The following is a 191859-nucleotide window of genomic DNA, read 5'->3' on the forward strand; positions in this document are numbered from 1 at the left end:
GTCGAGCAGGCCAAGCGCCGCGAGGTGGCCCGGGCGCTGCGCTGAGTCCGGGCAGCTCGCTCGGGGGGAGAAGTCCGACTCGGTCGGCTGCACGGGTCAACCGGACCTGCTCACTCCTCCGGCGCGAGGGGCAGGAGGAGCTCGTAGACTCCTCGCAGGTCGTCGCTGTCGACCGAGGGCACGATCGAGTTGGCCCCAACGAACACCAGGTAGGGGAGCAGGGCGCTGAGGCGCACGTTCTCCTCGTCGGCTGAGGCGCGGCGCCACACTCCTTCCAGCGCATCGAGCCGAGCGCGATCGACGCACGCGAGGGTGGCTCGGGCGTCCGCGTCCGATGCCGCCCACGCGCGGACCGCTCGGTCCGTCTCAGGACGGTAGAGGCCGGGTTCCCTGGGGCTCAGGAGCTCCGTGAGGTGGACGAGTACCTCGCGAGCGGAGGCGCCGACCCCGACACTGTCGATCGCCTTCTCCAGCGACTCGGTGGCCAGGTGTTCGAAGTGGGCGAGCAGCTCCTTCTTGTACCCCTCCGCGCCGTCGAAGTGATGATGGAACGAGCCTTTGGACAGGCCCACCCTCGGGGCGATCCGGTCGATGCGCAGAGCCGACGGTCCGCTCTCAGTGAGCATTCGAATACCCTCGTCGAGCCAGCGCGTCTTGGAAGTACTCATTCCCCGTCTATCCTTCCAGCTGCGGCCCCATCATCTTCTATGCGGGCTCGTGAAACCCTAGCTACCATACCACACTGTATGGTATGTTTTTTCGCATGACGCTCCTACCGGATCCTGTATGGCCGGTCATCGTGCTGGCGATCATCTCGTTCATCGACGGGCTCTTGTGCATCAAACCCGTGGAGTTCATCGCGCAATGCTTCGAGGACGTTTACTTCCCGCGTCGCTGGTGGTGGATCACCCCGCCGATCAAGTTCGCAGCAACGGCGGGTCTGATCCTCGGGATCTGGATTCCCGGCCTGGCGGCGCTGACGGCTGCCTGTCTGATCGTGTATTTCGTCCTCGCCATTGCGATGCACATCCGTGCTCACGACTTCGGCCGCAATCTCTTCGTCAACGCCACCGGAATGCTGGTGATCTGCCTTGCCACCGCCACCTTCTGCTTCCTCGTCTGAACCTCGACCTCAAAACTCGGAGTGTTTGCCCTCTGGATTGCGGGCGGAGTTTGACGCCGAGGTGACCTTCCTCAACGGCGGCAGCCTCAGCGCGCGAGGATTCCGGGTCGATGTCGCGGGTCCTGACGTCGGGGAGGAGGAAGTCGCACGGCTCTTCATTGCGTCGTTGTCGCTCCTCATGGTCGCCACGGTCCGGGTGAGCCGGCTACGGCTGATCGTGGAGCCGCACAAAGGCACCCGCGGGGGACCGAGCGACGTGGGGCACAGGGGTTCCGGTGGGGCAGGAACCACCACCTCGGACTGTCGCTCGACCGGCTAGATCTCGCCGCCGCGACAGTCGAACCCTCAGTCAGTCCACTTCTGGAACTCTTCCGGGTCCACGTGCTCGACGAAGTCGCGGAACTGGGCGATCTCCTCTTCCTCGTCCTCGGATTGGACCTCGGTCTCGACGCTGACCTGGTCGTAGACGTCCTCGGCGACCCACAGCGGCGCATCCACGCGTGACGCCAGAGCGATCGCATCGGAGGGGCGGGCATCCAGCGTCTCGGTGCCCTTGGGGGTGACCAGCGCGATCTCGGCGTAGAAGGTGCCTTCTGTGATGCGGGGGATCACCACGTAGTCGATGCGGCTGTCGGTCGAGCGCAGGAGCGTCGCCATGAGGTCGTGGGACAGCGGGCGGCCGATCGATGCGCCCTGCACGGCCACCAGGATGGACGTCGCCTCCTGCGGACCGATCCAGACCGGCATCACCCTGCCGGCTCGCTCCGGGTCGCCGATCGCCTGCAACAGGATCACCGGCTGTTGACTGACGTCGACAGCGACGCCGTAGACCTTCACGCGTATCACGGGAGACCTCCAACGGATCGTCGGGCGGACATTCATCGTACCGCTTGTGCCTTCGATCGTCGTCGGAGCTGCGGTGGCCCGAACGCAGATGCTATGGCTCCACTTTCGAACTGCGGTCAGCCGTCAGCCGTCAGATCTCGGAAGGACGCCCCAGCTCAGGCCGGGGCCTGCTGATGAACGAGAGCGCGAGCCTGCACTCGAACACCTGACCGCTGCCGGCCTTGACCAGCCCGATGATGAGCAGCACGACGTGCGTGATGTTGAGGGCGAAGATCCACAGTCCCGCGAGCGTGCCGGCTGTCGCGATAGCCCAGGTCGGCAGCGGCTCACCCTGCTGCTGGCCCGCCAGCACGGCGATGAGCGCGCCGCCCAGCAGCACGATCGTGACGAAGATGTACGTGATTCCCCAGTTCGCCGCGTTCCTGCCGTTGCCCTGCGCCACCTCACCCTTGCGACGCAGCGAGGGGTACGGGGCGATCATGGCGATCGCCCCGATCAGCTGCCCGATGATCGGGATCGGGATGTAGGCCAGGAAGCCCAGTCCCCAGGCGATCCGGCCGGTCGCCTGCGGCCGGACAGGAGCAGCATAGTGCTCGCCTGCAGACGTGGGTGCAAGGCCGTGCGCGGCGGCACCGTACCCGCCCGGCGCCGAGGCGTACGCCGGTGAACCGTAGGCCTGCCCGGGTGCTGCCGCGTGATTGGGCATCGGCCCCGGAACCGGCCCGGCGGAATCGAAGTCGTTGTGGTGAGTCATGGTGCCGAGAGTATCCGGAATCAATCGCACAGGATTCCGAGGCCACCCCGAAGCCGCAGCGAACAGCGCAATGCCCGCGAACAGCACAGTGCCCGCGGACTGCGTTGTCCACGGGCACTGCGCCGGACTATGGCCTGGTGTCACCCGGGCCGCCGATTCCGATCAGCGTGCTCAGACGCTGGTCGGGTCGGTCTTGGCGCCCCGACGACGGGTGATGAGCACCGTCGCCGCACCGAACGCGAGGAGTCCGGCACCGGCGGCCAGGCCGGTCAGCTCGCTGCCGGTCCGCGGCAGGTACGAGTCGTCATCAGCTGCGGTGACGTCATCGTCGGCCGCAACGACCTCGTGGTCGTCGTCCTCGGCTGCCGCTACGACTTCGTACTCGAATCCGACGACGGAGGTGCTGTCGACATCGTCCTCGAAGAAGTAGTACCGATCGCCGGCGGCGTCGTAGCACCACTCATCGCCCTCGTAGTAGTACCACTCACCCTCGAAGAAGTAGTAGTACCGGTCGCCCTCGATGTAGTAGTTGTCGCCCTGATGGCCGTCGCGTCCATCGCGGCCGTCGCGCCCGTCACGTCCATCGCGGCCGTCACGTCCGTCCCTACCGTCATCGTCGTGGTCGTGGCCCCGATCCCGGTCCCGATCGCGGTCCCAGTCGTGGTCGTGGTCACGATCCCGGTCACGATCCCGATCCCGATCCCGATCCCGATCGCGGTCACGATCCCGGTCCCGGTCGCGGTCATCGCCGCCGTCGCCACCGTCACCACCATCGCCGGCGTCGCCGCCGTCACCGATGACAGTTTCGCCGCCGTCGCCACCGGCACCGCCGTCGCCGCCGTTGCCGGCGTCACCGTTCCGGCTGTCGCCGCCTTCGCCGCCGTCACCACCGGCACCGCCGTCACCGGCGTCACCGATGACGCTGTCTCCGCCGTCGCCACCGGCACCGCCGTCGCCGCCGTCGCCTCCGTCACCGTCGCGGCTGTTACCGCCGTCGCCACCGGATCCGCCGTCGCCGCCGTCACCGGCATCGCCGACTACAGTGCCGCCGCCTTCGCCGCCACCGCCACCGGTGCCGCCGCCACCGCCGTCACCTTCGCGGCTGCTGCCGCCGTCACCACCGGATCCGCCGGATCCGCCGGCACCGGCATCGCCGACGACAGGGCTGCCGCCGCCACCGCCGCCGGCGCCGGCACCGCCGCCCCCGCCGCCGCCGTCGCGGCTGCTGCCGCCGTCACCACCGGATCCGCCGGATCCGCCGTCACCGGCATCGCCGACGACAGTGCTGCCGCCGCCACCGCCGCCGGCGCCGGCACCGCCGCCACCGCCGCCGCCTTCGCGGCTGCTGCCGCCGTCACCACCGGATCCGCCGGATCCGCCGGCACCGGCATCGCCGACGACAGTGCTGCCGCCGCCTCCGCCGCCGGCGCCGGCTCCGCCGCCACCGCCGCCGCCTTCGCGGCTGCTGCCGCCGTCACCACCGGATCCGCCGGATCCGCCGGATCCGGCATCGCCGGCGACAGTTCCACCGCCGCCGCCGCCGGAGCCGCCCGTGCCGCCGCCGCCACCAGCGCTCTCGCCGCTGCTGTCGCCGCCGTCGCCGCCAGAGCCGCCGTCACCGCCATTGCCAGCGTCGCCGATGACGCTGTCTCCGCCGGTCCCGCCGCTTCCGCCGGCACCACCGCTGCCGGCCTCCGATGTCTCAGCCGCCAGGGCCACAGCCGGAGTGAGAGCTACAGAGCCGAATCCGAAGGCTCCGATTGCCGCGGCAACCACGGCTGGAGCAAGCAAAGCATTCCGTTTCATTTCAATCACCTTTGGTTGAGTAATGGAGTGCATATTGCTCTTTCAAGCTAACCTCCGCCTGTGACAAAGACCACATTTTGGTCATTTAGTTCATATCTAAATTACTTACATTCTCGAAGGACGTGATATATGCCACGACGACTCTCGCTATCAGCCCTGGTCAGGTGGTGAAAGCGCCAACCTGCCTTGCCGTGAGACGGCGCGAGCCGCGTGAACAGAACCACCCCACAGGCGGCGACCGAAACTCTGCGGCCCCGCCGGACCGGGCCGCGCGACCCGAGGATCCTGATCGAACGCTCAAGAATCCGAGAATCACCGAGGCGTAGACTGCCCGGGTGCTTCACTCACCTATCGTCGTCCTCGGTGCCGGGATGGCGGGCAGCTCGTGTGCGCGCGAACTGCTCGCCGCCGGAGCCGAGGTGACGCTCATCGACGCCGTCCCGGAGGCCACCTGCGAGCTGCCTCCGCTGTCGAAGTCCCTGTTCAAGGAGACGCTGGACACCGTGCCGCTGGCAGGCGCCGCGCACGGACTCGAGTACCGGCAGGGCACCGTCACCGCCGCCGACCCGTCCGCCCGCACCGTGACCGTCGATGACACCACCGACATCGAGTACTCCCAGCTGGTCATCGCCACCGGCATGACCGGCCTGCCCTACCCCGGTCAGCTGCCCGGCGGCCCGGCCTTCACCCTCCACTCGCTGGCCGACGCCGAGGCGATCCGCAGCTCCCTTGCCGCCTCCGCCTACGAGTCCTTCACCCGGCAGCCGCTGACCGGCGTGGACATCGGCATCGTCGGCTCCGGTTACCTGGCCCTCGAGCTCGCCCGCGGAGCCGTCGAGGCCGGTCACCACGCCACCGTCTACCTGCGCCGCGACCGCCCGCTGTCGTACCTGAGCACCGAGACGGCCACCACCCTGATGGACCTGCACGCGCGGGCCGGGGTGAAGTTCGTTCCCGACTCCACTCCGGACGACTATGCCCTCCACGAGCTGTGGCTGGTGGCGATCGGCGCGCAGGCGAACACGGAGTTCCTGCCCGCCGCACTGCCGCGCGAGATCACCGGCGCCCTCCACGTCGACGAATGCCTGCGGGTGGCGCCGGACGTCTACGCGCTCGGCGACGCCTCGCGCATCACCGCGGGGCCCATGGCCGCCTACGGGCGGCTGGAGTCCGAGCCGATGGCCGGGTCCCAGGGCCGCTGGCTGGGCAAGCGTCTGACCGGCACCGCCGCCGAGGCGTGGGCCGACATCCCCTGGCACTGGAGCTTCCAGGGCCCGGTCCGGGTATTCACCGCAGGAATGTCCGCCGGCAGGACCACCGGCACTCCCGTGGTCCTGGGTGAGCCGGATGCGAAGTCGTTCCAGGTCGCCCTGTTCGCCGGCGACGCCTCGGACTCCCCGCTGGTCGGCGTCGAGACTCTCGGCACGCCGCAGCTGCACAACGCGGCGAAGAAGGTACTCGCCCAGCCGCAGGTCCCGACCCGCGACGAGGTCGAGGCCGACGACTTCGACATGCGCGCCCGCGCACGGGGCCGATAGCCGGGCATGCTCGTGGCATACAATCACGCATGACCCAAATCCCGAAGGAGAGTGTCCAGCACTCCATGAACATGCCTCAATTGGCAGCCGAGCACTCGTTGCACCGGATGGGCGCTCGGCCGTCTCTGTGGTCATACCTCCAGCAGGTGTGGCGGCGGCGGGACTTCACCTTCACGCTCGCCCGCTACCGGATGCAGAGCGAGAACGAGCGCAACCGGCTGGGCATGCTGTGGGTGCTCCTGCGGCCCATCCTGTCCGCACTCGTCTACGGACTGGTGTTCGGCATCATCCTGGCCGGCGCCAGGCCGGAGAACTTCGTGCCGTTCCTGATCATCGGCGTGTTCTTCCTCGAGTTCTTCAACACCTCGATGAACGGGGGAGCGAAATCGATCATCAGCAACAGCTCGCTCGTCCAGTCTTTGCCGTTCCCGCGGATGGTGCTGCCGATCGCCACCGTGCTGCAGAACCTGCTGAACTTCCTGCCCACCCTGCTGCTGATGTTCGTCCTCACCATGATGTGGGGGGCGCGCCCCAACTGGGGCTGGCTGCTGTTCATCCCGCTGATCTTCCTGTTCTACCTGTTCAACCAGGGTGTGGCGCTGATCTTCGCCCGGCTGACGGTGCACGTGCGGGATCTCAGTCAGTTCATCCCGTTCATCTCCCGGATGATCTTCTACACCTCCGGCGTGTTCTTCGACCCGCGGACAGTGCTGGAGCCGTACCCGACCCTCATGCAAATCTACGACTGGCACCCGCTGCACGAAGTGCTGTCGATCGCCCGCGGGATCCTGCTGGATGAGTACACCATCCCGTGGGACTACTGGTGGAAGCTGGCGCTCTGGGCGGTCGTGATCCTGGTCGTGGGCATCGTGTTCTTCTGGAAGGCTGAGGAGCGGTATGGGCGAGAGAACTGAGCAGGCGCAGACCGGGCAGCCCGTGGTGATCTGCGACAACGTCCACGTGCACTTCAAGACGCTGGCGACCGGCAAGCGGGTCAAGCCCAGCGTGGCCAGCGGACTGCTGCAGCGCGGGCGGGAGATGCGCACCATCCATGCCCTCAAGGGCGTGTCCTTCGTCGCACGGGCCAATGAGTCGATCGGCATCATCGGCACCAACGGCTCCGGCAAGTCGACGCTCATGCGCACCCTCACCGGCCTGACTCCACCCTCCCAGGGAGCGGTCTACGCCAAGTCGCGGCCCAACCTGCTGGGCGTGGGGGCCGCGCTGATCCCGGACTTGTCGGGCGGCAACAACATCATCCTGGGCGGTCTGGCGATGGGTATGGACCGTGAGGAGATCGAGGAGCAGTACGACGAGATCGTCGAGTTCACCGGTCTCAAGGACTTCATCGACATGCCCATGCGCACCTACTCCTCCGGTATGTCCGCGCGCCTCAAGTTCGCGATCGCGACGGCCAAGCAGCACGAGATCCTCATCGTCGACGAGGCGCTGAGCGTGGGCGATCGCGACTTCCAGAAGAAGAGCGAGAGGCGGATCCGGGAGATCCGCGAGCGAGCCGGAACCGTGTTCCTGGTGTCCCACTCCATGCGGTCGATCCGCGACACCTGCAACCGCACCATCTGGATCGAGAAGGGCGACCTCCGCGCCGACGGCGAGACCGACGACGTCGTCAAGGAGTACGAGAACTACCGGTGACTTGGAGCGTCCGCTTGGCCAGCAATGCCTTACAGCTGATCTATTGCTGTTGCGCTACGATACGGGGTGCACTTTCCTTGACGGAGAACACAACCAGCCCAGTAACGATCGCTGCAATGCCGATGTAAACACCCGGTGAAGCGGTAAAGCCGGTCTGGGCGATCATAAGAGTCACCACGAACGGAGCGGTCCCACCGAAGAGCGACACCGACAGGTTGTACCCTAAGGAGAATCCTCCGTAGCGCACGTCTGTGGTGAAGAGTTCGTTCGCGGCGGCGAGCACCGGCCCCAAGAAGAAGCTCAGCGACAGGCCCAATACGACATGGGCGAGTACCGCTATTGTCGGATTCCCGATTTCCATCGCAAGGAACATCGGTACGGCAAGGATCAGCGATGACACGCAAGCTGATAGCAGCACAGGGCGGCGACCCACGCGGTCGGAGAGCCAACCGGTCACCGGAATCATCGCGCATAGCACCGCCATCGTGATGACGGCGGAAAGGGACCCCGTGAGTGAGCTGAATCCAGCGCTCACGGTGAGATGCGTGGGAACGTAGGTGAGAACGATGTAGATCGCGACATTCTGGAAAAGCGCGAACGCACCGACAATGAGGACCGCACGCCAGTGATGGACAACGGTTTCCTTCAGAGGGTTTTTCTTTACTTGCCCTGCATTCTGTAGGGCTACGAATTCGGGGGTTTCTTCGAGTCGGGACCGGATGTATAGACCGACGATTCCCAGCGGCGCAGCCACTAGGAATGGAATGCGCCATCCCCACGCGTGCATTTGCCCCTCGGTGAACACGAGATTCATCGCGAGTACGGTGGCCGCGCCCAGGAGGAAGCCCATTATGCATCCCATTTCGACGAAGCTGACGTAGTAGCCGCGCCGCTCCTTCGGTGCATACTCAGCGACAAATGCAGAGGCACCGCCCATTTCACCGCCCGCCGAGAATCCTTGCACCAAACGGAGCACCACAAGCAAGACAGGTGCGGCGACTCCGATGGTGTCGAAGCCAGGCAGCAGGCCTATCCCGAACGTCGCTAGAGACGCTGTGAGGATCACGGCGGCGAGAGTATTCTTCCGACCGATGCGATCGCCTAGAGCGCCGAAGAACAATCCTCCCAGTGGACGCACGATGAATGCGGAGGCGAAGACGGCAAACGAACTCAACAGTGCAGAGGTCGGATCCTCCGAGTGGAAGAACACCTCACCAATGATGACCGCCAGATAGCCGTACAGAGCCACGTCGAACCATTCGACCACACTGCCGATCGACGCCCCGATGGTGGCGCGACGAACCAATGCGGGTGACGGTGCCGCAGGAACTGCGGTCTGGGGTTGGGTCTGCATCGGGCAACCTCGCAATCAACAGGCCTTTATGTGATCTGGTTCACAGCACTGTAGACCGATTGTCTGACGAAAACAATAAACGGGCGTGGCCCACAACGCTTCTACTCGGGAACTCGTACGAGGAGGTCGATGCGCGAGCTAGTTAGGTAACTCCGGAGGTACTCCGCCGCCGCATGTGCGGCATTCTCCTTGAGCAGTTTCAGAATAGTTTCGTGCTTCCGCAAGTACGTCACGTGGAAGGCGAGGGGATCTTCCATATAGCCGTAGGCCAGTCGGAATTCGGCGAGTATTTGGGCGATGAGGTAGTCGAGCCGGGCCGAGCCGGCGAGGGCCACCAGTCCGCGATGGAACTCGATGCTTGCGGCAGCGACGGCCTGCCAGTGCTCCGACTCCCTCGCCGTTTGCCCAGCCACTACGGCAGTTTCAACTCGATCCAAACTCGATGCCTCAACCTCATTTACTGTCCAGAGGGCGCCACACTCAACCACCTCACGGGTCGCCATGAGATCCGCGATGTCCTCTCGCGCAAGTCGGCGTACGAAGAAGCCGGAACTGAGAACGTGGACGACGAGGCGTTCCCGTACGAGCAGCTGGAAGCCTTCCCGTAAGGTGCTGCGGGAGACCGCGAGCTGGGCGCGCATCCGTTCTTCCGCGAGCTTTGCCCCGGGCTGCAATTCACCCTTGACTATCCAGCCCCGAATTTCGTTGGCTACTCGCGAGGCCGCGCCCGATTCTGACTGGAGGGAAGTCACGGTCCTCCTAGTGTTTGTAGTTCTCACGCGGAAACACGTGACCCAGATAACGAAAAGCTTGCAGATCGTCCGACGATCTAGCAGGATGCCAGCAACAGTCTATCGGGGGCGCACCCAACCTGGGATCGGGGAATCATGACCGCAGACGAGCCGTCGCTACGCGTAGGAATCGACATCGGTGGGACTTTCACTGACCTGTCTGTGCTCGATCCGACCGGAATTGTCGCTGTTGGAAAGTCGCTGACAACACATGGTTCCCCTGCGCAGGGCGTCATCGACGCACTTGGTGAACTCCTGCGGACGCACGAGATCCACGCGTCCCGAATCGGACGGCTAGTCCACGGGACGACGTTAGTGACGAACGCACTGATCGAAAGGCGAGGGGCGCGAACTGCGATGCTCACGACGGAGGGTTTCCGCGACGTCATCGAAATGGGTCGTGAACATCGCTACGATCTCTATGACCTGGAAATCGAGATGCCGGTGCCGCTCGTGCCGCGGAACCTGCGGATTGGAGTGCCGGAACGGATTCTCGCGACGGGTCAAGTCCACGTCCCCCTCGATGAGGACCGTGTTGCAACCGTCGCGAAGGAATTTGTAGCGGCGGGCGTAGAGGCAGTGGCCGTGTGTTTTCTCCACAGCCACATGAACCCGGAGCATGAACAGCAGGCTCGCGAAGTGATTAATGACGTGGCTCCGAGACTCCGGGTGGCACTGTCAAGTGACATTAATCCAGAGGTGCGTGAGTACGAGCGATTCAGCACCACGATCGCAAACGTCTATGTACAAGGAGTGGTCGAGGATTACCTTGCTGAGCTCCGCGAGGGTCTGCACACGTTGGGCGTGCGGGACGCTCCAATGATCATGCTGTCCAATGGAGGAGTCACCGCGATCGAGGTGGCTCAGCGGTTTCCCATTCGCATGCTCGAATCAGGACCCGCCGGTGGAGCTCTGGGCGCTGTCGCATTTGGGCGTAGAACGGGAGATTCCGATCTGCTCGCCTTCGACATGGGCGGCACAACCGCCAAACTCTGCATGATTGAGGATGCTGAACCGCTGCTCACTCACGCTTTCGAAGTCAACCGGGTCTACAAGCTCAAACCCGGGTCGGGCCTCCCTGTTCGGGCCCCCGTTATCGACATGATCGAGATTGGAGCGGGTGGCGGCTCAATTGCTCGAGTCAATTCTCTGGGCCTGATCTCGGTAGGGCCGGATTCGGCAGGATCGGAACCTGGGCCCGTCTGCTATGGGCAGGGTGGTGACTCCGTGACTGTGACAGATGCGGACCTGGTGCTTGGACTGCTCGACTCAGCGAGCTTCTTGGGTGGGCGGATGATCCTCGATGTGGAATCGTCCCGCGAGGCGCTCCGGACGCAAATTGCGCAGCCCCTGGGCATTACGGTGGAGGATGCCGCTTGGGGAATTCACGCGACTGTGAATGCGAACATGGCCGACGCCGCCCGAGTGCATGCAATCGAGCGCGGTCGCGATGTCGACCGACTGCCGCTCTTCGTCTCCGGTGGCAATGGACCGCTCCACGGGCCTGGTGTCGCGCAGGCACTGGGGAGTCCGTCCTACATCGTTCCGCCTGCAGCCGGGGTGCTCAGTACACTCGGGTTCCTCGCCGCGCCGCCCTCAATTGACGTCGTCCGCTCACGGTATTCTCGACTGGACGACTCGCTACCGCGTGTCGCGGAAGCGCTCTTCGGCTCGCTCGAGGAAGAGTCGGCGGAATTGCTTGAATCATCGGGAGTGGCAACCGGAGATATTTCGTTCGCCCGGAGCGTGGAGATGCGGTTTGAGGGGCAGGGCGCGGAAATTGAGGTATTCGCTCCTCCCGTCACCGAGACGGCAGATTGGCACGTGGAGCTCGAACGCGAGTTTTACGACGCGTACCGCCGGCGCTTCGGACCCGTTGCTCCGGAGGGCGTGGGCGTTGAGGTCCTTACATGGCGAGTTCGAGCTACCGGGCCTGACCCGCATCAAGCTCTCGCATTCTCGTCGACCAGGATTGCAGACACCGCGGTGAAGGGCCGACGCAGTGCCAAATTCGGTCCTGACACTGGGTACCAAGAAGTGAATGTGTACGACCGGCATCTCCTGTGCCCCGGTGCTGAAATCACGGGTCCAGCGCTCGTCGAAGAGCCTGAATCCACGCTGGTGATTCCACCCGGTGGCCACTGCCTCGTTCTGGACGACCAGGCAATCCGGGTTGAGCTCGGAGCAGACAAAGGACCGACCTCATGAAACGAATGGTACGAACCCATCTGCGCTGGGGGAATCGGCGATGAATGAAATCCAGGCAGCTCCGACTCAGACGGACAAGGCGGACCCCGTAGTCGTTGGACTCGTGGCCAACAGACTCCATTCGATCCTTGACGAGCAACAATCCGCGCTAATCAATACGGCTTTCAGCCCGGTAGTCCGGGAGTCTTACGACCTGGCATGTGCGGTTTTCGACTCCCGTGGCAGAATGATCGGCCAATCCTCCTCAGGAACTCCCGGGCACATCAACGCGATGGCTACGGGAATGGAGCACATCGTTGCGCGGTTCCCGCCTAATCAATTGTCGGACGGCGATGTCCTCATCACTAACGATCCATGGATGACTGCTGGCCAGATCAATGACATCACGATTGCTACACCCTTCTTCCGCAACGGCTCTCTCATCGCGTGGTTCGCGAGTTGCTGCCACTCCCCGGATATAGGCGGAAAGATCCTTTCCGCCGAAGCACGGGAGGTTTACGAGGAGGGCCTCCGACTTCCGATCATGAAACTGCGGACGGCGGCGGGGCCGAACCGAACACTTGAGGAGATCATTCGCTCGAACGTGAGAACACCGGACGAGACCATGGGTGACATCTACGCTCAAGTCGCTTCGAACCAGGTGGGAGCACGTAGCCTATTCGCGCTTATGGACGAACATGGGCTTGATGAGATCGACGGAGTCGCTTCCGCCATCATGGACCGCTCTGAGAACGCTCTCCGCAGTCGAATCGCGGAGCTCGTCGATGGGCATTACCCCGCGACGATGCAGATTGACGGATTTGGTGACGCATCGCTTGTGCTCGCCGTGGCGGTCACCGTTGAAGGAGACTCGATCAGAGTCGACTACACCGGTTCATCTCCTCAATCGAAGCACGGCGTCAACGTGGTCCTGAACTACACCCGCGCTTACACCTCTTTTGCGGTTAAGGCGGCACTATCGCCGGACATTCCGCACAATGAAGGTTCGTTTCGTCCTGTTGCGACCCACGCACCCGAAGGATCAGTCCTCAACTGTCTTGAGCCCGCTCCGGTCGCGTCCCGTCATCTCGTCGGTCACTTCCTGCCCAGTCTTGTCTTCGAGGCGCTTCGCCCCGCCGTCCCGCAGGGGCTCCCCGCAGCGAGCGCAGATGCGCTGTGGATGACAGTCTGGCGCGGTGTCACAGACGAAGAAGACGGCCAGTCCTACTTCACGCTCACCTCTTTCGGAGCGGGCGGCAGCGGCGGTCGACCTCGGAAGGACGGACTCACGACGACCGGCTTTCCTACAGGCGTTCGAGCCGCACCCACCGAAATTCTGGAATCTCACACCCCAATCGTTCAGACCACTCGTGAACTATTGCCAGATTCCGCAGGGCCGGGAGAACACCGCGGAGGAGTGAGCCAAAGACTGCGCGTGCGTAGGCGAGGGAAGGGTGCGTGGTCCGTCAATGCCAACATCGACCGAGTCGACTATCCAGCGTCGGGTGCTGCGGGTGGTGGTCCAGGACGGCCTGGATCGTTCACCCGTGTATCCACGGGTGAGGCCCTCCCGAGAAAGAGACAAGTATTCCTGGGGGATGACGCTGAGGTGAACCTCAATTTTCCAGGGGGCGGAGGGTATGGCGATCCCCGGAAGCGACCGGTTGATCGTGTCCTGGCTGATGTGATTAACGGATATGTAAGCATCGAGAGCGCGCGGGACGACTACGGAGTCGTCATAGAGTACAACGGTCCGCTCGATGCGTTCGTGCGGACGGAGCAAATGTTCTGCATCAACGAAGAGAAGACGGCACGCCTTCGCGCATGACTCGGTAGCTGAGTGCCATTCAAAACACCAGTGCCCCTGAAAGCGACTGAAATCGGTTCAGGGGCACCGATGGTTTAAGGGATCACCTCAGTGAGCGCCATGCTCCGCGGGTGTCGTAGACGATCTTGCTGTTGAGCCCGCGCGGGTTGTAGTTCTTGAACTCCGTGTGGTCCACCAGCAGCAGAATGATGTCGGCTCGATCGAGAGCGTCCTCGAACTCCGCAAGCTCGACGTTGCCCTTCTCTGTGAGGCTGGCTGGCAGCTCTTCGATGTTCGGCTCGACGGCCAGGATGCAGCCGCTGGGCAGGCGGTCGGAGAGGCTCTTGACGATGTTGAGGGCCGGGCTCTCGCGGAGATCATCGATGTCCGGCTTGAATGCCAGGCCGAGCGCCGCGATGACAGGGTCCTTGAACCGCTCCGCCTTCGGAAGCACGTGATTGAGCACGAACTCCGGCTTGCTGTCATTGACCTCGCGGGCGTTGCGGATCAGACGCGCGTCTTCCGGGGCCGCGGACACGATGAACCACGGGTCCACGGCGATGCAATGCCCACCCACGCCGGGGCCAGGCTGCAAGATGTTGACGCGCGGGTGGTGGTTGGACAGCTCGATGAGCTCCCAAACATCGATGTTGAGCTTGGAAGCGATGACCGAGAGCTCGTTGGCGAAAGCAATGTTCACATCGCGATAGGCGTTCTCCGTGAGCTTCGCCATCTCAGCCGTGCGCGCGTCAGTCATCAAGAACTCGCCGTCGCAGAACAGCTGGTAGAGATCCCGAGCGCGTTCTCCGGCATTTCCGTTGAGCGTGCCGACGATTCGGTCATTGGTGCGCAGCTCGATCATGATCCGGCCGGGAAGCACGCGTTCCGGACAGTGCGCAAAGTACACAGTGTTCGGTCGGTCCGCCTCGAGAGTGAGGTCGCTTCGCTTGTCGAGAATCGCCTGAGCCATGAATTCTGTGGCTCCCGGAGGGGAAGTGCTCTCCAAGATGACGAGTTCGCCGCCATTGAGCGTGGGTGCGATGGATTCCGCCGCTGCCTGGATGTAGGACAGATCCGGCTCGTGGTCGCCCTTGAACGGGGTGGGGACCGCGACGATGTAGGCATCGGCCGAGGGAACTTCAAGGCTGGCGCGGAGGCGCCCCTGGCTCACCGCGCCGGCGAGGACCGTGCCCAGCTCCGGTTCGACGAACGGGACCTCCCCATTGTTGACGAAGTCGACGGTGCGCTGGTTGATGTCGACGCCGGTCACATCTGCCCCCGCGCTTGCGAGAACAGCTGCAGTCGGCAAGCCGATGTAGCCCAGGCCGACGACGGCGACGTTGTGTGCGGCTGGAACCGATTCGGCTCTGATCATGGTGCTCCTTCTAGTCTGGACATTTTCAGAAAAAGTAGTGGTCCGGGGCGAATCCGAAGGTGTGGACGTCGCTGTTCGCGATCAGCACAGCATCGTCAACCTGCCACGTATGCTCGTGGTCGCCGCGGACCTGTACAAAGTTGAACCGGTCGGCGGAGTAGATCGCTCCTCCGGATCTCACCAGCCTTCGCTGGAGATCAGTATCCTCGCCCCGTTGTACATCGGCGAATCCGAGATCGTAAAAAACGTCCCGAGGCGCCATCATCGTCGGCCCCATCACCAGGTCGGTGAACTTGTGCTCTCTTTCGGGGAAACGGAGCATGACCATTTCGCGGCCACGGAGGTGAAGATAGTGCGCCTGCTTGCCGACCATCTCCGCTCCCGAGTACCTGAGGGCCGCGGCTTGGTCGGTGAGATAGTGCGCGCCGTACATGTCATCATCGTCCATCTTGGTAAGGATGTCGCCGCCGGCAGCGCGAACTGCTCGATTGAGGCACTCGCCCAGCAGGACTGAGCTGTCAGCACTGAGAAGGACCAGAGAGCGGATGCCCCAGCCCTCCGCCTGAGCCCGGAGCTCTGCTGGGGAGAGCTCGAAGCCATGGGTGAGGAGCACGAGTTCCGTGTTCTCGTGACTCTGCTTCGCGACGGACTCGAGCACATCTTGCACCTGATGCGGGCGGTTGGTGGACACGAGCACTGAAATGGACTTCGAGAATGGCGTGGGGTGGTCGATGCCGGCGGCATCCATCACCGTCATCGCTCGATGGGTGTAGGTGTGTTCGCGCCAGATCCGCCGCTGCGCCTTGTGCACGGTTCTGTCGCGCAGCTCAGGACTGCGCACGATCCCGCGAAGCAGGTCCCGCGCTTCCTCTCGGGTGTGCGGCTGGAACACTTCATCCGGCGGAAAGAACCCCGCAGTTCCCGCGCTCGGAGCAGTCACGACCGGAGTGCCCGAGGCGGTGATCTCGAAGACTCGCCGTGCGCACATGCTCGGCGAGTCGATGACGGAGTTGACGTTGAGGAACGTCTTGTACGCCTTGTACGCCGTCAGCATGTGCGAGTAGCGGAGCGATCCGACGACGTGGTCGGAGAGCTCGCCCGGGAACTGGTATCGCTCGTCACCGCCGAGCTGGCGGGAGAAGATCTCGAGGCCGTGCTCCATCCGGGGAGTGACGTCAGCCGCTGCTCCCAGGAGCCATTCCATCTGTTCTCGCCGCTCGGGGAACTTGTGAGCGAAATACATGCCGGCGAAGGCCACATCTCGGCTCTGATGGCCGTGCTGCAGGCGTTCGGGATTGTGAATCGCCGGCTGGGCCGCGAAACTCAGGACGCCGATGTTGTCGTGGCCCAGCTCTTCGCGATAACGCTCGAGCAGCCGCGAATCGGATGTGAAGACGAAGTCGAACAGGCGAGCGGCGCCGAGGAAGTCGTTGAAATGCGGGGGGTCCTCCTTGTTCCAGAACACTGTGGGAATGCCGCGCTTCCGGCACTCCTCCATAAGAGCTGTGAAGTCCGGCTTCACGCCCGAGGCGCCTGTGAGCTGGTACTGCCACTGACCGGCGTTTCCGTTCCAAGCAGACTCGATGAAGACGAACCCGACCTCGTCCAGCTGAGAGTGCCATCCTTCCCGAGTCAACGGGACGATATCCCATTCGTACGCGAAGGCGCGGTGGGAGAACTCATCGAGGATGGTGCCGACTCGAATCGTCGAGAAGACCGGGCGGCGTTCTCGCGGCTGGTACTCGGGGTACCTCTGCTCGAGTGGAAGTTCGACGTCGTTGTTCGCGCTCACCGCTCGCCTAGTGTTCCTTCTCGACCACCAGGTCCGTACCTGCCCCGGGCCGCCTGTTCGGAGGTGCCAGAATGCCTTCCGAACTGACGAGAGCGCGGCTTCCGGGCTGCGTGGGGCTGGAATCACTGTTCTCCGGGCGGCATCGATTGTTTGGGGCAAGGGGAGCGGGTCACTCGGCATTCTGGAAAAACTCACGACTTAGCGTAGGCTATGCCGAGTATACAGAGCCTTTCCAGACTCGATACATGCAGTCTGCATCTTCATGTGTGGACCGCCGGTCCCAGTTGTCTAGAGGAGAAGCTGATTTCTGCTGTGAGCGCCTGTTCGGATGAGGTCTGCCAGACAATCCCGGGCGAGCAGTGACAGAAGTTCAGCTCCTCGATCCGCGGGATGTCCCCGCTCGGAAGAAGCCCCAGCGGGCTGCAGTCCGTGCTGTGACTGATGGTCTGATCTTTGCGACGTTCATCTGGATCATCTCGCTTGCGCGATACGACTTTGCCCTCGCTGCACCGAATTACCCAGGCATTGCGATCTGCTCGGCGATTGCCTTTCTGACCGTTGTGGTCGCTGGTTCGTGGCAGACATACCGCGGCCGCTACCCGAAGGAATCTGCCGATGAGCTCGTGGCCATCGGAGGTATGGTCGCTGTGGCCTGCGGCATCATGTATTTGCTCAACGCCTTTCAACCTGGTCGACCCCTGGTGCCGATGAGCACACCCGTCTCAGCTGCGGCAATGACAGTGGTGACCATCGGAGTCATCAACTGGACCCGCTCAACCATGCGCTACCGGCAACGCGGCAAATCCGGCCACGCTAAATCCGCACTCATTGTGGGCGCAGGCGCTCATGGGATGCTGGCGTTGCGAGTCATCCGGGACGATCCTCGCGAAGAGTACGTGGCAGCTGGCATGCTTGATGACGACCCGGGCAAGCGGCATCTGCGGGCAGACGGTGTTCGCGTCTTGGGCTCCCTTGGCGACGTCAGTCGTGCGATCGAACGAACCGGCGCCCAGACTTTGATCATCGCGATTCCCACCATCGACCCGGGCAAGCTCGATCGCCTGATGAAAGCGTCGGCGGAGGCAAACGTTGATGTCAAGGTCCTACCGGAGTTCGACGCTACTGACATTCGCCATAGGGAAGTGTCGAGTACTTCGGCGATCGCGCTGAGACCGGGCAGCTTCCGATCTGTAGAACTCGATGACCTGATAGGCAGACAGCCTATTCACACCGACATCGAGTCCATCTCTTCCTATCTGGATGGCAGAACTGTGCTGGTGACGGGTGCTGGCGGTTCGATTGGCTCATTCCTGTGCTCGCAGATCTCTCGGTTCGCTCCGGGACGTCTGGTCATGACAGATCGCGATGAGTCCGGGCTTCACGCTACGCAATTGGTGCTTGATGGTGCTGCCCCGTTGACCAGTGACAACCTGATCCTCGGAGACTTGCGCGACCGCTCCTTCGTTCAGGCCCTTTTCGACGAGGTTCGGCCGGACATCGTCTTCCACGCCGCCGCGCTCAAGCACCTGACCTTCTTGGAACGATTTCCCGACGAAGCGATCAAGACGAACGTCGGGGCCAGTTTGGCGCTGCTGGAAGCCGCTCGGGACGTCGGCGTCGAGCGCTTCGTGCACATCTCGACCGACAAGGCCGCCGATCCCACATCGGTCCTCGGAGCGACGAAGCTCATCACCGAGCGGGTGGTCGCTTCGATGGCCGCAGAAACCGGTCGGAATTTCATCTCCGTCAGGTTCGGTAACGTGTTGGGTTCGCGAGGGTCTGTTCTCGGCACCTTCGTGACGCAGGTTTCTGCCGGTGGACCGGTGACTGTGACAGCGCCGGGAGCAAAACGTTACTTCATGACCGCGGCTGAAGCATGCGAGCTGGTACTGCAAGCCGGGGCAATCGGACGACCTGGCGAAAGCTTGGTCCTGGACATGGGTGATCTCGTCAGCATCGAGGACCTGGCGAAGCGCGTGATCGCGCTCAGCGGCCGCACCGGAGTCGAAATCGTCTACACCGGGCTGAGACCGGGCGAAAAGCTCCTGGAGCAGCGGTTGGGGAGCGATGAGGTTGACGTTCGTCCTTCGCACCCTCTGATCACGCAGGTTCCTATTGAACCTATTGACGTGGGGACAATCAGAGAATTGCTGTCGATGACCGAGGCGCGCGCCTCGGAGGACCAGAGGAGACATCTTCGAGCGGAGCTGCGAGAGATGTTGTGTTCGACAGTTCGAGAGCGGCCGGCGCGGGACCTGGCGTGAGTTTGGCCCTCCTGGTCAGCGCCGCTGTCGCATGCCTTGCAAGTTTCGCAGCTTGTCGCGTTCTCATCCCGCTGCTCCGGCGCTTCGGGGTGATCGACGTGCCTTCTGCCCGGTCCAGCCATCTGCGTCCGGTGGTGCGCGGGGGAGGACTGGCTGTCGGGGCGGGTGTCACGGTGGGAAGTGCTGTAGGTGGAACGATCGGCCTGCTCACCGGCGACATCACGATGTTCAGCGCGGTCGTGGTCATCGGTCTGTTCGTCCTGATCACGTGGTGCTTCAGTGTGCTTGGGTTCATGGACGATCTCGGCTCCATGTCCGCCGGGCCTCGGCTGGTTTTCCAGGTCCTGATTGCGGTGCTCTTCGCCGGCGCGCTCGGCTGGCTGCACGGTCACGGGCTTTTCGCCATCGCAGCAGTAACCCTGATGGTCGTCTCCACTGTGAACGCAGTGAACTTCATGGACGGGTTGAACGGATTGACCGCATCCTGGACAGTCGTCACCGGCTATTGGTACGCAGTGGTTGCCCTTGCCGTCGACGAGCCGGCCGCCGCCGTGATCTCGACAGCTCTGGCCGCTGCCGCTGCCGGCTTCCTGCCAGACAATATAGGTCGAGCGCGCGCGTTCCTCGGCGACGTGGGAAGCTACGGAATCGGCGGCTCCGTTGCTGTGCTCGCCACCTACCTGATGGCCCAGGGAACAGACTTCCTGCTGGTGGGTGCGCCTCTGCTGCTCCTGTTCTTCGACGTAGGTCTAACCCTCGCTCGACGGCTCTATGCTCGTGAGAATCTGTTCCAGGCACATCGCTGGCATCTCTACCAGAAGGCGCAGCAGGCCGGCCTGGGGCATGAACAGGTGGCAGGTGTCTACTCGGGTCTCACGCTGTTGTCATGCCTGATCACCGCGCCTCTGCTGGCCTATCCTCATCCCGTGATGACGTCCGTGGTGCTCCCGTTGCTGCTTGTTGTCGTACTGATCTACGCCAACCTGCCGGCGATGGTTCGGGCCCGCGCACGGGAAGCGAGCGTGGCCTCGTGAGGATCCTCCTGCTCACACACTTCTATCCGCCCGAGCTCGGTGCGCCACAGCGTCGCTGGCGCGAGCTGGTCAGTGGTTTCATCGCGGCGGGGCACCAGGTCGCAGTGTGCACGCCGGTGCCGCACTACCCGCATGGGACGGCAGCGGCGCTGGGCGCCCAGGGCACGCGAATTCTGGAATGGGAGGACGGAACGCTGGGGGAGCGGATCCTGCGTCTGCCGTACGTGCCGTGTTCGTCGTCGATGATCCGGCAGCTGTTCGACCAGAGCGTGTCGTCAACCGCCGCCTGTCTGGTCGGCACCACGCTGAGAGGCAATCCGCCCGACGTTGTCATCTCCACCTCGCCCGGCCTGCCGATGCTGTTCACCGGAGACGCCATTGCGAGGATGCTGGAAGTCCCGCATGTCGCAGAGATGCGGGATGCTTGGCCGGACCTGATCGGCGATCTGCATCTGGTGCGCAAGATGAGCAGGGGACTCGTTCCCGGGGCTCTTGCCGAGGCGATCGAACAGCGCGGGCTTCCTGCACTGTTCGACTGGGCAGAAAGGCGGGCGGACGCCGTGGTGGTCACGACCGAGGGCTTTGCGGGAAGACTCCGCGCCCGGGGGCTGCGGCAGGTTGTCTGCATCCGCAACACTGCAGTTCCGTACAGGCCGAGCGCCCAATACCGCGATCGCGCCGCCGGTGATCCGCTGCGCCTGCTCTACGTCGGAACCGTAGGCCGCTCCCAGGGCCTGGACATGGTCGTCAGGGCCGTGCGAGCCGTGCCGAACGTCGAATTGCGGATCGTCGGGGCAGGAGCCGCGAAACCGGCGCTGGAAGTGCTCGCTGCTCCCACGTCCGACCGGATCCGCTTCTCCCCTCAGACTACGGGCGAGGAACTCGAAGACCTCTGGCGATGGGCGGATTCAGGGCTCGTGAGCCTTGCCGATGTCCCGGCCCACGAATACACGGTGCCCTCGAAGCTCTACACGCTCATGGCGCGCGGCGTACACATCACTGGGATCCTCGCGGGCGAATCTGCCCAGATTGTGGAGCAGTCAGGAGCGGGACACGTTGTTCCTCCTGGGAACGAGCAAAGATTGAAGGAGCTGCTGAAATCGCTGAGCTCAACCGCGGGCAGCTTGCGCCCCTCTCCCGAGGCTCAGGCCTGGTTGCATCGGAACGCGTCTCCCGACTCCCAGCTCGGGGCGTACTTGTCGCTGCTGGAGGAGTGCGTGGCATGAGCGCGTCTTTCGTCTTCAGGCAGGCGGTGACCCTCAGCAGGGTGATCGCCGAACATGTGACATCCGATCCGGTCTTCTTCGGCATGCAGGCATCGCGCAGGCTGCCTCGGATGTACTCCAAGGGAGTGGGCAGGCTCCTTTCCAAGCGGAAGCACCCGGCCGTGCAGGCGACCGGATTGTGGCTCGGCGGTGACCTGTCGGAGGCGCGGAAGGTCGTGCGGGCTGCGACAGGCAAGACGCGAGGGATCTCAGCGCGCGTCCTCGGTGAGATCGCACTCCACGTAGGAATGCGTGACGAGGCGGAGCAGTTCGCGGCAGTGGCAGGGACCGGTAGCGGTGCGCGGGCCCTGCGGGCTCGAATTGCCGGGTACCTCGGAGACATGACCGGTTCCATCGCTGCGGCGCCTCGCGGGAGACCGCGGTCCCGGCTGGAGTCGGAGCGAGCCGCTTTCGCTCGTGGGTGGTACCCGGCTGTCACTCGGAGTCGCGACGTCACGCAGGTGCCGAAGGCGGATGTCGTCTTCTCTCTGACGAACTCGCTGCCGCATACGCAGTCGGGCTACACCCTCCGGACTCACGCAATCCTGCAGGCGGTGCAGGGGACGGGTGTTGGCGTGTTGGGGACGACGAGAACGAGCTATCCAGTGTCCGTCGGCCGTTTCTCCTGGCGCGACCACGACATCGTCGACGGGGTGACGTATGTACGTGACGTCCCCTGGAACCACGGCAGGACCGTCGAGGAGCGGATTGAGAAGCAGGCGGAGTTCTTGGCCGGCGTGGCGAGGGGGTCGGATGCCAAAGCACTCCATACGACGACCCATTTCGTCAATGGAGTCGCAACGAGGGCAGCCGCTGAGCACCTCGGGCTTCCCTGGATCTATGAGGTGCGCGGAGTGCTCGAGGAGACCTGGGCGGCAGGTCGCGGCACGGCAGAGGAAAACCAAGCAGTTCGAGGCAGCGAGCGATTCTCGCTCTTCCGTGACCGCGAGACAGAGGTCGCGCTCGCAGCCGATCGGGTTATCACTCTCGGACAGACGATGGCGGCGGAGCTCGTGCGGCGTGGCGTCAACGAGGACAAGATTCTGGTAGCTCCGAACGCGGTGAGCGCCTCGGTCCTGCAGGCCGATGTTTCGATCCCTGCCGGCCAGGTGCGGGCGGAGCAGGGCCTTCCGCGTGACGGCGTGTGGGTGGGCACTGCGGCGTCAATCGTGGGATACGAAGGACTCGACGTTCTGGTCGATGCGGTCGAAAAAGTGCGCAGCGCAGGCGTCGACCTCAGACTCCTCGTGGTCGGCGACGGCGTGGAGCTGCCTGCTCTGCGCGAGCAGGCGAGGCCGCTCGGAGCAGCGGCGGTTTTCACGGGTCGAGTGCCGCAGTCCCACGCTCACAGCCTCGTTCGGTGCCTGGACGTGTTCGTGGTGCCGCGCAGGGACGACCCGGTCTGCAGCCTGGTGACTCCGCTGAAGCCGGTCGAAGCCGCAGGCTTCGGGCGTCCTGTCGTCCTCAGCGACCTGCCAGCTCTGACCGAGTCTTTGCCTCCCGGGGCATTTATTTCTGTGCCACCGGGAGACGCTTGTGCACTAGCCGATACACTCACGTGGTTGGGTAGGGACGAGGACACCCGAGCAGCGCTTGCCGCTGCGGGGCGGGATTTCGTCAGGCGCGAAAGGCGCTGGGACGGAGTCGGACGTGCCTACGCTGAACTGTACGAGGGCCTTGGGCTGGAAGTGGGAGGGAGCTTGTGACTCAGATCGATCCCGCGCAACTCAAGACGTCGATCACAGTTCCGTCGTGGACGTTGGGAGACGTCGGCCGGCGTACCCCACCGGATATCTATTTCGAACAGCTGTGGAAGCGGCGCCACTTCATCCTGGCCGAGTCGAGGGCGAAGGTCGCCGGAACAACGCGGCGGAATCTGTTGGGCTACGCCTGGCTGGTGCTGAATCCGCTGCTGAATGGCCTCGGTTATTACTTCATCTTCGGATACCTGCTCAATACCTCGCGTGGCATAGAGAACTTCGTCGGATACCTGCTCATCGGCGTGTTCTTCTTCCAGTTCACCATGCGCAGCGTGACCGGGGGCGCCCAATCCATTCGCAGCGGTCAGTCGATGATCAAAGCGTTCTCGTTTCCCCGGGCGGCTCTGCCGATTTCGGTGGTGGTACGCGAGGTCATGAACTTCCTCCCCACATTCGTGGTGATGGTGGTCGTCATCCTCCTCTTTCCACCAATGGAGAACATCACATGGCGAGTCCTCCTGATAGTTCCGTGTTTTGCGCTTCAGGTGCTGTTCGCGCAGGGGTGTGCGTTCATCGTGGCTCGGCTGTGCCATATGGTTCCGGACTTCGTGAACATCATCCAGGTGGGCGCTCGCTTCTGGCTGTACGCCTCGGGCGTCTTCTTCTCGATCGACCGGTTTGTCGAGCAGCCGGTCCTCACGGCGATCATGAAGATCAATCCGATGTACTCCTATCTCCAGATCGTGCGCAACTCCCTTCTGTACGGCGTCGACTCGCCCATCTGGATGTGGCTGCTCGGGACGGGGTGGGCGATCAGCTTCCTGATCTTCGGATTCCTCTTCTTCTACCGGGGGGAGGAGACCTATGGCCGAGCTTGACCCCCGTGCGCGCGACGCTTCGGTCGTCGTCGAGAACGTCCACATGAGCTATACGGTGCGAACCAGCGGCTCGGGCAGCAGGCGACCGCTGGACCGAGCCACCCGCAAGCTGCTCGGCCTGGGCTCCAAGGAGAGGGTGCATGCTCTGAAGGGCGTCAGCCTCGTCGCGCGGCGAGGCGAGTTCGTCGGAGTGATCGGCGCCAACGGCTCCGGGAAATCGACTCTCCTTCGGCTCATCGCCGGGGTGGAGCGCCCCGACGAGGGCAGAATCCTTGCGCGACGGCAGCCGACGCTTCTGGGTGTGAATGCCGCGCTGCAGTCGTCGCTCTCCGGCGCGGCGAACATCCGGCTCGGATGTCTGGCGATGGGCATGAGTCCGGAGCAGGCGGACGCGGCATTCGACGAAGTCGTCGAGCTCTCCGCGCTGGGAGACGCGGTTTACCGTCCGATGGGGTCGTATTCCTCCGGCATGGGATCGCGGCTCCGGTTTGCCATCGCGGTCGCCGCGAGGCCGTCCATCCTGCTCATCGACGAGGCGTTGTCGACGGGGGACGCGACCTTCGCCGAGCGAAGCGAACAGGCGATGAGCCAGATGCTGGAAGATGCCGGCACTGTATTCCTCGTCAACCATGCGGCAAAGGTCATCCAGGACCTATGCACCCGCGCGGTGTGGCTCCACAAGGGCGAGGTCGTCATGGACGGTGAGGCCGAACACGTCGCCGAGAAATACCGCTGGTGGGCCTGGAATCTGGCCAAAGGGAACCACGAGACCGCTGAGAAGCTGCTGACACAGGCGGTCGAAGAGGGGGAAGCGGAATCTGTGCACGTCCTGTCAACGTCCCCGATGCATATGGAGGAGCCCCGCCACTCCTCGCGGGTTCGCATCTCCCCACGCCACCGGTCGAGGAGCGTGGTCCCCGAACGGGAGCCGATTCCCGTGCGCCGGCCGACCATAGAGACCGATATGCTTCCCGTGATCTCCGAGAACCAGATCGTCCTGAGACCACCTGCGGAGGAAACTCCCGTGGCACGTCACGCGAAGAGACGATGAGCGCTGACGTGACTCAGAAAGCCGAATGCACGAATACTCAACGGATCGCGATCTTCGGATCGTGCGTCAGCCGTGATACGTGCGAGTACATCTCCGGTCCGATCGTCGAGGCTTATGTGGCACGGCAGTCCGCGATCGTCTCGCTTCAGCCGGTTGGGGAAGCAACATTCTCCTCGGACTCGCTCGACTCGCCCTTCCAGGCGAAGATGTATGAAGGTGATCAGCGCGGGGACGCCGTCCAACGTCTGATCGGAGCAGAACCGGACGTCATTCTCATCGACCTCGTCGATGAGAGGCGAGGCGTCTGGCAGTTCCCCGACGGATCGTTCCTGACCAACTCGGTGGAGGCGTCGCGTACCGGAATGGAGAGTCGGGCACCGGAACTCGGGGCGCGCCTGATCGAGTTCGGCACAGACGAGCACTTCTCCCTGTGGTCGAGGGCCTTCGACAGCCAGGTGCAGGAACTGGCGGACGCGGGTCTGCTGGCAACTTCCGTCTTGCTGGACATCGAGTGGGCGGCAGCGTTGAGCGGCCACCCCTATCCGAGCACAAGCCTCCGCAGCACTTTGGGCCGCCGCGTCCGTAGAGGGCAGCGGCGGGCCAGGAACAGCGTCCGTCGGCTCCAGCAGGGCGCGGGTCTCGCCCAATCACTGAAAGCCGCACAGGAGATCAGCGAAACCCAGGCCGAATCTTTCGCGCGGCGAGCCTTTGAAGCCAATGAGCGATTGCAGCGTTACACCGGCCACGCTCATCGCCGCCTCGGTACCCGCGTCCGCAGAGAGTCCAGCGCCCTGCGGATCGATCCCGAACACAAGTGGGGCCCCGAACCTTACCATTACCGAGGCCAGGATTACGTTTCCATAGCCGCCGAGATCTGTGCGATTGCGAGCCGGAGACATGAAGACAGCTGACCGTCCAGCACGTGTGATTGGAGAACCGCACACATGAGCAGATCATTCTCTGCCGCGCGCCGGAGTATCTGGCGGATACGGTATTCGCTGGGGCAGGCCATCGCCCCCAAGCTTCCCTCCGCTCCCGCGAAATCGGATTCTGGGCGGCGATCAGGGGAGGACGACAGCGGGGGATCCGCGACAGTGCGAAGCGAGGCATCCGCTCTCTGGGCGGAAGGCAGGAAGACGGACGCCTTGGACCTGCTGCGCCGCAGCTTGCGCGACATGCCGAACGACAGCCTCCTGTGGATGTCGTACGGCAATCGCCTCCAGTCCGACGGGCGTTTCGATCCCGCCTACATCGCCTTCAACAACGCGGTCGAGGTGGACGCCGGCAATTTCGCTGCTCTCGAGTCCTTCATCGCAATGGCCGCCAGCCGGCAGGAATTCTCGCGAGTTCGGGAAGTCCTCACTCGGCTCCCCGAAGCGATCAAGGGTCGCCCTCATCGACTCCTGCCGTCGCTCGACTTCTCGATTCCCAATCGCATCGATGAGGCCGTCGACGTCGTTGCCCGTGAGGGTGACATGATTGCGCAGGCAGTGGTGGAGCTCCACCGGTCCGACGGTCAGGCAACGCTTGAAGACTTGGATGAAGTCGAGACTGCTCAGGCAAGAGCGATCTTCTGCTTGGCACGGGGGCGGAGGGCGGCAGCGATTGAAACAATCCGTCAGCTGCCAGAGGACAAGGTGCCGGTTACGAGCCTGCGCCTAGCGATCCGCCGAGAACTTGCACGTGATCAGCACGACGCGGCCCCTGGACTCTTGAGCGAATACCTCCGCGCTCGACCGGATGACGCGTGGGCGAAGAATAAGCTTCGCGTTGGTAAGGTGCGAAGCGATCACCAACTTGCTCAGTCTGGTTTTCCTTTTCCTCCCGCAGCGGAGATAAGGTCCTATTCTCCGCAGCAGAACAAGGTCGCATACCTTCTGCACAATTCGCTTCCCTACCATTCCGCGGGCTACTCGACGCGCACGCACGGTCTGTTGTCCGCTGTTCGGCAGCAGGGTTGGGACATGGTCGGCGTAACTCGGCTTGGGTATCCCTACGACATGCCCCAGTACAAGGAGCTCGGTCCCATTCAGGCAATCGACATAGTCAACGGCGTGCCGTACCACCGGTTGAGCACGGAACCGGGCCTTGAGATGAAGAAGCCCATCCAGCAGTATGTCGACCGCTATGTCGAAAGGCTGAAGGTCTTCGCCGAGGACGAAAAGCCGTTCCTGCTGCACGCCGCGTCGAACCATTGGAATGGCCTCGCAGCAGTTTCCGCAGCTCTTCAGTTGGGTTTGCCCTCGGTCTACGAAGTTCGGGGGCTGTGGGAAGTGACACGCGGCTCCCGCGACCCGGAATGGGCAAGCGGAGGAATGTACCGGTTCATGGCCCGCATGGAAGCTGACGCTGCCTCCAATGCCACACACGTTCTAGCTATCACCCACGCTCTGAAAAGCGAGCTGATCGCACGAGGCGTGGACGGAGAGAAGATCACTGTGGTGCCGAACGGCGTGGACTCATCGCGCTTCCGGCGCCGGGAGCGTGACCGTGAGCTCGCCCAGTCACTCGGCATCAACAACAAGACCGTGATCGGCTACGTTGGTTCGATCCTCGACTACGAGGGGCTGGGACTCCTCATCGAATCTGCCGGCAAGATTGCCAGCGAGCGTGACGATTTCGTGGTGCTGCTCGTCGGTGACGGTGCCGAGCTGGAGAAGTTCAGGACTGAGGTGGAGATCGCAGGGCTGCAGCACCTGTTCCGGTTCACGGGACGAGTCCCCCACGAGGAAGTCGAGCGGTATTACTCCCTGATCGACATCACCCCGTTCCCGAGGCTGCCGCTTCCTGTCTGTGAGATGGTTTCGCCATTGAAGCCATTCGAAGCGATGTCGATGGAGAAGGCGGTCGTTGCGTCGGACGTCGCTGCGCTGGCAGAGATTGTCAGACACGGAGAAACTGGGCTACTCCATGAAAAGGGCAACGCCGATTCCCTTGCGACTGCGCTGCGGCAGCTGTTGGACAACCACGAACTGCGCTCCCGCCTCGCGGTGAACGGGCGCCGTTGGGTGACTGAAGAGCGGCAATGGAGCCAGCTCGGGCGAACCATCAGCGACATCTATGAATCCTTGGGAGGACGCAGCAGTGCGCCGGCGGTCTTGACTGGTGCCGCTGCACTACGAGTCCCGTGAGCGAGATCGGCTAGTCCGCCGACTACTATTCCCCGTCATCCCCACACGTCCCCGGAGAGTGCGTGAACGAGAAGTTGTTGTACAGCAGAGGCTTCCTTCTGACTGGTGAAGGGCACAAGATCAGCGATCTGCCGTCTCATTGGGCATCCTTGACGTTCTCGGACTGTACCCTCTATTACGATCCGAGAGTGGAAGCGATCGTCACCGAAGGAACATCCGCCACTGTCGCCATTGTGGGATATGCAAGCGCAGAGATAGATGGGCAGAGGACCGCTGATCTGCGGAGCATTGCAGGACGGATCGCAGGTCGCCTGCCTGGGAATGCCAACTCGTTATTGGATGACTTGAACGGCCGATACGTTCTTTTTATGGTGTCCGATGGCCGTATAAAAGTGCAGACCGACGCCACCGGCTTGCGGCCGGTGTACTTCAGTCGTATCCAGCACCCGCCCGTGGTCGCTTCCCATGCCGATTTGGCCGCGCGGGCCAGCGGCGCGGTCAGTTCGTACGCTGCCGATCGAGGTTTCCTGAACGCCCAGAATCTTCGCTGTCCTCCGGGCCGGGAGACCGGCTACAACGGAATCGTCGCTCTGACGCCGAACGTGGAGCTCGACTTGGAGACACGAGCGACCACCAGAATCTTTCCTCGGCGCCCCGACCTCTCGGACTTCGAACCGCTTTCCGTGGCCGAGGTGGTGGCGAGCGCGCGGGAGCACGTCGCTTCTCTCGCGGAACAGCGAGGACAACTGCTGCTCTCTTTGTCGGCCGGAAAGGACAGCCGGGCCAGTTTAGCAATCCTTCGTCCTTGGGCGGAAGAGCTCCTGGCGTTCACCTACGACGTGACCTACAAGGAGAAGTCCCGCGCCAATCGGTTTGACGTTGTTGCTGCGGCGCAGGTCGCGTCCAAGGCCGGAGTCCGGCACAAGGTCTTACCGATACCGAAGATGGAGTCCGAATCGACCTTCTTGGATGTTCTCAAGCGAAACCGCAAGTGGGGCCACAGTGCATCCGTAGCGAGAGCCTACAGTGAGCAGCTTCCTGACGGCCTGCACTTCAGGTCGAATGGATATGCCGTCCTCGGCGACCACTATCGGTCCACGGGACAGAGCGCCGCTGAGACTCTGGATGCAAGCGAGATGGCCGCCATCGCTTCGCGGAGAAAGGCGCAGGCGCCGTTCGTCGTGGACATCTTTCGGGAGTTCGTTGACGGAACACAGTTCCCGGTGGTAGGCGCGGGAGTTCTTGACCCGCTTCGACTGTTCTATTGGGAGTACCGGTTGGGGGTGTGGGCGACCTCTATCGTTGCCGAGAGCGATATCGCCCACGAGACGTGCTTCCTCTTGAACTCCCGGAGGCTGATAGCGGGATCGATGCTGGATGCCGCAAATCGTGGCAGCACGAGCCCGCAGATCGACATAGTGCGGGAAGCGTGGCCGGACCTCCTGGAAGTTGACGTCAACGGAACGCACGTGGATAGCGAGGGGTCTTGATCCGTTGGTCTCTTCGCGAAAGGCAGATGCAGTTGATCTCATCCTGCGACGCGCCACGATTTGTTGTTGACCCGCTTGCTGATCCCGATTTCTGCAAACACTGACGTTGATGAGAAAGTGACGAAGCGTGGACTGTGTAGTCGTTGCGAGGCGATGGCCTTGTGAACCTCAGCTCCGGCGCCGGTAGCTGTCGGTACGAACGAGTTGAAATGAATGACAATTGTGGAAACAAATACAATACCCGGAATTGAGGCGAGGAATCGGTGCGAGTGATGGTTCGGAGGTTGGCCGGAACAGCGGGCGTTGTAGCGGTGCTCGCGGCGGTGCTCCTGGTGTTTGCAGCTGTGACTGGATCCCGGCTGGCAGCAGTATCTGCGAGCCTTATAGTCTGCACTTTGATCTTGTTGGCGAGCATCCTGGCTTTTCGCGTGATCGGCCGTTTTGCTACGTCGACGGACCAGTTTTCAACGCGAGCCGGAAATCTGGAGCGGCGAACTGGGCAGGTTGCTGAAGCGGCAGTATCGCTTCGGGACCGTATTGAGTCCGCGGAGCGTGACCTGGCCCAAATGAAGACCGAACTTTCTGAGCGCTCTGAAAAAGATGATGCTGAGGGTCAAGCGTTTGAAGCGCTTGCTCAGGAGGTGGCAAGGGTCCATAGGGACCTGAAAGTGCTGCGCCGGCGTGTTCCAGCAAACTTCCTCGCTCCCGTGAAATCAGACCTTGCGGAGCTCAAGAATGGAACCGCTGATAACACGCGTGTCGCCTTCGAATCCGCCCTTCAATTGGGTCGGAGACCAGAAAATATTATTTCCAAACACCAGGCGACCAAGCTCTTTCGCGATTATCTCAATCGCGACGAACTGCTCCAGCTGCGTCCGCTTATAGAGGGATTCGATCTCCTTCGAAAGCAGCAGCTGACCACTCTTCGCCGCCTGTATCGTTTCTACCGAGGCGCTGGCTATTGGGATTTGGCATCCACGATTCTGACCGAAGTGCACCGGAAATCCGGTCGCGACTCAGATGCTCATGCTGTCAAGAAGATTCAACACGAGATCGAGCTTTTCTCTTACCCGACGCTCGTGCATGCTGATCTTGCTCCCGGGAATGCGTATGATCCCACGGGCCCGATTCTGCATATGGTCGGACGAGTTCTCCCGCAGACTCAAACCGGATATACCCTGCGAACCCAATATACAGCTGTGGCTCAGGCCAAGAAGGGCTTGCCTGTTGCGGTTGTGGGACAGTCAGGCATCACTGACTTCCGGGGCGAAGAAGCTGCGCACTACACGCATATGGGCATCGACTACTACCTGTTGCCGGGAGATCCTCGTAACGAAATGCTCATCGACGACTGGCTGCGCGAGAACATCGTTCACCTGGGTCGGCTCGTTATGAAATTGCGGCCGAGCATTTTGCATGCCCAGTCCGACTTCTTCAACGCCTTGATCACTGATGCTGTTGGGAAAAAGTATGGCATTCCGACCGCTTATGAATCCCGGGGCTTTTGGGAAGAGTCGTGGCTTTCTAGAGTCATTGATTCGAACGACTGGGCGGATGAAGCCGCGCGCTTGTTCGCAATGTATGGGAAGCCAGCAGCCTACGAACTGCGCAAGCACGCCGAAGAAGTCTCCCGGTTGCTGCCAAACCATGTATTCACGCTGGCCGAGGTGATGAAGAGCCATATCTTGCAGGCAGCGGATGGTTCGCTCTCTGAAACCGATGTGACGATCGTTCCGAATGCAGTCGATTCCGGCAATTTCCCCGTGCAAGGACGAGATCAAGCACTTGCCGCGGAAATTGGTATTCCAGAGGGAGCTGTCACGATCGGTTACATTTCATCACTTGTTGAGTACGAAGGAATCGACACGCTAATCGATGCGTATCACCTTGCTAGAGCTTCTGTTTCCCAAACCACGTGTCTGCTACTGGTGGGCGATGGAGACTACCGGTCAACTCTCCAAGAGCACGTCGAGCGCCGAGGCGTCGAAAACGTAGTTTTCACTGGACGCGTGCCGCATGAGGACGTACTTCGGTACTACGGATTGATCGATATTTTCGTAGTTCCAAGAAAGCCTTCAGCTGTGGCCCACTTGGTGACGCCGCTCAAGCCGTTTGAAGCGTTCTCTACTGGGCGTGCTGTCGTGCTTTCAGATGTTGGCGCGCTGCAAGAAATTGCTGACCAATCGGGCGCAGTCGAAACTTTCCGCGCCGGTTCAGCGGACAGCCTGGCAGCGAAGCTGATTGCACTGATCAATGACCCGGAACGACGCCACGATCTCAGCAGACGTGCCGCTCGCTGGGTGCGAAATTATCGGTCCTGGGACAGAAACGTCAATGAGTATTACAAGGCCTACAGAAAGCTGGGATACTCAGGGCCGGACAACACTCTCATCGAATCGGAGATCGCATTAACTGAGCGAGGTATCAACCCCGGCGAGTTGCTGGAGGAACTTACGGCAGCAAAGCTGCCTCCGTCCAAGGGCTGGTTCACCATTCAGGACATTCGCCAGTCTGCGCGATCAGTTCTCGAAGATGGATGGCGGTTTGCAAGCTTCGAGCCAGTGCCGGTTACCAGCATCAGGGAGTGGTCACGATACGGCGAGGAGCATCGTTCATGGGGGTTCCACCTTCACGCCTGGGAGTTCATGGATCCGCTTATTCGGGAGTTCGATGAGGAGGGGGATCCACGGTGGATCGAGGCGGCAGTTCACATAGCGGTTCGCTGGATCGAGAGCCATCTGGGCGTCGATGAAGATCAAGATCCTATGGCTTGGTACGACATGTCGCTGTCCCTGCGAACGCCTCGGCTGCTCGCACTCGCCCTGCGCGCTGCCCGCATCGATGGGATGAGGGAGCAGACTGTGGTGCTTGCCGAGGCCATAGCGTGGCACCTTGATGAACTGCACAAGGACCGCGCTTTCAACCCGAACAACAACCATGGGTTCTATACCGCTGTGTCTCAGGTTCATGCCGCAAAGTACTGTCCGATGTTTCCGGCAGCTCAGCCCACCGCAGAAGAGGGTAAGGAGCGGCTGGCCCGAATGGCTCAGTCCCAGTTTGCGGTCGACGGAGTCCACCTCGAGCACTCGCCGGATTACCATCGGATGCTGCTCAACTCTTTCGAGCTCGCTGTCACTGACGGTCTTATCGAAGATGAGGAAGTCAAGGGGCGGATCGAACGCGCAGCTCATGTCCTTGGCTGGATGATTCAGCCCGATGGGACCCTTGTTCAATTCGGGGACTCGCCGGAGACGCGAATGGTGGGTCGTGAAGCCAAGTCAATTGACCCGGAGACGCAGTACATTCTCTCGGACGGTGAACAGGGAAGACGACCATCACTAGAGTTGGCAGTGTACTCAGATGGGGGTTACGCATTCGTCCGATCTCCACAGCCCAATGGACCGGGCGCCTTGCGCCAAAGTGGCTATCTAGCATTCAGCGCTGCCTTCCATTCTCGTGCCCATAAACATGCGGACGATCTGAACCTCGTCTGGTTCGACAGGGGCCAGCAGATCTTGACGGATAGCGGACGATTTGGCTATGGCGATCTCCTGCCAGCCGATTCGCCGATGCGTCGCGACGGCTTCTACTATGCAGCACCGGAACGCCAATACGTCGAAGGCACGATGGCCCACAACACCCTCATGATGGACGGCCGCAATCAGGAGCGTCGAACCCGTACCCCTTACGGGAGTGGAATTGGAGAGTGCTCGGAAAACGACGGTGTGTTCGATCTGTCGGGAAGGGTGCATCACGCTGACTACATTCATCGGCGACGGCTCATCTATCGCCCAGGAAGCGAACTGCTTATCAAGGATTCTGTCTTCTCCCAGTCGCCCGAGACCCGGGAAGGCACGCTGTGGTTCAACATCTCCGGCATTTTCGAGGTCGAATCTGCTGAAGAATCCGTGGTCTTCGTCGCGAGTACCGAGGCTGGCTCATTGCGTCTGGTGGTCAGCGGTCCTGGAACAATGATCGAGCCTGTTCGAGGTCAGATGAATCCAATGCGCGGATGGCGGTCGAGACAGGATCGTTCACTTGAACCCACGTGGTCCCTTGGATTCAGGTTTCCTATCGATACAAGAGCTTCGGTGGAAACGAGACTCGCTCTCGAATAGGCGTACCGTCACCCAATAGTTCTTTCTTACTCCCTTGCTGAAAGGCCTTGTTATGAACGTCAACTTCATCTGCGTTGCAAGAAACGCGGCAGCAGGTTCCAGGCTTCCTGTGCTCTTTCAAGCGGCAGTGGACGACGCAAGAACGATTTTCGGCGAAGGCCAGGATCACCAGTGGAGTGACGGTAGAGTGGCCATCTTCAATGCGGATCGAATGCAGGGAGCATGGAAAACACCGACCTGGTTCGCTGAAAATTCCGAAGTCATTGCCGTATCCCAACCCCCAATTCCTGTTGACGCGGACTACACTCCCGAGCAGTACTGGAGTGGAGTCTCGACAATGGTTCGTAACGGCTCTTTTGACCGTCTGCTACCCAACCATTTCGGGATTCATCGCCGGCCGGACGGGTCGGTCCGCGTCTGGGCCGACTACCTGGGCATTGGTCGGTGTTATTACGTCATAAACGACGATTTTGTCGCTGCTTCAAATCACATAGGGATTTTGACTCATTTCCTCGAAGGGCCAGTGGAGGTGAACGGCGATGCAGTTGGCAGGTACGTGCATGCTGGCTGGTTCACCCTTGAGGATTCCCCAATTCGCGGTATTCGCCGACTGCGCGAAGCTTCCTGCATAGACGTGGCGGCGGACGGGACGGTTGATTTCCGGGAGCACACCGATCTCACTGACCTCGTAGGAGCGCGACCTGGTAAGCCTGATTATGAACACGTACTCGAACAGACTCGCACTATTGCGAGGAACCTTGATGCTCTGAGTGTCCGGACGCCGGCTGTGTATTTGAGTGGTGGTAGAGATTCTCGAATGACTGCGGCCGTATGGCTCAGCGGAGGAAGCGATGCTCGCGTAGTCACCCTCGGCACATTGGAAGCTGAAGCTGAGATCGCTCAAGAACTCATGGATATCTACAAAGGGAGCGAGCGCCCCGGCCAAGAGATCCGACACGACATCACGTTTCCCAGCCACTCTACGATTACGATGACTCTGGCCGAGAGGTTGGAGAACGCGTTCGCGATGTGGGACGGCGACGCCGCTCCCACAAACATCAAATCGAACGTCCGCATTCCCAAGGGTTCCGCTGGTTTGAGTATTGGCGGTGTCGGCGGCGAAATCATGCACGGTTATTATTACCACCGGCCGGGAGACTATGAGCGCATTGAGAAACTGCCTCATCCGGTTGCTTATGCTGCAAGAAGCTTCCGTGGTGCTGTAACATCCGACCGCGCGAGTAAGGCGATGGAGGGTTTCTTCGACCACATTTATGAAAGAGCCAAACGTCACGGTCGCCCCGACATAGCCTCATTGGATTACCTCTATCTTACTGAGAAGTTTCGTCGATGGGGTAACCAGGCTCTTGGCTCGATGTCAGCGATCATGCTCTCCGGTCCAGCGTATGTGCGTGCATGCTTTGACCTAGAGCCAGCCGAAAGAGTAGAAAAGCGGTTTCCCCATGAAGTAGTAAGTCGTGCAATCCCGGCATGGGCTGGTGTTCGATACTACAAAGCGCATGTTGCTGACTCGCGAAAAAGTATGGCGAAGAAGTTGGCAACATTCGACACCGATCCAGAATACTTCTTCAATGTTTTCGAGAACCCCCGAGCCTGGCCTGAGTATTTCAATGTAGAAAAGATTGATGGCTTTCTTGACATAGTTCGCCGAGGCGAAGCTCTTCCATTTCATGAATCCTGGTTGAACCGTGCGGTTTGGGTTGATTATCTTGACTCGCACGTGGCCAAGCTCAACCGACGCGTGCGTGAGGTGCAGGGAAGATGAGTGAATTTTTCGACATCTCCCGGCTGGCTGTCGGCTTCTTTGCCGAGCGGCCGTCTGATTTGGCAAGGGCAAGAAGGTTGGTCGAGGGTGAACTCAAGCTGGGCGATTTTGTTCTTAGAGTTGACGACCCTGCCACCTACGACCAGCTTGACCATCTGCCGCGGAATCTCTGCTTGGAGCTGAACTCCTTACGGTGGCTGGATGTGTTGCGTCGCGCCGGTCCGAAGGTACGTGGTGCCGAAGAAGCCTGGAGCGAGATCTTCGGCGCGTGGTCACGATCGGATGCCGCCGCTGACGTGCAGTCGTTGGCGTGGCAACCTCTCCCCTTGGAGCAGCGGTGCATGGCGATTGCACTTGGTGCCCCGGCCAATAGTGACGCCCTATTGACTGTGAACCGGCACCTTGAGCAATTGGCGGGTGCGGAAGACCAGGCGGTGGCTGCAGATCAGCGGCTGCGTCTCTTGCATGTCCGCCTGGCGCTTCAGTTCCGGCAACAGGGATCAATGGAGTCATTGAGAAGTTCCGCGATTACAGCGTTGAATTCTGCATTCCGCGAAAGCGGCTATTCAATTGCAGAAGATCTGAAAGAGCTCGTGCAGGTAGCGGCTGAGTGGAAGGACACTCTGCAATTGCTTGGAGTTGCCGAGGAACACGAGTCGATGCGCCGACTACGCGGCATCGAATTCTGGCTGCAGGTGACGGATCCGGCGGGCAACCTCGTTCCAATGGGAGGGGCATTCCCCGAGGTACGGCCCGGCAGCGAGGATCCCAGGATGAGGTACGCGCTGACTGGAGGCGCTGAAGGCTTTCCACCGACTGCAATCCGCTACGTTGAGCCGGGCGGTTTAGTTTCTCTTCGGAGCGGATGGGGCGAAACCGAACGCGCTGTCGATGAAGAGACACAGGTAACGATGATTCTGGGGCCGGTCCGCGGGAGACGCGCCCATCAGGATCCGTCGCGCATCACTTACTTTTCGCGGGGGCGCTCCTGGCTCATCGACCCTCCGACAGAATCAGCTGCTGGGCATGAAGCGCATTCCGTCGTTTCTGTCGAAGATGTGCGCTATAGAACTAACGGGGAAGCGGAACTGGTACGGCAGTACTCGGATGAGCGCGTCGAGGGCTTCGTAGTCAAGAACAGCCTGTTTCTCCAAATCCAATGGCAGCGCCACGTTGTGTTTGCACGAACTGGAAATTACCTGGTGGTCGAGGACTCGGTCCGCTCGTCCGAACAGTTCGAAGCACATCTGCAATGGATAGTGGCGCCGGATCTCAATATCGAGCCCGTCGCGCGGGGCTTCTTGCTCCATGACGGCAACGATACAGTCGCGATCACTATCTCCACGGCGGCGCTGAGAGACTTCAAGATTGACGAGCTGAGAAACGACGGTGAACGCGTTGCCTGGCGTATACGGGTGCCCATGAGCGGAACCAGCAGCCGAGCCGTGACAATAGTCTCCGACGTTGGTGACCGTGAACATTTTGCGGCCCGAAGGATTCCTCGCTCAGGCAAGGAGTTCACAGTCGACATAGTCGACAAACACCTGCGAGAGACCCTTGTAGTGACTCCTGAGCTTTCTGCGGTGGTGCCGGCGGGGCTTGATCCTGAGGACGCTGTTACGCGCACCATCGAGCTCGCGGCCGCGGGAGCGCTTACTAACGAAGAGGCCCTTGAGCAGCGCCTTCTCGTCCGACGGGCTATTGAAGAGGTGAAGTCGCGAATACGCGACGCCGGGGCGGGGGTCGAAGCCCGATTACGTGGATTAGACGATCTGTCGAACATCGGAAGGGAGCTTCGTGTAACTGGTTTGCGCGACTATGGCTTCGCCGCAGCCTTGATCGACATTGCGGGCACTGATTTGGCTGACCGGCTTGCTAACCATCCCAGCGTCGGCAATGTGCGTCGCAGCCCTCTTACCCAGTGGGCAGATGAAGAGCTCGTCCAATCCAGTTATGCAGTTCCAGTCAGGTCCTCGTACGACTCCTGCACGGTGCCGGCTTCGGGGCGTGAGCCTTACATCTGGAGCGTTGATCTGGGGCAACTGGTCCTTTCCAGCTATCTCGTTGATCAACCGGGGGAAGTGCTCACGGTCTACTTCCATGGGGCCACAGATCGAACACGGTTTTCTGTACCGCGGTACGAGCGGCTACGATCCATGCCTCAGCTGGGCATCGGTCCGGTCATGTTCTTCTCTGACCCCTGCCTGGACTTGGACTCCCGGATGATTCTTTCGTGGTACGTGGGTACCGAAGATCTTGATCTCCACAACGAGATCGGCAAAATGATCGACGCGTACGCACGGCACAAGGGGATCGATAAGGTGCTTCTCGTGGGGAACTCCGGAGGTGGGTTTGCCGCGCTTCAACTCGGGAGTGTGCTTGAGGGCACTCGGGTAGTGTCGTTCAACCCACAGATTCAGATTGATCGCTATGTCCCGCGAATTTCCGAAACTGCTCATTGGAGTCTATTCGGGCGAGACACCGTGAACGACGACCCGATTTTGGCGCCGCGAATGGATTTAATCAAACGTTACCGATCATTTGGTTTCGACCAGGACGTTGTACTCATTCAGAATCCCGGTGATGACCTCCACTACAAGGACCATTTTCTGCCTTTCCAAGCTGAGTACGGCAATTCCGGTAATGCCGAAAGGCTCCACACTTTCACGCCTTACCTTGGTCCGGGGCATCGTGTTCCCCCCGTGCAGGAGTATCTTGACTATGTACGAAAGGCTGTAGTCGATGCCGATGGAGAGTGGTCCCTGAAAGGACTCCGGATAGCTGATCATGCCCGAATGGACTAAATACCACAAGATCTAGTTTCTCTCGGGACTCTCGACAGTTCTGGGCAGGTCTCGGTCGGTTCAACTGCCGAGATGCTCAATGGCCAGTGCGGGCAAAAGCGCAAAGGTGAACAATATGAAGGTTCTTCTGGCTCCGAGCAACGTAGCAAATCAGTCTACTTCAATGGCTGCGGGCTTGACTGATCTCGGCTATGACGTGGAGGTATGGAATTTTGGTGAAAGTCCGAACGATTTTCCGGTGGACCGAGTTTTCTCTCCGAAGTCAGTCGAAGACTATTTTTCGATTCTCGTCGAGAGCATCGAAGCCTCCTTTGATGTTTTCCACTTTCAAACCGCTCGTTCTCTGATTCCATCGAGAAGTGGACTGCCTCAGATGTGGGATCTTCCCCTTCTACGCTCGCTTGGAAAGCGGGTGATCGTCTCTTTCCACGGGTCTGATATACGTCGTGCAAGCCATCACTCGAGGGACCGCTGGAGCTTTTATAGATATGCAGATATCCCATGTGACGAAGAGAAGATCGACGTTCGGTTGGCGCTCATACACACGTTTGCTCATCAGACCACGGTGTCGTCAGTCTTAGACAGCGTCTATGCGCCCGGCGCTAAGTACCTGCCCAAAACTCTTAGAATGAGTGACTATGACATGGTTGGGCAAGTGCACAGGCGGAGACCAGTGGTGCTTCATGCCTCTCGAAGAAGGGAGACTAAGGGCACTTCGATGATTGAAGAGGCTCTGGGAGCCCTGTCCGGGACCTTGGACTTTGAATTCCGCGTGATTGAGGGCGTGAGCCATCAAGAATTGCTCAAAGCCATCGCAGAGGCAGATATCGTCGTCGAAAAGCTTCTCGGCGGAGACGCAGGAGTGCTGTCCCTTGAAGCGATGGCCCTAGGGAAAGTCGCCGTTGCAAGAATAAGCGATGAAGTGATCGCTGCTCACCCATCAATCCCTGTGGTTAACGCAAACCCAGACACGTTTCAAGAAGTTATCAGTGACTTGATTGAAGATGCACAAAAAAGGAAAGAGCTTGGCGAAGCCGGACGGGCATACGTAGAGTCTGAGCATTCTTCAAGTGTCGCTGGTCGAATTCTGGATGAGATTTATCGGTCGGCTAATCCAGGTCCAGCTCGACCCCATCCTGACTGGGCGAGTGACCCGTCGCCCCGCAAACTCGAGGCGGCGTACGCTCGAATCGGGCGTTTGGAACACAAGCTGGATGCTCTGAGAAGACGGGCCCACTGATGACCGATGAACTTCTGGTTCTCTTTTCCGGCTAGTCGTTCGTGTTTCTGCGAAATATGCTCAAAGGGTATTCAGATCTTGACGGGGAGTTATCACCGGATGCGGCAACTATCGAACGCGCTCGGCGTTGTGGTCATTCTGATTATGCTCGCCTCGTGTTCACTCGGCGTGGATGGGGAGCGAGGAACTGCCGAGGCGCCAAATCACTCGACGGGCAGCCCTGCAGTTCATTTCTCACAGGACTTTTACGGTCAATCACTTGATCGAGCTGCTATGAGCATCGAAGTCTCGAGCGAAAGGAATCAGCCAGGGATCGGTAAGAACAACCTTGGCATTTCCTTTGAGGCGACAGAGCTGGCGGATCCCCGCTGGGATCCGAGTGAGGGCAATGTCGACGAACTTCTCTCCGAGCTTGGTTCACCTGGTATACGCTTCGGCGGGAATAAACTGGACCGGAGCATGTTCTGGACCTCAGGAGGCGAGACCGCCCCCCCGGGGTACACCACGGTGACCCCCCGCGATCTCCGGCGTGTGAACCAGACTGTGATGAGGGTGGGGTCCCAGGTCACCCTCGGAATTCCCCTCGGTGATTTCGATCCCGAGCGAGGTGCCGACATGGCCAAACACGCCGTCGAGATCTTCGGCGACTCCCTACTGGCGATCTCGATCGGAAATGAGCCCAACGGGTTCACTGCGGATGGGCGAGAAGGTCTGCAGATTCGCAATCCAGGCGAGTGGGATGAGGACGCCTATGTCGCCCAAGCCAGGGAGTATGTCGATGCGATCCGAGGGGCAGTTGGGGACACTGTCCTGCTCGTTGGGCCTGGAGCATTCGAAGGCGCCTGGATGACAGCGTTCCTCGAGGCTGACTTTCCGGGCACTGCAGCGCTGAGCCAGCATTGGTACGCGACCTACGACTGCACATCGGAGGAGGTGCCGGGGCGCGGCCCGGAGTGGGAGAACCTGGTCGACCCGCTCGCGCACGAGAGCGCCGACCGACTTCTGTCCATTGGACTGGAGAAGGCGGACGCTGCCGGAGTTCCGCTCTGGGTCGAGGAGACTGGCCCGACTAGCTGTCCCGGCACTAATGACACGTCCCGGACCCACGCCTCGGCGCTGTGGACGGTCGACTACATCTTCCACGCCGCTGGGCTCGGCGTGGAGCGAATGAACATGCACTCTATGCTCGGTGCGTGCGCCGGCGGTGCGCCGATGTCCGTAGTGTGCTCGGTCCAAGGGACCGGTGAGAACGGGGAGGGTGAACTCGTCGGGCAGCCCAACTACCACGCGATGCGGCTCGCAAGCCTCAGTGTGGGCGGCCAGTTTTTGGAGACAGAGCTCGACGGCGGAGGCAATATGTATGCCTACGCGGTGGACATGGACACGCCGGCTGCGGGTGACGAGAAGATTCTTGTCACCGTGGTCAACAACAACGACATGGCCGAGTCCGGCGGCAATGAGGTGACCATAGACTTGCCCGAGGGCTATACCGCGACGCGAGCCGCTCAGATCCACGCTCCGTCCAACGCCGCAAAGAGCAAAACCGGATTCCGCGAACTCGCTCCGTTCGCAGAGACCGGCAGTGGTGTAGTGAGCTCCAAGGATGGGCAGCTCATCATTGACCTGGCGGCGAGTAGCGCGACGACGATCCAGTTCGCGAGATGATCCTGACTGAGGAACCCGCGGCTAGGCCTTTTGAGCCCACCCGGACGGGCGGCGACGGTCAGATCCCGGGAGCGGTGGACATCACGCGTCAGCGGCGAATGCAGCCGCGAGAACGTAGGAGACGTCCTGGTGAGTCGGATGGTTCGCTCGGGGGCGTTTGGATTCGGCCTTAACACTATTCACCGAAGCTCGGCACCGCGCGAGCACATCCTTCTCACCGATCAAGTCCTGAACCCTACTGTTGCCAAGCGCCCGATCAGCCTCAGAATAGAGAGCTGTGAAGGCGGCTTTAGCGTAACTGGTCGGTTCGCCGCGTGACTGGAAGTCCGCATAGACACTTCCTGGCTCGGCGGGCGGTAAACCGATAGAATGCGCCGCGGCGCTCGGCGCAAGAGAATCCGGCTCCTTGGCGGGGTCATCATAGGGGTAGTTTTTGATGCCTGGAACTAGGCAATCCATGGTGTCGAAGTAGATCCGATTGGATTGGACCTCGGGTTGGTCGATGATGTCGTCGAGCAATATCGAATTCAGAGGTGTGAAGGCGGCTCTCTTGTGCGGGGAATGACCAAAGTGAAACCGGTTTCGGAATTCGCGATAGTGCAGCTTCTGCTGATCAACAGCTGGGCGCATCGTCGAGATTCGATGAAGGTCGTCGAGGACAATCGATAGGTAGTCGTCGAAAGTCTGGAGCTCGAAGTACTTCTTAGTGGAGCGCAGGCGCTCCTCCAGGCTCCTAGTGAAGAGATCGCGGAAGGTTCCGCCGCCTGCACCGTGTCCTCGTATGGTCAAGGGGTCGAAGTCGTACGGCGTGAGATAGATCGGCAGGTACACTCCCAAGCTGTGCTCGCGCCAGCCCTCAAGAGCAATCTCCACGCTGCTGCTTGTCCGCATGTGGAACGGCGGTCCATTGAGGGTGACATCGTACGCCCGGGCGACAGTCGATGCGGCGGCGAAGTCCTTCGGCATGCGGGTCTGGGATGCAACGTGAAATCTGTGGGCTTCAGTCCTCATCGCGCCAGAAGCGAGAGCGAAGGCGAAGACAACACGGGAATCGAGCCCACCACTGAGATCTACTGTGAAGTTCACACGCGGATCGCTCGCGAGCGTCGCGAACCGAGACCGCCACAGAAAGATGAAGCGGTGCAGGTCTCCGATGTAGTCCTTGTCGAGGCGAGATTTGGGCAGTGGGATGATCTTCGGGCCACCGCGATCGATCTGGACAACGCAGAAGGAGGGGACCAGTGTGATGTCGGCGAATATAGTCTGGGAGCTGTTAAGTTGTGCCGTGAGCGCTTGTCGCACGCCGAGCGCGCGTAGGACAGGCAGACACGGCTGAGGATTGATGCCACGCTCTCTGAGATGCGAAACCAATCGATACAGCGAAGATGATACTGCCCATCGTCCGTCGCGGGAATAGAGGAACAGTCGTCTAAGGCCACGGGCATCAGTGCCGATCTCGATGCCGGAGGGTATGCGTCGAACGACTGTGTAGCAGCCGTCTAGACCCGGTTCAATTTGCTCGCCGGACGCTCGGTACGCCTGGTAGCCTTCTGCACCCGCGACATAGTCAGAGCCCGCGAAACAATAGCCTTCGAAAGTCTCATCAAGACGTCCTTCGAGGTTCGATAGCGTAACCACTCTTGGGTCTCCTTGGGTTGGCGTTGCAAGTTATGAATTCTATGCGGCGTCCGGGGTTCGTTATGTTTCTATATATCGGTCAAACCGGTTGCAACACGAGGCGAAGCACCTGCTCTCCGGTGCGGGAGTCCGCAGATCTGGCTGGTCCTGAGCGGTAAATCAGAGTGGGCCCATCTCCGCTGTGCGAGGATTGACGAGTGCTGAAACGAGTTCCATCGTTGACCCCGGAAGGTCTGCCGTCGCTGCCGGAACGCCCCGGCGTGTCCTACATCGTGCCGGTGCTCAACGAAGCAGAGCATGTTGCGTCGGCCATCACCACCGTCCTCGATCAGGACTATGACGGGGAGAAAGAAATCGTCGTCGCAGTGGGGCCTTCGACGGACGAGACCACCTCGATCGTCACGACCCTGGCAGCAGGAGACCCGCGCATCACGGTGGTGGAGAACCCCCCCGGGGACACCCCCTCAGGTCTGAACGCTGCCGTCGCTGCGACTCAGCACGCGGTGATTGTCCGCGTCGACGCTCACTCCGAGCTCACCCCCGACTACACCGCCGCCGCAATCGATACCCTCCAGACGACTGGTGCCGCCAACTGCGGCGGCCTCATGGTCGCCCGAGGCAAGACTCCGTTCCAGAAGGCCGTTGCCCGGGCCTACATGTCTAAAGTCGGCCTCGGTGGTCCCGCCTATCACTCCGGTGACGAGCCTCAGGAGGCCGAGTCGGCATACCTCGGCGTCTACCGGCGAGAAGTCTTCGAGGCGCTCTCCGGATTCGATTCCACGCTGCGGCGCGGTCAGGACTGGGAACTCAACCTGCGGATCAGGGAAGCCGGCGGACTCGTCTGGTTCGATCCTCGACTCGAGGTCACCTACTGGCCGCGCTCGTCGTTCAAGAAGATCATGCAGCAGTTCCATGCCACCGGGATCTGGCGGGCGGAGATCGTGCGCCGGCACGGATCCAAGAACTCGCTGCGCTACTTGGCCCCGCCGCTGCTGGTGGTCGGTGTGACTGCATCTGCCATCGAAGCCTCGCTGCAACTGACCGGCAAGACCCGCACCTGGCCCCGATTCGTTCGTCGCGTCAGTTCGCTCATTCACGTGCCGAGCCTCGCCTACGTCTCCGCGATCGCCGGGGCCGCCGCCACGGCGAAGGACTGCGGACCGCGTGAACGCGCCCTGTTCGGCATCGTCCTTCCCACCATGCACCTGAGCTGGGGGACCGGTTTCCTCAGAGGTCTCGTCACCGGAGCCGGGTCGACGACCGATAAGAGTCGATGAACCTCAACCACTATCCTCGGAGAGGAAGAACAATCATCCCTGTGCAGAAGGACCTGGAACACACATGAGCGTATTGGTCACCGGCGGCGCCGGCTACATCGGTTCCCACGTCGTCCGGCTGCTGCAGGAGCGCGGCGACGAAGTCGTAGTGGTCGATGACCTGTCCAACGGCACCGCCGAGCGCGTGGGCTCCTCCCCGTTAGCGCAGATCGACTTGTCCGAGGAGCAGGCGGAGGCGGAGCTGACCGACCTCATGCACGATGAGCATGTCACCGCGGTCATCCACTTCGCCGCGAAGAAGCAAGTGGGCGAGTCCATGGAACGGCCGTTGTGGTACTACCGCAACAACGTCGTCGGCATGACCCACCTGCTGGGTGCGATGGAGGCTTCGCGGGTGCAGACCATGGTGTTCTCGTCATCTGCTGGTACCTACGGGATACCCGACACCGACCTGATCAGCGAGAAGACACCGTGCGACCCGATCAATCCTTACGGCCAGAGCAAACTGATCGGTGAGTGGATGATCGACAACGCCGCTGAATTCGGACTCAGGGCGGTAAAACTGCGGTACTTCAACGTCGCCGGCGCCGGCTGGCCCGACCTCCGCGACACGGCGATGATGAACCTCGTGCCGATCGTCTACAACCGGCTTCTCGCAGGACAGACACCGGTGATCTTCGGCAATGACTACCCGACCGCGGATGGCACCTGCGTCCGCGACTACGTCCACGTCAAGGATCTCGCCGACGCGCACGTCACTGCGCTCGACTACGCAGACGCCGGTGACATCGCCGAGAACGTATTCAACGTCGGCACCGGAGAGGGCACTTCGGTCAAGCAAATCATCGACGCAATCGCGCAGGTGATCGGTCGCGACCTTGAGCCGGAGGTGGCGCCCCGTCGCCCGGGCGACCCGCCGCGACTGGTGGCCGACGCCTCGGCGATTGCCCGGGTGCTCGACTGGCACACACAGTACGATCTGCGCGACATGGTGGTCTCCGCCTGCCCTCCGGAGCTGTATCCGTGAGCACTGACCGGATTCCGGTTCCCGCGCAGCCCGAGCGCAAGCCTTTCAACGCCCCACTTTTTGCAGGCGCGCTCGCCCTCGTGGCGGTGCTCGCGGTGGTCGCCTTCAACGTTCTCCGGCCGCAGCCCGCGCTCACGGTAGCGGATCTGCAGTCCCCGGTTGTCGGAGCGCTCGGCGCCGGTGAAGCGCTGTACCCGGAGAACTCCAGGGAGGGCATTCGCGAAGTAGTGAAGTTCGGGTACCTGCCGGCAGTGGAACTCAGCGGTTTGCAGGACGGGACCGTTGTGCTTGCCGACCCGGAATCGGGTCAGCAGGACCTCGGACTGGACCAGCCACTGGATCAGACTGGCACCGAGGAATTCCTCCAGTCCCGGATCACACCGGCCGGCAGCGATGAGGGACGAGCCTTCGGCGAAGGCACTCCGATGACCTGGGAACAGGCGCTGGAAGAGTTCGGCGACTCCACGGTATTCATGCCGGAAGTCGCCTCGGCCGACCTCGTAAGCGAAGTGCTGAGCGACATTGAAGAGTCCGGGCGCAGCGATGGCATCATCGTCCGGTCCTCAGATCCGGAAGTGCTGGACGCAGCTGTGGCACAGGATGCGAGCGCGCTGTATACCGGAGACCCAGCAGCGGTCACGCCTGCCGAGCTCACCGAACGTGGAGTGACCATGGTCGCTCTGCCGGTCGACGCGAACTCCCTCGACTCCTGGCTGGACTCGGATATTCAGATTTGGGTCACCGACTTGGAATCCGAAGGGGCACTGAACGCTATCGCAGCGCGAGGTGCATTCGGTGCGCTCGCTGAGAACCCGTTCACCCTGCAACCGTCCGTCGTAAAGACAGACTGAACCGAGAGGAATCATGACTCAACCCATCGGAAATCCATCCCATATCGGCAACCTCGATGCCAGCAGACTCGGCCCGCAGCCGACCTACCTGCCCGACGACCATCCGGACGTCGAGGCGAAGCGGCGGCTGGACGCGGGCGAAGAGGCGCTCGACGTGGCGCACGACCTGCCCGCAAGTTCGCTGGCGTGGGCAATCCTGGCCAACGAAGCGTTCGATGAAGGGCGCCTGGTGGACTCCTACGCCTACTCGCGTGTCGGCTACCACCGGGGGCTCGACGCGCTGCGCGGGGCCGGCTGGCGCGGCGCCGGCCCCATCCCTTACTCCCACGAGGTCAATCGCGGGTTCCTGCGGGCACTCTACGCGCTCGGTCGCGCCTCAGCTGGCATCGGGGAGAGTGAGGAAGCCGCGCGGATCGAAAAGTTCCTGCGCGAGTCTGACCCTGACGCAATCGACGCCATCGCAGCCGAGCCGAACTGAAAACTCGCCCACCGGCTGCCTGACTCAGTCAGCAGCCGGTGGGCGAGCGATCGCCGATGGGTCCAAGCGCCTCCGGCGGCGGCGATTTTCAGACGCGAGCGAACTCCGTACCGAATTCCTCAATCCGGCTGCCGAGGTTGAACATCTCCTCGATCGCGGAAACTGTCCGGGCTGCTGCCTGTCCATCACCGTAGGGATTGACGGCACGAGCCATATCCTCGTATGCCATGCGGTCGTCAAGCAGGTTGGAGACGTTCTCGACAATGGCTGCACGGTCGGTGCCGACGAGCTTGACCGAACCGGCGTCTACCGCTTCCGGTCGCTCTGTGTTCTCCCGCATCACCAGCACTGGCTTGCCCAGGCTGGGTGCCTCCTCCTGGATGCCGCCGGAGTCGGTCAGCACGATGTCCGAAGCGGCCATCACGGTTGTGAACTCTCCGTACGATAGCGGCTCGGAGACGATGACGTTGTTGAAGTGCTGGACGCGCGGCAGGACCGCCTCGCGGACCAGAGGATTCCGGTGAGCCGGCAGCAGAATCAACAGCTCAGGACGCGCTGCCGCTAGCTCAGCCAGGGCCACACCGATGTTCTCCATTGACGAACCGAGGTTCTCCCGACGGTGAGTGGTGACGAGCATGGTGGGACCGTCGTGCTGGACGTATGCGGCCACTTCAGACGATTCAGGCGCGACCTGCATCGCGACAGCCATGTGAAGCGCATCGATGACGGTGTTGCCCGTGACCATAATGCCAGCGGAATCGATGCCCTCGGCGATGAGGTTGGTGCGGGACTGCGGGGTCGGAGCCAGATGAAGCGCGGCGAGCTGGCTGGTGAGCTTACGGTTCGCTTCCTCTGGGAACGGGCTCAGCAGATTACCGGAGCGCAACCCGGCCTCAAGGTGGATCACCGGGATGCCTCGGTTGAAAGCTGCCACCGACGAAGCCATGACAGTGGTCGTATCACCCTGCACCAGAACCGCGTCCGGCTTCGTGTCCTCCAGGATGCCGTCGAGACCTTGCGCAACCTTAGCGGTGATTCCGTTGAGGGTCTGGCCCTTGGACATGATGTTCATGTCTACGTCGGGCTCGATGCCGAACAGCGAGTTGACCTGGTCGAGCATTTCTCGGTGCTGAGCGGTGACGACCACCTTGGATGTGAGGTTAGAGCTGCTTTCGATTGCCTTGATGACCGGCGCCATCTTGATGGCCTCCGGACGAGTGCCGTAAACCGACAGGATCGTTGGCTGAGCCATGACTACTCCAGGTCTCGAGGGGTCGGGGATACTTTTTCCCGCAGGGTGCGGGAAAGCGCGTCGGTTGCGGAGAACCACAAGCTCAATCACATGAAGGGCGTTTCCGCTTCCATAGGTCACTCTAACCTGATATAGAGCTGTTTTTCCTAATTTGGAATGGCGAATGACATATCACACATTACTGGCGGGTATCAAATCGATTCGGAAGGCCGTGTCGCGGGCTCCGTGGATAGGCGTCGCGGTGGACTGCGCATCGGTCTCCAGCTCGCGCAAATGCTGGGTGAGGGCCTTCTCCAAGAGTCCAGGCGGTTCGCGGACTGGACATGATTTGGGGCGGAGGGCCTACTTGAAAGTAGCGTCAATGGTGTTTGGGAAAACACAAGGTGCGTTGACGGATTGGTGGATTACGTGATCGCATAGCAACCGTGGTCCTGGTTTCGAAGTGTCGAACAACTATTTGTCCGAAGGCACGCAGGGCCGCAGTCACCAGCATCGACAAGAGAAGGTGAAAGATTATGAAGTTCACACATCGTGTTATCGCCGCTACTGCCATCAGCGCATTGAGCCTGGGGACGGGCGCCGCAGCCGCCATCGCCGGTCCTCCCGAACATGCGGAGAGCAAGGGCAACGCTGTATCCGCTGCCGCCAGGGACAAGGCTCCCGGGGAAAGCAACCGCGAGGCCGCCCACGCCCACGCCCCGGGCCAGCAGAAGAAGGATGACGTCCCCGACGAGGACGAGTTCCCTGACGAGGATGACGCTCCCGAGGATGAGACCCCGGACGAGGATGAGACCCCCGACGAGGATGACGCTCCGGACGAAGACGCCCCAGTAGACGAGGATGACGCTCCCGCTGAGGACGATGCCCCGGCTGAGGATGAGGCCCCGGTCGAGGATGACGCTCCCGCTGAGGACGACGCTCCCGTAGAGGACGACGCCCCGGCTGAGGATGAGGCCCCGGCTGAGGATGAGGCCCCGGCTGAGGATGAGGCCCCGGCTGAGGATGAGGCCCCGGCTGAGGATGAGGCCCCGGCTGAGGATGAGGCCCCGGCTGAGGATGAGGCCCCGGTCGAGGATGACGCTCCCGCTGAGGACGACGCCCCGGCTGAGGATGACGCCCCGGCTGAGGATGACGCCCCGGCTGAGGACGATGCGCCGGTCGAGGACGAGGCCCCGGTTGAGGATGACGCTCCTGCCGAGGACGAAGCCCCGGTTGAGGATGACGCCCCGGCTGAGGACGATGCGCCGGTTGAGGATGAGGCCCCGATCGAGGATGAGGCCCCGGCTGAGGATGAGGCCCCGGCTGAGGATGAGGCCCCGGTTGAGGATGAGGCCCCGGTTGAGGACGATGCTCCTGCCGAGGACGATGCTCCGGCTGAGGATGAGGCCCCGGTCGAGGATGAGGCCCCGGCTGAGGATGAGGCCCCGGTTGAGGATGAGGCCCCGGTTGAGGACGATGCTCCTGCCGAGGACGATGCTCCGGCTGAGGATGAGGCCCCGGTCGAGGATGAGGCCCCGGCTGAGGATGAGGCCCCGGTTGAGGATGAGGCCCCGGTTGAGGACGATGCTCCTGCCGAGGACGATGCTCCGGCTGAGGATGAGGCCCCGGTCGAGGATGAGGCCCCGGCTGAGGATGAGGCCCCGGTTGAGGATGAGGCCCCGGTTGAGGACGATGCTCCTGCCGAGGACGATGCTCCGGCTGAGGATGAGGCCCCGGTCGAGGATGAGGCCCCGGCTGAGGATGAGGCCCCGGTTGAGGATGAGGCCCCGGTTGAGGACGATGCTCCTGCCGAGGACGATGCTCCGGCTGAGGATGAGGCCCCGGTCGAGGATGAGGCCCCGGCTGAGGATGAGGCCCCGGTTGAGGATGAGGCCCCGGTCGTGGATGAGGCACCTGCAGAGCCGGGCGTCGACCCGGCCGAGCTGCCGTAACCTCTCCATTGAAATCATGATGCCCGGCACCTCAGGTGCCGGGCATCATGCTTCCCTGAGCGAGAGTCGTGCCGCTCAGCTGAGCTCGGACTCCTTGTAGGAGTTCCAGGTCTCGTGGTTGACCTCGTCAGCCTGCTCCAGGTAGGTGTCCCACAATTCGTCGAGCTGGGTTTCCCGTTCGAGGAGTTCGTCGTTCGCCTGCTGGGCTTCCTCGGACCATTCGCCCTGACTCTCCAGATACGAGATCAGACCGTCGTGGTACGGGACCACGGTCGGCACCTTCGGGATCTCCTCGAGCGCCCAGTCCGGAGTGGTGGGGGTGGAGTCCTTGTAGCTCTCGAAGTTCTCCGCGAACCCGGTCACCAGCTCCTCGACGGCCTCCGGCGACGTGCTCTCGAGCGCGACGACGGGAAGCGGGTACATCAGGGTGCGGATGGTCTCGCCCTCTTCCATTCCCGGCCCGTTCTGGAAGTCGCCGATGTTGAGCACCTTCGACACCGAGCGCAGCCGATCGAGGGCCTCCGGCGACTCGTCGTCCATCGACAGCACGCGCACGCCGCGGCTCTGCTCCAGCTCGAAGAGGGGTGAGCCGTACAGGCCGAAGAAGATGACGTCGACCTGGCCGTTCTCCAGCGCCCCGGGCTGATCGCCGTAAGAGACGTCCACGAACTCGACATCGTCCCGCTCGAGGCCCGCGTAGGCCAAGAGCGCCTCGATCTTCTGATTGATGGACGGGTTCGCGGTGACATTGGGGAACCGCTTGCCGCGCAGGTCGTCGTAGCTCTCGATGCCGGAGTTCTCCAGGACGGTGAACCCCTGGCGCGCCTCCACGGGATAGACGACGCGGGTGGGATGCGGTCCCTGGCTCTCCTGCGCGAAGTCGTGGTCCGCCTCGAAGGAGAAGATGTACTCGTCTCCGGTCCTCGAGAAGTGCGCCTGTCCCTCGAGCAGGGGAGTCATGCGCCCGATGGCGGTATCGGATGGGGTGATGCGGACCTGCTTGCCCATGTCCGACGTGACCATCTCCGCGACAGCCGCAAGGTCGTTGTAGGTCGTGGTGCCCACCGGATAGGTGGTCCAGACCATCGTTTCCGGCAGACCGCCTTCGGTCACCGGCGCTCCGTTCTCAGTGCCGCCGGGGCCGCAGGCTGCCATGCCGAGCACCAGTCCGGTGCCGAGGACGGTGGACAGAAGAGCTCGTATCCGTCGTGTCGTCAAGGTTTCTCCGATTCGTGTCTCAGGGTCGTCAGTCTGCCTGGGGGCGTTGTCGGCTCGCGGTCACCGGCGCTGGTCCGGGTCCTCCGCTCGGGGTTCGCCAGCCGGCCCGTCGCCGGAGGCGGCGGGCACTGCGGAGCCGCGGTCCGCCTCGGCGTCGAACCGGTCGGCCTGCTCGGCCTCGTGGAGGTCGTCGCCGGGGTGGGCGAGCGCCTCGGCGACCTCCGCGTCATCGGCCGGAGGCGCGGCGGGCCGCTCCAGCGCGTCGCCGGCGTTGAAGAACCGGGTGATAATCATGATCGCCGCACCTGCGGCCACGCCGATGATGCTCGAGATGAGCTCGGGTGCGAATGCGGCGAGTCCCGCGATGAACAGCGGAATGCGCATGAGGATGTGCAGGCGCTTGCCGGCGCCGATCATCCAGCCCTCGAACGCACAGCCGAGCAGGAACACGCCGATGGCCGAGAACACCGTGGTGTACAAGATCTCGAACAGGCTGCTCTCCTGCGCCAGCAGCGCCGGGTTGAAGACGAAGGCGAACGGGATGATGTACTTCACCGAGCCCAGGCGCATCGCGACCAGCGAGGTCGCCATCGCCGGGGTCCTGGCGATGTTCGCCGCCGCGAACGAGGCCAGCGCCACCGGCGGGGTGATGTAGGAGACGGTGGCCCAGTAGATGACGAACAGGTGGGCGGCGATCGGGTTGATGCCCAGCTGCGTCAGGGCCGGTGCCATGACGATCGCGAGGAACACGTAGACGGCGGAGACAGTCATGCCCATGCCGAGGACGAACGAGGTGATCGCGCCGGTGAGGAGGATGAGGATGAGGTTGCCGTCCACCAGGGCCACGAGCTCGCGGGCCAGCGACAGGGACACACCGGTCATTGACAGGCCGCCGACGATGAGGCCGACGCCGGCGAGGATGCCGATGATCTCCGCGATGGTCTTGCCCGAGGCGTAGATGAACTCGTAGAGCAGGCCGGGAACCTTCTTGAGGTCGCTGCTGAGCGCGTACTTGGCGATCTCGATGATGAGGAGGAAGGCGATGATGTAGTACGGCGCCTGCGTCTCGTTCTTGTAGACGATGAGCACCACGATGAGGCCGATGAGCGCGCCCAGGTACGGCCACCCGGTCAGGAGCACCGGGCCGAGCTTGGGCAACAGGTGCCGGGACACCCCCTTGAGGCCGGTCTTGGCGGAGTAGGCGTCGACCTGGACGAAGATGCCCAGGTAGTACAGCAGCGCGGGGATGGCCGCGGCGAGAGCGATCTGGGCGTAGGGGACGCCCACGAAGGACACCATGAGGAAGGCCGCGGTGCCCATGATCGGCGGGGTGATGGTGCCGCCGGTCGAGGCGGTGGCCTCCACGCCGGCGGCGTACTTGCCGGAAAAGCCCGAGCGCTTCATCGCCGGGATCGTCATCGGCCCGGTGGTGAGCACGTTCGACACGGCGGAACCGCTCATCATGCCCATGAACCCCGACGAGATCACCGACACCTTGGCCGAGCCGCCGCGGTAGCGGCCGAACACCGACTGGGCCAGATCGTAGAAGAACCCGGCACCGCCGGTGTGCTGCAGCGCCACTCCGAACATCAGGAAGCCGATGAGGATCGAACCGCCGACCTGCATCGGCAGGCCGAGGATCGAGTCGCTGCCGAGCGCGTGCATCTGCGCCGTGGTCTGCAGATCGAACGACAGACCGCTGAGGAATGCAATCGGCATCACCCCGGCGATCAGCGGGTACAGCGAGAAGAGCAGGGCGATGATCGTCACGACCAGGCCGGCGCTGCGCCGCAGGGCGTCCAGCGCGATGGCCCACAGCAGGAAGGACGCGGCGGTGGCCAGCGGCGGCGCCGCGTAGTCCCAGCCGAAGGTCACGATGGTCTCGCCGTTGAGACCCAGGTACACGCAGATCGCGAATGTCACTGCGGCGATCGCCGCGTCGTAGAGGGGCACCCTCTTGCCCCGCTGCGACTTGGCGATCGGGAAGGTGATGAAGATGATCGGCAGGAAGCAGGCCAGGACGAAGTACAGGTAGGAGTTGTTGAGCAGCGAGAAGCCGCCGGGGTTCCAGAAGAAGGCCTGATTCATCGCCAGGAGCACACCGAGCACGGTGAGCACGACCACGACGACCTTCCACGGGCCGGTGACCCGCGAGCTCTTCTCGATGTCGATGTGCTTCTCGGTGGGAACGTACTTCTCGGTCGGAGGGTGCTTCTTTGCGGGTGGGTGCTTGTCGGTCTGAGCGTGCATGAGCGGTCCAATCAGAGGTGAGCCGGGCGGACGCTGGTGTCGTCCGCCCGGCGCTGGCAGTTCGGCGAGACGAAGCTGTCGAAGATGGCGGGTGCGGTGAGGCGCCGGCTGCCGGAGCCGAACGCGGTGGGGCGCGAGCTCACGGAGCCGAGCGCGTCACCGGCACCCTGCGGAGGCGATCACTCCGGGATGTTCTCGTCCTTCCATGCGGTCCAGTCCTCGGCGTTGATGTTGTCGCCGGCCTGCTCGACGTACTTGGGCCACTCCTCCCGGAGCGCCTGCCCGCGTTCGATGAGCTCGGTGTTCTTCGCCTCGGCCTCCTCGGACCACTTGCCCTGCTCATCGAGGAACCGCACCAGACCCGGGTGGAACGGCACCTCGGTGGGTTCGACCTGCGCCTTGTCCAGTCCCCAGCCCGGGGTTGTCTGCGTCACGTCCTTGTAGCCGTCGAAGTTCTCGTGCAGCGCCGTGGCGAGAGCATGGACTTCCTCTTCAGGGGTGTCCGCCATGGTGATCATGGGGACCGCGTAGTAGAGGCCGTACGTCTCCTCGCCCTCCTCCTGACCGGGGCCGTTCGAGAAGGTGTCGATGTACGTCGACGGTGCGATCTCCTCCACGCGGTCGGCCGCCTCGCCCTCCGGTTCGCTGAGCTCGAGCCAGCGCACGTCGACGGCGGACTCCAACTCGAACAGGGAGGAGCCGTAGACCTGCTGGTACAGGGCGTCGATCTGCCCGTTCTGCAGGCCCTGGGCCTGGTCGCCGTAGCTGATGTTGACGGGCTCGACATCGTCCCAGGTGAGTCCGCCGTAGGCGAGGATCGCCTCGGTCTTGTTCTGCACCGAGGGATTCGCAGTCGCCCGGGCGACCTTCTTGCCCTTGAGGTCCTCGACGCTCTCGATGCCGGAGTCGGCCCGGACCATGAGGCCGTGGGGCGCGGTGGGTGCCCAGGTGACCTGCACGTCCTGCGGTCCCCAGTCCGGGACGGCGAAGTCGTAATCCGCCTCGAACGCGTAGATGTAGGCGTCGCCGGTGCGGGTGTAGCCGGCCTGCCCCTCGCGCAGCGGGGTCAGCTGTCCGATCGCGGTGTCGGAGGGGACGATGCGGATGTTGGCGCCCTCGGCACTCGTCAGCGCCTCGGCGACGGCCGCGGTGTCCGCGTAGGTCGAGGTGCCGGTGCCGTAGGTCGACCAGACCATCTGGGACGGCAGTCCGCTTTCGGTGGTCTGTGTCTCGCCGTCGCCGCACGCCGTGAGGGTCAGCGCCGCGGCAAGCGCCATGGCTGAGAAAGTGAGGATCTTCTTCATTGAATGGTCCCTAGTGAGTGCTGAAAGGTCTTCACCAGCGTAGGAGGCTGAGCGCCGGTGTGAAGTACCTTACATCATTCGTTACCTGACTGAAACAGTTCCGCGATTTTTAGTGTCCTGAAGGTATCAATCCTGGCGCGGGTGAGTCATTATCGTGTGAGTCCTTGTCGAAAGTGCAGGTCACTGGAGCAGTGCCGTGAGCTTCTCGAACACCCGGCCGACCGCCGAGCCTTCGTCCTCCTGCCGCATCGTCATCCACGACTCGGACCTCACCGCCGAGGCGCCCAGCCGGGTGGCGGTGAATCCCTCGCCGGTGTCCGCGATGATCGCCGGGACCAGCGAGACCCCCAGCCCCTGCCGGATGAGCGAGATCACCGCGTTCCACGTGGTCGTCTGATGGGTGACGCGCGGAGTGAAGTCGGCCGCGCGGCAGACCGACATCACCTTTTCCCAGTAGTGCGGCGACACCTCCCGCCGGAAGATGATGAACGGCTCCTCGGCGACGTCGGCGAGCGTTCGAGCCGGCCGATCCGGGTGCGTGCACAGGCGGAACTCCTCGCTGGCCACCCGGACCGAGGTGAGGTTCGCGGACTGCGCGGCGCTGTGGCCGCAGGCGATGTCGACCCCGCCCGAGTCCAGCTGCTCGAGCTGCTCGGCCGTGGTCATCTCCACGATCTGCACCCTGATGCCCGGTCGCTCGCTCTCGATCGCCGTGACCGCCTGCGGCAGCCCGCGGAGGAAGAACGTCTGCACGCACCCGATCGTCACGCTGCCCGTGATCCCGGCCGCCAGGTCCTCCGCTCCCGAGCTGAACCGCTCCGCCGCCGCCAGCAGGTGCTGGGCCCGCCGGCGCAGGATGACGCCCTCGCGCGTGAGTGCCGTGCGGGGCTTGCGCACGAACAGCGTCAGCCCGAGCTCGGACTCCAGCTTCCTGATCTCGCTGCTGAGCGCCGGCTGGGAAATGTGGAGCGCCTCGGCGGCCTTCCCGAAGTGCAGCAGGTCCGCCAGCACCGTGAAGTAGGAGAGCCGGCGCATGCTGAGCTGGTTCTGGTTCATAGGCGAAGATTATCTTCTGATCGAGAACTTGTATTGGAGGTTATGGGCGTCACCTGCCTACGCTCGAGGCGAAGCATGACGAGACGAAGGAGTCATCCGATGAGTGTGCAGACCGAGGCGCCCGCTGTTCCGGCATCGACCTCGCCGGTGCCCGACAGCTGGGGGATCAACCGGTTCACCGACGACCGCTCGATGGAGCAGCTGCTGCCGCTGTACCTCTCCGAGGAGCTTCGCGCCCATCTGGTGCCGCAGTTCGAGGAGCTGGGCGCTCGGCTGGGCGGTGAGCTCGACGAGCTCGCCCACACCGCCGACCAGAACCCGCCTGTGCTGGAGCACCGCACTCGCCGCGGCGAGGACCTGCAGCGGATCGACAAGCATCCGGCGTACCAGCGGCTGGAGGAGGTGGCGTTCGGCGAGCTCGGGATGGCTGCGATGAGCCACCGCGGGGGAGTGCTCGGGTGGCCGGAGCCGCTGCCGCCCGTGGTCAAGTACCTGACCTTCTACCTGTTCGCGCAGGCCGAGTTCGGGCTCGAGTGCCCGGTGAGCATGACCGACGCGCTGACCCGCACACTGCGGAAGTTCGGCGACGCGGAGCTCGTCGAGAAGTTCATCGGCGGGCTGACGAGTCAGGACCTGGGCGAGCTGACGCAGGGTGCGATGTTCATGACCGAGCAGGACGCCGGCTCCGACGTCGGCCGCACGGTGACGACCGCGACCGACAACGGCGACGGCACCTGGTCGCTGACCGGCGAGAAGTGGTTCTGCTCCAACGCCGACGCCGGCCTGGCCCTCGTGCTCGCCCGGCCGGAAAATGCGGCGCCGGGGATCAAGGGGATCGGTTTGTTCCTGATGCCGCGGGTCCTCGACGACGGCATCCCGAACCGCTACCGGATCGTCCGCCTCAAGGACAAGCTGGGCACCCGCTCGATGGCCAGCGGGGAGATCAGCCTGCAGGGCGCGACCGCCTACCTGGTGGGCGATGTGGGCCAGGGCTTCAAGCAGATGGCCGACATGATCAACTCCTCGCGGCTGTCCAACGCGGTGCGCTCGGCCGGCATGATGCGCCGCGCCTTCGGGGAAGCCCGCCACGTCGCCCTCAACCGCGAGGCGTTCGGCCGCCGGCTCATCGATCTGCCGCTGCAGCGCCGCCAGCTCATCAAGATGCTCGTGCCCTCCGAGCAGGCGACGTCGATCTTCCTCCACACCGCGGACGTCTTCGCGAAGGCCGACGCGGGAGACACCGAGGCGGCGTCGGTGCTGCGCATCCTCACCCCGCTGGTGAAGCTGCGCGCCTGCCGCGAGGCCCGCAAGGTGGCCGGTGATGCCATGGAGGCCCGCGGCGGAGTCGGCTACATCGAGGAGTTCGGCGACGCGCGGATCCTGCGCGACACCCACCTCGGCTCCATCTGGGAGGGCACGACCAACATCATCGCGCTCGATGTCGTCCGGGCCGCACACCGAGCCGAGGCGCTCAAGCCGCTCATCGGCCACCTCCAGCTGCTGCTCAGCGAGACCCGCGGGCTGGATTCCGTGCGGGTGACGCTGGAGGAGCAGCTGTCCCGCGTCATGCACGCCGTCGAGCGGTTGGCCGGTGGGGCGCACGAGGCGCAGGTCCGGCAGATCGCAACCGCGCTGTACAACATCACCTCGGCGGTCGTGATGTTCTCGGAGGGCGCGCGGATCGCCGAGCGGACCGGCGACCACACCCGGCAGGTGCTCGCCGCGATGGTGCTGCGCCACCGGATCCTGCCGCAGGACCCGCTGGCACCCATCGAGGAATCGGCCGAGCTGCTCGACGCCCTGATCCGACAGGAGCCGGTGTCGGCGGAGGCGGCTGAGCGGTACGCGGCTGAGCTGCAGGGGAGCCTGTGATGGCGGGGGAGACGTCGGGTACCGGTGGGGCTGTGGCCCCTGGGGGAGCTGTGACGGGCGGAGGCGCCATGTCTGGCGAGGCGCGCGGAACCGACGGAGGTCGCGGAGCCGGCGGGTGGGGCTCGCTGGCCGGGCTCAAGGTCGTCGATCTGTCGCGCGTGCTCGGCGGGCCCTACGCCACCCAGATCCTCGCCGACCACGGCGCCGAGGTGATCAAGGTCGAACCGCCGCAGGGCGACGAGACCCGGCACTGGGGGCCGCCGTTCGTCACCGAGGGCGTCGCCTGGTACTTCGCCGGCGTCAACCGCAACAAGAAGAGCGTCGTCCTCGACCTGCGCGGCGACGAGGGGCGGGCCCGGCTACTCGAACTGCTGTCGGACGCGGACGTGCTCGTCGAGAACTTCAAGCCCGGCAGCCTGGAGAAGTGGGGGCTCGGCTACGCGGAGGTGCTCTCGCAGCGGTTCCCCCGCCTCGTGCACTGCTCGATCACCGGTTTCGGTGAGGACGGCCCGCTGGGCGGACTGCCCGGTTACGACGCGGTCGTCCAGGCCGAGGCCGGACTCATGAGCGTCAACGGGACCGCGGAGAGCGGGCCGACGCGGATCGGCATGCCGGCCGTCGACATGATCACGGGGCTGAATGCGGTCAACGGCATCCTCATGGCGATCCATGAGCGGGGGCGCAGCGGGCAGGGCCAACGGGTCGAGACCACCCTGTTCGACTGCGGCATCTCGGTCATGCACCCGCATATGCCGAATTACTTCGCCTCGGGCAAGGTTCCGGAGCTCACCGGCAACGACCACCCGAACATCGCACCCTACTCGACCTTCCGGACGGGAAGCGGAGATGTCGCGATCACCGTGGGCAACAACGGCCAGTTCGCCAAACTGTGCGAGTACTTGGGCATTCCCGAGGCGGCCGCTGATCCGCGATTCGCCGAGAACTCCGACCGGTGCGCCCATCGCCCGGAGCTGCGGAAGCTGCTCGAGGACGCGATGGCGGATTCCGACGCCGCGACGGTTGCTCAGGGTCTGATGGCCATCGGCGTGCCGTGCGGGGCGATCAACACTGTCGATAAGGTCGTCGAGCACCCGCATGCGGTGCACCGGAAGATGTTCGTGGAGTTCGATGACGGGTACCGGGGTGTCGCCTCGCCAGTGAAGATGTCCCGGACTCCGGCTGAGTATCGGCTGCCACCTCCGCGGCATGGGGAGCACACGGACGAGGTGTTTTGGGTGGATATGCGGGGGTGAGGGCTGTCGGCGGGGGAAGATCGACTGAGCCGAGAAACCCGCCCGCGTCGTGGGTAGCAAGGATGCTTACGCATCTCGGTTTATGATGTTTATGCGATCAGGCTTCCGAACATGTCTCCGCCGCTTTCGACGAGCAGGCCCACGGCTAGTCTTGATGGGATTGGAGCTCACCAGAGACTCCTTTAACGCCTTGCAGTTATTGGCTTCGTCAGAGGCCGGGCGTGCGCGAGAGCACAGATGGGCAAGGTAACGCTACGCATCCCATTACTAACCGCCTCGTCGAAATTGTATGGGAATCGCGGACTGTCACAGAGCTACCTTACGCCAGCCTCATAGCACTTCCGGGCTAGCAAAAATGTTCCACGGAACGAGAGCCCGCGCCTTCTGTAATCGAGGAACGACTACGCTCTTGTGAACTGCTCGCTTAGCCAGGGGGAAAGTTGAAGATTGAGGACCTAGCTGACACCATCCAACCATCCCGAACAGCATTGTTGTTTGGGGCGGGAACGTCGATTTCATCTGGTGCTCCAACTGGTCGGGCACTGAGTGCTACCTTAGCGTCGAAGCTTGGGCGGGACCCGGGGGAAGAGCTGTCAGAAGTGGCCCAAATTTTTGAGAATCGGTTTGGTCGGTCGCAATTGACCAAGCTGGTTCGTGAAAGCTTAGAGAAGCTGCAGCCCGCAGGTGGTCTTCTTGCTCTCCCCAACTTCAACTGGTTAGCAATCTACACAACCAATTACGACACCCTTATCGAGCAAGCGTACAAAGAGCGCGGTCGGGATCTTAGCGTTTATCGATCAAATTTCGATGTAACAAGGCCCCGCGGTTCTATAACCCCGCTTTATAAAATCCACGGATGTGTCACTCAAGACGCTGGGTCGGGACACAAGAGCAGCATGCTGATTACGGAAAGCGACTACGACGACTACGACAAGTATCGCCAGACCCTCTTCAACGCTTTACAGACTGATATGTTCACCGCAGATACTTTGATAATCGGGCAGTCGTTGAACGACCGCCATTTGAAGGATTTGGTGAAGCGGGTATGTAGTCTGAGGCAGGAAGGCGTGCAAGCGCGCGTGTTCTTGATGGTTCACGACTATGACGAGGACAGAGCTTCTTTGTACACTCGTCTCGGCGTGGAGGTTGTGCAGGGCGATCTTGAGGACGTTCTGCGGAGCCTTCTCAGCACTAGTCGTGCTGAGAAGAGCCCGGTTCACTCAAGTTCTTCGGACGCTGACGAGTACTTAAGCACGGAATTGCTTCTGACCTGTCTAGACGTGCGTCATGCTTCGCAGCTTCCAGCTAACCCGGTCCAGCTGTTCAACGGCACACCAGCGACATACGCAGACATCGCTCAAGGCCACACCATTAATCGAGCTGCACTTAGTCGTTTGGAGAATGCGAAGAGTGGATCCCGCGGTTATTTTATGGTGGTCAGCGGCGCGCGAGGTGTTGGAAAGACGACCATGGCACGTGCGTTTATGCTCCAGCGGATGAAAAGAGGTATGCCTGCGTGGGAGCACCTGTCAGACCATCCCTTAGACGTGGGAGCATGGGTTGCTGTCGAGGCTAAGCTTCGGCAGCAAAACAAGGACGGGATCCTCTTCGTCGACGACTGTACGAGGCACCTGAAATCCGTCAATCGCCTCGTCGAGCACCTGAACTCATTAACTCGGCCTCATCTGCGGATACTGGTTACGGCGGAGAGTTCCAAATGGCGGGTGTCCACAAAATCTCGTGGGTTTTTCTCCAAAGGAAGCCTTATAAAGCTCTCAGTTCTGGAGAGAAGCGACATTGACGAATTGGTGAATCTCGTTGATCGACGACCAGAAATCCGGAGTATGGTTGAAAGTCGCTTCCTGGAACTGAGTCGAAATGAGAAGATCCGTCGTCTTCGGGACAAGTGCAGCGCCGACATGTTCGTATGTTTGAAGAACATATTTGCCAACGAAAACCTTGATAACATTCTTCTGCAGGAGTATTTCGAGCTGTCGAGCGAAGCGCAGGAAGTCTATAGGCATGTCGCTGCAATCCAAGCCATGAGTGGCCATGTGCATAGACAATTGATCATGCGGATTTTAGGTATTGGAGCCACTGGGCTGGACGCACTTCTCAACCAGCTAGAGGGAATCGTTTCCGAACATACAATCAATGGAAAGCAGGGTATATACGGGTGGAAGACACGGCATGACGTGATTGCTGCCACCATCGCTAGGTGGAAGTTCGCGGACCAGGATGATCTGCGCGCGTTACTGTTTTCGCTAATCGAAGGACTCAATCCCTCCGTATACATCGAGCTGGAAAATGCTATTGCGATCGCTACCGATGATTGGGGAATTAATCGTCTGACCAATTTGAGTGATCAGATCGGCCTCTATCGGGCATTGATCGAGACTATCCCAGGGCATCGGACTCCTCGGCGCCGCCTGATCCGCCTGTTTTTGAAGAATGACTTACTGGCCGATGCAGAAAATGAGATAGTAAAAGCGGAGCGAGTTTTGGGCAAGGATGCTGTAGTCTTGCGCCATAAGGCTGTGCTGACGTTGCGTAAAGCAGAGCTGACGCCCGCGATAGCTGACGGTGATCGAAAGGCCATGCTTCAGGATGCCGAAGGGATCATTCGCCGGTGCATAAGAGATTTTGACCACGACTTGTATAGCTACAGAACTTTAGGCGATATTGGTCTTGTTTTGGCTCAGAACCACGGCGAATTCTATGCGTTCGACGATGCCATTGCCTATTTGCGGGAGTATGAGGCGTTCAACGGCGACCCGGAAATCGCGCAAGTTCGTAGAAATCTGGAGGGCAGGATGCGGGCGATCGGGCTTGAGCCATATGCTGTGGGTGCGGACTCAGAGGAGACCGCGACTAAACTTGCCGAGGGCGATTAAGGCGAATTGGGTAAGACCTCAGTTGGGCCGTGGTTTCTCGCGTGGCCTAAGCTTGAGTCGCCGTTCGCTCGTGGCTCGACGGCGTGCAAGGTGGGGCGCCCGCGCAGGGGTGCTTAGCAAGCGAGCGTTCGGCCTTAGTCCAGGCGCATCTCAGGCTGAGTCGCGGAAATCTACGGTTCCGGACAGAGCACGATCGTACTCAGGCATTTCCTTCGATTGTGCCTTCGCGTTTCGTTCCTCACCCCGCCTGAGTCTGGAGCACCTCCCGCTCGAGGCGGGCGTAGCTCGCCTCCATACCGTCTGCCATGCCGGTGCCGAGGATCATCTCGCGCAGTTCGGCGTTGAGGTAGGTGGAGAGCAGGGTCAGGAGCGTGCCGCCGTCGACCTCGGTGAGTGTGAGCTCGTTGGTGACTGGGGTGCCTTCCTGGCCGATCATCGCCTCGGTGGTCACCGCGCGGTGCGGAGGGGAGATCTCCAGCACCTCCCCGGTGAAGCCGAAGCGCTCGCCGCCGCCGTCCTGCTCCCATTCGTACCGGTAGGAGTCGCCCACTGTGGTGCCGACCTCGCAGACCGGCATGGTCCAGCCGTCCGGCCCCAGCTGCCACCTGCTTAGCAGCTCCGGCTCGTGGTGGGCGTGCCACACCTGCTCCTTGGAGCCACGAATGACGCGGCTGATGCGGGCCTGGTTCTCGCCGATGAGCTGGGTCTGCACGCCCTGGCCGGCGGCGAAGGACTGCAGGTCCGCCAGCACATCGTCCATCTGGCTCATCGCCGACAGGGTGCCCTCGTCCATTCCCATCTTCAGCAGCTCCTCGAGCTCCTCGGCGCTGTTGAAGTAGGAGGTGGAGGTCAGCCGCGACCCGGAGTCGGTCTGCTCGAAGGTGAAGACCGCGCGCATGGTGGGCAGTTCGGTGTTGCGCGAGCCGTCCTCCTTCCGGAAGCCGTCGAGCACCTCGATGGTGCGACCGGGGTCGACGTCGAGGAACTCCCAGTAGCCGGGGTACTGCTCGCCGTTGGGGCCGGTCATGTAGTAGTGCGACTGGCCTCCGGGGAACATGTCGTGGCGGGTGAAGGTCGCCGGGTAGCCGACCGGGCCCCAGAACTTCTCCAGTTGGCGCGGGTCGGCGTAGGCGTCCCAGAGCCGGCGGACCGGGACGGGGAACTCGGCGACGATCGTCATCGTCAGGGCGTTGGGATCTTTGGTGACAGTGGTGACGGGCATGGCTCTGCCTTTCGGAAGAGTGCTCAGTCCGAGTCCTCGGCCAGCAGGGAGTCCAGGCGGTCGATGCGGCCGCGCCAGATCTCCTCGTACTGGTTGAGCAGGGACTGGGCCGTGCGGATGGTGTTCGGATCACCGCGGACCAGGCGTTCCCGGCCGTGCGGCTGCTTGGTCACGAGCCCCGCCGCTTCCAGGACGGAGACGTGCTTCTGAACGGCCGCGAACGACATGTCGTAGTCGGCGGCCAGCGCGGAGACCGTGATGGCCTCGGTCAGGGTGCGGCGGACGATGTCCCGACGCGTGGCATCAGCGAGGGCCCGGAAGATCCGGTCGACCTCTGCGTCGCTGAGTGCCTGTGCGCTGGGACGGTCCACTGCTGCTCCTGACGGTTCCTGGCCGCATCATCATTGCACAACCAGATGGTTGTACATTACGCCTGTGGCGTGGAGCACGTCAAGAGGGTGCTGCGACGGTGACACGGTCGCGACCTGGCCGAGGCGCTTCGGGCGCGGTGACACGGTCGCAACCTGGCCGTGGCGCCTCGGCCGCTGTCGGACAGGAGGAGGTGGGGCAAGGGTTCACTTCGGCGCAACTTCGGCGTCATGCGGGCCGGAAAGAGTGGCCGTCGGTCCCCACCCGCTGCCTCCCCAGGAGAATCATGCCTCGCCTCGGCCCTGCCGCGCTCGCCGCCGTCCTCGCCCTCAGCCCCGTCATCGCCGCATCCCCGGCGGCAACGCAGACCGCGATCGAGGTCGGCTCGGATGCGGAGATCGACATCAGCCGGCTCGTCCTCAATCCGACCACGACACCCGGCACCTCCGTCGCGGTGAACTTCTCGGCGCCGCCGGCGCTGAGCTACACCATCGAGCTCGAGAACCCGGACGGAGCGATCAGGGCCGTCACCACTCAGCGCGACGGGTTCTACCTCGTCAAGCACACGTGGTCGGCGGTCATCGAGGGGTTGGAGCCGAGCACCGAGTACCGCTACCGGATCGTGCAGGACGAGACGACCGCGGGCGACTGGCACTCCTTCACCACCGCCGCTTCCGACGCCGAGCCCTTCGAGTTCCTGTACTTCGGCGACGCGCAGGAAGGGCTCGACGACGAGTGGCCGCCGGTCATCCGCGCCGGCTTCGAGTACGCGCCGGATGCCGCCCTGTCGCTGCATTCCGGTGACCTCGTCAATTACGCCAACATCCAGTCCGAGTGGGACGACTGGTTCGCCGCCCTCGGCGAGGATGCGGCCGGCCGACTGGTGATGCCGGTGCCGGGCAACCACGAGACCTACGTCGACCTGGACATGAGCCACTTCCGGCAGAACTTCACCCTGCCGCGCAACGGGGTGACGGAGGAGACCTCCTACTACTACGACTACCAGGGGGTGCGGTTCGTCGGACTCGACGGCAACCGGGACCTCCAGGCCCAGGCCGACTGGCTCGACGAGGTGCTGGCGGACAACCCGCATCCGTGGTCGGTCGTCACCGCGCACCAGCCCGTCTACTCGACAGCGGTCGGACGCAACGAGCCCGAGGTGCGCGCCGCCTTCGGCCCCGTCATCGAGGAGCACAACGTCGACCTCGTGCTCCAGGGCCACGACCACACCTACGCGCGCGGCCACCACAACGACAGCGTCACCGACGAGGAGGGCGTGACCGACGGGCCGGTGTACGTCGTGTCCAACGCGGGGCCGAAGTACTACCAGCAGCAGCCGGTCGACGACAACACGTGGACCCAGAACGACGCCACGCAGGTGGTCCGCCACGGGCAGACCTCCACCTTCCAGCGGATCACCGTCGACGGGTGCCGCCTGGAGTACACCTCCGTGATCGGGGCCAAGGGCGCGAGCTCGACGACGGACCTGGGAATCGGCGAGGTGCTCGACCAGTTCTCCATCGATCAGTGCGACGGCGGCAAGCGGGTGTACGACGGACCGGTCGCCGACGACGGGCTGGACGAGGAGGTGCCCGAGGAGCCGCTGCCGGGCGAGGTGTCGCCGACTCCGGACCCGACCGGAACCCCGACCGACGAGCCGCCGGTGGTCGAGGAGACTCCGACGCCGGAGGAGACCTCCCCGGGACCCGAGGAGACGCCGGGATCCGAGGAGGCGCCGGGATCCGAGGAGACGCCGGGAGCCGAGGCGCCCGACCCGACGGATTCCGGGTCGCCGTCCGAGACCCCGGGTGGTGAGTCGACCGACGACCCGGGTGACGCCTCGGCGGATGACGAGCCGACGGACGACCCGGGTGACGGTTCGGCGCATGGCGAGAGACCCACTACCGAGTCCCCGTCACAGGACGAGCCGGCGCAGGCAGGCGGTGGCGATTCCAATGCCGGTGACTCCGGCGACGAGGCCGGCGGCGGCGACTCGGACGACGAGGCCGGTGGCGGCGATTCCGGGACCGGAGATTCCGTGTCGCTCGACCCCGATGACACGGATCCGCCCGGGGCCGAAGGCACACTGCCGCGCACCGGCAGCAGCGTCGGTTCGGCGCTGGCAATCGGACTGGGACTGGTGGCCTTCGGCGGGGTCCTTCTCATGCTCCGCCGCTTCCGTCCGTGAAGTCGCCGGGAGCTGATCGAGGCCTAAGCGGAAGTCACCGAAATCAGATCGAGGCGTCAATGAGAGAGATCGCAGTACTCACCAGCGCTCCTGCTGCCGAACAGGCTCGTCCCGGTAACAGGAGCGCTGTGCGAATGTCTGCGGTCACGCGAGGGGATTCGGCTGGAGCGGCCCGACCCACGCTGTCGGACGATCGCTTGACTGTCAGATGGCGAGCTGGCCACCGTCGGCGACGATCTCGGTGCCGGTGACGTAGGAGGACTCATCGGATGCCAGGAACACGACTACTGAGCTGACCTCGTCGGGATTGCCGAAGCGCGCCAGAGGAATACTGGACTGCGCGATCTGGTCGCGCAGCGCCTCTGGAACGGTGTCGATGAGCATCTTGGTGAGGATTCCGCCGGGGTGGACGGAATTCACTCGGATGTTGTTCTTTCCGTACTCTGCCGCGACGGCCTTCGTCATGCCGCGCACTGCGAACTTAGCGCTGGTGTAGGCCAAATTCGGGGTCCCGGGCTTGTGCTGGAATCCTGCGGTGGAGGAGATGTTGATGATGGAGCCACCTCCCAGCTGGAGCATCCCGGGGATCACCGCACGCATGCCGTAGAAGACACCGTGCTGGTCAATGGCAATTGTTCGCTCGTAGTCCTCATCAGTGAATTCGGCAGCCTTGACTTCCGGTCCTGCGTAGCCGGCATTGTTGACGAGGACGTTCGGGGTACCGAACGATTCCGTCGCGGCGGCGATGACCTCGTCCCAGGACGCGGGATCGGTGACGTCGTGCTTGACGAAGATCGTGTTGTTGATCTTGTCGGCAACTGATTGGCCGAGTTCGGCGTTCAGATCAGTGGCGACTACTTGTGCACCCTCGGCGGCCAGTCGCTGAGCATGAGCTTCACCCATTCCCTGTGCTGCTCCAGTGACGATGACTATTTTTCCATCCAGTCGTGACATGTATGCCTCCATCCGAGTTGATCGATTCGGGGATGGAATTCCACCCCGAGTTCCACTCTAGGAGTGAAAGGCGGTTCTTGCCCTGAACAGCTTGAGTACTTGGAAGTTGCGTTCGTCGCCGTGGGTAACGATCTCAGTGCCGGTGACGCAGGATGTTGAGCCGGCGGCGACAATGGCGGGCTCAGTCCTCGGCTGCTGCGTCGTCCTGGGACTCCGCGCTCTCCTGACGCCCGGTCCCCTCCTGGAACCCAGCGTCCTCCCGGGAAGCGCTCGCGACTGACGCCGCAGTGCCCGCCGGCAGGCTGCCGGGGTCCGGGCTTCCGGCGTCCTCGGTGCTGCGGCCGCGGCGGGAGCGCGCGGCGAGGGACAGACCCAGCCCGCCGACCACTGCAGCCAGGCCCGCGCCCAGCAGGCTGACGTCCGCACCGGTCCGCGGCAGGTCGCCGGACCCCGCCGGAGGGCCCGCAGCAGGGCGGGAGGGGGTGGTGCTCGGCGTCGACCAGCCGCCCGGCTGCGCGGTGTCGGTGGGGCGCGGACGGCCCGGCCGCGAGCTCTCGGTGGGACGCGCTGTCGGCCACGCCTCGGTGCCCGAGGGAGAGGGCGAGGGCGCGGCTCCCGGGGGAGGCGGGGTCGACTCGCCGCCCGACGGGGACGGTGCCGGCCCCGTGGTGGCCGGCGCCGTGGGGGTGCCGGGAGGGGCGGGCGCCTCGGGAGCGGGGCTGCCCGAAGGAGCGGGGCTGCCCGAAGGAGCGGGACTGGCCGGCGAAGTCGGGCTGTCGGACGGAGCGGGACCAGGCGACGGGACGGCGCACGCAGCCTGCCGCGGCTCATCGCTGCGCTCACCCAGCGGCCCGTCCGCCCGGCTGGCCCGACGGCTGCCGGCCAGCGTCTGCCAGGAGGTCCGGTGGCGTGGCCGGTGCTCGGGATCCAGCAGCGGGTTCGGGGTGAACTCCGTCGGCGTCTCCGTCAGGTAGTAGTCGGCCTGCACCCGCTCGGGAGTGACGTCGATGATGACGAAGCCGTGTCCGATCCCGTCCATCCACCGCAGGTGCGGGTTCAGCGCCCGCAGCACGAGGGAGGCTGTCGTCGTCGCGGTCACGGAGGCCGTCGCCGACTGGAGCGCGCTGCGGATGATCTCGTAGAAGCCGTCGCTCGTCACCGACGGGCACACGAACTCGACCCCGGCACGGGTGGGCGAGGCGAGCGGGTGGAGCACTTCCGGGACCGGAACCGGTTCGGCGATGAGCGGCGGGATCGGTGAGCCTTCGCGAGCGGCCGGGGCCGGGGAGTCCTCGGGCGAGCGGGTGGGCGGGTTCGCCTCGGCGGCCTCTTCCGCGGCCGCCGGGTACATCTCGACGACCCCGTCGAGCATCTCCTCGGCGTCGGCGATGAGGTCCTCGACCCACGAGGAGTGGATGTCGCCGGTGAGGACGACCGTGTCGCCGGCCGACGCCGGCTGCCGGGCCATGTGGGTGAGCAGGCGCACCTGATCGGCCCGGTAGCCGTCCCACGCGTCGGCGTTGATCATCACCGAACCCTGGACCGCGCCCATGTACTGGCCGGGCCAGGCCAGCGGGGAGACCATCACCTGGTTCCCGATCAGGTGCCACCGCCGAGGCGCCTGCAGCCCGTCCTGCAGCCACGCCATCTGCTCAGGATCCATGATCTGTCGGTTCGGGTCGTTGATCGCCCTGTCGGTCTCCGGGTCGCCGAGCACCACGAACGAGCCGACCTGCTCCGAGCGGTGCTGCCGCGTGTCGATGACCGAGAGGTCGGCCAGGTTGCCGTAGGTGAAGCGCCGGTGGAACGCGGTGCCGCGCCGCGCGGTGTCCGGCTCGACCCGGATCGGCAGCCACTCGGCGTAGGCGCGGAACGCCGCCGACATCCGGCTGGAGTAGTCGCCCTCACCGGGGTCGTGGTTCTCCGCGCCGCCCGACCAGGCGTTGTTGGTGATCTCGTGGTCGTCGAACACCGTGATGAACGGGTGCCGGCGGTGGGCCTCCCGGAGGTCCGGGTCGGCGCGGTACTGGGCCAGGCGCAGCCGGTAGTCCTCCAGCGTGACGGTCTCGTGCGCGGGGGAGTGGTCGCGCTCGCCGACGAGCTCCGCCGGGCCGTAGCGGTCCTCGCCGTTGCCGTACTCGTAGAAGTAGTCGCCCAGATGCAGCACGAAGTCGAGGTCGTCGCGCTCGGCCAGCGCCCGATACGACCCGAAGTAGCCGGCGGTGAAGTTCGAGCACGACACCTGCGCCAGCCGCAGCGCGTGGGTCTGCCCGGGCTCGTCGGGGGCGGTGCGCGTCCGGCCGACCTCGCTGACCTCGTCGCCGGCGCTGAAGACGTAGAAGTACTCCGTGTAGGGATCCAGGCCGGTGACATCCACCTTGACGATGTGATCGGAATCCGGGGACGTCGTCACCTCCCCGGTGGCGATGGCGGTCGTGCAGTCGGCGGTCGGCGAGACGGTCCACCGCACCACCGTGGGCGCTCCCTGTCCGGAGCCCGGGACGGCCGGCTTCCCGTTCACCCGCGGGGAGTAGCGGGTCCAGATGATCACCGAGGTGGCCGTCGGGTCGCCCGAGGCGACCCCGTAGCCGAACGCACCCTCGCCCGCCGGGACCGAGGCGGCCGCCCGGTCGACATTGAACCCCACATCGCAGCCGCGCCCAACGTGCCGAACGCGCCGGTCTTGAGCAGCGCGCGCCGGTTGAGGGGGAACGCGGTGATGGCTGATCCGGGTTCTGCGGCCGTCGTGGAGGGGGAGCCGTCGCGGGGTGGAGTGGCCGGGGAGCCGACGCGGGGCGGAGTGGGCTCTGCTGAGGGGCTGAAGGAGGGGGTGCTCACTCGTGCCATTCCACTGTGCGGTCCTCATGCAGTCAAAGGACTCCCGGTGCCGGTGCCGAGGCTTCATTTAGGTGTCACCTGCGAGGTTCGGTCGTTACCTGCCGGTCACTTGTGCTGAGGGGAGGGGGCGGGGCCGAGGATGTGGACATCGCGTGCGGGTTCCTAGTGCTCGAATTGCCGGAGGGGCGGAGCCAAGGAATTGGGCATCAAGTGCCAGTTCCTCATGCTGGGTTGCTGGAGGGGCGGATTCGCTGCCGGGGTGGCTACGATGGTGTCGACTCGTCCGCGCTGCTGCGGATGCCCCCGCGCTCCCACTGAAGGATCTCCCGTTGACTTCGAACACCCATAACTCCGAGTCTCCGTCGCCCGATGCTCCGAATGGCGCTGCAGAGGCGGCCGCTGGAGCGCAGGGGGTAGGCGCGGTGTCCGGTGCTGTGCCGGGTCCGGCAGGCATCGGCGCGATGCCGGGGGCGCCGGGAGCCGGCGCGGTGCCCGGCCCGATTGGAGTCGGTGCCACCTCGGCAGTTGGGGCGGGTGATGACAAGGCGGCGGGCGCCTCGGGCGCGGAGGGCCAGCCGAAGACCATGGCCGACCTCAAGCCGTGGAAGGGCAAGGCCACCCGGGTGGACAAGGTCCTGCTCACCATGATCTTCGTGGTCCCGGCGTTCTACCTGGCCATGATGCCGCTGCGGCCGTTCATGATCGCCAACCAGCCGATCCTCCTCGAGTTCCTCACCGGCGCGAAGACCGCGATCGTGGGTGCCGCGGCGTACGCGCGGGTGGGCGAGCTGCCGCTGTGGCTGGTGGTCTTCGCCGGGTTCGTCGGGATGGCCAAGTTCGACTGGCTGTTCTGGCTGGCCGGGTACCGCTGGGGCGACGGCATCCTCAACATCTTCACCTCCACCGAGCGGCAGCGCCGGCAGGTCGAGCGGTTCCGGAAGCTGCCGAGCTGGCTGCTGTTCCTGCTCGTCGCGGTCAGCCGGATGCCCGGCGTGCCCGGCACGCTCATCTGGCTGGTGGCCGGGTGGAACCGGATGAAGCTGTGGCAGTTCCTGCTGGCCGACTTCATCACCTGCATGCTCCTTACGGTGGGCGTTGCCGCGCTGGGGTTCTCGCTGGGTCAGGCCGCCGTCGACGTCATCCAGACCGTCGACCGCTACGCGCTGTGGATCAGCCTGGTGCTGATCGTCGGGGTCGCGGTGTGGTCGGGGATCCGGGGCGGCAAGGCTGCTGCGCAGGCGCAGGCGCAGGCGGCAGAGAAGGCGCAGGGCTGAGGGCGCGGGCTGGGGACGAGGGCTACCCGGTGAGGCCGGGAGTCGCGGTGTGAGCGTTTGGGCGTGAATTGTAACGTTCGAACATTGTTCGATTGCTCAGATCGTTCTCGACAGCAGTGGGTTGTCCACGTCTTCCTTTAGTTCAGCGACCGCTTGCTGGAGTGCCGTAGCCGCAGCTTCCCGCTGAACGACGATTCTGGCGAGTTCGCCACTGTATACGTCCGTGGCTGCACTGTGAACGGTCATCTCGGAGAGCGCAGTGTTCGCTCGCTCGGCTCGCTCGATCTCCTTTAACCGGCGCTCCTGATCGAGAATGTCGGCGATTGCTCTTCTGTACCTGATCAAGCCGAGAGTCAAGTTCTCGTGCGCTTCTAAGATCTGCTCGAGAAGGTGTCGTGAACGCTCGAGGACGAACTCACCCTGGGGCGCAAGTTCACTCGAGTTCTCCGCGATCCCGAGGAGCTGGTTGAGAACCATGATGAGCTGGTCATTCAATTCGATCTGGTGATCCAGATGGGGGTGATGCCGAAGGATGGAACGGACGTCCTCGAACTGCTCGATCAACTGAATGTAGTTGCTCAGCATTCGATCGTAGAGGGACCACATCGACCAGTCTCGGCCCTTTGTGCCGTATTCCGGAAGGTATACAACATGGTGAATGAGGGGGTCACTTGCTTCCAGCTCGTGCAACTTGCGTCGCCAATGGCGGTAGTAGGCGATCGAGGCGGCAACGATTGCTGCTGCGAGGAGCAGCATGACGAGGCCTCCGATGATGACGCCCTCGACGAGTGAAATGCTGAAGGAGATGGCAAGAACACCGAAAGCAATTGCGGGAATAAGAGCCAGAGTCTTCAGTCGGTCGCGATGCTGCTTTAGACGCCGGTAGTATTCCGCCGAATGCTTCGGACCGTGATGGAAGTGGGTCGGGCCGGTGCGCTGATCGTACCGAGCGGAGACTTGTTCAATTCGCCCCAAAGCCAATCGGTGCTCCAAGATCCGGACGCGCACCGAGCGCGGCGAGGTTAGAGTCAGGCCACGATGGCGGCTTAGGTTGCGCATAGGCTGTAATGAACTGTCCCGCCCTGATGCTTCCTGCATTACTCATCCAATCGACCGACCCTGGCAACTCTGCCTCATCGACCAACCTACTCTTGTGCCGCTGAAAGTAGCACTGTCTGAACGCTGAGCGCGAGAAACCTCCCCGGCCGACTCCGCATCGATCCCGTCAAACCTCGGCTGATCATCGTCTGACCGGAGTCAGTTGGAGTTGCGGGCGACTGGTAGCGCCTATCACGCTAGTCTCCCGGTATGGAAGCAGCTGGCACCACCCTCGTCTGGCTGCGCGATGACCTGCGCATCGCGGATCACGCAGCACTCACCGCGGCCGTCGACCATGCTGCCAGGAGCGGGACCGCAGTCGGGAGCGTCGTCGCCGTCTACGTCTTGGATGACGCGTCCGAAGGGATACGTCCCCTGGGCGGCGCAACGCGCTGGTGGTTGCACCATGCACTGACCGCGCTCGCGGACGACCTGGCCGCCCTCGGCATCCCGCTGCTGCTGCGCCTCGGCGACCCTGCCGTCATCGTTCCTGAGCTCGCCGAGGTGCTGGAAGTCGACCGGGTGCATTGGACGCGGCGCTACGGCGGGCCCGAGCGCGCCGTCGACGCGCGGATCAAGGAGATGCTCACGAGCGCCGGTTTCGCCGCGCACAGCTACCCCGGCCACCTGCTGCACGAACCGTGGACCGTGCAGACTCGCTCCGGTGGCCCCTACAAGGTCTTCACCCCGTTCTGGCGCGAGCTGCGCAGCCGCGATCAGGACCCACCCCTGCCGGTGCCGGAGCCGCTGAGCTCGATCCGTTCGGCGCGGGCGTGGCTGGCCGACTTGGGGATCGCGACCGGCGACCTCGCCGAATGGGGCCTGCTGCCCACGGCACTGGACTGGGCCGGCGGTCTGCGCGATGCCTGGAATCCGACGGAAACTGCCGCGCACTCGCTGCTCGCCGACTTCCTCGCGGACCGAGTCGACGACTACCCGCGAGGGCAGGACCTGCCCGCGGAGAACGGCACTTCGCGCCTGTCGCCCTACCTGCGCTTCGGCCAGATCAGCCCGCGGCAGGTGTGGGATGCCGTTCATCGCACCGCCCTGGGGGAGGGAGCGGAGACCTACCTCTCCGAGATCGGCTGGCGGGAGTTCTGCTGGCACCTGCTGTTCCACTTCCCGGACATGCCCCACTCCAACCTGCGCCCGCAGTTCGACGCCTATCCGTGGCGGACCGCCGCCGAGGCGCCCGAGGAGTTCCGCGCCTGGACGCAGGGCCGGACCGGGTTCGGGCTCGTCGACGCGGGGCAGCGGGAGCTGTGGGCGACCGGGCACATGCACAATCGGGTGCGGATGGCCTCGGCGAGCCTGCTGGTGAAGAACCTCGGCATCCACTGGCGCGAGGGCGAGGCATGGTTCTGGGACACCCTCGTCGACGCCGACGCCGCCTCGAACCCGGCGAACTGGCAGTGGGTCGCCGGCTGTGGGGCGGATGCCGCGCCTTACTTCCGGATCTTCAACCCGGAGCGCCAGCGCGAGCGATTCGATCCGGGGGATGTCTACACTCGGCGGTGGGTTCCGGAGTATGGGACCGACGACTACCCAGCGCCGATCGTGGATCTCAAGGCCTCCCGCGCGGACGCGCTGGCGGCGTACGCGGCGCTGAAGTAGGGGTCCAAGAGACTCTGCTGAAGAGGGGGACGACGAGACCGCAAAGGTCGGATCAGGGCGTTACCCGAGGGGCCTTCCCGTCCAGCGTGGCCAATCGCGCCTCAAGCGATTCCCGGAGGGTGTCCATCTCCGCGCGGGCGCTGCGGGCGTGGCGCACCATCATCCAATCCCCCGACTCCGGCCGCAACAGCGCCGCGAGGATGTCTGCGCTCACCCGCACCGGCAGCAACGACAGCAGCTCGAACTTCGCGGGGGTCGCCCGGATGCCCCCGCGGCGCATCCGGCGCACCCTGTCACGGAACGTCCGGGCAGCATCTTCCATGAGCCCGCGGTTGTCGGCCACCTGGCGGTGGTCGGCATCACCGGCAGCGTTGATTGCATCGGCGAGCGCCGAGACGAACGCGGCGTGCGTGAGCTGCCACGCGGACATCCGGTTGCTCATCGCCGTGGGGAATCCGGCCGCCCGGAGCTGCGCCGCGAGGATCCGGACTCGGCCTGTCCGGGCGCCGTGCGGCTCGCCCAGTGTGGTGCGCTGCATCCCCGCCGGTGTCGCCCGCGCGTTGAGTACACCGCCCTCGCCGAGCCACCCGGCAGCGCCAGGGAACGCCGGGAGTAGCCGCCCCTTTCCAAGGAGTTCGATCCAGCCCGCATAGTCGCCTGCACAGTTGATCATCGTGACGATCGAGGGGCTGCGCGCCCCCGCGGCCAGGCGCAACGCGGCCCCGGCCTGCTCCAGGCGGACGGCCACCAGCACGTAGTCGAAGTCCTCATCACGCGGGACATCGGTGAGCACCCGCACCGGAACCGTGTCAATCTCCCCGGCTTCGCGGATACGCAACCCGCCTGCGAGTTCCGCGACCCGCCTGCCGCGCGCAACCAGACTCACCTCGCACCCGGCCGCAGCGGCCAGCTTCGCAGCGTAGAGGCTCCCGATGACTCCGGCACCGACCACCAGCACTCTCATGCTCAAAGCATGGCACATCGGCCCTCACGCCGGCCCGCCCGTGGCACAGGGGTTACGCGGCTCTTCACAGACAAGAGTGGATGAGTGGGCGGAAGCCGCGGAGGTGTTCGAGAGTGTCTAGCTGGACACGTTGCCGGCATTGGTCGAGCTTCTCCCCGGCCAGCGCCAGAAGGGATGGGCAGCCCATCTCACGGTCAGTCAGCTGCGCCCGCGGCCAGCGCCTGCCGGCGGCGGACCGCCTTTCCGGAGAGCGCACCGCCGATCGCGGTCATGCCGACGATGATGGCGAACATCAGGCCGATCACCCACACGGTGTCGCCCAGGCGGGTCTGCAGCAGCAACGCCAGCGAGGGCACGAAGCCGCCGATCAGACCGGCGATGTTGTAGGACACCGCAACACCGGAGTAGCGGTGGCTGTGGTCGAACAGCTGCGAGAGCAGGGTGCCCAGCGGCCCGTACGGCAGGCCGAGCACGCCGATCCCGAGCACGATCGCCAGCGCTGCGAGCACCGCGCTGCCGGAGCCGAGCAGGAAGACGATCGGAATCGTCATCAGCAGGGCCACGATTCCGCCGCCGGTGACCACCTGGGCCGGGGTGAAGCGGTCGGCCAGTCGGCCGCTGATGATGATCGCGATGCCCTCGGCGACAGCGCCGACGAGGGTGGCGGTGAGCACCAGCCACGGGGCCATCTCCAGCACGGCGGTGCCGTAGTTCACGGCATAAGTGGTCATGAGGAAGAACCCGCCGGAGGCGAACAGGCTGGTGATGATGACCAGCACGATCTGCGGCAGCGAGGTGCGCAGCAGCTCCGCGATCGGCACCTTGGCGCGCTTGTCCTCGCCGGCCTTCTGCTCGCTCTGGAGCTGCTGGAACACCGGCGACTCCTCGACCTTCAGGCGCAGGTACATCGCGATGGCGAGCATTACGAAGGACAGCAGGAAGGGGACTCGCCAGCCCCACGACATCAGCGCCTCCTCGGGGAGCAGGGTGACGAGCGCGACGATGCCCGAAGACATCACGGTGCCGATCGGGGAGCCCAGCTGCGGCATCGCGCCGTAGATCGCCCGCTTCTCCGGCGGGGCATGCTCGACGACCATGAGGATCGCCCCGCCCCACTCGCCGCCCAGCGACAGGCCCTGGATGAACCGCAGGGTGGCCAGCAGGATCGGCGCGGCCACGCCGATCTGGTCATAGGTGGGCAGCAGGCCGATCAGCCCGGTGGCCATGCCGATGATCGTCAGCGTCGCGATCAGCGTGGCCTTGCGGCCGAACCTGTCGCCGAGGTGTCCGAAGATCAGTCCGCCCAAGGGCCGGGCGACGAAGCCGATGGCGAAGGTCAGCAGCGCGAGCACGGTGCCGGCCGCTCCCGGCAGCGATGGGAAGAACAGCTCGTTGAAGATCAGCGCCGCGAACAGACCGTAGAGGAAGTAGTCGTACCACTCCATCGAGGTGCCCAGCAGGGAGGACACCGCTACGCGCCGGAGCTCCTTCGGGTCGGTCGTCGGGGCGGGGGAGGCCGCGCTGCGTGATGGCTGGGACGCCATTGATAGTCACCATTTCCGGATCATCGTCGTTCAGGGCACAGTGATCGACCATAACAGGGTGGCTGTTCTCCGCAATTTGAAAAGGGGTGCTCGTTTCCCGCAACGCGAGTTGCGGGATCCGCGTGCTTGAGGCGCGGGTGGGGCTGCCCCGGATTTCTTCCTCCATGCACGAACCCCTAATATGTGAGTCGCTTGTGAATGGGGTCACCACCGGTGCGCCAAGTCACGGTGCAGTGGTAACGGACAACCCGAAAGGCTTACAACGTATGGACCAGGTCCAGGCTGTCCTCGACAGCATGAGCAGTTTCGTCTGGGGACCCTTCTTTCTGATCCCGCTCCTGCTGGGCACCGGGCTCTATCTGACGATCCGCCTCGGCGGCCTGCAGTTCATCAAGCTGGGGGCCGCGCTGCGGCTGGGAATCCTCAAGCGCAAGGATGCCGGCTCGGAGGGCGACATCTCCCAGTTCCAGGCACTGACGACCGCGCTCGCCGCGACGGTGGGCACCGGCAACATCGTCGGCGTGGCCACCGCGATCGGCATCGGCGGGCCGGGCGCCCTGTTCTGGATGTGGGTGACCGGCCTGGTCGGCATGGCCTCGAAGTACACCGAGGCGTTCCTCGCGGTGCGCTTTCGCGGCACCGATGCCGCCGGGGAGAAGTCGGGCGGACCCCAGTACTACCTCGAGCGCGGCATCAGGGGACCGATCGGCAAGATCCTGGCGCTCTCCTTCGCGGTCTTCGCCGCCATCGCCTGCTTCGGCATCGGCAACATGACGCAGGGCAACTCGATCTCCGCCAACGTGGAGAGCAGCTGGTCGATCCCGACCTGGGTCACCGGCATCATCCTGACCGCGTTCACGCTGATCGTGCTCGTGGGCGGCATCAAGTCGATCGGGCGTGTGACGGCCGGCTTCGTGCCGATCATGATCGTGTTCTACGTGCTCGGCGGCCTGTACATCCTGCTCGTCAACATCGTCGACGTGCCAGCGGCCTTCGCCCTGATCTTCACGGACGCCTTCACCGGCACCTCGGCGGTGGGCGGATTCGCCGGCTCCGCGCTCATCATCGTGATCCAGTTCGGCGTGGCCCGCGGCATGTTCTCCAACGAGTCCGGCATGGGATCGGCCGCGATCGCAGCCGCTGCGGCGCAGACCTCGCACCCCGTCCGGCAGGGCCTGGTGTCCATGACGCAGACCTTCATCGACACCATCATCGTCGTGTCCTTCACCGGCCTGGTCATCATCACCACCGGCACCTGGGACGACATCGACCCGGAGACCGGCGAGCAGATCGACGCCGCGCTCATGACCGGCGAGGCGTTCACCCATGGTCTGCCCGGCGAGTGGGGCCACTGGATCGTGACGATCGGGCTGGTGATGTTCGCGTACTCGACGATCCCCGGCTGGGCCTACTACGGTGAGCGCAACATCGAGCGGCTGTTCGGGCGCCGCGGAGTGATGCCGTTCCGGATCGTGTTCTCGCTGGTCGTGTACATCGGCTGCACCGTGGAGCTGGCGCTGGTGTGGGCGTTCTCCGATGTGATGAACGGCCTGATGGCGCTGCCGAACCTCATCGGCCTGCTCGTGCTGTCCGGTCTGGTTGCCCGCGAGACGCGCCACTACCTCAAGAACGACCCCAAGCTGGAGGCGGGCAAGGAGCAGATTGAGGCGTTCATGGCCGATCAGCCCGGTTGGTCGCAGTGGAAGGCCGGCGACGTCATCGGCTCCTCGCACAACTACCCGGGCGATGAGGCGCGCACGGTGCGCCGGGAGGTGTAGGTTCTGCCTGCTCTGAGCCCACGATCCAGTGGTCAGAGAAGTCCGATATCCACGATCTGGTGGTCAGAGACGTTCGAAATCCAGGATCTGGTGGTCAGAAAAGTCCGCTATTCATGCCAGATAGCGGACTTTTCTGACCTTCAGATCTTCTTCTGATCTTCGGATTCGCACTGTTGTGACCACGAGGATCTCCTAGCTCCTGGCTCCTGCCGTCCTGAGGTCACTCGTCGGCGTTGTGCTCGTCGGAGTGGCGGCCCCTCCTGCGGTCGTCCTCGACCTCGTCGAGTGCATCAGTGCCTTCTTCCGTCCTGCTCTTGCGCTCCTGATAAGCCGCCTCGCCGGGCCCGGCGAATTCCCGATTGCGCTCGATGGCTGCGAAGGTGCCTGTGAACATCGAGGCGTCCTGACCGGCCTTGGCGAGAGGAGTCTGGCCGGTGCTCGACTGCTCCCCGGCTCCGGCCCCGGCCCCGGCTTCAGCCCCGGCCACGGCGCCGGCCTCTGCTCCGGCCCCGGCTTCGTCCCCTTCCCCGGCGGCCTGGCGCTCCGACCGCGGCCGGTACACCTCTCCGGGGTGGATCACCGGCAGCCCGGTCCGAACCGGAGCGGGCTCGTTGTACTCACCGCTGCGCGGGCGGCGCCACTGCTGCTCCTCCGACTCCGCCGCGGACACTGAGCGATGCGGTGCGGCGCCGTTGGGCTCGGTCTCGTAGACGTACGCGTTGTCTGCTGAACGCGCGGGAGCCGACGCGCGGCGGCCGGCCTCGTACCGGGCCGCTTCGTCCCGGCGCGAATCCTCCCGGTGCGTTCCGTCGCGGCCCGCTCCGCCGCCGCCCGCTCCGGCCGCCGTCGATCCTGCCCCGGACGTGTCCTGGCGTCCTGATCTGTCGAGCGCCAGCACCGTCCCCGGAACCGCCTCGGTGACGCGCTGGGTGACGAGCGCCTCCGGGTGCTCGCTGCGCAGATAGTTGACGAAGTCCTCGCGCACCAGGCAGCGCAGATCCCAGAGCTCGCCCGAGTTGCGCGCCGACACCACCGCGCGGATCTTGACCAGGCCGCCGATCGCCTCGGTCATCTGCATCGAGCACTCCCTGCCGTCCCACAGCTCGGTGGAGGCCAGCAGCTCCCTGAGCCGGCTGCGCATCGCGTCGAGGGGCACGCGCCAGTCGACCTCCATCTCCACCGTGCCGATGATCTCCGATCCGGTGCGGGTCCAATTCTCGAAAGGGGTGGTGGTGAAGTAGCTGGAGGGGTAGATGACGCGGCGGCCGTCCCAGATCTTGACGACCACGTACGCCAGCGTGATGTCCTCGATGGTTCCGAAGGTGCCCTCGACATCCACGACGTCGCCCACCCGGATCGCGTCGGTGAAGGCCAGCTGGACACCGGCGAACGCGTTCGTCAGCGTCGACTGCACAGCAAGACCGGCGATCACCGACAGGATGCCCGCCGAGGCGAGCAGGCCGGCGCCGACCGCGCGCACCGCGGGGATCGTCAGCAGGATGACCGCGATCGCCACCACGATGATGACCGCCTGGAGGACGCGCCGGATCAGCACGGTCTGGGTCTTGATCTTCCGGCCCCTGCGGTCCTCCATGTCCGCGGCCTGATACTTGTCCAGCAGATTGCCTTCGACCAGCCGCACGATCCGCAGTGCCAGCCACGCGAATGCCGACACGATTCCCGCCAGCAGCAGGAAGTTGACCATGGTGAACCACCCGTAGTCCGCGGCGGTCAGCCCCAGGGCGATTCTGATGGCGATCAGCACCAGGGCCATCATCACCGGTAACCGGCAGCGGGCGATCTGCTTGCGCAGCGTCGGCTGCCGGCGCAGGACGACGCTGATAAGCAGGGCCGCCACGATCGTCAGCGCGACGGCTGCGACCACCGCGATCGCCACGGACAGGAGGATTCCCCAGAACGCGCCGATCGCCTCGACGGTGCCTTCGGCGCCCTCCTGAACGGAGTCGGGGACGTTCTCCGAGATGTCCTCGGGCACTCCGGTCTCATCAGTGGCGGCCGGCTCGGCTTGAGCCAGAAAGGCGAAGGGGTTGCTGGACGACGGCGCGGTGGAGGGGCCTGCGCTCAGCAGAGCGGGCGCGGTGAGGGCGAGTGCGGTCAGGCTGGGCATGGGGCCACTGTGGCACGTGCGACTCCGGCCAACCTGGAAAACCAGTTAAGGGACGGTGAGACCGGCGGGTGATTTCGGTCTCCGGCGCATAGTTGTGGTTCGCGGGGCCGAGGCTCACCGAGGCGGGTGCGGCTCGTTGACCGGGTTGAGCGGCCTGCCGGTCTCCAGCAGCGCGATCGCGTTGCACGCCTGGACGAGCGGGTATTCGAGGGCGGTGCGTTCGGACAGGAAGCCGATGTGCGGCGTGACGATGACGTTCTCGTGGTGGACGAGTGAGGAGTCCTGGGACGGTGGTTCGACCGTCAGCACGTCCAGTGCGGCTCCGCCGAGCTGACCGGAGTCGAGCGCCCGGAGCAGAGCCGGCTCGTCGAGCAGCTCACCGCGGCTGACGTTGATGAGCTGCGCGCCGTGCGGCAGCAGTGCCAGCTGGTCGGCGGCCAGCAGTTTGTCGGTCTCCGGGGTGAGCGGCATGTGCAGCGACACGATCTCGCCGCCGCGCAACGCTTCCTCGAAGCCGACGAGGCGGATGCCGCGCGCCTCATCGTCGGGGGACAGCGCGTCGACGAACGGGTCGAACACCAGCACTTCGCGGAACACCGGTGCGGCGAGCCGCGCGAACTCGCGCCCGATCCTTCCGAACCCGATGACGCTGCACGTGGTCCCCGCCAGGTTCATGGGCGTAGGCGCGGCATTCAACCGCCACTCTCCCCTGCGCACACCGGCATGGAAGCGGTGCACGCGCCGGCCCAGGTTCAGTGCCAACGCCAGCGTGTGCTCGGCCACCTCGCGGGTCGCGGCGCCGGGCACGTTCGTCACCCACACGCCCCTCCGCGCGGCGTGCTCGAGATCGACATTGTCGAACCCCATCGACAGCAGGGACAGGATCTGCACCTGGGGCAGCGCGTCGATCATCGCCGCGTCGACGGTCGCATATCCGACCATCAGGGCCGTGGCGTCCTGCGCCGCCTCAATGATGACCTGATGATCGCGCGTTCCGAGCACCCGGACGTCCCACCCGTGCTCCTCGAGCATGGCGATTCCGGGCGCGATGTCGAGCTCGTCGTAGTCGGTGTAGACGGCTATCGGCGTGTGAGCCACTGATCTCTCCTCTGAGTTCGAGCTGCAGCTGGTGCCGACGCTCATCTGTATCCGGGTGTCGGCCGATGCCGACGCTCGTCCGGGTCCTGGTGCCGGCGCCGGGCACGGCCGGCGCTCATCCGGGTGCCGGCTGGTGCCCGTCAGAGCCGGCGCGTGTAGTCCTCTTTGATCGAACGCAGGTGGGTCCAGCTCTCGATCCTGGCGATCTCCGGTCGTGCACGCAGCGATTCCAGGGTGTCGTAGAGCGCGGGAGGACTGGTCGCCTGGACCGTCATGATCGCGTCGAACCGGCCGATCGTGGACACTGCGAACTCGACGAAGCTCTCCTCGGACAGCGACGGCAGGACGGCGCCGGCGTCTTCGTCGAGGGTCAGGCCGACACCGCAGGTGAGGACGTTGCCGAACCGGCCACGGCGCTGCACGACCACGATCTGCACGATTCGCGCCTCCAGCATCCGGTGCACTCGCGCGCGTGCAGCCGATGGTGACAGGCCGACCGCTGCGGCCAGCTCCTGCCACCCGGCCCTGCCGTCCGCCTGCAGTCGGCCCAGCAGCTGCCGATCGACATCGTCGATCGGGATCCGCTCCAGCTTCTCGTGCTCGAGGTACCCCTTGTACACCCGCGAATAGATCACGGTGTCGATCCGCGCCACGTCGGGCTGCGAACGCACTTCGGCCAGCATCGTGTGGAGCTCCCGGTGCGTCCGGACCCGGACCTCCATGATGAAGTCGTAGCTGCCGGCGACGACCGACACCAGCACGCACTCGTCACGGGCGCTGACCAGATCGACGATCGGCTGGGTGGGTCCCTTCGCGGCAACGGAGACGTGCGCGATCACCTCGTGGCCGGAGAACTGCGGATGCACCGCCGCGACGATGCGCAGGTCCTGCGCCTCGAGCAGGGTCTTCATCCGCTCGGCGACGACCGCGCGGGGGAAGCCGGTCGTCCGCGACAAGGACAGCACGCTGGCCCGCGGCTCCGCGCGCAGCGCGGCGATGAGAGCCTCGTCCATGGTCATGAGCGGATCAGACATGGCTCCTCCTCTTGAGATGCTCATTCTCTTTCACCGCCTTTCGGTGACGAGATCAGTCCACCCCGCGGAATGCAGATCAGCAGTTCGATCGAGCTTCTGAAGAAAACTATTGCGCAGTTGCCCATCAGTCGATCAATTCTGCGGCGTACTCCATTCTCAACGAATGAACTGTTTGTTTTCGTCCTTGTGCTCTCGTATGCTCTCACACATCGCTGCGGCGCACATCACATCACGTCACGCCGGCAGCACCGAAACCAAAGGCGGTATCACCCATGAGCACCCTCCAGGCCACGCCGGAGTTCAGCCACAGGCGCGCCATTCGCGCGGGCTTCGCATCCTTCGTCGGAACGTCGGTCGAGTTCTTCGACTTCTACATCTTCGCCACCGCGGCAGCCCTCGTGTTCGGGCCGCTGTTCTTCCCTGACGCCGATCCCGTCACCGGCGTGCTGGCGTCGTTCGCCACCTACGCGGTCGGGTTCCTGTTCCGGCCGCTCGGCGGAATCATCTTCGGCCATATCGGAGACCGGATCGGCCGTCAGCGCTCACTCGTGCTGACCCTGCTCCTGATGGGAGTCGGCACCACCCTGGTCGGCGTGCTCCCCACCTTCGAGACGGCCGGCATCTGGGCGCCGATCCTGCTCATCTTCCTCCGCGCGCTGCAGGGCCTGGCCGTCGGCGGCGAGTGGGGCGGAGCCGTGCTGATGTCGGTCGAGAACGCGCCCGATCGCTTCAAGGGCCTCTACGGCTCCTTCCCGCAGCTCGGGAACCCCATGGGCGCGCTGATGGCTTCGGGAATCTTCGCCCTGCTGACGATCAACGGGCAGGATTTCCTGCTGGACGGCGGATGGCGCATTCCGTTCCTGCTGTCGGCCGTGCTGATCGCCGTCGGCTTCTGGGTCCGCTACACCGTCGAGGAGACTCCCGTCTTCCAGGCCGAGGTGGCAGAGGGCAACATCCAGAAGTTCCCGCTCAAGGTCGCCGTGCAGAAGAACTGGCGGGCGATCCTGCTGGGCATGGGCCTGATCCCCATCTCCACCGGCGGCTACTACATCGTCACCACCTTCGCCACCACCTACGGCACGGAGCCCTCGTTCGGCGTGGGCATCACCGCCAACGACATGCTCAACGTGCTGTCGGTCGCCGCGCTGGCGGAGCTGATCTCCACGATCTTCATCGGGGTGCTCGCCGACAAGATCGGACGCAAGACCGCGATGCTCGGAGGCCTGCTCCTCACCGGCGGGCTCGTGATCCCGATGTTCCTGACCATGTCCCCGGACAACCTGCTGCTGATGTTCATCCTGTTCTCGTTCGCCCGGGTGGCGATGAACGGCGCATGGGCCCCACTGGGCGCGATCATGGCGCAGATGTTCGAACCGGAGTCGCGCCAGACGAGCCTGTCGGTGTCCTACAGCTTCGGCAACGCGATCTGGGCCGGCTTCTCCCCGCTGGTGGCGACGTGGCTGTACCAGCAGACCGGATCGGTCTGGTCCGTCATCGCCATGTTCCTCATCATGACCGCGATCAGCGTGGTCTGCCTGATCGCGGCGCCTCAGAAGAAGGACCCCGTGCTGGAGGAAGCGGACCCGCGGCTTCCCCGGGTCGAAGTGAAAGGAGCCTGAACGTGCGGAAGATCCGGACATTCGACGAATCCCGCGGTGATTGGTCGCCTCTGCTCATCGAGGCGGGAACCGTGCTCACCGGTGACCGGGACCGGCCCGAGGCGAGCGCCCTGCTCGTGGCCGGCGAGCGGATCGCCGCCGTCGGGAACGCGGAGGAGTGCCAGGCGGCAGCCGGAGCGCTGGGCCTTGGCCGGCCGCGCCGCCTCGAGCTCGGCGACGTCACGGTGGTGCCGGGGTTCATCGACCCGCACGCGCACCCCCTCATGCACGGCCAGATGCAGACCTGGGTGGACTGCGGACCCGCACGGGCGAAGTCGATACCGGAGATCGTCGCGCTGCTGCGGGAGCGCGCGCGGACGACGCCCGGCGACGGGCCGATCCGCGGCTACGGGTACGAGCATCGCAACCTCGCGGAGGGGCGCCACCCCACGCGGCACGAGCTGGATGCGGTGTCGACCACCCGCGAGGTGTACCTGATGAACGCCTCCGGGCACGGCGGCGTGGTCAACAGCTGCACGCTCGCCAAGCACGGCGTCACGTGCGACACCCCGAATCCGCCCGGCGGCGAATTCTTCCGCGACAGCGCCGGAGACCTCACCGGCGAGCTGTCGGATGCCGCCTGCAACATCCTCACCGGGGTCGACGGAGTGAAGGTGGGCAATCACGGCCCCAACCTGCACCTCGGCGACAGCATCGAGGAGCACATCGAGCAGCTGCACACGGCGCAGGAGTCGTTCCTGCGCGGTGGAGTCACTGCGGTCGGGGACGCGCAGGTGTCCCGGCGCGAATTCGACATGTACCTCCGCCTCGCCGAATCCGGCGACCTCAAGATCCGGTACTCCATGTACTTCCTGTCCCATCTGCTCGACGAGGGCCTGGAGATCGGGATGCGGGGGGCCTTCGGCAACGGCTACCTGAGCTTCGCCGGCTTCAAGTTCTACGCCGACGGCACCCTCGGGGGCTGGACCGCGTACTTCCCCGACGGCTACGCGGGCGACCCCTGCCGCACCGGGATGCTGTACCACGAGCCCGCCGAGTACACCGAGCTGGTGACGCGGGCCCACGCCGCAGGTCTGCAGACCGCGACCCACGCGCAGTCGCCCGATGCGATCGAGATGGTGGTCAGCGCCATCGAGCAGGCGCAGGCCGCGCACCCGCGCGAGGACGCCCGGCACCGGATCGAGCACTGCGGGCTGCCCACGCCCCAGCAGATCACCCGCTTCAAGGAGCTGGGCATCTATCCCGTCAACCAGACCCAGCACTACTACAACTGGGGCGAGGGCGTGGTGGATGCGATCGGCACGCCCGGGGAGCGCTTCAACCCGCTCGGTGAGTTCCTGCGCGCCGGGGTGCCCATCACCCTGAGCTCCGACGCGCCCGTCGCGGAACCGCGCCCGCTCGAGGCGATCCAGACCGCCGTCACCCGCACCACCCGCAATGGGCACCGGCTGGGCGCCGACGACCTGCGGGTCTCGGTGGCGGAGGCCTTCCGCGGGCACACCCTCGCCGGGGCGCACGTGCTCGGCCGCGAAGACGATCTGGGTTCGCTGAGCGCGGGCAAGCGGGCCGATTTCGCGGTTCTGGGAGACAATCCGTTCGAGGTGGATCCCGAGGCGATCCACGCGATTCCCGTGTCGGAGACATGGGTGGGCGGACAGCGACAGTTCGCCGCGCAGTGAGGAGCAGGAATGACTGAGACGCAGAAGACCGGGACCGCCGTGGACACCGACAGCATCGTCACCGCGAACGTCGGACGCGATGTGCTGCGGGTGCTGCGCGGGTACGGCATCGACACCGTGTTCGGCATCGCCGGCACGCACAACCTCGAGTTCTACCGGCACCTGCCGGAGCTCGGGTTTCGCGAGGTGACCACCCGCCACGAGCAGGGAGCCGGCTTCGCGGCCGGCGGCTGGTCCCTCCAGACTGGGCTGCCCGGTGTCGTCATCACCACGTCGGGTCCGGGCCTGCTCAATGTGCTCTCCAGTGTGGCGACCGCGTACGCGGAGTCGCGCCCGCTCGTCGTCCTCACCCCGGGCCCGCCGCGGGGCGAGGAGTTCGCCGACATCGGCTCGCTCCACGAGACGAAGGACAGCGAGGCGGCCGCGGCTGCCGTCGCGGCGTGGGCGCGCCGGGTGAGCTCCGGGCAGGAGGCGGTGGACGCGGTCCACGAGGCGTTCGGCCTGTTCCGCACCGGCCGCCCCCGTCCCGTCGTGATCGAGATCCCGCTGGACGTGCTCGAGGGGCCCAGCGACTGTGCGCCCGAACAGCTCGAACCCGTCGCCGCCCCCGCGCCTGCCGAAGGCGACGCGGAGCTCATCGCGGCTGCCGCCCGGCTGTTGGAGTCGGCCGAGTCCCCGGTGATCCTCGCCGGCGGCGGATCGCTGAGCGCCGCAGCCGACGTCCGCGCGCTGGCCGAGCGCCTCGGGGCGCCTGTGCTCACCACGCTCAACGGGCGCGGAGTCATCCCCGAGTCCCACCCGCTCGCGCTGGGGGCCACGCTGCGGATGCAGGCCGCCGCCGAGCTTGCCGACTCCGCGGACGTGCTGCTGGTGATCGGATCCAAGGTCGGGGTAGCCGAGCTCTGGACGGGGCCGCTGCGCCCGCGCGGCTCGGTGATCCGCGTCGACCGCATCGAATCCCAGCTGACGAAGAACCTGCCCGCCGCGATCGGGATCCGGGGCGATTCCCGCGCGGTCCTTCCCGCCCTCCTCGAACTCATCGGCACGCCCGAGGCGGACCTCGACGCCCGGGCGGCGCGCGCCGCGGAAGCTCGGGAGCGGATCGAGCGGGAATCGCGCGCGGCGCACCCGGAGATCGTGGAGCTGTGCGACGACATCGCGGCCGCGGTCCCCGATGACGTCATCCTCGGGGGCGACTCCTCCCAGGTGTGCTACTACGGCACCGCGAACCACGTGCCGGTCCAGCACCCGAACTCGTATCTGTACATGGCCGCTCACGCGACCCTCGGGTTCGGCCTGCCGGCCTCGATCGGTGCCAAGCTCGCGGCGCCTCGGCGGCCCGTGGTCGCGGTGATCGGCGACGGGGCGCTGATGTTCTCGATCCAGGAACTCGTCACGGCGCGCCAGGAGAACCTCGACCTCGTCGTGGTGTGCGTCGACAACGGCGGGTACCAGGAGATCGAGGAGAACGAGGGCAGCCGGGGCATCCCGCCCATCGGGGTGAGGCTGACGCAGCCGGACTGGGCGCAGCTCGCGGCGGCGTGCGGTTGGAACGGCACCGACATCGCGGACCGGCGCGAGCTCACCCCGGCGCTGCGCTCCGCGCTGGACCGGGGCGGGCTGCACTTCATCCACGTTCCGTTCGCGCTCTACCACTCGAAGGACGGCTGAACATGCAGAAGACCGACGCTGCGGTGAAGGCCACCGCGCAGGCGTGGATCGACGAGAATCTCTCCGAGCTGTCCGCCTGGCACCAGCACATCTGGCACCTCGGCGAGCCGGCATGGCGCGAGCACGAATCCGCGGCGTGGTACGTCGAGCTGCTCCGCAGCCGGGGATTCACGGTCGAAGCGGCCTCCGGCGGCATGCCCACCGCGTTCTGCGCCGAGTGGAGCAACGGGGACGGCCCGACCCTGCTGACCTACGCGGAATACGACGCGGTGCCGGGCAACTGCCAGGCCGCCGGGACCCGGGCGGCGCCTCGGGAGGGACTGCCGGCGGACGCGCCGGGGCACACCGACCCCCACTCGGCGCTGGGCATCTCGACCCTGGCCGGGCTGCTGGCCGCCCAGCACGCGATGCGCGAGCACGGGATCCCCGGCACGCTGCGCTACACCGGCGAGCCCGCGGAGAAGATGCACGGGTCGAAGGTCGTGCACGGACTGCAGGGGTACTACGACTCCGCGGATGCCATCGTCAGCTTCCACCCGTTCTACATGCTGCCGCTGTGCAACACCGCCCGGTGGGACACGCAGTGCGGCGCCTACTACTCCAAGGTCTACGAGTTCATCTGCGACGAGCCGGAGACCTGGCAGCTGTCGGCGAACCCGAACTCGCCGATCCCGGCATCCCATTCCGCCGCCCGGGCGCCGGGCGCCAACATCGCGCTGCTCCAGATGCATTCGGCGTCGCGGACCATGCAGGATGCGATGCTGCCCAGCGTGGGCGGGTGGAGCCTGTCGGATGCCATTCTCGCCTCGGGGCAGGCCACCGCCGACAACCTGCCGGCGCGCGTCTCCCGCATCCAGTACTCCTGGCGCACGCCGGACATCGAGATGGCCGAGCACGTGCTGGCGGTGCTGGACCGGAACGCTCAGCACGCCGCGCAGATGGCGCACTGCCGCGTCGAGGAGACCTGGGTCGCCCGCTCGCGGCCCGGCCTGACCAACCACGCCCTCGCCGAGGTGCTCTTCCGCAATCTCGAGCAGGTGGGCGCGCCCGCCTATGGCGACGAGGCCGTCGAGGCGGCACAGGACATCCAGCGGCAGCTGGGGATCGCGCCGATGGCGAAGCCGTACCTCGACGAGTGCGAGCAGCTGATCTCGCCGCAGGACGCGGAGGCCGCCCTGCGGAGCGAGATGCCCGCGTGGCAGCGGAACTGGACCAGCGACGACTACGTCGAGATGACCCATTACGCGCCGACGGTGCGGTTCTACGTCTCCCGTCCCGCGCTCAAGCCCGCGCCGGGGCGCGGTGCCTACCCGGCGTGGGTGATGAACGCGCTCGGCGGGATCCCGGCCGCCATCGATCCCACCATCGAGGTGGCGGGGAAGACGATCGCCGGCACCTTCCTGGAGCTGCTGCTCGACGGGGAGTCGCTCGGCCGCGCGCAGGAGGAGTTCGAGCAGCGGAAGGCCGAAGCCGGCCTGGAACCGCTGCTGCCCGCCGACTTCACCCCGCCCACCGACCTCCCCTGGCCGGAGTACGTCTACGACAGCGCCGGTTCCCGCCGCTGGCTGAGCGCGGGCTCACGGGGGTAGTCGGGGCATGGGGCACGAGGTCGCCGGCGCCTTGGGAGCTGCGGGCGCCTCGGGTCCGGCGCCTCGGCCAATGTCCGGTGCCTCGCCGGTCCCGCCTTCACACTCCCGCCGAGTCGAACGCGACCTGGTCAGCCTCCCGGAGGATGCGGGCGCTCTCGTCGAGCAGCGCCTGCTCCTCCTCGGTGAGCTCCGGTTCGAGGATGCGCACGACTCCTGTCCGGCCGAGCACGGTCGGCAGACCGATGAACGTCCCGTAGCGCTCGTGGTGGGAGGCGACGTGCATGATCGCGTGGCTGTCGTCGACGATCGCCTCGGCGATCTGCGCGACCACCGCGCCGATCCCGTGCTGGCTGGCGCCGATGCCCTCGATGATCGAGATGTTCGAGTACTTCACCGCCTCCCGGATGCGGTCCTGCACGTCTGCGACGTCCTCGCCGGTCTCCGCGATGAGGTCGAGGACGCGCCGACCGCCCACCCGGGCGAGCGACCATGCGTAGACCGCCGAGGTGCCGTGCTCTCCCAGCACCATCGCATCGACCTCGCCGGCCGGGACGCTGAGCTCCTGCCCGATCCGGTAGCGGAACCGCACCGTGTCGATCGTCGTGCCCGACGACAGGACCGTCATCTGCGGGGCCAGGCGGCGGGCCAGGGACGCCAGCGGGTCCGGCGGGTCGGTGACGACGAGGACGGTGGCGGTGGGGTCGACCTCGCGCAGTTGGCCGATCATGTCCACGTAGGCCCGGGCGTTGGCGGGGATGAGGATGCGACGTCCGGCATCGTCGGACCGGTCGGTGGCGCCGCCGTCCCTCTCGTTGACCCCGGCGGTGATGATGACGAGGTCGCAGCCCTTGAGGTCCTCGTACCTGCCGGCGCGGATCCGGGCCCGGGAGGTTGCGGCGGCGGCATAGGTGAAGTCCTCGGCGAGCCCGACGGCCTTCGCGTGGGTGCGGTTGACGACGATGATCTCCGGGTCGAGGCCGGTCGGGGCGATGAGGTGGGCGATCGTGGCCGCCGTGACCGCGCCTGCGCCGATGATGCCGATGCGCTTCATGAAGTTGCTCCTCGTCGTCGAGTGGAGGGGATGGCCCTGTGGCCCTGTGGCTCTGTGGCCAGATGCTGTGGCCCTGTGGCCCTGTGGCCAGATGCTGTGGCCAGCATATGAGGAGTTGGGATTTCCCTACCCCGGGTGGCGGGACAGCTCCAGCGACTTCTGCCTGAGAGATCGCTGGAATGGAGGTATGGCCCTCACTCTGTCCTCTGCTCGGCAGGCGACTGCTCATCGTGACCCGTCCGCCGCAACCCCTCCGATTTCAACTGCACCGGCGTCGACGGCCTCCGCCTCCCCTCCAGCCGTTCGCGGTCCGAATCACTTCGCCGACCTGCTGGTCGTCACCGCGGTGCTCGCTGCGATGCCCTACCTGGTCCTCAAGACCATGTGGCTGGCCGGGTCCCGGGTGGGTCACGTATCCGCAGACGCGGCAGCCGAGGCCGGCGAACTGCGGCATGTGATCGGCAACGCGGTCACGATCGCTCTGGTGCTGCTGTCGTTCGCCCTCGCCCTGGCGTGGAGATCGTCCGCGGTCCGGAAGCTGCCTGCGGCGGTGGTGCTCGTCCCGGCGTTCATCGGCACCGGGCTGCTGGCGCCGATCGTGACCGGGGTCCCGCTCGGGTTCGTCGTCGAAGCGGTCGTGACCGGCGCTTCGCCGCTGGCCTCAGCCGAAGGCCTGCATCCAGTCGTGTACGCCGTCGTCTACGGCGGGTTCGTCATGGTCGGCGCGGCCCATGCCCTGCTGTTCGCCGGCAGCGCGCGCAGGCGCTGGGCGCCGGTGCTCGAACGGGTGCGGGCGCCGCGCGGGTTCTTCGTCGCCGAGGCGTCGGTCGCCCTCGTCCTCGCCGGCCTGGTGATGGGAGCGTGGGCGATCGCCGGGCCGGGAGTGTTCGGGCAGGGCGCGTCGGGTCCGCCCGGCTTCGAATCGATCACCCAGCGCTTCCTCCTCGGGGCGACTGCGGTGCTGCTGGCCGGGGGAGGGCTGACTCCGCTCCTCGGTGTGCTCGGGCGGCGGGCGCCTCGGGCGCGGTTCGCGCTCGTCGCGGTGCAGTGGGTCGGCATCGCCACCGGCGCGGTGGCCGGGCTGACGCACCTGGCGCTGAGCGCCTCGGGTACGGCCTCGCCGGTGCTGATCGCGGTGGCGCTCGCCGGCACCACGGCGGCGGTCACGTTGGCTGCGGCGTGGGCGCGGCAGTTGAGTGAGGCAGTTGAGTGAGGCAGTTGGCTAGGACCACTTATCCACAATCGGCTTGAGGCGCTGACTTACCGGACCTCAGGCAAATACGATGGAAGGAGTTGAAGGGAAAGGATGGCCGCGACGAAGTGGGCCGTTATTGGAGGAAGCACCCGAACAAGGAGCTCGAAGCACTTCTCGAGGAGTTCCACGAAGCGGGATGGCAGATCATCAATCCCAAGAAAAAGTACTACAAAGTGCGCTGTCCTTGCGGCAGCCACTACAGATCCATTCACATATCGCCTAGCAACCCTAGGTACAGCCAAGATGCGCTATCGTGGCTCTACCGTCAGCCTTGCTACAGCGAGAGGGGGCACGGACAGTGACGACGATGGTGGCTCTGGAAATGCGGTTCCTTGTCGAGGGAGCGGACAAGGATGATTTCGAAGCGATTCTCGACGACCTCACGGATGAGCTCAGCGATCTCGAGGATGCCCACAGCGATCTGCTCGACGCCGCAGTGTTCGTCAGCGTGGAAGAACGGACCCTGACGATTGCAGCGACCGCGTCAGGTGAGTCCTTCGACGATGCTGAATCGGTTGCTCAATCGTGCATTCGAGCAGCAATTCACGCGACAGGCGGCGCGACTGAGGACTGGAACGACGCGATGGACATTCAGCACAAGGAATCCACGTTGCTCGCGCGGTAGAGACAAGCACTTGCCACGAATCAGGCCATCCCCACACCAATGAGTTTGGGGATGGCCTTCATCTTGGGCGATTCCTCATCGTGGTGAGTCACGACGACGCCTTCCTCGCGCGCCTCGGGATCGACATCTGGGTCGAGCTGAGCGAAGAGGGACTCGACTACTCAACCCGGCGCGCTGCTCCTACAATTCGGGCAAGGCCGCTCAACGGCGAGCGTCCGGGAATCGGGAGGTTCAGATCATGACCGACGTCAGAACGTCCACCGTCGAGATTCCGGGAGGCACCCTGCTCTACGACGTGCGCGGCGATCTCACCGACACCAGGCATCGTCCGCTGCTGATGGTCGGCTTCCCCATGGACGCGACCGGTTTCACGACCCTGTCCGGGTTCTTCCGGGACCGGACCGTGGTCACCTGCGACCCGCGCGGCATCGGTCGCAGCACCGCGACGCAGGGGGACGCGCCGCCGACGGTCAGGGACCACGCCGAGGACCTGAGCCTGCTGATCGACGCGCTGGACGCCGGCGCGATCGACATCTTCGCCAGCAGCGGGGGAGCGGTGAACTCCCTGGCCCTGGTGGAGACCCACGCCGACCAGGTCCGCACCCTGGTCGCCCACGAACCGCCGGTGTTCACCGTGACCTCGGACAGCGAGAACATCCTCCGGGTGACCGCCGACATCACCGACTCCTACCGCGCCAGAGGCTTCGGGGCGGCGATGGCGAAGTTCCTCCGCTTCCTCATGCTCGAAGGGGAGGTGCCGGACGACTACCTGGACCAGCCGGACCCGGACCCGGCGGCCTTCGGGCTGCCGACAGCGGACGACGGCGCCCGCAACGATCCGATGTTCGCCGGCAGCATGCTGACGATGCCGGACTACGAACCGGATCTCCAGGCGCTGAGCGCGGCATCGACCCGGATCGTACTGGGAGTCGGCGAGGAGTCCCAGAACATCATGCCCGGACGCGCCGCCATGGGAATCGCGGAGTCCCTGGGGTGCGATCCGGAGATCTTCCCCAGCGGACACGGCGGTTTCCTGGGCGGGGAGATGGGTCATCACGGCGAGCCCGAGGAGTTCGCCGAGGTGCTGCGGCTGGTGCTCGACGAGGGGTGACTCCGCGCCGGGGTCGGAGGACAATGGTGACCATCCGCCCGAACCGCTAGGAGACCCGCGATGGCGTACAGAATCGGATACATGGTCGGATCCCTCGCCACCGGCTCGATCAACCGCATCCTGTCGAAGGCGCTGCTCAAGGTCGCACCGGACGACCTCGAGTTCACCGAGATCGAGATCGGCAACCTGCCGCTCTACAACTACGACTACGACTCGGACTACCCCGCGGAGGGCAGGGCGCTCAAGGAGGCGATCGAATCCTCCGACGGGATCCTCCTCGTCAGCCCCGAGTACAACCGCTCGATCCCGGGCGCCCTGAAGAACGCGATCGACTGGGGCTCACGGCCGTGGGGTGCCAACTCCTTCGCCCGCAAGCCCACCGGAGTCGTCGGCGCCTCGATCGGTGCGATCGGCACTGCAGTCGCCCAATCGCAGCTGCGCAGCGTCCTGAGCTTCCTCGACGCCCCGCAGCTGAACTCACCCGAGGTCTACATCAACTTCGACCCCGAGGTGTTCGGCGAGGACGGCGAGATCCACAACGACAGCACGAAGGAGTTCCTCACCCACTACATGAACGAGTACTGCGCGTTCGTCCAACGGGTGCTCGACGTCAACGCCGCCGGACACATCGGTGACCCCGAGGCGACCTGACCGCGCCCGCTCGTCGCAAGCCGAACGGATCCGCCGAGGCGGCAGGCGCCTCGGCGGGTCCGGTCACGTGGGCCAGTCCAAGGGGAAGTCGGACTCGCCCGAGTCGAGCTGAGCGCACCCGCTCGCCGGTGCGCTCAGCTCACGCTGCCTCAGCCGAGGCGGCGGCGGGTGAGCATGACGGTCGCCCCACCGATCGCCAACAGTGCCGCGCCGAGTCCTGCACCGGCGAGCTCCGGCCCGGTGCGGGGCAGGGTGCCGGGGTTGCCTGCGGCCTCGTCGTCCGCCTCGGCGGCGTCGTCTCCACCTGCCTGGGCGTCATTCCCGCCGGCCTGGCCATCATCGTCGGAGGCGTCGTCCGTGCCGGCGGCGGCATCATCGGAAGCCTTGTCGCCGTCAGCCTTGTCAGCGGACGCGTCGTCAGCGGATCCAGCGTCACCGGCGGCCTGGGCAACCGAGGCGGCGCCCGACCCGGCCTTCGCGCCGTCCTTCTTCTCGGACTTGGCGTCGTCCTCGTCACCCTTGGCGCCGTCCTTGTCGGACTTCGCGTCGTCCTTGTCGCCCTTGTCGGCGTCGCCGGCGGCGTCTGCGCCGACGGTGAATCCGGCCTTGAGCGAATCGCTGCCCTTGGACTTCACCGTCACGCTGTAGCTGCCCTCGTAGCCGGAGATGTCATCGGTCGGCTCGCCGTGCACGCTGAAGGTGACGGTGCCCTTGGCGTCGACCTTGCGAGTCTCGGAGTGCTCCAGCGACCCGTCGTCCTTCTTCACGAACATGGTCGCCTTGCTGCCGGCCTTGAGCCCCGAGGCCTTGATCACGACGGCATCGTCCTTCGCGACGAACTCCTCGGCCGTGAGCTGCTCGGGGTCGAGCACCAGGCCGCGCTCGCCGGCATCCGCGTCATCCTCGGTGGAGTCGCTGTCGCTCGACCCGTGCGGGGCCTTCGACTTCTCGGACCTGTCGGAGGAGTGGCCGTCGGACTTCGAGCCGTCCTCGTCGGACTTGTGCTTGCCGGATTCGTGCTTTCCGGACTTGTCCTTGCCGTCCTTGCCCGACTTCTCCCCGTCCCCGCGGTCGTCGTCCGACTCGCCATCCGAGCCGGCGGGTGCTTCCGAAGCCGGCTGGGGGATCGTGCCCTCGTAGTGTGCGAAGTTCTGGACGGCGTAAGTCTGACCGTTCGCGGCAACCGCGAAGCCGAGGCCGACCGCGTTGTAGGCGCCCTCGATGTTCTTCCGGTGGCCGGGGGACTCGAGCAGGGAATCGACAAGCGCGCGAGCGGTGGCGGCCGCATCCTCGCCGGGGTTGTTCTGGGCGACGTTCTCGGCGGTGCCGGTAGCACCGGTGGCGAAGGTCTTCGTGGAGGAGTCGGGGTTGTGCGACAGCTTCTGATCGGCGGCCATCGACTTGGCCCACGGCTGCGCGATGCCATCGAGGGCGAGGCTGCTCGTGAGCGGCTTCAGGCCCTTGGACTCGCGGTGCTCATTGACCTGCACCAGCATCTGCTGGGCGACCTCGTCGTCGAAGTTCTTGGCGTCCTCGGTGGCGGCCTGCGCCGGCGGGTTGAGAGCGGGGACCGCGGCCGGGATTGCGGCGAATCCGCCGGCGGCGACAACGGCGGCGACGGGCAGTGCGAGAGAGCGCTTCATGAAATTCATCCTTGGTAGTCGGCAACGTTCGTCCCACACCGTAACGATTCTGTTACTTGACGGCATATCGTTACCGTTTCGAAACCGAAACTAGCGGTTGCGTCCCGAACGGATTCCGCGGTTTCGTGCCCGGGGGAGCTCCGAGTGCTGATGCTGATCAAACCGCGCCTCGGGCCTCCGCGCAGCAGGGAATGAGCCCTGCGGCGCGCCGAGCGCGCGGCGGGATAAAGTAGGGACCAGCAGTGTGATAAGCATCACAATGAAGTGGAGCGCACCCCCTGGGAATCGTCGCTGCTGGACCCGGCGGGACCTGCGCCAGCCATCGACGATCCTTGTGCGAGGAACGACATGGACACGCACCCTTCCGAGCCCCTCCCCGAGCCCCGCGCGTCCGGCCGCGAGCACAGCAAAGCCCCTGCCGGGCAGCGCCCGAACCCGCGCGATAGCCGATCGCCCCTTCGAGATCGCGGTCTGGTCGGATTCGACGGGCGCCGGCGAGTGCTGCTCGGGATCGCCGCGTTCGTGTTCCTCGGCATCCTGCTGGCTCTGACCACCGCGGTCCCCGCGGTCCGCCGGGCAGAGCCGAACCCTCCATCCGGGACACCCGAGCTGGCCGCCTCTCCGGCGGACTTCAGCACCGAGCGCGCGATGACACACCTGGAGCGGATCGCCCGTGCACCCACGCCGATCGGCAGCCCGGAATCAGCCGTGCTGCGGGAGCTCCTGGCCGACGAACTCGGCGACCTGGGGCTCGAGGTGGAGATCCAGGACGCCATCGCCGCGCGCAGCTTCGGCTCCGACACCGCTGCCGGCCGAGTTCACAACATCGTCGCCACCCTGCCCGGCGAGCAGACCACCGGGCGGGTGATCCTCAGTGCCCACTACGACACGACGTTCGGCAGCCCTGGCGCCGCCGACGACAAGGCCGCAGTGGCCGCCATTGTGGAGACCGCGCGAGTGCTCAGCGCGGGCGAGCCGCTGCGGAACGACGTCGTCTTCCTGCTGACGGACGGTGAGGAGCCGGGGCTGCTCGGGGCCGAGGCGTTCGTCCGGCAGTACACGAACGTGCTGCCGGGCGGCGCCTCGGGCGGTTCGGCGACGGGGCCCGGCGGCGGCTCGCGCTCCGTGGGCGGAGTCGTGCTCAACTGGGAGGCGACGGGCAACTCCGGTCCCGTGGTGCTGTTCGAGACCTCCGACGGCAACGCGCACCTCATCGAGCAGTTCGCGCGTTCGGTCCCTCACCCCGTCGGCGAGGCGGCAATGGCCGAGCTGTACCGGACCACCGACCAGAACACGGATCTCACGGCGTTCCGGGAGGCCGGCCTGCAGGGGCTCAACTTCGCGTTCATCGACGGCGGCGCCTACTATCACAGCCAGCAGGACACCCCCGAGAACTTCGACGCCGCGAGCATGGATCACCTCGGGAGGACGATGTTCTCCCTGACGCAGGCGCTCGGGCAGCGCGACCTCGCCGAGCTGACCGCCGCCGGCGATGTCGTGTACTTCTCCGCCTTCGGCACCATGTTCAGCTATCCGTCCTGGCTCATCAGGCCGCTGGCGATCTTCGCGGTGCTGGCGGTGGCTGCGCTCGCGGTCGTGGCGCAGCGGCGGGGAACCATCACCTTCCCGCGGGCGGGACTGGGCCTGGCGGCGGCGCTGATCCCGATCGTGCTGGCCCCGGTGGCGGCCTTCTTCCTGTGGGAGCTGGTGCAGCTGGCGCGGCCCGGGTACGAGGGGATGCGGGACCCCTATCGGCCGGAGTTCTACCGGTGGGCGCTGATTGTCCTCACCGCCGGGATCGTGGTCGGCTGGTACGCCCTGCTGCGGCGGCGCATCGGCCCGGCTGCAATGGCGGTCGGTGTGCTCGGCTGGCCGGCTCTCCTCGGGCTCGCCGAGGCGTGGTTCGCCCCCGCGTTGTCGTACTCCGATTCGCTGCCGGCCGCGTGCGCCGCCCTCGGCGGTCTCGCAGCCCTGGTGATCCCGGACCGGCTGGCAGCCTGGCGGGTGGTGCCGCTGACGCTCGGGATCGCGCCCGGGGCGCTGCTCATCGTGCCCGCGGGCCTGATGACCCTGGCCGCGTTGGGACTGCCGCTGGGCGCTGTGGCGGCGTACCAATTCGCGGTCGCCGGGCTTCTGGTGCTTCCGCTCCTCGAGCTGCTGGTGCCGAGGGAGCATGAGGTGGACCCGGCTGCGGCTGGTGCCGCGGGTTCGGCGGCCGAACTGGCCGCGGCGGGACCCGGCGCGGCTGAGCGGGCGGGGCGGCGCCTCGGCGGCCCTGCGAATCCGGCGCGAGTCGGCCGTGTTCACTGGCGCCTCGGCGGGGTGGCGCTCGTGCTCGGGCTGGTGGCCGGGCTGGTGGGCGCCGGGCTGGCGTTCGACTCCTTCGACGCCGATCATCCGCGTCCCGCCCACCTGATGTACGTGTCGCTGCCGCAGGCGGGCGCGGCGCACTGGGTGAGCAGCGAGATCGGGCCCGGCTCCTGGGTCGCCGGCCACGCACGGCACCGAACCCCCGAGCACGGGATCGGGATCCCGCTGCCGTACCGGACGGAGCCGAGGTGGAGCGGAGCAGCGCCGGAGATCGGGGCGGCGGCTCCCGTGCTGGATGTCCGCGGCATCCGGCCGGCCGGTGAGGACACCATCGTCGAACTCCACATCACCTCGCTGCGGAACGCCGACGTGCTGACGCTGCACGCCGACGCCCCGGTCGAGTACGCGGCGGTGAGCATCGATGGCAGGGACGCGATCGCGACCGAGCCGACCCCCTCCGACGACAGATCGCGGTGGCCCTACGAGCTGCGGTTCTACGATCCGCCGACCACCGGGGTCCGGCTGACGCTGCGATTCTCCGATTCCGAACCCGCGCAGTTCGCCCTGAGCGACTACACCCTGCGGCTGAAGGACGTGCCCGGCTTCCGGGCGCGGATGCCGCACATCGGTCGTTCGACCCTGCACAGTTCGGACCTCGTCGTGGTCGGCGGCGTGCACGAGGCGTCGGCGGAAGGGTGAGGAGGTGCCGCTCGCGTGGGCTGCTGAGTCAGGGTTGCGGTTACTGATCGTCGAGAACCGAAACCGACGTCAACGATCAGTAACCGCAGTTCGCAGGGTCTGGCGGGGTGACGGCGCAGGATCGGAGTCGATGCGGGACTGGCGAGCTTCGTAGGCTGAGGACACTCCCTCCGATTCGCGGACCCGGCCCACGCCCCATTCCTTTTCCACCCCATTCATGCTCGAGTGAAGGAGCACACCATGCTTCTGGAGGACAGGACCGCGGTCATCTACGGCGGGGGCGGCACGATCGGCGGTGCCGTCGCCCGCGAATTCGCCCGCCAGGGAGCCACCGTGTTCCTGGCCGGCCGCACCCGCGCACCGCTCGAACGCCTCGCTGGTGAGATCGCCGATGCCGGCGGCCGAGCCGAGTGCGCCCAGGTCGACGCCCTCGACGAGGAGTCCGTGAACACGCACGCGCAGTCCGTCGCGAAGCAGGCCGGCGGAATCGACATCACCCTCAACGCGGTGGGCCGCATCCACGATCAGGGCACACCGCTTGCCGGCCTGAGCCTGGAGGACTTCCAGCAGCCCATCACCGAGTACACCCGCACGAACTTCCTCACCGCCAAGGCCGCCGCCCGCCACATGGCCGAGCGCCGCCGCGGAGTCATCCTGACGCTGTCCACGCCCGGATCGCGGCTGTCCGGACCGGGCTTCCTGGGCTACGGGGTCACGTGCGCCGCGATCGAGGCGTTCTCCCGGATCCTCGCCGGCGAGCTCGGCGGCCACAACATCCGCGTCGTGTGCCTGCGGCCGGACATGATCCCCGAGGCGCTCGCCACCTCCTACACGGGGGAGCTGTTCCGGCGGGTTGCCTCGCAGTCGGACACCACCGCCGAGGCGCTGCTCGAGGCGCGCGCCCAATCCGCCACCCTGCTCGGGCGGCTGCCGACGCTCGACGAGGTTGCCGCCTATGCCGCGTTCGTCGCCTCCGACAGGGCAGGCGCGATGACCGGGGCGATCGCGAACCTCAGCTGCGGTTCCCTGATGGACTGAACCGGCGCCTCGGGCGGGGCTGCGCGGGCGGGTCAGGGCTGCGCGGGCGGGGCTGCGCGGGCGGGTCAGGGCTGCGCGGGCGCCGCGAGGCAAACTGCGGTCACTGATCGTCGAAAACCTGGCTGGCGTCGACGATCAGTAACCGCAGTTTCGGGCCGGCTGGTAGAGGTGGGAGGCAGATGTGCCGCCGGGTAGGCCCGGCCTGGCTAGGCCTGCTCGACCGGGCGGCCCTCCTCGGACCAGGTGTTGAAGCCGCCGTCCAGGTGCGCCACGTTCGTGTACCCCATCTCCTGCAGCGCCACCACGGCCAGGGCCGACCGGCCGCCGCTGGCGCAGGTGAGGATCACCCGGCTGTCGGGATCCAGCGACTCGTCGTGATACGGGCTCGTGGTGTCCGCGCGGAACTCGAGCATCCCGCGCGGCACGTGAACCGATCCCGGGATCCGGCCGCTCTGCGTGATCTCCGGCTGATCCCGGATGTCGACGAGGATCGCGCCGTTCTCCATCTCCTCGGCAACCTGCTCAGGAGCGAGGTTCTCGATCTTGGATTTGGCTTCCGAGACCATGTCCTTGGCTGTCTTCTTCATGAGTCGCTCCTTCGCGCCTCGCCGGCCGCCGGGTGTCGACCAGCTGCCGGATCAATTTTACCGCTGGGGATGGGGAAGGGGGAGTGTTCAGGGCACGAATCCGCCTGCAGACTAGGCTTGTTCATCCGGTCGTGCGGCTCGCGCTGCCGCCTCCCACCGCCCGTCCGCCTTGGCGCGCTCGACCTCGGCCAGCCCACGCGGGCGCATCCGGCCCTCCTCGGTCAGCCGGGCTACGCGAGCGATATTGCTGGCGGCCCACGTGCTGCGTTTCCGGCGCGGGGTGAAGCGCTGCTTGTAAGTCGCGTGGTCGATCTTCTTGGTATGACCGTCGATCCACCCGCTGCACAGCGCCTCCTCGACAGCCTGGACATAGGCCAGAGACGTCGCTTCGGTGCAACCCTTCTTCGCGATGGTCAGCCAGACGCCGTCGGAGGTCTGCTCGTGCTCGTCGAGCCAGGCTCGCCAAGCCTCGGCATCGGTGAGCAGCAGCGGATTGCTCTCGGTGCCTGGGGTCCCGGACGCGGTGGTCTCCGGGTCGTGTTCGCGGTGGTTGTCGGGTGTCATTCGGCTGCTCCGGAGTGATCCGGGAGGGGCACGAACCCGCCTGCGCGGAGGTGATCGAGGAGGTGATCGACGAGGGGGAGGTGTGCGATCTGGTCGCGCGGCACCCATGTCACCTCGGTGGCGTCGTCGCCGGCTTGCAGGCGCCCGCCAGCGACAGTCGCGGCGAAATCATGCACTTCGTACACGAGCTCGTCGCTGACGGGGATGTCCAGCTGCCACAGGTGCTCACCGACGTCCACGTGAAGACCGGTCTCCTCGAAGGTCTCCCGGGCGGCGGTCTCACGCAGAGTCTCGTTCCCCTCGGACTTGCCGCCGGGCACCGACCACAGCCCGGGCTGCGGGGGACGACCCCGGCGCACGAGCAACAGCGCGCCATCGCCTCGACGCACGATACTGCTCGCCGCTCGCACCCTGCGCATTCAGCCGCCGCACTGCGCGGCGGCGTCGCCCGCGGCGGCTTCACCCGAGGCGGTTTCGGGCTTCTCTCGGGCATCGAGCATCTCCAGGAAGTGCGGGTTGTGCATCACGCCCAGGATATTGCCGAAGGGATCGACGAACGAGGCGGTTGTGAACCCGGACTCGCGCTCGGTCACCGGCTCGTACTCAGCGGCTCCCATCGCCAGCAGCTTCTCCACGATCGCGGGAAGATCATCGACATGCCAGAACACCACGGCGCCGCCAGGACTGGGTCTGCCTTCGGGGCCGCCGGCTGCGCCCTGGGGTGCGTACTTTCGGTCGATGATGCCGAGCTCGTCCTCGTCGTCCCCGACCCTGAACTCGAGATAGGCGGGTGGGGCAGGCGGGTGCGGGAACGCGTAGTAGGGAGCCAGGCCGAACAGCTCGGCGTACCACTCACGTGCGGCGGACAGGTCGTCGGCGTAGAAGCTGACGGTGGCGAATCCTCGAAACATCGGTGCTCCCGGAGTCGGTGGCTTCGATCGTAAATGCCTGGGGGTGGTCGTTCAATGCTCGGTTTCGAGCAGCAGCGGTTACGCGGCAAGCGGTGCGAACGGGAGGATCTCGGCGTCTGGCCCGTGCACCACGAGACACGAGGACTCCGGAATCTCCTCCCATGCCCCCTCGAGGTCCCCGAGCGGCTCCGAGACGATCAGGTGGGCGTCCGCTGAGAGGTCCTCCAGGAAGCTGTCGTCGGCGTGCATGGAGCGCACTGCTGAGATATCCACGCTGCGGAAGAGGGACCGTGAAGCACCTTCACTGGAGTAGCGGAACGCCCAGGTCGTCTCGCCATCGGTGGTGGCGACCGTCATCTGCACGGGGTACTCGATGCCGTGCTGCCGACCCGTGTCCTCAATGAATCTCACGGCTGCGGCGACCCCAGCGGGAGGGTCGTCCTTCATCCCGAAGGTCAGCGCGAGGTGGAAGAACAGTTCGGAATCGGTCGATCCCTCGATGAGCGAGAACAGGTCCGGGGCAACACTGCACGCCAGATCGCGTTTGACCGTGGGGAAATCACGAATCAGACCATTGTGCATCCACAGCCAATGATCCTGTCGAAAGGGGTGGCAGTTGGTCTGCTGAACCGCGGCGCCGGTGGACGCACGGACGTGTGCGAACACGAGCCGCGACCACGTCAGAGCGGAGAGTTCCCGCAGGTTTCTGTCGTTCCACGCCGGATGGGTGCTGTGGAACAGACCGGGGCGAGGGCGCCTCCTCGAATACCAGCCGACGCCGAAGCCGTCGCCGTTCATCTCCTCGGACCCCAGTCGTGCATGCCTGCTCTGCTTCACCAGGGAGTGTGCGGGTTTGAAGAGCAGATCCTCCAGGTTGACCGGTGAACCGGAGTACGCGAGCCATCGGCACATGATCGTCCCTTTCCGAGACCATCACCGTACAACCGCTCGGCCGGGGAGACTACCCGTCGGAAAACCTTGCGGGTCCCTCGTCCTTCGAAGAGACAAGGTCTATTGTTGGAAAGGCGTGGAACTTCGCGGGAAGATCCAGGCACGACGATTGCCCCCGGCGGCGTCCCTCCGGGGAAATCGACAGCAGCGAAATCAACAGCAGCGAAAGGTGAATGCCATGGCCGAGAAGCCCAACCCGATCCAGGCGCAGAAGTTCCTCAGCGGAATCGACTACCCCGCCAGCCGCGACGACCTGGTCAAAAAGGCTGAGCAGTCGGGCGCGGATGACAAGGTCATGAGCGCGCTGAAGGGGCTCGAGGACCGCAAGTACGACAGCCCCGCCGACGTCAGCAAGGGAATCGGCGCCGAAGGCTGAGGCTTTTCGCCTCCCCTCCGCCTTCTCAGCCGGGGCCGTCTTTACACGGCTCCGGCTGAGTCATTCACAGTCGGTGCTTTCGCGCTTCAGTTTCATCACTCGCAGCCGACGCCGTCGCCGTCCCTGTCCAGGTGCCTGCCGTATCCGGATTCACCCGCATGCACCGGCGCGCCACCGCGCTCGCGCGCCTCGGTGCAATTCTTGAACGCGCCATCCGGACGGGAGCCGGGGCCCGCTCCCGCATCGGAATCACTGCCGGAGCCGCTGCCGCCTCCACTGCCGGAACCGCTGCTTCCTGAGCCCACGTCGCCGGAGTCGCTTCCGCCGGAGTCGCTGCCGCTGCCGGAGCCGCCGCTGGAGCTGGAACCCGTGTCGCCGCCTCGCGGCTCTGGCCACGGGTCGTCGCCGAACGCCTCCTGATCGCAGTCGGTCAGCAGCTTCTCCATGGCGTCGAACTCCGGTGGCACGACCCACAGGTCGTACTTGTGCTTCACGGCGATCTGGCGCGCCACGTACTCACAGCGATAGGACCGGTCGGGCGGCAGCCAGGTGGCGGCATCGCCGTCGCCCTTCTGCTGATTGAGGTGGGATTCGACCGCAAGGAGGTTGATCGGATCGTTGCCGAACTCCACGCGCTCCTGTGCCGACAGCTTTTGCGCGCCGGTCTGCCAGGCATTCGACAGCGCCACCACGTGGTCGATGTCGATGTTGTTGCCGTCGCCGCGGATGAAGTCGAAGGTCTCTCCCGAGAAGTCCGAGGTCAGGCTGCCGTCGAGCACCACGCAGCCGTTGTCGGCCAGCGTGATGTCGTGGAGATCGCGGCGGAGGACGTCGTTGCGGGTGTCGCAGCCGTTGCGGTCGACGTCGTCTCGCCATCCGAAGAGATCGCGGTCGTAGCCCGTCTTGGGTGCTCGGCCCTTGACCTCGAGGTCGTAGAGCATCGCCAACGCCGAGCCGGACTCCGCGTCCTCGGGGTTCGGATCTTCGGGGTTCGGATCCCGGGGTTCATCCGAGGTGGGGGACTGCGGGGAGTCGTGTGGCGCCTCGGCGGCGCTCGATTCGATGCCGAAGGAGGCCGGAGACCCCGGATTGCTGGGGCCGCCCTCCGGTGCGCAGCCCGAGAGCGCGAGGGCGGCGGCCAAGAGACCGGCGACGATCGGGCCGCCCTTTCGCGGGCGCCTCGTGCCGGGTGAAGGCTGAGTCGCGGAGGGAAGGCGGCGGTTCGAGCCGGAAACCGTGGGTAGCACCGAGGCCATGCGTCTCCCGATGAGAACAGTGGTCGGAAAGGTGGGAACGATCAATTGTATTCCGTGCTTCGGAGGAGTGCTGCGCCGGCAGCGCTTCACGTGTGCTGGTCACAGACGTTCGATTGCCGCTGTCTGCTGGTCAGAGAAGTTCGAGAAGCGGGCCGTTTCTCGAACCTCTCTGACCGCAAGATCTTGCGGTTCGCACCTTTCCGACCAGAAGAACCGGGCATTCAGCGCTGCTTGCCGTCCGAGACCTCGTCCCCCTCGAGAGGCGGCGGGACAGGTGAGCCCTGGGGCGCCTCGGCGGCGCTGTCGTCTTCGTCACCGGCGGTCGAGGGTCCACCACCGGCGGCCGAGGGCGTGTCGCCATTCTCCGGGACCCAGCCGTCGGCCCACTCACCCGTCTGGAAGTCGAACTCGACCGGCTCGCCGTTCTCGTCGGTGCGCTGGTACCACTCGGTGTAGTCCGCGTGGGTCGAATCGATCTCCGCCCCGGCGCCCTCGCCCGGCTCCGCCCTGACCACGTGCAGGCTGAAGTCGTCGTCGTATCGGTCGACGCCGGCGACGACGGCCTTGCGCACAGCCGCCTCGGCGTACTGCTGCCGCAGGGTGTGGGGATCGGTGCGCAGCTCGCGGATCCACGCGATGATGATGAGGATCATGATGACGGCGAACGGCACTGCGGTGATGATCACGAGCGATTGCAGCCCCTGGAGCGCCGACTCGTCGCCGAGCAGCAGCATCACGAGGGCGATCCCGCCCATCACCACTCCCCAGAAGACGACGATCACCTTGGGCGGGTTCTGACCGCCTCGGGTGGTGAGGATGCCCATGACTACAGAGGCGGAGTCGGCGGCGGTGATGAAGAAGATCGCGAGGATGGCCATGATCACCACGGGCAGCCAGTCGCCGAAGGGGATGTTCTCGACCATGGCGAAGAGCACTTCGGGCGGGTTGACCCCCTCCTCGCCGACTTCGAGCAGCCCGTCGCGGTACATGAAGATGGCGGTGCCGCCCATGATCCCGTACGCGACGAACAGCAGCGATGAGGGGATGAGGATGACGCCCAGGATGAACTGCCGGATGGTGCGGCCGCGGGAGATGCGGGCGATGAAGACGCCGACGAACGGCGACCACGAGATCCACCAGGCCCAGTAGTACACCGTCCACGTCGACTGGAAGTCGACCGTCTCCTGGCCCCACGAGGCGGAGCGGGCCATCATCTCGAACATCGATCCGAAGTACTCCATGACGGCCGACGGCAGCAGGTTGAGGAGGAACAGGGTCGGGCCCAGGATGAAGAGCATCCCGGCGAAGCCGATCGTGAGCACGATGTTGATGTTCGACAGATACCGGATCCCGCGCGAGACCCCGGACACCGCTGAGATCACGAAGCCGATCGACAGCACCGCGATGATGAGGACCATGGCCGTGTTCGTCAGCTCGGAGGCACCGGAGAGGATGACGGTGCCCTCGCCGATCTGCAGGACCGCGATCCCGAGCGCGGCCGCGGTGCCGAACAGCGTGGCGATGATCGCGAAGATGTCCACCAGCTGGCCGGCCCAGCCCTCGGAGCGCGTTTTGCCGAAGAGCCGTTCGAAGATCGAGGACATCAGCAGCGACCGTCCGCGCCGGTAGGCCGCATAGGCGACGGCTCCGCCGACCAGGGCGTACATCGCCCAGGCATGGAATCCCCAGTGGTAGTAGGTCTGGGCGAGCGCCTGGTGGAGCGCCTCGGTGGATTCGGGTTCGTTCGTCAGCGGCGGCGGGCTGATGAAATACGTCAGCGGCTCGGACGGACCCCAGAACATCACGCCGATGCCCAGACCTGCGGCGAAGAGCATCGCGACCCAGGAGAAGGTCGAGAACTCCGGCTTCTCACCGTCCTTGCCCAGCGGGATCTTGCCGTAGCGGGACACGCTCAGGGCCAGCAGAGCGACCAGCACCACGGTGGCGACCGCGTTGAACAGCCAGCCGAGGTGCGTCATGGTCCAGCCGTACATCGCGTTGGCGACGGTGCCCACGCCGGCAGGATCGGTGATGCCCCAGATCACGAAGGCGACCGTCAGGGTGCCCGCGATACCGAAGACGATCCTGTCGACGCCGTAGCGGCGCCGCTGCTCGTCGATCGCGATGCCGGGCACCAGCGCCGGGTGGGTGTCGTGCGGGTAGGTGGGGCGCTGGTAGTCGAGGCTGCGGATGACCTCGCCGGGCCGGTGGCGGAACCGCTCGGTTCCGGCGCGGCCGTGCTGCCGGGTTGCGGTGGTGCTGCCCGCGGCGGTGCTGTCCGAGGCGGTGCTGCTCGCGGCGGTGCTGCTCGCGGCGGTGCTGCCCGCGGAGGCAATCGCTTCGGCGCCGGCAGGGGCGCTGCTGTCGTTCGGCCCGATTCGCGGGTTGTCGGGAATCGGCGGGGTCTCGTCGCTCATGCAGGCGCACCTCGGTTCGGATAGGCGGGATCTGGTCGAGTGATTGCGCGAACTCCGGCGATTGCTGCACGGATTGCAGGAGTTCGAGGCTCGCCCCACGCGACTCGTCAAGAATCAGACCGGTCCCACCTTAGTCAGGCGGGCGGATGAAACCAGTCAGGCGGGCGGATGAAACCAGTCAGGGAACGATTGGCACCACAGCCTTTCGCGCTGCGAACGCGAGGGTGCTCAGCTGAGGGTGTCCGGTTCCCTGTGCAGGAGGAAGAAGAAGGGGGAGTCGAGCCCGCGCAGATCCATCGCGCCGAGCAGTGTCCGGTTATCGAGGCGCCGGAAATGGTCATTGATCGGCTGCGCGTCGTAGATCATCGTCGCGGTCGAGACGCCGCGGTATTCGACCATGCGGAGTCGCGCCTTCGGCCGCCGAGTTCGGATCAGCGGCAGAGCGAGGCGCCCGAGGGCGGCGGTCGCGGGGTGGTGCACGAGCGAGGGCAGCCTCAAGGCCAGCTGCAGGGGAATGACAGCCGGCTCCACGGCGAACAGCGAACCACGCCTCCTCGGACCGCTCCTTCGAAGCACTCGCTTCCCTGGAGCAGGCTTCCTGGAGCCAGGCTTCCCGAGACCAGGTGTCTCAGCGCCAGCCTTCTTGGAGCCACTCTTCTTGGAGCCAGGCTTCTCGGCGCCAGCCTTCTTGGACCCGGGTTTCTCGAAGATCAGCGGATCGACCTCCTCGGCGGACGCGAAGCGCTTGCCGTGCCACCCGTAGGCGCCGAGCAGCCCATCGAGCGGACTGCCGGTGGGCACCTCGGACCCGGTCCATCGACCGAACATCTCCTCGACCCGCACGGCGGGCAGGGAGTCGAAGACTGCGAGAGCCTGAGCTGTCGACATGCCGCGCCGGAGTTCCGCGGTGACGGTGCCCGAGTGCTCTGCCCCGCTCGTGGTGATGGTCTCAGTGATCATGGTGCGCGTCTCCTCATCGCCGCCGACCGGCCGGCCCATCCTCATCGCCCGGCCGAACCAAAACCGCTCCTCAGGCCCGGCCGTACCAGCGCGCGATGTCCGGGGAATCCGGCCAGCCGGCGTAGGCGTCTCCCTGCGGCCAGCCCTCGGGCACGTCCTGCCATTCCTCCTGTCGACCGTAGGGCAGCAAGTCGATGAGGGGGAAGGTGTGCGACACCTGCTCGGTTCCCCGCCCGTCCGTATGCCAGGTCCGGTAGACGTCCTTGCCGTCGCGCAGGAAGACGTTGAGCGCGAAGCCCCCGTGCGGCGGCGCGCCGACGTCGGCGCCGAAGCTGCTGTGTGCGGTCGAGTACCAGGTCATCCGGTTGCCCACCCGGTCCCGGTAGGCCACAGCCTCGTCGATCGGCCCCTGGGTGACGATGACGAATCGCGCGTCATAGTTGCCGAGGAACTCCAGCCGAGTGAACTGCGAGGTGAAGTACGTGCAGCCGCCGCACTGGTACTCCTCCCCGGGGTGCCACATGTGGCTGTAGACGATGAGCTGATGCCTGCCCTCGAAGACATCGACCAGGCGGACCGGGCCCGAGGCGCCCTCGAGCGTGTAATCCGGCATCCTCACCATGGGCAGACGGCGTCGCTGGGCCGCGATGGCGTCGAGTTCGCGGGTGGCGGCCTTCTCCCGCTTGCGCAGGGCGTCCAGCTCGGCCTGCCAGGTCGCCTGGTCGGTGATGCGGGGGAGCGCCGGGGCGCGGTCGTCGGGCTGCATCGATTCGCTGGTGGTCATGGTGTCCCTCCTCAGCCGAGCTTCTCCCTCAATCGAGGCAGAACTCGTTGCCCTCCGGATCACGCATCGTGATGAAGCCGAACTCCATCGCCGCCGGGTTGGGTTCCACCCGGTAGGCGCGGGTCGCTCCGAGCGCTTCCAGCCGGCCGGCCTCCGCCTCCAGAGTGGCCATTCGCTCGTCACCCTCCAGCCCGGGTGCGGTACGGAGGTCGAGGTGGAGCCGGTTCTTCACGGTCTTGCCCTCGGGCACCCGCTGGAAGAAGAGCCGCGGACCGGTCCCCTCGGCCGGGATGATCGCCGAGCGGGAGTTCCACTCCTCGCGCGGGACGCCGAACGCCGCCAGGGCCGCATCCCAGGATTCGAAGGCCCCGGGTGGCGGTTGCAGCTGATAGTCGAGCGCCTCGGCCCAGAAGGAGGCGAGCGCACCGGGATCGGCACAGTCGAAGGTGATCTGGACTTCTTTGGCCATGCGCCGATTTTCTCAGATCCGAGCGAGCCGCGGAAGGGGGATGCTCAAGGAGCCAGCGGCGGCGGCACCCGCAGCGAGCCGGAGCCGGCAGCCTCGAACGCCGCCGCATACCCGAGCAACGCGAGGTCCGAGTAGCCGGCTCCCGCGAAGGTCAGCCCGACCGGCATCCCCGGGTCCTCCATGCTCCCCATCGGCACGGTCACGGTGGGCAGCCCCACGTGGCGGAGGGCGTAGTTGCCGTTGGAGAACACCACTCCGTTGGCCCAGGCGAGGTCGGCGGCCGCCTCGTCGACGTCGGCGTTCGCCGGGCCCACGTCCGCGTTCGCGGGGAAGACGATAGCGTCGAATCCGTGGGACGCCATCCACGACTCGACGAGCTCCTCCCGCAGCGCGACGATGGCGCGCAGCCCGCGCGCGAACTGCGGATGCTCACGCGGATCCGGGATTCCGGAGCGGGCGGCGTCGACGAGCTCCTTGAACCGGTCGTCGTGATCGTCCACCCGCTCGTACCGGTCGGGCAGCGCGCCCGGCGGGGTGGGGTAGATGTCCTTCGACTCGACGACGTCCAGGCTGGGGATCAGCGGATCGCCGTTGGCTCGCAGGAAGTCGTCCCACCCGAAGGCGAGGAAGCCGCCGAACTCGATGTCGGACCAGTCGCTGGGGAGGTCGCCCAGGTCGCCCAGGAACTTCTGGCCCGGGCGGTCGCCCTCGTACTTCGAGATCAGTGGGAAGTCGGTGACCACGACTTCCGCCCCGAGGCCCTCGAGCCGGGCCTGCGCCCGTTCCCACAGGTCGAGGATGGCGGGCCGGACTCGCATGGGATATGCCGGATCCTGGCCCAGGTACATGGCAGGCACCGCGAGGCGCCTGCCGCGCAGCGCCTCGGGATCCTGCAGGTCCAGGTAGGACTCGGGCCGATGCTCGCTGGGCTTAGGGATCCTGACGACGTCCTGGTTCCGCCAGAAGTCGCCGCGCGTGATCGGATCGTCCTGGACGAGGACGTCGAGGAGCCGCAGCATGTCCGGCATCGAGCGGGTGTGCGGCACGACCACGTCGCGCGCCGGGAACAGCGGCCAGTTGCCGCGGATCGACAGGATGCCCCACGAGGGGGTGTAGGCGCACAGGGCGTTGTTGGAGGCGGGGCTGCGGCCGGAGGACACGGTCTCCTCGCCCATCCCGAACATCGCCAGGTTCGCAGCCGTCGCGACGGCGGAACCGTGCGACGACCCCGAGCCGTACGCGGCGGGCAGGTACTCCCGGTTGTACGGGCTCTCGGTCCGGCCGTAGAGGCCGCGCTGCATTCCGCCATCGGCCATCGGCGGCATGTTGGTCTTGCCGATGAGCACGGCGCCGGCCTCCCGCAGCTTCTCGACGGAGAAGGCGTCCCAGTGCGCCACGAGGTTCCTGAACGCCGGCGAACCGGCCGCCACCGTCAGGCCCTCGACCAGGTAGGAGTCCTTGACGGTGAACGGAATGCCCTCCAGCGGCCGAGGCGCCCCGGCCTCCCAGCGGCGGTCGGACTCCGCTGCATCGTCGAGCAATCGCGGATTGGGCACCACGATCGAGTTCAGGCCATCGGGTCCCTGGTCGTAGAGGTGGATGCGGCTGAGGTAGATCTGCGTGAGTTCGGTGCTGGTGATCCGTCCCTGCCGGAGCGCGTCGAGGGTGCCGGCGATGTCGGCCTCGACCACCTCGAAGGGCGCCTCCGGCTGTGCTGATCCATCGACAGCGACGTCACTCATGCGTGTTCACTCACTTCCTCGCGGGGCGGCCGCTGATTCTCCTGCTGCGGCCACCATGGCACCGTCGATGGTGAGTGTGCCATATCGCCGAGGCGCTCCGGCGGGCGGGCTGACCGAGGTCGGGCGGGCTGACGAGAGTCGGGCGGGCTGACCGAGGTGGGGGACGCCTCGGCGACTGGTCACTTCCGCCAGAAGATGTGGTGCGTGACGCCGCTGGGGCTCGGCACGACGTCCAAGTGGTACCTGTCGGTCAGCTCCTCGGTCGATTCCCACAAGCGCACTCCGCCCCCGAGCTCGATGTCCACCACGGCGACGTGCAGGGTGTCGACGAGGTCCGCGTCCAGGAACTCCCGGATCGTGGTTGCTCCGCCGCCGAGCCGGACATCCTTGCCCTGCGCCGCCTCGCGGGCCAGTGCCAGGGCGTCTGCCGGCTCTCGGTTGACGAAGTGGAAGGTCGTGTCGCCCAGCGAGAACGTCGGCCGCTCGTAGTGGGTCAGCACGAAGACCGGGGTGTGGAACGGCGGCTCGTCGCCCCACCAGCCGAGCCATTCATGGTCCTGCCAAGGGCCGCGCAGCGGGGAGAACTTGTTGCGGCCCATGATCTCGGCGCCGATGTTGTGGCTGAAGTCCCGGGTGAAGTAGTCGTCGAGCCCGCGACTGCCGCCGGGATCGGTGCGGTTGGGCCAGCTGGCAGTCGCGCCGGCCCACGACATGAAGCCCGCGGGGTCGGCGTGCCCGAACGGCCGTTCAAGGCTTTGCCCCTCGCCGGCTCCGTAGCCGTCGCGTGAGACGCAGAAGTTCTGGACCTTCAGCAGCTGTGCCATGGCGTTCTCCTGAGCTGGTTGCATTCTCTGCGGGGGTGTCCTACGACAGCGGCGCCCTACGACATGGGTGCCCGATGAGATGGATGCTCCATGAGCTGGGGTTCCTCGCTGGTGGCAGTCACGCTACTCGCGAATCCGGGTCGCCTGTACCCGTTCAGGGGAAGTCGGCAGGATCGGAGCAGTTGCTGTGCCACCCGGTCGTCATCGGTTGCGTGACCCGCTCGGTGCTGCGGTGCACGCCGAGGAGCGACAAGCACTGCCTTAGCATCGACCCATGATCGACCTTCATCGGCTCGCAGTGTGGCGGGCGGTCGTCGCCAGCGGTTCCGTCAATCGGGCCGCGGCGAACCTGCAGTACAGCCCGGCGACGATCAGTCAGCACATCATCGCGCTGCAGAAATCCGTCGGCCTCACGCTCTACCAGCGCAGGGGACGGGGCATCGAACCGACTCCGGTGGGGTTGCGCCTCGCGGAGGAGTCCGCGGACGTGTTCGGCAGCGTGCGGCGGCTGGAAGCCATCCTCGAGGATCTGCGGACGGGACCGAGCCCGCAGCTGACGATCGGCTGCTTCTCCTCCGCCGCCAAGGAGTGGCTGCCTGCCGTCGTCGCCGAGGTGGTGGCCCAGTTCCCGGATCTGCGTTTCGAGATCATGATCGTGCAGCCCGCCGAGGTGCCAGGGCGGCGTGCCAATGACATCGAGATCCTGCCGGAGATCCCCGCCGAGAAGCCCACGGTGATCCCCGGCTGCACTCGCGGCGAGCTGCTCATGGAGGAGTGTGTGCTGGTCGTCGCGGCCGACCACCGCTTCGCCTCGGCTGCCGAGGTGGCGATGGCGGACCTCGAACCCGAGGCGTGGGTCGACCCCGACATGCACGGCACGCCGGCCAACCGGGTCGCGGTCCTGGCCTGTCACGCCGCCGGGTTCGAGCCCCGGTTCACCGCAGGGTCCGATGACCACTACGCGGCGCTGGCAATGGTGGCCGCCGGCATCGGCATCACGGTGCTCCCGCGGCTGGCGGCGCGTGACCTTCCGGCGGGGCTGCGGAGCGTGCCACTCGTGGATCCGACTCCGAAGCGGCGCATCGCGCTGCAGGTGCGCGACTCGGTCGCGCACCTGGACTACGTGCAGGCGGCGGTCCAGCAGATCGAACTGCAGGCCGCGGCGTCCAGGGGCTGACTCTCGTCGGTCGGGCTGGCAGCCTCGCAGCGGGAGGGTGCGCGGCAGCGGCAGGGCGAGCCGGTCAGCCGAGGAGCCCGAGGCTCTGCACGGCCTGCTTGACCAGGAGGACAGCAGCGGCGAGGATCATCAGGGCGCCGGACACGCGGCTGACGACCTGTCCGACGCCGGGCCGGGTGACGAAGAGGCGGTCAGAGGCGTAGCCGAGCAGCAGGTAGAACATCGTCCCGATGAGCATGTAGACGAGTCCGAGGGTGGCCAGCTGTGCAGGAAGCGGCCACGGTGATGCAGGCTGGGCGAACTGCGGCAGGATCGCCAGAAGGAACAGCAGCGCTTTCGGGTTGAGGGCGGTGACGCCGGCGCCACGGCGCATGTAGGTCCGAGCGCTGAGAGGCCGCGGCTGGGCGGGTGCCTCAGGGCGCGGCGAGGGCAGCGGTTGTCCTGCAGTCGGCAGTGATGCTGAGCCTGTAGGCCCGTTCGAGGGGACTTGCGCGGCAGCGGCAAGTGCCGGTTCGCGGCTCGGCTTCGCGGAAGGGCCCGGTGCCCGAGCGGCGCCGTCGCGGTCGCGCCCACTGGGGGTGCCGGCCGTGGCATCCCCGCCGTTAAGGGCGTCCCCATGGTTCGCAGCGTCCCCAATGTTCATGGCGTCCCCACCGCTCGAGTTGTCCCCGTCCTTCCTGGTGCCGCGGAGGATGGCGATGCCCAGGTAGATGAGGTAGATCGCCCCCGCCAGCGTGAGAACTGTCAGTCCGAGCGGAGCCGCCTCCAGGAGCGGACCGACACCGAGCGCGACGGCGGTGACGACGAACGCGTAGCCGATCATCAGACCACCCACCGCAGGAGCGATGACTCGACTCCGTGCGCTCGCAGCGAGGACGAAGACCCAATCCGGCCCCGGGACGAGGATCACCGTCAGCGCGACTCCCGCGAAGACCAGCAGCACTGTCGGGTCCATGGATCACTCCCTGCTGATGAGTGGCGGCGGCAACGAAGGCCCGGCCGCCGTTGAATAGCCGCCGGAGACCCCGGCGGCTGAGAACGGACCTCTCGATTCTCTGTGGTCCCGACGTGTCAGGACAAGCAAGCAGAAGCATCCGACCATCAGCCACAGACTGATGGTCGGGGTGCGATGAAGAGTCCAGCTGCGCCGGCGAAAGACCCGTGGCAATGCCGTCGTCGCGCAGCGTTCACCTGAGGGCGGCTGCAACGTCATGGAGCTGACCTCGACCCGTAACCAGTCAGTCCGGTCCTGTTCACACTGCCTGTCTAGATATGTATACGTACCGATCAACCGGTGATAGGGGAGCAGAAAAATGGCAAGCACACGATCATCGAGGCGGATCACCACCGCCGTGTTCAGCCTGCTGGCTGCGGGCTCATTGGCGGCATGCGGCGGAGGAGAAGCTGAGGCGAACAGCGCCGACAACTCATTGCGCTTCGCCGTCACCGACCTCCAGGGGATGGAGGAGCTGCAGCGGGAATACGGTGCATTCCAGGACGTCTTCGAGGAGAAGTCCGGGATGGAGATGGAGTTCTTCGCTGTCACGGACCGCACTGCCGCGGCGGCCGCTCTGCAGAACGACGAGGTGGACATCGTGTTCACCGGACCTGCAGAGTACGTCGTCCTGCACGAACGCACGGACGCGGAGCCGGTCGTCGCCATCGAACGGCCCGGGTATCGCTCGTGCATCTACACCTCGGCCGAGAGCGAGGTCGACAGCCTTGACGACCTCAAGGGCGAGAAGGTGGCCATGAGCGATGTCGGCTCGACCAGCGGGCACCTCGGCCCCTCGCAGATCTTCGTCGACGCCGGAATCGACCCGATGAACGACCTCGAGGTCCTCACCGTAGGCGACACAGTCCACGAAGCGCTCAAGCGCGGCGACGTGGCCGCAGTCGGAATCGGCTGCCACGACTACGAGGAGTTCATGCAGACCGACGACCCCGCAGACTTTCCGATCCTCACCGAGGGCGATCAGCTGCCGCCGGACCTGCTGATGGCGAGCAGCAGCCTGGACGAGGAGAAGGTCGAGACCGTCAGGCAGACATTCACCGAAAACTTCGACGAGCTGCTGACCGCCATGCTCGAGGGCAAGGACAACGCCAAGTACGAAGGCGCCGCACTCGTGGAGGTCACCGACGAGGACTACGACGTGGTGCGCTCGATGTACCGTGCGATCGGCGCGGACGACTTCACCGAATTCGTAGGCGACTGACATGAGCGCAGCGGTTCAGCTCGAAGACCTGAAGATGCGGTTCCGGAACGGGCATCAGGCATTGGACGGGGTCGACCTGACGGTCGAACCGGGACAGCTGCTGGCCTTGACCGGCTCGAACGGCGCCGGCAAGTCGACCTTGCTCAGATGCATGGTGCGCCTGCAGGAGCCGACCTCCGGAATGGTCCGGATCCACGAAGCGGAAGTCACCGGCGCATCCAGCCGGGCGCTGCGGAGGATCCGCCAGGACGTGGGATTCATCTTCCAGAACTTCAATCTGGTGGACCGCGTGAGCGCTTTCAGAAACGTGACCAACGGTGCGATCGCGCGGCACGGCAGTCAATGCGCCGTGCCCGCGCTCGTGCCCAGCAGAGTGCGCCGCGAGGCCATGGACTGCCTGGAGCGAGTCGGCCTGGCCCATCTGGCGGACCGCCGGGTGGACACACTCAGCGGCGGGCAGCGACAGCGAGTCGCCATCGCCCGCTCGCTGATGCAGCGCCCACGGCTCATCCTGGCCGACGAACCGGTCGCCAGTCTCGACCCCGCGGCGGGCACCGCGGTGATGGAGCTGCTGCGCGACATCTCCGCCGAACGCGGGATCACGGTGATCGCCGCACTGCACCAGGTCGACTTCGCGCTTGACTACTCCGAGCGGATCATCGGCCTGCGGGCCGGGCGGGTCGAGCTCGACGAGAGCAACGATCGCCTCAGCGCAGAGCGGCTGCACGAACTGTACGGCCCGGCGCCTCTGACCGACTCCGGCACACGAGGACAGAGGCGATGAAGACCAAGCACACGAAGTCCGACAACACGAAGCCCCAGGACATGAAGACAGAGGGAATGAAGACGGAGGAGACCGTCGACACCTCCGCGCCGGCGCTGCGGAATGCCGACCCCCAGACGCCTGCTCGTTTCACACGACCCAGTGCTTTCGCCTTCGTCGTGCTGGTCGGAGCCGCCGCTCTGCTCATCCACGGCTGGACCCAGGGCGCCGTCGTCAACCCGGCTGAACTGGTCACCGGAGCCGGCAGGCTGGGCGACTTCCTCGCCGACGCCTTCCCGCCGGACCTCGACCGCGTGCTGCCGATCCTGCAGTCGCTCCTGGTCACCTTCGAGATGGCTCTCCTGGGAACCATTGTCGGAGTGATCCTCAGCGTGCCGCTGGCGATCGCTGGAGCACGGAACACCTCACCGCACCGGAGTCTCTACTACCTGAGCCGCGGCTTCATCACCGTGTGCCGCACGATTCCCGACCTCGTCTGGGCGCTGATCTTCGTCATCGCCGTCGGGCTCGGACCGCAGGCAGGCGTTCTGGCGATCGCCGTGGACGTCATGGGATTCTGCGGTCGGTTCTTCGCCGACTCGATCGAGGAGATGGACAACGGCGTACTCGAGGGGGTGCGCGCCACCGGGGCACCGGAGCACTCGGTGATCTTCGGGGCGGTGCTGCCGACCTGCATGCCTTCCTTCGTCGCCACCTCGATGTTCGCCCTGGAGCAGGCAACCCGCTCATCCGTGGTGCTGGGCCTGGTCGGCGCCGGGGGAATCGGCGTCGAGCTCTCCGTCTCCATGGCACTGCTGCGGTATGACGAAGCCATGACCATCATTCTCGCAATCTTCATCGTGGTGCTGGGCGTCGAACGACTCTCGGCCGCCATGCGTCAGCGCATCCTCGGAGGTGGATCATGAGCAGCCCGGCTCCGCTGGTCAATCGGTACTCGTCCATACCGCTGTACAAGCAGATCGAAGCCCATCTGGAGCGGGATATCGAGGAGAACCACAGCCCCGGTGACCAGCTCCTCTCCGAAGCCGAGCTCGCCGACAGATACGACGTCAATCGGCTGACGGTGCGGCAGGCGCTGGCGGAGCTGGTCCGGCGCGGTCTGGTCGAGACGATCCGCGGCAAGGGCACCTTCGTGGCGTGGCCGGTCGTCCGCTACGACATGTCGACCGGCCAGGACGCCAGCTTCACCCGCACGATGCGGGAGCGCGGTCACACGGTGGAGACACGGCTGCTGAAGTCCCGAACCGATGACGACCCGGAGCTGCGGCAGCAGCTCGACACCGAGTCACCCCTGGTCCGGACCGATATCCAGCGCCTCGTGGACGGAAGGCCGTGGTCGCTGACGTCCACGTGGACCGTGCCGGGACGATACCCCGGCCTGGAGGAGAAGTGGCAGGGCGAATCGTCCCTGTACCGCGTGCTGCACGAGGAGTTCGGGGTGCGCATGAAGCGCGCCACCCGATCGTTCGCGGCGCTGGCGGCCAGCGCCGAGGACGCGGAGTGGCTGATGATCCCCATCGCCACTCCGATCCTGCAGGTGCGCGGGCTCAACGTCGACCAGCACGGCGCGCCGGTGGCCGTCGTCGAACACCACTATCCCGGCGACCGGGTGCAATTCACGATGGAGGCACAATGATTCCCGAGGTTCCCCCCACCGTGGGGGAGGCAGCCGCGGTCTCTGCCGAGCACCGCTACGAGTGCCTGGCGGCGGCTCCGCAGGACGAGCTGGAAGCGCTCGCCGACCGGGTGCTCGCCCGTGATCCGCGAGTCCGGGTGGTCTCCGGGCCGCAGACCGTGAGCGCGCCGGTGCGAATGCCGGTACCGGGCACCGAGCACACCACCAGCGTGGTGGGACATGCTGCGCTGAGCACGTGCACGGTGGAGCTTGCCGGAACCCGAGGAGACGGGATCCGCATGGGCCGCGACCTGGCCGGCGCGATCGCCGCAGCCGTGTGCGACGCCGAGGCCGACCGGCGGGGCGCGCTGGCGGCCGAGGTCGAGCGGCTGTGCTCCAGTGCGAGGACGGCGCGTGCCGAGAGGGCCCGGCAGCGTGCCGAGCTGGTGTCCTCCACCCGCGTGGACGGCGACCTGTGATGCCCGCGCCGGCAGCGCATGCTCACCAGTGGGACGCGGTGCACGACAGTCGCGAGGTCTTCCTCGCCTGCCTCCGCGCGCAGTGCGCGCCAGGGTCTGCGATCGGGCCCGTGCCCGGACCGGGACGGTGCGCGGACCCCGCGCTCGACACGGCGTCCGCAGTCCTCCTGTCGCTGCTCGATCCCGGACTGACGCTCGCGGTACCGGACATGCCCGAGGCGCCCCTCGCCTGGCTCTTCGAGCAGACGGGCGCGACACCCGCCTCGGTCGACGACGCCGACTTCGTCCTGGTCACGGGCGATCTGCCCGGGGTCCTGGAGTCGGCGCAGCGCGGAGACCGCCGCCACCCGGAACGGGGCGCCACCATCGTGTTCGCCGGCGATCATGCCGCCGCGACAAACTCCTCGGTGACCCTCACCGGGCCCGGGATCGAAACGCGGCTGCGGACATCCCTACCGCTCAGCGACGAGGCGATTCGGTCGTGGACGACGGTCAATTCCGAGCTGCCGCAGGGAGTCGATCTGGTGCTCGCCGGTCCCGCGCAGGTGATCGCGCTGCCCCGCACCTGCCGAATCGACAGGGAGGCGGACTGATCATGTACGCGACCATGAAGGAGACGGACAGCGTTGCCGCTGCGCGCGCGTTCGCGGAATACGGTGCACAGGGTGCGGAGCATGCACGGCTGCCCATTCTGGAGGAGCAGATCTGTGCTGAAGCCGGGATCTGGGCCCCGGAGGTCGCCGGCCGCGCCGCGCGCCAAGCGGGCGGTGACATCCCGCGGGCCGTGGCGCTGCTCAAGGTCTGGGCCGCTGCGCTGCCGCATGTGGCGGCGCTTCCGGTCGAGCCCGCCGACGTCTGCATCCTGCGCCGACTGTCGTCCGCCTACTCCGAGATCCCCGGCGGGCAGTGGCTGGGCGTCGCCCCGGAGCTGGCGTCCCGGCTGCTGGACTGGAGCGACGAGTCCGCGCATCCCGTGGCCGAGGCGCCCCGCCGGCACCAGCACGAGCCCGAGCACAGCGCCTCGGACGGGGAGACCGGCGGCCTGATCTCGGCCGGCGCCTCGGACGGGGAGACCGCGAACACCGCCGAGCGGGCCGGCGGAGCCGATGCTCCGACTCGCGCGGAGACCCCACGGGTGCGTTCGCTCCTGCGGGACGTCCCCGTCGCCGCTGTCCCGGAGGATTCCGACGGACACGATCCGGCGCTCGGCTCACCCGGCGTGAGCCACGACCGGGCGACCCGCACGGGCATCATGGCCCGCGGTGAGACCGCGAGCCTGGTGGCATTCGCTGCGCTGGTGCTGGGTCGGCGCCGGGAAGCCGTGCTCGCGGAGATGACGACCGCGGACGTGACCGTCCGGGTCCGGCACCCGCGCACAGGACGGCCCTGTGCAGTTGCCGAGGTGCCGATCGTCGAAGCCGAGGCCGTCATCGACGCCGAGGTCGAGGGAAGAGCCGGCTTTGCCATCGGCTGGGGCGCCTCGCTCGGTTCGATCGAACGGCGGGCCATCTCGCTGGCGCTGCTGGACGGTGCCATGCAGGCGGACGGAGACCTCGAGGAGCCGCTGATGCTGGACGAGCCCACGCTGCTGGGTGCGACTGACGGCTCCGCCAACAACGGATTCGTCGAGCACCTCCGCCTTCCGCACCACGCGAGCTTCGGGTCCTACCTCTCGCAGGCGAGAACCGACAGGAATGGAGAATCGCAGGCGAAAGCCGACGGCCACGGAGAGTCGCAGGCGAAGGTCGACGGGAATGGAGAGATGACATGAGCGATGCTCCGACTGTCGCGAGCCTGGCCGCCGAGCACGGACAGAGCGAGGCGTACGCGTACCTGGACGAGCGGACGAAGCGCAACGTGCGCCGGGCGCTGCTCAAGGCGCTGGCGATCCCGGGCTGGCAGATCCCGTTCGACTCCCGCGAGATGCCGGTGGCGCGCGGCTGGGGCAGCGGGGGACTGCAGGTGACGCTGTCCCTCGTGGGACCGACCGACACGGTCAAGGTCATCGATCAGGGCGACGACTCGTCCGCCAATGCCTCGTCCATGCGCTCGCTCATCTCCCGCACCTCCGGCTGCGCGGAGACGACGGTCACGGAGGAGGCGACGATCATCCAGAGCAGGCACCGGATCCCGGAGATACCGCTGCGGGGCGACCAGGTGCTGGTCCTGCAGGTGCCGCATCCGGAGCCCCTGCGACGGGTGGTCACCAATGACGCCGTGGCGCTGGAGCACCACGCGGAGCGGGACTACACCCCTGCGTGGCTGGACCTCTACGACGACGAGGCCCGCCACGGCGCTCCCCGCACCGGCGCCGACTATCCCGTGCTGGTCGAGGGCACCACGCTGATGAGCCCCAGCCCGATTCCCCGGTACGACGTGCTGCGTCTTGGCAACCGCCCGCACGCGACTCTCCTCGGAGCCGGACGGCGAGCTCGCGTGGCCGCGCTGCCGCCCTTCACCTCGGTCGAGCCGCTGGTCTTCGACGACCGCCCGCTGCTGGCCGAATCAGCCGCCGAGCCGTGCATCCGGTGCGGCTCGATCGACTCCTACCGCGTGCAGAGCGGCGGTCGCTATCAGCTGGCGGCCGAAGCCGGGAACGGCCCGTGGTGCTGCAGCGACGTCGACGCCTGCCGAACCCGAAGGAATGATCCGTGAACCCGACCTCGACCGCCCAGGCGGCTGCCGCCCAGTCCGCAGCCGCCCATGCACCCGCTGCCGGGCCGACCGCGGCCGCCCAGGTGCTGCCGCCCCCGCCGCTGCTGTCCGCCCGTGGGCTCTCCCGCCGCTTCGGACCGGGGTGTGATCTCTGCATCGAGCTCACCGGGGACGCGGGCGCGACCAGCCGCTGCCCCGCCTGCGGCACCGTCGTCGCCGTGCACGACGTGTCCTTCGACGTCGGCGCGGGAGAAGTGCTGGGCATCGTCGGCGAATCGGGTTCCGGGAAGACCACGCTCCTGAGCCTGCTGCATCTGGATACCCCTGCCGATGCCGGCTCCATGGTGGTCGACGGCTACGGCGACCTCCTCCGGTCCCGGACCTCGGATGCAGAGCTGCGGCGCTCGGCGGTGGTCATGGTTCACCAGAACTCGCTTGCCGCCGGGCTGGCTCCCCGCCTGGCGGCCGAATCGAATGTCGCCGAACGCCTGCTCCGCACCGGCTGTCGGAGCTTCGCCGAGGCGCGTGCGCGTTCGCAGGACCTGCTGGCAGAACTCGGCATCCACCCGTCCCGGCACACCGATCCGCTCGAGACGTTCTCCGGAGGGATGGCCCAGCGAGTGCAGCTGGCCCGGGCGCTGGTGAATCCGCCCCGGGTTCTGCTGCTCGACGAGCCCACGACCGGGTTGGACCCGTCCGTCCAGGCGGACCTGCTGGAATCCGTTCAGCGGGTGACGGACCGGCTGGGGTCGGCGACAGTGGTCGTCTCCCACGATCTGGAGGTGATCCGCATCCTCGCCGACCGGGTGCTGGTCATCCACTTCGGGCGGGTGGTCGAGGACGGCATCCCCGAGCAGGTCTTCGACGATCCCCAGCACCCGTACACCCAGCTCCTCGTCGCGAGCAGGCTCCGATGACGGCCGTCCTGACTGCGACCGGAGTGGAGAAGAGCTTCGGGCCTGAGCGGACCGTGCTGGACGGCATCGACATCGCGCTGCTGCCCGGACAGCTGACGGTAGTCCACGGGGCTCGCGATGCCGGCCGCAGCACATTGCTGCGCTGCCTGACCGGCGGGTACCGGCCGGACGCGGGCCACGTGGTGCTGGAGCGCGCTGCCGGCAGCGTCGACCTGGCTGCCGCCGACCCTCGGACTCTCGCCTGGGTCCGCAAGCATCACATCCGGGACTTCGCCGGCCCCCTGGCGGCGCCGCCCAGCCAGGACGCCGCCTCGGCCGCGGCCCGGTCGGCGGCGCTCGAAAGGGAGACCGCAGTCGCAGGCCTCCGGCGGCTGGGCGTGGCCGAACTGGCGGAGGTGCCCCTGGGGCGGCTGCGTCGGACCGCGCGGCGAGCCGTGGCACTGACGGCAGCACTGCTGTCCCAGGCCGCAGTCGTGGTGCTCGACGAGCCGGACACCGCCGCTGATCCGGAGCGGGTGCTCGACTGGATCAGCGAACTCAGGGCAGGCGGGACGGCCGTGCTGGCTGCACCCTCCGACGCCCACCCATTCATCGCACGCGCATCCGCGTCCGCAATCCTCACCGAAGGGAAGATCCAATGGACCACACAATGATCGAGAACGTGACGGTGGTGCCCGGACACGGAGCCGCACCGATCGTCGGGGCGACCGTGACCCTCGACAGCGAAGGCGTCGTGACCGCCATTTCGGCTGCTGGGCTGTCCGGTGGGGACGAGCGCTTCCTCGTTCCGGCTGCCGTCGATCTGCACCTCGACAATCTCGCCGAGCGCCGCCGGCCGCGCGCCACCGTCCGGCTGAGTCTGGAGGCGGTGCTGTCGGTCCTCGACGCCGAGTGCGCCGCCTCGGGCATCGGAACGGTCTGCGTGGCGGCACGCTGCGAGGACGCTCCGGGCAAGGGCGTGTTCGTCGAGGACGCGGTCGAGCTCGCCGGGGTCGTGGAGCGGTTGGCGCCTCGGCTGGCGTGTGACTGGCGCATCCACGCGCGGGTCGAGGTGACCGACGACTCCGCTGTCGAGGCGCTGCGGTCCGTGCTGCAGGTGTCGTCCCGGGTCTCCCTGATCTCGGTCATGGAGCACTCCACCGAGCGCAGCCGGTTCGCCTCGCCGGCCGAGCATCGCGCCTTCTACGCCGCGGACTGGGGCGTCAGCGAGGACGAGGTCGACCGCATCATGCAGGAGAAGGCCGCCGGCGGCGCAGATCGGAACGCCCGACGTCAGGAGGTCGCGGCACTGGCCGCTGCCGCCGGCGTCGTGCTGGCCAGCCACGACGACCGGTCCCCGGAAGACGTCGAGGACGCCCACCGGCTGGGCGCACGCGTCGCGGAGTTCCCCCTCACGCTGCCGGCGGCCCACCGCGCACGAGAGCTGGGGATGGCCACCGTGCTCGGCTCGCCCAATGCGGTCCGCGGCAGGTCGACGTCGCCGGGGAACATCCTGGTCGCCGACGCGGTCAGCGCCGGAGCGTGCGAGGTGCTGTGCTCGGACTACCTGCCCTCGGCGCTGCAGTCCGCGGTGTTCGCCCTGGTCCGGGCCGGGGCCGCGCCGCTGGAAGCGGCGGTGGACCTCGTCTCGACCGCACCTGCCGCGGCGATCGGGCTGCCCAGCCCGTCGATCGAGATCGGGAAGCCGCTGACGGCCGCCTTGGGCCGTGTGCCCGACGGCGTCTTCATGGGCGAGGCCCTGTGGCGGGACGGCCGCCGGACGTTCGCGCGCTCGCCGGAGCCGATCTCCGCAGGCGCCGCCGGTTCTCCCGTCGAAGCCGGAGCTCAAGCATGAGTGCGGGCGATCGGGGGAATCCGCCGCATCCCGTGCTTGCCGCGGCAGCGGATGCCGCACTCGGTGCGTACCGTGATGCGATCCGTCGGCACACTCCTGCCCAGCTCGCCGAACATGTGCTCGACGGCGCGGACGGCACGCCGTCGATGCACATCGACGTGCTCGTGGAGGACGCCGTCATCGACGCCGTGACGGCTCTGGGAGCCAACGTGCTGTCGGAGGAACGCGGCTGGGTGGACCGTTCGTCCGCGCTGACTGTCGTCATCGACCCGGTGGACGGGACGGCCAACGCGGCCTCCGGAGTGCCCGTGTCCTGCTTCAGCGGCGCAGTGGCCGTCGACGGTGTCTTCACCCACGCGCTGACCTCGTGGCTGCACACCGACGATCGCTGGTGGGCGCAGGCCGGGGTGCCGTCCTACCGCACGAGCGGTCGTCGTGCCGCAGAAGGTGCCGCGGTCTCCCTGCTGCGCCCCCATGACCGGAACTGGGAAGCATGGAGTCGCGTCGCCCGCGCGGCCGGCCGCATCCGCGTGCTCGGGTGCAGCACGATGGATGCCGCGCTCGTCGCCACCGGCGCGATCGATGCGTTTGCCGATGCCGGCAGCGACACCCATCGGCTGATGGATCTCGCGGCAGCTGCCGTGCTGGTGCCCGCCGCCGGGGGAGTCCTCGTCGATGCTCACGGCCGGCCATTCGAGCTCGACCTCGACCTGACCCGGCGCTGGTCCGGGGTGGTGGCGGCGACGCCGGAGCTGGCCGACGAGATGTGCGCGCTGATCAACCTCGCATAGTCCCGGCCGCAGTGCACAGAAGGTCCCGCAGCCGTGTGCTGCGGGACCGCTGTGTCGGGGCAGCCTGTCGAATCCGCGGCCTGCGCCGCCTCTGCCGATGACCGCGACGCCGCGCGCCGATACGATGGTGGTGTCGTCAAGTGAATGGGGACCGAAAATGTCACAGCAGCCATACCGCGGCGGCACGCCGGTGCTGCCGCTCAAGGATCCGGGGCTCGCGCTGGTGCTCACGATCCTCGGCTTCTTCTTCATCGCCGGACTGCAGTACTTCTACATCGGGAAGATCTTCAAGGGGATCCTGTTCCTCGTCACGCTGGGATTCCTGTACATCGGCACGATCGTCTCGCTGTTCACCATCTCCGGGGAGACCAGGCAGGTCAACGCACGCCGCGCTGCTGGCCTGGTCTGACAGCGGGCCCGGACTGACAGTCTGCCTCCGTGTGGGGCCCCGGCCTTCTCCTGACGGTCTGCTCAGGGGAGCCTGACGGCCTGCCCCGACGATGCTCGGGCCGCTCGCTCGGCGGCCTGCCCCGGCCATGTCCGAACCGCTCGGTAGACTGGCCCGGTAAGGCCTCGGTTCGAGGCAACCCACATCGTTGAGGTGAAGAGAACTCATGCCAGCACTCGTGGTCGTCGGAGCCCAATGGGGGGACGAAGGCAAAGGTAAGACCACCGATATCCTCGGCACTTCAGTCGACTATGTCGTCAAGCCCAACGGCGGCAACAACGCCGGCCACACCGTGGTCGTCGGCGGTGAGAAGTACGAGCTCAAGCTGCTGCCGGCGGGCATCCTCACTCCCACCGTCACGCCCGTGATCGGCAACGGCGTGGTGGTCAACCTCGAAGCGCTGTTCGACGAGATCGAGATGCTCGAGTCCCGCGGCGCCGACACCTCGAAGCTGCGGATCTCCGCCAACGCGCACCTCGTGGCGCCGTACCACCAGGTGATCGACAAGGTCACCGAGCGGTTCCTGGGCAAGCGTGCCATCGGCACCACCGGCCGGGGGATCGGGCCGACCTACTCGGACAAGGCGGGGCGCATCGGGATCCGGGTGCAGGACATCTTCGACGAGTCGATCCTGCGGCAGAAGGTCGAAGGCGCTCTGCGGCAGAAGAACGAGCTGCTGGTCAAGGTGTACAACCGGCGCTCGGTCGAGGTCGAGGAGATCGTCGAGTACTTCCTGGAGTACGCCGACCGGCTGGCCCCGATGGTGGCCGACACCTCGCTGCTGCTCAACAACGCGCTCGACGAGGGCAAGGTCGTCGTGATGGAGGGCGGCCAGGCGACCATGCTCGACGTCGACCACGGCACCTACCCCTTCGTCACCTCGTCGAACCCGACCGCCGGCGGCGCTGTCGTCGGCTCCGGGATCGGGCCCACCCGGATCAACCGGGTGATCGGCATCGTCAAGGCCTACACCACGCGCGTGGGCTCCGGTCCGTTCCCCACAGAGCTGTTCGACGACATGGGCGTCTACCTGCAGACGCAGGGCGGCGAATTCGGTGTCAACACCGGACGGCCGCGCCGATGCGGGTGGTACGACGCAGTCATCGCCCGCTACGCCAGCCGGGTCAACGGCTTCACCGACTACGTGCTCACCAAGCTCGACGTGCTGTCGGGGCTGGACCGGATCCCGGTCTGCGTGGCCTACGACGTCGACGGCGTCCGCCACGACGAGATGCCGGTGAGCCAATCCGACTTCCACCACGCCAAGCCGATCTTCGAGCACTTCGACGGGTGGAAAGAGGACATCACCGGCGCCAGGACGTTCGAGGACCTGCCGGAGAACGCGCAGAAGTACGTGCTTGCCCTGGAGCAGATGTCCGGCTGCCGGATCTCGGTGATCGGCGTCGGCCCCGACCGCGAGCAGTCGATCGTCCGCCACGAGCTGCTCGACTGAGGCAGCGCCTCGCGCTCGGCTGCCGAGCACGCGGATCGCTGGGCGATCGCGTCGATCGAGCGGGAGGAAGCCGCGAGCAGCGGCTTCCTCCCGTTTCGTCGTCAGGTGCTGATTGACGCCGGCTGAGCGGAACCGCGCAGCGCGGACCGCAAGGTCTGCTGCTCCGCCGGGTAGTCCTCCCGGAAGACGCCGAGCTTCTGGAGCTCGGGAACGATATGGTCCACGAACTGTTCCAGGCCGTGCGGCAGGATCGGGGCCTGGACTGCGAATCCGTCGACGGCGCCTCGGCGGAACCAGTCCGCCATGGAAGCGGCGATCTGCTCGGGTGTCCCGACGAGGTACTGGTGACCGCGGGTGGATCCGAACGCCTTCTGCAGCTTCCGGAGGGTGTCGTGTCCCTGCGCAACCAGCTTCTGAATCTTCGTGTAGCGGCCGATCTGCCCTTGGAAAGCTCCGTCCGGCAGTGGCGGCAGCGGCTCGTCGAAGCCGTGGTCGGTCAGATCCAGGCCTGTGAAGTAGGCGATGAAATCCGCCACCTGAGCGGGCAGCACCAGCTCCTCGAGCTCTTCGAACAGCTGCTGTGCCTCCCGCTCGGTGGAGCCGATGAACGGCCAGACTCCTGGCAGGAGATTGATGTCGTCCGGGCTGCGACCATGGGCGCGCGCCTTCTCCCGGAGCTGATGGCGGAACTCCGCCGACGAATCGAAGGTCTTCTGCACCGAGAACACTGCGTCGGCGAACCGACCGGCGAAGTCCACTCCGGCGGAGGACCGCCCGGCCTGGAACAGCGCCGGACGCCGCTGCGGGGAGGGCGCGAGGTTCAGCGGCCCGGCGACGTGGAACTTCCCGTGGCCCTTGGGTCCGAAGTCGATCTTCGTGACGTCGGCATACAGTCCGCTGCGCTGGTCCCGAACGAGCGCGTCATCCTCCCAGGCCTCCAGCAGATCGAGCACAGTGCGGGTGTAATCTGCCGCGGTCTCGTAGCGCAGGTCGTGGTCGGGCAGCGTTTCAATCCCGAAGTTCTGAGCCTCGGCGTCCTGTGACGAGGTGACGATGTTCCACCCGAACCGCCCGCCCGACACGCTGTCCAGGCCGCTGATGATGCGTGCCAGGTGGTAAGGCGGGAAGAACGCCGTCGAGATCGTCGCGACCAGGCCGATTCGCGAGGTGTGCTGCGAGATCGCCGCCAGGGTGGTGATCGGCTCGATGTACTGCAGGGAGTTCACCGAAACGTACTCATTGAGATAGAGCAGGTCGGCCAGGAAGAACGAGTGGAACTTCCCGCGCTCTGCGATCTTCGCCAATCCGATGAAGTGCTCGGGATCAGCCTCGGCTGCGTAGGCCGGTGCGAGGCGATGCCGCCACGCCGATTCGTGGTGTCCTGCACCCAGGGGGAACGCGTTGAGAATCATTCCGTCAGCTGCCATTGCGATATTCACCGTTTCGTTCGTCGCTGTGCTCCGGCACGAGAGTGCGGAAGGGCCGGACGTCACGCTATCCACGCTGGTGAGGGCGGGTGCTGAATCAGTCATATTGAGCGGGAACATGACGGTGCGTGACTCCGGATGTCGGCGCCGGTCGGTCTGTGACGCGCGTCTCCTGATCGCCGATGTGCCGTTGCTAGCTTTCTGCTGACCCGAGGCGGTGCCCGCATGAGCGAATGTGCGGGCTCGCAGCACACATCGATTCAGGAGATCGCCTATGTCGCGCCCTGCACCCCAACGTCCAGCACCCCAGTACTCCCCTCCGTCGTCGCAGCCCACGGACAGCCGATTGCGGAAGTCCCGGCGCAAGCTCCTCCTGGGCTCCTCAGTCGGTCAGTTCGTCGAGTGGTACGACTTCCTCGTGTTCGCGACGCTGGCCACCCTGCTCGCCGCCAAGTTCTTTCCCCAGGACGATCCCTCGGCCGCGCTGCTCGGCGTCTTCGCGGTCTATGGGGCGGGCTTCCTTGCCCGTCCTCTCGGTGGAGTCTTCTTCGGTCGCTTCGGGGACAGGATCGGCCGTCGCAACGTCATGGCCATCACGATTCTGCTGATGGGTGCCGCCACCCTGCTGATCGGGCTGCTGCCCACCTACGAAGCCGCCGGACTCCTGGCCCCGCTGCTGCTGATGACGCTCCGGCTGATCCAGGGATTCTCCGCCGGGGGTGAAGCCTCGTCGATGGGGCCGCTCGTCGTCGAATCATCGCCGCTGTCCACCCGCGGGTTCTGGATCGCGATCGTCTTCGCCGCTTCGTACCTGCCGTCTGCGGTTTCGGGCTTCTTCGTCCTCGGACTGACCGAGGTGTTCGGCGAGGAGGCCTTCAACGCGTATGTGTGGCGTGTCCCGTTCATCGTCGGCGGAATCCTCGCTGTCGTCGGGCTCTTCATCCGACTGCGCGTTGAGGAGTCGGAGGACTTCCGCGAGGTCGCCGCTGCGGGAGGAATGTCGGAATCACCGCTGAGGGACACCACGACCGATCATGGCCGTGCGGTGGTGTTCGTCTGCCTCATCATCTCGGTGCTCGCCGTCGCAGGCTACACCGTTCACAGCTACATGTTCTCGTTCCTGTCCACCACAGTCGGCATGGAACGGGTGAGCGCGATGCTGAGCACCTCGATCTCCGTCGTCGCCGTTGTCGTGGCACTGCCGATCTGCGGTCGACTCAGCGACCGTGTCGGGAGGCGGCCGATGATGTATGCGGGCGCAGTGTTCCTGGCCGTGACCGCCGTCCCCGCTTACCTGCTCTGCACCACGGGCACCTTCTGGGGGGCTCTCGGCGGGCAGGTCCTCGTGTCGCTGGGCGTGTCGATCTTCGGTGGGGGCGCGTACGTCACCCTGTACGAGCTGTTCCCAACGTCCGTCAGATCGACCGGCATCGGCCTGTCCTACAACCTCGGCTATGCCATCTTCGGTGGAACGATGCCGTTCATCAGCCAGCTGCTGGTCAACACGACCGGTTCAGCAGTGTCACCGGCCTTCTACCTGGTCCTGGTCTGCGTGGTCGCGCTCTTCGTGGTCAGGCAAGTGCCTGAGACGCACGGCCAGGCGCTCAGCCAGTCGGCGTTCAACCAGTCGGCGTTCACTCGCGTGCCGGCCTGACCTTCCGACCGACCGCGAAAGTCCCAGGGTTCTGCTCTCCGAAACCTGGGACTTTCGCGTCTCGCAGGCGCGCGCGATCAGCCGGCCGGACACACCGCAATGAAGCGACTCGCAACCCGCCCGTGGGAGTGAGGGCAGCAGAATCACCACTACTGACATTCCGGGCGGCGGGCACAGGTAAGATCGATGCAGACTTCCCGCTCGGCACTCAGCGTTCCGCCGTTCGCGGGTCCCAAGACATTGCACCACCCCACTGAAGCCCCACCGATGATGAAAGCGTGATTCTTTGGCTCGTTCCCCCCGCAGACAGACGTCCCCGCCCGCCCTCGCCTCAGGAGGCCTGAGGATCACCCCGCTGGGTGGCCTGGGCGAGATCGGGCGCAACATGACCGTCTTCGAGCATGAGGGCAAGCTCCTCATCGTCGACTGCGGCGTGCTGTTCCCCGAAGAGCACCAGCCCGGCATCGATGTGATCCTGCCCGACTTCACCTCCATCCGGGATCGCCTCAAGGACGTGGTGGGCATTGTGCTCACGCACGGACACGAGGACCACATCGGCGGTGTTCCGTACCTGCTCAAGGAGCGGCCGGACATTCCGCTGATCGGCTCGCAGCTGACCCTGGCGTTCATCACGGCCAAGCTCACCGAGCACCGGATCACCCCCTCCACGGTGCACGTCGAGGCCGAGGACACCCACAAGGCCGGACCCTTCGAGCTGGAGTTCGTCGCGGTCAACCACTCGATCCCCGACAGCCTCGCCGTGGCGATCCGCACCCGCGCGGGCCTCGTGCTGCACACCGGCGACTTCAAGATGGACCAGTTCCCGCTGGACAACCGGATCACCGACCTGCGGCACTTCGCCCGGCTGGGCGAGGAGGGCGTCGACCTCTTCCTCACCGACTCCACCAACGCCGAGGTGCCCGGCTTCACCACCTCGGAACGTGAGCTCAACCCCGCGATCGAGAAGGTGTTCGCCACCGCTCCCAAGCGGATCATCGTCTCCAGCTTCGCCAGCCACGTCCACCGGATCCAGCAGGTGCTCGACGCCGCCCATGCCAGCGGTCGGAAGGTCGCGTTCGTGGGCCGCTCGATGGTGCGGAACATGGGCATCGCCCGGGAGCTGGGATATCTGAAGATCCCGCGCGGGCTGATCGTGAACTTCAAGAAGCTCCAGTCGATGCCCGACAACAAGATCGCGTTGGTGTGCACCGGCTCGCAGGGCGAACCGATGGCGGCACTGTCGCGGATGGCATCCGGGACCCACCAGATCAAGCTCGATCAGGGCGACACCGTGCTGATGGCCAGTTCGATGGTCCCCGGCAACGAGAACGCCATCTACGGGATCATCAACAAGTTCACCGACCTCGGGGTGCAGGTCGTGCACAAGGGCAACGCCAATGTCCACGTGTCCGGTCACGCCTCGGCAGGGGAGCTGGTGTACTGCTACAACATCGTGCGTCCCAAGCACGTGATGCCGGTGCACGGGGAGTCGAAGCATCTCCACGCCAACGCCGACCTCGCCGTGCAGACCGGCATCCCCCGCGAGCGCGTGCTCGTGGCCGCCGATGGGACCACCATCGACCTCGTCAACGGTCAGGCGAAGGTCTCCGGCAAGGTCGAGGCCGGGCTGGTCTACGTGGACGGCCACATGATCGGCAAGGTCACCGAGGAGACGCTCGTCGAGCGCAGGCTGCTCCAGGAGGGCGGCGCGGTGACGATCGTGGCGATCGTGGACCCCGACTCGAACACCCTGACCGAGCCGCTCGAGTTCATGACCAAGGGCTTCATCCAGGACCCGCAGATCTTCAAGGGCGCGGCGGAGAAGGTCAAGAGCGCGCTCGCCGCACCGAACGCGCAGAAGATCGACGACATCGACGAACTCGAGAAGCTCATCGTCGACACCGTGAGCCGCCACCTGGAGCGCGCCTACCGCAGGGCCCCGCTGATCACGGCCGTAGTCATCGACGCCTGATTCGCACGCACCGGACAGGGCGCCTGCAACCTGCCCCGAGCGGCCTGCCCTGGGCAGCCTGTCCTGAGCAGACTGTCCTGAGCAGACTGCGGTCACTCTTCGCTGGAACCAGCGCTCGAATCGACGAAGAGTGACCGCAATCCGGGAGCGAACCGGACAGGTCGCCAGCGGCTTGCGGAACGCGTGTGGGCGCGCGCCCGGGCCTACCTGAGCACCACGGTCCGGTTGCCGTTGAGGAAGACTCGCCCCTCGCAGTGCCACTTGACCGCGTTCGCCAGCGCCTTGCGCTCGGTGTCGCGGCCGGCAGCGGCGAGGTCGGCGGCGTCGAAAGTGTGGTCGACCTCCACCACCTGCTGCGCGATGATCGGGCCTTCGTCGAGCTCGGCGTTGACATAGTGGGCGGTCGCGCCGACCGTCTTCACGCCCTTCTCGTACGCCTGGTGGTAGGGGCGGGCGCCCTTGAAGCTCGGCAGGAACGAGTGGTGGATGTTGATGACCTGGCCCGCCATGTCCTCGACGAGCTGACTGCTGAGCACCTGCATGTACCGCGCGAGCACCACGAGCTCCACCTCGTAGCGCCCCAGCAGCGCCAGCAGCTCCGCCTCGGCCTGCGGCTTGCTGTCGGGGGTGACGGGAATGTGGTGGTACGGGATCCGGTGCCATTCGACGACGTCGCGGTGATCGTCGTGGTTGGACACCACGGCCACAACCTCGATCGGCAGCTCGTCCACGCGGGCGCGGAACATCAGGTCGTTGAGGCAGTGCTCGGACTTCGACACCATGAGCAGCACCCGCCGCTTCCGGTCCTTCGGGTCCACCGTGAGCTCCGCGTCGTACTGCTCGACCAGCGGCGCGAAAGCCTCGCGCAGCGCACGCGTCGACGCCGCCGCGCCGTCCTCACCCGCGAAGTGCACGCGCAGGAAGAAGCGCCGCGAGTTCCGGTCGCCGAACTGCTTGAGGTCGATGATCTCCTGGCGCTGCTGGACGAGCACCTCGGTGATCGCGTGCACGATGCCCAGTTTCTCGGGACAGGTGAAGGTCAGAATGTGCTCGGTGTGAAGAGCGTGCTCAGCGTGATCGGCCATGGGTCAGGCTCCTTCCGGCCTCGAGTTGAATTCTCGCACGGCGTCGAGGAGCCAGCGCGCCAGGAAATCCGCAAACGACGACCGCGGCAGCAGCCAGTACCTGTCCTCGTCCGTCCGCCACACGATGAGCTGGACCGGCCCCAGCAGCGTCGACACCGCCGTACCCACGGGGAAGGCGCGCGGGTGCAGGTCCACGTGACAGCCCTTCGCCAGCACCTGCCTGGACTTCGGCCCCGCCAGCTCGACGGTCGTGCGGTTCGCCGACAGCTCGACCACCGAACCCGGCGCCTCGCCCAACGCGGTGCCCAGCACCTCGGCCAGCGGCCGGTCCGGGTCGGTGACCGCGAGGAATTCGTCGGGTGCCAGCCAGATCAGCGCCGCTCCCGAGGCGCCCGCCGGCACGGGAGCCGTGCCCGTCACCTGCCCGACCGCCCGGGGGAGGGGGAGACCGGCTGCCGCCTCGATCGCGCGCGCCCCTGCAGATCCCGGCTGCACCCGGATCCCGACCATCGTCAGGAACGGGACCTCGCGGATCTGCACTCCTGCAGCAGTTCCGGCAGCAGTTCCTGCAGCTGTCCCGACCGCGCCGTCGGTGATTCCGGCCGCGCGTTCGGTTCGCGCGAGCGCCTCGGCCAGGTGGGCGAGCGGGCTGCGGCGCAGGTCGCGGGGATTCCGGCGCTGCGCAGGGACGTTGGCGCGCCGTTCGTCCTGGGCACTCCCCGAGGACTCCTCCCCATCGCGCCGTGCTCCCTCCGGGTCGTAGAGCACGGGTTCGGCGACGACCACCTCGGCGAGCCGCCCGTCGTGGTACGCCTGCAGCGTCTCGCCGATCCGTGCCCGGCCGTTCTTCACCAGCGCCAGGCCGAAGGCCCTTCCGAGCGCGGCGCTGCGATAGGCGGAGGTGACATGGCCTTCCATCGGAACCGGTGCGGGCCGCGTCATCCCTGAACCGGCGCCCGGGGTGATCGATCCGGCCCCCGGAGCCGCATCAGCCGCACCCGCGGTGATCGGACCGGCAGCCTGCGTCCCTGATCTCGCTCCCGGGGTCACCGGCGTCCCGGCCGCGATCAGCTGTGCCCCCTCGGCGAGCTCGAAGGACCGGTCGACCGGGAGCACGGCCACCAGCTGCTTGCGGTCCCCGCGCAGGTTGTCCGCACGGGAGTAGGAGCGCTTGCCGATGAAGTCCTTCTTCGTGGACACGATCCACTCCATCCCGGCGTCCTGCGGGGTGACGGTGCCATCCGTGTCCTGCCCGACGATGATGAAGCCCTTCTCCGCGCGGAGCACGTGCATGGTCTCCGTGCCGTAGGGGGTGATGTCGAACTGGGCGCCCGCCTGGGCGATCGCCTCCCACAGCGCTAGGCCATTCCACGCCTCGACGTTGATCTCGAAGGCCAGCTCGCCGGAGAACGAGATCCGGCACACCCGAGCCGGGATGCCGCCTGCGAGCACCGTGTCCGCGATCGCCATGAAGGGGAACGCCTCCCGGGACACGTCGAGCTCCGGCGCCAGCGCGGCGACCACGTCACGGGACCTGGGCCCGGCGACGGCGACGGTGGCGTACTGCTCCGTGACCGAGGTGCACACGACATCGAGGTCGGGCCATTCGGTCTGCAGCCATTCCTCCATCCAGTCGAGCACCGTGGCGGCATTGCCGGTCGTCGTGGTGGCGAGGAAGTGGTCCTCGGCCAGCCGAATCACGGTGCCGTCGTCGAAGATCATGCCGTCGGGCGTGCACATGACCCCGTAGCGGGCCATGCCGACTCGCAGCTTCGAGTAGCCGTTGGTGTAGATCCTGCCCAGGAATTCGGCGGCGTCCCTGCCGCGGATGTCGATCTTGCCCAGCGTGGTCGCGTCCATGAACCCCACCGAGGTGCGCACCGCGGCGCACTCGCGCAGCACGGCAGCCGCCATGTCCTCGCCCGGGCGCGGGAAGTACCAGGGGCGCTTCCACTGGCCGACGTCCTCGAACACCGCGCCGTGCTCCACGTGCCAGGAGTGGATCGGGGTCAGGCGGGCCGGGTCGAACAGCTCCCCGCGCCTGCGCCCGGCCAGCGCCGCGAAGGACACGGGCGCGGTTGGGGCGCGGAACGTGGTGGTGCCGATGGCGCCCAGGTCCAGGCTGTCGAGCCCCTGCTCGTCCGCGCCGGTGAGGGCCGCGGCGACGACCCCGACGGCGGTGAGCCCACTGGTCCTGCCCTGGTCGTGGGCGGTGCCGATCGAGGTGTAGCGCTTGACGTGCTCCACGCTGCGCATCCCCGCCCCGGTCGCCCGCAGCACGTCGGCGACCGACTGATCCCGCTGCAGATCGACGAAGTGGTTGCGCCACGCGTCGTGATCGCGCCGATCACCCTGATCGCGCCAGGCATCGGGGTTGCGCCACCCGTCGTGATCGCGCCGATCACCCTGATCGCGCCGGCCTTCCTGATTGCTCCCGGCGTCGCGACGGTGCCGGTCAACGCGACTCGGCCTGGCGTCCGGCTGGTCCGACTCGCCGCGCACCAGCCACAGGGGCCGGATCCGGGCGCGAGCGTCGGGGTCGGCGGAGTAGGGAGGCGGGGCCAGGGGAGTGTGGGCGGGCGCCTCGGCGGCGATGATCGCATCGAGATCGCCGACCTCGACGCCGAGGCGGAACCCGGCCGCCGCTGCCGCCTCGGCTCCCGCGCGGGTGCCGGCGGACAGCGCCTCGCCCAGGTCGTGGCTGCCCGTGACCGCGCCGGCGAGGTGCTGGTCGCGCACCGGCTCCGCGGGGACGAACGCGGCCTGCTGCCCGTCCCAGGCGAGCCCACCACGCTGGCTGTGCAGGTGAGCGGCCGGACTCCAACCGCCGGAGACCGCGAGCAGGTCGACGTCGAGTTCCTCCAGGCCGGTCGCCGCGCCCGAGGCGTCCGCCGGCATCGCCTGCTCGTCCAGCGGGCGGACGGTGACCCCGCTGATCCGGCCCGAGGCGTCCGCGCGGGTGTCGGTGACGGCGCTGCCGGTGATCACCCGGACTCCGGTCCGCAGCGCGACGGCGGCGGCAGCGGGCGAGAGCTCCGGTCGCGAGTCGACGACGGCGACCACCTCGATCCCGGCGGCATCAAGGTCTGCGACCAGGTCGTACGCGGAGTCGTTCGTCGTGGTCACCGCGATCTGGCGGCCCGCGGCGACCCCGTAGCGGTTGAGGTACGTGCGCACCGCGCCGGCGAGCATGACGCCCGGCCGGTCGTTGTTCTCGAACACGATCGGGCGCTCCTGCGCGCCGGTCGCCAGCACCACCTGCTGGGCCCGCACGTGCCACACCCGCTCCCGCGACACTCCCGCGGGCGCCGGTGCGCCGAGGTGGTCGGCGCGCCGCTCGACGACCACCAGGTAGTTCGCGTCGTAGCTGCCGAGCACCGTGGTCCGCGGCAGGTACGTCGACTCCTCGGCGGCGAGGAACTCGGCATGCGCCTGGGCGATCCAGTCGGGCGCCGGCTTGCCGTCGATGCGCTCCTCGCGGGTGCTCAGGAGACTGCCGCCGGGCTCGGGCTGGTCGTCCATGAGGATGACGCGCGCGCCGGTGCGGGCTGCCGTATGTGCGGCGGCCAGGCCCGCCGGCCCGGCGCCGACCACGAGGACGTCGGTGTGGACATGAACGTGGTCGTAGTCCGCCCCGTCATCCCGTGGGTCGAGGCGGCCCAGCCCGGACAGCCACTGCGCCTGCAGCCCGTCGGTGAGTTCGACGGCGGTCGCGGGCAGCATCGACTCGTCGACGTGGCCGGGGCGGCGGGCGGTGATGTGCACGAGCGCGTTCGGCTCGTCGGCCCCGGCGGCGAAGATGCCCCGCGGGCGGGACCGGTAGATCGAGTCCCCGCAGCGGATCCGCCCGTGGGCCAGCAGCGCCGAGGCGAGCGTGTCGCCGGGGTGACCGGTGAGGGTCTCGCTGTCCTCCGTGCCGTCGCCCAGCCGGAATTCGAGGACGGTGCCGCGGTCGATCCGGGCGGTGGGCGCAAGATCCGGTGGCAGCCGGTGCGACTGCTCGGACGGCTGCTGGTCGTGCTGCGGCTGCTGGGGGTGGTCACGCCGCGGCTGCCGGTCACGCCCCGGCTGCCGGGGCCGGGACAGAACGCTGTCCGGCTCACTGTCGAACTCGGAGCTCATCGATTCCCTCCTTCCCCGGTGGGCGTGCTCGACGATGTGGGTGCCGGCGCCTCGGCGGAGTGGGGGCGAGCGCCCGTGTGGGAGCCGGACGGCGCCTCGGCGGAGTGGTGCAGAGCGCCCGGCCGGGAGTCCGCCGGCGCCTCGGGCCTCGGAGCGTCGATCGGGTAGACGGCGGCGAACTCGTAGATGGCGGTGTCGCGGACGGCATTGAACCACTTGCGGCAGCCGGCCGTGTGGAGCCAGCGCTCGGCGAAGCGGCCGCGGGGGTTGTCCCGGTAGAAGAGGTACTCGGCCCAGTCGCGGTCGCTGAGCGCCGACGGGTCGGCGGGGTAGGGGACGTGGGCCTGGCCGCCGTTGCGGAACTCGATCTCGTCGCGCGGCCCGCAGTACGGGCACTCGATCAGCAGCAAGGTGAGTCCTTCCTTGGGCACAGGCCCTTCCGTGGGTGCCGGCCCGTACCCGGGCGCTTGATGACGGTCAGCAGCATGGGGAGTCCTTCAGTGGGCGACGGCGGCGGCGCCGTGCTCGTCGATGAGGTGGCCGGTCTCGAACCGGTCGAGCGTGAACGGGGCGTTGAGCGGGTGGGCCTGGCCGGTGGCGATGGTGTGGGCGAAGGTGCAGCCGGCCGCCGGCGTCCCCTTGAAGCCGCCGGTGCCCCAGCCGCAGTTGACGTAGAGCCCCTCGACGGGCGTGGGGCTGATGATCGGGGAGGCGTCGAGGGTGACGTCGACGACCCCGCCCCACGTGCGCAGCACATGGGCGCGCGCGAAGATCGGGAACAGCTCGACCGCGGCGGCCATCTGCTCCTCGATGACGTGGAAGCTGCCGCGCTGGCCGAAGCCGTTGTAGCCGTCGACCCCGGCCCCCATCACGAGCTCGCCCTTGTGCGCCTGCGACACGTAGACGTGCACGTGATTGGACATCACGACGATCGGATGGACGGGCTCGAACAGCTCGGAGACCAGCGCCTGCAGGGGGCGGGACTGGATCGGCAGCCGCACGCCGGCCCGCTGCGCCAGGTCCCAGCTGCTGCCTGCGACGGCCATGCCCACGGTCCCGGTGCTGATGCGGCCGAGCGCGGTCTCCACGCCGACGACCCGGCCGCCGCTGCCGTCGCCGACGGGCCTGCTGCCGTCACCGCGCGGGTGCTCGCTGTCGCCGCCGACGGTGAGGATGTCGTAGACCTCGCAGTTCTGGATGAGGTCCACGCCCATCTCGTCGCACCGGCGGGCCAGCGCCCAGGCGACGTGATCATGCTTGGCGATGCCGCCTCGGGCCTGGTAAGTCGCCCCGAGCACGGGGTAGCGCAGGTCCGTGCTCGTGTTGATGATCGGGCAGGCCTCCTTGACCTGGTCGGGGGTGAGCCATTCGGCGTCGACGCCGTTGAGGACGTTCGCGTTGACCCGGCGCCTGCCGTCGCGGACCTCCTGCAGCGTGTGGGCGAGGTTGAGCACTCCGCGCTGGGAGAAGAGGAAGTCGTAGTCGAGTTCGGCGGGCAGCTCCTCCCACAGCCTGAGCGCGAACTCGTAGATCCCGGCCGATTCGTCCCACAGGTAGTTGGAGCGGATGATCGCGGTGTTGCGGGCCATGTTGCCGCCCGCCAGCCACCCGCGCTCGAGGACCGCGATGTTCGTGAGGCCATGATCCTTGGCGAGGTAGTAGGCGGTCGCCAGCCCGTGCCCGCCCGCACCGATGATGACGGCGTCGTAGGAGGACTTGGGCTCGGGATTGCGCCACAGGAAGTCGGGGTGTTCGGGAAGCGGCTGGGCCATGTGCGTTCTCCTTCGAAGCACGAGGTCCCGCGATTCTTTCATGCGGCGCGGACTCGAGCAATCGGTCCGGACTCGAGCAATCGGCTCAGCCGAGCCTGGTCGCCGCCAGGGCGCCGATCGACGACAAGGTGCCCTGTTGGTATAGGTTCGTAAACTATCTTGACATCAAGATAGTTTGGGGTTAGAGTAGGAGGAGTTAGGGCAACCTCAGTTGCATCCTCGCAGGGAACGTGCAGGCGATCATGTGACACAGGTTGAACAACCGGCCATAGCCGCCCGAGGCGCTGCGCCAACGCGCGAGCTCCACCGAAGGTTTCCCGAACCAGCTGACCACTCAAGAACTCTCGAAAGGAGATTCTGATTTGACTGCCACCATGAGAATGGCTGACACCACCGATCGTGCCCACGACGTTTCATTCAACTTCATTCCCCGTGCCTATCGTCCGGCCAAGCCGCGCTCGATCGGCCTGACCGAGATCCGCGCACCCCACTACTTCGCCTACGGCCCGCGGCACATGCAGGACGTGTTCGACGTGGCCGGCCAGTGGGTCGACGGGATCAAATGGGCGGGCGGCTCGTTCTCGCTCATGCCCCAGGAGCAGATCAAGAAGATCAACGACATCGCCCACGACAACGGCGCGTACGTGTCCTCGGGCGGCTGGATCGAGACGGTCCTGCGCTTCGGTGAGGACGCCGTCGACAAATACCTCGAGGAGGCCAAGGAGGTCGGCTTCGACACCATCGAGATCTCGACCGGCTTCATCGCCATTCCGACCTCGGGACTGCTGCGCCTGGTCGAGCGGGTGAAGGAGGCCGGCCTCAAGGCCAAGCCGGAGCTCGGCATCCAGATCGGCTCCGGGGGCGACTCCGCCGAATCCGAGCTCGCCGCCGAGGACAAGAAGGACGTCGGAGACCTCATCGAGCGCGCCAAGGCCACCCTGGACGCAGGTGCCGACATCGTGATGATCGAGTCGGAGGGAATCACCGAGAACGTCTCCGAATGGAACACCTCGGCCGCCGCCGAGATCATCAACGGGGTTGGACTGGAGAACGTGATGTTCGAAGCCTCCGACCCGCTGGTGTTCGAGTGGTATCTCAAGAACTACGGCAACGAGGTGAACCTCTTCGTCGACCACTCCCAGATCCTGCAGCTGGAGGGCATGCGCCAGAACATCTGGGGCAACAAGGGATCCTGGGGCCGGATCATCAACCCTCACTTCGGCTGAGTCTCCGACTGACCTTCTTTCCCGAGCCCGCCCGGCATCGTGCGACTTTTTCACGACAGTCCGACCGAGCAAGCTTGCACAGTGCAGAAGAACTCGCACCGTGCGACTGCGGCAGGCTCGAGCAGCGCGTCCGGAAGGCGAGGAAGCCGGATTTCGGTCATCCGAGGCGGGTGCGGCACAGCGCCGCACCCGCCTCAGTGGGCTCTGCGTCCCGTGGATGCTTCGGGTAGGAGAGCCGGGGCGTTAGAATCGTTGAAAATGACAGCACCGCAGGCCGGAACAAGATGCCCCGTGCGGCGGACAATGGCTGTGAATGGCTGGAGAGATGACGGCTGAACGTTGAGAGGAAGCAGACGGTGCCCAAAGTTCGAAACGTCCTCGCAACGCTCGGGTCGTTGAAGGAGGCCAACCGCGCTCGCGCGCTGTTTGACGATTCCTCGCGCAAATTCGCTGACGAGCAGGCCTTCCCTCCAGCCGACGTCCGCCCCGAGCCCACGGACGCGACCAGCCTGCTGATCCGGGTGCTCGTGGGATCGGAAGGCGCCGGCGCCTCGGCGGCCATGAGCGAGGGTGACATCTTCGCCCTCCTGCACGTCCCCGCGAACCGCAGCGGCGCCTTCGTCCTCGTCTTCAATCCCAGAACCGAGGTGGAGCGGAGCGCCACGCTCGGCGGGCTGGCCGAGGAAGCCGGATGGCCGGTCTACGTCGCCGTCGTCGAGGAGTTCCTCGGCCACCGCGTCGACCACGTGATGGCGCTGGACTTCGCTGCGCTGGAAGCCGTGATCGACCAGGTAGGGCCGGTGCCGGTCTACAGCCGGTCCGCTTTCGCGGCGGCAGGGCGACAGTACGTGGAGGGGACCAACCAGCTCGACGGCGGTTCCGCTCGCCTCTTCACCGCGGCGGACCCCATCGACGACGCCGGACAGACGCGCACCCGGAATCAGCGGGCGCTGCTGCGAGCTCTCGTCTCCGGGCTGAACTTCGGCAAGCTGGCCAAGACCCCTGCCGAGCTGTTCTCGATCCTCAGCCATGTCGCCGCCGGCGCGTGGACCGACGCCCAGCTGACCACCGGCAGCCTGCTGAGCATCGCCGCCGGGATGCGCGGGATCTCGCAGAACGACATCATCACCGTCACCGTGCCCGCGAAGTCACAGCGAGAAGAGGACGGGCGGGTGTCCGTGAAGTTCGACGAGGAAGCCGTCCCCGCGCTGCGGTCGGCGCTCCGCGGGCCGGATGCGGCGACGTACGTCCGCGAGATCGCGAAGCTCGGGTACTGACAGCACCTGGCTGTGCCGGTCAACGCGGCGGGCGGCGCGCCGGTCAAACTCGATGTGCGGCGGACCGGTCAACACGGCTGGCCGATCAACTCAGCTTGCGGTGCGCCGGTTAACTCAGCTGGCGGCGCTGTTGGTGGTTGCCGGCACAACAAATCCCCGCCTCCGCTGTCGGCGGAGACGGGGAGTGCAGATGATCAGCGCTTGCGCAGTCTGGCCAGCATCTCGCGGGCCTTCTGCTGATTCCGCGGCTTGGACGCCTCGCGCTGGATGGTGCGCAGCGCTCTGTTCGCTGCCTTGCCCTTCATGAAGTTGCTCAGGAATCCCATATTCACCTCTGTTTTCGCCGGAGGGTCTCACTATCCCACGGCGCCTTGAAAAGACCCTGGATCCCAGCCGATGGAACGCCCTGCTGCCGGCCAGCAGGAGTCCGGCGCCTCGGCGGAAGACGCCGGAGCCCCGGCGGAGTACGCTGGATGCCCCGGAACGAGGACGAGCGAGGATGCGATGTCCCACCCCATCATGTTCGAGGATGACAATCCCCACTTGGCCGAGGTGCGCAGACTGTGCCTGGCCCTGCCCCAGGCGGTCGAGAAGATCTCGCACGGGCGGCCCGCGTTCTTCACCCGGAAGATGTTCGCGGTCTTCGGCGGATCCGTGAAGGGCGACCACAGTTCTGACCGCTACGCGGACTCGCTCCTGTTCGTTCCCGAGCCCGAGGAGCGACCGGCGCTGGAGCAGGACTCGCGATTCTTCCTGCCCGCCTATCTGGGAGCGTGGGGGTGGCTGGGACTGGACTTCCGCGACTCGGAGGTCGACTGGCAGGAGGTCGCCGAGCTCGTCGAGAGCTCGTTCCGGCAGACCGCCCCACGCGAGCTGGTCGCTGAACTCGACGCGCAGCTCGGTGGGTAGTCGCGACTCGGGGGCTCCTCGTGGTGCGCCTGGACATGCGTGCCGGCTGTTTCCCCGACGGCGCCTCGGCATGCCTGCCGGCGGTGTCCCCGACGGCGACTTGGAGCACACCGAACGCGGATAGTCGTTTCAGGTCTCCTCGCTAAGGTGAGGCCATGAGTCGAACCCAGAATCTCCCTGCGTCGCCGACCGCGCCCACGCCCCCGGAGGCCAAGCGGATCGCGCACGAGCGCACCCACCACGGTCACACCTTCGTCGACCACTACGAGTGGATGCGCGACAAGGAATCCCCGGCCGTGATCGCGCACCTGGAGGCGGAGAACGCCTACACCGAGCACCGGACCAATCACCTGGCGGGCCTGCGCGAGGACATCTTCAACGAGATCCGCACGCGCGTGAAGGAGACCGACCTGTCCGTGCCGGTGCGGCGCGGGAAGTGGTGGTACTTCTCCCGGACCACCGAGGGCAAGGACTACGCCACCCGCTGCCGAGTGCCCGTGGCCGGTCCCGACGACTGGACGCCGCCGGCCATCGACGGCGAAGGCCGGCTGCCGGACGAGCAGGTGGTGCTCGATTCCAACGTCGAGGCGGAGGGCCACGAGTTCTTCGCCCTCGGCTCCTTCTCCCTGTCCCCGGACGGGACGCGCCTGGCCTGGGCGGCGGACACCTCGGGCGAAGAGCGCTACACCCTGCGCGTGCGCGACCTGCAGACGGGGGAGGACCTCGCCGACGAGATCCCCAACACCTTCGCCGGCGCGTGCTTCGACGTCAGCGGCGACTATGTCTTCTACACCACCGTCGACGAGGCGTGGCGGCCCGACAAGGTGTGGCGCCACCGGATCGGCACCGAGGTCACCGAGGACGAGTGCGTGTTCTCCGAGGAGGACGACCGCTACTTCGTCGGCGTGGGCGTCAGCCGTTCGGAGCGCTACATCTTCTTCGTCACGGCCTCGAAGATCACCACCGCCTACTGGTTCATCGACGCACTCGACCCCACCGGCACGCCGCAGGTCGTCTGGCGCCGTGTCGAAGGCGTGGAGTACTCGGTCGACCACGCGATCGTGTCCGGCGAGGACCGGTTCGTCATCGTGCACAACCGGAACCGCCCCGACTTCGAGATCTCTGATGTGCCGGTCAGCGACCCCGAATCCGAGGGTCGCGAGGTGCTTCCCGACGTCGCGGGCAGGCGGATCGAGGACGTCGACGCCTTCCGCGGCCGGCTGGTCGTGAGCTACCGGGAGGGCGGCTTCGCGCGGGTGGGCGTCATCGGGGTCTCCGACGAGGTTCCCGAGGAGCTGTCCCTGAATTCGATCCATGCTGACGGCATGACCGGTGGAATGCATCACGGCACCGGCGATCTGGTGGCGGAGGGCCGATACGGCGCTCCCGTGCCGACCGGTGTCGTTCCCGAGGCGCCCGCCGGCGGGGGTGCGGGGGCCCGCGGCAGGGGTGCCGAGGCGCGCGGCGGCGGGGGAGCGGATGCGCCGGCTGGAATCGTTCCCGAGGAGGACCTGGCGGGGGTGGACCCGGTCGGGGGAGCCGCCGAGGCGGACCTCACAGCCGAGGCCGAGAGATCCAAGATCGAGGGTCGAGTGCGCACGGGCTTCCCCCGCAACCCCTTCTCCGCGCTCACGGAGGTCACGGCGGACGAGCCGATCGGCACCATGGGCCTGGCGGGCAACCCGGAGTGGGAGCAGCCCCGCATCCGCATGGTCTACACGTCGATGGTCACCCCCACGGAGGTGTTCGACTACGACCTGGACACCGGTGAGCGCACTCTCCTCAAACGGCAGCCGGTGCTGGGCGGAGTGGATGTCAGCGCGTACGAACAGGACCTCGTGTGGGCGACCGCGGAGGACGGGACCCGGATCCCGGTGTCGCTCGTATGGCGGACCGACGCTGTGCCTGCTGGGACCCCCGCGCCCACGCTGCTCTACGGCTACGGCTCCTATGAGGCGAGCATGGACCCGTACTTCTCGGTCGCCCGGCTGTCGCTGCTCGACCGCGGCGTGGTCTGGGCGGTCGCGCACGTCCGCGGCGGCGGAGAGATGGGCCGGCACTGGTACGAAGAGGGCAAGACCCTGCACAAGGTGAACACCTTCACGGACTTCGTCGCCGTTGCCGACCATCTCATCGCCGAAGGCCGCACCGCGCGGGAGAAGCTCGTGGCGATGGGCGGTTCGGCGGGTGGCCTGCTCATGGGTGCAGTCGCGAATCTCGCGCCCGACAGGTTCGCCGGGATCAGCGCCAACGTCCCCTTCGTGGATGCGCTCACCTCGATCCTCATGCCGGAGCTTCCGCTGACCGTCATCGAATGGGACGAGTGGGGCGACCCCCTGCACGATCCCGAGGTGTACCGGTACATGCGCCAGTACTCGCCGTACGAGAACGTCCGCGAGCAGGACTATCCGCGGATCCTCGCGATCACCTCGCTGAATGACACCCGCGTGCTGTACGTCGAGCCGGCCAAGTGGGTTGCCCGACTGCGCGAGGTGGGAGCTGACGCACTGCTGAAGACGGAGATGTCGGCGGGACACGGCGGCGCCTCGGGCCGGTACGACTCGTGGCGGGAGACCGCCTTCGAGTTCGCCTGGATCCTGGACGTGCTGGGGCTCGCCGAGGTGATGACTGAGGTCTGAGCCGAGGCGATGGCGGGTCTACGGCTTCGCGGGCGAGCGGGTTGGTGCGCTGCGGCTCCGCGGGCCAGTCGTCGCCCCTGACCGGCAACCTTCCTTGCTTTGAGGTGCTGAAGCGGTAACGTGAAGCAAGCGGCCCGGCAGGAGGGTCCGGCTGTGCCGAGCGGGGCGTGCGCCCATCGGCCGGTCTGCCGAGATGACTCAAGGAGCCAACCATGCTCACGCGACTGCACGATCTGCTGAGGCTGCGAACCTCGCCTGCGGTGTTCTTCGGATCGGCGGGGGTGATAATCCTCTTCGTCATCGCCACCATCGCCTTCACGGAACCGCTCGATCGTGCTGTCGGTGCCGCCTCGGACTGGCTGATCACCAACCTCGGCTGGTTCTACATCCTCGGCGTCACGCTGTTCCTGGGCTTCCTGATCTTCATCGCGATCGGCCGCTTCGGCCGGGTGAGGCTCGGTCCGGACGACCAGGCGCCGGAGCACTCCGGTCCCGCATGGTTCGCGATGCTCTTCGCCGCCGGCATCGGCAGCATCCTGATGTTCTGGGGTGTCGCCGAACCGATCAGCCACTTCGGCGACCCGCCCCGCGGACCTTCGCTGGGCATCGAGGCCGGCACTCCAGCAGCCGCGGCGGACGCCATGAACTTCACCTACTACCACTTCACCTTCCACACCTGGACGATCTTCACCCTGCCGGCCCTGTGCTTCGCCTACTTCATCCACAAGCGCAACCTGCCGCCGCGCGTCAGCTCGATCTTCCAGCCCATCCTCGGCCAGCGAATCCATGGCCCGATCGGCAAGTTCATCGACATCGTCTCGATCGTCGGCACCGTGTTCGGTGTGGCCGTCTCGGTCGGGCTGGGAACCCTGCAGATCAACGGTGGGCTGGCGCAGCTGTTCGGCATCCCGGAGACCGCCCTCTGGCAGCTCATCATCATCACGGTGGTGTGCGGGATCGCGATGATCTCGGTGGCGCTCGGGCTCGACAAGGGCATCAAGGTGCTGTCGAACATCAACATCTGGATGGCGGTCGCGCTGCTGGCCTTCGTGCTCGTGACCGGCTCCACGCTGTTCGTGCTCAAGGGCACCATCGAGTCCTTCGGCCGCTACCTGATGAACCTGCCGCAGCTCGCATTCTGGAACGACACCTTCGCCAACACCGGCTGGCAGGACGGCTGGACGGTGTTCTACTGGGCCTGGACGATCACCTGGTCGCCGTTCGTCGGCATCTTCATCGCCCGCATTTCGAAGGGCCGCACCATCCGCCAGTTCGTGTCCGGCGTCCTCGCAGTGCCGGCCGGATTCTCCGTCATCTGGTTCGGCATCTTCGGCATGTCCTCCTTCGACATCGAACTCAACGGCGAGGGCGGCCTGGTCGAGCGCGTGGTGGACGACGGCGACATCCCCGGCGCGCTGTTCGCCTTCCTCGAGTACTACCCGGCGTCGTTCTTCGTCTCGATCGTCGCGATCGTGCTCGTCATCATCTTCTTCGTCACCTCGGTCGACTCCGCGGCATTGGTCACCGACACCATGGCCAATGGCCACGAGGACTTCAACCCGCTGGGACAGCGCGTGTTCTGGGCGATCGCGATCGGCCTCATCACCGCGACCCTGCTGGTGTTCTCCGGCACCGGCGGGCTCGAAGCGCTGGAGTCGACGATCATCCTCGTCGGGCTGCCGTTCTTCGTCATGGGCTACTTCCAGATGTATGCGATGTACCGCGCCCTGCGCGAGGACGCCGGCGAGATGCCGGCCATCCGGACACGGACCTGGAAGAGGGTGCTTCCGCCGGAGGAGTACGAACGGCGGGAGCATGAGGACGAGCACGACACCACCGACTTCGTCGTCGAGCCCGAGGCGGTCGACGAGGCTCCCGTGATGCGCGATCCCTACGAGGAGCCGAAGGCGGTCAAGCGGCAGAAGGTCGGCCGGGAGGGCACGCTGCCGGCCCGCACCCAGTCCGCGAGGAAGACCTATGGCCGGGGGTCGGACATCGACTCCCGTTCCGAGGAGTGAGCCGCCGAGGCGCCCCGCACCGAGAGAGGGATGCTGTCAGAACGGGAAGACGGCGTTCGCGGGACCGACCTGGATGATGTGCCACAGGTAGTTCGGCAGGAAGAAGCTGACGAAGAACAGCGTTGCCGCCGCGACCATGCCGATGTCCCTGCTGTTGGTCTGCAGCGCGACCCACCCGCTGCGCCCCGAGCTCGCGCCGTTCTTCCGGATGTCGGACGAGTCCCACAGGCGGGAGAGGGAGAGGGGGACGGTGATGCAGGCAGCGAACACGAGCAGCGCGATCCCGCTGAAGAAGGTCATGCCTGCCGGCACCTGCCACCGGGCAGCGCCGCCGACGAGGTAGCCGGCCACGATTCCGAGCACGGACAGCCCGGCCCCGATCCCCGCCGACCACCTGCCGTACTTGACGGCGACGCGGCGAATCGACGGCCAGAAGGGGAAGTCCCGCGGGTCGTCGAACTTGCCGCGACGGGCCGCATAGCTCCCGTTGAGGGCGGGCCGAGGCGGGGGCACGTGCGCCGTGTCGACCTCGGTCCCCTGCCGCGCTTGCGAGCGGGCGAGGATCTCGTCGACGAACGGGTCGCCCTGATTCCGCGTGAGGCTGCGGGAGAGCACGCGGCCGGTCGGGCGGACGACATTCCGTGCCAGCACCCGACCGGTGTCGTGGCGCGGCTCGGAGCCTGATTCGAGCGCTTCGACATAGGCCCGGGTTGGCGCATATCTGGACATCGAGGCTCCTCTCAGACCTGCTCGGCACTGCAGTTCACGATCACTCCACGTCGAAATATAACGGAATTTCCGACAATGGAGGCCCCGGATTGCCAGGCCCGGCAAGGGGGCTTGCTGGAAGTCCCGCGTGCTGTCGCGCGACTCGCCGTACGGCCGAATTCACACCGCGGACGGCGAGTCGCCGGCGGCGGTCGGGCATCCGATCAGGGGTTGCCCGTGAGTCGCCTGCCGCATGGGCGCACCCCGGTCAGGGGCATGCCTGCAGACGGTCGGTGGAGCACTCCAACGAAAACGGCTCACCCGAAGCAGCCGAGCCGCGAAGGCTCAGCCCAGAACGCCGAACCAGCTCAGCCGAACCAGCTCAGCCGAAGAACTTCGGCAGCGTCGCCTCGTGCGTCTCCCGCAGTTCCGACACCGGGATCGTGAAGTGGTCGACCAGCTCGAGCTCGGGCTGCTCCTCGCCGACGTCGGTCATGCCGATCCGGGCGAAGGGGAAGCGGCGCGCCGTGCACATGTCCTTGAACCGGACCTCCTCCGACCGCGGCACCGCCACGATCGCGCGGGCGGTCGACTCGGAGAACAGGGCAGTGAACAGGTCGATGCCGTCGCGCTCGCGGACCTCGTCCAGCCACACGCGGGCGCCCACGCCGTAGCGCAGGCACGCCTCGGCCAGCGCTTGGGCCAGCCCGCCCTCGGAGAGGTCGTGGGCGGCGTCGATCATGCCGTCGCGCGAGCAGTTGATGAGGATGTCGGCCAGCTCCTTCTCGACGGCCGGCTTGAACTCCGGCGGCACCCCGCCGAGGTGCTTGTGGGCGACGTCGGCCCACGCGGAGCCGTCGAACTCCTCGGCGGTGGTGCCGAGCAGGTAGATCGTCTGGCCCGGATCCTTCCAGCCGGACGGGGTGCGCCGGGCGACATCGTCGAACACGCCGAGCACCCCGACCACCGGGGTGGGATGGATGGCCACGCCGCCGGTCTGGTTGTACAGCGACACATTGCCGCCGGTGACCGGGATGCCCAGCTCCTTGCAGCCGGCCGCCAGACCTTCGACGGCTTGGGCGAACTGCCACATGATCTCCGGGTCCTCGGGGGAGCCGAAGTTCAGGCAGTCGGTGACCGCCATCGGACGGGCGCCGGTGGTCGCGACGTTGCGGTGCGCCTCGGCGAGTGCCAGCTGCGCGCCGACGGCCGGATCGAGGTAGCAGTAGCGGCCGTTGGCGTCGGTCGCCAGCGCGATCCCCAGGCCGGTCTCCTCGTCGACCCGGACCACGCCGGCGTCATCCGGGTAGGCCAGCGCGGTGTTGCCCTGGACGTAGCGGTCGTACTGGTCGGTGACCCACTTCTTCGAGGCGAGGTTGGGCGAGCCCAGCAGGTCGAGCAGGGTGGAGCGCAGCTCCTCGTCGGTCTCCGGCTTCGCCAGTCCGGCGGCGTCGACGGTGTTCGCCCGCGTCTGCGCGGTCCAGGACGGCTCGTGGTAGGGACGCTCGTAGACGGGGCCGTCGTGGGCGACCGAGCGCGGCGGCACGTCGACGATGACGTCGCCATGCCATTCGATGATGAGCCGACCGGTGTCGGTGACCTCGCCGAGCACGGAGGTCTCGACCTCCCACCTGTCGGTGATCTCGAGGAACTTCTCGAGCTTCTCCGGGGTCACGATCGCCATCATCCGCTCCTGCGACTCCGACATCAGGATCTCCTCCGGAGTCAGCGAAGGATCGCGCAGCAGCACGTCGTCGAGCGCGATGTGCATGCCGCCGTCGCCGTTGGAGGCGAGTTCGGAGGTGGCGCACGAGATGCCGGCCGCGCCCAGGTCCTGGATGCCCTCGATGAGGTCAGCGGCGAACAGCTCCAGGCAGCACTCGATGAGGACCTTCTCCGCGAAGGGGTCGCCCACCTGCACGGCCGGGCGCTTGGAGGGCTTGGTGTCGTCGAAGGACTCCGAGGCGAGGATCGAGGCGCCGCCGATCCCGTCGCCGCCGGTGCGCGCCCCGAACAGCACGACCTTGTTGCCAATTCCCGAGGCGTTGGCCAGTCGGATGTCCTCGTGCCGCATCACGCCGACGGCCAGCGCATTGACCAGGGGGTTGGCCTGATAGGACGCGTCGAAGACGACTTCGCCGCCGATGTTGGGCAGGCCGAGCGAGTTGCCGTAGCCGCCGATCCCGGCGACCACGCCGTGCACCACGCGCTCGGTGTCGGGATGCTCGATGGCGCCGAAGCGCAGCTGGTCCATCACCGCGACAGGGCGGGCGCCCATGGAGATGATGTCGCGGACGATGCCGCCCACACCGGTGGCCGCGCCCTGGTAGGGCTCGACATAGGAGGGGTGGTTGTGGCTCTCGACCTTGAAGGTCACGGCCCAGTTGTCGCCGATGTCGACCACGCCGGCGTTCTCGCCCATGCCGACCAGCAGGTTCTTCTTCATGTCCTCGGTGACCTGCTCGCCGAACTTGCGCAGGTGGACCTTCGAGGACTTGTAGGAGCAGTGCTCGGACCACATGACGGAGTACATCGCCAACTCTGCCGAGGTGGGGCGCCGGTCCAGGATCTCCTTGATGCTCTCGTACTCGTTCTCCCTCAGGCCGAGCTCGGCGTAGGGCTGTTCCACATCAGGGTTGGCGGCCGCGAATTCGACGGTCTCCTTGACCTTCTTCTCGGCCGCCTGTGCCGGCTGCGTGTTCGTCATGATCCTGCGAGGGTCCTTTCGTGATGACAGCGCAACCCACATTCTACGCCCGAGGCGGTTTCCCGGCTCCCAGCCTGCGGGCGCCTTCCCGGCGCGGCCGTGGACGCCCGTCCGGTTCGGCTGCGGACGCCTTCCCGGCGCGGTCGGGGACGCCTGCTCGGTTCGGCTGGGAGCGGGCAGAGCGGCCGGGGCGCGGGCAGAGCTGGGCCGAGTGGCGCCTCGGGAGCGCTCCCGGACCGGGGGCTGGTCGGGAGCCTGCGGAGCAGAGATCATAGCGTCATGGACTGGCAGGCGATCGCGGCGATCATCACGGGGCTCGGTGTCATCGCTTCCTTCATCACGACCTGGTGGGCGCTCCGGCACGACCGGATGATCGCCGAGAGTCAGGCCGAGCGCGCCGAGGCGGCCGCCCGCCTCAACGAGAAGTACACGCAGCGGATCGTCGACGCGCTGGAGGCCATCGCCCAGACCCCGAAGCCGATGGGAGCCCTCGGCGGCGGGGGGAGGGTGCGCTGGTCGCTCGACGGTGAATCGGGCGACGCCTTCCGGCTGGCGAACACCGGCACCACAACCGCCTTCGACGTCTCCGTCGCCGGTCATGAGTCGCTGATCGGGCCGGACGACATCCGCGGTGGACCGCATCTGCGGCCCGGCGACGCGCTCACCTTCAGTGCCGCCCGGACACCGACCACCGCCGACAGCACGATCACGGTGAGCTGGGCAGACTTCGCCGGCGCTCCGGACCGGAGCATGTGGCAGTACCCGCTGCCGCCCGCACAGCGGTAACGTCGGAAGCCACGGGCCGCTGTGTGAGCGCCGATCGCCGCCGCTGTGAGCAGTCGCCGGCGGTCACCCGGCGGCATCCATCGCCGGCGTCAGCCGCCGGCCCCCACTGTCGTCAGCCGCCGCCGTCTGAAGGGAAGTCCGTGGAACTGTTCTCGCACCAGGAATTCGATCATCACGAGCAGGTGATGTTCTGCCATGACCGGGAGACCGGGCTGCGCGGCATCATCGCCATCCACAGCACCGCGCTCGGTCCGGCCGCGGGCGGATGCCGTATGTACCCGTACGCCTCCGAGCAGGATGCGCTCACCGACGTGCTGCGCCTGTCCCGCGGCATGAGCTACAAGAACGCGATCGCCGGACTGCCCCTGGGCGGGGGCAAGTGCGTGATCATCGCCGACCCGGCCCGCGCGGACAAGCCGGAGCTGCTGCGCGCGTTCTCGAAGCACGTCCAGGCCCTGGGCGGACGCTACTGGACCGCCATCGACGTGGGCGTCGGACCCGAGGACGCCGACATCCTCGCCGAGAACTGCGACTACGTCTTCGCCCGGGCCAGCCAGTTCCCCGAAGGCGTGACCGCCTCGCAGTTCACGGCGCTGGGCGCGTTCACCTCGCTGCGGGCCGGCGTCGAACACGTGTGGAACCGCAGCGACCTCACCGGGCTGCGGGTGGCCGTGCAGGGGGTGGGCGGCACGGGCCGCGAGCTGTGCCGCCTGCTGCACGAGGCCGGTGCCGAGCTCGTCGTCGCCGATGTCCAGCAGGACGCGGTGCGCTTCGCCGTCGAGTCCTACGGCGCCGAGGCGGTGGACCCGGACCGGATCCACGCGCAGGACGTCGACGTGTTCGCACCGTGCGCGCTGGGCGCCGTCATCAACGACGACACGATCGACGAGATCAGGGTCAGGCTCGTCAGCGGGATCGCCAACAACCAGCTCGCCGCGCCCGAGCACGGGAAGATCCTCAAGGACCGAGGCATCACGTACGTCCCCGACTTCGTCGCCAATGCCGGCGGCGTCATGGGATCGGCGACGATGATCTACTCCGAACCCTCGCTGGAGGCCTCGCGGGAGAGCGTGCTCACCCTGCACGACACGGTCGCGACGATCCTCGCGCAGGCCGCGCGGGAGGACCGCGCGACGTTCGAGGTGGCCGAGCAGATCGCAGGGGAACGGATCGCCGCGGCGGGGCGGTGAGGCTCCTGCGCCGCCGCCCGAGGTCGTGCACCAGGGCGGGAGAGTGGCGAGGGCTACCTGCCAAGCCCTCGACTCGACACAGCCCTGCAATGCGCTATGGTTGAAATATCAACTTAATTGCCCGTTGAACCACTTCGAGAAGGAGTCATATGACCTCGATCGCCATCGTCACCTCCAGCGTCCGCCCCAACCGCGTCGGTCTCGACGTCGCCAACTGGGTGAAGTCGGTCGCCAACCAGCGCGGCGACGCCGCCTATGAGGTCGTCGACATCGCCGACTTCAACCTCCCCCTCTGGGACGGAGCACCCGGCGCCGAGGCGCCCAACGAGGAAGGCAGAGCGTTCACCGCCAAGATGGCTGAGTTCGACGGCTACGTGTTCGTGGTCGCCGAGTACAACCACTCGATCACCGGCGCCTTCAAGAACGCGCTCGACTACCTGCAGCCCGAGCTGCACAACAAGGCCGCCGGCTTCGTCTCCTACGGGTCCGCCATGGGCGCCCGCGCTGTGGAGCACCTGCGCAACATCCTGTCCGAGGCCCAGGTGGCCCACGTGCGCAACGCGGCCCTGCTCTCCCTGTTCACCGACTTCGAGAACTTCTCGGTCGTCAAGCCCAGCGAGCCGGCAGCCGCCTCGGTGCCTCCGATGCTCGATCAGCTCATCGTCTGGACCAAGGCCATGGAGGCCGTGCGCGCCGGTCAGTTCGCCCCGGTGGGCGCAGCCGTCTGAGGAGTTCTCCTCACCTGAGGCGTCTCTTGAGCGAAGCAGAACCCGTCGCATCTTCGGATGCGGCGGGTTCTGTGCTGTTCCCTCGGTCAGGATTGCGGGCTGTTCCCTCGGTCAGGATTGCGGGCTGTTCCCTCGGTCAGGACTGTGGGCGCTCGAGATTGTGCGCGCGCAGCTGACCGCGCGCCATCACCTTGCCCGTAGCCTCGTCCGAGATCACGATGAGCCACAGCTGCTGAGTCCGCCCCTGCTGGATCGCCTCGGCGGTGACCCGCGCCCTGCCGGAGTCGAACGGGCGGAAGAAGTCGGTCGAGTTGTTCAGGCCCACTGCGTACTGCCCGCGGTCGGCGACCGCGTATCCGGCGCCCATGCTGCCGACCGATTCGACGATGGAGCAGTAGACACCGCCGTGAACGGTGCCGAAGGGGGTGTGCTGCTCCGGCCCGAGGTCGACGTAGCCGTTCAGGTGGGTCGCGGAGATCTCCTCGATGATGATCTCTGGCGTGGTGATCGATTTCATCGTCCTCGTTGCGAACTCTGACGGGGAAGTGGTGGCGTCGGCCATCGGTGTCCTCTCTGTACCGGCTTCATCGGCGGATCCGCGAGCACGCGGAATTTCAGCACGCGGAATTTCACAGCGTGCTCGACCGCGATCTCAGTCAAGCACATCATGACGGGGCATCGCCGTCCGCCGCTGCAGAAGAATCTCTGTCGGCCACGGATCAAACCGCGCGCCGCAGGAGCACACTGGATCTCATGGAACAGCGGTGGCGGCGCGACGCGCAGGATTCGCCGACGAGTTCCCGATCGTGGATCGCGGTGCTCGGTGCCCTCGGCGTGGTCTTCGGCGACATCGGCACGAGCCCGCTGTACGCCCTGCACACCGCGTTCAGTATGGAGCACAACGCGGTCAGTGTCTCGCAGGAGAACGTGTACGGCATCATCTCCATGGTCGCGTGGACGATCACGCTCATCGTCACCGGCAAGTACGTGCTGCTGGTGACGAGAGCCGACAACGACGGTCAGGGCGGGATTCTCGCGCTGCTGGCGCTGCTCCGCCGTCACGTGCGTGGCCGGAGGGGCCTGGCTGTCGTGACAGTCCTCGGGATGCTCGGGGCGTCTTTGTTCTTCGGGGATGCAATCATCACTCCCGCGATCTCGGTGGTGAGCGCTGTGGAGGGCCTGGTGGTGGTCTCACCGCAGCTGGGGCATCTTGTGGTCCCGGTGTCGGCTGCTGTCCTCGTCGTCCTGTTCGCCGTTCAGCCCTTCGGGACGGGTCGGGTGGGCCGCGCCTTCGGACCGGTCATGCTCGGCTGGTTCGCGACGCTGGCCGTGCTCGGAATTCCGCAGATCGTGGCGCACCCTCAGATCCTCGCCGGCCTGTCGCCGCATTGGGCGATCGAGCTCGTGATTCGCCAGCCGTTCCAGTCGTTCGTGCTCCTCGGGGCAGTGGTGCTCACCGTGACCGGCGCAGAGGCGCTGTACGCCGACCTCGGGCATTTCGGTGCTCGCGCGGTGCGTCTGGGGTGGCTGACGGTGGTGATGCCGGCCCTCCTGCTCGTCTACCTGGGGCAGGGAGCACTCGTGATCTCCCAACCCGGTGCCGTGAGCAACCCGTTGTTCCATCTCGCCCCGCCGGTCCTGCAGCTCCCGTTGGTCATCTACGCCACGGTCGCGACCATCATCGCTTCGCAGGCGGTGATCTCCGGGGCGTTCTCGGTGACCCGTCAGGCCATGCGCCTCGGCCTGCTGCCTCGTCTGGCAGTGAAGCACACCTCCCGCCAAGAGGAGGGCCAGGTCTACCTCCCGGCGGTCAACTGGGTGCTGTTCATCAGCGTCCTGGCTCTCGTCCTGATCTTCTCCTCGTCCGCGGAACTGGCCAGCGCCTACGGGCTCGCCGTCACCGGTACCCTGATCCTCGAATCCTGCATATTCCTGGTGTTCGCTCATGCGGTCTGGGGCTGGGGGAGGTGGAACATGGTCGCATATGTGGCGGCGATCGGCGTTCTGGAGATCCTTCTCTTCGCCGCGAACACCGCCAAGCTCTTCGCCGGCGGGTGGCTGCCCGTGGCAGTGGCGGCGGTCATGATGCTGATCATGACGACCTGGCAGCGCGGATATCAGCAGGTGTCCGAGGCGCGCCGGGCGATGGAGGGGCCGCTCACCCCGTTCATCGCGTCCCTCCAGGGGTCCGGCATCCGCCGAGAGCCCGGTGTGGCGGTGTTTCCTCACCCGGGCAGGTACACCACTCCGCTGGCGATGAAGCAGTGCGTGAAACGATTCCATCTGCTCCACGAGCACGTGATCATCGTGCGACTGGTCAACGCCGATGTGCCGCACATCCGACGGTCGGACCGCATCTCGGTCGACAATGCCGGGTTCGCTTCGGACGGAGTCGTGCACGTGACCGTCCGTGTCGGGTTCAACGACCGGCAGGACATACCGCAGAACCTCGACCTCGCCATCGGCCGCACCCGCGAACTCGACATCGACCTCGACGGCGCCGTCTACTTCCTCTCGGTGCTCACCCTGCGTCCACCCCGCGCGCATCGCCTTCGGGACTGGCGGGAGAAGCTCTTCCTCGCGCTGGAGAAGAACCAGGCCAACCGCACCGAGGTCTTCCACCTGCCCCCGACCCGTACGATCGTGCTGGGTTCCGAGCTGCACGTCTGAGGGTCGAGGCGGCGGACGGCGGAAGTGTCGGCGGACGGCGGAAGTGTCGGCGGCCGGGCAATGGAAGTGGAGGAGGTGATCATGCCGCAGTGGGTGATGGCCGGCGGGGCAGGCCTGATGGCCGGAGGCGCCCTGCTGCTGGGCAGTGTGATCGCATGGCTCGTGTCCGTGCCCACGCGCGTCGTGGCCGCTGTCATGGCGTTCGGCTCCGGCGTGCTGATCTCGGCCCTTGCCTTCGAACTGGTTCAGGAGGCGGCAGAGCAGGGCGGGCTGATCGCCACCGCCGCCGGGTTCCTCGTCGGGTCGGTGGTCTACGTGGGCCTGAATGTGCTCCTGGCGCGCTACGGCGCGAGGCACCGCAAACGCTCCGGCAACCAGCAGCCTTCCCAGGAGGATCAGGCCGGTAGCGGCGGGGCCATCGCAATCGGAGCACTGCTCGATGGGATTCCCGAGTCCATGGTGCTGGGCTTGAGTCTCCTCACCGGGTCCGGGGTGAGTGTGGCGATGTTCGCCGCTGTGTTCATCTCCAACGTCCCCGAAGGCCTGTCGAGCACCGCTGGATGGAAGAAGGCGGGACGCAGCCGCGGGTATGTCTTCGGCATCTGGACCGGGATCGCAGTCATCTCCGGCATCGCCGCGCTGGCCGGCTACCTGCTGCTGGACGGCGCACCACCGGCCACGCTGGCCTTCGTCAATGCCCTGGCCGCCGGAGCGATTCTCGCCATGATCACCGACACCATGATCCCCGAGGCGTTCGAGTCGGCAGCCATGTACTCCGGACTCATCGCCACCCTGGGTTTTCTCGCGGCGTTCAGCCTCCACCGCCTTGGGTGACAGCGGACTGGGGGCACGGTCGACCTGAGCCGGCTTCTCCGAATGCCCTGAGATGCCCAACACCGCAGTCGAGCGTTCAGCAGTTCTTGCCATATATCGGGGCTCGTCCGGCGGGCAGAATGTGAGCACAGCGTCGGTGTGCCGTGCAGATCTGCCAGCGGAATCCGAAGTCACTCCTCCACTGGAGCAATCAGTCGACGAAGCAGTCGACGAGGACCTCGGACCGCACGAACCGCCGACGGCGAAGATTCCCAACGCGAGGACAGCGATGACGACAACCGCGCACGGACGACGGCCCGGCGACGCGCACCAGTTCGATGACGGAGGCCGGCCCGATGACGGACGACGGACCGCGAGCGCAAGCCGGACCGGCAGCAGCGGGAGCGGCCGACGGATCAGGATCGGCATCGACACCGGCGGGACCTTCACCGATGTCGTCGCGTTCGACGAGGAGTCGGGCACGCTGACGACGACGAAGTCGCCCTCGACCCCGGCGAACCCCGCCGACGGCTTCATCACCGGGATCGAGAAGGTGCTGCAGATCCTCGGCGTCTCCGGCACGCGGATCAGCGCGGTCAGTCACGGCACCACGGTCGCGACCAACCAGCTGCTCGAGGGCAAGATCGAGAAGCTCGGCTTCATCACCACCGAAGGCTACGAGTTCGTCCTCGAGATCGCCCGCCAGGCGGTCCCCGACGGCTACGGGAACTCCTACTTCTGGGTCAAGCCTGAGCGCATCGTGCCGGCGGACCTCGTCAAGACGGTGGGCGGGCGCCTCGCGTTCGACGGCTCCGAGATCCGGCCCTTCGACGAGGACGGAGCGCGTGCCACCGCCCGCTGGTTCCGCGAGCAGGGCATCATGACCCTCGGCGTGAACCTGCTCCACGCCTATGCCAATCCGTCGCATGAGCAGCGGATGCGCCGGATCCTCGCCGAGGAGCACCCCGAGGCGATCGTCTCCCTGTCCTCGGAGGTGCTCCGGGAATACCGCGAGTACGAGCGGTCCATGACCACGCTCGTCGACGCCGCGGTGAAGCCGACTGTCGGCCGCTACGTGCAGAACATCCACGAGCGCCTCGACCGGTTCACCGGCTCCGCAGCCGATCCGGCCGGAGACCACATCCCCTTCTACATCATGAAGTCGAACGGGGGAGTCCTCTCCGCCGCCGAGGTCGTCAACCAGCCGATCACCACCGTCCTCTCCGGACCGGCGGCAGGAGCCCTGGGTGCCGGCCTCATCACCCGGACCGCGGGCTTCACCAAGGTGCTGACCTGCGACGGCGGCGGCACCTCGACCGATGTCGCCGTCATCCGCGACGGCGAACCCGAACTCACCACCGAGGGCACGGTGGGCACCTATCCGTCCAAGATCCCGATGATCGACGTCGTCACCGTCGGCGCCGGCGGCGGTTCGATCGCCTGGACCACGCCGGAGGGACAGCTCAAGGTCGGCCCGCATTCGGCCGGTGCTGATCCCGGGCCGATCTGCTACCGGCAGGGTGGCACCGAGCCCACCATCACCGACGCCCACCTGGCACTCGGCCGGATTCCACCCCACCTCCTCGGCGGCGAGATCCCCCTCGACGTCGACGCGGCCCGCGCCGGCGTCGCGGAGATCGGCGGGCGCCTCGGGATCGGCCTGGAGAAGGCCGCGGCCGGGATCCTGGAGATCTCCGCGTGGAATCAGGCCAACGCGCTGCGCCAGATCTCGGTCAAGCGCGGCCTGGACGTCCGCGAGTTCATGCTCGCCACCTTCGGCGGCTCCGGCTCGCTGCTGGCCTGCAGACTCGTCGACATCCTCGGCCTGGCCGGTGTCGTCGTGCCGCAGAACCCCGGCAACGTGTCCGCGTTCGGACTGCTGACCGTCGACGTCAAGAACGACTACGTGCAGACGGCCGTGGCGAAGGACGACGCCCTCGACCTGGCCGGCGTGCAGCGGCTGTTCGAGGAGCTGCAGGGCAAGGCCGCCCGGGCGCTCACCCAGGAGGGCTTCCCCACCTCGCATCATCGCTTCGCCCGCTCGGTCGACCTGCGCTACTTCGGTCAGGCCTTCGAGGTCCGCGTGCCGGCCCCCGACGGCGCCATCACCCGCGACTGGGCCGACCAGGTCGCTCACTCGTTCCATGCCGAGCACCGCCAGCTCTACGGCTATGACTTCCGCGGCGACCCCACGCAGCAGGTCGAATGGGTCAACTTCCGGGTCTCCGGGATCGGGCCCATCACCCGGCCCCAGCTGCTGCCGATCGGGAAGGCCTCCGAGGCGCCCGCCCTGTCCCAGCGCGCCCGGACCGGCACCCGTCAGGTCTGCTTCGACGCCGACGCCGGCTACGTGCCCGCCGCCGTGTACTGGCGGCCCGAGCTCCTCGACGGCGACGTCGTCGCAGGTCCGGCGATCGTCGAGGAGTACGGGGCGACCGTGCCCATCCACCCCGGCTTCAGCGCCCGCGTCGATTCCATCGGCAACCTCGTCATCACCAGGGACTCCGCCACCGCACAGGCTCCCACCGCACCCGCCACCGCATCCGCACCCGAGGAGAAGCAGTGACCGCGACCGACACCCCCGCCGGGTTCACCCTCTCGACCACCCCGCTGGCCGGTGATGAGCTGGCGGCTTACCTCGCCTCGGAGCCGGTCAACCCGGCCGGGCTGCCGACCGGCTACGAGCACGGCAACCGGCTCACGCCGGAGGGCACCACCGTCGACCCGGTGCTCGTCGAGATCGTCGAGGGGACGCTGGCCAGCGTCGAGATGGAGGTCGAGACCGCGATCGCGCGCACCTCCCGCTCGCCCATGATCCGCGACGCCCACGACTTCCGCGCCGGCATCCACGACCGCCAGCTGCGCAAGCTCACCGGCCGGTCCTACTCCGCGCTCGTCCACCCGATCGTGCGCGACTTCCCGCTGGAGACGATGCGCGACGGGGACGTGTTCTTCCACAACGACGTCTACGAATCCGAGGGCGGGATCGGCCACCTGCCGGACTTGTGCGTGACCGTTCCGGTGTTCCATCGGGGCGAGGTGGTGTGCTTCGTCCAGGCGTTCGGCCACCACGACGACATCGGCGGCGCCGCGCCCGGGTCGATGCCCTCAGGCGCCACCTCGGTCCACGAGGAGGGCCTGGCCGTCCCGCCGATCAGGCTGTGGGATGCGGGCGTTCCCAACCGGGCCGCGCTGCGGATCATGACGCGCAATTCGCGGATGCCCGAATCGCTGGCCGCCGACCTCGACGCCGAATGCTCGGCCTGCCTGATGGGTGCCCGCCGGCTGGCCGAGCTGTTCGGCCGCTACGGCCGCGCCGACGTCGAAGCGGCCTTCGACACCATCCTTGACAACACCACCGAGGTGTACCGCCGCGAGATCCTGTCGAAGATCCCCGACGGCCAGTACGTGTGGGAGGACTACGCCGAGCACGACGGCGTGGCCGAACCGCAGCTGCACACCCAGCGCATCACCCTGACGAAGACCTCGACCGGCGGGCCCGGTGACGGGCCGCGGCTGATCATCGACTTCACCGGCACGGCCGCGCAGGCCGCCGGCCCGATCAACCATTGCGGCGACTACGTGGGCGGCAACTTCCTCAAGAAGTGGCTCGCACCGATCCTGCGCAACCTCGCCGCCACCCCGGAGCGGATGGGCGAGCTCGACGTCAACGAGGGCGTCGTGCCGCTCATCGAGATGCGGTTCCCGGAGAAGGGCACCCTGCTCACGCCCGTCTACCCCGCCCCCACGAACGCCCGGACCTTCGTGATCCTGCGACTGCTGGGCGTGCTCGCCGGGGTCGTCGCCAAGGCGGTCGAGGGCCGGATGCCCGCCGATCAGGAGACGATCCGCTACACCGGCGTGTACGGCACCGACTTCGACGGCAAGCCCTACCTCATGCGCGAGGTGCTGGGCGGTGGGTCCGGTGGCCGGTACTACGCCGACGGGGAGGACACCATCCACGTTGTGCCCGACTCCCGCAACCTGCCCACCGAGTTCACCGAATCTCGGTTCCCATTCCTCGTCGAGCGCCTCGGCCTGGCCGTGGATTCGGGCGGCCCCGGTCGCCACCGAGGCGGACTGGGCTACGAGAAGCACATCCGGATGCTGCGTGACGGCCACTTCATGTCGATCGCGGACCGCTCGATCCTCGCCTGCTGGGGCGTCAAGGGCGGCAAGGCCGGCAAGCCGTTCCAGGTCACGATCGATCCTGGCGGTCCCAGCGAGCGGGAGGTCGACGCGCTCGCCGACGCCGAGCCGATCAGGGCCGGCGAGGTCGTGCGCATCCGGACCACGGGCGGTGGCGGCTGGGGCGACCCGCTCGAGCGCCCCCTCGACGAGGTCGAGCGCGATCTGCGCTGGGGCAAGGTCAGCTTCGCAGGCGCCCGGAACGACTACGGAGTGGTCGCCACCGGCACCAAGGAGGACCCGCGGATCGACGCTGCGGCGAGCGCCGAGCTGCGCGAGCAGCGCCGCCGGGAAGCGGGCGACGTCCCCTTCTTCGACCGCGGACCCGGCTACGCGCGGCTGAACCCGGACGGCGCCTCGGCGGCCGACGTCGACTGGCTGTGAGCCGGATGGACAGGGATGTGGGTGGCGACGTGTTCGGTGTCGTGGTCGGGGTCGCGGTCAGGGCGGCGAAACGATGAGAGTGCTCGTGGCCCTGGGCGGCAACGCGATGACCGCGGCCGACGGCTCCGTCAGCGCCGAGGACCAGCGGCAGGCGATCAGCCGGGCGTGCGTGCCGCTGGCCGAGCTCGTCGAGGCCGGGCACGAGGTCGTGATCACGCACGGCAACGGGCCGCAGGTGGGCAACATCCTGCGCAAGAACGAGCTCGCCGCCGGCGAGTTGCCGCCGGTGTCGCTCGACTGGTGCGGGGCGCAGACGCAGGGCACGCTCGGCTTCACCATCGTCAACCAGCTGGAGAAGGAGCTGCACCGGCGCGGGCTTGAGCGGCGGGGGCTCGGGCGGCGGGTCGTCGCGCTGGTCACCCGCACTCGGGTCGACCCCGCCGACCCCGCCTTCGCGAATCCGGTCAAGCCGATCGGCCAGTACCGCGACGCGGAGTACGCGCAGTCGATGAGCACCCACGGTCAGCACTGGCGGGACGTCGGAGCGAAGGGCTGGCGGCGCGTGGTTCCCTCGCCGGCCCCGGTCGAGGTGCTGGAGACTGAGACGATCACCCACCTCGTCGACCAGGGCTGGCTGGTCGTGGCCGCCGGCGGGGGCGGCATTCCGGTGATCGCCGACGACGGCGGAGTCCGCGGGGTGGAGGCTGTCATCGACAAGGACCTGACGGCGGCGCGGCTCGCCCGCTCAGTCGGCGCCGAGGTGCTCGTCATCGCCACCGACGTCGACCACGCGGTCGTCGGCTACGGGACGGCCGACGAGCGTCCGATCGAGCGGATCGACCCCGAGGCGCTGCAGACTCTCGTCGAGGAGGGCCACTTCGCCTCCGGATCGATGGGGCCGAAGGTGCAGGCGATCCTCCAGTTCGTCGTCGAGGGCGGCACACGGGGCGTGATCACCTCGCTGCACCGCCTCGCCGAGGGAGTCGCCGGAGACGTGGGGACGGTGGTCAGCGCCGCCGCGGCCGGGACTTCGAGTGGTCAGGAAGGTGGAGTCCGATGAATCGGATGGTCAGAACGGTGTGGGTGGTCAGAAGGGCTCGGACCGTTGCAACAAGTGGTCAGAAAGGTGCGTTCCGTTGAATCGAGTGGTCAGAAAAGTGCGTCCATCGGGCCAATTCTCGAACTTCTGTGACCACTAGATTCTGGAGATCAAACGTTTCTGACCACTCGATGAGGTAGGTGCGGCGGGTGCACCGCATAGGGCCGGCGGCAACTGCTGAGGACTGCGATCACTGCATAGACTGGTCGTCCTGGTCAACGACGTCCTGGGAGGTATGGCGATGAGGAAGCTGCCGGTGCCGGTCGCGGGTCTCCTGCTGGCTGCGGGTGGGGGACGGCGGTTGGGAATGCCCAAAGGCCTGCTCGTGGACGCCGACGGGATGCCGCGCATCGCCCGGGTCTGCGAACAGATGAGAGCGGCCGGCTGCAGTCCGATCGTCGTGGTGCTGGGTGCCTCCGCCGAAGAGGTGGCCTCCCTTTTGCCCGATCATGCCCAGGCCGTCGTGGCCGAGGACTGGGAGCACGGGATGAGTTCTTCGCTGACGGTCGGACTCAGCGCACTCACCGCCGGTTCGGGCTCAAGCAACGTACGCGGCACGGGCACCGATCCCGCCGCCGAGGCGCCTGCCGAGCTTCCCGCCGCAGAGGCGCCTGCCGAGCTTCCCGCCGCCGCCCTCGTCATGCTCGTCGACCTGCCGGATGTCGACGAGAACGCCATGACCCGGGTCATCGAATGCGGCTTCGAAGCGTTCCCCGAAGTCGAGAACGCGCTCGTGCGCGCCACCTGGGACAGCGAGCCCGGACACCCGGTGCTGCTCGGCCGCGTCCACTGGTCCGCTGCCATCCGCAGCGCCGTCGGGGATCAGGGGGCGCGGGCGCTGCTGGACGGCGCGGGGGTCTTCACGGTGGAGTGCGGCGATCTGGGCACCGGGCTCGACGTCGACCGGCCCGAGGACCTCGAGGGGACGCCGCGATGACGGCACTTCCCAGCAGCCCCGCCGCCCTCCAGCAGGCCCTCGGCGCCCACGGCTACCTCGCCGACGACGGTCTGGCCACCTCCGCCTGGCTGGCCTGCTCACTCGACCGGCCCCTGCTGTGCGAGGGCCCACCCGGGGTGGGAAAGACCGCGCTCGCGGGCGCGCTCGCCGAGGTGCTGGGCGGCGACCACATCCGCCTCCAGTGCTACGAGGGGATCGACGCCGGGCAGGCGCTGCACGAGTGGGACTTCCCGCGCCAGCTGCTCCACCTGCGCGCCGTCGAAGCCGACGGGCGCGGCGACGCGGAGTCCGACGTCTACCAGCGCCGGTTCCTGCTGGCCCGCCCCATCCTGCAGGCGCTCGAACGGTCCACTCCGGACCGTCGCGCGGTCCTGCTCATCGACGAGATCGACCGCGCCGACGACGAGTTCGAGGCGCTCCTGCTCGAGGTGCTGTCCGAGTGGGCGGTCACCGTGCCCGAATTCGGCCGGATCGCCGCGGAGATCCCGCCGGTCGTGATCCTGACCTCCAACCGCACACGCGACCTCCACGATGCGCTCACGCGCCGCTGCCTCTACCACTGGTTCTCCCTGCCCGACGCGGACCGCGAGCGCTCCATCCTCCTGCGCCACGTGCCGGAGGCCGCCGAGGCGCTCACCGAGTCCGTGCTCGCCGCGGTCGCCCGCCTGCGCGGGCTGGACCTGGTCAAGACGCCGGGCATCGCCGAATCGATCGACTGGCTGCGGGCACTCGTCCGCCTCGGCGTCGATGAGCTCGATGAGGCCACCGCGCAGCTGACCCTCGGCACGGTGATCAAGGAGCACGACGACTTGGCCGTCGTCGCCGAGTCCGGACCCGTCGCCGGTGGGGCACCTCCCACACCGCCTCGGAAACCTGACTCTCTTCGGAGCCCGGCCTCGCCTCGCACCCCGGCTTCACCTCGGAATTCGGCGACACCTGGGAGCCGCCTGTGAGGTACTCCGACCTGCTCGTCGAGTTCGGCCGCCGACTGCGCGCTGCCGGGGTCGATGCCGGTCCGGTGCAGGTGCGGACGATGGTGCAGGCGGTGGCCCTCCTCGATCCGCTCGACCCAGCCGACGTCCGGATGGCGAGTCGCGCCGCGTGCTGCACCGCGCCTGAGCAGATCGCCGTCCATGACCGGGTGTTCGACTCCTTCTTCGGACAGGCGGGCCTCCCGCCGCGCCCGCCCGAGACGCTCGGCATCGAATCCCCGGCTCCGGGGACCCCCGGAGCCGATGACGCGGCGGAGGACCAGCAGCTGCCCGTCACCTCGGCCAGTCGCACCGAGCGTCTCCGCCGGCGCGATCTCGCCGAGGCGACGGCCACCGAACGCGACGACGCTCTGTTGCTCATCGACTCCCTGGTCGTCCGCCCACCCACCCGGGTGTCGGCTCGCAGGCAGCGGGCCCCGCACGGCAGCGTGGACCGGCGACGCACCATCCGGCAGCTGCAGCGCACCGGTGGTGAGGTGTCGCACCTCCGCTACCGTGCTCGCACCCGCCGCGCCCGCCCGGTCGTGGTGATCGTCGACGTCTCCGGATCGATGCGCAGCTGGGTCGACGTGGGATTGCGGTTCGCCCGACGGGTGGTGCGGGTGCTGCCGCACGCGGAGGCCTTCACCGCCGGCACCCGCTTGGCCCGTGTGACCGGAGCCCTGCGCGCGCCCACGACCGAGCGACTGTGGCGGGAGTTCATCGCCGAGGTCCCCGACTTCGCCGGCGGCACCCGGCTGGGCGATGCGCTGGCCGCGCTGCTCGACGACTGGGGCAGGCGCGGACCGCTGCGCGGCGCGGTGGTGGTCGTGTTCTCCGATGGATGGGAGCACGGCGGGGCCGAGAGACTGGGACGGCAGATGGAGCGCCTGCGGCGCCTAACCCACCGCATCATCTGGATCAACCCGCGCTCGGGCCAGGAAGGCTGGCAACCCCAGACCGCCGGGATGTCGGCGGTCATGCCCTCGCTCGACGCCCTCGTCGCCGGGCACACGGTCGAGGACCTGCAGGGTGCCGCCGACCTCTTCAGCACCGCGAATCAGGGGAGTGACAATGCGTGACATCGTCGATGGCCTGCGGTTGTGGCTCACCGGCGAGGACCCCTTCATCGTGGCTGTCATCGCCAAGACCTGGTCGTCCGCGCCCAGACCGGCCGGCACGATGATGGCTGTCAGCGCCGGCGGGGAGGTGCTCGGCAGTCTGTCCGGCGGATGCGTCGAGGGCGCCGTCTACGAACTCGCGCAGGAGGTGCTCGCCGACGGGCAGCCGCGGGGGGCGCACTACGGGGTCAGCGATGACGACGCCTTCGCGGTCGGCCTGACCTGCGGTGGGCACCTGGATGTGGTCCTGCGCAGGATCGAGCCGGGAAGCGATGAAGCGAAGCTGCTCGCCGAGGCGGTCGCTCGGATCGATGCCGATGAGCCGTTCGCGCTCGCGATGCTGGTGCACACCGGGCAGCCGGTGCCGGACCCCGGTGAACCCCTCGGGCGGCTCCTGCTGGTGGCCGACTCCGAGGCGCGCGGTCGGCTGGGCTCCCAGCGGCTCGACGAAGCCGTCGCGGATGACGCGCGCGGCTGGCTGGCCGCCGGGCGCACCGGTATCCTCACGATCGGCGCGGATGGGGAGCGGCTGTACGACGATCGGGAAGTGCTCGTCATGGCACTGACGCCACGGCCGCGGATGATCGTGTTCGGCGCCATCGACTATGCGAAGGCGCTCGCGGAGCTGGCCTCGTTCGTGGGCTATCACGTGACCGTCTGCGACGCGCGGCCGATCTTCGCGACCCCCAAGCGCTTCCCGAGCGCCGACGAGGTCGTCACGCAGTGGCCGCACCGGTACCTGGAGGCCGAGATCGCGGCCGGCCGGATCGGGCCGACAACCGTGATCGCGATGCTCACCCATGACCTCAAGTTCGACGTTCCGCTGCTCGAGGTGGCGCTGCGCTGCGAGGCCGGGTACATCGGCGCGATGGGCAGCCGCCGCACCAACGCCCAGCGGGAGGAGCGGTTGCGGGAGGCCGGGGTGACCGACGAGGAGCTGGCCCGACTGCATACGCCGATCGGCCTCGACATCGGCGCCCGCACCCCGGAGGCGACCGCGGTGTCCATCCTCGCGGAGGTGATCCAGGGACAGTGGGGCGGCTCCGGCCGGCAGCTGCGGCAGACGGAGGGCCCGATTCACGGGGAGTAGAGCAGCGCCGCCCTTCCACCGTCGCCGGCTCGGAGCGAGCAGAATCCGCTCACCACCGGTACCTGCGCTCCCAGTTGCTGCACGGCTGAGTGGAGCCCGGGCTCACTCCCGCGCAGGGCGGCATCTGCTCAGGCGCCAGCTTCTCCACCGACTCGCTGCTCCACTCGAGCTCGTCCTCGCCGTCGTGGACCCGCCACAGGCGGATGCTGGGCCAGTACGCGTTCATGAAGATCTCGCAGTCGCAGCGGCGCACGCCCAGCTCGGACAGCTCGCCGAGGAACTCGGCGACGTCGGGAGCTGCGTGGTCACGGAAGGAGAGGGCGAATCGGTGGGTGCCGTCGCAGCCGGACTGGGCGAGCTGACGGTCGACGAAGCACACCAGACACTCGCCGTCGGCCGGGCTCGTGCCGGCTGCCGAGGCGTCGCGGACATTCGGTTCGGCTTCTTGTGCCATCAGGATCGCGTTCATGGCAACACCATGACACGAGGCGCGGACACGGTCGGTTCACCGCGCCGCCGGTGGCTCGTTCTCACCGAGGACACGCAGCGTCTGCGCTGTCCGGGCATCAGCAGGATAGAAGGCCTCGATCGCGAGTTCGGAGACGGTGACTTCCAGCGGGGTGCCGAACACCGTCGTCATGCTGATGAGGGAGAGCTCATGACCTCGGACCGTGCACCGCAGGGGAATCACGAGCTCGTGCGGGCCATCCGGGACTTCGACGTCACCGGGCAACGCAGCGAATTCCTCCAGCAGCGCCGCCAGTCCGGGATCACCGGTGGCCTGCGCCTGCCGCCCGAGCTGAGCGAGAAGGTGTCCGCGCCACTCGGCGAGATTCAGGATCCGGCCGGCCATCCCCTCGGGATGCAGACTGGCCCTGATCACGTTGATCGGAGGCTCCAGGAGATGGTCGGCGACACCTTCCAGCAGCAGCCCGGCCGCGGTGTTCGAAGCGACGAGGTCCCAGCGCCGGTCCACCACGACGGCCGGAAACGGGTCATGCGCGTCGAGGACGCGGTTGATGGCACCGCTGATGACCGCCATCGGAGTCTCCGTCAGTGCGTGCTCGGGATAGGCAGGTGCGTAACCGCCGGCGAGCAGCACCCCATTGCGCTCCCGCAGAGGGATGTCGAGATGCTCGGCGAGGTGCAGCAGCATCTGCTTGGTCGGCTGCGCGCGTCCGTTCTCGATGAAGCTCAGGTGGCGGGTCGACACCTGCGAGGAGTTCGCCAGCTCGAGCTGAGTCAGCCGGCGGCGCTGCCGCCACGTCCGCAGGAGACCACCGACGTCAGACGTTCGTGCAGGCTGAGTCGTCATCGCAGTGTCCTCTTCCTCGAGAGCGCTGGAAGGACCGTGTCGCGACCCCACATGACCTCCGAGGTCATCGACGGTCCGTGGGGTTGATGGCCACGATTGTCGCATGTCCCGGCGCAGAGGGCGTCGGACATCACGGAAGGACAGCGACATGACGGACACGCCAGTCAAGAGCTACGCGGTCGGACTGCTCAGCGAGGTGCGGATGGGAGCCGACATCGCGGAATACCTCAGACGGATCGATGACACCCTGGCGCCGTTCTCCGGCCGCTTCCTGGTCCACGGAAATGTGCCGACCGAGCTGGAGGGCACGTGGCCCGGCGACCTCATCGTCATCGAGTTTCCCCAGGCGGAGGGCGCCTCGGCCTGGTACGCCTCGGAGGGCTACCAGGCGATCCTCCCGCTGCGCACGGACAATGCCGACGGTGTCGTGGCGGTGTTCGAGGGGGTGGAGCATCCGCACCGGGCCACGGACATCCTCCGGAATGGCGCAGCCACCGGCGCGTGATCGGTGGAATCCGTGGAATCGGAGGAGGAATCGGAGGAATCGACGAGCTCGGTCACACCTGCCGCTGCGCGAACGGCTCGCAACCCGGGCTCGCCGGCACCTCCGCCGTCTGCTCGGCACCGGAGGTCTTGGCGAGGATCGACATCGCCGCCGCGATCACGCAGACTGCTGCCCCGCCCCACCAGGCGTAGGTGTAGGCGCCGAAGGCGTCACGGACGAGCCCAGCGGCGAAAGCAGCCCCTGCCGCTCCGAGCTGGTGGGCGGCGAAGACCCACCCGAAGATGATCGTGCCGCGCTCGCCGAAGATGTCCCGACACAGCGCGCTCGTCGGCGGGACGGTCGCCACCCAGTCCAGTCCGTAGATGACGACGAACAGGATCATGCTGATGTGCACCTGATCCGACAGCAGCCAGGGAAGGAGGAGGAGGCTGACGCCGCGGAAGGTGTAGTAGACGACGAGGAGGATGCGCGGGTCGAACTTGTCGGTCAGCCAGCCCGAGGCGATGGTGCCGGCGACGTCGAAGATCCCCACCGCAGCCAACAGCCCGGCCGCCGTGGTCGTTGCCATCCCGTGGTCGTGGGCCGACGGGATGAAGTGGATCCCGACCAGACCGTTGGTGGTGGCGCCGCAGATCGCGAAGGCGATGGCGAGCGCCCAGAACGCCCGGTGGCGCACGGCGAAAGCGAGGCTCTCGAGCGCTCGCTGCACTGCACCCCCCGCGGCCCGCGCGGGTGGGACGTACCCGGGCTCCGCGCCGTACGGTGCGACTCCCCGCTCCTCGGGGTAGTCGCGGATGACCAGCCACACCAGGGGCACGACAGCCAGCGCGGCACCGGCGATCACCAGGGAGGCCGGCCGCCATCCGATGTTCTCCGCGAGTGCGGCGACCGGGGGCAGGATGATGAGCTGGCCGGTCGCCGATCCAGCGGTCAGGCAGCCCATCACCAGCCCGCGCCGCTTGACGAACCACCGGTTCGCAATGGTCGCAGCCAGCACCAGCGCCATCGCGCCGGTGCCCGCCCCGATCAGCAGACCCCAGAAGACGAGCAGCTGCCACGACGCGGTCATGATGATGCTGCAGCCGGCCCCGAACGCGATCAGGACCAGCGCGCCCGAGATGACCTGCCGCATCCCGAAGCGATCCATCAGCGCCGCGGCGAACGGCGCGACGAGTCCGAACAGCACCAGGTTGATGCTCACCGCCAGCGACATGGTGCTCATCGACCAACCGAACTCGTGGTGCAGCGGCAGCATCAGCGCGCCGGGAGCGGCCCGGAACCCAGCAGCGCCGAGCAGCGCCAGGAAAGCGACGAGGGCGACCCACCATCCCGGATGAATGCGGAAAGTGCGCGCACCGCGGGTGGGGGATGGAGAGCGCAGGGACATGTGCGGTGCCTTCTTCCGGAGCCTATGACCGCAGTCACTCTATCCGGGTACCGCGAGCTATCCGGTGCCCGCCCGAGGATTCCGGCCTGTCCGGTGCAGCATGGCCCGGCTTCGGCCGAGTGCCCCGCCCGGCGGACCCGGCAGTTCGCGCCTCAGTGCCTGAGGATCTGCCGGCGGATGTCGTCATCGAGCGCGGAAATCGCCAGGCGCAGCGCAGTCCTGGGCATGGCCGACGCATGTTCGCGGAGGAAGCCGAGCAGCTGATCCCGGTCCCTGCTCCCCAAGCGCCTGAGGAAGATCCCGACAGCCTTGTGGACGACCGGTTCGGGAGCGCTCACCAGGCGGCGGGCAATTGCGGTGCCTGCTGCGACATCGTCATCGTCCCCGGCCTGCAGGAAGTGCAGAGGCGCTGTGATCGCGGTGCGCCTGCGCAATGGGCAGGCCGAACCGGCCAGGTCGATGAGGTTCTTCTTGTCGCGTCCCACGAACCACCCGCCCACGACTTGAGGTGCGGCGCGATCGACCATGTCCCAGGTGGTGATGCGGTCGTGACGTTCGAGGTAGACCCTGCAGAGCGCTCGCCGCTCGTCATCGTCGGGGTCGCTGCGGGCTCTGAAATCGAGGATGCACATGGCCGCCATGCGGGCTTCGTAGCTGGGATGGTCGAGGAGCTTGCGCACCTCGGCGAGCTCCAGCCCCGCGTGCTCTCGGGCGACGGTGACGAGGTCGTCCATCCTCGTGCCGATCGCGGGTTCATCCGGTGAGAGGCGCTTGCGCACCCTCGCCAACTCCGCGTCGGACTGGAACTCACGCAGTGCCTCGATCACAGCTGACGCCGGCTGCGCGGTCATGGGATGCCTCCCTGTCACAATGTGCGGAGCGAAAATGAGCCGGGTTCTACGTTCCTCCTGTGGTCGCCCTCTGTCCAGGCCTGCAGAACCCGCGAGCCGAGCGCTCTCTGCCGCGCTTCCTGCCGCGCTCGTCAGCCCACGGGCTCGGCCGCGCTCGGCGCCTCGCTCGTCCGGAAGGAGGGGGCCTCGACGGCATCCGCCAGCGACCGGATCGCCTCGGTGAAGCACTCCTCGGGCGGATTGACGAGGCCTGCCCCCACCTGGCCGACCCCCGCCACACGTCCGGCCATCCCGGTGTTGATCTGCGGCAGCACTCCCGTGCGCAGCACCTTCGTGACGTCGATGCCCGTCGGCACGCCCCGGAACTCCAGGATCGGGATCTGATGCGCGGGATGCTCGCCGAGCGTGATCTCGTACATCCGGCGGGTCGTCCGCAGCGCGAACGGCACGCCCCCGCCCACCAGCCGGACGATCGCGGGAGCCGTCGCCATGGCGAAGCCACCCACGCCCGCGGTCTCCGTGATCGCGGAATCGCCGATGTCCGGGTTCGCGTCATCCGGCCCGAACGAGCCCAGGAACAAGCCCTCGGCCACCTGCGCCGGGCCGGTGTACCACGTGTCGCCGGTGCCGGACACCTGGATCCCGAAGTCAGTGCCGTTGCGGGCCATCGTGGTCACCAGGGTCGACCCCGGCACTCCCCGCGCGGCCAGGGTCGCCAACTTGCACGCCGGCATCACCAGGTTGAGCGCGAAGTGATCGTTGGCCCCGATGAACCGGCACACCTCCGCGATGTCGTCCGGATCGCGTCCGCTGCGCGCGATGTGCGGCACTACGTCGCGGAGGAACATCAGCGTCGCCGACCGGTTCCGGTTGTGCCCTTCGTCGCCCATCTGCACCATCTGAGAGATGTACGCCCGGATGTCGATCGGCCCGTGGGCGGCGACCGCTTCGGCGAGGACCGGGCCGAGCACATCGCGCATCCACCGCAGCCGGGTGAGCACCTCGTCATTGTTCGCGCCGTAGCGCAGCACCTTGCCCAGCCCCTCGTTGAGCGAGCAGTAGGCGGTGGTGTCGTGCGCGGGATCGCGCAGCTCGAACATCCACATCGAGGGGCTCACGACTCCGGCCATCGGGCCCACCGCGTCCCGGCTGTGGCAAGGCTCGAAGGTGAAGTCACCCGCCGCGAGCTTCTCCTCGGCCTCCGGCAGCGAGTCGGCCAGCCCTTCGAACACGGCCGCCCCGGCGAGCGCGCCGCGCATCGGCCCGGAGGCGCGCGCCCATTCCAGCGGCGGGCCTGCGTGGAGGAACTCCCCGGGCCGGAGACCCAGGCACTCCGAGGCGGGCCGCAGCGCGACGAGGTCGGCTCCGGCCGCGAGCATGCGCTCGAGCGCGATCGCGTTGGCCTGCTCCCGGCGGGGGTCGGCCAGCACCCGGACGAGCGCCTCGACATCGCCGGCCGGCGGCTGCCAGGGCACCTCGGTGACGGCGACCGCCTGCTCGGCGAGCGCCTCGGCGAAGAGGGACACCCCGGCCGAGACCACCACCGGTTCGTCCGCCAGCAGCCCCCGCAGAGGCGCGGCTCCGGTCGGCTCCGGGCGAGGCGTCACGAAGGTCTCCAGCGGCGTCGCGGTCGCCGAACCGCCCGGCGCACCCTCCGAGGCGCCGGGCGGGCTGCCGACGGAACCGGCCGAGGCGCCCGCCGCCCCTGCCTGCGGGATGTCGGCGGGTGCCCGGTGGGCCAGCAGCTCGAGCGCGTGGCGGACCGCCCGGGCGTTCGAGCTGAAGACCGAGGCGCCCGCGCGGTGGAGCGCCGACACGGTGTGCTCCATGCCCTGCGGGTCACCGGCGGCGCCGATCACGGACACGACCACCGGCAGCTCCCGTCCCGCTGCGGCAGCCTGGGCCCGCGCGTCGCGGATCGCCGCGGCGAGCTCGGGCGCGGGATCGGGGTGGGAGCCGTAGCCGAGCACGAGGTCGAGCAGCAGCACTCCCGCAGTCCGAGACTCGGCGCGGATCCGCTCGAGGCGCAGGGAGGGGTCGATCATCGGGTGGGCGCGGCCCTGAGTCATCTCGTCGGCGCCGAAGTCGAGCACCGCGTGGCCGTCCACGGTCTCCTGCCCGGAGATTCGGGGGGCGCCGGCCAGCGGGATGTTCGAGGGGATGGGGCCGAGCGCCTCGGCGGCGATCACCATCGCCTCGTCCGCCAGCGTGCCGCCGCAGAACAGGCCGCGCAGCGGCCCCGCGGCAGGTGCACCCGCCTCCGCGAGCTTGCTCGGCCACTCCGGGACCGGAGCGTCCGCCAGCCGCAGCGCCTGCTCGACCGCACAGGTGAGATCGGGCAGACCGGGGCCGAGGGCCGCCCAGGTGACGGGCACGCCGAGGTCCGCCGCGAGCCGCTCGAGCTCGGCGAGCACTCCCGGGTCGGCGGGCTTGGACACCACGATCACGCGCTCGGTGCTCTCGTCCGCTGCGAGGGCGCGCAGAGCCTGGGCGGCGCTGCGGCCCCCGACCTCCGCGGACAGATCCCGGCCACCCGTGCCGAGCACGTGGGAGACGCCCTCGCCGGCGGCCTCCAGCAGGCACATCACCTGCTGCGCTCCCGTGCCCGAAGCCGCCACCACCCCGAACCGGCCCGCGCGCACGCGGTTGGCGAAGCCGAGGGCGGCGCCGCTGACCACGGCGGTGCCGCAGTCCGGGCCCATCACGAGGACGTCGGCGGCTGCGGCGGCGTCCTTGAGGGCCACCTCGGCGGCCACGTCGACGTTGTCGCTGAACAGCATCACCGAGCAGTTCGCCCGGATCGCGTCCAGCGAATCCACGGCAGCGTACTCACCGGGCACGGAGATCACCGCGAGGTTCGCGTCGGTGCGCTGCGCGGCCGAGCCGATCGTCAGCGCCGGCGAGTCCCCGGTCAGATCCGCGGAGCGGGACGCGGCCGAGCGCAGCTCCGCCAGTGCGGCGTCGAGGCCGGAGCGGCCCGCGTCGAGGGCGGCGTCGTCCTCGCCGCGGAGGGCGACGACCAGATCATTCGGTCCGGCCTCGTCGGGAACGGCGAAGCCGGTGGAGACCATGAGCTCGAGGTTGAGCGGGGTGCCCATGCCGATGAGGGCATCACTGATCCCTGGGGTGCGCTTGACCGTCTGGGACACCTGCATGAGGCTCACGGAGTCGAAGTAGACCCCGGTGCGGACGTCGACGAAATCAGGCATGGAGAGTCCTCTCACGGTGATGGGCTGAGCGGATGGGAGCGGAGGCGGTAGAGGGCCGGCCGCGGTCGGCGGTCAGCACGGCGAGCAGCCCGGTCGCGAGGTCGTGGCCTGAGGAATGCCCGATCCGATCGAGCAGCTTGAGGCTGTGGGCGACGGGGCTGCCGGAGGTGGTGCTGCCGGGAACGGCGCCGCCGGACCGCAGCCCGTCGAGCAGCGCCCGCACCTCGGGGAGGCACCAGCCGTCGCCGGCGGCCCGCAGCAGTGACGCCGACAGGCTGGTCGTCGCGCGCAGATGAGCGGCGACGGCCTCCGCGAGGGTCGCCGACGCGCGGATCCGGCCCGCCGCGCGCAGGCCGAGGAGCACGCCGGCCAGTACATCATCACCCGACGGAGTGAGCCCCGGCCCGCGGCCGACGAGCGCGCGCGTGCTCGCAGCGAGCCCGTCGGTCGATCCGGGGGTGTCGAGAGCGGCCAGGACGTCCGCGGCAGCGTCTGCCAGGCCGGGCAGCCCGGGCCGCAGCTCGGCGCGGAGGGCTCGTACGGCCTCACCGTCGATCCCCACCGCCGCGCCCACCCTGATCGAGGCGGGCCGGAAGGTGCGTCTCACCTCCAGCCGCGCGGAGGGCAGCTCGATCCGGCCGGCGCTGACCGTGACCGCGTCCCCCGGGATCAGGCCCGTCGACACCGGCCGTCCCGTGCCGATCCCGACCGAGGGCACCACCACGGAATTCGGCAGCCGCAGCGCATCAGCGTCGAGGACGCACAGGACCTCCGACCACTCGCCGGCGTGCAGGTAGACGGCCCGCGGCAGCGCCGCCAGCACCGTCGCCTCGCCGGACCGGTGGAGCCAGTCGGGTGCGAGCACCGACGCCGCCGCAGGGCGCAGGGGCGGCGGTGACAGCACAGCGATGTGGTCCATTTCACAATGCTAGGCAGGGGCTATAGGGTGCTGGACATGGTCAGAGTTGCCGATAACGAGCAGTATGACCGGCAGGATCTGCCGAGCACCGGCGCTCGGCCCGCGCTCGGAGACGCGATCTCGATGTCCGAGGTGCTGCGGGTGCCCAGCCTGCTCGGCGCCGAGGTGCTGGCGGGCTCCTCGGGGATGGGCCGCTCGGTGCTGCTCGTCAACGTCATGGAAGTGCCTGACATCCTCCCCTGGGTGCGCCCGCAGGAGATGCTGCTGACGACCGGCTACCCGCTGCCGCAGGAGGAGGCCGGCCTGGTCGGGCTGATCCACGACCTCGCCGACCGGGAGCTCGCCGGGATCGCGATCAAGTCCGGCCGCTACCTCGACTCCGTCCCGCACGCCGTCCGGCAGGCCGCCGATCAGCGCGGCTTCCCCGTCATCGAGCTGCCGGCCACCGCTGCCTTCGACCGGATCATCAACGATGTCGTCGCCCGCATCCTCAATCGGCGGGCCGATGTCCTCAAGCGCGCCGAGCACGTCCTCGGCGAACTGGTCTCCGGAGTGGTCACCGGCGGTGACCTCACACAGATCTGCCGCGGCCTGCTCAGCCGGATCGGCGATGCCGCGCTGGTCACCACGGCCGACGGGCGGGTGCTCGCCGAGTGCGGTGCAGGTCGATTCGCCGAGGAGCTCGACGTGCTGCGGGAGCTCGACTGCTTCGACCGCTCCGGCCGGTTCCTCGTCGAGGCCGAGCCCACCCACATCTCGCGGCACGGCGGTGACGGCATGCACTGGCTCAGCGTCGGCGTGCACGGCGGCACCCGCGACATCGGCAGGCTGGTCCTGTTCGGCCGACAGCCGATGGGCGCGGAGGACGCCCACCTCGCCGAGCAGGCCGCAGCGGCCGCCGCCCTCGTCATCACCAAGCAGCAGGCTGTGCAGGCCGTCGAGAGCAAGTACCAGGCCGACTTCCTCCACGACATCCTCCGCGGCCGGGCAGGCACCCGACGGGACATCCTCTCGCACGCGCAGAGCCTGGGCTGGGACCTGGACCGGCCGCTGCTCGTCGTCGTCGCCGAGGCGAATCACGGAGCAGGGCCCGGCGAGGACGAGATCCCGGGGGAGGAGGTGCGGTCCCTGCAGGAGCGCTTCGCCACCGCCTGGACGAACACCGTCCGCCGTCACGACCCGCAGGCCGCTGTCGTGTGGTCCAGCGACGAGGTGATCGCCGTCTTCGGGATCGACCCGCAGGCCCGCCAGGACGAGGCACTCGCCCTCGTCGAGGGGTTCGCCCGGGCGGTGCGCGGACTCGGCGGCGGGGGGCGGCGGACGTTCTCCACGGGGATCAGCCGCACCCTCGATGACGTGCTCCGCCTGCCCGAGGCGTACGAGGAGGCGCGCAAGGCCGTCGAGGTCGGACGGCGGATGGACGGGAACCAGTCGGTGCGGCACTTCGACTCGCTCGGCGTGTTCCGGCTGCTGTCGCTGATCCCCGACACCCAGGAGCTCTATGCCTTCGCGGTGGAGACGCTCGGTGTGCTGGCAACAGATGACAAACCGGAGTACGCGGACCTGCGGCGGACGCTGGCGGTGCTGCTCGAGCACAACCTCAATGTGGCGGAAACCGCCCGTGCCCTGCACTTCCACTACAACTCGCTGCGCTACCGGATCTCCAAGCTCGAGCGGATGCTCGGTCCCTTCACTCGGGACGCGCAGCGCCGCTTCGCGATCACCCTGGCACTCCACGCACTCCAGCTGACGGACCGATGAGGAGCGTGACGACCGATGAGGCGCTCCGGGATGCTGGATCCCCGGCCGACCGAACGGCCCCTGTGGACATCTGCCATCACCCTGCCCGCCTTCTCGGCACACAATGACGTGACGACGGCAACAGGGGTGTCCATATAGTGGATGAACGCGCTCTGTGGCAATGGCGCCGCAGAGACCCATGACGACTCAGCGATGCGTCGAACAAGGAGTGCGAAATGGCCTTCGGATGGAAACTGTACGGAGACGGCAAGCACATTGCGCCCGGCGCTGCCGTCGCCCCCGATGAGCGGCTGACCTGGCCGCGCACGATCGGCCTGGGCGCCCAGCACGTCGTGGCGATGTTCGGCGCCACCTTCGTGTTCCCCATCGTCATGGGGCTCAACCCGCAGCTGGCCGTGATGATGAGCGGCATCGCCACCATCATCTTCCTGCTCATCGTCAACGGGAAGGTGCCCAGCTACCTCGGCACCTCGGCGGCGTTCGTCGGCGGTGTGGCGGCGGTGACGGCCCAGGGCGGCAGCCCGCAGCAGGTGACCGGCGCGATCCTCGTCGCCGGCATCGTGCTGGCGCTGGTCGGCGTGTTCATCCACTTCATGGGCGCCGGCATGCTCACGAGGGTGATGCCGCCGGTGGTCACCGGCGCGGTCGTCATGCTCATCGGCTTCAACCTGGCCCCGGTCGTGGCCAACGTCTACTGGCCGCAGGACCAGTGGGTCGCCCTCATCGTCATGGTGGTCGTCATCATCATCTCGGTGGCGCTCAAGGGCTTCCTCGGCCGGATCGCGATCCTCCTGGGCCTGATCTTCGGCTACGCCCTGTCCTGGGTCTTCGACATGGTCTTCGGGCAGATCACCTCCTACAACGCGACCATCGACGGCATCGACACGCACTTCCGGGTCAACTGGTCCGGCGTGGTCGAGGCGCCCTGGATCGGATTCCCGCCGGCCACCGATGCCGCCGCCGGGGTCGTCGGCGTGCATCTGCCGGAGTTCAACGCCGCCTTCATCATCGTGATGCTGCCGGCCGTGATCGCCCTGATCGCTGAGAACGTCGGCCATGTCAAGGCGGTGTCGGAGATGACCAAGACCGACCTCGACCCCTACATGGGTCGTGCCGTCGCCGCCGACGGTGTCGCAACCGTCATCGCCACCTCGGTCGGAGGTTCCCCGACCACCACCTACGCGGAGAACATCGGCGTCATGGCCAGCACCCGCGTGTACTCGACGGCCGCGTACTACGTCGCCGGCGTGGTCGCGATCCTGTTCGGCCTCTCGCCCAAGTTCGGTGCGCTGATCTCCGCGACTCCCGGCGGCGTGCTCGCCGGCATCACGGTCATCCTCTACGGCATGATCGGCCTGCTCGGTGCCAAGATCTGGATCGAGAACCGGGTCGACTTCTCCAAGCCGGTCAACCTCGTGCCGGTGGCGGCGGGCATCATCATCGCGATCGGCGACGTCAGCCTGCAGATCACGGAGACCTTCACGCTGGCCGGCATCGCCTTCGGCACCATCGTCGTCCTGGTGATGTACCACATCGTGCGCGCCTTCGTCCCCGCCGCACAGCGCGACGACCACGTCGACGACGCCGGCGGCACCACGATCGCGGTCGGCCGGGAGGGGCTGTACAACCTCGACGAGCTGCGGCTGCGGGAGAACTACGGACTCCACGGCCACCGGGTGGTGGGCCGGACCGAGAACGGCGAGCTCATCGTCGAGGAGCAGCCCCGACACCGGGACCGTGCCGACACCGACGACGGCGGCCGCAGCGCCCACGGGGTCACCGCCTCGCTGGTCGATGACTCGACCAGTCCGCCCGGATCGGCCAAGCACTGACCGCCTCGGCACCGACCGGATGACCGCATGACCCGCCCCGGAACCGACCTCACCGGCACCGACCGGATGACCAGCCGACCCGAGCCGACCCCGCCCGATCCGATCCGAGCGACAGGAGCCCGATGAAACCGGCGCCGCTGACCTGCCACAGCCCGACCACCCTCGACGAGGCCGTGCGCCTGCTGCACGACCTCGGCCCCGAGGCGAAGGTGATCGCCGGTGGGCAGAGCCTCGTCCCCGTGCTCAACATGCGGCTGGCCACCCCGGCCCACCTCGTCGACATCACCGGCCTGCCGGGACTCGACGAGATCCGGGTGTCCGCCGAGGCGGTCGAGGTGGGCGCGCTCGTCACCCACCGGCGCCTGGAGCAGGACGACGCGGCGCATGCGGCGCTGCCGCTGCTGAGGCAGGCGCTGGTCAACGTGGCACATCCGGCCATCCGCAACCGCGGCACCACCGTCGGCTCGCTCGCCCACGCCGACCCGAACGGGGAGATGCCGATGATCCTGGCGCTGACCGGCGGATCGGTGACGGCCGCCTCGGTCCGCGGGGAGCGCACGATCACCGCGAGCGAGCTGTTCGTCGGACCGATGGAGACCGTCCTCGAACCCGACGAGATCCTCGTGTCCGCCCGATTCGGCCGGTTCGCGGAAGGCACCCGCACAGCGTTCACCGAGCTCACCCGGCGCTCGGGCGACTACGCGCTGGCAGGTGCAGCGCTGGCCCTGCAGGTCAGCGACGGGCAGCTGCGCACGGCGCGGATGGGCTTCGTGTCCGTCACCGAGCTGCCCGACGCCCTCGACCTCACCGAGCTGGTCGCGGGCCGGCCCGCGAGCACCTCGGCAGACATCGCCGAGGCGGTGGTCGAGCGCGTGACCGAGCACATCGCACCCGAATCCGACATCCATGCCACCGCCGACTACCGCCGGCACCTGACGGGTGTGCTCGCCCGCCGGCTGCTCACCGAGCTCACGGCCGACATCCCCGCGAGAGGAGCAGCGTGACCACCGACAACGCCCCCGGAACCTATGACCTCGAGGCCGGCCGGGAGCGCACCCAGCCGGTCGCGCTCACCGTCAACGGCGTCGAGCACCGGCTCGACATCCCGGGCCGCCGACTGCTGTCGGACGCGCTCCGCCACGACCTCGGGCTGACCGGCACCCACGTCGGCTGCGAGCACGGGGTGTGCGGCGCCTGCACCGTGCTGCTCGACGGGCAGCCGGTGCGCTCGTGCCTGATCTTCGCGGCCACTGTGCAGGGTCGCGAGATCACCACGGTCGAGGGGATCGGCGACGACCCGGAGCATCCGTCCCCGGTGCAGCAGGCGTTCATCGACAGCCACGCGCTGCAGTGCGGCTTCTGCACGCCGGGGTTCATCACCACGATCGAGGCGTTCCTCGCAGAGAACCCCGACCCCAGCCGCGAGGAGGCCCGGGAGGCCATCTCCGGGAATCTGTGCCGCTGCACCGGCTACCAGAACATCGTCACCGCGGTGTGCCGGGCCGCCGAGCTCAAGCGCGCGGCCGGCCGCGCCACCGCCGGCTGTGCGGGATGCCCCGGCAGCGGGACCGCCGCGGGGGAGGAGCAGCCATGACCACCCGCATGTTCGGCCAGCGCATCAAGCGCCGCGAGGATCCGCGGCTGGTCACCGGCAACGGCCGCTACGTCGACGACCTCGGCACCGGCGCACTCGAAGCGGCGTTCGTCCGCAGTCCGCACGCGCACGCCCGGATCCTCGACATCGACGTCTCCGGCGCCCTCGACGTGCCCGGCGTGGTGGCGGTGTGGACGTACGAGGATCTCGTCGGGAAGCTCGCCGAGCCGCTGCCGATGCTGCTGCCGCACCCCGCGATCGAGGCGCCCGTCACGGGGCACGTGCTGGCCAAGGACGAGGTCAACCACGTCGGCGAGGCGATCGTCATGGTGATCGCCGACGATCGCTATCTCGCCGAGGACGCGGCCTCCCGCATCGAGGTCGAGTACGAATTCCGCGACGCGGTCGTCGGCATCGAAGCCGCCCGCGACGGTGCCGCCCTGGTGCACGAGGAGGCGCCGGGCAATATCGCCGCCCACCTGGTGCAGGAGGTCGGTGATGCGCCCGGTCGGATCGCCTCGGCGGCCCACGTGCTCGAACTCGACCTCGACATCGAACGCAGCGCCAGCATGCCCATGGAGGGCAAGGGCGTGCTGGCCCGCTGGAACCGGGAGGACGGCTCCCTGCGGGTCCACTCGTCGACCCAGACCTCCACCGGCGTGCGCGCCGCGCTCGCAGCCCGGCTGGATCTGCCGCTGAACAAGGTCGACGTCATCACCCCCGACGTCGGCGGCGGCTTCGGCGTCAAGATCAACCATCCCTGGCCGGAGGAGCTGGCCCTCGGCGCCGCGGCGAAGGTGCTCGAGCGGGAGGTCAAGTGGACCGAGGACCGGCGCGAGCACTTCATCTCCTCGGCGCACGAGCGCCAGCAGCTGCAGCGGGTCCGGGTCGGATTCGACGACGACGGCCGGATCGCGGGCCTGGACGTGCAGTTCTGGCACGACAACGGCGCCTACCTGCCCTACGGGGTGATCGTCCCGCTCAACACCTCGACGCACATCCTCGGTCCCTACGACCTGCCCGACTACCGCGTCGAGTACTACTCCCTCTACACCAACACCGTCATCGTCACCCCCTACCGAGGCGCCGGTCGGCCCCAGGCCGCCTACCTGATGGAGCGGACGATGGATGCCGTCGCCGACTACCTGGGCCGGGACCGCACGGAGGTGCGCCGGCGCAACTTCGTCCGCGAGTTCCCGCACCCCATCGGCCTGACCATGCAGGACGGCCGCGAGGGCATCTACGACTCCGGCGACTACGACACCTCGCTCGACAAGCTCAAGGCCCTCGTCGGCTGGGACGACTTCGCCGACTACCGCCGCGAGGCCGAGGCCGCGGGCCGCCGGGTGGGCCTGGGGATCGGCTGCTACGTGGAATCGACCGGCGCCGGCCCCTACGAGGGCGGCCACATCGAGATCGAGACCACCGGTAGGGTCAACGTCGCCACCGGCCTGACCAGCCAGGGGCAGGCCCATCAGACGGTGCTCGCCCAGATCGTCGCCGACGAGCTCGGCGTGCCGATCGAGATGGTCAGCGTCACCACCGGAGACACCCGCAAGATGGGGTATTCGGTGGGCACCTGGGGTTCTCGCGGCGCCGTGATGAGCGGCAACGCGGTCCACCTGACGGCCAAGAAGGTCAAGCAGAAGGCGCTCGCGGTGGCCGGCCGCTCCCTGGAGGTCGACCCGGCCGACCTGGAGATCGTCGACGGGATCGTGCGGGTCAAGGGCGATCCGAAGGCGCAGATGCCGCTGGCGATGGTGTCCGTGCTGTCCAACCCGCTGCGCTACGCCTTCGACGACACCGCCCGCGCGGCCACCCAGTTCGCCGGCAAGCAGGACGAGACGAAGCCGCCGATCGCCGAATCCGACAAGCCCGGGCTGGAGGACTCCGACTTCTACTCCCCGGTGCGCTCGACCTTCGCCTCCGGCATGCACGCCGCGATCGTGGAGACTGACCCGGAGACCGCTGACATCAGGATCCTGCGCTACTGCGTGGTCCACGACTGCGGGCCGATGATCAACCCGATGGTCGTCGAGGGGCAGGTGCACGGGGGAGTGGCCCAGGGGGTGGGCGGCGCGCTCTACGAGAAGATGGCGTACGACTCCTCCGGGCAGCTGCTCAACGCCTCCTTCATGGACTTCCTCATGCCGTTCGCCGCCGAAGTCCCCGAGATCGAGACCGACCACCTGGAGACCCCCAGCCCGCTCAACCCGCTGGGCATCAAGGGCGCCGGCGAGGCCGGGACGATCCCTGTCAGCGCGGTCATCGCCTCCGCGGTCGAGGACGCCGAGGGCTTCCCCATCACCCGGATGCCGATCTCGCCGCCCGAGCTGTGGGAGCTGCGCCGCCGGCACGATGCCGGCGAGTGGCCCTCGCTGCGCCGGGGCTGAGCACCGCAGCCCCTGACCCGCGCAGCCCCCGACCCGAGCAGACCCGATCCTGACCTCCGCACCTTCCGACCCACCGAAAGGGAGAACATGCAGATCACCGGCACCGCCCACATGGCAGCCGACCCGCAGACGGCCTGGGACGCCTTCCACGACACCGGGGTGCTCCAGCGCACCATCCCGGGAGTGCAGACCTTCGAGGAGCTCGGCACAGGTCGCTATCTGGTGACCGTGAGCCTCGGCGTGGCCTCGATCAAGGGCAGCTACAAGGGCGAGGTCGCGTTCGCGCAGGAGGTCGAGCCGACGTCGTTCGTCCTGACCATGAAGGCCGCCGGCGGGGCGGGCACGATCGGGGCCGACATCTCGGTCGAACTGGCGGAGGGCTCCGACGCCGGCAGCGACGTCACGTGGTCGGCGGATGCCGTGGTCGGCGGCGCGATCGGCGGAGTCGGGCAGCGGATGCTCGGCGGCGTCGCCAAGCGGATGGCGACCAAGTTCTTCGCCGACATCGACGCCGACATCGCCGGTGCCCGGAAGGTGCCGGCCGGTGCGCCGGTGGAGGGCGCCGAGGCGGTCGCCGGCCCGGCGGCCGAGCTGGGAGCCATCGCAGCGCCGGAAGGAGCCGGCGTCGTCAGTGACCGGGACGGCAGGGACGCGGCCGGGCGACCCGCCCTCGTCGATGCTGCAGCGTCTGCAGGCGGGGGCCCCGGTGCTGCTCTCGGCAGTGTGCCTGTGCTGCCCGCCGGATTCGCGCTCGGCGTGGTCCTGGGCGCCGGGATCGCGCTGGCCGGGGTCGCCGTCGGCGCCGCACTCGGCAGACGGTAGCCGGCTCTGATCCGACGTGCGGTCACTTCTCGTCGAAATCAGCCGAATCTTCAACGAGAAGTCACCGCAAGATGCAGAACCCTCCTCCTGGTCCCGAACCCACCTCCGATCCCGAACCTGTCCCGAATCCCGTACCCCAATCGGAAGGAAACCCCATGCCGGAGCCGATCGAAGTCCGCAAAGTCCCGCTCCACAGCGTCACCGACGCCTCGGAGCTCACCAAGCTCATCGACGACGGAGTCCTCGAAGCCGACCGAGTCATCGCCATCATCGGCAAGACCGAGGGCAACGGCGGCGTCAACGACTACACCCGGATCATCGCCGACCGCGCCTTCCGCGAGGCGCTCGTGGCCAAGGGCGCGGCCAAGGACAAGGTCGACCAGATCCCGATCGTGTGGTCCGGCGGCACCGACGGCGTGATCAGCCCCCATGCAACGATCTTCGCCACCGTGGATCCGGAGTCGGTGGAGAAGACCGAGGACAAGCGGCTGTCGGTGGGCTTCGCGATGAGCGAGCCGATCCTGCCGGAGGAGATCGGCCGGATGGGCATGGTCGACAAGGTCGCCGAGGCGGTGAAGGTCGCCGCCGAGCGCGCCGGGATCTCCGACACCGCCGACGTCCACTACGTCCAGACCAAGACCCCGCTGCTGACCATCGACACCATCCGCGATGCCCGCTCCCGCGGCAATGACGTGTTCACCGAGGACACGCTGACCTCGATGGACGTCTCCAACGGCACCACCGCGCTCGGGATCGCGAAGGCGCTCGGCGAGGAGACCGACCTCAGCGACGACGACATCATGCGCGAGCGCGGCAAGTACTCCGCGGTCGCGTCGTGCTCCTCGGGAGTCGAGCTCGACCGGGCTCAGGTGGTCGTCGTCGGCAATGCCGCCGGAGTGGGCGGACGCTACCGGATCGGCCACTCGGTGATGAAGCACGCTCTCGACGCCGACGGCATCTGGAACGCCATCAGGGACGCCGGCCTCGATCTGCCGGAGCGGCCGCACCGGGACGATCTGCAGGGCCGACTCGTCAACGTGTTCCTCAAGTGCGAGGCGAGCCAGGACGGGCGCGTGCTCGGCCGGCGCAACGCCATGCTCGACGACTCCGACGTCCACTGGCACCGCCAGATCAAGGCCGCTGTCGGAGGTGTCACCGCCCAGGTGACCGGCGACCCGGCGGTGTTCGTCTCGGTGTCGGCGGCCCATCAGGGTCCCGACGGCGGCGGCCCGGTGGCGGCGATCGTCGACCTCGGCGACGACCCCACCGGATACACCTATCAGGAGTGATGCCCTGCCCGTGACTGTGCCGCCAGAGCACCGGCGGATCGGGGCCGGACCGTCATGGTCCGGCCCGATTGTCGAACCCCTAGAATTGGCGCCATGTCCGTGCCCAAGATCGTGCTCTTCTATGTCTTCACCCCACTGCCCGACCCCGAGGCGATCCGCCTCTGGCAGCATGCGCTTGCCGAGGGCTGTGGCCTCACCGGCCGCATCATCGTGTCCGAGCACGGCATCAACGCCACCGTCGGCGGCGAGATCGACGACGTGAAGAAGTATGTGCGCGTCACCAAGAGCTACGCACCGTTCAAGACGGCCGACATCAAGTGGTCCAACGGCACCGGCGACGACTTCCCGCGACTGAGCGTCAAGGTCCGTCCCGAGCTCGTGACCTTCGGCGCCTCCGACGAGATCACCGTCACCGAGGACGGGGTCCAGGGCGGCGGCGAGCACCTCAGGCCGGGTCAGCTTCACCGACTCGTCGAGGAGCGCGAGGACGTCGTCTTCTTCGACGGCCGCAACGCGATGGAAGCCCAGATCGGGAGGTTCAAGGACGCGATCGTGCCCGAGACGGGCACCACGCGCGACTTCCTCGCCGAGATCGAGTCCGGCAAGTACGACGATCTCAAGGACAAGCCGATCGTCACGTACTGCACCGGCGGCATCCGCTGCGAGGTGCTCAGCGTGCTCATGAAGAATCGGGGCTTCTCCGAGGTCTACCAGCTCGACGGCGGAATCGTCCGGTACGGGGAGTCGTTCGGCAACTCCGGTCTCTGGGAGGGGTCGCTCTACGTCTTCGACAAGCGCATGCACATGGAGTTCGGCGAGGGCGCGGAGTCCCTGGGACGCTGCGTCTCCTGCAACACACCCACCCCGCTGTTCGCCAACTGCGCCGACGAGAGCTGCCGCCGCCAGTTCCTGCGCTGCGAGGACTGCACCGAAGCGGGCCGTCACCCTCACTGCGAGGAGTGCAGGAGCGCGGTGCAGTCGGCCTGAGCCCCGCCCGGACCGTGCGCCCAACGACCCCGTTCACCTGATGTTCGCCGAGGTGAAAGCGGCCATCCACCCGAATTCGCGAGCGCCGGGGCCTGCACTATTCTGATGGCCATGGCAGTCAAATCCCCCGAGTCCGAGGCTGTGCCGAAGACCCACAAACTCCCCGCCGCCGGCCGCGATCGACGCCCCCTGATGATGGCTCTCGCGATCGTCCTGATCCTGGTCGGCGCGATCGCCAGTGCGCTGATCGCATTCAGCGCCGGCAGCCGCAGCGACGTGCTCGTCGCCGTCCGCGACATCGAACCCGGACAGACGATCAGCGAGGCCGACTTCACCACTGCCCGCGTCGGCACCGATGCCGCCGGCATCATCCCGGCGGATTCCCTGGAGAACTTCGTCGGCTCCCATGCGGTGTCGCTGATCCCGCAGGGCACGGTCGTCAACCAGAACATGTTCGTCTCCGGATCGGCGATCCCGTCCAACGGCGAGGTCGTCGGGCTCGTGCTCACCCCCACCCAGCGGCCCAGCGAACCCCTGGCCTCGGGCGATGTCGTCCGCCTCTACCAGGGCGCCGGTGTCGAGGCCGGCGGTGGGACCGGCCAGGTGCTCGTCGAATCCGCGCGGGTCGTCAGCGTCATCGACGCCGGCGGCAACCTCAGCGTCTCCGTGCTCATCGGCTCCGATCAGGCCGCGACGCTGGTCCCCTCGGCAGCGGCCGGCCAGGTCGCGGCGACGAAGCTCGCGCAGGGCACCCGCCCCGGCGTGGACTTCCTGAGTCAGTGAGGCGCCCGCGATGACTCTCATCTCACTGGCGTCGGCCAAGGGCGCGCCCGGAACCACCACGCTCGCCCTCCTCGCGGCGGCCCTGTGGCCGCGCACTTCATTCCTCGTCGATGCCGATATCCGCGGCGGCGACCTCGCCTACCGCATGCCCCTGGAGGTCGGCGGACCGGTCGACCCGGATCGCGGACTGATGTCCCTGATGCCGCTGGCGCGCAAGGAGCTGCCCCCGCAGGTCATCGCCGAGCACGCCCAGACGCTGCTCGGCGGGACCGAACTGATCGCCGGACTCTTCGAGCCCGAGCAGGCCACCGCTGTCCAGCAGCTGTGGCCGTCGATCGGCAGAGGCTTCGCCCAGGTCACCACTCACGACGTCATCGCCGACCTCGGCAGCCTGTGGGCTTCGGCGACCCACCTGCCGCTGGCGAAGGAGTCGGCCGCCCTCGTCTTCGTCATGCGCCCCCGCCCGGCCGACGTCATCCACACCCGCCGCCGGCTGGCCAAGCTCCGCTCCGCGCTGCCCGCGGCCACCCCGCGGTTCGGTGTGGTCGTGGTCGCCGAGGAGCGCGATGCACGCGACGCCGAGGGCGCCTTCGCCGCGCTGGGTGAGGACGTGCATCGCCACACCGAATACCTCGGCCACCTCGCGCTCGACCCCAAGGGCGTCGGGATGTTCGAGGGACAGGTGATCAACCGGCCCGAGCGGACCGTCCTCGTCCGCTCGGGACTGCCGATCGTCGAGCGGATCGCGCAGCTGGCCGACATCCGGATCGACCGCGCGGAGATGGTCGCCGCCGGGGCGATCCCCGAGCAGCGGGAGCCGCGCCGCCGGCGCCGGCCCAGGCGCAGCGGACAGCCGGAGGACGCCTCGGCCGGTGAGGTGGGCAGCAGGAGCAGCGGGACTGACCGGATCGAATCCCTGCTGGAACCCGCTTCCTCCCACCAGCACCAGGCCCAGCACCAGCCTCAGAGCATTGCCCAGCCCCAGCGCTTTGCCGAATTTCCCCAGCCCGCGGTCCAGCAACCGGCAGCGGCGGCGCACCCGGGGACGGTCCCGCAGCCCCCGCCCGCCCCGCCGGGACCGCCCATGCAGGCCCCGGCGACCGCCTCGGCGGCCGGCCCGGCACCGAGCAGTCGACGCGAGATGAGAGGTCGGCAGTGATCGAGAACCAGAATGAGCTCGTCCGCACCCTGCGCGGGCGGGTGGCGGACCGGCTCAACCAGCAGCGCCGCGCCGATGAGATGGCAGGACGGGCTGCGATGTCCTCGGAGGACGAGCGGCAGTTCGCCAGGTCGCTCATCATCCAGGTGCTCGAGGACTACGCCCGCGAGGAGATCTCCTCGGGCCGCACCCCGCTCACCCCCGAGGACGAGGCGGACGTCGCGAACGCGATCCACGCCGCCCTGTTCGGCGTCGGCCGGCTGCAGCCGCTGCTCGAGAACCCGGAAGTCGAGAACATCGACATCAACGGCTGCGACCAGGTGTTCGTCGGCTATGCCGACGGCAGCGAGCGGATGCACGACCCGGTCGCCGAGACCGACGAGGAACTCGTCGAATTGATCCAGATCCTCGCCTCGAACGTCGGCCTGTCCTCCCGCCCCTTCGACTCCGCGAACCCGCAGCTGGACCTGCGGCTGCCCGACGGGTCCCGCATGTCCGCGGTGATGGGCGTGTGCACGCGGCCCGCGATCAGCATTCGCCGCTCCCGCCTGGGCAAGGTGTTCCTGCGGGACCTCGTCGCCTCCGGCACCATGAGCCTCGACGTCGCCGAGTTCCTGCAGGCGGCGGTCACGGCGCGCAAGAACATCATGATCGCCGGCGCCACCAACGCCGGCAAGACCACCATGCTCCGGGCGCTGGCCAACTGCATCCCGGCGCACGAGCGGCTCATCACCGTCGAGCGCGCGATGGAGCTCGGGCTGGAGAGCTTCGAGGACCTGCACCCCAACGTCGTCGCCTTCGAGGAGCGGCTGCCCAACTCCGAGGGCATGGGCGGAGTGTCGATGGCCGAGCTCGTGCGACGCTCGCTGCGCATGAACCCCTCCCGCGTGATCGTCGGTGAGGTGCTCGGCGACGAGATCGTCACCATGCTCAACGCGATGAGCCAGGGCAACGACGGCTCCCTGTCGACGATCCACGCGAACTCCTCGATGGAGGTGTTCAACCGGATCGCGACCTACGCGCTGCAGGCGCAGGAGAACCTGCCGGTCGAGGCGACCCACATGCTCATCGCCGGCTCCATCAACTACGTCGTGTTCATGCGGCGCAAGGAGTTCCCCGACGGCACCCGGCGCGTGGTCGAGTCCATCCGCGAGGTCACCGGGATCGACGGCCGGGTGCTGTCGAGCGAGATCTTCGCGCCCGGGCCGGACGGGATGGCTGTCGCCCACGCCCCGATCGAGGCGGCCGACGACCTCGCCGCGCACGGCTACGAGCCCGCCGTCGTCGGACGGTGGTGACATGATTCCGGGTCTGGAGGGCATCGGCTGGCAGGTGCCGGCCGCGCTCGGCACCGGCGCGCTGTTCGGCGGGGCGGTGTTCCTGCTCGTCGTCGCGTTCACCGGCTGGCCGCTGGGTCCCGTCGATCCGGCCAAGCCGGGCAGGCGGCGCCGGCGCGCGGTCGGGGCCCGCTCGCTGCAGAGCCGGCTGCTCTGGGCGGCAGCGGCATTCCTCGTCATCCTGGTGCTCACGCGCTGGCTCGTGCCCGCGGTCATCGCGGCGCTCATCGCCGCATTCTGGGATCAGCTGGTCGGCAACTCGAAGGTCGAGCGGCTGGCGATCCTGCGGCTCGAGGCGCTGGCCACGTGGACCGAATCCCTGCGCGACACCATCGCCGGTGCCGTCGGCCTCGAGCAGGCGATCCCGGCCAGCGTCAGCGCCACCCCGCCGGTGATCCGTCCCCAGCTCAACCTGCTGGTCGACCGGCTGCGGGTGCGCGAGCCGCTGCCCGACGCGCTCCTGAAGTTCGCCGACGACCTCGACGATCCCAGTGCCGACATGATGGTGTCCGCCCTCGTCCTCAACGCCCGGCTGCGCGGGCCCGGCCTGCGCGATGTGCTGACCTCGCTGGCCGCCTCGACCCGCAACGAGCTCGACATGCGCCGACGGGTGGACGCCTCCCGAGCCGGAATCCGGCGCAGCGTGCAGATCGTGCTGTTCATCGTCCTCGGCGTGATGGGCGGGATGACCCTGTTCAACCGGGACTACGTCGAGCCCTACAGCTCGCTGCTCGGCCAGATCGTGCTGCTCGTCGTCGCGGCGCTCATCATCGGCGGGCTGTGGTGGCTGCGCCAGCTCGGCCAGCCCGAGACCCGCGACCGGTTCCTGGTGACGAAGTGATGATGCCGGCTGGACGACGAGCGGCCGCTGCCGACGATCGGGCCCACGGCGCCGAGTGGGGGGAAGTGACGTGACCCTGTTCTGGACGATGGCGGCCGGCGGCCTGATGGGTCTCGGCGCGTACCTGCTGATCCGCGTGTTCTACCACCCCAAGCCCGGCGTCGCCTCGCTGGTGGCCCGGATCGACGCGGGCCAGAAGTCGATGCGCACCTCGGTGCTCACCGACCTCGAGAAGGCCGGCGATCAGGCGACGACCTGGTGGCAGCAGATCTTCGAGCAGGTCTCCGACGCGCTCGAATCCTGGGCTGCCGAGCGCGGCTGGACGCTGGGCGGGGTCGGCAAGGACCTCGCGATCATGTCGCAGTCGGTGGGCGGCTTCCTCGCCACCTCGGTGTTCACCGGCCTGTTCCTGTTCGTGCTGGCGCCGATCCTGTGGGGTCTGACTCAGCTGTTCGGGGTCGGCCTGCCCGGCGCGATCCCGGTGCTCGTCGCCATGCTCCTCGGCTTGCTGGGCCTGGCGATTCCCTACCTCTCGCTCAAGCAGGAGGCCGCGAAGCGGCGCAAGGACTTCCGCAAGGTCGTGGGCATCTTCCTCGATCTCGTGGCCATGAATCTCTCGGGTGGCCGCGGGCTTCCCGAGGCGCTGCTCGCCGCCGCCTCGGTCAGCGAGCACTGGGCGCTGGTCCGGGTGCGGCAGGCGCTCGCGAATGCGCGGCTGCTGGGCGTGAGCCCGTGGGAGGCGCTCGGGGAGCTCGGCGAGGCGATCGGGGTCGAGGAGCTCACCGACCTGGCCGGAGCCTTGGGCCTGGCGGCCAACGACGGGGCGAAGATCCGGGCGTCGCTGACGGCGCGTGCGGAGACGCTGCGCGCCAAGGAGCTGTCCGAGGTCGAGGGCAAGGAGGGGGAGCGGTCGCAGTCGATGCTGCTGGCGCAGATGCTGCTGAGCGGCGGCTTCCTCCTGTTCCTGGCCTTCCCGGCGGTGGGACAGCTGATGGAGCTGTAACGGCCGGTGCTGACCCCGTCTCGCGCTTGCGCTGACCCGGTGATGCGCGCGAGGTTTCGTCCCTGACGGCGGAAGGTTTCACCCCTGTGTCAACATGTGTTCATTCTGCGACGCGAACCTGGCTCGAAAGTTCAGACTGGGCGTTTAGAGTTGCCTCTGGACTCCCACCCCTCCTCGTTACCCGATGTTAGGAACCCCCACGATGAAGCCCTTCTTCGATGACCTGATGAACCTGCGCGCGACCCTCGACCGCGCGCGCAAGAGCGACGACCGCGGTGCCTCCGCAATCGAGTGGGTCGTCATCACCGCGGTCCTGGTCATCGCGGTCTCGGTGGTCGGCGCGATCGTGATGAGCATCGTGCGCGAGCGCTCTCAGACCCTCGAGACGTGCGCGAACAACGCCGCAGAGGGCAACTCGTGCGAGGGTGCGGCCGTTCCCGGCGGAGCCCCGGATGACGTGGCCGCGCCGGCGGCCTCGGTGGTTCCGGCAGGTGCAGCGGGTTCGGCGACCGATCCCGCGAACCTGCTCTGAGGGCCCTGCCCGGACCCGATCTCCCGATGCAGCACTCTCCCTCCCATCCCCGGCCCGCACCCGACGATCCACCCGGCAGCGTCCTGAACCGCGTCTGCCGCAGCCTGGGCGAGATGATGCGGGGAGACCGGGGCGCCTCGGCGATCGAACTGGCCTTCCTCGGCCCGGTGATCATCGTCATCATCTTCTTCTCGATCCAGTCCGGTCTGTACTTCTACGGCCGCAACATCGCCGTCCAGTCGGCGCGTGAGGGGCTGGCGCAGATGCGGCTCTTCCCCGACTACCAGGCCTACCTGGAGGGCAGTCCGCAGGTGCGCAGCTACACCGAGTCCTTCGCCCAGCAGCTCGGGAGTGAGTCGCTGATCAATGCCGAGGTGGAGTCGTACTACGACGGGGAGTCCGGCGAGGTGACGGTGCGGGTGACGGGCGACGTGATCACGCTGGTGCCGGGTCTGAACCTGTCGGCCACCGGTGAGGCGTCGGGCCAGATCGAGCGGTGGGAACCGGACATGGTGGCGCCGTGAGGGGCGGAGCGGAGAGAACTGGCACGGTGAGAGAGCGGGTGCGCGATCGGGGTTCGATGTCGATCGAGCTCGTTCTCATCATGCCGATGCTCCTGGGCGTGCTGGCTCTGGTCTTCGCGTTCGCGCGGGTGTCGATCGTGACGTCGAACTTCGACGCGGGCGTGCGCGACGCGGCTCGGGCTGCCACGCAGGAACGCAACGTGTACGCCGCTCATCAGGCCGCCGAGGCGACCCTCGAGAACGCCGCCTCCCGCGCCTCTCCGGGTTGTGCTGAGACTCTCCACGTCGAGAGCATCGATACCTTCCAGCCTGGACATCCGGTGGAGATCGTGGCGACCTGCGAGTACCCGATGGTCGATGTGATGGGCTTCCTGCCGGGAAGTTTCACGATGAGGAGCAGCTTCACCTCGCCGCTGGACCCCAACCGTGGGATCGAGAGCACCACGTCATGAAGGATTTTGGATACACGGCGTGGGGCGGCGTGAGGGGTTGGGCACGGGGGAGCGATCTGACCGATGACGAGGGCTCGATCTCGCCAGTCCTGCCGATCATGGCGCTGGTCATCCTGCTCCTCGGGGCACTGGTAGTCGATTCTGGCCGGCAGCTGGATCTCCGTGCGAGGGCGATCGCCTATGCGCAGGAGGGTGCGCGTGCAGGCGCGTCGCAGATCGATCCGACGCGCACGGACCTCGTGCTGATCCCTGAGCAGGTGAGTCAGCAGGTGACGGTCTACTGCGAGGAGATCGAACAGCGCGCCGACGTCGAATCGTGCGTGTACCTTGGCATTCAGGAGGACCCTGAGGACGAGAACAAGCCGTTGATCGTCAAGGTCAGCGTGGACATGAAGACTCCGGCCAGTCTGCTCAATATGGTCGGGGTGCGCGAACTGACCGCGTCGGGAGAGGGGCAGGCTCGGCCGTTCCAGGGCGTGCGCGAAGTCAACGATCAGCCGGACTCCGGATACGAGCCCGATCCCGATTCGGAGATTCCGGAAGATGGAAGCCCACCGGGTGGTCAACCGGGCCCCGGCGGCGCTGGTGGGCCTGGCGGCCCTGGTGCTCCTGGTGGGCCTGATGGCCAGGGAGGACCTCGTGACCAGGACGGACCGGGTGCTCCCGATGATCCTGGTGCACCAGGAGGACAGGCAGGACAGGACTCCACAGGCGACCAGGACGGTACGGCGCCCAGGCTCGGGAACTAGTCGTTGCCAGGTCTCGTCGTGTGACCTCGCGAAGCCGGTGATTGCTACCAGCCGCGTGCTCATCTCAGAAGGGCGGTGGGTCGTGGTTGGGTCGGAGTCGCCGGTAGCCCGTGCCGAGGGGTTCGGTGTCTTCGAAGGGCAGCTCGATGTCCGGTGACTCCCCGTGGTTCGGTTCCGGCTGCTGATTCGCTGGTCTCGTCCCGTGGGAATCTGTCCCATTCGGTGGGTCGTCACATTGCGGCTTGGCGGCGTCCCAGGATATCTCCCCGGTGCTGTCTGAAGGCTCGTCGGCGGTGGGCAGACGTGCACTTCCTGGAGGCCGCCCAGCGCTGTCTGGAGGCCCGGCATTGTCCGGAGGCCCGGCATTCCGTGGTGATTCTCCGCTTTCGGGAGGCCCTGCATCGGTAGGCCCGGTGTCGTCCGGAGGTCTGCCGACCTGCGGAGGTGCGGCAGGGCCTGTCGGCCCGGTGTCATCCGCTGGTCGGCCGTCCGGTGATTCTCCGGCGGCTGGGCGGGTGGTGAAGCAGTCGGCGTGCGCCTGATCGATGGGCCGATCCGGCGGATGGTCGTCGTGGATGATGCCGTGGGGCAGGAGCCAGCGGATGATTCCGTCGGGTCCGTGTTCCAGCCGCAGCTTCCCCCGCGTCTTGAGCTGGTGATGCCGTTTGCACAGCGGATGGAGGTTGTGCAGATCGGTCCGACCGCCGGCTTTCGGGTTCTGGTGGTGGTAGGGGATGGCGTGGTCCTGTTCGCAGGTGGCTGCCCGGCGGGTGCAGCCGGGTGCGGTGCACCAGGGCCGCTTCTGGACCAGTGTGATCTTCAGGGCGTTGGGGATGGTGTAGGAGCGGGCGACCTCGTCGACGATCCGTCCGCCGGCCGGGTCGGTGAGCACCCGGTACATGACATTGGTATGGGAGACGAACTCGCGCGCCATCTCCGCGGGGATCGGTGATCCGTCGGCGAACAGCCCGGGCAGGTCGGCGTGCCGGGTCAGGGTGAGCGCGGGCACGGTGACGACGACGCCGGCTTGGCGGCGCAGCCATTCCCCACTGCTGGGACAGGCCACCTCCACCCACTCACCACCGGCAGCA

Annotated in this window: 150 protein-coding genes; 95 read left to right on the top strand and 55 right to left on the bottom strand. The window is 66.8% G+C overall.

Translation table 11 applies throughout. The features are described from left to right. Positions 1–110 precede the first annotated feature (110 nt). Complete coding sequence (locus LXN01_RS11805; RefSeq protein ID WP_236865392.1) at positions 111–668, bottom strand: TetR/AcrR family transcriptional regulator; 558 nt, start codon at positions 666–668, stop codon at positions 111–113. 95 nt (positions 669–763) lie between these two features. Between LXN01_RS11805 and LXN01_RS11810 the strand changes: the two genes are divergently transcribed. Beyond that, entirely contained in the window at positions 764–1123 is a 360-nt protein-coding gene (locus tag LXN01_RS11810) for a DoxX family protein (protein ID WP_236865394.1), read from the top strand. A 345-nt stretch (positions 1124–1468) separates the two neighbouring features. Here the strand turns inward: LXN01_RS11810 and LXN01_RS11815 are convergent, their stop codons facing one another. Both LXN01_RS11815 and LXN01_RS11820 read right to left on the bottom strand, forming a co-directional pair. Further along, positions 1469–1969 carry a bifunctional nuclease family protein gene (locus LXN01_RS11815; RefSeq protein ID WP_236865396.1) on the bottom strand — a complete coding sequence of 167 codons (501 nt, stop codon included), beginning with the start codon at positions 1967–1969 and terminating at the stop codon, positions 1469–1471. A gap of 130 nt (positions 1970–2099) precedes the next feature. Continuing rightward, positions 2100–2723, bottom strand: coding sequence for a magnetosome magnetite crystal formation protein family (locus LXN01_RS11820; RefSeq protein ID WP_236865398.1), 624 nt, complete (start codon positions 2721–2723; stop codon positions 2100–2102). A 129-nt stretch (positions 2724–2852) separates the two neighbouring features. Between LXN01_RS11820 and LXN01_RS11825 the strand changes: the two genes are divergently transcribed. The 4 genes from LXN01_RS11825 to LXN01_RS11840 all read left to right on the top strand — a co-directional run bounded on the left by LXN01_RS11825 (position 2853) and on the right by LXN01_RS11840 (position 7723). Beyond that, the gene (locus tag LXN01_RS11825) at positions 2853–4580 is read left to right on the top strand and encodes a hypothetical protein (protein ID WP_236865400.1); all 1728 of its coding nucleotides are present in this window, start codon (positions 2853–2855) and stop codon (positions 4578–4580) included. A 284-nt stretch (positions 4581–4864) separates the two neighbouring features. Further along, the gene (locus LXN01_RS16395; RefSeq protein ID WP_236865405.1) at positions 4865–6067 is read left to right on the top strand and encodes an FAD-dependent oxidoreductase; all 1203 of its coding nucleotides are present in this window, start codon (positions 4865–4867) and stop codon (positions 6065–6067) included. A gap of 29 nt (positions 6068–6096) precedes the next feature. Further along, on the top strand, positions 6097–6981 hold the full coding sequence (locus LXN01_RS11835; protein WP_336885269.1) for an ABC transporter permease: 885 nt from the start codon (positions 6097–6099) through the stop codon (positions 6979–6981). Then, the gene (locus LXN01_RS11840) at positions 6965–7723 is read left to right on the top strand and encodes an ABC transporter ATP-binding protein (RefSeq protein ID WP_236865406.1); all 759 of its coding nucleotides are present in this window, start codon (positions 6965–6967) and stop codon (positions 7721–7723) included. Before LXN01_RS11835 ends, LXN01_RS11840 begins: the two co-directional genes overlap by 17 nt. Before the next feature lie 40 nt (positions 7724–7763). Here LXN01_RS11840 and LXN01_RS11845 read toward each other — a convergent pair whose 3' ends face one another. Together LXN01_RS11845 and LXN01_RS11850 are read right to left on the bottom strand one after the other, a co-directional pair. After that, complete coding sequence (locus LXN01_RS11845; protein ID WP_236865407.1) at positions 7764–9077, bottom strand: MFS transporter; 1314 nt, start codon at positions 9075–9077, stop codon at positions 7764–7766. Between the two features lie 101 nt (positions 9078–9178). Continuing rightward, a complete protein-coding gene (locus tag LXN01_RS11850) occupies positions 9179–9829 on the bottom strand; it encodes a GntR family transcriptional regulator (protein ID WP_236865408.1) in 651 nt (216 codons plus the stop codon). A 135-nt stretch (positions 9830–9964) separates the two neighbouring features. Here LXN01_RS11850 and LXN01_RS11855 point away from each other — a divergent pair, with 135 nt between their 5' ends. Then, positions 9965–12076, top strand: a complete 2112-nt coding sequence (locus tag LXN01_RS11855) for a hydantoinase/oxoprolinase family protein (protein ID WP_236865410.1) — start codon at positions 9965–9967, stop codon at positions 12074–12076. Between the two features lie 40 nt (positions 12077–12116). Next, positions 12117–13883 carry a hydantoinase B/oxoprolinase family protein gene (locus LXN01_RS11860; protein ID WP_236865414.1) on the top strand — a complete coding sequence of 589 codons (1767 nt, stop codon included), beginning with the start codon at positions 12117–12119 and terminating at the stop codon, positions 13881–13883. An 82-nt stretch (positions 13884–13965) separates the two neighbouring features. On the opposite strand, the gene wecC is transcribed toward LXN01_RS11860, so the two are convergent. Both wecC and LXN01_RS16400 read right to left on the bottom strand, forming a co-directional pair. Then, a complete protein-coding gene (wecC, locus tag LXN01_RS11865; RefSeq protein WP_236865416.1) occupies positions 13966–15237 on the bottom strand; it encodes a UDP-N-acetyl-D-mannosamine dehydrogenase in 1272 nt (423 codons plus the stop codon). 25 nt (positions 15238–15262) lie between these two features. After that, complete coding sequence (locus LXN01_RS16400; RefSeq protein ID WP_236865418.1) at positions 15263–17029, bottom strand: glycosyltransferase family protein; 1767 nt, start codon at positions 17027–17029, stop codon at positions 15263–15265. 434 nt (positions 17030–17463) lie between these two features. Here LXN01_RS16400 and LXN01_RS11875 point away from each other — a divergent pair, with 434 nt between their 5' ends. From LXN01_RS11875 to LXN01_RS11940, 14 genes are all read left to right on the top strand, one after another. Further along, on the top strand, positions 17464–19293 hold the full coding sequence (locus LXN01_RS11875; RefSeq protein WP_236865420.1) for a polysaccharide biosynthesis protein: 1830 nt from the start codon (positions 17464–17466) through the stop codon (positions 19291–19293). 89 nt (positions 19294–19382) lie between these two features. Next, on the top strand, positions 19383–20327 hold the full coding sequence (locus LXN01_RS16405) for an MraY family glycosyltransferase (RefSeq protein WP_236865422.1): 945 nt from the start codon (positions 19383–19385) through the stop codon (positions 20325–20327). Then, on the top strand, positions 20324–21553 hold the full coding sequence (locus tag LXN01_RS11885) for a glycosyltransferase family 4 protein (RefSeq protein ID WP_336885273.1): 1230 nt from the start codon (positions 20324–20326) through the stop codon (positions 21551–21553). The genes LXN01_RS16405 and LXN01_RS11885 overlap by 4 nt, the downstream gene beginning before the upstream one ends. Next, positions 21550–23298: a glycosyltransferase family 4 protein gene (locus LXN01_RS11890; protein WP_236865424.1), complete on the top strand. Its 1749-nt coding sequence runs from the start codon at positions 21550–21552 to the stop codon at positions 23296–23298. The genes LXN01_RS11885 and LXN01_RS11890 overlap by 4 nt, the downstream gene beginning before the upstream one ends. Next, positions 23295–24170, top strand: a complete 876-nt coding sequence (locus LXN01_RS11895) for an ABC transporter permease (RefSeq protein ID WP_236865425.1) — start codon at positions 23295–23297, stop codon at positions 24168–24170. Before LXN01_RS11890 ends, LXN01_RS11895 begins: the two co-directional genes overlap by 4 nt. Continuing rightward, positions 24157–25221, top strand: a complete 1065-nt coding sequence (locus tag LXN01_RS11900; RefSeq protein ID WP_236865426.1) for an ABC transporter ATP-binding protein — start codon at positions 24157–24159, stop codon at positions 25219–25221. The genes LXN01_RS11895 and LXN01_RS11900 overlap by 14 nt, the downstream gene beginning before the upstream one ends. After that, complete coding sequence (locus LXN01_RS11905; protein WP_236865427.1) at positions 25218–26132, top strand: DUF6270 domain-containing protein; 915 nt, start codon at positions 25218–25220, stop codon at positions 26130–26132. Before LXN01_RS11900 ends, LXN01_RS11905 begins: the two co-directional genes overlap by 4 nt. A gap of 234 nt (positions 26133–26366) precedes the next feature. Then, entirely contained in the window at positions 26367–28352 is a 1986-nt protein-coding gene (locus LXN01_RS11910) for a glycosyltransferase (protein WP_236865428.1), read from the top strand. A 62-nt stretch (positions 28353–28414) separates the two neighbouring features. Next, on the top strand, positions 28415–29842 hold the full coding sequence (locus LXN01_RS11915; protein WP_236865429.1) for an adenine nucleotide alpha hydrolase family protein: 1428 nt from the start codon (positions 28415–28417) through the stop codon (positions 29840–29842). 395 nt (positions 29843–30237) lie between these two features. Next, positions 30238–33960: a glycosyltransferase gene (locus LXN01_RS11920; RefSeq protein WP_236865430.1), complete on the top strand. Its 3723-nt coding sequence runs from the start codon at positions 30238–30240 to the stop codon at positions 33958–33960. Between the two features lie 52 nt (positions 33961–34012). After that, a complete protein-coding gene (locus LXN01_RS11925) occupies positions 34013–35746 on the top strand; it encodes an asparagine synthetase B family protein (protein ID WP_236865431.1) in 1734 nt (577 codons plus the stop codon). Further along, entirely contained in the window at positions 35743–38550 is a 2808-nt protein-coding gene (locus LXN01_RS11930) for a heparinase II/III domain-containing protein (RefSeq protein WP_236865433.1), read from the top strand. Before LXN01_RS11925 ends, LXN01_RS11930 begins: the two co-directional genes overlap by 4 nt. Positions 38551–38665: 115 nt before the next feature. Further along, on the top strand, positions 38666–39790 hold the full coding sequence (locus LXN01_RS11935; RefSeq protein ID WP_236865435.1) for a glycosyltransferase family protein: 1125 nt from the start codon (positions 38666–38668) through the stop codon (positions 39788–39790). Positions 39791–40063: 273 nt separating this feature from the next. Further along, positions 40064–41455, top strand: a complete 1392-nt coding sequence (locus LXN01_RS11940; RefSeq protein WP_236865437.1) for a hypothetical protein — start codon at positions 40064–40066, stop codon at positions 41453–41455. Positions 41456–41536: 81 nt separating this feature from the next. Here the strand turns inward: LXN01_RS11940 and LXN01_RS11945 are convergent, their stop codons facing one another. Then, a complete protein-coding gene (locus tag LXN01_RS11945) occupies positions 41537–43093 on the bottom strand; it encodes a macrolactam cyclase family protein (RefSeq protein ID WP_236865439.1) in 1557 nt (518 codons plus the stop codon). A 200-nt stretch (positions 43094–43293) separates the two neighbouring features. Here LXN01_RS11945 and LXN01_RS11950 point away from each other — a divergent pair, with 200 nt between their 5' ends. The 4 genes from LXN01_RS11950 to LXN01_RS11965 all read left to right on the top strand — a co-directional run bounded on the left by LXN01_RS11950 (position 43294) and on the right by LXN01_RS11965 (position 46726). Next, on the top strand, positions 43294–44370 hold the full coding sequence (locus tag LXN01_RS11950) for a glycosyltransferase family 2 protein (RefSeq protein ID WP_236865679.1): 1077 nt from the start codon (positions 43294–43296) through the stop codon (positions 44368–44370). A gap of 64 nt (positions 44371–44434) precedes the next feature. Next, complete coding sequence (galE, locus tag LXN01_RS11955) at positions 44435–45397, top strand: UDP-glucose 4-epimerase GalE (RefSeq protein ID WP_236865441.1); 963 nt, start codon at positions 44435–44437, stop codon at positions 45395–45397. Next, the gene (locus LXN01_RS11960; RefSeq protein WP_236865443.1) at positions 45394–46248 is read left to right on the top strand and encodes a hypothetical protein; all 855 of its coding nucleotides are present in this window, start codon (positions 45394–45396) and stop codon (positions 46246–46248) included. The genes galE and LXN01_RS11960 overlap by 4 nt, the downstream gene beginning before the upstream one ends. A gap of 13 nt (positions 46249–46261) precedes the next feature. After that, entirely contained in the window at positions 46262–46726 is a 465-nt protein-coding gene (locus LXN01_RS11965) for a DUF3151 domain-containing protein (RefSeq protein ID WP_236865444.1), read from the top strand. An 88-nt stretch (positions 46727–46814) separates the two neighbouring features. Here LXN01_RS11965 and wecB read toward each other — a convergent pair whose 3' ends face one another. From wecB to LXN01_RS11995, 6 genes are all read right to left on the bottom strand, one after another. Continuing rightward, positions 46815–47978: a non-hydrolyzing UDP-N-acetylglucosamine 2-epimerase gene (gene wecB / locus LXN01_RS11970; protein ID WP_236865446.1), complete on the bottom strand. Its 1164-nt coding sequence runs from the start codon at positions 47976–47978 to the stop codon at positions 46815–46817. A gap of 404 nt (positions 47979–48382) precedes the next feature. After that, positions 48383–49927, bottom strand: coding sequence for a hypothetical protein (locus tag LXN01_RS11975; protein WP_236865448.1), 1545 nt, complete (start codon positions 49925–49927; stop codon positions 48383–48385). A 57-nt stretch (positions 49928–49984) separates the two neighbouring features. Next, the gene (locus LXN01_RS11980; protein WP_236865450.1) at positions 49985–51127 is read right to left on the bottom strand and encodes a TAXI family TRAP transporter solute-binding subunit; all 1143 of its coding nucleotides are present in this window, start codon (positions 51125–51127) and stop codon (positions 49985–49987) included. Between the two features lie 60 nt (positions 51128–51187). Continuing rightward, complete coding sequence (locus LXN01_RS11985; protein WP_236865452.1) at positions 51188–53377, bottom strand: TRAP transporter permease; 2190 nt, start codon at positions 53375–53377, stop codon at positions 51188–51190. A gap of 179 nt (positions 53378–53556) precedes the next feature. Further along, on the bottom strand, positions 53557–54681 hold the full coding sequence (locus LXN01_RS11990) for a TAXI family TRAP transporter solute-binding subunit (RefSeq protein ID WP_236865454.1): 1125 nt from the start codon (positions 54679–54681) through the stop codon (positions 53557–53559). Between the two features lie 180 nt (positions 54682–54861). Then, positions 54862–55737 (bottom strand): LysR family transcriptional regulator, encoded by an 876-nt coding sequence (locus tag LXN01_RS11995; RefSeq protein WP_236865456.1) that lies wholly within the window; start codon positions 55735–55737, stop codon positions 54862–54864. Positions 55738–55836: 99 nt separating this feature from the next. Here LXN01_RS11995 and LXN01_RS12000 point away from each other — a divergent pair, with 99 nt between their 5' ends. The 3 genes from LXN01_RS12000 (at position 55837) to LXN01_RS12010 (ending at position 61756) form a co-directional block, all read left to right on the top strand. Beyond that, positions 55837–57609 carry an acyl-CoA dehydrogenase family protein gene (locus LXN01_RS12000; protein ID WP_236865458.1) on the top strand — a complete coding sequence of 591 codons (1773 nt, stop codon included), beginning with the start codon at positions 55837–55839 and terminating at the stop codon, positions 57607–57609. A gap of 68 nt (positions 57610–57677) precedes the next feature. After that, positions 57678–58862 (top strand): CaiB/BaiF CoA transferase family protein, encoded by a 1185-nt coding sequence (locus LXN01_RS12005; protein ID WP_236865460.1) that lies wholly within the window; start codon positions 57678–57680, stop codon positions 58860–58862. Positions 58863–59302: 440 nt separating this feature from the next. After that, positions 59303–61756 (top strand): SIR2 family protein, encoded by a 2454-nt coding sequence (locus tag LXN01_RS12010; protein ID WP_236865462.1) that lies wholly within the window; start codon positions 59303–59305, stop codon positions 61754–61756. A 238-nt stretch (positions 61757–61994) separates the two neighbouring features. On the opposite strand, the gene LXN01_RS12015 is transcribed toward LXN01_RS12010, so the two are convergent. Further along, a complete protein-coding gene (locus tag LXN01_RS12015) occupies positions 61995–62978 on the bottom strand; it encodes an SRPBCC family protein (protein ID WP_236865464.1) in 984 nt (327 codons plus the stop codon). Positions 62979–63001: 23 nt separating this feature from the next. Further along, positions 63002–63349, bottom strand: coding sequence for an ArsR/SmtB family transcription factor (locus LXN01_RS12020; RefSeq protein WP_236865471.1), 348 nt, complete (start codon positions 63347–63349; stop codon positions 63002–63004). A 284-nt stretch (positions 63350–63633) separates the two neighbouring features. On the opposite strand from LXN01_RS12020, the gene LXN01_RS12025 reads away from it, so the two are divergent. Then, entirely contained in the window at positions 63634–65535 is a 1902-nt protein-coding gene (locus LXN01_RS12025) for a purple acid phosphatase family protein (RefSeq protein ID WP_236865473.1), read from the top strand. Positions 65536–65739: 204 nt separating this feature from the next. Here LXN01_RS12025 and LXN01_RS12030 read toward each other — a convergent pair whose 3' ends face one another. Together LXN01_RS12030 and LXN01_RS12035 are read right to left on the bottom strand one after the other, a co-directional pair. Further along, on the bottom strand, positions 65740–66489 hold the full coding sequence (locus LXN01_RS12030; protein ID WP_236865475.1) for an SDR family NAD(P)-dependent oxidoreductase: 750 nt from the start codon (positions 66487–66489) through the stop codon (positions 65740–65742). Between the two features lie 181 nt (positions 66490–66670). After that, positions 66671–69136, bottom strand: coding sequence for an alkaline phosphatase D family protein (locus LXN01_RS12035; protein ID WP_236865478.1), 2466 nt, complete (start codon positions 69134–69136; stop codon positions 66671–66673). Between the two features lie 520 nt (positions 69137–69656). On the opposite strand from LXN01_RS12035, the gene LXN01_RS12040 reads away from it, so the two are divergent. After that, positions 69657–70601, top strand: a complete 945-nt coding sequence (locus LXN01_RS12040; RefSeq protein ID WP_236865480.1) for a DedA family protein — start codon at positions 69657–69659, stop codon at positions 70599–70601. A gap of 96 nt (positions 70602–70697) precedes the next feature. Here the strand turns inward: LXN01_RS12040 and LXN01_RS12045 are convergent, their stop codons facing one another. Beyond that, positions 70698–71699, bottom strand: a complete 1002-nt coding sequence (locus LXN01_RS12045; protein ID WP_236865482.1) for a hypothetical protein — start codon at positions 71697–71699, stop codon at positions 70698–70700. Positions 71700–71909: 210 nt separating this feature from the next. Between LXN01_RS12045 and LXN01_RS12050 the strand changes: the two genes are divergently transcribed. Next, the gene (locus tag LXN01_RS12050; protein WP_236865484.1) at positions 71910–73313 is read left to right on the top strand and encodes a cryptochrome/photolyase family protein; all 1404 of its coding nucleotides are present in this window, start codon (positions 71910–71912) and stop codon (positions 73311–73313) included. 52 nt (positions 73314–73365) lie between these two features. On the opposite strand, the gene LXN01_RS12055 is transcribed toward LXN01_RS12050, so the two are convergent. Together LXN01_RS12055 and LXN01_RS12060 are read right to left on the bottom strand one after the other, a co-directional pair. Further along, the gene (locus LXN01_RS12055) at positions 73366–74277 is read right to left on the bottom strand and encodes a ketopantoate reductase family protein (RefSeq protein WP_236865486.1); all 912 of its coding nucleotides are present in this window, start codon (positions 74275–74277) and stop codon (positions 73366–73368) included. A 194-nt stretch (positions 74278–74471) separates the two neighbouring features. Next, positions 74472–75821: an MFS transporter gene (locus LXN01_RS12060; RefSeq protein ID WP_236865488.1), complete on the bottom strand. Its 1350-nt coding sequence runs from the start codon at positions 75819–75821 to the stop codon at positions 74472–74474. A 266-nt stretch (positions 75822–76087) separates the two neighbouring features. Here LXN01_RS12060 and LXN01_RS12065 point away from each other — a divergent pair, with 266 nt between their 5' ends. After that, positions 76088–77599 (top strand): alanine/glycine:cation symporter family protein, encoded by a 1512-nt coding sequence (locus LXN01_RS12065; RefSeq protein ID WP_236865489.1) that lies wholly within the window; start codon positions 76088–76090, stop codon positions 77597–77599. 220 nt (positions 77600–77819) lie between these two features. Here LXN01_RS12065 and LXN01_RS12070 read toward each other — a convergent pair whose 3' ends face one another. The 3 genes from LXN01_RS12070 to LXN01_RS12080 form a co-directional block, all read right to left on the bottom strand. After that, positions 77820–79727: a mechanosensitive ion channel family protein gene (locus tag LXN01_RS12070; RefSeq protein ID WP_236865491.1), complete on the bottom strand. Its 1908-nt coding sequence runs from the start codon at positions 79725–79727 to the stop codon at positions 77820–77822. Between the two features lie 114 nt (positions 79728–79841). After that, complete coding sequence (locus tag LXN01_RS12075; protein ID WP_236865493.1) at positions 79842–80825, bottom strand: C-terminal binding protein; 984 nt, start codon at positions 80823–80825, stop codon at positions 79842–79844. Between the two features lie 140 nt (positions 80826–80965). Further along, entirely contained in the window at positions 80966–81859 is an 894-nt protein-coding gene (locus tag LXN01_RS12080) for an Lrp/AsnC family transcriptional regulator (protein WP_236865495.1), read from the bottom strand. Between the two features lie 272 nt (positions 81860–82131). Between LXN01_RS12080 and LXN01_RS12085 the strand changes: the two genes are divergently transcribed. The 4 genes from LXN01_RS12085 to LXN01_RS12100 are packed head-to-tail and all read left to right on the top strand — an operon-like array spanning position 82132 to position 88417. Further along, entirely contained in the window at positions 82132–83478 is a 1347-nt protein-coding gene (locus LXN01_RS12085; RefSeq protein ID WP_236865497.1) for an MFS transporter, read from the top strand. 2 nt (positions 83479–83480) lie between these two features. Then, positions 83481–85157, top strand: a complete 1677-nt coding sequence (locus LXN01_RS12090; protein WP_236865499.1) for an amidohydrolase — start codon at positions 83481–83483, stop codon at positions 85155–85157. 9 nt (positions 85158–85166) lie between these two features. Then, the gene (locus tag LXN01_RS12095) at positions 85167–86828 is read left to right on the top strand and encodes a thiamine pyrophosphate-binding protein (RefSeq protein WP_236865501.1); all 1662 of its coding nucleotides are present in this window, start codon (positions 85167–85169) and stop codon (positions 86826–86828) included. Positions 86829–86830: 2 nt separating this feature from the next. Further along, on the top strand, positions 86831–88417 hold the full coding sequence (locus LXN01_RS12100; protein WP_236865503.1) for a zinc-binding metallopeptidase family protein: 1587 nt from the start codon (positions 86831–86833) through the stop codon (positions 88415–88417). 97 nt (positions 88418–88514) lie between these two features. Here LXN01_RS12100 and LXN01_RS12105 read toward each other — a convergent pair whose 3' ends face one another. After that, a complete protein-coding gene (locus tag LXN01_RS12105; RefSeq protein ID WP_236865505.1) occupies positions 88515–89468 on the bottom strand; it encodes a malate dehydrogenase in 954 nt (317 codons plus the stop codon). 187 nt (positions 89469–89655) lie between these two features. Between LXN01_RS12105 and LXN01_RS12110 the strand changes: the two genes are divergently transcribed. The 4 genes from LXN01_RS12110 (at position 89656) to LXN01_RS12125 (ending at position 93110) form a co-directional block, all read left to right on the top strand. After that, positions 89656–90681: a hypothetical protein gene (locus LXN01_RS12110; protein WP_236865507.1), complete on the top strand. Its 1026-nt coding sequence runs from the start codon at positions 89656–89658 to the stop codon at positions 90679–90681. A 340-nt stretch (positions 90682–91021) separates the two neighbouring features. Beyond that, positions 91022–91348 (top strand): hypothetical protein, encoded by a 327-nt coding sequence (locus LXN01_RS12115; protein ID WP_236865509.1) that lies wholly within the window; start codon positions 91022–91024, stop codon positions 91346–91348. 238 nt (positions 91349–91586) lie between these two features. Continuing rightward, positions 91587–92459 carry an alpha/beta fold hydrolase gene (locus tag LXN01_RS12120; RefSeq protein WP_236865511.1) on the top strand — a complete coding sequence of 291 codons (873 nt, stop codon included), beginning with the start codon at positions 91587–91589 and terminating at the stop codon, positions 92457–92459. Positions 92460–92519: 60 nt separating this feature from the next. Then, a complete protein-coding gene (locus LXN01_RS12125; protein WP_236865513.1) occupies positions 92520–93110 on the top strand; it encodes an NADPH-dependent FMN reductase in 591 nt (196 codons plus the stop codon). A 149-nt stretch (positions 93111–93259) separates the two neighbouring features. On the opposite strand, the gene LXN01_RS12130 is transcribed toward LXN01_RS12125, so the two are convergent. Then, positions 93260–94753, bottom strand: a complete 1494-nt coding sequence (locus tag LXN01_RS12130; protein WP_236865515.1) for a CAP domain-containing protein — start codon at positions 94751–94753, stop codon at positions 93260–93262. Between the two features lie 348 nt (positions 94754–95101). Between LXN01_RS12130 and LXN01_RS12135 the strand changes: the two genes are divergently transcribed. Together LXN01_RS12135 and LXN01_RS12140 are read left to right on the top strand one after the other, a co-directional pair. Further along, on the top strand, positions 95102–97762 hold the full coding sequence (locus LXN01_RS12135; RefSeq protein ID WP_236865517.1) for a M28 family peptidase: 2661 nt from the start codon (positions 95102–95104) through the stop codon (positions 97760–97762). A gap of 240 nt (positions 97763–98002) precedes the next feature. Further along, positions 98003–98800 (top strand): SDR family NAD(P)-dependent oxidoreductase, encoded by a 798-nt coding sequence (locus tag LXN01_RS12140; protein ID WP_236865519.1) that lies wholly within the window; start codon positions 98003–98005, stop codon positions 98798–98800. A 206-nt stretch (positions 98801–99006) separates the two neighbouring features. Here the strand turns inward: LXN01_RS12140 and LXN01_RS12145 are convergent, their stop codons facing one another. The 5 genes from LXN01_RS12145 to LXN01_RS12165 all read right to left on the bottom strand — a co-directional run bounded on the left by LXN01_RS12145 (position 99007) and on the right by LXN01_RS12165 (position 101774). Continuing rightward, complete coding sequence (locus LXN01_RS12145; protein ID WP_236865521.1) at positions 99007–99387, bottom strand: rhodanese-like domain-containing protein; 381 nt, start codon at positions 99385–99387, stop codon at positions 99007–99009. 111 nt (positions 99388–99498) lie between these two features. Then, on the bottom strand, positions 99499–99951 hold the full coding sequence (locus LXN01_RS12150) for a YdeI/OmpD-associated family protein (RefSeq protein WP_336885270.1): 453 nt from the start codon (positions 99949–99951) through the stop codon (positions 99499–99501). Then, the gene (locus LXN01_RS12155) at positions 99948–100370 is read right to left on the bottom strand and encodes an NUDIX hydrolase (protein ID WP_272902440.1); all 423 of its coding nucleotides are present in this window, start codon (positions 100368–100370) and stop codon (positions 99948–99950) included. Before LXN01_RS12155 ends, LXN01_RS12150 begins: the two co-directional genes overlap by 4 nt. Further along, positions 100371–100862 (bottom strand): VOC family protein, encoded by a 492-nt coding sequence (locus LXN01_RS12160; RefSeq protein WP_236865525.1) that lies wholly within the window; start codon positions 100860–100862, stop codon positions 100371–100373. A 78-nt stretch (positions 100863–100940) separates the two neighbouring features. Continuing rightward, positions 100941–101774, bottom strand: a complete 834-nt coding sequence (locus tag LXN01_RS12165) for a class II glutamine amidotransferase (RefSeq protein WP_236865529.1) — start codon at positions 101772–101774, stop codon at positions 100941–100943. 217 nt (positions 101775–101991) lie between these two features. Between LXN01_RS12165 and LXN01_RS12170 the strand changes: the two genes are divergently transcribed. Next, positions 101992–102189: a DUF2795 domain-containing protein gene (locus tag LXN01_RS12170; RefSeq protein WP_236865531.1), complete on the top strand. Its 198-nt coding sequence runs from the start codon at positions 101992–101994 to the stop codon at positions 102187–102189. A gap of 95 nt (positions 102190–102284) precedes the next feature. On the opposite strand, the gene LXN01_RS12175 is transcribed toward LXN01_RS12170, so the two are convergent. From LXN01_RS12175 to LXN01_RS12205, 7 genes are all read right to left on the bottom strand, one after another. After that, complete coding sequence (locus LXN01_RS12175) at positions 102285–103331, bottom strand: GmrSD restriction endonuclease domain-containing protein (protein ID WP_236865533.1); 1047 nt, start codon at positions 103329–103331, stop codon at positions 102285–102287. Between the two features lie 335 nt (positions 103332–103666). After that, positions 103667–105862 carry a BCCT family transporter gene (locus LXN01_RS12180; RefSeq protein WP_236865535.1) on the bottom strand — a complete coding sequence of 732 codons (2196 nt, stop codon included), beginning with the start codon at positions 105860–105862 and terminating at the stop codon, positions 103667–103669. Positions 105863–106090: 228 nt separating this feature from the next. After that, positions 106091–106822 carry a DUF4334 domain-containing protein gene (locus tag LXN01_RS12185; RefSeq protein ID WP_236865539.1) on the bottom strand — a complete coding sequence of 244 codons (732 nt, stop codon included), beginning with the start codon at positions 106820–106822 and terminating at the stop codon, positions 106091–106093. A 70-nt stretch (positions 106823–106892) separates the two neighbouring features. Continuing rightward, a complete protein-coding gene (locus LXN01_RS12190; protein WP_236865540.1) occupies positions 106893–107606 on the bottom strand; it encodes a DUF899 domain-containing protein in 714 nt (237 codons plus the stop codon). A gap of 28 nt (positions 107607–107634) precedes the next feature. After that, on the bottom strand, positions 107635–108075 hold the full coding sequence (locus tag LXN01_RS12195) for a VOC family protein (protein ID WP_236865541.1): 441 nt from the start codon (positions 108073–108075) through the stop codon (positions 107635–107637). 44 nt (positions 108076–108119) lie between these two features. Further along, on the bottom strand, positions 108120–109817 hold the full coding sequence (locus LXN01_RS12200; RefSeq protein ID WP_236865542.1) for an amidase: 1698 nt from the start codon (positions 109815–109817) through the stop codon (positions 108120–108122). Between the two features lie 179 nt (positions 109818–109996). Further along, positions 109997–110641, bottom strand: a complete 645-nt coding sequence (locus LXN01_RS12205) for a dihydrofolate reductase family protein (RefSeq protein WP_236865543.1) — start codon at positions 110639–110641, stop codon at positions 109997–109999. A gap of 274 nt (positions 110642–110915) precedes the next feature. Between LXN01_RS12205 and LXN01_RS12210 the strand changes: the two genes are divergently transcribed. Further along, positions 110916–111818 (top strand): LysR family transcriptional regulator, encoded by a 903-nt coding sequence (locus LXN01_RS12210; RefSeq protein WP_236865544.1) that lies wholly within the window; start codon positions 110916–110918, stop codon positions 111816–111818. 64 nt (positions 111819–111882) lie between these two features. Here LXN01_RS12210 and LXN01_RS12215 read toward each other — a convergent pair whose 3' ends face one another. Further along, positions 111883–112773 carry a LysE family transporter gene (locus LXN01_RS12215; RefSeq protein WP_236865545.1) on the bottom strand — a complete coding sequence of 297 codons (891 nt, stop codon included), beginning with the start codon at positions 112771–112773 and terminating at the stop codon, positions 111883–111885. Between the two features lie 358 nt (positions 112774–113131). On the opposite strand from LXN01_RS12215, the gene LXN01_RS12220 reads away from it, so the two are divergent. The 14 genes from LXN01_RS12220 (at position 113132) to LXN01_RS12285 (ending at position 125010) form a co-directional block, all read left to right on the top strand. After that, positions 113132–114034 carry a phosphate/phosphite/phosphonate ABC transporter substrate-binding protein gene (locus LXN01_RS12220; protein WP_236865546.1) on the top strand — a complete coding sequence of 301 codons (903 nt, stop codon included), beginning with the start codon at positions 113132–113134 and terminating at the stop codon, positions 114032–114034. A gap of 1 nt (position 114035) precedes the next feature. After that, entirely contained in the window at positions 114036–114818 is a 783-nt protein-coding gene (gene phnC / locus LXN01_RS12225; protein ID WP_236865547.1) for a phosphonate ABC transporter ATP-binding protein, read from the top strand. Next, positions 114815–115723, top strand: a complete 909-nt coding sequence (gene phnE / locus LXN01_RS12230; protein WP_236865548.1) for a phosphonate ABC transporter, permease protein PhnE — start codon at positions 114815–114817, stop codon at positions 115721–115723. The genes phnC and phnE overlap by 4 nt, the downstream gene beginning before the upstream one ends. After that, positions 115720–116454: a GntR family transcriptional regulator gene (locus LXN01_RS12235; protein ID WP_236865549.1), complete on the top strand. Its 735-nt coding sequence runs from the start codon at positions 115720–115722 to the stop codon at positions 116452–116454. The genes phnE and LXN01_RS12235 overlap by 4 nt, the downstream gene beginning before the upstream one ends. Further along, positions 116451–116912 (top strand): phosphonate C-P lyase system protein PhnG, encoded by a 462-nt coding sequence (locus LXN01_RS12240; protein WP_236865550.1) that lies wholly within the window; start codon positions 116451–116453, stop codon positions 116910–116912. The genes LXN01_RS12235 and LXN01_RS12240 overlap by 4 nt, the downstream gene beginning before the upstream one ends. Next, positions 116912–117505, top strand: coding sequence for a phosphonate C-P lyase system protein PhnH (gene phnH, locus LXN01_RS12245; protein ID WP_236865551.1), 594 nt, complete (start codon positions 116912–116914; stop codon positions 117503–117505). Before LXN01_RS12240 ends, phnH begins: the two co-directional genes overlap by 1 nt. A 2-nt stretch (positions 117506–117507) precedes the next feature. After that, complete coding sequence (locus LXN01_RS12250) at positions 117508–118683, top strand: carbon-phosphorus lyase complex subunit PhnI (protein ID WP_236865552.1); 1176 nt, start codon at positions 117508–117510, stop codon at positions 118681–118683. Then, positions 118680–119567, top strand: coding sequence for an alpha-D-ribose 1-methylphosphonate 5-phosphate C-P-lyase PhnJ (locus tag LXN01_RS12255; protein WP_236865554.1), 888 nt, complete (start codon positions 118680–118682; stop codon positions 119565–119567). Before LXN01_RS12250 ends, LXN01_RS12255 begins: the two co-directional genes overlap by 4 nt. Beyond that, entirely contained in the window at positions 119564–120484 is a 921-nt protein-coding gene (locus tag LXN01_RS12260) for an ATP-binding cassette domain-containing protein (protein WP_236865556.1), read from the top strand. Before LXN01_RS12255 ends, LXN01_RS12260 begins: the two co-directional genes overlap by 4 nt. Then, the gene (locus LXN01_RS12265) at positions 120481–121137 is read left to right on the top strand and encodes an ATP-binding cassette domain-containing protein (RefSeq protein WP_236865558.1); all 657 of its coding nucleotides are present in this window, start codon (positions 120481–120483) and stop codon (positions 121135–121137) included. The genes LXN01_RS12260 and LXN01_RS12265 overlap by 4 nt, the downstream gene beginning before the upstream one ends. Beyond that, the gene (locus LXN01_RS12270) at positions 121122–122318 is read left to right on the top strand and encodes an alpha-D-ribose 1-methylphosphonate 5-triphosphate diphosphatase (protein ID WP_236865560.1); all 1197 of its coding nucleotides are present in this window, start codon (positions 121122–121124) and stop codon (positions 122316–122318) included. The genes LXN01_RS12265 and LXN01_RS12270 overlap by 16 nt, the downstream gene beginning before the upstream one ends. Further along, positions 122315–123109 (top strand): inositol monophosphatase family protein, encoded by a 795-nt coding sequence (locus LXN01_RS12275; protein ID WP_236865562.1) that lies wholly within the window; start codon positions 122315–122317, stop codon positions 123107–123109. The genes LXN01_RS12270 and LXN01_RS12275 overlap by 4 nt, the downstream gene beginning before the upstream one ends. A 157-nt stretch (positions 123110–123266) precedes the next feature. After that, entirely contained in the window at positions 123267–123518 is a 252-nt protein-coding gene (locus tag LXN01_RS12280) for a TM2 domain-containing protein (RefSeq protein ID WP_236865564.1), read from the top strand. Between the two features lie 205 nt (positions 123519–123723). After that, positions 123724–125010, top strand: coding sequence for an adenylosuccinate synthase (locus tag LXN01_RS12285; RefSeq protein WP_236865566.1), 1287 nt, complete (start codon positions 123724–123726; stop codon positions 125008–125010). Positions 125011–125111: 101 nt separating this feature from the next. Here LXN01_RS12285 and LXN01_RS12290 read toward each other — a convergent pair whose 3' ends face one another. Next, entirely contained in the window at positions 125112–126437 is a 1326-nt protein-coding gene (locus LXN01_RS12290) for an NtaA/DmoA family FMN-dependent monooxygenase (protein WP_236865567.1), read from the bottom strand. A gap of 274 nt (positions 126438–126711) precedes the next feature. Between LXN01_RS12290 and LXN01_RS12295 the strand changes: the two genes are divergently transcribed. Both LXN01_RS12295 and LXN01_RS12300 read left to right on the top strand, forming a co-directional pair. Further along, positions 126712–128091, top strand: a complete 1380-nt coding sequence (locus LXN01_RS12295; protein ID WP_236865570.1) for an MFS transporter — start codon at positions 126712–126714, stop codon at positions 128089–128091. Between the two features lie 385 nt (positions 128092–128476). Next, positions 128477–130063 carry a ribonuclease J gene (locus LXN01_RS12300; protein WP_236865680.1) on the top strand — a complete coding sequence of 529 codons (1587 nt, stop codon included), beginning with the start codon at positions 128477–128479 and terminating at the stop codon, positions 130061–130063. A gap of 203 nt (positions 130064–130266) precedes the next feature. Here LXN01_RS12300 and purU read toward each other — a convergent pair whose 3' ends face one another. From purU to LXN01_RS12320, 4 genes are all read right to left on the bottom strand, one after another. Then, positions 130267–131148: a formyltetrahydrofolate deformylase gene (gene purU, locus LXN01_RS12305; protein ID WP_236865571.1), complete on the bottom strand. Its 882-nt coding sequence runs from the start codon at positions 131146–131148 to the stop codon at positions 130267–130269. A 3-nt stretch (positions 131149–131151) separates the two neighbouring features. Further along, positions 131152–135270 (bottom strand): sarcosine oxidase subunit gamma family protein, encoded by a 4119-nt coding sequence (locus LXN01_RS12310; protein WP_236865573.1) that lies wholly within the window; start codon positions 135268–135270, stop codon positions 131152–131154. Beyond that, complete coding sequence (locus LXN01_RS12315; protein WP_236865574.1) at positions 135267–135680, bottom strand: sarcosine oxidase subunit delta; 414 nt, start codon at positions 135678–135680, stop codon at positions 135267–135269. Before LXN01_RS12315 ends, LXN01_RS12310 begins: the two co-directional genes overlap by 4 nt. Positions 135681–135767: 87 nt before the next feature. After that, positions 135768–137042 carry a sarcosine oxidase subunit beta family protein gene (locus LXN01_RS12320; RefSeq protein WP_236865575.1) on the bottom strand — a complete coding sequence of 425 codons (1275 nt, stop codon included), beginning with the start codon at positions 137040–137042 and terminating at the stop codon, positions 135768–135770. A 374-nt stretch (positions 137043–137416) separates the two neighbouring features. Here LXN01_RS12320 and LXN01_RS12325 point away from each other — a divergent pair, with 374 nt between their 5' ends. Then, on the top strand, positions 137417–138268 hold the full coding sequence (locus LXN01_RS12325; protein ID WP_236865576.1) for a phosphosulfolactate synthase: 852 nt from the start codon (positions 137417–137419) through the stop codon (positions 138266–138268). Between the two features lie 356 nt (positions 138269–138624). Further along, complete coding sequence (locus LXN01_RS12330; RefSeq protein ID WP_236865577.1) at positions 138625–139545, top strand: LCP family protein; 921 nt, start codon at positions 138625–138627, stop codon at positions 139543–139545. Positions 139546–139739: 194 nt separating this feature from the next. Here the strand turns inward: LXN01_RS12330 and LXN01_RS16200 are convergent, their stop codons facing one another. Continuing rightward, entirely contained in the window at positions 139740–139871 is a 132-nt protein-coding gene (locus tag LXN01_RS16200) for a hypothetical protein (protein WP_272902442.1), read from the bottom strand. Positions 139872–139941: 70 nt separating this feature from the next. On the opposite strand from LXN01_RS16200, the gene LXN01_RS12335 reads away from it, so the two are divergent. The 3 genes from LXN01_RS12335 (at position 139942) to LXN01_RS12345 (ending at position 145111) form a co-directional block, all read left to right on the top strand. After that, positions 139942–140454: an MmcQ/YjbR family DNA-binding protein gene (locus LXN01_RS12335; RefSeq protein ID WP_236865578.1), complete on the top strand. Its 513-nt coding sequence runs from the start codon at positions 139942–139944 to the stop codon at positions 140452–140454. Positions 140455–140609: 155 nt separating this feature from the next. Continuing rightward, positions 140610–143093, top strand: coding sequence for a S9 family peptidase (locus LXN01_RS12340; protein WP_236865580.1), 2484 nt, complete (start codon positions 140610–140612; stop codon positions 143091–143093). A gap of 212 nt (positions 143094–143305) precedes the next feature. Then, entirely contained in the window at positions 143306–145111 is a 1806-nt protein-coding gene (locus tag LXN01_RS12345; RefSeq protein ID WP_236865582.1) for a BCCT family transporter, read from the top strand. A 36-nt stretch (positions 145112–145147) separates the two neighbouring features. Here LXN01_RS12345 and LXN01_RS12350 read toward each other — a convergent pair whose 3' ends face one another. Together LXN01_RS12350 and purL are read right to left on the bottom strand one after the other, a co-directional pair. Further along, entirely contained in the window at positions 145148–145840 is a 693-nt protein-coding gene (locus LXN01_RS12350) for a hypothetical protein (protein WP_236865584.1), read from the bottom strand. A gap of 361 nt (positions 145841–146201) precedes the next feature. After that, complete coding sequence (gene purL / locus LXN01_RS12355) at positions 146202–148526, bottom strand: phosphoribosylformylglycinamidine synthase subunit PurL (protein ID WP_236865586.1); 2325 nt, start codon at positions 148524–148526, stop codon at positions 146202–146204. A 279-nt stretch (positions 148527–148805) separates the two neighbouring features. Between purL and LXN01_RS12360 the strand changes: the two genes are divergently transcribed. The 3 genes from LXN01_RS12360 to LXN01_RS12370 all read left to right on the top strand — a co-directional run bounded on the left by LXN01_RS12360 (position 148806) and on the right by LXN01_RS12370 (position 151230). Continuing rightward, positions 148806–149312 carry a hypothetical protein gene (locus tag LXN01_RS12360; protein ID WP_236865587.1) on the top strand — a complete coding sequence of 169 codons (507 nt, stop codon included), beginning with the start codon at positions 148806–148808 and terminating at the stop codon, positions 149310–149312. Positions 149313–149452: 140 nt separating this feature from the next. Further along, positions 149453–150502, top strand: coding sequence for a Glu/Leu/Phe/Val dehydrogenase dimerization domain-containing protein (locus LXN01_RS12365; protein WP_236865590.1), 1050 nt, complete (start codon positions 149453–149455; stop codon positions 150500–150502). A gap of 149 nt (positions 150503–150651) precedes the next feature. After that, a complete protein-coding gene (locus LXN01_RS12370; protein WP_236865592.1) occupies positions 150652–151230 on the top strand; it encodes an NADPH-dependent FMN reductase in 579 nt (192 codons plus the stop codon). Between the two features lie 136 nt (positions 151231–151366). Here LXN01_RS12370 and LXN01_RS12375 read toward each other — a convergent pair whose 3' ends face one another. Next, positions 151367–151747: a PaaI family thioesterase gene (locus tag LXN01_RS12375; protein WP_236865603.1), complete on the bottom strand. Its 381-nt coding sequence runs from the start codon at positions 151745–151747 to the stop codon at positions 151367–151369. A 236-nt stretch (positions 151748–151983) separates the two neighbouring features. Here LXN01_RS12375 and LXN01_RS12380 point away from each other — a divergent pair, with 236 nt between their 5' ends. From LXN01_RS12380 to LXN01_RS12420, 9 genes are all read left to right on the top strand, one after another. Beyond that, on the top strand, positions 151984–153900 hold the full coding sequence (locus LXN01_RS12380; RefSeq protein WP_236865607.1) for a potassium transporter Kup: 1917 nt from the start codon (positions 151984–151986) through the stop codon (positions 153898–153900). 81 nt (positions 153901–153981) lie between these two features. Further along, positions 153982–154734, top strand: a complete 753-nt coding sequence (locus LXN01_RS12385; protein WP_236865610.1) for a ZIP family metal transporter — start codon at positions 153982–153984, stop codon at positions 154732–154734. 268 nt (positions 154735–155002) lie between these two features. After that, the gene (locus tag LXN01_RS12390) at positions 155003–157279 is read left to right on the top strand and encodes a hydantoinase/oxoprolinase family protein (RefSeq protein ID WP_272902443.1); all 2277 of its coding nucleotides are present in this window, start codon (positions 155003–155005) and stop codon (positions 157277–157279) included. Next, a complete protein-coding gene (locus LXN01_RS12395) occupies positions 157276–159285 on the top strand; it encodes a hydantoinase B/oxoprolinase family protein (RefSeq protein ID WP_236865611.1) in 2010 nt (669 codons plus the stop codon). Before LXN01_RS12390 ends, LXN01_RS12395 begins: the two co-directional genes overlap by 4 nt. Positions 159286–159358: 73 nt before the next feature. After that, positions 159359–160345, top strand: a complete 987-nt coding sequence (locus LXN01_RS12400) for a carbamate kinase (protein ID WP_236865612.1) — start codon at positions 159359–159361, stop codon at positions 160343–160345. A gap of 280 nt (positions 160346–160625) precedes the next feature. Beyond that, positions 160626–161321, top strand: a complete 696-nt coding sequence (locus LXN01_RS12405) for a nucleotidyltransferase family protein (RefSeq protein ID WP_236865615.1) — start codon at positions 160626–160628, stop codon at positions 161319–161321. Next, the gene (locus LXN01_RS12410; protein ID WP_236865617.1) at positions 161318–162295 is read left to right on the top strand and encodes an AAA family ATPase; all 978 of its coding nucleotides are present in this window, start codon (positions 161318–161320) and stop codon (positions 162293–162295) included. Before LXN01_RS12405 ends, LXN01_RS12410 begins: the two co-directional genes overlap by 4 nt. Continuing rightward, positions 162292–163395: a vWA domain-containing protein gene (locus LXN01_RS12415; RefSeq protein ID WP_236865619.1), complete on the top strand. Its 1104-nt coding sequence runs from the start codon at positions 162292–162294 to the stop codon at positions 163393–163395. The genes LXN01_RS12410 and LXN01_RS12415 overlap by 4 nt, the downstream gene beginning before the upstream one ends. Continuing rightward, positions 163388–164524, top strand: a complete 1137-nt coding sequence (locus LXN01_RS12420) for an XdhC family protein (RefSeq protein WP_236865621.1) — start codon at positions 163388–163390, stop codon at positions 164522–164524. Before LXN01_RS12415 ends, LXN01_RS12420 begins: the two co-directional genes overlap by 8 nt. 49 nt (positions 164525–164573) lie before the next feature. On the opposite strand, the gene LXN01_RS12425 is transcribed toward LXN01_RS12420, so the two are convergent. Both LXN01_RS12425 and LXN01_RS12430 read right to left on the bottom strand, forming a co-directional pair. Next, positions 164574–164993, bottom strand: a complete 420-nt coding sequence (locus LXN01_RS12425) for a DUF2695 domain-containing protein (RefSeq protein WP_236865623.1) — start codon at positions 164991–164993, stop codon at positions 164574–164576. 36 nt (positions 164994–165029) lie between these two features. After that, positions 165030–165839, bottom strand: a complete 810-nt coding sequence (locus tag LXN01_RS12430) for a helix-turn-helix domain-containing protein (protein ID WP_236865625.1) — start codon at positions 165837–165839, stop codon at positions 165030–165032. 148 nt (positions 165840–165987) lie between these two features. Between LXN01_RS12430 and LXN01_RS12435 the strand changes: the two genes are divergently transcribed. Then, positions 165988–166344 carry a DUF1330 domain-containing protein gene (locus LXN01_RS12435; RefSeq protein WP_236865628.1) on the top strand — a complete coding sequence of 119 codons (357 nt, stop codon included), beginning with the start codon at positions 165988–165990 and terminating at the stop codon, positions 166342–166344. A 52-nt stretch (positions 166345–166396) separates the two neighbouring features. Here LXN01_RS12435 and LXN01_RS12440 read toward each other — a convergent pair whose 3' ends face one another. From LXN01_RS12440 to LXN01_RS12455, 4 genes are all read right to left on the bottom strand, one after another. Continuing rightward, positions 166397–167731, bottom strand: coding sequence for an MFS transporter (locus LXN01_RS12440; RefSeq protein ID WP_236865635.1), 1335 nt, complete (start codon positions 167729–167731; stop codon positions 166397–166399). 152 nt (positions 167732–167883) lie between these two features. Then, on the bottom strand, positions 167884–168582 hold the full coding sequence (locus LXN01_RS12445; protein WP_236865637.1) for a DNA alkylation repair protein: 699 nt from the start codon (positions 168580–168582) through the stop codon (positions 167884–167886). A gap of 131 nt (positions 168583–168713) precedes the next feature. Then, on the bottom strand, positions 168714–171791 hold the full coding sequence (locus tag LXN01_RS12450; protein WP_236865640.1) for a bifunctional FdrA/YlbE family protein: 3078 nt from the start codon (positions 171789–171791) through the stop codon (positions 168714–168716). Then, positions 171784–172710 (bottom strand): oxamate carbamoyltransferase subunit AllH family protein, encoded by a 927-nt coding sequence (locus LXN01_RS12455; protein WP_236865642.1) that lies wholly within the window; start codon positions 172708–172710, stop codon positions 171784–171786. Before LXN01_RS12455 ends, LXN01_RS12450 begins: the two co-directional genes overlap by 8 nt. A 36-nt stretch (positions 172711–172746) precedes the next feature. On the opposite strand from LXN01_RS12455, the gene LXN01_RS12460 reads away from it, so the two are divergent. From LXN01_RS12460 to LXN01_RS12540, 17 genes are all read left to right on the top strand, one after another. Continuing rightward, positions 172747–174471, top strand: coding sequence for a PucR family transcriptional regulator (locus LXN01_RS12460; protein WP_236865643.1), 1725 nt, complete (start codon positions 172747–172749; stop codon positions 174469–174471). A gap of 215 nt (positions 174472–174686) precedes the next feature. Next, complete coding sequence (locus LXN01_RS12465; protein ID WP_236865644.1) at positions 174687–176303, top strand: uracil-xanthine permease family protein; 1617 nt, start codon at positions 174687–174689, stop codon at positions 176301–176303. 122 nt (positions 176304–176425) lie between these two features. Next, entirely contained in the window at positions 176426–177307 is an 882-nt protein-coding gene (locus tag LXN01_RS12470) for an FAD binding domain-containing protein (RefSeq protein ID WP_236865645.1), read from the top strand. After that, positions 177304–177897 (top strand): (2Fe-2S)-binding protein, encoded by a 594-nt coding sequence (locus LXN01_RS12475; protein ID WP_336885271.1) that lies wholly within the window; start codon positions 177304–177306, stop codon positions 177895–177897. Before LXN01_RS12470 ends, LXN01_RS12475 begins: the two co-directional genes overlap by 4 nt. After that, positions 177894–180290 carry an aerobic carbon-monoxide dehydrogenase large subunit gene (gene cutA / locus LXN01_RS12480; RefSeq protein WP_236865646.1) on the top strand — a complete coding sequence of 799 codons (2397 nt, stop codon included), beginning with the start codon at positions 177894–177896 and terminating at the stop codon, positions 180288–180290. Before LXN01_RS12475 ends, cutA begins: the two co-directional genes overlap by 4 nt. Positions 180291–180377: 87 nt before the next feature. Continuing rightward, entirely contained in the window at positions 180378–181112 is a 735-nt protein-coding gene (locus LXN01_RS12485) for an SRPBCC domain-containing protein (protein WP_236865647.1), read from the top strand. Positions 181113–181267: 155 nt separating this feature from the next. Beyond that, positions 181268–182401, top strand: a complete 1134-nt coding sequence (gene bar / locus LXN01_RS12490; RefSeq protein WP_236865648.1) for a barbiturase — start codon at positions 181268–181270, stop codon at positions 182399–182401. A 93-nt stretch (positions 182402–182494) separates the two neighbouring features. Beyond that, positions 182495–183388: an oxygen-dependent tRNA uridine(34) hydroxylase TrhO gene (gene trhO / locus LXN01_RS12495; RefSeq protein WP_236865649.1), complete on the top strand. Its 894-nt coding sequence runs from the start codon at positions 182495–182497 to the stop codon at positions 183386–183388. Between the two features lie 111 nt (positions 183389–183499). Further along, positions 183500–184171: an SAF domain-containing protein gene (locus tag LXN01_RS12500; RefSeq protein ID WP_236865651.1), complete on the top strand. Its 672-nt coding sequence runs from the start codon at positions 183500–183502 to the stop codon at positions 184169–184171. Positions 184172–184181: 10 nt separating this feature from the next. Beyond that, positions 184182–185330 (top strand): hypothetical protein, encoded by a 1149-nt coding sequence (locus LXN01_RS12505; protein ID WP_236865653.1) that lies wholly within the window; start codon positions 184182–184184, stop codon positions 185328–185330. Beyond that, a complete protein-coding gene (locus tag LXN01_RS12510) occupies positions 185327–186628 on the top strand; it encodes a TadA family conjugal transfer-associated ATPase (protein WP_236865655.1) in 1302 nt (433 codons plus the stop codon). The genes LXN01_RS12505 and LXN01_RS12510 overlap by 4 nt, the downstream gene beginning before the upstream one ends. Position 186629: 1 nt before the next feature. Further along, a complete protein-coding gene (locus tag LXN01_RS12515; protein ID WP_236865658.1) occupies positions 186630–187508 on the top strand; it encodes a type II secretion system F family protein in 879 nt (292 codons plus the stop codon). 70 nt (positions 187509–187578) lie between these two features. Then, a complete protein-coding gene (locus LXN01_RS12520; RefSeq protein WP_236865660.1) occupies positions 187579–188511 on the top strand; it encodes a type II secretion system F family protein in 933 nt (310 codons plus the stop codon). Between the two features lie 202 nt (positions 188512–188713). Further along, on the top strand, positions 188714–189043 hold the full coding sequence (locus LXN01_RS12525) for a hypothetical protein (RefSeq protein ID WP_236865662.1): 330 nt from the start codon (positions 188714–188716) through the stop codon (positions 189041–189043). Between the two features lie 26 nt (positions 189044–189069). Beyond that, on the top strand, positions 189070–189567 hold the full coding sequence (locus LXN01_RS12530; RefSeq protein ID WP_236865664.1) for a TadE/TadG family type IV pilus assembly protein: 498 nt from the start codon (positions 189070–189072) through the stop codon (positions 189565–189567). Positions 189568–189623: 56 nt separating this feature from the next. Beyond that, positions 189624–190019, top strand: a complete 396-nt coding sequence (locus LXN01_RS12535) for a TadE family protein (RefSeq protein ID WP_236865673.1) — start codon at positions 189624–189626, stop codon at positions 190017–190019. Continuing rightward, the gene (locus LXN01_RS12540; protein WP_236865675.1) at positions 190016–190768 is read left to right on the top strand and encodes a TadE/TadG family type IV pilus assembly protein; all 753 of its coding nucleotides are present in this window, start codon (positions 190016–190018) and stop codon (positions 190766–190768) included. The genes LXN01_RS12535 and LXN01_RS12540 overlap by 4 nt, the downstream gene beginning before the upstream one ends. 64 nt (positions 190769–190832) lie before the next feature. On the opposite strand, the gene LXN01_RS12545 is transcribed toward LXN01_RS12540, so the two are convergent. Continuing rightward, positions 190833–191859 (bottom strand): HNH endonuclease signature motif containing protein (locus LXN01_RS12545; RefSeq protein WP_500676687.1); only part of this gene is annotated, 1027 nt, incomplete at its 5' end.

The sequence above is a fragment of the Brevibacterium daeguense genome (assembly GCF_021729135.1).
Lineage (GTDB): Bacteria > Actinomycetota > Actinomycetes > Actinomycetales > Brevibacteriaceae > Brevibacterium > Brevibacterium daeguense.

Excerpts from the sequence above, each read along its gene's own strand:
- LXN01_RS11805 (WP_236865392.1), bottom strand. The coding sequence starts at position 668 with ATGAGTACTTCCAAGACGCGCTGGCTCGACGAGGGTATTCGAATGCTC.
- LXN01_RS11810 (WP_236865394.1), top strand. The coding sequence starts at position 764 with ATGACGCTCCTACCGGATCCTGTATGGCCGGTCATCGTGCTGGCGATC.
- LXN01_RS11820 (WP_236865398.1), bottom strand. The coding sequence starts at position 2,723 with ATGACTCACCACAACGACTTCGATTCCGCCGGGCCGGTTCCGGGGCCG.
- LXN01_RS11825 (WP_236865400.1), top strand. The coding sequence starts at position 2,853 with ATGGCCTGGTGTCACCCGGGCCGCCGATTCCGATCAGCGTGCTCAGAC.
- LXN01_RS11835 (WP_336885269.1), top strand. The coding sequence starts at position 6,097 with ATGACCCAAATCCCGAAGGAGAGTGTCCAGCACTCCATGAACATGCCT.
- LXN01_RS11840 (WP_236865406.1), top strand. The coding sequence starts at position 6,965 with ATGGGCGAGAGAACTGAGCAGGCGCAGACCGGGCAGCCCGTGGTGATC.
- LXN01_RS11845 (WP_236865407.1), bottom strand. The coding sequence starts at position 9,077 with ATGCAGACCCAACCCCAGACCGCAGTTCCTGCGGCACCGTCACCCGCA.
- LXN01_RS11855 (WP_236865410.1), top strand. The coding sequence starts at position 9,965 with ATGACCGCAGACGAGCCGTCGCTACGCGTAGGAATCGACATCGGTGGG.
- LXN01_RS11860 (WP_236865414.1), top strand. The coding sequence starts at position 12,117 with ATGAATGAAATCCAGGCAGCTCCGACTCAGACGGACAAGGCGGACCCC.
- wecC (WP_236865416.1), bottom strand. The coding sequence starts at position 15,237 with ATGATCAGAGCCGAATCGGTTCCAGCCGCACACAACGTCGCCGTCGTC.
- LXN01_RS11890 (WP_236865424.1), top strand. The coding sequence starts at position 21,550 with ATGAGCGCGTCTTTCGTCTTCAGGCAGGCGGTGACCCTCAGCAGGGTG.
- LXN01_RS11900 (WP_236865426.1), top strand. The coding sequence starts at position 24,157 with ATGGCCGAGCTTGACCCCCGTGCGCGCGACGCTTCGGTCGTCGTCGAG.
- LXN01_RS11905 (WP_236865427.1), top strand. The coding sequence starts at position 25,218 with ATGAGCGCTGACGTGACTCAGAAAGCCGAATGCACGAATACTCAACGG.
- LXN01_RS11925 (WP_236865431.1), top strand. The coding sequence starts at position 34,013 with ATGAACGTCAACTTCATCTGCGTTGCAAGAAACGCGGCAGCAGGTTCC.
- LXN01_RS11930 (WP_236865433.1), top strand. The coding sequence starts at position 35,743 with ATGAGTGAATTTTTCGACATCTCCCGGCTGGCTGTCGGCTTCTTTGCC.
- LXN01_RS11935 (WP_236865435.1), top strand. The coding sequence starts at position 38,666 with ATGAAGGTTCTTCTGGCTCCGAGCAACGTAGCAAATCAGTCTACTTCA.
- LXN01_RS11940 (WP_236865437.1), top strand. The coding sequence starts at position 40,064 with ATGAGCATCGAAGTCTCGAGCGAAAGGAATCAGCCAGGGATCGGTAAG.
- galE (WP_236865441.1), top strand. The coding sequence starts at position 44,435 with ATGAGCGTATTGGTCACCGGCGGCGCCGGCTACATCGGTTCCCACGTC.
- LXN01_RS11965 (WP_236865444.1), top strand. The coding sequence starts at position 46,262 with ATGACTCAACCCATCGGAAATCCATCCCATATCGGCAACCTCGATGCC.
- wecB (WP_236865446.1), bottom strand. The coding sequence starts at position 47,978 with ATGGCTCAGCCAACGATCCTGTCGGTTTACGGCACTCGTCCGGAGGCC.
- LXN01_RS11975 (WP_236865448.1), bottom strand. The coding sequence starts at position 49,927 with ATGATTTCAATGGAGAGGTTACGGCAGCTCGGCCGGGTCGACGCCCGG.
- LXN01_RS11985 (WP_236865452.1), bottom strand. The coding sequence starts at position 53,377 with ATGCACGCTCAGACCGACAAGCACCCACCCGCAAAGAAGCACCCTCCG.
- LXN01_RS11990 (WP_236865454.1), bottom strand. The coding sequence starts at position 54,681 with ATGAAGAAGATCCTCACTTTCTCAGCCATGGCGCTTGCCGCGGCGCTG.
- LXN01_RS11995 (WP_236865456.1), bottom strand. The coding sequence starts at position 55,737 with ATGAACCAGAACCAGCTCAGCATGCGCCGGCTCTCCTACTTCACGGTG.
- LXN01_RS12000 (WP_236865458.1), top strand. The coding sequence starts at position 55,837 with ATGAGTGTGCAGACCGAGGCGCCCGCTGTTCCGGCATCGACCTCGCCG.
- LXN01_RS12005 (WP_236865460.1), top strand. The coding sequence starts at position 57,678 with ATGTCTGGCGAGGCGCGCGGAACCGACGGAGGTCGCGGAGCCGGCGGG.
- LXN01_RS12015 (WP_236865464.1), bottom strand. The coding sequence starts at position 62,978 with ATGCCCGTCACCACTGTCACCAAAGATCCCAACGCCCTGACGATGACG.
- LXN01_RS12025 (WP_236865473.1), top strand. The coding sequence starts at position 63,634 with ATGCCTCGCCTCGGCCCTGCCGCGCTCGCCGCCGTCCTCGCCCTCAGC.
- LXN01_RS12030 (WP_236865475.1), bottom strand. The coding sequence starts at position 66,489 with ATGTCACGACTGGATGGAAAAATAGTCATCGTCACTGGAGCAGCACAG.
- LXN01_RS12045 (WP_236865482.1), bottom strand. The coding sequence starts at position 71,699 with ATGCAGGAAGCATCAGGGCGGGACAGTTCATTACAGCCTATGCGCAAC.
- LXN01_RS12050 (WP_236865484.1), top strand. The coding sequence starts at position 71,910 with ATGGAAGCAGCTGGCACCACCCTCGTCTGGCTGCGCGATGACCTGCGC.
- LXN01_RS12055 (WP_236865486.1), bottom strand. The coding sequence starts at position 74,277 with ATGAGAGTGCTGGTGGTCGGTGCCGGAGTCATCGGGAGCCTCTACGCT.
- LXN01_RS12060 (WP_236865488.1), bottom strand. The coding sequence starts at position 75,821 with ATGGCGTCCCAGCCATCACGCAGCGCGGCCTCCCCCGCCCCGACGACC.
- LXN01_RS12065 (WP_236865489.1), top strand. The coding sequence starts at position 76,088 with ATGGACCAGGTCCAGGCTGTCCTCGACAGCATGAGCAGTTTCGTCTGG.
- LXN01_RS12070 (WP_236865491.1), bottom strand. The coding sequence starts at position 79,727 with ATGCCCAGCCTGACCGCACTCGCCCTCACCGCGCCCGCTCTGCTGAGC.
- LXN01_RS12080 (WP_236865495.1), bottom strand. The coding sequence starts at position 81,859 with ATGTCTGATCCGCTCATGACCATGGACGAGGCTCTCATCGCCGCGCTG.
- LXN01_RS12085 (WP_236865497.1), top strand. The coding sequence starts at position 82,132 with ATGAGCACCCTCCAGGCCACGCCGGAGTTCAGCCACAGGCGCGCCATT.
- LXN01_RS12095 (WP_236865501.1), top strand. The coding sequence starts at position 85,167 with ATGACTGAGACGCAGAAGACCGGGACCGCCGTGGACACCGACAGCATC.
- LXN01_RS12100 (WP_236865503.1), top strand. The coding sequence starts at position 86,831 with ATGCAGAAGACCGACGCTGCGGTGAAGGCCACCGCGCAGGCGTGGATC.
- LXN01_RS12105 (WP_236865505.1), bottom strand. The coding sequence starts at position 89,468 with ATGAAGCGCATCGGCATCATCGGCGCAGGCGCGGTCACGGCGGCCACG.
- LXN01_RS12110 (WP_236865507.1), top strand. The coding sequence starts at position 89,656 with ATGGCCCTCACTCTGTCCTCTGCTCGGCAGGCGACTGCTCATCGTGAC.
- LXN01_RS12120 (WP_236865511.1), top strand. The coding sequence starts at position 91,587 with ATGACCGACGTCAGAACGTCCACCGTCGAGATTCCGGGAGGCACCCTG.
- LXN01_RS12125 (WP_236865513.1), top strand. The coding sequence starts at position 92,520 with ATGGCGTACAGAATCGGATACATGGTCGGATCCCTCGCCACCGGCTCG.
- LXN01_RS12130 (WP_236865515.1), bottom strand. The coding sequence starts at position 94,753 with ATGAAGCGCTCTCTCGCACTGCCCGTCGCCGCCGTTGTCGCCGCCGGC.
- LXN01_RS12135 (WP_236865517.1), top strand. The coding sequence starts at position 95,102 with ATGGACACGCACCCTTCCGAGCCCCTCCCCGAGCCCCGCGCGTCCGGC.
- LXN01_RS12140 (WP_236865519.1), top strand. The coding sequence starts at position 98,003 with ATGCTTCTGGAGGACAGGACCGCGGTCATCTACGGCGGGGGCGGCACG.
- LXN01_RS12145 (WP_236865521.1), bottom strand. The coding sequence starts at position 99,387 with ATGAAGAAGACAGCCAAGGACATGGTCTCGGAAGCCAAATCCAAGATC.
- LXN01_RS12150 (WP_336885270.1), bottom strand. The coding sequence starts at position 99,951 with ATGACACCCGACAACCACCGCGAACACGACCCGGAGACCACCGCGTCC.
- LXN01_RS12155 (WP_272902440.1), bottom strand. The coding sequence starts at position 100,370 with ATGCGCAGGGTGCGAGCGGCGAGCAGTATCGTGCGTCGAGGCGATGGC.
- LXN01_RS12160 (WP_236865525.1), bottom strand. The coding sequence starts at position 100,862 with ATGTTTCGAGGATTCGCCACCGTCAGCTTCTACGCCGACGACCTGTCC.
- LXN01_RS12165 (WP_236865529.1), bottom strand. The coding sequence starts at position 101,774 with ATGTGCCGATGGCTCGCGTACTCCGGTTCACCGGTCAACCTGGAGGAT.
- LXN01_RS12170 (WP_236865531.1), top strand. The coding sequence starts at position 101,992 with ATGGCCGAGAAGCCCAACCCGATCCAGGCGCAGAAGTTCCTCAGCGGA.
- LXN01_RS12180 (WP_236865535.1), bottom strand. The coding sequence starts at position 105,862 with ATGAGCGACGAGACCCCGCCGATTCCCGACAACCCGCGAATCGGGCCG.
- LXN01_RS12185 (WP_236865539.1), bottom strand. The coding sequence starts at position 106,822 with ATGATCACTGAGACCATCACCACGAGCGGGGCAGAGCACTCGGGCACC.
- LXN01_RS12190 (WP_236865540.1), bottom strand. The coding sequence starts at position 107,606 with ATGACCACCAGCGAATCGATGCAGCCCGACGACCGCGCCCCGGCGCTC.
- LXN01_RS12195 (WP_236865541.1), bottom strand. The coding sequence starts at position 108,075 with ATGGCCAAAGAAGTCCAGATCACCTTCGACTGTGCCGATCCCGGTGCG.
- LXN01_RS12200 (WP_236865542.1), bottom strand. The coding sequence starts at position 109,817 with ATGAGTGACGTCGCTGTCGATGGATCAGCACAGCCGGAGGCGCCCTTC.
- LXN01_RS12205 (WP_236865543.1), bottom strand. The coding sequence starts at position 110,641 with ATGGCACAGCTGCTGAAGGTCCAGAACTTCTGCGTCTCACGCGACGGC.
- LXN01_RS12210 (WP_236865544.1), top strand. The coding sequence starts at position 110,916 with ATGATCGACCTTCATCGGCTCGCAGTGTGGCGGGCGGTCGTCGCCAGC.
- LXN01_RS12215 (WP_236865545.1), bottom strand. The coding sequence starts at position 112,773 with ATGGACCCGACAGTGCTGCTGGTCTTCGCGGGAGTCGCGCTGACGGTG.
- LXN01_RS12220 (WP_236865546.1), top strand. The coding sequence starts at position 113,132 with ATGGCAAGCACACGATCATCGAGGCGGATCACCACCGCCGTGTTCAGC.
- phnC (WP_236865547.1), top strand. The coding sequence starts at position 114,036 with ATGAGCGCAGCGGTTCAGCTCGAAGACCTGAAGATGCGGTTCCGGAAC.
- phnE (WP_236865548.1), top strand. The coding sequence starts at position 114,815 with ATGAAGACCAAGCACACGAAGTCCGACAACACGAAGCCCCAGGACATG.
- LXN01_RS12235 (WP_236865549.1), top strand. The coding sequence starts at position 115,720 with ATGAGCAGCCCGGCTCCGCTGGTCAATCGGTACTCGTCCATACCGCTG.
- LXN01_RS12240 (WP_236865550.1), top strand. The coding sequence starts at position 116,451 with ATGATTCCCGAGGTTCCCCCCACCGTGGGGGAGGCAGCCGCGGTCTCT.
- phnH (WP_236865551.1), top strand. The coding sequence starts at position 116,912 with ATGCCCGCGCCGGCAGCGCATGCTCACCAGTGGGACGCGGTGCACGAC.
- LXN01_RS12250 (WP_236865552.1), top strand. The coding sequence starts at position 117,508 with ATGTACGCGACCATGAAGGAGACGGACAGCGTTGCCGCTGCGCGCGCG.
- LXN01_RS12255 (WP_236865554.1), top strand. The coding sequence starts at position 118,680 with ATGAGCGATGCTCCGACTGTCGCGAGCCTGGCCGCCGAGCACGGACAG.
- LXN01_RS12265 (WP_236865558.1), top strand. The coding sequence starts at position 120,481 with ATGACGGCCGTCCTGACTGCGACCGGAGTGGAGAAGAGCTTCGGGCCT.
- LXN01_RS12270 (WP_236865560.1), top strand. The coding sequence starts at position 121,122 with ATGGACCACACAATGATCGAGAACGTGACGGTGGTGCCCGGACACGGA.
- LXN01_RS12275 (WP_236865562.1), top strand. The coding sequence starts at position 122,315 with ATGAGTGCGGGCGATCGGGGGAATCCGCCGCATCCCGTGCTTGCCGCG.
- LXN01_RS12280 (WP_236865564.1), top strand. The coding sequence starts at position 123,267 with ATGTCACAGCAGCCATACCGCGGCGGCACGCCGGTGCTGCCGCTCAAG.
- LXN01_RS12285 (WP_236865566.1), top strand. The coding sequence starts at position 123,724 with ATGCCAGCACTCGTGGTCGTCGGAGCCCAATGGGGGGACGAAGGCAAA.
- LXN01_RS12290 (WP_236865567.1), bottom strand. The coding sequence starts at position 126,437 with ATGGCAGCTGACGGAATGATTCTCAACGCGTTCCCCCTGGGTGCAGGA.
- LXN01_RS12295 (WP_236865570.1), top strand. The coding sequence starts at position 126,712 with ATGTCGCGCCCTGCACCCCAACGTCCAGCACCCCAGTACTCCCCTCCG.
- LXN01_RS12300 (WP_236865680.1), top strand. The coding sequence starts at position 128,477 with ATGACCGTCTTCGAGCATGAGGGCAAGCTCCTCATCGTCGACTGCGGC.
- purU (WP_236865571.1), bottom strand. The coding sequence starts at position 131,148 with ATGGCCGATCACGCTGAGCACGCTCTTCACACCGAGCACATTCTGACC.
- LXN01_RS12310 (WP_236865573.1), bottom strand. The coding sequence starts at position 135,270 with ATGAGCTCCGAGTTCGACAGTGAGCCGGACAGCGTTCTGTCCCGGCCC.
- LXN01_RS12320 (WP_236865575.1), bottom strand. The coding sequence starts at position 137,042 with ATGGCCCAGCCGCTTCCCGAACACCCCGACTTCCTGTGGCGCAATCCC.
- LXN01_RS12325 (WP_236865576.1), top strand. The coding sequence starts at position 137,417 with ATGAGAATGGCTGACACCACCGATCGTGCCCACGACGTTTCATTCAAC.
- LXN01_RS16200 (WP_272902442.1), bottom strand. The coding sequence starts at position 139,871 with ATGGGATTCCTGAGCAACTTCATGAAGGGCAAGGCAGCGAACAGAGCG.
- LXN01_RS12335 (WP_236865578.1), top strand. The coding sequence starts at position 139,942 with ATGGAACGCCCTGCTGCCGGCCAGCAGGAGTCCGGCGCCTCGGCGGAA.
- LXN01_RS12340 (WP_236865580.1), top strand. The coding sequence starts at position 140,610 with ATGAGTCGAACCCAGAATCTCCCTGCGTCGCCGACCGCGCCCACGCCC.
- LXN01_RS12345 (WP_236865582.1), top strand. The coding sequence starts at position 143,306 with ATGCTCACGCGACTGCACGATCTGCTGAGGCTGCGAACCTCGCCTGCG.
- LXN01_RS12350 (WP_236865584.1), bottom strand. The coding sequence starts at position 145,840 with ATGTCCAGATATGCGCCAACCCGGGCCTATGTCGAAGCGCTCGAATCA.
- purL (WP_236865586.1), bottom strand. The coding sequence starts at position 148,526 with ATGACGAACACGCAGCCGGCACAGGCGGCCGAGAAGAAGGTCAAGGAG.
- LXN01_RS12360 (WP_236865587.1), top strand. The coding sequence starts at position 148,806 with ATGGACTGGCAGGCGATCGCGGCGATCATCACGGGGCTCGGTGTCATC.
- LXN01_RS12370 (WP_236865592.1), top strand. The coding sequence starts at position 150,652 with ATGACCTCGATCGCCATCGTCACCTCCAGCGTCCGCCCCAACCGCGTC.
- LXN01_RS12375 (WP_236865603.1), bottom strand. The coding sequence starts at position 151,747 with ATGAAATCGATCACCACGCCAGAGATCATCATCGAGGAGATCTCCGCG.
- LXN01_RS12380 (WP_236865607.1), top strand. The coding sequence starts at position 151,984 with ATGGAACAGCGGTGGCGGCGCGACGCGCAGGATTCGCCGACGAGTTCC.
- LXN01_RS12385 (WP_236865610.1), top strand. The coding sequence starts at position 153,982 with ATGCCGCAGTGGGTGATGGCCGGCGGGGCAGGCCTGATGGCCGGAGGC.
- LXN01_RS12390 (WP_272902443.1), top strand. The coding sequence starts at position 155,003 with ATGACGACAACCGCGCACGGACGACGGCCCGGCGACGCGCACCAGTTC.
- LXN01_RS12400 (WP_236865612.1), top strand. The coding sequence starts at position 159,359 with ATGAGAGTGCTCGTGGCCCTGGGCGGCAACGCGATGACCGCGGCCGAC.
- LXN01_RS12405 (WP_236865615.1), top strand. The coding sequence starts at position 160,626 with ATGAGGAAGCTGCCGGTGCCGGTCGCGGGTCTCCTGCTGGCTGCGGGT.
- LXN01_RS12410 (WP_236865617.1), top strand. The coding sequence starts at position 161,318 with ATGACGGCACTTCCCAGCAGCCCCGCCGCCCTCCAGCAGGCCCTCGGC.
- LXN01_RS12420 (WP_236865621.1), top strand. The coding sequence starts at position 163,388 with ATGCGTGACATCGTCGATGGCCTGCGGTTGTGGCTCACCGGCGAGGAC.
- LXN01_RS12425 (WP_236865623.1), bottom strand. The coding sequence starts at position 164,993 with ATGAACGCGATCCTGATGGCACAAGAAGCCGAACCGAATGTCCGCGAC.
- LXN01_RS12430 (WP_236865625.1), bottom strand. The coding sequence starts at position 165,839 with ATGACGACTCAGCCTGCACGAACGTCTGACGTCGGTGGTCTCCTGCGG.
- LXN01_RS12435 (WP_236865628.1), top strand. The coding sequence starts at position 165,988 with ATGACGGACACGCCAGTCAAGAGCTACGCGGTCGGACTGCTCAGCGAG.
- LXN01_RS12440 (WP_236865635.1), bottom strand. The coding sequence starts at position 167,731 with ATGTCCCTGCGCTCTCCATCCCCCACCCGCGGTGCGCGCACTTTCCGC.
- LXN01_RS12445 (WP_236865637.1), bottom strand. The coding sequence starts at position 168,582 with ATGACCGCGCAGCCGGCGTCAGCTGTGATCGAGGCACTGCGTGAGTTC.
- LXN01_RS12450 (WP_236865640.1), bottom strand. The coding sequence starts at position 171,791 with ATGCCTGATTTCGTCGACGTCCGCACCGGGGTCTACTTCGACTCCGTG.
- LXN01_RS12455 (WP_236865642.1), bottom strand. The coding sequence starts at position 172,710 with ATGGACCACATCGCTGTGCTGTCACCGCCGCCCCTGCGCCCTGCGGCG.
- LXN01_RS12460 (WP_236865643.1), top strand. The coding sequence starts at position 172,747 with ATGGTCAGAGTTGCCGATAACGAGCAGTATGACCGGCAGGATCTGCCG.
- LXN01_RS12465 (WP_236865644.1), top strand. The coding sequence starts at position 174,687 with ATGGCCTTCGGATGGAAACTGTACGGAGACGGCAAGCACATTGCGCCC.
- LXN01_RS12470 (WP_236865645.1), top strand. The coding sequence starts at position 176,426 with ATGAAACCGGCGCCGCTGACCTGCCACAGCCCGACCACCCTCGACGAG.
- cutA (WP_236865646.1), top strand. The coding sequence starts at position 177,894 with ATGACCACCCGCATGTTCGGCCAGCGCATCAAGCGCCGCGAGGATCCG.
- LXN01_RS12485 (WP_236865647.1), top strand. The coding sequence starts at position 180,378 with ATGCAGATCACCGGCACCGCCCACATGGCAGCCGACCCGCAGACGGCC.
- bar (WP_236865648.1), top strand. The coding sequence starts at position 181,268 with ATGCCGGAGCCGATCGAAGTCCGCAAAGTCCCGCTCCACAGCGTCACC.
- trhO (WP_236865649.1), top strand. The coding sequence starts at position 182,495 with ATGTCCGTGCCCAAGATCGTGCTCTTCTATGTCTTCACCCCACTGCCC.
- LXN01_RS12500 (WP_236865651.1), top strand. The coding sequence starts at position 183,500 with ATGGCAGTCAAATCCCCCGAGTCCGAGGCTGTGCCGAAGACCCACAAA.
- LXN01_RS12505 (WP_236865653.1), top strand. The coding sequence starts at position 184,182 with ATGACTCTCATCTCACTGGCGTCGGCCAAGGGCGCGCCCGGAACCACC.
- LXN01_RS12515 (WP_236865658.1), top strand. The coding sequence starts at position 186,630 with ATGATTCCGGGTCTGGAGGGCATCGGCTGGCAGGTGCCGGCCGCGCTC.
- LXN01_RS12525 (WP_236865662.1), top strand. The coding sequence starts at position 188,714 with ATGAAGCCCTTCTTCGATGACCTGATGAACCTGCGCGCGACCCTCGAC.
- LXN01_RS12530 (WP_236865664.1), top strand. The coding sequence starts at position 189,070 with ATGCAGCACTCTCCCTCCCATCCCCGGCCCGCACCCGACGATCCACCC.
- LXN01_RS12535 (WP_236865673.1), top strand. The coding sequence starts at position 189,624 with ATGTCGATCGAGCTCGTTCTCATCATGCCGATGCTCCTGGGCGTGCTG.
- LXN01_RS12540 (WP_236865675.1), top strand. The coding sequence starts at position 190,016 with ATGAAGGATTTTGGATACACGGCGTGGGGCGGCGTGAGGGGTTGGGCA.